This window comes from Escherichia sp. HH091_1A, assembly GCF_030295175.1.
Classification (GTDB): Bacteria; Pseudomonadota; Gammaproteobacteria; order Enterobacterales; family Enterobacteriaceae; genus Escherichia; species Escherichia coli_F.
Genome location: NZ_AP025747.1, coordinates 1,724,516 through 1,955,201, shown reverse-complemented (window position 1 = coordinate 1,955,201; position 230,686 = coordinate 1,724,516). Strand labels below are relative to the sequence as shown.

Below are 230,686 nucleotides of genomic sequence, written 5' to 3'. Positions count from 1 at the left end.
TGGATAACAAATGGCTTATTCCGCTGCTGAATACCACCCAGCAACCGGCGCTTGCTGAACTGCGCGATCGCGCGACGCGTGAAAAACTATTCACTGCGGGCTGGACGCGGGCAGAAAAAAATGACGCTAACGATACCCGTGCCATTATTCAACGGCTTGTGGAGATCCGCGCGCAGCAGGCAAAACTGCTTGGTTTCCCTCATTATGCTGCATGGAAAATCGCCGATCAGATGGCAAAAACACCTGAAGCAGCACTTAACTTTATGCGGGAAATTGTTCCAGCGGCGCGTCAACGTGCGAGCGATGAATTAGCCTCCATACAGGCGGTTATCGATAAGCAGCAGGGCGGGTTTAGCGTGCAGCCGTGGGACTGGGCATTTTATGCCGAACAGGTACGGCGGGAGAAATTTGATCTTGATGAGGCGCAGCTCAAGCCATATTTTGAATTAAACACGGTGTTGAATGAAGGTGTATTCTGGACCGCGAATCAGCTCTTCGGTATTAAGTTTGTCGAACGTTTTGATATTCCTGTCTACCATCCTGACGTTCGTGTGTGGGAAATTTTTGATCATAATGGCGTGGGGCTGGCGTTATTTTACGGTGATTTCTTCGCCCGTGATTCAAAAAGCGGCGGTGCATGGATGGGCAATTTTGTTGAGCAATCAACGCTGAATGAAACGCATCCGGTAATTTATAACGTCTGCAATTATCAGAAACCCGCTGCCGGTGAACCTGCGTTGTTACTCTGGGATGATGTGATAACCTTATTCCATGAATTTGGTCATACGCTGCACGGCCTTTTTGCCCGCCAGCGTTATGCCACGCTTTCCGGTACCAACACGCCGCGTGATTTTGTCGAATTTCCATCGCAAATCAACGAACACTGGGCAACGTATCCGCAGGTATTCGCTCGCTACGCCCGGCATTATCAGAGCGGGGCAGCAATGCCTGACGAACTGCAACAGAAAATGCGTAAAGCCAGCCTGTTCAACAAAGGGTATGAGATGAGCGAACTGCTTAGCGCCGCACTTCTCGATATGCGCTGGCATTGCCTGGAAGAAAACGAAGCAATGCAGGATGTCGATGATTTCGAATTGCGGGCGCTGGTGGCGGAAAATATGGATCTTCCTGCTATACCGCCACGCTATCGCAGCAGTTATTTCGCCCATATTTTTGGGGGCGGATATGCCGCAGGTTATTACGCTTATCTGTGGACGCAAATGTTGGCCGATGATGGTTACCAGTGGTTTGTTGAGCAGGGCGGATTAACGCGTGAAAATGGGAGGCGTTTTCGCGAGGCGATTCTTTCCAGAGGTAACAGCGAAGATCTGGAACGCCTGTATCGACAATGGCGCGGTAAGGCACCTCAGATTATGCCGATGCTGCAACATCGTGGCTTGAACGTATAAACACAACCAATGGCTGGCCTGGATTTATCGCCAGACCAGCCTCGTTATAGCAGTAATTGCAGCAGCTGGGCGAGGGCAAATCTCACCGCTAATGCTAATACCGTTTCGCAGTCGCCAGCAAAATGCATAACCGCAGTGTAGTTCTGGCCTTTAATATGCCACGCGAACCAGACGGTACCCGCTGGCGTACCATCTTCACCGCCCTCCGGTCCGCCGTAGCCGGTAATGGCAATACTGACATCAGCATCCGCACGCTCTATGGCACCGGTTGCCATTTCTGCTGCCACTTTCTCACTCACCGCAGAATATCGTTCAAGAGATTGCTGGCTTACGCTGAGGATTTTCATCTTTGCCTGATCGGTGAAAGTAACAAATCCTGCACCGTAAAATTTGGGTGTATCTTCAGCTGCACACAGGGCGCTAGCCAACTTACCGCCGGTGCATGATTCGGCGGTAGTTAAGCGTAATTGATCCGCGATAAGTCTTTGACTCAACGCGGATGTCAGGTTTTCAATAGTGTCGGTATCTGCGAGTTGTACAATTTTATCTTTATTAATGTTCACTGTTTTTTGTCCACGCTATTATATGTAAAGGTGATTTGCTTTTTCTGTATGCTCGTCCAATATAATAATTTTCAAACATATAAATCCGATTATTCTGAAAATATGTTTAAGACTCTTCAATCTTCTTAACTTTAGTGAGTTAAATTCTCTGAATGTTTGACAGCTAGTTGGCTGATTTTAAATGCCTTATAACAATTGGCAGTATTCTTATTTGTCAATTATAAAAATAGCAACCAGACTTAATAAGTCAAACCAAACGCAATTAAGGAGTCAGTATGAAATTTCAGGCCATTGTATTAGCAAGTTTTCTTGTCATGCCTTATGCGTTGGCAGATGACCAGGGCGGTTTAAAACAGGATGCAGCGCCACCGCCGCCTCATGCAATAGAAGATGGCTATCGCGGAACCGATGATGCAAAAAAAATGACCGTTGATTTCGCAAAAACCATGCATGATGGCGCTTCGGTTTCACTACGCGGTAATTTGATTTCTCACAAAGGAGAGGACCGTTACGTTTTTCGCGATAAGAGCGGTGAAATTAATGTTGTTATTCCTGCGGCAGTCTTTGATGGACGAGAAGTTCAGCCGGACCAGATGATCAACATTAGCGGCAGTCTGGATAAGAAAAGCGCGCCGGCCGTCGTTCGGGTCACTCATTTGCAGAAATAAAAATAAATTAGCCTGATGGCCTGAACTACTGGGCCATTAGGGTATTGGGTTATGCTATTTGTCATCCTTTTAATTGCGATAATGCAGGCTTAATTTACAGAATTAAACACTTTTTTATCCGCTGATTTTGTTTTAAATCACAATGTTATCTCAGAGATGACTCATAACTTCGGATTTCTATGAAAATATTGACGTAATTTTGCTTTTCTCTCGTTAGAATAGCGCGCACAAGGAACTGTGAAAAAGGAGTGGCAATGATCAAGAAGACAACGGAAATTGATGCCATCTTGTTAAATCTCAATAAGGCTATCGATGCCCACTACCAGTGGCTGGTAAGTATGTTTCACAGCGTGGTCGCGAGAGATGCCAGTAAGCCAGAAATAACGGATAACCATTCTTATGGACTGTGCCAGTTTGGTCGGTGGATTGATCATCTGGGGCCACTCGATAACGATGAATTACCTTACGTTCGGCTAATGGATTCTGCCCATCAACATATGCATAACTGTGGTCGGGAATTAATGCTGGCTATTGTTGAAAATCACTGGCAGGACGCGCATTTCGACGCTTTTCAGGAAGGGTTACTTTCTTTTACTGCGGCATTAACCGATTACAAAATTTATTTACTGACGATCCGTAGCAATATGGATGTTTTGACGGGATTGCCGGGGCGTCGGGTTCTTGATGAATCCTTTGATCATCAGTTACGCAACGCTGAGCCTCTGAATCTTTATTTAATGTTGTTGGATATTGACCGATTTAAATTGGTTAATGATACCTACGGGCATTTAATCGGCGATGTAGTATTACGCACCCTGGCAACTTACTTAGCCAGTTGGACGCGTGATTACGAAACGGTTTATCGCTACGGGGGCGAAGAATTTATCATTATTGTCAAAGCGGCTAATGATGAAGAAGCATGTCGTGCAGGTGTCAGAATTTGCCAGTTAGTCGATAACCATGCCATCACACATTCTGAAGGGCATATCAACATTACCGTGACAGCAGGTGTGAGTCGCGCATTTCCTGAAGAGCCTCTGGATGTGGTCATTGGAAGAGCGGACAGGGCAATGTATGAGGGTAAGCAAACCGGCAGGAATCGCTGCATGTTTATTGACGAACAAAATGTGATTAACCGAGTTTAAGCTCCGTTTAACATTCATTGAGAAAACTGATGCTACTGTGTCAACGATCCGTTATCAGTGCAGGAAAATGCCTGTTAGCGTAAAAGCAAAACACAAATCTATCCATGCAAGCATTCACCGCCGGTTTACTGGCGGTTTTTTTTCGCCGTCATAAAAATCAGGCCCCTTGTACACAGTTGTAACAAGGGGCCGGTTAGGTGAGGGATTATCTCCGTTCATTAGTCATCCCATTTGTGGCTGAAATACGCGGCCAGAAAACCAGAAAATAAAATTATTCCCAGTACGGCCATAAAAACATTCATATTACCCAGCATTATTTGCCTCCGTTTATGGTGTGGTGTGTTTCCTCGCTTACCTTAATTTTCATCTCAATGAGAAAGATATTAGCAGAGGTAACCTAAACGAAGGCTGAATTAAATTTTTATTGTGTTCGACTTAAATCAACAAAGCGCGGGCTGCCCCCACGGTCTTGCACGAATCCCTTTTAACATCAGCACCCACGCAGCAATGATCACCAACGCTAAGATGATAAACAGCGAGGAAGGCGGCAGGCTGGTTAGCACTACGCCACTCACTAATGGGTTAATCGCCGCACCAAGCCAGCCTAAAGACTGAGCGGAAAAATAGCTGGCTTTCATTCCAGGCGGCGCAATATGGTCAATCAACATATACTCGCCCGGCGCATAAATGATTTCACCGACAGTAAATACCGCAGCTGACATACCCCACAATAGCAGGCTGTTGCCGGAAAAAATAAAACCGACCAGCCCAATGACGAAACAGAGGGTGCCTGCTGTCATCAGCGCGCGGATGTTAGCCGGGTTAAGGCGGCGGCCCACGGAATATTGCAACGTAACCACCATGGCAGCATTAACCGGAAGAACAACCGCGACTACCTTTTCGGCAAAATCCCCATCAGCAATCACCATCACATATTGTGAAATGCATGAAGCAAATGCGCCGCTAACAAAAGAAGCCAGAAAACCAGAGCAGGTAAACCACAACAGTGCTTTATCTTGTAATAAAACTTTCGGCGACCAGACACTGCCTGTTTCCGTGGCGATGATTTTCTCGCTGCGCTTTACCCAAATTTGAATGAAAAGCATGGGAAACGCGGAACAGATAGCTGCCAGCCAAAAGGGCAGATTGATGCTCTGCATCACCAACAGCGTGCCGAGCGGCGGACCGATGGTCCAGCCAATGTTTAACATGGTGTAGTTGATTGAGAAAATCTTCGTTTTGCTGGTGGACGAAAGATTGTCGGCAAACCAGGCTTTCAGCACGGTAGCAAAAACGGAGTAGGCGCAGTTAATAAGGGCAAAAAAGAGCACCACTAGCGTCACGTTATTCACTAAAGGAATGGCAATAAAACCGCTAGCGAAGGCGGTAATTGACAGTAACATATAGCGTTTCTTGTCGAACTTATCCGCCAGGATACCAAAACCGAGGCTAAAAACGACGCCAATAGTGAGCGCAATTGTCATCGCATAACCGATTAGATCGACACTCAGGCTGTACTGGCGACTCAAGTAAATGGTCATAAATGGCAGCGTAGCGCCGCGTCCGATGGTTAATAACAACGACGAGGCAAGAAGGGCGCTGGTAGAGCGTCGTAGGGATAAGTTCATTTGTCTGTCCGGCAGTGCGTTTCGTTATGTTTTGTTTTAGAGATGTAAAGAAATAGCATGGCAAAAATCCGAAGTATAGCGACTTATTTGCGCATTAATGCCGTCGTAACCGGCGACTAACGAATCAACTGTTAAAGAAAAGTAAATTCAGCTAAGTTGATTGCTGACAAAAGATGAAAATTCAGAGGCGGTAGAATGTCGCGAAAAGATGGGTTATTGGCGCTGCTGGTCGTGGTCGTGTGGGGGCTTAATTTTGTGGTCATTAAAGTGGGGCTTCATAACATGCCACCGCTGATGTTGGCTGGTTTGCGCTTTATGCTGGTCGCTTTTCCGGCCATCTTTTTTGTCGCACGACCGAAAGTACCACTGAATTTGCTGCTGGGGTATGGATTAACCATCAGTTTTGCGCAGTTTGCCTTTCTGTTCTGTGCCATAAATTTTGGTATGCCTGCTGGGCTGGCCTCACTGGTATTACAGGCTCAGGCGTTTTTTACTATTGTGCTCGGTGCGTTTACTTTTGGCGAACGGCTGCACGGTAAGCAACTGGCGGGGATCGCGTTAGCGATTTTTGGCGTACTGGTGTTAATCGAAGATAGTTTTAACGGTCAGCATGTGGCGATGCTCGGCTTTATGTTGACCCTGGCGGCAGCATTTAGTTGGGCGTGCGGCAATATCTTCAATAAAAAAATCATGTCACACTCAACGCGTCCGGCAGTGATGTCGCTGGTCATCTGGAGCGCATTAATCCCGATCATTCCTTTCTTTGTTGCCTCGCTGATTCTCGATGGTTCCGCAACCATGATTCACAGTCTGGTCACTATCGATATGACCACCATCTTGTCTCTGATGTATCTGGCGTTTGTGGCGACAATTGTTGGTTATGGGATCTGGGGGACGTTACTGGGACGCTATGAAACCTGGCGGGTTGCACCGTTATCGTTACTGGTGCCCGTAGTAGGACTGGCAAGTGCGACACTATTGCTGGATGAACGCTTAACGGGTCTGCAATTCTTTGGTGCGGTGCTCATTATGACCGGGCTGTATATCAATGTGTTTGGTATGCGGTGGCGTAAAGCCGTGAAAGTGAGAGGCTAAAAGGCCCCGAGATGTCGGGGCCAGAATAAATTACATAGCGTGTTGATTATAATAGGGCACGCCGAGCGCATCCGATTTATCACTGCCTGTGCTCATGTGGTTAAAATCAAATGGTGATTGTTCCGGTGATGGGGGAACAACCACCACATTGCCACAGGAAGTAACAACCGGCTGCGTGGTTTGTTCCGCAAAGCTCTGCGCAGAGAAGAGAATAAGCGCGGTTACCATTGCGGATAAAAGTGGTTTCATGATTGCCTCAGTGACGTTGTCACGTTATCAACTAGCTGTTGTAATGATTTAATGGATGTAAAAAGCGCGATTCGCCCTGCATATTGGTCATCCGGTATTTATGTGGCGGAACATCAAAGTAATTTTTGAAGGTTCGGGTCAGAGTTTGTTGCGACTCGAAGCCATATCGTTCTGCCAGATAGAGTATCGGCTCGTTACTTTCCTTCAGCTTTTGCGCGATTTCCGTCATCTTACGGCTGCGGATGTATTGGCCTAATGAATGACCGGTTTCTTTTTTAAACATCCGTTGCAGGTGCCATTTGGAGTAACCCGAACGCTCTGACACTTTCTCCAGTGACAGTGGCGATTCCAGGTTGTCCTCGATCCAGTCCAAAATGCTATGAATGGTAATAGCGTCAGTATTGCGTCTGGACATCGTCATACCTCTTTTTTTGTTTACGGCAGGACTTTCTTAAGCAAATGCTCAAGTGTTGCCACTTCGTCCGCCGTCAGGTTTTTTGTTAATTCTTGATGCAGGTCCTGGCCAACTAATTGATGGCATTGTTCACATATTGCCGCGCCGCTGGTGGTAAGTTTTACCAGTACGCCGCGCTTATCATTCGGGTTCGGCAACCTTTCCACCCAGCCTTTACAAACCAGGCGATCCAGCATACGGGTCAGCGCTCCCAGGTCGACCGACAACACTTTTTTCAGTTCAACCGGAGTAATACACGACGCGCAGCGGATAGAGCAGAGCACCTTAAACTGTGCCGCGGTAATATCCAGCGGAGACAGATACTCGTTAAGCAGGCGATCTTTCTTCTGATTAACCATATGGATTAAGCGACCCAATGGAATAATTTCATTGAACAGATCGCTGGTACTTTTCACATTAGTTGCCCTGGCAAGTAATTAGTTGCAGGGGATAATATTGCCCAGGCAAGTATAAGTCAAATGAATGAATTGACCGATGCCACGTTTTGCTAAATCGGTTCAAGTTTTGGTCAATGCGATTCAAGGCTAGCTAAAGAGTGACACTTTATCGTTGTTTACCCCTTATACTTTTCGCTGATAACCCAGATACACAGGATAACAACCACTAATGTTAGATTTGTTTAAAGCAATAGGCCTGGGGCTGGTGGTGTTACTGCCGTTAGCTAACCCATTAACAACTGTCGCGTTATTTCTTGGTCTGGCAGGCAACATGAACAGTGCCGAACGTAATCGTCAGTCGTTGATGGCCTCGGTGTACGTCTTTGCCATCATGATGGTGGCGTATTACGCCGGGCAACTGGTGATGGATACATTTGGCATTTCGATTCCCGGTCTGCGAATTGCAGGTGGCTTAATCGTCGCGTTTATCGGTTTTCGGATGCTCTTTCCGCAACAGAAAGCGATTGATTCACCGGAAGCGAAAAGCAAGTCGGAAGAGCTGGAAGATGAACCCAGCGCCAATATTGCCTTTGTACCTCTGGCAATGCCTAGTACCGCCGGTCCGGGAACCATTGCGATGATTATTAGCTCGGCGTCCACTGTGCGTCAGAGTTCAACCTTCGCTGATTGGGTTCTGATGGCTGCGCCGCCGCTGATCTTTTTCCTGGTGGCGGTCATTTTGTGGGGAAGCCTGCGCAGCTCTGGCGCAATTATGCGGCTGGTGGGCAAGGGGGGAATAGAAGCGATCTCCCGTCTGATGGGATTCCTGCTGGTATGTATGGGTGTGCAGTTTATTATTAACGGCATTCTGGAAATCATTAAAACGTATCATTAAAAAGGCCCGAATGGGCCTTTCAACTATTGCGTCTGTTCTTCGAGTGTCACTGGCCAGCGGCGAAAAATGATGATTGACCATACTAACGCGGCAAAAGCAGGCACCGCGCCCACATAACCAATCATCGACATTGACCAGTGCAGACTGACCTGATTACCTACCAACGCGCCAGCGCCGATTCCAATATTAAATATTCCCGAGAATAGCGCCATCGCGACGTCGGTGGCATCTGGTGCCAGCGCCAGCACTTTAACCTGCATACCAAGCCCGATGATCATCATCGCGATCCCCCAGAAAATACTCAGCACCCCGAGGTGTATTTCACTGTTCGCCGCAGGTAGCAGCAGTGCGAGGCACACCAGCAACAACGCAATCGCCGTACTCACCAACGCAGACGCATACTGATTACCCAGTTTACCGAAAATCACGCTGCCAATAATGCCCGCACCACCGAGTAATAACAGTAATGCCGTGGCAAAGTTGGCGCTGAATCCCGCAATGTTTTGCACAAAAGGCTCGATATAGCTGTATGCCGTGTAATGGGCGGTGACAACCACCACAGTTAACAAATAAATGCTCATTAATGCCGGGCGGCGGAACAATAGCGGAAGGCTTTTCAACGACCCTGAATGCTCGCTGGGGAGTAAGGGAAGTAACTTAATCAGGCACAGAAGGGTGATAAATGCCCCGATACCGATCGCGAAGAAGGTCATACGCCAACCGAAATACTGCCCCACAATGCGCCCGAGAGGTAAACCTAATACCATCGCCAGAGCTGTACCGGTGGCAATTAAACTCAATGCCTGTGCTCGCTTTCCGGCCGGAGCCATACGGATCGCCAGAGACGCCGTAATCGACCAGAAAATCGCATGTGCAAAAGCTACACCAATGCGACTGATCACCAGAACGGTAAAGCTCCACGACAAAAAAGACAGTACATGGCTGGCAATAAACACCACAAACAGGCAGATCAGTAATTTGCGGCGTTCAACCTGGCTTGTCATTAGCATAAAAGGCAATGACATTAGCGCCACTACCCATGCATAAATGGTTAACATGATACCGACTTGAGCGGTTTGCATATGGAAACTTTGTGCGATGTCAGAAAGCAGGCCAACAGGGACAAATTCGGTAGTATTGAAGATGAAAGCTGCGACTGCCAGCGTAACTACCCGTAGCCACGCCACTTTGCGGGAAACAGTGTTTGTTGTCATAACAGATTATCGGGTGAGTTGCGAAAAGTAATGAAATGATCTTAAAACGGTTAATGATGTGAATACAATGCATTTGTGATCTGGATCGCATTTCCATCTCTCTGACGGTTGTTCTGTCACGCGTCAGAGAGTTGTTAACATCACATTTTAATGACGATCAGGAAGGTCTGGCGTTTTGGTGGCTGATGGTAAAGGTGGCCTCACAGGGGAACGAGGCCTGTTGTCCAGTAGTTCTTCGTTACTAATTTTGGGCGGAATTTCATTTTTTACAAAAAGTTTTAAAATCTTGCGTGCCATACGATGGATACTTTTATCTTCACTTAATAATGCCGGTATCAACACATCATTCAGGTCATTTTCATTAGGTTTCATAAAAATTTGAAAGTGCAATAACATATTTGTAAAAAATAAGAATAGACTCTGAAAGTGAGGTATTTCTTTGTTTGATAAAAGCGATAAAAAGCAGATACAAACTTCAGGTAGTACTTGTTTGTTAGAACCTAATGAATCCATGAGGTTTTGTAATAACTCCTCTTTTAATGGGCTATCCTGTATGTCGTAGATGGCGGTGATTAAGTTTGGGTTTTTATTCGCGAACCACCTGTGGACCTGCGGCTTATTCCATAGTCGGGGGAGTATGACAAAATTACCACGAGAGATAAAGTTCAGTACGAATAAATCAAACTGACGTAAGTAATCTGCAGCGGTATGATGCTCAGGAGGAAGAGGTTCAATATGTGGAGTATGAGACCTTTTGATGGGGACGCCGGGGCTGATCATTGGAAATTGTTCAATAAAGTCATTAAGAAACAGAAAGAGCACACGCTCGACGCCGGTCTGAAAGGCCCGACCCATAGTGACAGGCTTTGGGTCGGGAGCACAATAAATATTAATTTCCCCATCGTGGCGAAAATTATCTAAATAAATAGGGCTTAAATTTATTACTACCTGAAATTCAATGTTTTCTTTATGTCTTCCATTCTTAACAGGATAAGTGAGTTTAAATTGAACCTTTTCATTGTATAGCGTGTCGTTATCTCGGAAAGTTGTCCTCTGTATATAAGATAGGTTATCAAGATTATTGAATATCTTTTTGGTGTTTGAATTGATGTTTAAAGACGTACGCCACTCCTCATCACATATTATAATGCTGAGCGCATCAATAAAATCCTTCAAAACTTCTTTTACCTGAGGTGCAATATTGCGAACGGGAAAATCATCAGGAAGTGAGATGAAATTGCTGATGCTTACTGGCGTAACCATATTTGCCCCATATAGTCATAAGTCATCGGAACATCACTATATAGAGCATATGAGCTGCAAGAACTATCAAAAATAGCTCATTGGGAAGACTGTTTTGCCGAGTCAGACACATCCAGTAGTTGAATAAATGCCTCAAGCGGACGCGTTTTCGCACCGCGACGCCAGACCAGCCATGTTATTAACCAACGCCATTGCTCAGCTAACGGCCACGACTCAACCTGGTGATGCCCCGGCATACTTTCCAGCATAGAGCGTGGAATAAGCGCAATGCCAGCTCCTGCGACCACACAGGCCAACATTCCGTGATAAGACTCCATCTCATGGATAGTTCCCGGAGCGGCACCGTCAGCATGAAACCAGCTTTCAAAGTGGCGACGATACGAACAATTGGCGCGGAAGGCATAAATGTTACTGCCATTCACCTGACTGGCACGGGTTACTGGCGCATGTCCTTGAGGCGTGACAATCATCAGCTCCTCGCGGTACACCGGTATCCCGTCAATGGCAGTATGGTTAATGGGCCCATCAATAAACGCCGCATTCAGTTTTCCCTCCAGCACCCCTTCCAGCATAGTGCCGGAAGGGCCGGTGGAAAGTGAAAACTGAATTTTGGGATAACGACGGTTATATTCCGCCAGCGTGGCCGGAATGCGCACTGCAGCGGTGCTTTCCAGCGAACCAAGAGAAAATAAACCTTGCGGCTCATCGCCAGCGACAACGCTCCGCGCTTCATCCACTAACGCGAGAATGTGTTGGCTATAGCGTAAAAAGTTATGCCCGGCAGGCGAGAGACGTAAACGCTGATTCTCGCGAATAAACAGATCAACCCCCAGTTCTGTTTCCAGCTGGCGTAGACGGGTAGTGAGATTCGACGGGACGCGATGCACTTTTGCTGCAGCCTGGGTAATGCTGCCAGCTTCGGCAACCGCGTTGAACATCTCCAGTTGGGTCAGATCCATGGCATTCTCAATTCGTGAATAAGTGGCTTAATATTATTCATTTTCAAGCAAGAGTAAATCTGCGTATCTTTTTACCATAACCCATAAAGGAGATACCCCGATGACCATTACTCCGGCAACCCATGCAATTTCGATAAATCCTGCCACTGGTGAACAACTTTCTGTGCTGCCGTGGGCTGGCGCTGACGATATAGAAAACGCACTTCAGCTGGCGGCAGCAGGCTTTCGCGACTGGCGCGAGACAAATATAGATTATCGTGCTGAAAAACTGCGTGATATCGGTAAGGCTCTGCGCGCCCGTAGCGAAGAAATGGCGCAAATGATCACCCGTGAAATGGGCAAACCGATCAACCAGGCGCGTGCTGAAGTGGCGAAATCGGCGAATTTGTGTGACTGGTATGCAGAACATGGTCCGGCGATGCTGAAGGCGGAACCTACGCTGGTGGAAAATCAGCAGGCGGTTATTGAGTATCGACCGTTGGGGACGATTCTGGCGATTATGCCGTGGAATTTTCCGTTATGGCAGGTGATGCGTGGCGCTGTTCCCATCATTCTTGCAGGTAACGGCTACTTACTTAAACATGCGCCGAATGTGATGGGCTGTGCACAGCTCATTGCCCAGGTGTTTAAAGATGCGGGGATCCCGCAAGGCGTATATGGCTGGCTGAATGCTGACAACGACGGTGTCAGTCAGATGATTAAAGACTCGCGCATTGCTGCTGTCACAGTGACCGGAAGTGTTCGTGCGGGAGCAGCTATTGGCGCACAGGCTGGAGCGGCACTGAAAAAATGTGTACTGGAACTGGGCGGTTCGGATCCGTTTATTGTGCTTAACGATGCCGATCTGGAACTTGCGGTGAAAGCGGCGGTAGCCGGACGTTATCAGAATACCGGACAGGTTTGTGCAGCGGCAAAACGCTTTATTATCGAAGAGGGAATTGCTTCGGCATTTACCGAACGTTTTGTGGCAGCTGCGGCAGCCTTGAAAATGGGCGATCCCCGTGACGAAGAGAACGCTCTCGGACCCATGGCTCGTTTTGATTTGCGTGATGAGCTACATCATCAGGTAGAAAAAACTCTGGCTCAAGGTGCACGTTTGTTACTGGGCGGGGAAAAGATGGCTGGGGCAGGTAATTACTATCCGCCAACGGTTCTGTCGAATGTCACACCAGAAATGACTGCATTTCGGGAAGAGATGTTTGGCCCCGTTGCGGCAATCACTATTGCAAAGGATGCAGAACATGCGCTGGAACTGGCTAATGATAGCGAGTTCGGCCTTTCAGCGACCATTTTCAGCACCGACGAAACACGGGCCAGACAGATGGCGGCACGTCTGGAATGCGGTGGCGTGTTTATCAATGGTTATTGTGCCAGTGATGCGCGAGTCGCCTTTGGTGGCGTGAAGAAGAGTGGCTTTGGTCGTGAACTTTCCCATTTCGGTTTACATGAGTTCTGTAATATCCAGACGGTGTGGAAAGACCGGATCTGACGCTACATATTCAGCTCTGATATACTCGCAGGTCTTTTCAGACCTGCGGTCCAGGAGTAGAAAGTGGCAGTCGCCATGGATAATGCAATTTTAGAAAACATCTTGCGGCAAGTGCGGCCGCTCATTGGTCAGGGTAAAGTCGCGGATTATATTCCGGCGCTGGCTACGGTAGACGGTTCCCGGCTGGGCATTGCTATCTGTACCGTTGACGGACAGCTTTTTCAGGCCGGAGACGCACAAGAACGTTTTTCCATTCAGTCTATTTCCAAAGTGCTGAGTCTCGTTGTCGCCATGCGTCATTACTCCGAAGAGGAAATCTGGCAACGCGTCGGCAAAGATCCGTCTGGATCACCGTTCAATTCTTTAGTGCAACTCGAAATGGAGCAGGGTATTCCGCGTAATCCGTTTATTAATGCCGGTGCGCTGGTGGTCTGCGATATGTTGCAAGGGCGATTAAGCGCTCCTCGGCAACGTATGCTGGAAGTCGTGCGCGGCTTAAGCGGTGTGTCTGATATTTCCTACGATACGGTGGTAGCGCGTTCCGAATTTGAACACTCCGCGCGAAATGCGGCTATCGCCTGGCTGATGAAGTCGTTTGGCAATTTCCATCATGATGTGACAACTGTTCTGCAAAACTACTTTCATTACTGCGCTCTGAAAATGAGCTGTGTAGAGCTGGCCCGGACGTTTGTCTTTCTGGCTAATCAGGGGAAAGCTATTCATATTGATGAACCTGTGGTGACGCCAATGCAGGCGCGGCAAATTAACGCACTAATGGCGACCAGTGGTATGTACCAGAACGCGGGGGAGTTTGCCTGGCGGGTGGGACTACCGGCAAAATCTGGCGTCGGCGGCGGTATTGTGGCGATTGTTCCGCATGAAATGGCCATCGCTGTCTGGAGTCCGGAACTGGATGATGCCGGTAACTCGCTTGCGGGCATTGCTGTCCTTGAACAATTGACGAAACAATTAGGGCGTTCGGTTTATTAATGCAGTCTCTCGATCCACTCTTCGCGCGTTTATCCCGTTCAAAATTTCGCTCTCGCTTTCGTTTGGGTGTGAAAGAGCGTCAGTATTGTCTGGAGAAAGGCGCGCCAGTCATCGAACAACATGCGGCGGATTTTGTCTCTAAACGTCTTGCTCCGGCATTACCGGCTAACGACGGTAAGCAAACCCCCATGCGCGGGCATCCGGTGTTTATCGCTCAGCACGCCACTGCAACCTGTTGTCGCGGTTGTCTGGCTAAGTGGCATAACATTCCGCAGGGTGTTTCGTTAAGCGGGGAACAACAACGTTATATCGTGTCGGTAATCTATCACTGGTTGGTTATACAGATGAATCAGCCATGATAATTGCGGAAAACGATAAAATAGCATTCCCAGGATATCTTTATTTGCCGCCGCTGTCAGCGAACATGCTATCCTTTATGAGAATTTACTTATTACGTTGAGATAATTGCCACCCGCAATTGTATGGACAGATAATTAATGCATGTACAGCCCATTTCAACTTTCCGTTTGTTCCAGGAAGGTCATCTGCTACGTAATAGCATCGCTATTTTTGTGCTAACCACGCTGTTCTATTTTATTGGTGCAGAGTTACGGCTGGTTCACGAACTTTCTCTTTTCTGGCCGCTGAATGGCGTAATGGCGGGGGTGTTTGCCCGCTATGTCTGGCTTAATCGACTGCATTACTATGCGATCAGTTATGTGGCAATGCTGGTTTATGATGCCATAACCACCGAATGGGGGCTGGTTTCACTGGCTATCAATTTCTCCAATATGATGTTTATTGTTACCGTCGCCTTACTGGTCGCGCGGGATAAGCGTCTGGGGAAAAATAAGTACGAGCCAGTAAGTGCCTTACGGCTATTTAATTACTGTCTGATTGCCGCATTATTATGCGCTATTGTCGGGGCGATTGGTTCGGTCAGTATTGATAGTCTGGATTTCTGGCCTTTGCTTGCCGACTGGTTCAGTGAGCAATTCTCAACGGGCGTGTTGATCGTGCCTTGTATGCTGACGTTGGCAATTCCTGGAGTGCTGCCGCGCTTTAAAGCAGAACAGATGATGCCCGCTATCGCGCTTATTGTGTCGGTTGTTGCCTCGGTAGTCATTGGCGGAGCGGGGAGTCTGGCGTTCCCGCTGCCTGCATTAATCTGGTGTGCAGTGCGCTATACGCCGCAGGTAACATGTCTGTTGACCTTTGTCACCGGTGCGGTGGAAATCGTACTGGTGGCAAATTCGGTGATTGATATCTCGGTCGGTTCGCCGTTCTCCATTCCGCAAATGTTCTCCGCACGTCTCGGTATTGCCACGATGGCGATATGCCCAATTATGGTTTCTTTTAGCGTGGCAGCGATCAATTCGCTAATGAAGCAAGTTGCGCTGCGAGCCGACTTTGATTTTCTGACTCAGGTTTACTCACGGTCCGGTCTTTATGAGGCGCTGAAAAGTCCATCGCTGAAACAGACACAACATCTGACTGTCATGCTGCTTGATATCGACTATTTCAAAAGCATTAACGATAACTATGGTCATGAATGTGGCGATAAAGTGTTAAGCGTGTTTGCCCAGCATATTCAGAAGATTGTCGGTGATAAGGGGCTGGTGGCGCGAATGGGCGGCGAAGAATTTGCTGTTGCAGTGCCTTCGGTGAATCCTGTCGATGGCCTGCTAATGGCGGAAAAAATTCGTAAAGGTGTTGAACTGCAACCGTTCACCTGGCAACAAAAAACGCTTTATCTCACGGTAAGTATTGGCGTCGGTAGTGGTTGCGCATCGTACCGAACGCTGACCGATGACTTTAATAAATTGATGGTCGAAGCCGATACATGTCTGTATCGCTCGAAGAAAGATGGGCGCAACCGTACCAGCACTATGCGTTACGGTGAGGAAGTTGTCTGACATCTTTATTCATGCAGAGCGATTTTAACGGAATGTGTTCTACCACTTTATTGAGCGAATAAAAGGCGTAGTTCCTCGATTAAACCATGATCCGCGCCACACTTTTCTCATAAAACTGCTCATTAATCATCAGGAGTTGATCAAAACAGGGGTTCGGCGTATTAAAGTTTGCTAGCCTGTCGTACCAATTCAAACAGGTTGTATGACTAATCAGAAGGGAACCCATTGTGAAAACACTAAATCGTCGCGATTTTCCCGGTGCACAGTATCCAGAACGTATCATTCAGTTTGGTGAAGGTAACTTCCTGCGCGCCTTTGTTGACTGGCAAATCGATCTCCTGAATGAGCACACCGATCTGAATTCTGGCGTGGTCGTTGTTCGTCCGATTGAAACTTCATTCCCGCCGTCATTGAGCACGCAGGATGGTCTGTACACCACCATTATCCGTGGTTTGAATGAGAAGGGGGAGGCGGTCAGCGACGCGCGTCTGATTCGCTCGGTTAATCGTGAAATCAGCGTCTACAGTGAATACGATGAATTCCTGAAACTGGCGCACAACCCGGAAATGCGCTTTGTTTTCTCTAACACCACCGAAGCGGGTATCAGCTACCATGCGGGCGATAAATTCGATGACGCGCCAGCGGTAAGTTATCCGGCAAAACTGACCCGTCTGCTGTTCGAACGTTTTAGCCATTTCAACGGAGCGCAGGATAAAGGTTGGATCATCATCCCATGTGAACTGATCGACTATAACGGCGATGCACTGCGTGAACTGGTGCTGCGCTACGCGCAAGAGTGGGCACTACCAGAAGCATTTATTCAATGGCTGGATCAGGCTAACAGCTTCTGTTCTACGCTGGTGGACCGTATCGTTACCGGTTATCCGCGTGATGAAGTGGCTAAACTGGAAGAAGAACTGGGTTATCACGATGGTTTCCTCGACACCGCTGAACACTTTTACCTGTTTGTGATTCAGGGGCCGAAATCCTTAGCGACTGAGCTGCGTCTGGACAAATATCCGCTCAACGTGCTGATTGTTGACGATATTAAACCGTATAAAGAGCGCAAAGTGGCAATCCTCAACGGTGCACACACGGCGCTGGTGCCGGTGGCGTTCCAGGCAGGGCTGGATACTGTAGGTGAAGCGATGAACGATGCTGAAATTTGCGCATTCGTTGAAAAAGCCATCTATGAAGAGATTATTCCGGTACTGGATCTGCCTCGTGAAGAACTGGAATCTTTCGCCAGTGCAGTCACCGGGCGTTTCCGTAACCCGTACATCAAGCATCAGCTGCTGTCTATCGCGCTCAACGGTATGACTAAGTTCCGCACCCGCATCCTGCCGCAGCTACTGGCAGGGCAGAAGGCAAACGGCACACTACCGGCGCGCCTTACTTTCGCATTAGCGGCATTGATTGCGTTCTATCGCGGTGAGCGTAATGGAGAAACATATCCGGTACAGGACGATGCGCACTGGCTGGAACGTTATCAGCAACTCTGGAGCCAGCATCGTGACGGTGTTATCGGTACCCAGGAACTGGTTGCTATAGTGTTGGCAGAAAAAGACCATTGGGAGCAGGACCTGACGCAAGTGCCTGGTCTGGTCGAGCTGGTTGCTAATGACCTGGATGCGATTCTCGAAAAAGGAATGCGTGAAGCGGTACGCCCGTTGTGCTAATACTCTGAACCCGGTTTCGACCGGGTTTTTTACCGATCCGTATTAGTTACAACATCCTATATACCTTTATCATAATCTGGTGCCATATGTAACACCTGTTAATGTTGTAAGCGTGTAGGTAATTTGTAAGTAGTGTCTTGAGAATGTGATCGTAATCACGTTTAATAGGGCGACTTTTCCACGCCTGAAGATAACCATGATCGTTTGAACCGCCCCGGGTTTCCTGGAGAGTGTTTTATCTGTGAACTCAGGCTGCCAGATCATTGTTTCCGATGGAAGCATAATAAGCTTTTTCTGCTTCTGCCGGAGGAGTATGGCCCAGCCTTCCCAGCAATCGTCGATTGTTATACCAGTCCACCCACGTTAGTGTGGCCAGTTCCACTTCTGCACGGTTTTTCCAGCTCTTACGGTGTATTACCTCCGCTTTGTAAAGACCATTGATGCTCTCAGCCATCGCGTTGTCATACGAGTCGCCTGTACTCCCTGTTGATGCCAGTAATCCGGCTTCTTTTAGTCGCTCCGTATAGGCCAGTGACACATACTGAGAGCCTTTATCGCTGTGATGGATGGTGCCAGACGGACGACGGGCCCACAACGCCTGCTCCAGCGCATCCAGCACGAATGTCGTTTCCATAGACGATGAGACCCGCCACCCCACGATGTATCCGGCAAACACATCAATGATAAACGCCACATAGACGAAGCCCTGCCATGTGCTGACGTAAGTAAAATCAGCCACCCACAGCTGGTCAGGACGTTCTGCCACGAACTGACGGTTTACGCGGTCACCTGTGGCAACGGTTTTCCGGCTGACGGTAGTGCGGACCTTTTTACCCCGGAGAACACCGGCAAGTCCCATAACCGCCATGAGGCGCGCCACTGTACATCTGGCCACCCTGATTCCTTCCCGTAACAACTGACGCCAGACTTTACGCACACCGTACACCTGATGATTTTCATCGTATACGCGCTGTATCTCTCTCTTCAGCCAGTCATCGTGCTGCGCACGGGCACTGCGTTTATCCGGATGATGTCGCTGTTGCTGACAATGGTAATACGTTGACGGGGCAATATGCAGTTCGCTGCATACCGGTCCGACCCCGTACTGCTCACGCAGCTTATCCAGCAGTGGCATCATTTTTTCCAGAGGCGGTCGAACTCCGCCTTCGCAAAATAAGCGGAAGCCTGGCGAAGGATATCGTTACTGCGGCGCAGTTCACGATTTTCACGTTCCAGCTCTTTCAGACGCTGACGTTCAGCGCTGGTGAGCCCACCATCACCGCCCCCGGTATCCCGCTCATGCTGGCGAACCCAGACACGCAGAGTCTCCGGCGTACAGCCAATCTTTGGGGCAATGGAACAAATTGCCGCCCACTGTGAGTCATATTCATCCTGACTTTCCAGAACCATACGAATCGCCCGCTGACGGACTTCGGGGGAAAAACGAGTATTTTTAGTCATCCTGTTTACCTCTTTCTCAGGGAGTTTAGTCTCCAGGATTTCCGGGGCGGTTCAGTTCGTCCACAACAACACTGGCTGCGCCGTATTTTTGTCTGGCACGGTTCAGTATTATCCAAGATATCCTCGCGCTTACTACTCAATTTTCTCTTTTCTATCGCTGTTATTTTCATGCTGTCCTGGTACACGCATTTGGGAATCAAATTCACCCTCGCACCGTTCAGCATTCTCGGTGTCGCCATCGCCATCTTTTTGGGTTTTCGTAATAACGCCGGTTACGCCCGTTATGTTGAAGCGCGAAAACTTTGGGGACAGTTGATGATTGCCTCTCGGTCGTTACTGCGTGAGGTAAAAACGACATTGCCGGATTCGGCAAGTGTAAGGGAGTTTGCCCGGCTGCAAATCGCCTTTGCCCACTGTTTACGCATGACATTACGAAAACAGCCACAAGAGGAAATGCTGGCGCGGTATCTCCGGACTGAAGATCTTCAGCGAGTACTGGCAGCCAACTCTCCAGCTAACCGTATCTTGTTGATAATGGGGGAGTGGTTGGCGGTTCAGCGACGCAATGGACAGCTTTCAGATATCCTGTTTATTAGTCTTAACGATCGGCTCAACGATATTTCGGCGGTTCTGGCAGGCTGTGAGCGTATTGCCTATACGCCAATTCCTTTTGCCTACACCCTGATTTTGCATCGTACCGTGTATCTGTTTTGTATCATGCTGCCGTTCGCACTGGTCGTGGACCTGCATTACATGACGCCATTTATCTCTGTGCTGATTTCCTACACTTTTATTTCGCTGGATTGTCTGGCGGAAGAGCTGGAAGATCCGTTCGGTACTGAAAACAATGACTTACCACTGGATGCCATCTGCAACGCTATTGAAATTGACCTGTTACAGATGAACGATGAAGCAGAAATTCCAGCGAAAATTCTTCCCGATCGTCATTACCAGCTGACGTAATATTTACTCCGTACGCCGGGCAACAATAAACAGACGCGGAAATGCCAGCAGTATCTCTCCGTTCTCTTGCAGTGGATACTGCTCTTCCAGCATCTGATGGTAGCGCGTAAGAAAATGCTGCTGTTCGCTCTCGGTCAGATCCTGTAACCACGGACGTAATCCAGTGGCGGTCACCCAATCGATAATCGCCTGGTGCGACGGCATCTGGTGATAGTAGGTGGTTCGCCAGATATCGACCTCACATCCGGCTTCGCTCAAAATATCGTAGTAAGCATGAACGCCAGCCAGCGGCTCACGCCCGCGATCCGGATAATTTTGTTCCCAGGCGACTTCGCGCATGAGCACATGGGTTGGCTCTAGCCAGTTATCCGGCATTTGTACCGCCAGCACGCCCTGCGGACTGAGTAACGAAACCAGATGAGGGAACAGTTCGTAATGGTCGGGCAGCCATTGCAGCGAGGCATTAGCAAAAATCAGATCGAGTGCCTGTTCCGGTTGCCAGTTGCGGATGTCTGCTTCCACGAACTGGCAGTCAGGCAAAGCACTGCGCGCTTCAGCAATCATCGCCGGAGACGAGTCGATGCCTGTTATCCTGGCCGCAGGCCAACGTTGATGCAGCAGGGCGGTGCTGTTACCTGGGCCACAGCCAAGATCGGCAACGTATTCGATATTCTCCAGCGGCACTCTGGCAAGCAGCTCCACCGCCGGACGCGATCGTTCAGCGGCAAAGTGCAGATATAAAGAGGGGTTCCAGTCAGACATATTTTTACTCCCGTCAGCGCGTTACCCCAATTGTAGATAAAACTGATAAATTCGCCTCACGGCATCAACCCATTGAACAGACGTTTTTTACGCGGCCCGGTCATTAAATATTCCAGTTTTGCGACACAGGTTTTGTAGTGGGGCGTGGTTTTATGGAACGCCACTGCGTCTTCATCTTTATAGGCTTCGTAGATATAAAAGCGCGAATTAACTTCCGGGTCCTGTAAGACATCGAAGCGCAAATTGCCTTCTTCCTGGACCGAGTCCAGATGATTCTGGCGAAAAACCTCGATAAACTCGTCAACCTTGTCTTCATGAACGTTAATTTCAACCAGTGTGACGTGCATAATTCTTCTCCTTAAATCCGCAGTTACTGTTTTTCACTCAGATAGAGTTCATATGCCCGATTAGCCGTTTCGTTATGGTGTACCACCGCCTGTACGGCTTTCATCATCGCCACCGGATGGTCAGACTGGAAAATATTACGCCCCATATCCACACCAGAAGCGCCCTGATCGATAGCCTGCCAGCACATTTCCAGCGCCTCGCGCTCCGGTAATTTTTTACCGCCAGCAATAACAATGGGTACCGGACATCCGGCAACAATCCGTTCAAAACCTTTATCGACATAATAAGTTTTGATAATCTGCGCCCCCATTTCAGCGGCGATTCGGGTAGCCAGCGAGAAATAACGCTGATCGCGCACCATATCTTTGCCCACGCCAGTGACTGCCATGGTCGGCATTCCCACTTTCATTCCGGCATCGACCAGTTGAATAATATTTTTGATCGACTGGTGTTCATATTCGCTGCCGATATAAACCTGCGCCGCCACCGCGCAACTGTTCAGGCGCACGGCGTCATCCATCGATAACGCCACGGCTTCATTACTTAATTCCGCCAGAATAGAGTTCGCACCAGACGCCCGCAGTACTACCGGCTTATTGGTCGCCGGGGGGACTACGCTGCGCAAAATGCCGCGCGTACACATTAATACATCGGCATGTTCAAACAGCGGGGCGATATTTATATCAATGCGTTCAAGTCCGGTAGTCGGCCCCTGAAAATAACCATGGTCAAAGGCCAGCATCACGGTTTTACCCGTTTTCGGATTAAATATCCGTGATAAGCGTGACTGCATTCCCCAATCCAGCGCACCGCAACCTTTCAGGGTAAAAGGGATATTTTGTTGCGGTTGATCGGTGCGAAAATCTTTACCATCTTTAATATCGTCTAAATCTGCCATAACGTACTCCAGTTAAGTAATGCACATCAGAAATCGTATTTGCCGATATTCTCTTTGTTGAATACCACGCGCTCTGGCAACAGTACGATGCCATTACCATCCGCTTCGTAGTCATAGCCCTGAACGCTGTTTGGCGAGACTTCAACCTGGCCTACACCCTGGATATCCAGCTTGTCGCCCGTTTTCATTGCACCTTTTTTCAATAATGCATCCGCGACATAAACTGAAATTTTGCCTTGCTGAACGACGTCCCACAGGCCAAATTCTTTCACCGTGCCGCGCTCGACATACGGACGCATCACATTTGGTGTGCTGAATCCCACAATTGCAACTTTGTCATTTTTCAGGTTTTCTGCGGCTTGCGCGGCAGCGGGCAGGGCGTTGGCGTCCGGGGCGATAATGGCGTCGAGATCGCTATAGGCTTTTAATATTCCTTCTGCGGTTTGTAACGATTTAGTGGCATCGTTATAGCCAAACTGCGTAGTGACAATTTCCCAGCCTGGATGGTCTTTGGCGATTTTCGCTTTCGCCTCTTTCACCCACTGGTTTTGGTCCGTAACGGTGGGACTTGAGTAGAAAAACGCGACTTTGGCTTTGTCTTTATTCACCTGACGCGCCGCCATATCCACCAACATACCTCCCAACTGGGCGGGCGTTCCCTGATTAATGTAGTAAGAGCGGCACTCCGGTTTAGTATCAGAGTCCCAGGTCAGCACTCTCACACCACGTTGCATGGCGCGTTTCAGTGCCGGACACAAGCCATCAGGCGAAACCGCAGAGACGATAATGGCGTTATAACCCTGATTGACGAAGTTATTAATCAACTGTACCTGACCAGAAACACTGGGTTCTGTCGGTCCGTCGTAGGTCACATCAACGCCCAGCTCTTTACCAGCTTGTTGTGCGCCGTTGCCACCGCTGGTAAAAAATCCCACGCCAACCAGTTTGGGAATAAAAGCAATACGCTCTGCGGCCTGCACATTCATAGAGATTGCGGCAATGCCAAGCGCGCTAAGTAAGGCGATTTTCTTAAAGCGATGAAGTGTCATGAAGATATCCTTTATGGCAATGGGTTATTGGCCCGACGCGCCAGCCACTCTTTAATTTGCTGGCGATGCAGGCTAACGGAACGACCTACGACAACGACGATAAGCAGCGCACCGGAAAGGGCGCTGGACACCTGATTTGGCACTCCTGCCATTTGCAAACCTTGTTGCAAATATCCCACTAGTAAAACCGCAATGGCGGTGCCGATAATGGAACCGGAACCACCATAAATATTGGCACCGCCAAGCACCACGGCGGTGATGGCGGGCATCAGAAACGACGCACCGAGATCGGAACGTGCTGAACCAAAATACGATACCAGCAGCACAGCGGCGACCGCAGACGCCAGCCCCGTCATGGCATAGAGCGCACATAAGGTGCGGTTAACTTTAATCGCGCTATAAAGCGCCACGCGCGGGCTTTGCCCAATCAAAAACACATTACGTCCGGCATGGGTTTTATGCAGCCAGAGCCAGAAAACGAGGAGACATATCAGAAAGATAATCAGCGGAACGGGGAGTCCCAGCACATCCAGGTTAGCGAAATCTGTAAACGCCATCGGGAATCCACCAATACCTTCGTACCCCGTCGCTCCGGCCATCCCGGAAAGCAGCAGAGCGCTTCCGGCAAACAGATACAGCGTGCCAAGCGTAATCACCAGCGGGTTAACTTTGGTATAGATAATTAATCCGGCGTTAATCAGCCCGCACAATGCGCCGAGCAGAAAGGTCAGAAGAATCGCCAGCGGCATCGGCACGCCGCTTTGAAACAGTACGCCTAATGCAATGGCGCACAAGCCGATGGTCGAGCCAAACGAAATATCGATCCCGCCACTGACAATCACCATCGTCAGCGGTAGGGCGACAATGCCAATGCAGATAAAGTCACTGGTGCTGAACAGCAACATATTGAGATCTAACATCCGCGGGTTAATTGCACCAAATGCGACAATCTCAATAACGAGCAGTGCGGCAAGAGCTAGTTCCCAACCGTAGCGAATACGCATTACGCGGCCTCCCGTTTTTTACCTGACGAAGCGGGTTTAACGGATGGCGGTGGCGTCATAAAGCGGGCATATTTTTGCCGTCGTAGATTACGTTCCAGCGCACAACGCAGGCGTCCATCAAACACCAGCACCGCCAGCAGAACCAGGCCCGCGATAAAATCATTCCACCATGCCGGAATGCGCAACAGCACCAGTACACTATCGATCTGCGTCAGGAACCATGCGCCGAGTACCGCACCGATGATCGCACCGGAACCGCCGAGCAAACTAATACCGCCCAGCACGCAGGCTGCAATCGCTTTCATCTCCAGCCCGGTACCGGTCTGGTTGGGAATAAAACCGATCTGCGAAGCAAACACAATCCCCGCCAGTGCCGCCATGCAGCCGTTCAACGAAAATGCCACAATCCTAATGGCTTCCGTACGAACGCCCAGTTGACGAGCGCCCTGCAAATTATCGCCCGTGGCATAAAAACTGCGTCCAAACGCCGTCTTCGCCAGCAGCCAGGCCATAAATGCCACCAGAATTATCGTCAACCAACCAATTGCTGAAACGCCAAACAGCAGCGGGGCGGAGAGTTGTTTCAGTTCGGCGGGTAACCCCTCAATCCATTTACCGCCAGTCCACAGCAACATGATGCCCCTGTACAATCCTAATGTACCGAGCGTGGCAACAATGGCAGGGATCTTTAGCCACGCGACCAGGACACCGTTGAAAAATCCCGCGAGCAAACCAAGCAGTAAAGTCGCGACACAAGCAACAGGTAGTGAATACCCCGCGTTCAGTAACATTCCCAACAGCACTGCGCACATTCCGGTAATCGAACCCACCGAAACATCGATATTGCGCGTGAGCATCACCAGCGTCGCGCCCATTGCCAGCAGGATCAGGATTTGCGCGCTGCTATAAACCATGGTCAGCGTTTGCATACTTAAATACTGGCGGTCGAGAAAACCGGGTAATACAAACAGCAACACCACCGCCAGCAGTGCCGTGATTTCACGGTTGTTCTGGATAAACTTCAGCATGATGCCTCCTGACGCTGACTATCGCCGAAGGCAACGCGCATAATGGTCTCGACATTAATATCGCGTCCGGTCAGTGCAGAGTGGGCAATTTCGCCCTGATGCATCACATATACGCGATCTGCCATCAGTTCGATCTCTTCCAGATCAGAGGAGATAAGCAGCACAGCCACATTTTGTGCGGCGATGCTGCGCAACAGCTGGTAGATATCATTACGGGCCGAGACATCCACGCCGCGCGTCGGCTCATCGACAATCAAAACTTGCGGCGAAGCTTCCAGACATTTGGCAATCAGGATTTTTTGCTGGTTGCCGCCGGATAAGGTCCGCGCAGCTTGTTCCGGTTGGTTAAATTTAATATTCAGAGCCCGACGATAACGTTCCAGTGTGGCGTTATCTTTCGCGGTTTTCGCCCAGAATCCACGAATGTTATGAGTAAGGGCGCAGACATTCCAGGCCAGCGAAGCATCGAGATTCAGTCCGGATGACTGGCGATCTTCCGGCAGATAAACCAGACCGCGCAGTAAACGTTCTCCAGTGGATAATCTATTGATCTCTTTACCATTCAGCATAATGCGTCCGCCACGCAAAGTACGCAGACCATAGAGCGTCTCTGAACCGCCCCGGAAATCCTGGAGACTAAACTCCCTGAGAAAGAGGTAAACAGGATGACTAAAAATACTCGTTTTTCCCCCGAAGTCCGTCAGCGGGCGATTCGTATGGTTCTGGAAAGTCAGGATGAATATGACTCACAGTGGGCGGCAATTTGTTCCATTGCCCCAAAGATTGGCTGTACGCCGGAGACTCTGCGTGTCTGGGTTCGCCAGCATGAGCGGGATACCGGGGGCGGTGATGGTGGGCTCACCAGCGCTGAACGTCAGCGTCTGAAAGAGCTGGAACGTGAAAATCGTGAACTGCGCCGCAGTAACGATATCCTTCGCCAGGCTTCCGCTTATTTTGCGAAGGCGGAGTTCGACCGCCTCTGGAAAAAATGATGCCACTGCTGGATAAGCTGCGTGAGCAGTACGGGGTCGGACCGGTATGCAGCGAACTGCATATTGCCCCGTCAACGTATTACCATTGTCAGCAACAGCGACATCATCCGGATAAACGCAGTGCCCGTGCGCAGCACGATGACTGGCTGAAGAGAGAGATACAGCGCGTATACGATGAAAATCATCAGGTGTACGGTGTGCGTAAAGTCTGGCGTCAGTTGTTACGGGAAGGAATCAGGGTGGCCAGATGTACAGTGGCGCGCCTCATGGCGGTTATGGGACTTGCCGGTGTTCTCCGGGGTAAAAAGGTCCGCACTACCGTCAGCCGGAAAACCGTTGCCACAGGTGACCGCGTAAACCGTCAGTTCGTGGCAGAACGTCCTGACCAGCTGTGGGTGGCTGATTTTACTTACGTCAGCACATGGCAGGGCTTCGTCTATGTGGCGTTTATCATTGATGTGTTTGCCGGATACATCGTGGGGTGGCGGGTCTCATCGTCTATGGAAACGACATTCGTGCTGGATGCGCTGGAGCAGGCGTTGTGGGCCCGTCGTCCGTCTGGCACCATCCATCACAGCGATAAAGGCTCTCAGTATGTGTCACTGGCCTATACGGAGCGACTAAAAGAAGCCGGATTACTGGCATCAACAGGGAGTACAGGCGACTCGTATGACAACGCGATGGCTGAGAGCATCAATGGTCTTTACAAAGCGGAGGTAATACACCGTAAGAGCTGGAAAAACCGTGCAGAAGTGGAACTGGCCACACTAACGTGGGTGGACTGGTATAACAATCGACGATTGCTGGGAAGGCTGGGCCATACTCCTCCGGCAGAAGCAGAAAAAGCTTATTATGCTTCCATCGGAAACAATGATCTGGCAGCCTGAGTTCACAGATAAAACACTCTCCAGGAAACCCGGGGCGGTTCACTCGGCCAGTTCTGTGCGTCCGGCCCCCACCAGCCCAGCCAGACCCAGAATTTCTCCGGCATTAAGCGTCAAGCTGACATTCATAAAACCTTCGCCGGTCAGGTTTTCCAGTGTCAGCACCGGCGTTCCGGCGGCATGTTGTGGGCGGTTGCCAGGTAACTCCAGCCATAATTTTTGGCTGGCAGAGAGCGATTTTTCCCGTAGCGCTGGCGTGATGGCCTGAATAATGTCGTCGGTAGACAGTTCGCTGGTTTTGCCGCTTAAGGCGATGGTTCCGTCGCGCATCACGCTAATTCGATCGGCAATCTGGCGAATTTCCGGCAGTTTATGTGAGATAAAAACAATACCCACGCCAGTGGCGAGCAGTTCCCGTAAACGGCTAAACAAGCGTTCGGTTTCCGCAGGGGTAAGCGACGCTGTAGGTTCATCGAGAATGAGAATTTGCGAATCGCGCATCAGACCGCGCAGGATTTCCACCATTTGGCGGTCAGCAACATCCAGTGAGCCTGCCAGACTATGGAGATCAAACTGGCAGCCCAGCGCTGCCAGCAAGTTGTTCATCTTTTGCATGGAGATCTGTTTTTTTGCCAGACCAAACAGAATGTTTTCTTTTATCGACAGACTTGGAAAGAGCAAGGGTTCCTGGGGAACGAGGTAAATCCCCAACTGATGAGCATGAACCACGGCAGCCTGACGACTGCAAATTGAAAACCGGCCCTGTTCGTCCTGTTGTTGCCGCACGCCCCGCAGAATATGTATGCTCTGAGGACCTGTTTTATTAAGGACTCATCCCCTTATGTTGACCCGCAAAAGTATCGATACAGTTCTGCTCTCTGTTGGTGCTGAGAAGCTCTCACAACGTGAATGGGACTGGATGAAGATGCTCAAACCCATGGACCCACCACCTGCGATGGTCGCTGCCTCCATCCTGGAGCACCGTGGCGACACAGCAGCCCTTACCCTGCTACAGGATACCGGGGGTTAATCCGTCCTCATGTTATCCGGTTTTACTCCCCGCCCTCTGAAACGCCTGTTCACAGCCAACCAGTGCTGGACGTCCTTCCTGGATGCGGGCGGTCTGCGCGATATCGAGGTTGAGGCTGTCACCAAAATGCTGGCCTGCGGCACGCGGATACTGGGCGTGAAGGAATACAACTGCGATAAACCTGACTGTCCCCACGTCAGATACGTCACTAACTCATGTGGCAGCCGTGCCTGCCCGTCCTGCGGAAAAAAGGCCACAGACCTGTGGACAGCGACACAGCTGAATCGTCTTCCTGACTGCGACTGGGTACACCTGGTCTTCACCCTGCCGGCCACGCTGTGGCCGGTGTTCGAAAGCAACCGTTGGCTGCTGAATGACGTGTGCCGTCTGGCGGTGGAGAATCTGCTGTATGCCGCCCGAAAACGGGGGCTGGAACCCGGTATCTTCTGCGCCATCCACACATATGGCCGTCGTCTCAACTGGCATCCGCATGTACATGTGTCAGTAACCTGCGGGGGGCTGAATAAGCACGGTCAGTGGAAAAAGCTGAGCTTCCTGAAAGACGCGATGCGTTCGCGGTGGATGTGGAATATGCGGCAGTTGCTTCTGAAAGCGTGGTCAGAGGGGATGGCGATGCCGGAGTCGTTGTCACATATCACGACGGAATCACAGTGGAGAAGCCTGGTGCTGAAAGCCGGCGGAAAATACTGGCATGTGTACATGTCGAAGAAGACGGCCGGCGGGCGGAATACGGCACGCTACCTGGGTCGTTATCTGAAGAAGCCACCAATAGCGGCTTCCCGGCTGGCACATTACAACGGAGGGGCAAGCCTGAGCTTCCGTTACCTGGACCACAAAACGGGAGAAACGGCGACGGAAACACTGACGCAGCGGGAGCTGGTCGCGAGGCTGAAACAGCACATCCCGGAGAAGTTTTTTAAGATGGTGAGGTACTTCGGGTTCCTTGCCAACCGGGTGTGTGGAGAGAAGCTGCCGAAGGTGTACCGGGCTCTGGGGATGGATAAACCGGAACCGGTGGCGAAAGTGTGCTATGCACAAATGGTGAAACAGTTCCTGAGTCGTGACCCGTTCGAATGCGTGCTGTGTGGCGGCCGGATGGTATACCGCCGGGCCCTTGCGGGGCTGAATGTATCAGGGCTGAAGAAAAACGCGCGGGATATCAGTCTGCTGAGGTATATGCCGGCCTGACGCAGGCTAAGTGTGCCCAGGAATTGGTGCAGGAATAAAAAACAGCCTGTTGCGGTATAAGAATCGACCATGCAGAGAGAGAAAACACCGGAGTGGTGGGAAAAGCAGAAGAGCTCACGTGGCATAAGGCGTGGACAGCGGTATCGTCTGGTTTTTCAATTTCCTATACGTGAACTCCGTTATCACTAATCTCGGAACTAATCTTGGTTATGACGGCCACGGCGAAATGAACATCAGTAATGAGGGGCTTGTTGTCAGCAACGGAGGAAGCTCACTCGGTTATGGAGAAACCGGCGTCGGGAAGGTTAGCATCACCACGGGGGGGATGTGGGAGGTCAATAAGAATGTCTATACCACTATTGGTGTTGCGGGCGTCGGAAACCTCAATATCAGCGATGGCGGTAAGTTCGTATCGCAAAATATTACTTTTTTGGGCGATAAAGCAAGCGGTATCGGCACACTGAACCTGATGGATGCGACATCATCGTTCGATACTGTAGGTATCAATGTCGGTAATTTTGGTAGCGGCATCGTAAATGTCAGTAATGGTGCCACCCTTAATTCAACGGGCTATGGATTTATCGGAGGAAATGCCTCCGGTAAGGGGATAGTTAATATTTCAACGGATAGTCTCTGGAATTTAAAAACGTCATCTACTAACGCCCAATTGCTACAGGTCGGTGTATTAGGCACGGGTGAACTGAATATTACCACCGGAGGTATAGTTAAAGCGCGTGATACACAGATAGCTCTCAATGACAAAAGTAAGGGCGACGTGCGGGTGGATGGGCAGAACTCTCTTCTTGAAACATTCAATATGAACGTAGGGACGACTGGCACAGGTACGTTAACCCTGACGAATAACGGCACGCTGAATGTCGAAGGTGGAGAAGTTTACTTAGGTGTTTTTGAGCCTGCTGTAGGAACGCTAAACATTGGTGCTGCTCACGGTGAGGTGGCGGCAGATGCCGGGTTTATCACCAATGCGACGAAAGTGGAGTTTGGTCTTGGCGAAGGCGTTTTTGTCTTTAATCATACCAATAACAGTGATGCCGGCTACCAGGTCGATATGCTGATTACGGGTGACGATAAAGACGGAAAAGTGATGCATGATGCAGGCCATACGGTGTTCAATGCAGGGAATACTTATAGCGGTAAAACGCTGGTCAATGACGGCCTCCTGACTATTGCGTCACATACGGCAGATGGGGTAACAGGCATGGGTTCGAGTGAAGTAACCATTGCAAGCCCCGGTACGCTCGACATTCTCGCATCAACGAACAGCGCAGGAGATTACACGCTGACCAATGCGCTCAAAGGCGATGGCTTGATGCGAGTGCAGCTGTCATCCTCCGACAAAATGTTTGGCTTTACCCATGCAACAGGAACTGAATTCGCCGGTGTTGCCCAACTGAAAGACAGTACCTTCACACTGGAACGCGACAACACCGCTGCGCTTACTCACGCGATGCTTCAGTCTGACAGTGAAAATACCACATCGGTAAAAGTGGGAGAGCAATCCATTGGTGGACTAGCCATGAATGGCGGTACGCTCACTTTCGATACGGATATACCTGCTGCGACGCTTGCGGAGGGATATATCAGCGTCGATACACTGGTTGTCGGCGCGGGTGACTACACCTGGAAAGGCCGTAACTATCAGGTAAACGGGACGGGCGACGTGCTTATCGACGTGCCTAAACCGTGGAATGATCCCATGGCGAATAACCCTCTGACTACGCTCAATTTGCTGGAACACGATGATAGCCATGTCGGCGTTCAACTGGTGAAGGCGCAAACGGTTATTGGGTCGGGTGGCTCATTAACGTTACGTGATTTACAGGGCGACGAGGTGGAAGCGGACAAAACGTTACACATTGCACAAAACGGAACAGTGGTCGCCGAGGGTGATTATGGATTCCGACTCACGACCGCACCTGGTGATGGATTGTATGTTAACTATGGGCTGAAAGCGCTGAACATCCATGGTGGGCAAAAGCTGACGTTAGCCGAACATGGCGGAGCCTATGGCGCAACGGCCGATATGTCGGCAAAAATCGGTGGTGAAGGGGATCTGGCAATCAATACGGTGCGACAGGTTTCGCTTTCCAACGGTCAGAACGACTATCAGGGGGCAACCTATGTTCAGATGGGGACATTACGTACCGATGCGGATGGCGCGCTGGGCAATACTCGGGAACTGAACATCAGCAACGCGGCCATTGTCGATCTTAATGGATCGGAGCAGACGGTAGAGACATTCACCGGGCTGATGGGTTCGACTATTTTGTTCAAAGAAGGTTCGCTGACGGTGAATAAAGGTGGGATCAGTCAGGGCGAACTGACAGGTGGCGGAAACCTGAATGTTACAGGGGGAACACTGGCTATCGAGGGGCTTAATGCACGCTACAATGCGTTAACCAGCATTAGCCCAAATGCGGAAGTCAGCCTCGACAATACGCAGGGGTTAGGCAGAGGGAATATTGCCAATGACGGTCTGTTAACGCTAAAAAACGTGACCGGCGAACTGCGCAATAGCATAAGCGGTAAAGGTATCGTGAGCGCAACCGCCAGCACAGACGTAGAGCTGGATGGCGATAATAGCCGCTTTGTGGGGCAATTCAACATCGATGCAGGCAGCGCGCTCAGCGTCAACGAGCAGAAAAACCTGGGTGATGCTTCCGTTATCAATAATGGCCTGCTCACCATCGCCACTGAGCGTAGCTGGGCGATGACGCACAGTATCACCGGTAGCGGCGATGTGACAAAACTGGGGACCGGGATCCTGACTCTTAACAACGATTCCGCGGCGTATCAGGGTACGACGGATATCGTGGGTGGTGAAATTGCTTTCGGTTCCGACTCTGCCATTAATATGGCAAGTCAGCACATTAATATCCATAACAGCGGTGTGATGTCGGGAAATGTCACCACTGCAGGTGATGTGAACGTTATGCCTGGGGGGACACTGCGTGTCGCCAAAACCACTATCGGCGGCAATCTGGAGAATGGTGGCACGGTTCAAATGAATAGCGAAGGGGGGAAACCGGGGAATGTACTGACCGTTAACGGCAACTATACCGGAAACAATGGCCTGATGACGTTCAACGCGACGCTGGGCGGCGATAATTCACCCACGGATAAAATGAACGTGAAAGGCGATACCCAAGGGAACACTCGCGTTCGGGTTGATAACATTGGCGGCGTCGGTGCACAAACGGTCAACGGTATTGAACTCATTGAGGTTGGCGGTAATTCTGCAGGTAACTTCGCGCTGACCACCGGAACTGTCGAAGCTGGGGCTTACGTCTACACGCTGGCTAAAGGGAAGGGGAATGACGAGAAAAACTGGTATCTAACCAGTAAATGGGAAGGCGTAACGCCACCGGATACACCCGATCCCATCAATAATCCTCCTGCTGTGGATCCGGAAGGCCCATCAGTTTATCGCCCGGAGGCCGGAAGCTATATCAGCAACATTGCCGCAGCCAACTCGCTGTTTAGCCATCGTTTACACGACCGTCTGGGTGAGCCGCAGTATACAGATTCACTGCATTCTCAGGGTTCGGCAAGCAGTATGTGGATGCGTCATGTCGGAGGGCACGAACGTTCAAGGGCCGGTGACGGTCAGCTAAATACTCAGGCTAACCGCTATGTATTGCAGCTAGGCGGCGATTTGGCGCAGTGGAGTAGCAACGCGCAGGATCGCTGGCATCTCGGCGTCATGGCAGGCTATGCCAATCAGCACAGTAATACTCAGAGTAATCGTGTGGGTTATAAATCGGATGGGCGCATCAGCGGTTACAGCGCTGGGATGTACGCGACCTGGTATCAGAACGATGCGAATAAGACCGGCGCTTATGTTGACAGCTGGGCGCTGTATAACTGGTTTGATAACAGCGTCAGTTCCGATAACCGTTCTGCTGACGACTATGATTCTCGCGGTGTGACGGCCTCTGTTGAGGGCGGATATACCTTTAAAGCGGGAACATTTAGCGGCAGCGAAGGGACGCTTAACACCTGGTACATTCAACCTCAGGCACAAATCACCTGGATGGGTGTGAAAGATTCTGACCATACCCGGAAAGACGGAACGCGCATTGAAACGGAAGGCGACGGAAACGTGCAAACGCGACTTGGGGTGAAAACCTACTTGAACAGTCATCACCAGCGTGACAATGGTAAACAGCGTGAGTTCCAGCCTTACATTGAAGCGAACTGGATCAACAACAGCAAAGTCTACGCCGTGAAGATGAATGGTCAAACCGTAAGCCGTGATGGTGCGCGTAATCTCGGTGAAGTACGTACCGGGGTTGAGGCGAAAGTAAATAACAACCTTAGCCTGTGGGGGAATGTTGGTGTGCAACTAGGTGATAAAGGCTATAGCGATACTCAGGGCATGCTGGGTGTGAAATATAGCTGGTAAACCGTATAAGCCGCATGTCGAAGATGGCATGCGGCTGCTTAATATTGCCGACTTCAAACGACTTTTAAATCCTCCTTTTTATCCGCGATCGCGGATATCACAGTGTTTATCCCGTAGAGCGGATAAGATGTGTTTCCTGATTGACTTTATCCCCACTAAAGGATAAAACTGATAATATCCCCTTGAGCGGATAAATATGCTGTGGACGTATGACATGATGAGCTTTCAGAAGATCTATAGCCCAACGCAATTAGCGAATGCAATGAAACTGTTTCGTCAGCAAAATGGCTGGACGCAGAGCGAGCTGGCGAAAAAAATCGGTATTAAGCAGGCGACAATTTCCAATTTCGAAAACAATCCTGACAATACCACGCTCACGACATTTTTTAAGATTTTACAGTCGCTTGAACTCTCAATGACGCTATGCGACACGAAAAATGCCTCGCCAGAATCAACAGAACAGCAAGATCTGGAGTGGTAATGCCTAAACTTGTCACTTGGATGAACAACCAGCGGGTAGGCGAGTTAACGAAGTTAGCCAATGGCGCGCACACCTTTAAGTATGCACCGGAGTGGTTAGCCAACCGTTATGCCAGACCGTTATCACTTTCGCTGCCATTGCAGAGGGGGAATATCACCTCTGATGCCGTATTTAACTTCTTCGATAACCTGTTACCCGATAGCCCGATTGTACGTGACCGGATCGTTAAACGTTATCATGCTAAATCCAGGCAACCGTTTGATTTATTGTCAGAAATAGGGCGAGATAGCGTTGGTGCCGTAACGTTATTACCCGAAAATGAAACCATAACGCGCCCGATAATGGCATGGGAACAGCTCACTGAAGCCAGGCTTGAAGAAGTATTAACGGCTTATAAAGCAGATATCCCTCTAGGCATGATTAGAGAAGAAAATGACTTTCGCATCTCGGTTGCTGGCGCGCAGGAGAAGACAGCGCTGCTCAGAATAGGCAATGACTGGTGCATTCCGAAAGGAATAACGCCGACGACGCACATTATTAAATTACCGATTGGCGAAATCAGGCAGCCCAATGCGACGCTCGATCTCAGCCAAAGCGTTGATAATGAGTATTACTGTCTGCTGCTGGCGAAAGAACTTGGGTTGAATGTGCCGGACGCAGAAATCATTAAAGCGGGAAATGTGCGCGCGTTAGCGGTCGAACGTTTTGACAGGCGTTGGAATGCTGAGCAAACGGTTTTACTTCGCTTGCCACAGGAGGATATGTGTCAGACATTCGGTTTACCTTCATCGGTGAAATATGAATCAGATGGAGGCCCAGGCATCGCGCGGATCATGGCTTTTTTGATGGGGTCCAGCGAGGCGCTGAAAGATCGCTATAATTTTATGAAGTTTCAGGTGTTCCAGTGGTTGATTGGCGCAACGGATGGCCATGCAAAAAACTTCTCCGTAAGATATGGGGTTTGGCCGTTGTTAATGAGCAGGACAATCATGACCGCCAACGACTGGATTCTCCCTTGGTTTATGTTGGTGCGCATAATGTATATTATGTTAAATAGCCTATGATGGTAAACAACTTCATATCTCTCCATTGCCTCTCACGAAAGGAACTGGACACACTGATCGAGCACGAATTACAACTGATGCTGGCTGAAGGCTTTGACAAGTCCCCTATTTCCGCCAAGGCCCTGCATATTCGGCTCAAGGCAAAAGGTATCGTTAACGGTGGTTTAAGTACGCTGAGCAGCCTTGAGCGAAAACGCCTAATTGCTGCCTATGTTGATCAGCAACTTGGCCCGTTGAATCTACGCCCAAAAGAAAAACAGCAATACGTCAACCGCAAAACCCGTCAGGCCTTGCTGGCCAGAAACCAGCAGTTGCAGGCGGAAGTCAGTGAACTGCAAGACCAACTGGCGCAGAATACCCTATCGTTGATAGAAATTGTCAAAGCGGTAAAAATCAATACGGTTATTCCGGTGGAAAGTCTGTTGCCAAACATGTAATTCGGGAATTACACAAGTCGTCATAATGCTGGTTATAATTTTCGGCAAAGGGCATGGACGATTTCTTTCCGTCATTCTGTATATTGCTTACCTTCCCAAATTTCTCCAACCGTTTGAACCGCCCCGGGTTTCCTGGAGAGTGTTTTATCTGTGAACTCAGGCTGCCAGATCATTGTTTCCGATGGAAGCATAATAAGCTTTTTCTGCTTCTGCCGGAGGAGTATGGCCCAGCCTTCCCAGCAATCGTCGATTGTTATACCAGTCCACCCACGTTAGTGTGGCCAGTTCCACTTCTGCACGGTTTTTCCAGCTCTTACGGTGTATTACCTCCGCTTTGTAAAGACCATTGATGCTCTCAGCCATCGCGTTGTCATACGAGTCGCCTGTACTCCCTGTTGATGCCAGTAATCCGGCTTCTTTTAGTCGCTCCGTATAGGCCAGTGACACATACTGAGAGCCTTTATCGCTGTGATGGATGGTGCCAGACGGACGACGGGCCCACAACGCCTGCTCCAGCGCATCCAGCACGAATGTCGTTTCCATAGACGATGAGACCCGCCACCCCACGATGTATCCGGCAAACACATCAATGATAAACGCCACATAGACGAAGCCCTGCCATGTGCTGACGTAAGTAAAATCAGCCACCCACAGCTGGTCAGGACGTTCTGCCACGAACTGACGGTTTACGCGGTCACCTGTGGCAACGGTTTTCCGGCTGACGGTAGTGCGGACCTTTTTACCCCGGAGAACACCGGCAAGTCCCATAACCGCCATGAGGCGCGCCACTGTACATCTGGCCACCCTGATTCCTTCCCGTAACAACTGACGCCAGACTTTACGCACACCGTACACCTGATGATTTTCATCGTATACGCGCTGTATCTCTCTCTTCAGCCAGTCATCGTGCTGCGCACGGGCACTGCGTTTATCCGGATGATGTCGCTGTTGCTGACAATGGTAATACGTTGACGGGGCAATATGCAGTTCGCTGCATACCGGTCCGACCCCGTACTGCTCACGCAGCTTATCCAGCAGTGGCATCATTTTTTCCAGAGGCGGTCGAACTCCGCCTTCGCAAAATAAGCGGAAGCCTGGCGAAGGATATCGTTACTGCGGCGCAGTTCACGATTTTCACGTTCCAGCTCTTTCAGACGCTGACGTTCAGCGCTGGTGAGCCCACCATCACCGCCCCCGGTATCCCGCTCATGCTGGCGAACCCAGACACGCAGAGTCTCCGGCGTACAGCCAATCTTTGGGGCAATGGAACAAATTGCCGCCCACTGTGAGTCATATTCATCCTGACTTTCCAGAACCATACGAATCGCCCGCTGACGGACTTCGGGGGAAAAACGAGTATTTTTAGTCATCCTGTTTACCTCTTTCTCAGGGAGTTTAGTCTCCAGGATTTCCGGGGCGGTTCAGTTAGTTGGAGAAATTAGATGAGTCGTAAATCATGAATAAACCCCTTGCTCTATTCGAAAAATGAGCATGGCAACTTTCAACACCCCCTCTTCTGAGTCCATTATCTCAGAGGGCGTTTTCCACTGTAATGCTCTGTTTGGTTCATTGCACCAGTTTAATGCTGCACTTTCGTTACCTTCAAAAAGATCAATAGCCTTTTGAAGAACGTCATTTTTTGTCAGCATGTTTTACACCTGAAGACGTTTTGAGTGCTTCGATAAGACTACTTCGCTCTTCCTCTGTCATCCGGGATATGAGCAATGCAAGTTCTGCTGTTGTCTGATCATCACAAAAAAGAACGACGGTCGGCGGTGAAATAACGGTCTTTGCCCTCACCTACGCCATGGCCCAGCGCCCGGCTCATGTCGTACATCACGTTAGTAGCCATCGCTTTCACGCGGGCATCCATTGCGGCGTCGTTCAAAACCATACCTCCCCAGCCGCAAATACCGGGTAACCTGATACTTCAACAATAAGATTGGTGCGTGGATGATAGATTGCCAAATAATAATCCATCAAGAAATAATGACAACAAAAAACATCAAGCATTCCTAATGTTATTTGGCCATATAAAACATTAATAACTCTTGACCTTTCCTGACATTTTCCATATTCGCAATCATATTCTGTTTAGACGTTGTTTATAAACATCATGCATAATGAAATCGTCATGTTATTTGGCGATATAAAAAAGTCTTTGAAAATACTCTCTACAACAAGTGCAGTTATAAGCTTGTTGTGACTGAGCGTCCTTGTGATTTAAAGATATTATCGTTCTTCATCAGATGTAATAACTCAGGAAATTATATTTTCAGGGTGACAGGCTAATCAAGAATGATTCTTTTTTATAAGCAATAACAGAATGACTGAATTGTTATATTTCTTTATTCAGCTGCTTAAATATAAACTTTGGAGAATTATGAAACTCAAACATGTCGGAATGATTGTCGTATCTGTGTTGGCGATGTCTTCGGCTGCAGTTAACGCTGCCGAAGGTGATGAGTCAGTTACTACCACCGTTAATGGCGGTGTTATTCATTTTAAAGGTGAAGTGGTAAATGCCGCTTGTGCGATTGACTCAGAATCAATGAACCAAACGGTTGAACTGGGTCAGGTCCGTTCTTCTCGCCTGGCTAAAGCGGGTGACCTCAGTAGCGCTGTAGGCTTCAATATCAAGCTGAATGATTGTGATACCAATGTTTCCAGTAATGCGGCTGTTGCATTCCTGGGGACTACTGTCACCAGTAATGACGATACGCTGGCGCTTCAGAGTTCAGCGGCAGGCTCTGCCCAGAATGTCGGTATCCAAATTTTGGACCGTACGGGGGAGGTATTAATACTGGATGGGGCAACTTTTAGCGCTAAAACTGACTTGATTGATGGCACGAATATACTGCCATTCCAGGCTCGTTATATTGCCCTCGGGCAGTCAGTGGCCGGTACTGCAAATGCAGATGCGACCTTCAAAGTCCAATACCTATAATTCAGTATTCAGGTGGCTATACGTCATCTGAAATTAAAACAGGGTGTGTGTGGCATGGCTACTCACACCCGAAAAAATTCATCAATGTTTATCTCATTATTACTAAGGAATGACTTATATTTTGGAACGATATGAAAAAATCATAGAGTATCTAAACGATTAATAAACAAGGCAGTTAAAATTACTGTGATTATAAAAATCACTCTGAAGACAATTTTTTATTTCAATAGAGAACCAAGTTTTATTACCAGCGCATTAAGTCTGGAAACCCGGCCATCCGCCATAGCATTAGCAATATTTACCATTTTCTGATGTGACGGTTTCCCCCGCTTAGCCTATCAACACATGGAGAACACATCAGATGCAGACGACTCGTACGCCCTACTCTGTTTCTTTTATGGCGACAGTATTACTTTCATTGATCTTTCTTTGCCATAGTACCATTGCCAATGCAGCGGTAGCTCTAGGTGCAACTCGTGTAATCTTTCCAGCAAATCAGAAACAGGTTTTATTGCCTGTCACGAATAATGATCCTGCCAGTGTCTATCTTATTCAGTCATGGATAGAAAATGCGGGTGACCAAAAAGATACCCAGTTTGTCATTACCCCACCGCTTTTTTCTATGCAAGGCAAAAAAGAGAATACGCTGCGGATTATCAACGCCACTAATCATCAGTTACCGGGCGACCGGGAAAGCCTGTTTTGGGTAAATGTCAAAGCTATTCCTGCTATGGAAAAAGATCAGAAAAATGCAAATACATTACAGCTCGCAATTATTAGCCGCATAAAAATGTTCTATCGCCCAACGAATTTGGCAATAGCACCTGACCAAGCTCCGGAAATGCTTCGTTTCCGCCGCAGTGGTAGCAAACTGACACTTATTAATCCGACCCCCTACTTCATTACCGTAACGAATATGAAAGCTGGAAATAGCGATCTCCCAAACACCATGGTGCCTCCAAAAGGTGAGATTTCTGTGGATTTCCCTCATGGTGCATCCGGGGACATCAGCTTTCAGACGATCAATGATTACGGTGCATTAACACCGCGTATTAAGGCAACCATGCAGTAACAACTGACCTAATTAATAAGCATAAACTCAATCGGAACTAATAATGACAGCCTTTCGTGCCGCATTTAAGGCATATCGTATGCATCATGTGTTACTACTGCCTCGCTTTGCACGGCTTACCTTTGCCCTTGGCTTAGCTACAGCGGTTTTTCCCGTAGAAGCAGAGTATTATTTTAATCCACGGTTTTTAAGCAATGATCTTGCTGAGTCTGTTGATTTATCTGCCTTTGCTAAGGGACGCGAGGCACCACCTGGTACATATCGGGTCGATATTTATTTGAACGACGAATTTATGACCACTCGGGATGTTACTTTTGTTGCAGATGATAATAACGCAGATCTCACCCCATGTCTGAGTACAGACCTTCTTGTCAGTCTTGGCATAAAAAAATCAGCGTTATTAGCCAATAAGGGCCATTTGGCAGGAAAAAATGTGCCGGATAACAACGCATGTACACCACTTCAGGATCGTTTAGCCGACGCATCTACTGATTTTGATGTTGGTCAGCAACATCTGTCGCTCTCCGTTCCACAGATTTATGTCGGTAGAATGGCCCGTGGTTATGTCTCTCCTGACCTGTGGGAAGAAGGAATAAACGCAGGCCTACTGAACTATAGTTTTAATGGTAATTCTATCAACAATCGTAGTAACCATAACGCCACCAAAACCAACTATGCATATCTGAATTTGCAGAGTGGCATCAACATTGGCAGCTGGCGACTACGTGATAACTCAACGTGGAGTTATAACAGTGGGAGAAACAACCCATCTGACAGCAATAAATGGCAACATATCAATACGTCTGCTGAACGTGACATTATTCCCTTACGCTCACGGTTAACGGTGGGTGATAGTTATACCGATGGCGATATTTTTGAAAGTGTGAACTTTCGTGGCCTTAAAATAAACTCAACGGAAGCGATGTTGCCCGATAGCCAACATGGTTTTGCTCCGGTGATTCATGGTATAGCCCGTGGCACAGCCCAAGTCAGTGTTAAACAGAACGGATACGATGTTTATCAGACTACGGTTCCTCCCGGCCCTTTTACTATTGATGATATTAACTCTGCGGCTAATGGCGGTGATCTGCAAGTTACGATAAAAGAGGCAGACGGCAGTATTCAGACTTTATATGTCCCTTATTCATCTGTCCCGGTTCTCCAACGTGTTGGTTATACGCGTTATGCACTTGCCTTGGGAGAATATCGTAGTGGAAATAACCTGCAAAGCTCCCCAAAATTCATTCAGGGCAGCGTAATGCATGGTCTGGAGGGAAACTGGACACCTTATGGCGGGATGCAAATTGCAGAAGATTATCAAGCTTTCAACGTGGGTATTGGTAAAGATCTTGGCCTTTTAGGTGCCTTTTCTGTCGATATCACGCAAGCCAATACGACACTTGCGGATGATACTCGTCACAGCGGACAATCGGTAAAATCTGTTTACAGTAAATCTTTCTATCAGACGGGAACGAATATCCAGGTCGCAGGATATCGATATTCTACGCAAGGATTTTATAACTTATCTGACAGTGCATACAGTCGAATGAGTGGTTACACCGTCAAGCCTCCGACCGTAGACACCAATGAACAGATACAATTTATTGATTATTTTAATCTGTACTATAGTAAGCGTGGTCAGGAACAAATAAGTATTTCCCAGCAGCTTGGAAATTACGGTACGACCTTTTTCAGTGCCAGTCGCCAAAGTTACTGGAACACGTCACGCAGCGATCAGCAAATATCATTCGGGTTAAATGTACCGTTTGGCGATATTACGACTTCGCTGAATTACAGCTATTCCAGTAATATATGGCAAAACGATCGGGATCATTTACTCGCTTTTACACTTAATGTTCCCTTCAGTCATTGGATGCGTACAGACAGTCAGTCGGCATTTCGTAATTCAAACGCTAGTTATAGCATGTCAAACGATTTGAAAGGCGGTATGACCAATCTATCTGGGGTTTATGGCACACTGCTGCCGGATAATAACCTGAATTATAGTGTTCAGGTCGGTAATACCCGCGGAGGTAATGCATCATCTGGCACCAGTGGTTACAGTTCCCTTAATTATCGAGGGGCTTACGGTAATACTAATGTCGGTTACAGTCGTAATGGAGATAGCAACCAGTTTTACTACGGAATGAGTGGTGGAATTATTGCTCATGCTGATGGTGTCACCTTTGGACAGCCGATGGGTGACACTATGGTTCTGGTTAAGGCTCCTGGCGCGGAGAATGTTAAAATAGAGAACCAGACAGGAATACATACAGACTGGCGTGGCTATGCAATATTACCATTTGCGACAGAATATAGAGAAAATCGTGTCGCTCTTAACGCTAATTCCCTTGCCGATAATGTTGAACTGGATGAAACCGTGGTCACGGTCATCCCTACTCATGGTGCTATTGCCAGAGCAACATTTAATGCACAAATCGGCGGTAAAGTATTAATGACTCTGAAATACGGCAATAAACCAGTTCCATTCGGTGCAATTGTGACTCACGGTGACAATAACAATGGCAGCATTGTTGCTGAAAATGGTCAGGTCTATCTGACAGGACTTCCACAATCAGGAAAATTACAGGTTTCATGGGGCAACAATGCAAACGCTAAATGTATTGTTAATTACAAGCTTCCTGAAGTCTCTCCTGAGAACTTACTGAGTCAGCAAACAGCAGTCTGTCGCTAAGGAACACTAGATTATGAAACACAATAGCATTATTTTCCTCGGTTTATGTCTGGGGTTAACCACCTATTCTGCTTTATCTGCAGATAGCGTTATTAAAATTAGCGGGCGCGTCCTGGATTATGGCTGCACAGTTTCATCTGATTCGCTTAATTTTACCGTAGACCTACAAAAACACAGTGCTAGGCAATTCCCAACGACTGGAAGCACAAGTCCAACCGTTCCTTTCCAGATTACGTTAAGTGAATGTAGCAAAGGGACTACGGGGGTTCGGGTTGCATTTAGCGGGATAGAAGATTTAGAAAATAATACTCTGCTGAAACTGGATGAAGGAAGCAATTCTGCTTCCGGTTTGGGTATTGAAATTCTGGACGGAAATATGCGCCCAGTAAAAATAAATGACCTTCATACCGGAATGCAGTGGATCCCTCTGACTCCTGATCAGGATAATATTTTGCCTTACTCGGCCCGTTTGAAGTCAACACAAAAGTCCGTCAATCCAGGACTGGTTAGCGCTTCGGCAACATTTACCCTTGAATTTCAATAATCAGAGTCAGATATGAATAGAACTTTCCAAAGACTTCTGTTGGCTACGCTCTGTGCGCTATTTTCAGCAACTCTTCAGGCCGCTGATGTCACTATCACTGTTAATGGTCGGGTAGTTGCTAAACCCTGCACTATTCAAACCAAAGAAGCTAGCGTTAATCTCGGGGATCTTTATACACGCAATCTGCAACAACCAGGTTCTGCATCTGGCTGGCACGATATTACTTTGTCATTAACCGATTGTCCGATTGAAACAAGTGCAGTGACGGCAATCGTAACAGGTTCAACTGACAATACGGGTTATTACAAAAATGAAGGTAGTGCCGAAAATATTCAAATAGAGCTGAGGGATGATCAGGAGGCGACGTTAAAAAGTGGCGATAGCAAAACGGTTATTGTTGATGAGATCACACGTAATGCACAGTTTCCACTTAAGGCAAGAGCTATCACGGTGAATGGAAACGCAAGCCAGGGAACGATCGAGGCGCTAATCAATGTGATCTATACATGGCAATAACATCGATTCGATTTTATAAGCCTCTTTTTTAAATCAATTTTTAACCTAAGGATTTATCATGGGAAAAAAAATTAGTATAAATGTCCTGTTCAGTATTTATTTTCTTTTGATGGCAGGTAAAGTCTTCGCCTTCAGTTGTAATGTTGATGGTGGGTCAAGTATTGGCGCAGGTACAACTTCTGTGTATGTTAATCTCGATCCTGTCATTCAACCAGGTCAGAATCTGGTTGTAGATTTGTCTCAGCATATAAGTTGCTGGAATGATTACGGCGGCTGGTACGACACAGATCATATTAACTTAGTACAAGGCTCAGCTTTCGCAGGCTCCCTACAGTCATATAAAGGATCGCTGTACTGGAATAATGTGACCTACCCCTTTCCGTTGACGACAAATACCAACGTGCTGGATATTGGTGATAAGACACCGATGCCCTTACCGTTAAAACTCTATATTACCCCTGTCGGGGCGGCCGGTGGCGTTGTCATAAACGCGGGAGAAGTTATTGCTCGCATTCATATGTATAAAATTGCAACGTTAGGAAGTGGAAATCCGCGTAACTTTACATGGAATATTATTTCAAATAACAGTGTTGTTATGCCAACGGGCGGCTGTACCGTTGATAGTCGTAATGTCACAGTGAGTCTCCCGGACTTTCCTGGAAGCGCAGAAATACCCTTGGGCGTATATTGCTCAAGTGAGCAAAAGCTCTCATTTTATCTTTCGGGCGCTACCACTGACAGTGCCCGACAAGTGTTTGCTAATACAGCACCTGACACAACAAAAGCATCAGGAGTCGGTGTCTCCCTGATGCGTAATGGAAAAATACTGGCTACGGGAGAAAATGTCTCCCTGGGAACTGTAAATAAAAGCAAAGTACCCCTGGGCTTAAGTGCAACTTATGGACAGACAGGAAGCAAGGTCGCAGCTGGAGCAGTACAGTCAGTCATTGGCGTTACATTTATCTATGAATAATTGTGATGTTGACCCTGTTATACTTTAGGTTGTGCTTTCCATTCACTAAAATTACGCGGATAATTCTTTCCTGAAAGAAATTATCCTACACCTGTAAGAAAATCCGCGCACAATTGAAGTCAGAGTCTTATTTTATATATTGAAAAGTATGTTAACTTAAAGACTATGAGAGATGATGCTTAACTTATCGCATTTATACTATTCTGTTATTTGACGATAATGAGTTAAAAATAGAATGAGAGTAGCCCCCTACTCTCATATATCCAAATGGCCGATAAACCCATTATATATACTGCGCATCATCGCTATTACAAATCCTAATAATTCATTTCCACACAGGATAAGCTGATGAAGAAAAAAATTGAATCCTACCAGGGAGCTGCCGGTGGTTGGGGGGCTGTCAAATCTGTAGCGAATGCAGTCCGTAAGCAGATGGATATACGCCAGGAAGTGATTGCCATGTTTGACATGAATAAGCCAGAAGGCTTTGACTGTCCCGGATGTGCATGGCCAGATCCTAAGCACAGCGCGTCATTCGACATTTGTGAAAACGGCGCAAAAGCAATCGCCTGGGAAGTCACCGATAAGCAGGTGAATGCCTCTTTTTTCGCTGAGAATACGGTTCAATCATTACTTACCTGGGGAGATCACGAACTCGAGGCTGCGGGGCGTCTCACTCAACCTTTGAAATATGATGCCGTCAGCGACTGTTACCAGCCATTAAGCTGGCAACAAGCTTTCGACGAAATTGGCGCACGTCTTCAAAGTTATAGTGATCCAAATCAGGTTGAATTCTATACTTCGGGCCGCACTTCAAATGAAGCTGCCTTTCTTTATCAGCTTTTTGCCCGTGAATACGGTACCAATAACTTTCCCGACTGCTCAAACATGTGCCATGAACCGACCAGTGTGGGTTTGGCAGCGAGTATCGGCGTGGGTAAAGGGACCGTGTTACTGGAAGACTTTGAGAAATGCGATTTAGTAATTTGCATTGGGCATAACCCTGGTACAAACCACCCTCGCATGCTGACTTCGTTGCGCGCTTTAGTGAAACGGGGAGCGAAAATGATTGCCATCAATCCTCTGCAGGAGCGTGGCCTGGAGCGATTTACCGCACCACAGAACCCGTTTGAAATGCTGACGAACTCCGAGACTCAATTGGCTAGTGCTTACTATAATGTGCGCATTGGTGGCGATATGGCGTTGCTAAAGGGGATGATGCGCCTGTTAATTGAGCGCGATGATGCTGCAAGTGCTGCGGGTCGGCCCTCATTGCTGGATGACGAATTCATTCAAACGCATACCGTCGGCTTTGACGAGCTACGCCGTGACGTTCTCAATTCCGAGTGGAAAGATATCGAACGTATTTCTGGACTAAGTCAGACACAAATCGCCGAACTTGCTGATGCATATGCCGCTGCCGAACGAACCATTATCTGTTACGGAATGGGGATCACTCAGCACGAACATGGTACCCAGAACGTACAGCAACTTGTCAATCTGCTGTTGATGAAGGGTAACATTGGCAAGCCTGGTGCGGGTATCTGCCCACTACGTGGTCACTCTAATGTACAGGGCGACCGAACCGTCGGTATCACCGAGAAACCGTCTGCAGAGTTTCTGGCTCGCCTGGGTGAGCGCTATGGCTTCACCCCACCTCATGCACCTGGACATGCTGCAATCGCCAGCATGCAAGCAATATGTACGGGGCAAGCTCGAGCATTGATCTGCATGGGGGGCAACTTTGCACTGGCAATGCCAGATCGGGAAGCGAGCGCTGTACCGTTAACGCAATTAGATCTGGCGGTACACGTTGCCACAAAGCTTAACCGCTCACATCTGCTGACTGCACGGCATAGCTATATTCTGCCGGTTCTGGGACGTAGCGAGATTGACATGCAAAAAAGCGGTGCGCAGGCGGTAACCGTTGAGGATTCAATGTCAATGATTCATGCCTCGCGTGGCGTGTTAAAACCCGCAGGTGTCATGCTGAAATCAGAGTGTGCTGTGGTCGCGGGAATCGCGCAGGCAGCGCTCCCCCAGAGCGTGGTGGCCTGGGAGCATCTGGTGGAAGATTATGATCGCATTCGCAATGACATTGAAGCTGTGCTGCCAGAGTTCGCCGACTATAACCAGCGCATCCGCCATCCTGGTGGTTTTCACCTGATAAACGCAGCTGCTGAAAGGCGCTGGCTGACGTCGTCAGGTAAGGCTAATTTTATTACCAGTAAAGGGTTGTTAGAAGATCCCTCTTCGGCGTTTAACAGTAAGCTGGTCATGGCGACAGTGCGCAGTCACGATCAGTACAATACGACGATTTATGGTATGGATGACCGCTATCGAGGGGTATTCGGTCAACGAGATGTGGTCTTCATGAGTGCTAAACAAGCTAAAGTTTGCGGTGTAAAAAACGGCGAAAGAGTTAATCTTATTGCGCTTACGCCAGACGGTAAGCGCAGCTCACGCCGCATGGATAGATTAAAAGTGGTCATTTACCCTATGGCTGACCGCTCACTGGTGACCTATTTTCCAGAATCGAATCACATGCTAACACTTGATAACCACGATCCATTAAGTGGCATTCCTGGCTATAAAAGTATTCCGGTTGAATTAGAACCATCAAATTAATTCGCCTCCTCATTTCTTCTGCTGTCATCCGCACAGCAGAAGAATTCCTCATTGACCATTGTCGCGCAATTTACTCACATGTGCTAAATTAAACTGCTCGCTATAAGATATATACCTCCGCCTACAGCTGTAAGAAACTCCGCTCAGTACTGAAGCACCAGTCCTATTTCCTCTTTTTTCCAGCCTGTTATATTAAGCATACTGATTAACGATTTTTAACGTTATCCGCTAAATAAACATATTTGAAATGCATGCGACCACAGTGAAAAACAAAATCACGCAAAGAGACAACTATAAAGAAATCATGTCTGTAATTGTGGTTGTCTTATTACTGACACTTACGTTGATAGCCATTTTTTCGGCAATTGATCAGTTGGGTATTTCAGAAATGGGTCGCATTGCAAGAGATCTTACACATTTCATTATCAATAGTTTGCAAGACTGAAAATAAACAGCAAATTATAAATATGAAATGTTAAAAAAGTATCGATAAAAACTTTATTGTTTTAAGGAGATAAAATGTCGCTCGTTTGTTCTGTTATATTTATTCATCATGCCTTCAACGCTAACATTTTAGATAAAGATTACGCCTTCTCTGATGGTGAAATCCTGATGGTAGATAACGCTGTTCGTACGCATTTTGAACCTTATGAGCGGCATTTCAAAGAAATTGGATTTAATGAAAACACCATTAAAAAATATCTACAATGCACTAATATTCAGACAGTGACTATGCCTGTTCCTGCGAAGTTTTTACGTGCTTCAAATGTACCAACTGGATTGCTTAATGAAATGATTGCTTATCTCAACTCTGAAGAACGCAATCATCAGAATTTTTCTGAACTTTTGCTTTTTTCTTGCCTGTCTATTTTTGCTGCATGCAAAGGTTTCATTACATTATTAACTAACGGTGTGCTATCCGTATCAGGGAAAGTGAGAAACATTGTCAATATGAAGCTGGCACACCCATGGAAACTAAAAGATATTTGTGATTGCCTGTATATTAGTGAAAGCCTGCTGAAGAAAAAACTAAAGCAAGAGCAAACGACATTCTCACAAATTCTTTTAGATGCCAGAATGCAATACGCAAAAAATTTGATACGCGTAGAAGGTTCAGTCAATAAAATTGCCGAAAAATGTGGTTATGCCAGTACATCTTATTTTATTTATGCTTTCCGCAAACATTTCGGCAACAGTCCAAAGAGAGTTTCAAAGGAGTACCGTTGTCAAAGGCACACGAATATGAACACGGGCAACACGATGAATGCTTTGGCTAATTGATTATTCGCTCACGAATAGTCAACCACACGCTAAGTAAGAATTAAAGGGGCAGCTATTACCTGCCCCAATGTGTCATTACGAATTGTATTTTATGATGATAATTGGTGATATACATCACATATTTATGCATCTAAATAATCTGTTTCATGTTTATTTATGATCCCAATGCAATAAATTGCCATAAAAACACATAAATACACTAAATATCAATTAGTTAGATATTTAGCATTGAAAAATTACTTAGCTCAACAGAAAGCAATGTCAACGCTTTTTAGACTGTTGTTTCTCTTTTTTTAGCCAGATCTGCTATCTCTTTATGTGACTCACTTCACTTACATCATCTTATTTCTCTTCGTAAAATTACTTTGGAATTAAGTACAATAAGAAGAGGAACATTTATGAAGTCTGCATTGAAGAAAAGTGTCGTAAGTACCTCGATATCTTTGATACTGGCATCTGGTATGGCTGCATTTACCGCTCATGCGGCAGATGATGTAAAGCTGAAAGCAACTAAAACAAACGTTGCTTTCTCAGACTTTACGCCGACTGAATACAGTACTAAAGGAAAGCCAAATATCATCGTACTGACCATGGATGATCTGGGTTATGGACAACTTCCTTTTGATAAGGGTTCTTTTGACCCAAAAACAATGGAAAATCGTGAAGTTGTCGATACCTACAAAATAGGGATAGATAAAGCCATTGAAGCTGCACAAAAATCAACGCCAACACTCCTTTCGTTAATGGATGAAGGTGTACGTTTTACTAACGGCTATGTGGCGCACGGGGTTTCCGGTCCCTCCCGCGCCGCAATAATGACCGGTCGAGCGCCCGCTCGTTTTGGTGTGTACTCCAATACTGATGCTCAGGATGGTATTCCGCTGACAGAAACTTTCTTGCCTGAATTATTCCAGAATCATGGTTATTACACTGCAGCAGTAGGTAAATGGCACTTGTCAAAAATCAGTAATGTGCCAGTACCAGAAGATAAACAAACGCGTGATTATCATGACAACTTCACCACATTTTCTGCGGAAGAATGGCAACCTCAAAACCGTGGTTTTGATTACTTTATGGGATTCCACGCTGCAGGAACGGCATATTATAACTCCCCTTCTCTGTTCAAAAATCGTGAGCGCGTCCCCGCAAAAGGTTATATCAGCGATCAGTTAACCGATGAGGCAATTGGCGTTGTTGATCGTGCTAAAACACTTGACCAGCCTTTTATGCTTTACCTGGCTTATAATGCTCCGCACCTGCCAAACGACAACCCTGCACCAGAGCAATATCAGAAGCAATTTAATACCGGTAGCCAAACAGCAGATAACTACTACGCTTCCGTTTATTCTGTTGATCAGGGCGTAAAACGCATTCTTGAACAACTAAAGAAAAACGGACAGTATGACAATACAATTATTCTCTTTACCTCTGATAATGGTGCAGTTATCGATGGTCCTCTGCCGCTGAACGGAGCGCAAAAAGGCTATAAGAGCCAGACTTATCCTGGCGGTACCCATACACCAATGTTTATGTGGTGGAAAGGAAAACTTCAGCCCGGTAATTATGACAAGCTGATTTCCGCAATGGATTTCTACCCGACAGCTCTTGATGCAGCCGATATCAGCATTCCAAAAGAGCTAAAATTGGATGGTGTTTCATTGCTGCCCTGGTTGCAAGATAAGAAACAAGGTGAGCCACATAAAAATCTGACATGGATAACATCTTATTCTCACTGGTTTGATGAGGAAAATATTCCCTTCTGGGATAATTACCACAAATTTGTCCGCCATCAGTCAGACGATTACCCGCATAACCCCAACACCGAAGATTTAAGCCAATTCTCTTATACGGTGAGAAATAACGATTATTCGCTAGTCTATACAGTAGAAAACAATCAGTTAGGTCTATACAAACTGACAGATCTACAGCAAAAAGATAACCTTGCCGCCGCCAATCCGCAGGTCGTTAAAGAGATGCAAGGTGTGGTAAGAGAGTTTATCGACAACAGCCAGCCACCGCTTAGCGAGGTAAATCAGGCGAAGTTTAACAATATCAAGAAAGCACTAAGCGAAGCGAAATAACTAAACCTTCATGCGGCGGATTTTTCCGCCGCCTTATTGAGCGAGATAGCGATGCACGTTACAGCCAAGCCCTCCAGTTTTCAATGTAATCTCAAATGTGATTACTGTTTTTACCTTGAAAAAGAGTCGCAGTTTACTCATGAAAAATGGATGACAGCACTCTTAAAGAATTCATCAAACAATATATCGCAGCGTCTGGCAATCAGGTCTATTTTACCTGGCAAGGCGGTGAACCCACTCTGGCTGGTCTGGATTTTTTCCGTAAAGTTATTCACTATCAACAACGCTATGCAGGCCCAAAACGTATTTTTAATGCATTACAAACGAATGGCATTTTACTGAATAATGAATGGTGTGCCTTTCTCAAAGAACATGAGTTTCTGGTTGGTATCTCGATCGATGGCCCCCAAGAGCTACATGACCGTTACAGACGCAGTAATTCGGGTAACGGAACTTTTGCAAAAGTGATAGCAGCCATCGAGCGTCTGAAATCATATCAAGTAGAGTTTAATACGTTAACCGTCATTAATAACGTTAATGTCCATTACCCTCTTGAGGTTTATCATTTTTTAAAATCTATCGGCAGTAAACATATGCAATTTATCGAATTGCTCGAAACCGGGACGCCGAATATTGATTTCAGTGGTCATAGTGAGAACACATTCCGTATCATTGATTTTTCTGTGCCTCCTACGGCTTATGGCAAGTTTATGTCAACCATTTTTATGCAATGGGTTAAAAACGATGTGGGTGAAATTTTCATCCGTCAGTTTGAAAGCTTTGTCAGCCGTTTTTTGGGGAATGGGCATACCAGTTGTATTTTCCAGGAGTCCTGCAAGGATAATCTGGTTGTTGAAAGTAATGGAGACATTTACGAATGCGACCATTTTGTCTATCCACAGTACAAAATTGGAAACATTAATAAATCTGAACTCAAAACGATGAATAGTGTTCAACTGACAGCGCAAAAAAAACGGATTTCAGCGAAATGTCAGCAATGTGCATATAAACCTATCTGCAATGGTGGTTGTCCTAAGCATCGTATTACTAAAGTAAACAATGAGACTGTTTCCTATTTTTGTGAAGGTTATAAAATCCTTTTTTCAACCATGGTGCCTTATATGAACGCCATGGTGGAGTTAGCTAAGAACAGAGTACCGCTTTACCACATTATGGATGTTGCAAGACAAATGGAGAATAATTAATAACGCTCCCTCTTAGCTCCAGTCTTAGCCTCCTTCTTATGACCTTAACAAGGCACCCGACATAAATTCCTGTCGGGTGTTTCGTCATCATCATCTTCCCTTGCGAAAATCCTGGCTTACTAGGTATGCGTCAGGGTATTAGCAATATCCTTGATTATCAATAGCATAACCATAACCACTGAAAATGAAATATTTCTTTATATTTCATATTGTTAAATGATACTTAAATAAATTTCATCAGTAAATCATTGCCATAGATAATCATTGGATGGCACAATCAATTTTCGCTAATGATAACCATTCCCATTACGTTTTGTATGTTGATAGCAAAGTATCTCTGTCTGCTGAAGCCCTTTTGGCTGCGTAAGAATAATAAAACTTCACTGTTGTTAATCATTATTATCCTCGCCATGATCCTTGGCGTGGTTAAAATTCAGGTCTGGTTAAACGACTGGAATAATGATTTTTTCAATGCGCTAAGCCAGAAAGAAACTGATAAGCTTTGGCAGCTTATCCTTTGGTTCCCTGCCCTGCTGGGGATCTTTGTATTAATATCCGTAAACAAAACGTGGCTAATTAAACTACTGACTATTCGCTGGCGCGAATGGTTAACGGATTACTACCTTATTCGCTGGTTTGCAGATAAAAACTACTACTTCACGCAGATCTACGGCGAGCATAAAAATACAGATAACCCTGACCAACGTATCGCTGAAGACATTCTCTTACTGATCAGCAAAACGCTCAGCCTTTCATTTGGTTTCATCCAGTCACTGAGCATGCTGATCACCTTTACCGTTATTCTTTGGCAAAGCGCGGGTACGCTCTCATTCACTGTTAGTGGAATAGAATGGAATATCCAGGGGTATATGGTCTATACCGTCGTGCTCATTGTGATCGGTGGAACTTTATTTACTCATAAGGTTGGTAAACGTATTCGTCCACTTAATGTGGAAAAACAACGTAGCGAAGCGACATTTCGAACTAATCTTGTGCAGCATAATAAGCAGGCAGAACTGATTGCGCTAAGCAATGCTGAGTCTCTACAACGCCAGGAGTTGAGCGAAAATTTTCATACCATTAAAGAGAACTGGCATCGTTTAATGAATCGTCAGCGGTGGCTTGATTACTGGCAGAATATTTATTCGCGCTCGCTTAGCGTTCTTCCCTACTTTCTGTTATTGCCGCAGTTTATTAGCGGACAGATCAATCTGGGCGGACTGATGAAATCACGCCAGGCATTTATGCTGGTATCGAACAATTTAAGCTGGTTTATTTATAAATATGATGAACTTGCTGAACTGGCTGCGGTTATCGATCGCTTGTATGAGTTCCATCAACTCACCGAACAGCGCCCTACGAATAAGCCTAAAAATTGCCAACATGCGGTACAAGTGGCTGACGCGAGTATTCGTACTCCTGATAATAAGATCATATTAGAGAACCTGAACTTTCATGTTTCGCCAGGCAAATGGCTATTGCTGAAAGGTTACTCTGGTGCGGGAAAAACCACACTGCTTAAAACATTATCCCACTGCTGGCCGTGGTTCAAAGGTGATATTTCTTCTCCTGCTGACAGTTGGTATGTGTCACAAACACCGTTAATCAAAACCGGCTTACTGAAAGAGATTATTTGTAAAGCACTTCCCCTGTCCGTAGACGATAAATCGTTGAGCGAAGTACTGCATCAGGTTGGTCTGGGGAAATTGGCTGCGCGTATTCATGATCACGATCGCTGGGGAGATATTCTTTCCAGCGGCGAAAAACAACGTATCGCCCTGGCTCGATTAATTTTACGACGTCCGAAATGGATATTTCTTGACGAAACTACCTCTCATCTTGAGGAACAAGAGGCAATCCGCTTACTGCGTTTAGTGCGAGAACAACTCCCCACAAGCGGCGTCATTATGGTTACACATCAACCCGGTGTCTGGAACCTGGCTGATGATATTTGCGACATTAGCGCGGTTTTATAAAAACAATAAAAGCCCTGCTGTACGGAGATAAAAATAAATGAAGCGAGTTCTTATTCCTGGCGTCATTTTATGTGGCGCTGATGTGGCGCAGGCTGTCGATGACAAAAATAAGTACATGCCTGTTTTTGAAGAGATGACGGTCTATGCGCCTGTCCCTGTACCCGTAAACGGCAACACGCATTACACTAGTGAAAGCATCGAGCGTTTACCGACCAGGAATGGCAATATCAGCGATCTGCTGAGAACCAACCCTGCGGTACGCATGGATTCAACGCAAAGTACCTCATTGAACCAGGGAGATATTCGCCCGGAGAAAATCTCTATTCACGGTGCGTCGCCCTACCAGAATGCCTATTTGATTGACGGTATTAGTGCAACGAATAACCTGAACCCAGCGAATGAGTCCGATGCCAGTAGTGCAACCAATATTAGCGGGATGTCACAGGGGTATTATCTGGATGTCAGCTTACTGGACAATGTGACGCTTTATGACAGTTTTGTGCCGGTTGAATTTGGCCGCTTCAATGGCGGGGTAATTGATGCAAAGATCAAACGCTTCAACGCTGATGATAGCAGCGTGAAACTGGGTTATCGCACTACGCGTTCGGACTGGTTAACATCGCATATCGATGAGAATAACAAGAGCGCATTTAATCAAGGTTCTTCAGGAAGTACTTATTACTCTCCAGATTTTAAAAAGAACTTTTATACCTTGTCGTTTAATCAGGAACTCGCTGATAACTTTGGCGTTACCGCCGGTTTATCGCGCCGCCAGTCTGATATCATCCGCGCGGATTATGTTTCGAATGACGGCATTGTCGCCGGCAGGGCACAGTATAAAAACGTTATCGATACCGCAGTGAGCAAATTTACCTGGTTTGCCAGCGACCGCTTTACCCACGATTTAACCTTAAAATATACCGGCTCCAGCCGTGATTATAATACCAGCACCTTCCCGGAGTCTGATCGCGAAATGGGTAATAAATCCTATGGTCTGGCATGGGATATGGATACCCAGCTCGCATGGGCCAAACTGCGTACCACCGTTGGTTGGGATCATATTAGTGATTATACCCGTCACGATCATGACATCTGGTACACCGAACTTTCATGTACATATGGTGATATTTCAGGGCGTTGCACCCGTGGCGGATTAGGACACATTTCCCAGGCTGTAGATAATTACACCTTCAAAACACGCCTTGACTGGCAAAAATTCGCCGTGGGTAATGTTTCGCATCAACCCTACTTCGGCGCGGAATACATCTTTTCCGATGCATGGACTGAACGCCATAACCAGTCTGAATCCTATGTGATTAATGCTGCCGGAAAGAAAACTAACCATACCATTTACCATAAAGGTAAAGGCAGCCTGGGAATAGACAATTACACGCTGTATATGGCGGATCGCATTAACTGGCGTAATGTGTCGTTAATGCCCGGCGTGCGGTATGACTATGATAACTATCTGTCAAACCACAATATCTCCCCGCGCTTTATGACGGAATGGGATATTTTTGCTGATCAAACCTCAATGATTACCGCAGGTTATAACCGTTACTATGGCGGGAATATTCTTGATATGGGATTACGTGATATCCGCAATAGCTGGACGGAATCGGTATCAGGCAATAAAACCCTGACGCGTTATCAGGATTTGAAAACGCCTTATAACGATGAACTGGCAATGGGATTGCAGCAAAAAATCGGTAAGAACGTTATTGCGCGCGCAAACTATGTTTACCGTGAAGCGCATGATCAAATCAGCAAAAGCAGTCGTACCGACAGCGCGACTAAAACCACCATTACTGAATATAACAACGACGGTAAAACCAAAACGCATTCGTTCAACCTCAGTTTTGAACTGGCCGAACCCCTGCATATCAGCCAGGTAGATATTAACCCGCAAATTGTCTTTAGCTATATCAAGAGCAAGGGCAACTTGTCGTTAAACAATGGTTATGAGGAGAGCAATACCGGTGATAACCGGGTGGTTTATAACGGTAATCTGGTCTCTTACGATAGCGTTCCAGTGGCGGATTTTAATAATCCACTAAAGATCTCCTTAAACATGGATTTCACGCATCAACCGAGCGGGTTGGTGTGGGCGAATACGCTGACCTGGCAAGAAGCGCGTAAAGCTCGCATTATCCTGGGTAAGACGAATGCGCAATACATCAGCGAATATTCAGATTACAAGCAGTATGTTGACGAAAAACTGGATAGCAGCCTGACCTGGGACACCCGCTTGTCCTGGACGCCACAATTTCTGAAACAACAAAACCTGACGATCAGTGCCGATATTCTCAATGTACTAGATAGCAAAACCGCTGTTGATACAACGAATACCGGCGTGGCGACCTACGCCAGTGGCCGTACTTTCTGGCTTGATGTCAGCATGAAATTTTAATAGTTCGGATTTTACTTAACCGGGTAAATTCGCCCGGTTTTCGCATGGAGATAATTATGAGAAACCTCTGTTTCTTACTGACGTTAGTGGCAACTCTGTTGTTCCCCGGAAGACTGTTAGCTGCCTTACCGCAGGATGAAAAATTAATTACCGGGCAACTGGACAATGGCTTGCGATACATGATTTATCCGCACGCTCAACCAAAGGGTCAGGTAAATTTATGGCTGCAAATTCATACCGGTTCATTGCAGGAAGAAGACAATGAGCGCGGTGTGGCTCATTTTGTTGAGCATATGATGTTTAATGGCACAAAAACATGGCCGGGTAATAAAGTCATCGAAACATTTGAGTCGATGGGCCTGCGTTTTGGTCGCGATGTTAATGCCTATACCAGCTATGACGAAACGGTGTACCAAGTAAGTTTGCCGACTACGCAGAAACAAAATCTGCAACAAGTGATGGCAATCTTCAGTGAATGGAGTAATGCCGCAACCTTTGAGAAACTTGAAGTAGACGCTGAACGCGGCGTAATTACTGAGGAATGGCGTGCACATCAGGATGCGAAATGGCGTACATCTCAGGCGCGCCGCCCTTTTCTTTTGGCAAATACACGTAATTTAGACCGTGAACCTATCGGCCTGATGGATACTGTTGCCACAGTCACACCGGCACAATTGCGCCAATTTTATCAACGCTGGTATCAACCCAATAATATGACCTTTATTGTGGTCGGCGATATCGACAGTAAAGAAGCGCTGGCGCTGATAAAGGATAATTTAAGTAAGCTCCCGGCTAATAAAGCAGCTGAAAATCGCGTCTGGCCGACAAAAGCAGAAAACAATCTACGCTTTAATATTATTAATGATAAAGAAAACCGGGTGAACGGCATTGCACTCTATTATCGCCTGCCACTGGTACAAGTAAACGATGAGCAAAGCTTTATCGAACAAGCGGAATGGAGCATGTTGGTTCAGCTGTTCAATCAACGTCTGCAGGAACGTATACAGTCGGGCGAGTTGAAGACTATTTCTGGTGGCACTGCGCGCAGCGTTAAAATTGCACCCGATTATCAGTCGCTGTTTTTCCGTGTAAATGCACGTGACAATAATATGCAGGATGCTGCGAATGCATTAATGGCAGAGTTGGCAACCCTCGATCAACATGGTTTTTCTGCTGAAGAACTCGACGATGTTAAAACTACCCGCCTAACCTGGCTGAAAAATGCGGTTGATCAGCAAGCTGAACGCGATTTACATATGCTGACCAGTCGCCTGGCGTCCAGCTCGTTAAATAATACGCCGTTCTTGTCGCCGGAAGAGACATACCAACTTTCGAAACGTCTGTGGCCGCAAATTACCGTGCAAAGTCTGGCGGAAAAATGGCAGCAGCTAAGAAAGAACCAGGACGCATTTTGGGAGCAAATGGTGAATAATGAGGTTGCAGCCAACAAAGCATTATCTCCTGCGGCTATCCTGGCGCTGGAAAAAGAGTACGCCAACAAAAAGCTGGCAGCTTACATCTTCCCTGGCAGAAATTTATCGTTAACAGTAGACGCTGACCCACAGGCGGAAATTAGCAGTAAAGAAACGCTGGCTGAGAATCTGACATCATTAACACTTTCTAATGGTGCCAGGGTTATTCTGGCAAAATCAGCGGGTGAAGAGCAAAAGCTACAAATTATTGCCGTATCTAATAAAGGTGATTTAAGTTTCCCTGCGCAGCAAAAATCACTTATCGCGCTGGCAAATAAAGCGGTGAGTGGCAGCGGCGTTGGTGATCTCTCCTCTTCCAGCCTGAAACGCTGGAGTGCGGAAAACTCGGTAACCATGAGCAGCAAAGTCAGTGGGCTGAATACGTTGCTCTCCGTGAGCGCGCGGGCTAATAATCCTGAACCTGGTTTCCAGTTGATTAACCAGCGAATCACTCACAGCACGATTAATGACAATATTTGGGCATCGCTACAAAATGCTCAAATTCAGGCGTTGAAAACGCTCGACCAGCGTCCAGCAGAGAAATTCGCCCAGCAGATGTATGAGAAGCGCTATGCTGATGACCGTACGAAATTACTGCAAGAAAAACAGATTGCACAATTTACTGCCGCAGACGCGCTGGCAGCCGATCGCCAGTTATTTTCATCTCCAGCGGATATCACGTTTGTCGTTGTCGGTAATGTCGCAGAAGACAAACTTCTGCCGTTAATTACGCGTTACTTAGGATCAATAAAACACTCTGATTCGCCATTAGCCGCAGGTAAACCATTAACTCGCGCGACGGACAACGCATCGGTTACAGTAAAAGAACAAAATGAACCTGTGGCACAGGTTTCACAGTGGAATCGTTATGATTCCCGGACACCTGTAAATCTGGAGACGCGTATGGCGCTGGATGCCTTTAACGTTGCCCTGGCTAAAGATCTGCGCATTAATATTCGTGAACAGGCATCTGGGGCATACAGCGTTTCTTCTCGCCTCTCGGTTGATCCTCAGGCCAAAGATATCACCCATTTGCTGGCTTTTACTTGTCAACCAGAACGGCATGAAGAACTGTTAGCGTTAGCGAATGAAGTGATGGTTAAGCGTCTGGCTAAAGGGATCAGAAAGCAAGAACTGAACGAATACCAGCAAAACGTTCAGCGTAGCCTCGATATCCAACAGCGTAGCGTTCAACAATTAGCGAACACCATTGTAAATAGTCTTATTCAATATGACGATCCTGCCGCATGGACTGCGCAGGAGCAATTATTGAAACAAATGACGGTAGATAATGTTAACACTACGGTTAAACAATATCTTTCTCATCCGGTGAATACCTTTACCGGAGTATTACTACCAAAATAATGACGTCCCCCGTCAACATATCGTTGGCGGGGGTTTTAGCAACAGACGTTATTTTATATAATAATTTTATGAATGCGTTCAAAATAACAACCGAGTACTAATAATGATATTTTAAGGGCTAATTTTTATGTGATAATTCACCAGAGTTAGAAAGCGCGTCAAAATAATGACATACAACACCACACTACAATCCATAACACCCTACGCTATTGTTTTTTAACGTAAATATATTTTTCCCATAATATCTCACGATAAATAACATTAGGATTTTGTTATTTAAACACAAGACCTTTGCACTTGCTTACTTTATCGATAAATCCTACTTTTTTAATGCGATCCAATCATTTTAAGGAGTTTAAAATGGATAAGAAGCAAGTAACGGATTTAAGGTCGGAATTACTCGATTCACGTTTTGGCGCTAAGTCTATTTCCACTATTGCAGAATCAAAACGATTTCCGCTGCACGAAATGCGCGATGATGTCGCATTCCAGATTATCAATGATGAGTTATATCTTGATGGCAACGCTCGTCAGAATCTGGCAACGTTCTGCCAGACCTGGGACGACGAAAATGTCCATAAGTTGATGGATTTATCCATTAACAAAAACTGGATCGACAAAGAAGAATATCCGCAATCTGCAGCAATCGATCTGCGTTGCGTAAACATGGTTGCCGATCTGTGGCATGCGCCTGCACCGAAAAATGGTCAGGCCGTTGGCACCAACACCATTGGTTCTTCCGAGGCCTGTATGCTCGGCGGGATGGCGATGAAATGGCGTTGGCGCAAGCGTATGGAAGCTGCAGGTAAGCCGACTAACAAACCGAACCTGGTGTGCGGTCCGGTACAAATCTGCTGGCATAAATTCGCCCGCTACTGGGATGTGGAGTTGCGTGAGATCCCTATGCGCCCCGGTCAGTTGTTTATGGACCCGAAACGCATGATTGAAGCCTGCGACGAAAACACTATCGGCGTGGTGCCGACTTTCGGCGTGACCTACACCGGTAACTATGAGTTCCCGCAACCGCTGCACGATGCACTGGATAAATTCCAGGCCGACACCGGTATCGACATCGACATGCACATCGACGCCGCCAGCGGTGGCTTCCTGGCACCGTTCGTCGCCCCGGATATCGTCTGGGACTTCCGCCTGCCGCGTGTGAAATCGATCAGTGCTTCAGGCCACAAATTCGGTCTGGCTCCGCTGGGCTGCGGCTGGGTTATCTGGCGTGACGAAGAAGCGCTGCCGCAGGAACTGGTATTCAACGTTGACTACCTCGGTGGTCAGATTGGGACTTTCGCCATCAACTTCTCCCGTCCGGCAGGCCAGGTGATTGCACAATACTATGAGTTTCTGCGCCTCGGTCGTGAAGGCTATACCAAAGTACAGAACGCCTCCTACCAAGTCGCGGCCTATCTGGCAGATGAAATCGCCAAACTGGGGCCGTATGAGTTCATCTGTACCGGTCGCCCGGATGAAGGCATCCCGGCGGTTTGCTTCAAACTGAAAGATGGTGAAGATCCGGGATACACCCTGTATGACCTCTCTGAACGCCTGCGTCTGCGCGGCTGGCAGGTTCCGGCCTTCACCCTCGGCGGTGAAGCCACCGACATCGTGGTGATGCGCATTATGTGTCGTCGTGGCTTCGAAATGGACTTTGCTGAACTGTTACTGGAAGACTACAAAGCCTCCCTGAAATACCTCAGCGATCACCCGAAACTGCAGGGTATAGCCCAGCAGAACAGCTTTAAACATACCTGATAACGTTTAACGGTAACGGTGTCCCGAAACGAATCCGTTTCGGGACAATTTCCAAAGTCTGTTCACTGGCATTAGCAACGGAAAATATTGTTCTGAATGTGCTTCAGAACAAAACAGGTGCGGTTCCGACAGGAATACCGTTTTAGGGGGATAATATGGCTACATCAGTACAGACAGGTAAAGCTAAACAGCTCACATTACTCGGATTCTTTGCCATAACGGCGTCGATGGTAATGGCTGTTTATGAATACCCTACCTTCGCAACATCGGGCTTTTCATTAGTCTTCTTCCTGCTTTTAGGCGGGATTTTATGGTTTATTCCCGTGGGGCTTTGTGCTGCGGAAATGGCCACCGTCGACGGCTGGGAAGAAGGTGGTGTCTTCGCCTGGGTATCAAATACTCTGGGGCCGAGATGGGGGTTTGCAGCGATCTCATTTGGCTATCTGCAAATCGCCATCGGTTTTATTCCAATGCTCTATTTCGTGTTAGGGGCACTCTCCTACATCCTGAAATGGCCAGCGTTGAATGAAGACCCCATTACCAAAACTATTGCAGCACTCATCATTCTTTGGGCGCTGGCATTAACACAGTTTGGTGGCACGAAATACACGGCGCGAATTGCTAAAGTTGGCTTCTTCGCCGGTATCCTGTTACCTGCATTTATTTTGATCGCATTAGCGGCTATTTATCTGCACTCCGGTGCTCCCGTTGCTATCGAAATGGATGCGAAAACCTTCTTCCCTGATTTCTCTAAAGTCGGCACCCTGGTTGTGTTTGTTGCCTTCATTTTGAGTTATATGGGGGTAGAAGCTTCCGCAACCCACGTCAATGAAATGCGCAACCCCGGTCGCGATTATCCGCTGGCGATGTTACTGCTGATGGTGGCGGCAATCTGCTTAAGCTCTGTTGGCGGCTTGTCTATTGCGATGGTTATTCCGGGTAATGAAATCAACCTCTCAGCAGGGGTAATGCAAACCTTTACCGTTCTTATGTCCCATGTGGCACCGGAAATTGAGTGGACGGTTCGCGTGATCTCCGCACTGCTGTTGCTGGGTGTTCTGGCGGAAATCGCTTCCTGGATTGTTGGCCCTTCTCGCGGGATGTATGTCACCGCGCAGAAAAACCTGCTGCCAGCGGCGTTCGCTAAAATGAACAAAAATGGCGTACCGGTAACGCTGGTTATTTCGCAGCTGGTGATTACTACTATCGCGTTGATCATCCTCACCAATACTGGTGGCGGTAACAATATGTCCTTCCTGATCGCCCTGGCGCTGACGGTGGTGATTTATCTGTGTGCTTATTTCATGCTGTTTATTGGCTACATTGTGTTGGTTCTTAAACATCCTGACTTAAAACGCACATTTAATATCCCTGGTGGTAAAGGGGTGAAACTGGTCGTGGCAATTGTCGGTCTGCTGACTTCAATTATGGCGTTTATTGTTTCCTTCCTGCCGCCGGATAATATCCAGGGGGACTCTACCGATATGTATGTCGAATTACTGGTCGTTAGTTTCCTGGTGGTACTTGCCCTGCCCTTCATTCTCTATGCTGTTCATGATCGTAAAGGCAAAGCGAATACCGGCGTATCTCTGGAACCAATCAACAGCCAGAACGCTCCGAAAGGTCACTTCTTCCTGCACCCGCGTGCACGTTCACCACACTATATTGTGATGAATGACAAGAAACACTAACCATGTCTGAATGGTTATAAGACAAGGGAGCGATAATTCATCGCTCCCTTTTTCGTGCTCGCTGTCGTATTGACTTAACCGGGATAAGTACGAGAATGAGCGCACATCTGTTTACCGGAAACCAGCATATATGGATATCTGCTCCCGAAACGAGAAATTAGCGATTAGAAGACCAGCGGTACTGGTTGCACTGGCACTTTTACTGTGTAGTTGCAAAAGCACGCCCCCAGAGTCAATGGTGACACCACCAACAGGTTCGAAGCCACCAGCTACGACGCAACAATCGTCACAACCGATGCGTGGCATCTGGCTGGCCACAGTGTCTCGCCTCGACTGGCCACCGGTTTCCTCGGTTAACATTAGTAACCCCACCAGCCGTGCACGTGTACAACAACAGGCGATGATCGACAAACTGGATCATCTGCAACGTCTCGGTATAAACACGGTCTTTTTCCAGGTCAAGCCGGACGGTACCGCACTATGGCCATCGAAAATTTTGCCGTGGTCCGATCTTATGACCGGTAAGATTGGCGAAAACCCGGGTTACGATCCGTTGCAATTTATGCTCGACGAAGCCCACAAGCGTGGGATGAAAGTACACGCCTGGTTTAACCCTTACCGCGTATCGGTTAATACAAAGCCTGGTACTATCAGGGAACTGAATAGCACTCTGTCTCAACAACCAGCGAGCGTCTATGTGCAACACCGCGACTGGATCAGAACGTCCGGCGATCGCTTTGTCCTCGACCCAGGCATCCCTGAGGTTCAGGACTGGATCACATCAATAGTCGCGGAAGTGGTTTCCCGCTATCCGGTAGATGGCGTGCAGTTTGACGACTATTTCTATACTGAGTCACCAGCTTCACGGCTAAATGATAACGAAACGTACCGCAAATACGGAGGCGCATTTGCGTCAAAAGCAGACTGGCGGCGCAACAATACCCAGCAGTTAATTGCGAAGGTTTCGCACACCATTAAAAGCATTAAGCCGGAAGTCGAATTTGGCGTTAGCCCGGCAGGCGTGTGGCGTAACCGATCACACGATCCGCTCGGTTCCGATACCCGAGGCGCGGCAGCCTATGACGAATCCTATGCTGACACCCGTCGATGGGTGGAACAAGGATTGCTGGATTACATTGCTCCCCAAATTTACTGGCCGTTCTCACGGAGTGCCGCACGTTATGACGTTTTGGCAAAATGGTGGGCGGATGTCGTTAAACCGACCAGGACCCGCCTGTATATCGGTATCGCCTTCTATAAAGTGGGTGAACCTTCAAATATAGAGCCAGACTGGATGATTAACGGTGGCGTACCGGAACTGAAAAAGCAGCTCGATCTTAACGATGCTGTACCAGAAATCAGCGGCACAATCTTGTTCCGTGAGGACTATCTGAACAAACCTCAGACTCAACAAGCGGTCAGCTATTTGCAAAGTCGTTGGGGCAGTTAAACTTGTAACATGGCCGGTGCTTTACTCACCGGCTTGTTATCCTCTTGAAATATCCCACTAATAATCATGCTTATTTAAGCCAAATTAACCACGCAATTAACCACTCTTAGTTTAATGGCCATAAAACCCCTAATAAAAATGTATGAATATGAAAACCCTACGGTATCCGCTGTTTCCGAAAAATAATTACGATGGGCTATACTCTTCTGAAGAACAGTAGCGTAGATTGAAACTGTCCTAAGTCGCTTATTTGTTTTCAGTATATCTTCATATTTCAGGAGAATATGGTGCAGTTAGTCGATCCCGCACGTTTCGTTTTTGATTCCGTCTGCTTTCCCAGCCTTATAAGGGTGTGAATTATGGAGATGTATTTTAAAAGAATGAAAGATGAGTGGACCGGACTTGTCGAACAGGCAGATCCGCTCATTCGTGCCAAAGCCGCGGAAATTGCCGTTGCGCATGCCCATTACCTGAGCATTGAGTTTTATCGGATTGTCCGTATTGACCCGCATGCCGAAGAATTCTTGAGTAATGAACAAGTTGAGCGGCAGCTGAAAAGTGCGATGGAACGCTGGATTATTAATGTGCTTTCTGCCCAGGTTGACGATGTTGAAAGGCTAATACAAATCCAGCATACCGTCGCAGAAGTGCATGCCCGCATCGGCATTCCAGTAGAAATTGTCGAGATGGGGTTTCGGGTGCTGAAAAAAATCCTCTATCCGGTGATTTTCTCTTCGGATTATTCTGCCGCAGAAAAACTTCAGGTCTACCATTTCTCGATTAACAGTATTGATATCGCGATGGAAGTCATGACCCGCGCGTTTACCTTTAGTGACAGTAGTGCCTCAAAAGAAGATGAAAACTATCGTATCTTCTCGTTACTGGAAAACGCCGAAGAAGAAAAAGAACGCCAAATAGCCTCAATCCTTTCATGGGAAATTGACATTATCTATAAAGTTCTGCTGGATTCTGATTTAGGCAGTAGTTTGCCTTTAAGCCAGGCTGATTTTGGCCTGTGGTTTAACCATAAAGGTCGACATTATTTTAGCGGCATTGCCGAAGTGGGTCATATCTCCCGCCTGATTCAGGATTTCGACGGTATTTTTAATCAAACCATACGTAATACAAAAAATTTGAGCAACAAAACTCTGCGGGTGAGATTTTTATTACAGATAAGAAATACCGTATCGCAAATTATTACCTTGCTGCGTGAATTATTTGAAGAAGTATCTCGCCACGAAGTGGGTATGGATGTACTGACAAAATTACTTAACCGCCGCTTCCTGCCGACCATCTTTAAACGCGAAATTGCCCATGCCAACCGGACCGGAACCCCCCTGTCAGTGCTGATTATTGACGTTGATAAATTCAAAGAGATCAACGATACGTGGGGCCATAACACCGGTGATGAAATTTTGCGTAAAGTTTCTCAGGCCTTTTACGACAACGTCCGCAGTAGTGATTATGTTTTTCGTTACGGGGGAGATGAATTTATCATTGTCCTGACTGAAGCTTCTGAAAACGAAACGTTACGTACTGCAGAACGTATTCGCAGTCGGGTGGAGAAAACCAAACTGAAAGCCGCAAACGGCGAAGATATTGCCCTCTCACTTTCCATCGGTGCCGCCATGTTTAATGGTCATCCTGACTATGAGCGCCTCATTCAAATAGCCGATGAAGCTCTGTATATCGCCAAAAGACGAGGTAGAAACCGTGTTGAACTCTGGAAAGCCAGTCTTTAGATGCGCCAGGATGCAGAGGTAATCATGAAGCTAACCGATGCGGATAATGCCGCCGATGGCATTTTTTTCCCCGCCCTTGAGCAAAATATGATGGGCGCGGTGTTAATTAACGAAAATGATGAAGTGATGTTTTTCAACCCCGCCGCAGAGAAGCTCTGGGGATACAAACGTGAAGAAGTCATTGGCAATAACATTGATATGCTGATTCCGCGGGATTTGCGTCCTGCGCATCCTGAATATATCCGTCACAACCGTGAAGGCGGTAAAGCGCGCGTCGAGGGGATGAGTCGGGAGCTGCAGCTGGAGAAAAAAGACGGCAGTAAAATCTGGACCCGTTTTGCGCTATCGAAAGTGAGCGCCGAGGGTAAAATTTATTACCTGGCGCTGGTACGGGATGCCAGCGTAGAAATGGCGCAAAAAGAACAGACCCGACAATTGATTATTGCTGTTGACCATCTCGACCGACCGGTGATTGTCCTCGATCCGGAACGCCATATTGTGCAGTGCAATCGCGCATTTACCGAAATGTTTGGTTACTGCATTAGCGAAGCCAGCGGTATGCAGCCCGATACACTCCTGAACATTCCAGAATTCCCTGCTGATAACCGCATTCGTTTACAACAGTTGCTATGGAAAACCGCCCGCGATCAGGACGAATTTCTGCTGTTGACGCGCACCGGTGAAAAAATCTGGATTAAAGCCTCTATCAGCCCGGTCTATGATGTGCTCGCGCATCTGCAGAACCTGGTAATGACTTTCTCGGATATCACCGAAGAACGGCAAATCCGCCAGCTTGAAGGCAATATTCTCGCCGCCATGTGCAGCAGCCCGCCATTTCATGAAATGGGGGAAATCATTTGTCGTAACATCGAATCTGTTCTCAACGAATCGCATGTTTCGCTGTTCGCGCTGCGCAACGGGATGCCGATACACTGGGCGTCATCTTCGCACGGTACAGAAGTTCAAAATGCGCAAAGCTGGTCAGCGACCATTCGTCAGCGTGATGGCGCACCGGCGGGGATCCTGCAAATTAAAACCTCGTCAGGAGCAGAAACCAGCGCCTTTATCGAACGCGTGGCAGATATCAGCCAGCATATGGCCGCGCTGGCGCTGGAACAGGAAAAAAGCCGTCAGCATATTGAACAACTCATCCAATTTGATCCGATGACCGGTCTGCCAAATCGCAATAACCTGCACAATTACCTCGATGACCTGGTCGACAAAGCCGTCTCTCCGGTGGTCTATCTCATCGGTGTTGACCATATTCAGGATGTGATTGATAGCCTTGGCTATGCGTGGGCCGATCAGGCATTGCTGGAAGTGGTCAATCGCTTTCGTGAAAAACTCAAACCGGATCAGTATCTCTGTCGTATCGAAGGTACGCAGTTTGTCCTCGTGAGCCTGGAAAACGACGTCAGTAACATTACCCAAATCGCCGATGAGCTACGGAATGTGGTCAGCAAGCCGATAATGATTGACGATAAACCATTCCCGCTCACCTTGAGCATTGGCATCAGCTACGACGTGGGTAAAAACCGCGATTACCTGCTCTCCACTGCCCATAACGCGATGGATTATATTCGCAAGAATGGCGGTAACGGCTGGCAGTTCTTCAGCCCGGTGATGAACGAAATGGTGAAAGAACGATTGATATTAGGCGCAGCGCTGAAAGAAGCGATTAGCAATAACCAACTGAAACTGGTTTACCAACCGCAAATCTTCGCAGAAACGGGTGAACTGTATGGTATCGAAGCCCTTGCTCGCTGGCACGATCCTCTGCATGGTCATGTGCCCCCTTCACGGTTTATTCCTCTCGCAGAAGAGATTGGCGAAATCGAAAATATTGGGCGCTGGGTCATCGCGGAAGCTTGCCGTCAGTTAGCAGAATGGCGTAGCCAGAATATTCATATTCCAGCGTTATCCGTTAACTTGTCTGCGCTGCACTTCCGCAGTAATCAGCTTCCTAATCAGGTGTCTGATGCAATGCAAGTCTGGGGCATTGACGGCCACCAGCTAACGGTGGAAATCACCGAAAGCATGATGATGGAACACGATACCGAAATTTTTAAGCGCATCCAGATCCTGCGCGATATGGGCGTGGGTTTATCGGTAGATGATTTTGGTACGGGTTTTTCCGGGTTATCCCGCTTAGTCAGTCTTCCGGTAACGGAAATCAAAATTGACAAAAGTTTTGTTGATCGTTGTCTGACTGAAAAACGCATCCTTGCCTTACTTGAAGCTATTACCAGCATTGGGCAAAGCCTCAATTTAACCGTCGTAGCGGAAGGCGTCGAAACCAAAGAGCAATTTGAGATGCTACGCAAGATTCACTGTCGCGTTATTCAGGGATATTTCTTTTCCCGCCCCCTGCCCGCCGAAGAAATTCCAGGCTGGATGAGTAGCGTGTTACCGCTGAAAATCTGACAAATCCCTCTCGCCCGCACTCGCGGGTTTTCATTTAACGTGACACTGTCACTTAAATACTGTGATTTCAGCTACGATTCCGGGAGATTCCTTCCTTAACTTCCCCTCTTGCACCAAAACTGCACTACGCTGCACAAATGTTGATCAAAAGTTAAAAAATATAACTTTAAGTCAGCATTCTGGCGCTTATCCCGGCATGGCATGAGATCTGCATAAGCGGAAAGCGCAGCAATTTTTGTCTTATACAGGAACCGTTTATGTCGGATACCACCGAACTGGTTGATTTAGCCGTGATCTTCCCTGATCTGGAGATCGAATTGAAATACGCCTGCGCTGATAACATCACAGGTAAAGCTATTTATCAGCAAGCGCGTTGTCTGTTACACAAGGATGCGATTACCGCGCTGGCGAAAAGTATCAGTATCGCCCAGCTGTCAGGCTTACAACTGGTGATTTACGATGCGTATCGCCCACAACAAGCACAGGCGATGTTGTGGCAAACCTGCCCAGACCCGCAATATGTCGTTGATGTGGCGGTCGGTTCTAATCACAGCCGTGGCACCGCGATCGACCTGACGCTTCGTGATGAGCACGGGAACATCCTCGATATGGGCGCAGAGTTCGATGAAATGCACGAACGTTCCCATGCTTACCATCCTTCCGTCCCGCCCGCTGCTCAGCGCAATCGCCTGTTGCTGAATGCGATTATGACTGGCGGTGGCTTTGTCGGTATCCCGAGCGAATGGTGGCACTTTGAATTACCCCAGGCAGCGAGTTACCCGCTACTCGCTGATCAATTCACCTGTTTTATATCCCCTGGCACACAGCACGCCAGTTAATCAGGAAACTGTTATGAAGAGATCGATTTCGTTTCGTCCTACATTGCTCGCGATCGTCCTTGCCACAACAATGCCGGTTGCGCACGCCGCCGTACCGAAAGATATGCTGGTGATCGGTAAAGCTGCCGACCCACAAACCCTCGACCCGGCGGTAACAATTGATAATAACGACTGGACAGTGACCTACCCGTCTTATCAGCGACTGGTTCAGTACAAAACGGACGGTGATAAAGGCTCAACAGACGTTGAAGGCGATCTGGCGAGTAGCTGGAAAGCGTCTGACGATCAAAAAGAGTGGACGTTCACCCTGAAGGACAATGCTAAATTTGCCGATGGCACACCCGTCACTGCCGAAGCAGTAAAACTCTCTTTTGAGCGGTTACTAAAAATCGGTCAGGGGCCAGCAGAAGCATTTCCCAAAGATTTAAAGATTGATGCTCCCGACGAACATACGGTGAGGTTTACCCTTAGCCAGCCATTCGCACCGTTCCTCTACACGCTGGCGAATGACGGTGCATCCATTATCAATCCGGCGGTCTTAAAAGAACATGCGGCCGATGATGCCCGTGGTTTCCTCGCGCAAAATACCGCTGGCTCCGGACCGTTTATGCTGAAAAGCTGGCAAAAAGGTCAGCAATTAGTTCTGGTGCCAAATCCGCATTACCCCGGCAATAAACCGAACTTCAAACGGGTATCGGTAAAAATTATCGGTGAAAGTGCCTCCCGTCGCCTGCAGCTCTCCCGTGGCGACATTGACATTGCCGATGCGCTGCCGGTGGATCAACTCAACGCCCTGAAGCAGGAAAACAAAGTCAACGTAGCAGAGTATCCGTCACTGCGCGTCACCTATCTGTATCTCAATAACAGCAAAGCGCCACTTAATCAGGCGGATCTGCGTCGGGCCATTTCCTGGTCTACCGATTATCAGGGTATGGTTAACGGCATTCTGAGTGGTAACGGAAAACAAATGCGCGGCCCGATTCCGGAAGGCATGTGGGGATACGATGCGACGGCAATGCAATACAACCATGACGAAACGAAAGCCAAAGCCGAATGGGATAAAGTGACGAGCAAACCCACCAGCCTGACGTTTCTCTACTCCGATAACGACCCGAACTGGGAACCTATTGCTCTGGCAACACAATCCAGCCTCAACAAGCTGGGCATCAATGTGAAGCTGGAAAAGCTGGCGAACGCCACCATGCGCGACAGAGTGGGTAAAGGTGATTACGACATCGCGATTGGCAACTGGAGTCCGGATTTTGCCGACCCGTATATGTTTATGAATTACTGGTTTGAGTCAGACAAAAAAGGTCTGCCGGGTAACCGCTCGTTCTATGAAAACAGTGAGGTCGATAAGCTACTGCGCAATGCGCTAGCGACCACCGACCAGACGCAGCGAACCCGGGACTACCAGCAGGCACAGAAAATCGTCATTGATGACGCTGCTTATGTGTATCTGTTCCAGAAAAACTACCAACTGGCGATGAACAAAGAGGTGAAAGGCTTTGTGTTCAATCCCATGCTGGAACAGGTCTTCAATATCAATACCATGAGTAAATAACGTGACCTTCTGGAGTATTTTACGCCAACGCTGCTGGGGGCTGGTGCTCGTGGTGGCGGGCGTCTGCGTGATTACGTTTATTATCTCGCACCTGATCCCCGGCGACCCGGCGCGGTTACTGGCGGGTGACCGCGCCAGCGATGCTATCGTGGATAATATTCGCCAGCAACTGGGACTGGACCAGCCACTGTACGTACAGTTTTACCGCTACGTCAGCGACCTGTTTCAGGGTGACCTGGGAACATCCATTCGTACCGGGCGTCCGGTGCTGGAAGAGTTGCGCATATTTTTCCCGGCGACGCTGGAACTGGCATTTTGCGCCCTGCTGCTGGCACTCCTGGTTGGTATCCCGCTGGGCATACTCTCTGCAGTCTGGCGAAATCGCTGGCTGGATCATCTGGTGCGAATAATGGCCATTACCGGAATCTCCACACCTGCGTTCTGGCTTGGGCTGGGCGTCATTGTGCTGTTTTATGGTCATCTGCAAATTCTTCCCGGCGGCGGAAGGCTTGATGACTGGCTGGATCCACCAACGCACGTTACCGGCTTTTATCTGCTCGATGCGCTGCTTGAAGGCAACGGTGAAGTCTTCTTCAATGCGCTGCAACATCTCATCTTACCGGCATTAACGCTGGCGTTCGTTCACCTAGGGATTGTCGCTCGCCAGATCCGCTCAGCTATGCTGGAACAATTGAGTGAAGACTACATTCGTACCGCCCGGGCCAGCGGCTTGCCCGGCTGGTATATCGTTTTATGTTATGCGCTACCCAATGCGTTGATCCCCTCGATTACCGTATTGGGGCTGGCGCTGGGCGATTTGTTGTATGGCGCAGTGCTCACCGAAACCGTTTTTGCCTGGCCCGGAATGGGTGCATGGGTAGTAACATCAATACAGGCGCTCGACTTCCCGGCAGTGATGGGCTTTGCCGTCGTGGTTTCATTTGCTTATGTGCTGGTCAACCTGGTGGTGGATTTGCTCTATTTGTGGATTGATCCGCGCATCGGACGTGGAGGTGATGAATGATGCTAAGCGAGGAAACGTCCGTCGTACGCCCACCAAAACAAACGCGATTTAACGGTGCAAAACTGGTATGGATGCTGAAAGGCAGTCCGCTCACCGTGACCGGCGCAGTCATCATTGTATTAATGCTACTGATGATGATTTTTTCACCGTGGCTGGCGACGCATGATCCCAACGCCATTGATTTAACTGCCCGCCTTTTGCCGCCTTCTGCGGCGCACTGGTTTGGCACCGATGAAGTGGGACGCGATCTGTTTAGCCGCGTACTGGTCGGCAGTCAGCAATCAATTCTCGCCGGATTAGTGGTGGTCGCCATTGCGGGTATCATGGGTTCGCTACTCGGGTGTCTATCCGGTGTGCTTGGCGGACGCGCAGACGCGATCATCATGCGCATCATGGACATTATGCTGTCGATTCCTTCGCTGGTGCTGACTATGGCGCTGGCTGCCGCACTTGGACCGAGCTTGTTTAACGCCATGCTGGCGATTGCTATCGTGCGAATCCCGTTTTATGTGCGCCTGGCGCGGGGGCAAACATTAGTTGTCCGCCAGTACACTTACGTTCAGGCGGCGAAAACCTTTGGTGCGTCACGCTGGCATCTGATCAACTGGCATATTTTACGTAACTCCCTGCCGCCGCTGATTGTGCAGGCATCGCTGGATATTGGTAGCGCGATTTTAATGGCCGCCACGTTGGGATTTATTGGCCTGGGTGCTCAACAACCGAGTGCTGAATGGGGGGCGATGGTGGCGAATGGTCGCAACTATGTGCTCGATCAATGGTGGTATTGCGCATTTCCGGGGGCAGCGATTTTGCTTACCGCCGTCGGGTTCAATCTCTTTGGTGATGGTATTCGCGATCTGCTTGACCCAAAAGCAGGAGGAAAGCAGTCATGACCCAACCCGTTCTGGACATTCAACAGCTGCATTTGAGTTTCTCCGGTTTTAACGGCGACGTTCACGCGCTCAACAATGTGTCATTGAAAATCAACCGCGGTGAAATTGTCGGTCTGGTGGGAGAATCCGGCTCGGGTAAATCAGTCACTGCAATGTTGATTATGCGTCTGTTACCGACGGGCAGTTATTGCGTACATCGGGGACATATTTCACTGCTGGGAGAAGATGCTCTTAACGCTCGGGAAAAACAGCTTCGTCAGTGGCGCGGAGCACGAGTGGCGATGATCTTTCAGGAACCGATGACCGCCCTAAATCCGACACGTCGAATAGGTCTTCAGATGATGGACGTGATCCGCCATCATCAACCAATAAGTCGTCGGGAAGCCAGAGCTAAAGCGATTGCCCTGCTGGAAGAGATGCAAATCCCGGATGCCGTGGAAGTTATGTCGCGCTATCCGTTTGAGCTTTCAGGTGGTATGCGCCAGCGGGTAATGATTGCGCTGGCATTCTCCTGCGAGCCGCAATTGATTATTGCCGACGAACCGACTACGGCGCTGGACGTCACGGTACAGTTGCAGGTACTGCGTCTGCTTAAACATAAAGCCCGCGCCAGTGGAACTGCGGTACTGTTCATCAGCCATGATATGGCCGTGGTGTCGCAACTGTGCGATAGCGTTTACGTGATATATGCCGGAAGCATGATCGAGAGCGGCATGACGGCAGACGTTATCCATCATCCCCGGCATCCGTATACCATTGGTTTGCTGCAATGCGCACCGGAACATGGAATACCACGCCAGCCATTACCCGCCATTCCAGGGACGGTACCAAACCTCACCCATTTGCCTGACGGCTGCGCTTTTCGCGATCGTTGCTATGCGGCAGGTACACAGTGTGAAAACGTCCCGGCGCTGACAGCGTGTGGTGACAACAACCACCGCTGCGCCTGTTGGTATCCTCAGCAGGAGGTCATTAGTGTCTGACACGTTATTAACGTTACGCGACGTCCATATCAATTTCCCGGCCCGAAAAAACTGGCTTGGTAAAACTACGGAACATGTTCATGCCATCAATGGTATTGATTTACAGATCCGTCGTGGTGAAACCTTAGGGATCGTCGGTGAGTCAGGCTGCGGCAAAAGCACCCTCGCACAGCTTTTAATGGGTATGCTGCAACCGAGCCACGGGCAGTACATCCGTTCAGGATCACAACGCATTATGCAGATGGTGTTTCAGGACCCGCTCTCTTCGCTTAATCCGCGCTTACCGGTGTGGCGCATCATCACGGAACCGCTCTGGATTGCTAAGCGTAGTAGTGAACAACAGCGGCGAGCGTTGGCAGAGGAGCTGGCTGTGCAGGTGGGTATTCGTCCGGAGTATCTCGACCGCTTGCCTCATGCGTTCTCAGGCGGGCAGCGGCAACGTATCGCCATTGCCAGAGCACTCTCTTCGCAGCCTGACGTGATTGTGCTTGATGAGCCCACCTCGGCGCTGGATATCTCCGTCCAGGCGCAGATCCTCAATTTACTGGTAACGCTACAGGAAAATCGCGAGCTGACTTATGTGCTGATTTCACACAATGTCTCGGTGATTCGTCATATGAGCGATCGGGTAGCGGTGATGTATCTCGGGCAGATTGTAGAACTGGGCGACGCGCAGCAGGTGCTCTCTACTCCGGCACATCCATACACCCGATTATTGCTGGATTCCCTGCCCGCCATTGATAAACCGCTGGAGGAAGAATGGGCATTGCGTAAAACGGAACTACCAGGAAACCGCACGTTGCCACAAGGCTGTTTTTTCCGTGAACGTTGCCCTCTGGCAACCCACGGATGTGAAGTCCGGCAATCATTAACAATAAGGGAGGACGGACGTGAGATCCGGTGCTGTCGGGCGCTGTAGAGACACTAACAACGCATCAGGCAATCACGCGCCTGACGCGTCATCCGGCAACGCTTTACGATTTCAACTGGTAATCCAGCGTAATTTCCGCTTTCAGTACCTGAGAAACCGGGCATCCTGCTTTTGCTTTCTGGATAATGCCGTCAAAGGTAGAGGCATCAATACCCGGCACGGCAACTTCGCTCTTCAGGGCGATTTTAGTAATCGCAAACCCGGCATCCACTTTATCCAGCGACACATCGGCGGTGGTATCAATCGATGTTGGCGTGAATCCCGCTTCCCCCAGCATTAATGAAAGCGCCATTGAGAAACATGCTGCATGCGCCGCGCCAATCAGTTCTTCAGGGTTAGTTCCTTTTTCGCCTTCAAAACGCGTATTAAATCCATACGGCTGTTGGTTCAGCACGCCGCTCTCGGTGGATACGGTTCCCTTCCCGCGTTTGATATCGCCTTCCCAGTGTGCCTGACCTTTCTTATGGATTGTCATTGTTGCTCTCCTGTGGGCTTAAAAAGGAAATTATAGACTACGTGAGAAACAGCATGAGGATAAGCGGGATATTCCGAATAGAATCCGGCGAAAATATTATCTATGTACTTAAATAAAATTCCCACAATAGATAACCGGGAATATATAACTCAAGAGATATTGCATCAATATCAATCAACTCACACCAATAATATTCCCATTAATATCATGGAGTTAAAATATAAAATTCATCAACTAGGACTAATCTTAACAACGAAGCGGCAAATATTTGCCATGCTGAATGTGCTTTATAAATCTGCGATCCGTAGCAGACACCATAAATACACAGACACGGAGAATCACTATGTTTACTTATTATCAGGCAGAAAATTCAACAGCAGAACCCGCTCTGGTTAATGCCATTGAGCAAGGCCTTCGGGCAGAGCACGGTGTTGTCACTGAAGATGACATTCTCATGGAGCTGACCAAATGGGTGGAAGCTTCTGATAACGACATCCTCAGTGATATCTACCAGCAAACGATCAATTATGTGGTCAGTGGCCAGCACCCTACGCTTTAAGGTGCTATGCTTGATCGGCAACCTAATTTAGGGGTTTAGCACGTGTTTCTTCGCTACGGCGATGTTGTCCTTAAAACTAGCAACAGGATTGAGGAGTTAAAATGAAATCGAACCGTCAGGCACGTCATATTCTTGGACTGGACCATAAAATTTCTAACCAGCGCAAAATAGTTACCGAAGGTGACAAATCCAGCGTGGTAAATAACCCAACCGGCAGAAAACGCCCCGCTGAAAAGTAATCTTTAACAATCAGTCCTCAATGACGATTAAACACCATTGCCTGCGCAATGGTGTTTTTGTTTTTAACTGCTTTATACTTGGAGCCGACGCCCTGGCGGTAAAGCAAAGACGATAAAAGCACCCCAGGGATGGATATTCAAAAAAGAGTGAGTGACATGGAACCAAAAACAAAAAAACAGCGTTCGCTTTATATTCCTTACGCTGGCCCTGTACTGCTGGAATTTCCGTTGTTGAATAAAGGCAGCGCCTTCAGCATGGAAGAACGCCGTAACTTCAACCTGCTGGGGTTACTGCCGGAAGTGGTCGAAACCATCGAAGAACAAGCGGAACGCGCATGGATCCAGTATCAGGGATTCAAAACCGAAATCGACAAGCACATCTACCTGCGTAACATCCAGGACACTAACGAAACCCTCTTCTACCGTCTGGTAAACAATCATCTTGATGAGATGATGCCTGTTATTTATACCCCAACCGTCGGCGCAGCCTGTGAACGTTTCTCCGAGATCTACCGTCGTTCTCGCGGCGTATTTATCTCATACCAGAACCGCCACAATATGGACGATATTCTGCAAAACGTACCGAACCATAATATTAAAGTGATTGTGGTGACGGACGGCGAACGTATTCTGGGGCTTGGTGACCAGGGCATCGGTGGGATGGGTATTCCGATCGGTAAACTGTCGCTCTATACCGCCTGCGGCGGCATCAGCCCGGCGTATACACTGCCGGTGGTGCTGGATGTCGGGACGAACAACCAGCAGTTGCTTAACGACCCGCTGTATATGGGCTGGCGTAATCCACGTATCACTGACGACGAATACTATGAATTCGTTGATGAATTTATCCAGGCTGTGAAACAACGCTGGCCGGACGTGCTGTTGCAGTTTGAAGATTTTGCACAGAAAAACGCGATGCCGTTGCTTAACCGCTATCGCAATGAAATTTGTTCTTTTAACGATGATATTCAGGGCACCGCGGCGGTAACAGTCGGCACACTGATCGCAGCCAGCCGTGCGGCGGGCGGTCAGTTAAGCGAGAAAAAAATCGTCTTCCTCGGCGCAGGTTCAGCAGGATGCGGCATTGCGGAGATGATCATCGCCCAGACCCAGCGTGAAGGATTAAGCGAAGAAGCGGCGCGGCAGAAAGTCTTTATGGTCGATCGCTTTGGTCTGCTGACCGACAAGATGCCGAACCTGCTGCCTTTCCAGACCAAACTGGTGCAGAAGCGCGAAAATCTCAGTGACTGGGATACTGACAGCGATGTGCTGTCATTGCTTGATGTGGTGCGCAATGTCAAACCGGATATTCTGATTGGCGTCTCAGGACAGACCGGGCTGTTTACGGAAGAGATCATCCGTGAGATGCACAAACACTGTCCGCGTCCGATCGTGATGCCGCTGTCTAACCCGACTTCACGTGTGGAAGCCACACCGCAGGACATTATCGCCTGGACCGAAGGTAACGCGCTGGTCGCCACCGGCAGTCCGTTTAATCCGGTGGTATGGAAAGATAAAATCTACCCTATCGCGCAATGCAACAACGCTTTTATCTTCCCGGGCATTGGGCTGGGCGTTATTGCTTCCGGCGCGTCACGTATCACCGATGAGATGCTGATGTCGGCAAGCGAAACGCTTGCTCAGTATTCGCCGCTGGTACTGAACGGCGAAGGTCTGGTACTGCCGGAACTGAAAGATATTCAGAAAGTGTCCCGCGCAATTGCGTTTGCGGTTGGCAAAATGGCGCAGCAGCAAGGCGTGGCGGTGAAAACGTCTGCCGAAGCTCTGCAACAGGCCATTGATGATAACTTCTGGCAAGCCGAATACCGCGACTACCGCCGTACATCCATCTAAGCCTGCGCCCGGTAGTGACTGCTACCGGGCAATTTTCCTCTTCCTTTTTCAGATCTCATCCATACTGGGTAGTGGCGAATAAATCTCATTTGCCTCACCTGCTATGCAGAACATCATCCGAAAAGGAGGAAACTATGAAGGCTGCAGTTGTTACGAAGGATCATCATGTTGACGTTACGGATAAAACACTGCGCTCACTGAAACATGGCGAAGCCCTGCTGAAAATGGAGTGTTGTGGCGTATGTCATACCGATCTTCATGTTAAGAATGGCGATTTTGGTGATAAAACCGGCGTGATTCTGGGCCATGAAGGCATCGGTGTGGTGGCAGAAGTTGGCCCCGGCGTTACCTCATTAAAACCAGGCGATCGCGCCAGCGTGGCATGGTTTTACGAAGGATGCGGTCATTGCGAATACTGTAACAGCGGTAACGAAACGCTCTGCCGTTCAGTAAAAAATGCCGGATACAGCGTTGATGGCGGGATGGCGGAAGAGTGCATCGTGGTCGCCGATTACGCGGTTAAAGTGCCGGATGGCCTGGACTCCGCGGCGGCCAGCAGCATTACCTGCGCGGGTGTCACCACCTACAAAGCAGTAAAACTGTCAAAAATTCGTCCAGGACAGTGGATTGCTATCTACGGTCTTGGCGGTCTGGGCAACCTCGCACTGCAATACGCGAAAAATGTCTTTAATGCCAAAGTGATCGCCATTGATGTCAATGATGAGCAGTTGAAACTGGCAACCGAAATGGGTGCTGATTTAGCGATTAACTCACGCACCGAAGACGCCGCCAAAATTGTGCAGGAGAAAACTGGTGGCGCTCACGCTGCGGTGGTAACAGCGGTAGCTAAAGCTGCGTTTAACTCGGCAGTTGATGCTGTCCGTGCTGGCGGTCGTGTTGTGGCAGTCGGTCTGCCGCCGGAGTCTATGAGCCTGGATATCCCACGCCTTGTGCTGGATGGTATTGAAGTGGTCGGTTCGCTGGTCGGCACGCGCCAGGATCTCACCGAAGCCTTCCAGTTTGCCGCCGAAGGCAAAGTGGTGCCGAAAGTCGCCCTGCGTCCGTTAGCGGACATCAACACCATCTTTACTGAGATGGAAGAAGGCAAAATCCGTGGCCGTATGGTGATTGATTTCCGTCGCTAAGAGGCCCTTGCTGCGACTGCCATGTTTGAGTCGCAGCCTGTTTTGCGAGACGCTTTCCGCAATTTCACTCTTCTTCTTTTCCTCCCCCATCTTTCCCCTCACAATTCGCGAAAACGTAGCGAAATTTGTTGCGCTGCACGGAACAATAGTGATAGTGTTCCTTTCGAGGGAACAAGGATGAAGAGATGATAATGAATTTCAGACACAAGGGATTGCGTGACTTGTTTCTTCTCGGCAAAACCTCCGGCGTTATACCGACGCAAATCAAACGATTACGCCACCGACTCGCTGTGATTGATGCAGCAAGCTGTCTTGCTGATATCGATATGCCCGGTTACCGACTACACCCGTTAAGCGGCGATCGTGATGGAATTTGGGCGATATCTGTCTCGGGCAACTGGCGAATCACATTTGAATTCGTCAATGGCGATGCATACATACTGGATTACGAGGACTATCACTGATGAAAATGGCCAATCATCCCCGCCCGGGGGACATTATTCAGGAATCACTGGACGAGCTGAACGTCAGCCTGCGCGAGTTTGCCAGAGCAATGGAAATTGCGCCCTCAACGGCAAGCCGATTGCTGACCGGAAAAGCCGCGTTGACGCCAGAAATGGCGATTAAACTTTCCGTGGTGATCGGCAGTTCGCCGCAAATGTGGCTGAATCTACAAAACGCCTGGAGTCTGGCAGAGGCAGAAAAAACGGTAGATGTGTCGCGACTACGCCGTCTGGTTACGCAATAAAAAAATGGCGCTTTTTACAGCGCCATTTTCAGCTTAAAGTTCAAAAGAGATTATATCCCTTCTTCACTCTCTTTTTTCGCTTCTGCCTTTTCGATTTCACGATACCAGCGTGGATGGTGTTTCTTCGCCCAACGACGGCTCACCTTCCCTTCGATCATCCCTTTAATCGACCCTTTCACCCAGAATGCCATATACATATGGATCAGGATGGCGTGGATCAGGATGATACCCGCAGCCGCGTGAATCAACAGGCTATAACGGACAACCTGCATCGGGAAGTACTGCGCAAAGTACGGACGCCAGATAATCACCCCGGTTACCAGCAGCACGAAAATCATGCTCATGATCGACCAGAACATCATCTTTTGCCCGGCGTTGTACTTACCAACATCCGCCACTTTGTGTTCATTGCCTTTTAATACTTCGACAATGTTCAACAGCCACGGAATATCTTTCTTATCCGGGATGTTGTGATGCACAAAACGCACAAACATAAACATCAGCGCGACGAAAATCGCAATGCCGAAGAACGGGTGCAAAATGCGTCCCATCTGCGGCGTACCGAAGGTTTGTGTCAGCCATTGCAGCGTCGGGAAGAAGAACGAAATCCCGGACAACGCTACCAGGAAGAAGCAAATCACCACGGTCCAGTGACAGGCGCGATCAATAAACTTGGTGCGCACAATCATTTTCGACTTACTCATGATGATCCTCCTCGTCATCGTCCACTTCCTTATTCGGGCCAATACCGATGTAGTGGAAAATTAACCCGGCAAAAGTGGCGATAAAGCCAGCCGCTGCCAGCGGTTTCAACGCGCCTTTCCAAAGATTTACCGATGTATCGATCTTTGGATCTTTCGGCAGACCGTGATACAGCTCCGGCTGATCGGCGTGATGCAGCACGTACATGACGTGCGTACCACCGACCCCTTCCGGGTTGTAGACGCCAGCATGTTCGTAACCACGCGCTTTCAGTTTCGCCACGCGCTGTTCCGCCAGCTCCAGCATCTCCTTCTTGGTGCCGAAGTGGATAGCCCCGGTCGGACAAGTTTTCACACAAGCCGGTTCCTGACCAACGCTGACGCGATCGACGCAGAGTGTGCATTTATATACCCGGTTATCCTCTTTGTTGAGGCGTGGAATATTAAACGGACACCCGGCAATGCAGTAACCACAGCCGATGCAGTTTTCCGACTGGAAATCGACAATCCCGTTAGCGTACTGAATGATCGCACCAGCAGACGGGCACGCCTTCAGGCAGCCCGGATCTTCACAGTGCATACAACCGTCTTTACGGATCAGCCACTCCAGCTTGCCGTTCTGTTCGGTTTCGCTAAAGCGCATCACCGTCCAGGACTTGGCGCTCAGATCGGCGGGGTTATCATAAACCCCGACGCAGTGCCCCACTTCATCACGGATATCGTTCCACTCCGAACACGCCACCTGACAGGCTTTACAGCCGATACAGGTGGAAACGTCGATAAGTTTCGCGACTTCTGCTTTGTAATCACGCACCTGAGAAGGCGGCGTGATGGAGTTAGTTGCGGACCTTTTGATAATGTCCTGCGTTTCCATAGCCATCTGTTCGCCCCCTTACGCCTTCTCGATGTTGACTAAGAACGCTTTATATTCCGGCGTTTGCGAGTTTGCATCACCGACATTCGGCGTCAGAGTGTTAGCGATATAACCTTTACGCGCGACACCCTCAAAGCCCCAGTGGATTGGAATACCCACCGTTTCAACCTGCTGACCGTTTACATTCAGCGGTTTCAGACGGCGCGTTACCACAGCCACCGCGCGGATAAAGCCACGCTTGCTGGAGACAGTGACACGATCGCCATTGGCAATGCCTTTCGCCGCCGCCAGCGTTTCGCTGATTTCCACAAACTGTTCCGGCTGAGCAATTGCGTTGAGCAACGCGTGCTTGGTCCAGGTGTGGAAGTGCTCGGTCAGACGATAGGTCGTACCCACATACGGGAACTGCTCTTTTTTACCCATCCGCAGCGCGTCTTGTTCATACAGACGAACAACCGGGTTATACACCACGTTCGGATGCAGCGGGTTAGTGCCCAGCGGCGTTTCAATTGGCTCGTAGTGTTCCGGGAACGGACCTTCCGCCATTTTATTAATGGCAAACAGGCGTCCCATCCCTTCCGGCTGCATGATAAACGGCCCGGTTGGCGTACCCGGTGCGGCATTGCCGAAGTCCGGAATATCGTTACCCGTCCACTTGCTGCCGTTCCACTGGATCAGCATCCGTTTCGGATCCCAAGGTTTACCGTTGATATCCGCCGAAGCACGGTTGTACAGCACGCGACGGTTGAGCGGCCACGCCCAGGCCCATCCCAGCGTATTCCCCAGACCGGACGGGTCGGAGTTATCGCGGTTGGCCATCTGGTTGCCCTGCTCTGTCCAGCTACCGGTGTAGATCCAGCAAGACGATGCGGTTGTACCGTCATCACGCAGATGCGCAAAGCTACTCAGCAACTGCCCTTTCTTCGCAATCAGTACGCCATTAGCGTCATAGAGATCTTCCAGCGCATAGCCGTTGTTCTCTTTTGCCACTTCGTCAGACTGCGGCTCGTGCGGCTGCTTGTAGTTCCAGCTCATCTTCATCAGCGGTTCTACACCTTTACCACCTTCGGCTTTGTACAACTCGCGAAGATGATGGTAGATACCCGCCAGAATTTCGCCGTCGTTACGTGCTTCGCCTGGCGCGTCCTGACCTTTCCAGTGCCACTGCAACCAGCGACCGGAGTTAGCGATAGAACCATCTTCTTCAGCAAAGCAGGTCGAAGGCAGACGGAATACCTCTGTCTGAATAGACGCCGGATCGACATCGTTCGACTCGCCGTGGTTCTGCCAGAAAGTAGAGGTTTCAGTCACCAGCGGATCGATAACCACCATGTACTTCAGCTTGCTCAGGCAGCTCACCACTTTGTTTTTGTCCGGGAAGGACGCAACCGGGTTAAAGCCCTGGCAGAAATAACCTGTGACTTTGCCTTCATCCATCATGTTGAAATACTTGATGACGTCGTAGGTCTGGTCCCACTTCGGCAGCCAGTCATAGCCCCAGTTGTTCTCTTTCTGCGCGGCATCGCCGTAGAAAGATTTCATCAGGCTAACGAAGAACTTCGGATAGTTGCTCCAGTAGTTCACCTGATCAGCCAGCGTCGCTTTCGGCGTGTTCGCTTCCAGATACGACTGCAAATCAACCTGTTTTTCTGACGGCAGCGTCAGATAACCCGGCAGGCTGGTAGAGAGCAGGCCTAAGTCGGTCAGGCCCTGAATGTTAGAGTGACCACGCAATGCGTTCACGCCGCCACCAGCCATACCCATGTTACCGAGCAGCAACTGGATCATCGCCATAGTACGGATGTTCTGCGCACCCACGGTGTGTTGGGTCCAGCCCAGCGCGTACAGGAAGGTGGTGGTGCGATCCGGCGCGCTGGTGGAGGCCAGCACTTCACACACTTTCAGGAAGTCGGCTTTTGGTGTACCGCAGATGTTTTCAACAACGTCCGGCGTGTAGCGGGAAACGTGTGCTTTCAGCAGGTTCCACACACAGCGCGGATGAGTCAGTGTTTCATCGCGTTTCGCATAGCCGTTTTCATCGAACTGATAGTTCCAGGACGATTTATCGTATTGCCGTTTTTCAGCGTCATAACCGCTGAACAGGCCGTCTTCAAAAGTAAAATCATCACGCACCAGCAGGCTGGCGTTGGTGTAATGCTTAACGTATTCGGCATTGATTTTGTTGTTTTCGATCAGGTAGCGCAAAACGCCAGACAGGAACGTAATGTCCGTACCGGAACGAATAGGTGCGTAGATATCCGCCACAGAAGCGGTACGCGTAAAACGGGGATCGACAACGATCAAGGTTGCATCGTTGTTGTTTTTCGCTTCCATCGCCCAGCGAAAACCGACGGGATGCGCTTCAGCAGCGTTACCGCCCATCACCATTACGACGTTAGCGTTTTTGATATCCACCCAGTGGTTGGTCATCGCACCGCGACCAAATGTTGGAGCAAGACTTGCTACCGTTGGTCCGTGTCAGACGCGCGCCTGGTTGTCTACCGCCAGCATCCCGAGGGAGCGGGCAAATTTCTGTGTCAGCATCCCGGTTTCGTTGCTGGCACCGGAAGCACACAGCATACCGGTAGAAAGCCAACGGTTTACCGTTACGCCCTGCTCATTCTTTTCAATAAAGTTAGCGTCACGGTCTGCCTTCATCAGCTTCGCAATGCGGGAGAATGCTTCTTCCCAGCTAATGCGCTGCCATTTGTCAGAACCTGGCGCACGATATTCCGGGTAGCGCAGACGGTTTTCGCTGTTGACGTAATCCAGCAATCCGGCCCCTTTCGGGCACAGCGCACCACGGCTTACCGGATGATCCGGGTCACCTTCAATGTGATAAATCGCTTCTCTGGCGTTTTTCGCGCCATCACCCAGGCTATACATCAATAGCCCGCAACCTACGGAACAGTATGTACAAGTGTTACGGATCTCTTTCGCGCGTAATAATTTGTAGTTTCGCGCCTGAGCCAGTGCTTGCTTCGGGGCAAAACCCAATGCCGCGACTGTTGTTCCCGCCATACCGCCCGCGCAGATTTTAAAAAATTGTCTGCGACTGACGTCCATTGCTTTCCTCTTTTTTCAGGGGTATTACTGCGCGAGGAAACTAACAGTAAAATTCTGAATCTTTTTGCGCGAAATCAAAAAGAACAGCTGTTTGCCACAAAATAATCCGCCTGCGCAAATTGACCTACCTCAATAGCGGTAGAAAAACGCACCACTGCCTGACAGGCCAGTTAAAAAAATGCTATAAAATTCAGCTTAATTTTTAACGGCAAGAGAGAGAAAACAGCGAGCATGACACGACAAAAAGCAACGCTCATAGGGCTAATAGCGATCGTCCTGTGGAGCACGATGGTAGGATTGATTCGCGGTGTCAGTGAGGGGCTCGGTCCGGTCGGCGGCGCAGCTGCTATCTATTCATTAAGCGGGCTGCTGTTAATCTTCACGGTTGGATTTCCGCGTATTCGGCAGATCCCGAAAGGCTATTTACTCGCCGGGAGTCTGTTATTCGTCAGCTATGAAATCTGTCTGGCACTTTCCTTAGGTTATGCAGCGACCCGTCATCAGGCAATTGAAGTGGGTATGGTGAACTATCTATGGCCCAGCCTGACAATTCTCTTTGCCATTCTGTTTAATGGTCAGAAAACCAACTGGCTGATTGTACCTGGATTATTATTAGCCCTGGTCGGTGTCTGCTGGGTGTTAGGCGGTGACAATGGGTTACACTATGATGAAATCATTAATAATATTACCACCAGTCCATTGAGTTATTTCCTGGCGTTCATTGGCGCTTTTATCTGGGCAGCTTATTGTACAGTAACGAATAAATACGCACGCGGATTTAATGGAATAACCGTTTTTGTCCTGCTAACGGGAGCAAGTCTGTGGGTTTACTATTTTCTCACGCCACAACCAGAAATGGTATTTAGCACACCCGTCATGATTAAACTCATCTCTGCGGCATTTACCTTAGGATTTGCTTACGCTGCGTGGAACGTTGGCATTTTACATGGCAACGTCACCATTATGGCAGTAGGTTCGTATTTTACGCCCGTACTTTCGTCGGCGCTTGCTGCGGTACTGCTTAGTGCTCCCCTATCGTTCTCATTCTGGCAAGGCGCACTGATGGTCTGCGGCGGTTCCCTGCTCTGCTGGCTGGCGACACGTCGTGGATAAAATTATTGTCGGGTCATAGCACCCGGCAGTTAACCCGCTAAATTACGACAATAATAAAAAATAAATTTCAAATACCAGTAATTCACCTTATATCTCATTTCGACTTCGATCACATATCGACAAATAATATTATTTCATCTAGTATTCTCATTGTTTTTAATCACCATTCTATTTTAAAAACAGTATGTCATTTGTAAATGACGCCGTTTAAAATTCGTTTAGAAAATAGGTTTAACGATAATTAAAAGGATACTGTTAAATGAAATTAAAAATAGTTGCGGTGGTTGTAACTGGTTTGTTAGCTGCGAACGTAGCACATGCTGCCGAAGTATATAACAAGGATGGTAATAAACTAGACCTTTATGGCAAGGTTACCGCTCTACGTTATTTTACTGATGATAAGCGTGACGATGGTGATAAAACTTATGCCCGTCTCGGTTTTAAAGGAGAAACGCAAATCAATGATCAAATGATTGGTTTTGGTCACTGGGAATATGATTTTAAAGGCTATAACGATGAAGCCAACGGCTCGCGCGGCAACAAAACCCGCCTTGCCTATGCAGGTTTAAAAATTAGTGAATTTGGCTCTCTGGACTATGGTCGTAACTACGGTGTCGGTTATGACATTGGTTCATGGACCGATATGTTGCCAGAATTTGGTGGCGATACCTGGAGCCAGAAAGATGTCTTCATGACATATCGTACCACTGGTGTGGCAACCTATCGCAACTACGATTTCTTTGGCTTAATTGAAGGGCTGAACTTTGCCGCACAATATCAAGGCAAAAATGAACGCACTGACAACGCTCATCTTTATGGTGCTGACTATACGCGTGCCAATGGTGACGGTTTCGGTATCTCCTCAACTTATGTTTATGATGGCTTTGGGATCGGTGCTGTGTATACCAAATCTGATCGGACAAATGCGCAGGAAAGAGCAGCGGCTAATCCTCTCAATGCCTCCGGTAAGAATGCAGAACTGTGGGCAACAGGTATAAAATATGATGCCAACAACATTTACTTTGCAGCTAATTACGCTGAAACATTAAACATGACCACCTATGGTGATGGTTATATCTCTAACAAAGCACAAAGTTTCGAAGTGGTGGCCCAATATCAATTCGACTTCGGCTTGCGCCCATCACTCGCTTACCTGAAATCAAAAGGCAGAGATCTGGGGCGTTACGGCGATCAGGACATGATTGAGTATATCGACGTTGGTGCAACGTATTTCTTCAACAAAAATATGTCGACCTATGTTGATTATAAAATCAACCTGATCGATGAAAGCGACTTTACCCGTGCCGTAGATATTCGCACCGATAACATCGTCGCAACGGGCATTACCTATCAGTTCTAACATCCTCTCCTGACCAGCCCTTATCTGGGCTGGTTTTTAATTTAAGTGCTGCTGTATGACTCCTTAAGTAAAAATGAGCAATTTTTGATATTTCTGGTCATTCACCTCAATTAATATTCTTCCATACCCTCCGGGGACATCTTAGTATAATATTTATTGATGAGTGATTATGACCAATATTAATACAGCTTGTGTAAAAAATAATGCCAGTTATCAAGTGAATAACGCATTACCTAACAGAGAAACCATCGCCAGCAATTTTTTTGAACAACTGGCACAATGGGGTGAGAAATCGCTTAATAATGGCGTAGAAAAAAGAACTATTCTAGAGCGAATTAATGAAGCTTACAACTCAAACATGGAATCTCTTAATTTGTCATATCTTGATTTGAGTGAGTTACCGCCTATCCCCCCTACAGTTAAGACATTGAATTTGGAGGGGAATTGTCTAACTTTCCTTGACTTTACCGACAATGCTAGTCTTATCAATATCAACCTCACCTTGAATAATATTGAAACGATAACCTTTCCAAATGAATCAAAACTGGAAAATATTTATATCGATTGCAACAAGCTGGAAAGTTTAGATTTAAAAAATCAGCATTCATTGGTTAATCTGGAAGCGCAAAATAATAATCTAAAAGAAATTAATATTTCTGACAGTTATAAACTGAAATTTCTTAACCTTGATAATAACCAGCTAACATCGCTGGATGTTTCTCAACAAGAATCTCTGATTGAGTTAAGTGCTTGTCACAATATGATCAATGATCTTAAATTACACTATCACCCCATGGTGAAAAAAATCGCTTTAAACGACAACCATATTGCAAATTTAAACGCTAAAAGCACTGCGATACTAGAATATTTAGACTTAAGTAATAACAATTTATTACCAACAGATAACATTAATGAGTTAATATCATCAAAACATCTTTGGTATTTATCAGTTAACGGTATTAACAATGATCCTATTGCACAAATGCAGTACTGGAATGCAATAATGGATTTAGTTGATAATATTGATGAAGTGACCATTAAGATATCTTATGATCTAGCAATTAAAAATATCGACACCAGTAATAAGCATCTTGTAGAAATAAGCAAAAATACTGAAGGTGATAATAAAGAAAACAATGATTCAATGTCGATTCGTTACCGTTCAAAACCTTATTTCAGCAATTTAACTTTAATAGAACAAGAAACAACACTTTCTGAAGAAGAATTAAAATCTATTCTGCCTATGTATCGCGCTTGTCGGTTTGATAACGATACGCCCCTATCCTCATCCTCATCCTCAGAACTCAAGGACGCAACAGGCACCCCTATCTGTTATTACATTTATGATGAGAATAAAAATTCCTTAGGTTATGGACCAACATTTCATAATTGGTTAAGCCAATCCTTTACCACAGAGTTATAAAAAACATCCTGACTTATCAAGGATAATAAATCAAAAAATATATTATTGCCATGGAGTAGTTATGAAGTTTCCTTTAATCTTTTTTAAAACAAAGCAGTCCCTACAGCGACTCCCCGAACAGAATTTATATAGCTGGATGCATGAATTGAATAAATGGAAAGAAGAATGCATAGTCACAGGTGAACTTCATCGTCAAGAATGCCGAAAAGAAGCGGCAGAAAGGATAAACCGTGCTTTTTTTTCGAAGCAGAATGACATTGATTTATCTGGACTTAATTTAACTACTCAACCACCAGGGCTGCAAAACTTCACCTCTATCAATCTTGATGAGAACCAACTCAAACATTTTGATGCAACCAACTACGATAAACTCATCAACCTTAGTCTGAATAGTAATGCTCTTGAGTCTATAAATTTTCCTCAAGGCAGAAATGTAAGCATTAAACATATATCTGTGAATAATAATGCTCTCAGAAATATTGATATAGATGGGCTTTCATCAGTTACTTATTTTAGTGCGGCACATAATCAACTAGAGTTTGTGCAATTAGAATGTTGCGAAAGGCTGCAGTACCTGAATCTCAGCCACAATCAATTAACTGATATTGCTGCAGGAAATAAAGATGAACTCTTACTTCTGGATCTATCCCATAATAAACTAACAAGTTTACATAATGCCTTATTTCCCAACTTGAATACGTTACTTATCAACAACAACTTGCTTTCTGAAATTAAAATATTCTTTAGCAACTTCTGCAATGTACAGACATTAAACGCTGCGAACAATCAGTTGAAAAAAATAAACCTTCATTTCCTGACTTATCTTTCATCTATCAAAAGTTTAAGGCTGGACAATAATAAAATAACCCGCATTGACACTAAGAATACATCCGATATTGGAACTTTATTTCCCATAATAAAACAGAGCAAAAACTTAAATTTTTTAAATGTTTCTGGGAAGAACAATTGCCCTACTATGCAGCTCATGTTATTTAATTTGTTTTCCCCAGCACTTAAGCTTAATACTGGCCTGGCAATTCTTTCGCCTGGTGCATTTGAAGTTCACTCTGACGGACTAGATGTGGATAACGAATTGTTTCACTATACTTTTAAAGAAGCATACACCCCATATAATATACACACTTATAAAACAGAAGAAGTTGTAAATCAGATGAATATAAAAATTAAAAATATGACCTTAGATGAAATAAACAATACTTACTGTAATAACGATTATTACAATGAGGCGATAAGAGAGGAACAGATAGACTTTCTGGACAGATCGTTTTCCTCCAGCTCATGGCCTTTTTAGTGAATAAATCATCACTAATTCTATAAGTGTCTGGTCTTATTAAGAATATAGTTAATATGCAACCCTTTAGATTCACGATCTGAAGGGTTGAAACATGGCATACGTTCAAAGATTAACCCCCGTTTGAAGGTTAGCCTGTTAGTTACATTTAGTAACACATATCTGTCTGCTTAATCCCCATTCTGCCCCCGCGGTTACGCTTTCTTATCTATTCTTTCAATCAGCACTTCACCTAATTCATCCTTAATTCTAATAACTGGCTATTGCGCCTTACCTCCTGTTTTGTCTTTTTTTCATTACCAATGTGTACATGTGAGGAACAATATGGCACTGCAAAATGAGAAAAATAGTCGTTACCTTTTGCGCGACTGGAAACCAGAAAACCCGGCCTTCTGGGAAAATAAAGGAAAGCATATTGCACGAAGAAACCTCTGGATATCAGTCAGTTGTCTACTTCTTGCCTTCTGTGTCTGGATGCTATTTAGCGCAGTTACTGTTAATCTCAATAAAATCGGTTTTAATTTCACTACCGATCAACTCTTTTTATTAACCGCATTACCCTCCGTTTCTGGCGCATTATTGCGTGTCCCCTACTCCTTTATGGTGCCTATATTTGGTGGACGCCGATGGACGGTTTTTAGTACTGCAATCCTGATTATTCCTTGCGTCTGGCTCGGAATTGCCGTGCAGAATCCGAATACTCCTTTTGGGATATTTATCGTTATCGCTTTGCTATGCGGTTTTGCAGGTGCGAACTTTGCTTCGAGCATGGGCAATATCAGTTTCTTCTTCCCAAAAGCCAAACAAGGGAGCGCACTTGGGATTAATGGCGGATTAGGAAACTTAGGTGTAAGTGTGATGCAGCTGGTTGCGCCGCTGGTGATTTTTATCCCCGTATTTGCCTTTCTCGGTGTCAATGGCGTACCACAGGCCGACGGTTCGGTAATGTCGCTGGCGAATGCCGCATGGATTTGGGTGCCATTACTGGCGATTGCCACTATTGCCGCCTGGTTAGGGATGAATGATATCGCCAGTTCACGCGCGTCAATCGCCGATCAATTGCCTGTATTACAACGTCTGCATCTCTGGCTGCTCAGTCTTCTCTATCTCGCCACCTTCGGTTCGTTTATCGGTTTTTCTGCGGGTTTTGCCATGCTGGCGAAAACCCAGTTTCCGGATGTGAATATTCTGCGTCTGGCGTTCTTTGGCCCATTTATTGGTGCCATCGCGCGGTCGGTTGGTGGTGCTATTTCCGATAAATTCGGCGGCGTGCGGGTGACGTTGATCAACTTCATTTTTATGGCGATTTTCAGCGCCCTGCTGTTCCTTACCTTACCGGGCACAGGCTCTGGTAATTTCATCGCATTTTACGCCGTCTTCATGGGGTTGTTTCTGACCGCGGGTCTGGGAAGTGGTTCTACTTTCCAGATGATCGCCGTCATCTTTCGCCAGATAACGATTTATCGCGTCAAGATGAAAGGCGGCAGCGATGAACAGGCTCAGCGGGAAGCGGTCACCGAAACGGCGGCAGCATTGGGCTTTATCTCAGCGATTGGCGCAGTTGGCGGCTTTTTTATTCCGCAGGCGTTTGGCATGTCGCTCAATATGACCGGCTCGCCGGTAGGTGCGATGAAAGTGTTTTTGATCTTCTACATCGTTTGTGTGCTGCTGACCTGGCTGGTTTATGGTCGGCGGAAGTTCAGCCAAAAATAAGAAATCGATGCCTGACTCGTCTTATCAGGCTACAACCGTGTCGCATCCGACAAGGCATCAGATCCCAATTCATTCCTGGAGCAGGAGTTATGTCATGAGTAAACTTTTGGATCGCTTTCGCTACTTCAAACAAAAGGGCGAAACATTTGCCGATGGTCACGGCCAGGTGATGCATAGCAACCGCGACTGGGAGGACAGCTATCGCCAGCGTTGGCAGTTCGACAAAATCGTGCGTTCCACTCACGGCGTTAACTGTACAGGCTCCTGTAGCTGGAAAATCTACGTTAAAAATGGCCTGGTGACCTGGGAAATCCAACAGACCGACTATCCTCGCACTCGCCCTGACCTGCCCAATCATGAACCTCGCGGCTGCCCGCGTGGTGCAAGTTACTCCTGGTATCTTTACAGCGCCAACCGACTGAAATACCCGCTAATACGTAAACGACTGATTGAACTGTGGCGTGAAGCGCTCAAGCAACACAGCGATCCGGTACTGGCGTGGGCATCGATTATGAATGATCCGCAAAAGTGCATGAGTTACAAGCAGATACGCGGACGCGGCGGTTTTATCCGCTCCAACTGGCAAGAGCTAAACCAGTTGATTGCTGCCGCTAACGTCTGGACCATCAAAACCTACGGCCCGGATCGCGTTGCCGGTTTCTCGCCGATTCCAGCCATGTCAATGGTTTCTTACGCCGCCGGAACACGCTATCTGTCGCTGTTAGGTGGCACCTGTTTAAGCTTCTACGACTGGTATTGCGACCTGCCGCCCGCCTCACCGATGACCTGGGGCGAACAAACCGACGTGCCAGAATCTGCCGACTGGTATAACTCCAGCTACATCATCGCCTGGGGGTCTAACGTACCGCAGACACGTACGCCGGACGCCCACTTCTTTACCGAAGTACGCTACAAAGGCACTAAAACCATCGCCATTACCCCTGACTACTCTGAAGTGGCCAAATTGTGCGACCAGTGGCTGGCACCGAAACAAGGCACTGATAGCGCCCTGGCGATGGCAATGGGCCATGTGATTTTAAAAGAGTTCCATCTCGATAATCCCAGCGACTATTTTATCAATTACTGCCGCCGCTACAGCGACATGCCGATGCTGGTAATGCTGGAACCGCGCGACGATGGCAGCTACGTTCCCGGACGGATGATCCGTGCATCTGACCTGGTGGATGGGTTGGGCGAAAGCAACAATCCGCAGTGGAAAACCGTGGCAGTTAATACTGCGGGTGAACTGGTGGTGCCTAACGGTTCGATTGGTTTTCGTTGGGGCGAAAAAGGCAAATGGAACCTGGAATCTATCGCCGCCGGAACAGAAACTGAGTTAGCGTTAACCTTGCTCGGTCAACACGACACTGTTGCAGGCGTGGCCTTCCCCTACTTTGGCGGCATTGAAAATCCACACTTTCGCAGCGTAAAACATGATCCCATACTGGTGCGCCAGCTTCCGGTGAAAAATCTGACGCTCGCCGATGGAAGCACTTGTCCGGTGGTTAGCGTTTATGATCTGGTACTGGCAAATTACGGCCTCGATCGCGGGCTGGAAGATGAAAACAGCGCGAAAGATTACGCTGAAATCAAACCTTACACCCCAGCCTGGGGCGAGCAAATTACCGGCGTACCGCGCCAGTATATTGAAACCATCGCCCGCGAATTTGCCGATACCGCCCATAAAACGCATGGGCGATCGATGATTATCCTCGGTGCTGGCGTCAACCATTGGTATCACATGGACATGAACTACCGTGGGATGATCAACATGCTGATCTTCTGCGGTTGTGTCGGCCAAAGCGGTGGCGGCTGGGCACACTATGTCGGTCAGGAAAAACTGCGCCCGCAAACCGGCTGGTTGCCGCTGGCCTTTGCGCTCGACTGGAACCGACCACCGCGCCAGATGAACAGCACCTCGTTTTTCTACAATCATTCCAGCCAATGGCGCTATGAAAAAGTCTCTGCTCAGGAGTTACTTTCACCGCTCGCCGATGCCAGCAAATACAGCGGTCATCTGATTGATTTCAACGTTCGCGCCGAACGTATGGGCTGGCTACCTTCTGCGCCGCAGCTGGGGCGTAACCCGCTCGGGATTAAAGCTGAAGCCGACAAGGCCGGATTATCCCCCACAGAATTTACCGCTCAGGCGCTGAAATCGGGCGATTTACGTATGGCCTGCGAACAACCAGATAGCGGCAGCAATCATCCGCGTAATTTGTTTGTCTGGCGTTCTAACCTGCTTGGCTCCTCCGGCAAAGGCCACGAATATATGCAGAAGTATCTGCTGGGAACCGAAAGTGGGATTCAGGGTGAGGAACTCGGTGCCAGCGACGGGATCAAACCAGAAGAAGTCGAGTGGCAAACTGCGGCGATTGAAGGCAAGCTCGACCTGCTGGTGACGCTCGACTTCCGTATGTCCAGTACCTGCCTGTTCTCCGATATCGTTCTGCCCACCGCCACCTGGTACGAAAAAGACGATATGAACACCTCGGATATGCATCCGTTTATTCATCCGCTTTCTGCGGCGGTCGATCCGGCGTGGGAATCACGCAGCGACTGGGAAATCTACAAAGGTATTGCCAAAGCATTTTCGCAAGTGTGCGTAGGGCATCTAGGCAAAGAAACCGACGTGGTATTACAACCCCTACTGCATGACTCTCCGGCAGAGCTTTCGCAGCCGTGTGAAGTGCTCGACTGGCGCAAAGGCGAATGCGATCTGATCCCGGGTAAAACCGCGCCCAATATTGTGGCAGTGGAGCGTGACTACCCTGCTACCTATGAACGCTTTACCTCTCTCGGGCCATTGATGGACAAACTTGGCAACGGCGGTAAAGGGATTTCGTGGAATACCCAGGATGAAATCGATTTCCTCGGCAAACTCAATTACACCAAGCGTGATGGCCCGGCACAGGGGCGACCGCTGATTGACACCGCCATTGACGCATCAGAAGTGATTCTGGCGCTGGCACCGGAAACCAACGGTCATGTTGCAGTCAAAGCGTGGCAGGCGCTGGGCGAGATCACCGGACGCGAACATACCCATCTGGCGCTGCACAAAGAGGACGAAAAGATCCGCTTTCGCGATATTCAGGCGCAGCCGCGTAAAATTATCTCCAGCCCCACATGGTCCGGTCTGGAAAGCGATCACGTCTCCTACAACGCCGGATACACCAACGTTCATGAATTAATTCCGTGGCGCACGCTGTCGGGACGCCAGCAGGTCTATCAGGATCATCCGTGGATGCGTGCCTTTGGTGAAAGCCTGGTGGCTTATCGTCCGCCTATTGACACGCGTAGCGTCAGTGAAATGCGCCAGATACCGCCAAACGGCTTCCCGGAAAAAGCACTTAACTTCCTGACGCCGCATCAGAAATGGGGCATTCACTCAACCTACAGTGAAAACCTGCTAATGCTGACGCTCTCTCGCGGTGGACCGATTGTCTGGATCAGCGAAACCGATGCCCGTGAATTGACCATTGTCGATAACGACTGGGTGGAAGTGTTTAACGCCAACGGCGCGCTGACTGCCCGCGCGGTGGTCAGCCAACGTGTACCGCCGGGTATGACCATGATGTATCACGCTCAGGAACGCATTATGAATATTCCTGGTTCGGAAGTAACCGGCATGCGCGGCGGCATTCATAACTCGGTCACCCGCGTTTGCCCAAAACCAACGCATATGATTGGCGGTTACGCGCAGCTGGCCTGGGGCTTTAACTACTACGGCACCGTCGGCTCGAACCGCGACGAATTTATCATGATCCGCAAGATGAAGAACGTTAACTGGCTGGATGATGAAGGTCGCGATCAGGTACAGGAGGCGAAAAAATGAAAATACGTTCGCAAGTCGGCATGGTGCTTAACCTCGATAAATGTATCGGCTGCCATACCTGTTCGGTGACCTGTAAAAACGTCTGGACCGGACGCGAAGGCATGGAGTACGCATGGTTTAACAACGTCGAAACCAAACCGGGCATTGGTTATCCGAAAAACTGGGAAGATCAGGAAGAGTGGCAAGGCGGCTGGGTCCGCGATGTCAACGGTAAGATCCGCCCGCGTCTGGGCAGCAAGATGGGGGTGATTACCAAAATCTTCGCCAACCCGGTGGTGCCGCAGATTGACGATTACTACGAACCTTTCACCTTCGACTACGAACATTTGCATAGCGCGCCAGAAGGTAAACACATTCCTACTGCCCGCCCACGTTCGCTGATTGACGGCAAACGGATGGACAAAGTGATCTGGGGGCCAAACTGGGAAGAACTGCTGGGCGGTGAGTTCGAAAAACGTGCTCGCGACCGCAACTTTGACGCCATGCAAAAGGAGATGTACGGTCAGTTTGAAAATACGTTCATGATGTACCTGCCGCGCCTGTGCGAACACTGCCTTAACCCCAGCTGCGTGGCGACCTGCCCCAGCGGCGCGATCTACAAACGCGAAGAAGACGGTATTGTGCTGATCGATCAGGACAAATGCCGTGGCTGGCGTTTGTGCATTAGCGGTTGTCCGTACAAAAAAATCTACTTCAACTGGAAAAGCGGTAAGTCAGAAAAATGCATCTTCTGTTACCCACGAATTGAGTCAGGCCAACCCACCGTGTGCTCAGAAACCTGCGTGGGTCGCATCCGGTATCTGGGCGTGCTGCTTTACGACGCCGACCGCATCGAGGAAGCGGCGAGCACCGAACGCGAGGTTGATCTCTACGAACGCCAGTGCGAAGTGTTCCTCGATCCGCACGATCCCTCGGTGATCGAAGAAGCCCTGAAACAAGGTATTCCACAAAATGTGATTGAAGCTGCCCAGCGTTCGCCAGTCTACAAAATGGCGATGGACTGGAAACTGGCGCTACCGCTGCACCCTGAATATCGCACCCTGCCGATGGTCTGGTACGTTCCTCCGCTGTCACCGATTCAGTCCTATGCAGATGCGGGCGGCTTGCCGAAAAGCGAAGGCGTGCTGCCCGCCATCGAAAGCCTGCGTATTCCGGTGCAATATCTCGCCAATATGTTGAGTGCCGGTGATACCGGTCCGGTACTGCGGGCGCTGAAACGGATGATGGCGATGCGCCACTATATGCGTTCACAAACCGTGGAAGGTGTTACCGATACCCGCGCCATTGACGAAGTAGGCCTGAGCGTCGCCCAGGTCGAAGAGATGTATCGCTACCTTGCCATCGCCAACTATGAAGATCGTTTTGTCATTCCAACCAGTCATCGGGAAATGGCGGGTGATGCTTTCGCAGAACGCAACGGCTGCGGCTTCAGCTTTGGCGACGGTTGCCACGGCTCAGACAGCAAATTCAACCTGTTCAACAGTAGCCGTATCGATGCCATCAACATTACCGAAGTGCGCGATAAAGCGGAGGGAGAATAATGCAGATCCTCAAAGTGATCGGCCTGTTGATGGAGTACCCGGACGAGCTGTTGTGGGAGTGTAAGGACGACGCGCTGGCATTAATCCGCCGCGACGCGTCGATGCTCACCGATTTTGCACTCGACCTGCTCAACGCGCCGCTGCTGGATAAACAGGCCGAATGGTGTGAAGTGTTCGACCGCGGGCGCACCACGTCGCTGCTGCTGTTCGAACATGTTCATGCCGAATCCCGCGATCGAGGCCAGGCAATGGTGGACCTGCTGGCGGAGTACGAAAAGGTCGGTCTGCAACTGGATTGTCGGGAACTGCCCGATTATCTGCCGCTGTACCTGGAGTACTTAAGTGTGCTGCCGGACGATCAGGCAAAAGAAGGATTACTCAACGTTGCGCCGATCCTCGCCCTGCTTGGCGGACGCTTAAAACAACGCGAGACACCGTGGTACGCGTTATTTGACGCCCTTTTGCAACTGGCAGGAAGTCCCCTGTCAAGTGACAGTGTCACAAAACAAATTCGTAGTGAAGAGCGTGACGACACCCGCCAGGCGCTGGATGCGGTGTGGGAAGAAGAACAGGTGAAGTTTATTGAAGATAACGCCACGGCGTGTGACAGCTCGCCGCTTAATCAATATCAGCGACGCTTTAGCCAGGATGTCGCGCCGCAGTACGTCGACATCAGTGCGGGAGGTGGGAAATGATTCAGTATCTGAACGTCTTTTTTTACGATATCTACCCGTACATTTGTGCGACGGTGTTTTTCCTTGGCAGCTGGCTGCGCTATGACTACGGGCAGTACACCTGGCGCGCCTCCTCGAGCCAGATGCTCGATAAACGCGGGATGGTGATATGGTCGAATCTGTTCCATATCGGCATTTTGGGGATCTTCTTCGGGCACCTGTTCGGCATGTTAACGCCGCACTGGATGTACGCGTGGTTTTTGCCAGTGGCAGCGAAACAACTAATGGCGATGGTGCTCGGCGGTATTTGCGGCGTGTTGACGTTGATTGGCGGTGCAGGACTGCTGTGGCGCAGGCTGACAAATCAGCGTGTGCGTGCTACTTCCACCACGCCGGATATCATCATCATGAGCATATTGCTGATCCAATGTTTGTTGGGGCTAAGTACCATACCGTTTTCAGCACAGTATCCTGATGGTAGCGAAATGATGAAACTGGTGGGGTGGGCGCAAAGTATCGTCACTTTCCGTGGAGGATCGTCAGAAATGCTTAACGGCGTAGCGTTCGTCTTCCGCCTGCATCTGGTATTGGGAATGACCATCTTCCTGCTCTTTCCGTTCACCCGACTGGTGCATGTGTGGAGCGCGCCGTTTGAGTACTTTACTCGTCGGTATCAGATTGTGCGTTCGCGGCGATAATTCTCCCCCTGGCCGGATAGTCCTTCGCTCTCCGGCCACTTGCAGGCTATGATAGTTCTCCAGCCACAGGAGAACGTTAATGAAACCGCAGGTTTATCACGTCGATGCTTTTACCGCTCAACCGTTTCGCGGCAATTCTGCCGGTGTTGTTTTTCCCGCCGATAAACTTAGCGAAGCGCAAATGCAGCTTATCGCCCGCGAATTAGGTCATTCGGAAACTGCTTTTCTGCTGCACAGCGACGACAGCGATGTACACGTTCGATACTTTACGCCAACGGTTGAAGTGCCAATTTGCGGTCACGCAACGGTGGCTGCGCACTATGTACGTTCAAAGGTATTAGGTTTGGGAAATTGCACGGTCTGGCAAACGTCGCTGGCAGGAAAACATCGCGTGACTATCGAAAAGCACAACGATGATTATCGTATTTCGCTGGAACAAGGTACGCCAGGCTTTGAGCCACCGCTGGAAGGTGAAACACGTGCAGCGATTATCAACGCGCTTCATCTCACTGAAGACGATATTCTGCCAGGCTTGCCAATTCAGGTGGCAACCACAGGACACTCAAAAGTGATGATCCCGTTGAAACCAGAAGTGGATATCGACGCTCTTTCGCCTGACCTTGCTGCGCTGACCGCAATCAGCAAGCAGATTGGCTGCAATGGTTTTTTCCCGTTCCAGATCCGCCCTGGCAAAAATGAAACCGATGGTCGCATGTTCTCACCTGCGATTGGTATTGTGGAAGATCCGGTGACCGGGAATGCCAATGGCCCGATGGGCGCATGGTTGGTACATCACAACTTACTACCCCACGATGGCAGCGTGTTGCGTGTTAAAGGCCATCAGGGGCGCGCACTGGGGCGTGACGGCGTGATTGATGTGACGGTGACAATTCGAGATAACCAACCGGAGAAAGTCACCATTTCTGGCACAGCGGTGATTCTTTTCCATGCTGAATGGGCCATTGATTTTTGATACCGTTGCCTGATGCGCTTCGCTTATCAGGCCTACAACCGGGCTAATGTGGGCCGGTTGTAGGCGTTTACGCCGCATCCGGCCCCTGGCACAAACTATTTCCCCGCCTCCGGATGCGTATCAAACGCCGCCATCACCAACGCCAGTTCATCCACAGTAAAGCCATGCTTTGCGTCATCTACGCCCAGACCAAACTGCTCCTGCATCACGGCATATAACGACGCCACATCCGCTAGATTCCGCTGCTCCACTGCATGTCCATTTTCATAATGGGTGAAATGAAAATTGGTCAGTGTCAGTTTGCCACCGTCCGGCAAATGGCGGCACATCAGCAAATGATGGCGAAAATGCGATTGCGGCCAGTGCGCCGACCAGAAATTCCCCATCACATAATCACTTTGTTGTTGTTCACAGAGATCAAAACGGTACATCGACTGCCAGTGCTGATGATGATTAAACTGCAAAATCCAGTCGTTCCCTTCCTGTAACAGCCGATATTCGCCATGTGGCGTTGTTTGCGCGATATCCGCCACTAAACGAATCGGCGCAGTCAAAGTCTGCCCACCGAAACCGACATCGGCAATCCAGTGTTCGCCTTCCAGCTCCACCAACAACAAACGATGGGTACGCGGCGGTAATGCTGGCGGATTAGATAACACTACGCGCCCTAACAGACTGCGTACCTGAAAACCCAGCTCGCGTAACACCCGCTCAAACACGCCATTCTGCTCAAAGCAGTAACCACCACGCCGGGCGAGCACCAATTTCTCTTCCAGCGATTGATCATCAAGCTGCATTTCTCTCGGCAGCAAAACATCGAGATTTTCAAATGGAATGGTGCAATTGTGTTTCAGGTGTAATGCGCGCAGCGTTTCGATATTGACCGCAGCCGCTCCCGACCAGTTAATGCGGGTAAAATAGTGATTCAGAATGGGCGTCATCAGGCGTTTCCGTTTGTGGTTTTCTCAATTTATAACCTGGAATAGACGCCGCACCGGCTATTTTGTGCGATCGCGGACATGCATCACGTTCGCAAATCGCCAATCCCGTTAATTTCGTTACTTATTGCGTTACGAGCTACGCTTTTAAAACACCCTTCTTAGCGAGGCGATACCGTGAGCCGATTCATCCCCGTCGAATTACACCATGCCAGCCGTCTGTTAAACCACGGCCCCACAGTTTTGATAACAACTTTTGATGAAAAATCACAGCGACGTAATGTGATGGCTGCGGCCTGGTCGATGCCGGTGGAGTTTGAACCGCCACGTGTGGCGATTGTGGTAGATAAATCGACATGGACCAGGGAGTTGATTGAGCGTAACGGTAAATTTGGCATCGTTATCCCGGGCGTTGCGGCGACTAACTGGACGTGGGCGGTGGGAAGTGTGTCGGGTCGTGAAGAAGATAAATTTAATTGCTATGGCATTCCGGTTGTGAAAGGTCCGGTGCTTGGATTGCCGCTGGTTGAAGAGAAATGTCTGGCATGGATGGAGTGTCGATTGCTACCAGCGACTTCTGCGCAAGAAAAATACGATACGCTATTTGGCGAAGTGGTATCGGCAGCGGCAGACGCACGAGTATTTGTCGAAGGCCGCTGGCAGTTTGATGATGACAAACTCAATACACTACATCATTTAGGTGCTGGCACGTTTGTTACCAGCGGCAAGCGAGTTGCCGCTGGTTAAAGAGAGAGCGTTCAGAATTCTGTGTGACGTTAAAAATTCTACAGCGTCATCACATTATTCAGCCGCCCTTCAAAATAAATAGCTAACTGTGACAATGTCAAATTCCAGCTCTGAACTGGCATTGTCCATTTTTTCTGCGCATTCATCAGTCCCAGGTAAAGTAGCTTCAACAGGCTGTTTTCATTCGGGAAGGCACCTTTTGTTTTGGTCAGCTTTCTGAACTGCCGGTGAACTGACTCGATAGCATTGGTCGTGTAAATCACCTTACGGATACCCGCCGGATAACGGAAGTAATGCGACAGATTTTCCCATTTTCGCCGCCACGACTGAAGCACCACCGGATACTGCTGACCCCATTTCGCCTCCAGCTCGTCCAGCGCTGTTTCTGCCGCCTCCTTCGATACCGCACGGTACACCGGTTTCAGGTCGGCCATGAGCCAGGGAAAGATTACGAAAGCCCGCTCCCCGCAAGGACTGACGCCAGATACTTTCTGTCCATGGCTGCTTTTCGCATCTTACGTCTTAACCCTGCCTTGAATACCTTATCATTCGTCAAAATATTAATAGCGATGTGCCGTATCCCTGAAAATAATTCTGCTGCATTTCCTCTTCTTATTTTGCAGTCGTCTTCATTCATTACCACGTCCAGACGCCAGTGCAGCTTATTCTCCACGTGCCAGTGATTTCGGATCGCTGTGGCGAACTTCTCTGCGGTTAAATCAGCAGAACTGATATAATATCTGACCGTCATTTCTGGCTCTTTCTTTTGTTCTGCTATTATTGACCGAAAGGAGACTGCCACGCATAATTTCTTCAGACCTTTCCATTCAAACGTGAAATCAATAAGTTCATCAGGGACATCGCAAACAATATGAAGACGGATTTCTTCTCTGCCGTGACTCTTTTCACTAATTGCGTAACTGTCATGCTCTGGATTATTTAATTCTTTCAGCGGAAATTTTTCCTCGAAGGCTTTATTTAGCCGCCCCTGGTTTCCTTTTACAGCGAATAAATAATCACCTCCCTGTTTTTGTATCTTCTCTGCAATATCTTTCTGGCAACCCATCGCATCAGTTGTGATGATTTTTCCTTTAATATCCAGCATGTTAAGAAGTTCTGGGATAGCTGTAATCTCATTGGATTTCTCATCCGTCTTGATCTGTCCGATGACCAGACTGTGCATTGTTGAGAACGCACTAATGACATGAATCGCTCCCCTGCGGCGACTCTTGTCATAAGAGTGCCGGAGCGTTTTTCCATCAATTGCAATGACGCCTTTATCATCTGAAGAATGGCAGTCACGCATCCAGTTAATAAAGCACTCGTGAAATTTTGCAGGACTGATACAGGATACAACTCTGGCAATCGTATCGTGAACAGGAATACCATTTTCAAAATCACCATATTGCTTCAAAAAATCGAGATGTATTTCCCCAAAATCCTCTATATCTTCCCAACCTTCTGCACCCGAAATAACGGCGCAAATAGTCAACAGTAGAATATCCGACAATTTATGTTTCACTTTTGCAGGATTGTCTGTAATCGGGAATAACAGAAATATGTTCCATCAATTTTTTAAGTTCCATTCTTTTCTCCTTAATTATGTAAGGAGTATTTGATCATGTATAAGCAATAAAAAAACAGCTTCAGGTAATGAGGAATATCTCAATTTTTAAACATAAAATGCGAATTGTTTAGTACAAAAAAGCAGCGTTAAGTGAGTAGGCCACCGGAACCTCCCCGACAGCCTCTCGCAGAACCGTACGTGAAACTCTCGCTTCATACGGCTCCCGTCAGGCAAACGAGCTTCCTGGTCCTGCTTTCCAGTGGGCAAACAACTCCGGCTTCTCTTTTGACAGCCTTTCCATTAGCTGACACGCCTTCGTCTTTCTATACCGCAGGGTTTTATATTTCTTTCTCGCCCACGCAATCAGCGTCAGATTAATATATCTGCATACTTTCTTCATCGCTGATTTGTGGTATCTCGCGTAATAATTCAGCCACCCCGATATTATCGGATTCAGCCACTTCGCAATATCTTCGAGACTCATCTCCACCCTGCGTCTGATCCACAGTTTCCTGAGTTTTCCAATCATGCCTTTCTGCGCACGGTTACTCGCCGCCGGGCTGAAACTCGTAAAGAGGTTTCCCCGCCGGTGGTTACGTGCTCTTCGCGCTCTGAACGTATACCCCAGAAAATCAAACTGCACTGTTTCATGGTTCGCCTGTCGTTCGCTGTCTTTGCAGTAAACTATTTTCGTTTTCTCCGGATGTAATTCCAGTCCACATTCCTGAAAACGTTTTGCCAGCTTATTCAGTAATTCCTCTGCCTGTTGTTTACTGCCACAATGAATTAATCCATCATCTGCATAACGGCACCAGGGAATTTCCGGATAATGTAACGTCAGCCATTTATCAAACACATAGTGCAGAAATAAATTCGCCAGTACCGGGCTGATGACTCCACCCTGTGGCGTACCTTTATTTCTTTCCTTCAGTGTTCCATCCGGCATCTGCACCGGCGCTGTCAGCCACCGGCGAATAGACAGTCTTACCCATTTATCCGCACAATGTTTATCTACTGCCCTGAGTAATAAATCGTGGGGGATATTATCGAATAACCCTTTAATATCAAACTCAAGACACCAGTCGTATTGCCAGCAACGTTTTCTGGTGACTGCTATTGCATCCAGCGCTGATTTTCCATGCCGGTATCCGTATGAATCATTCAGGAAATAACGCTCCACTAATGGTTCAAACGTTACCAGCACCGTCATCTGCGCTATTCGATCGCTTACTGTCGGTATTCCTAAAAGTCTTTTGCTGCCATCCTTCTTCGGAATTTCCACCGCACGCACTGGCGGCGGCATCCAGCTTCCCGACGATAACCTGTTCCAGATTTTGTACAGATTTCCTTTCAGATCCCGCTCAAAATCTTTCAGCGTCTGGTTATCCACTCCGGCAGCTCCGGCATTCGCCTTTATCCGCCGGTACGCTTCCACCACATGCAATTTACTGACCTGAAACGGTTTTGTCTGTTCACACACAGCCTCCTCCTGCCTACAGTTGGGCTGTGATGCAGACTGCCCGACGCTGTCCCTTCGCTCCACGTTCATTACAAACGCTTCCTCACTACTACGAACAGCTCTGCCCCGGTTTCGCACATCGATACTCTCATACTCATAATTTCGGTTATTTGTATTTCTCTCTTGACATTGCGACGACCGGTTCCCGTAGTTCCTGCAAAGAGCCCGATACAGCGTCATGCCTGCTATACACCGGACATCATTCACGCAGCATTCGGAATTCACCCGTAAATTAATCCCGGCGGTATCACGAAACCTCCGGTTTTGATGTCACTTAGGACTAACGACGTTTCAACACAGGTTCGGGTTTACTCATCTCACTGTATCTCATATAGGATCAGATCTCGTCTGATCGTTCCCCCTGCGCTCACTACCATGGCTCTTTACCACAGCAGCCGGGGTTGTTTGGGACCGGCTTCCGACAGCAGATCCCGGTGGGCCTGCCACCATCTCTTCACAAGCTTATGCTTATTACATGCAAAACGTCCCGTTTTGCATCTTTGTGCCTACGGCACACCGTGATCTTTCCCTGCCTACCGAAGTGATTATTGTTTTTTTAAACCCCATTGTTTTAAACAATCCTTATGTAATTAAGTGGGGGGGTTATTTCATCATTCAATACATACCAAGAATGCTCAAATGCTGGCCAACGTACTAAATCGAAGCCATCTGCTGCTGGGTTTATTCGCCGTGTAACTTCTCTGGCATGTGACAAACTACATCCTTTATCCGCCCAATAATTAACGCCTAAACTACCGCCAGGTGTCAATCGATGGCTTACCATTATGTATTTTTGCTTACTTGCTATAAAGAGAGTCAAGTTCATCCCCATCGATTAATAACGAAACTTCATTGCTTCTCAAAAAGACACCTAGTCTTGCCCCATAGAGATCAAGATTATATAATAAATCATCAATTTTTTTCTTAGGATGACTTTGGTTTAAAATATTAAACATTGCCGTGTTTATATTTTCATTTCTGAACCAATTACTTCTTACAATAAGATGCTCAAAAGTACCAACGTTATAGCGATGCTTGCCTGGTAAAAAAACGTAGTAGTCATTTAAATTAACTTGATATGTATAATTGCTTTTAGGTGGTATCTCAAGCCACGCAGAAGATGACATATCCAGTCCATAATTACACCATCCTCCCAGATAATCGAGAATTACATCATATGATGTAATTAAAAAACGTTTATAACATAACTCCTTACCATTATAAGGTATATTCTTTTTATAAATATACAAATAGCCATCATGAGCATTATAAACATTAACTATCGCTATAATATTTTTTTTGACACTTTCAACTGAAAGAGTCAAGAAAACTTGATTTTCTTGTTGCAATATAATATTTTCATTTTTACTCATTGCATAATCAGGAGTTAGATCAAAGTATGTAGTATCCTTTGTAATGAATTTGTTTGATTGAAATAAATCATAAACAGCCGGATGTTTATGCTTCTTTTCTGCGAATACTAACGATCCATAAGCATTTTTTTTGGGTATTAAATAATTTTCACCTTTCAAATTTGTGCTGAAAAACATTAGCGTAAAGGTTGTGATATAAAGGCAATGAATAATCTTATTCGAAGTAACGTTCAATGTTATATCCATTTATCATCACATCTCGACTTTTAGCTTTTACAAGATTTTCCGCATGCTCTCTGTATTCTTCAGCAGATGTTGTTTCCGCATTTTTACCCGGAGGGCTTAAATCGTCAGTATACAGAACTTCGCTTAAATGTGAAAACTCATGACATAAAGTGGATACCTGAGAATCGTATCCTTTAACCGCGGCATGAAAAAATTTAGGACCTACAATAACAGGATTCTCAATACTAATCCCTCCCTTCACTTTGGCAAAAATACATTCATCATCTTGATATTTAAAACAATTGCTTTTCACTCTCTGATTGACTAATATCATTGCCTCAACGCCTCTCAGCAGCCATTTATTAGCCTCAATCTCATTTCTCCCAAAAATATCAAGAAATTCTTTTTTTTCTGTCTCCTCCCATCTATATAAGTCTTTTTTTCTTTTATTTAAAACAACTAGTTGTTCAGCCAAAGCATTGGTAATAATCTCATTGAATTTATTAGTTATTTCTTTTTTTACTATGCAGACATTTACACCGGGCTTTGGTTGAGCCTGTGTGGTTCTACCCATGTTATTACTGGTGCTCATTACAATTCACCTCAAATATATAATAATCATTAGTTAACAGTTTAATTTCTACATTTGCATCATTGGTTCTAGAGAAAACTTCTGTATACCCCTCTTCATCCGTTTCTCCGCGGGTCTGCGTGCCATCCTCAAAGAAGGCAATGTAGCGGGTTTCTGAATACGGTATCCCGTCATCGTCTGTAAAATGGAACTGGAGAGTATATTTTTCAGGTTCATCCTCATCGTCACCTCGATCATCACCACCACTTCCGGTCACGCAGTTCCCTCCAGAGTCTTCATTTTCTTCTCCGGAATCACTGCCTTCTCATCCCCCAGTGTCTTCAGCACCGCCGGTTGCAGCGCCGGCACCGGCGCTCCCGGACTACCGCCGCTATTGAGATTGATTTTCGGCCCGACGATGTCCACGCCCCCTGAATGGATTACCACAAACGAGCCACCCACCTTCAGGCTTATCCGGCTGCTGCTCTCCAGCACGATATCCCCGTCCACCTTTATCCCCAGCGCGCCACTCACCTTCTCCGCCAGGTCGCCTTTCACCTCCAGGCTGTGCTTTCCCTCCACCAGACTGACATGGTTCCCCGTCGTCTTATGCTCCTGCTTCCCTTCCACCGTCACTTTACGGTCGTTTCTGACGTACAGACCGTCATCGTGACTCACGCTCACCGTCCGGTCATTCGTCACCTTCAGAGTCTGGTCATTACGTACCGTGATACGCCGGTCGTTCGCCACCGTGATACTCTGGTCGTGGCCCCCCTCTTTTTTTGTACCGACCTGAACCGTCTGACCCTTCACCACCGTTATCTTCTGGTCGTTACCGATGGTTTCCGTATGGTCATGTTTCACATCCGTTGTCCGGTCGTTGAGCACCTCCGTATCCATGTTCTTCTGGGCATGGATATACACCTGCTCATTACTGGTGGCGTCTTCAAACCGCAGCTCGTTAAATCCGCTTCCTTTATAGGTTTTTGACCGGATGGTCATCTGCGTCTTCGTTCCCGGCAGACTCCCCGGCGAACGGTTGTCCTCATGGTACGTCCGCCCCATGATTATCGGCTGGTCCGGGTCTCCGTTCAGAAAATCAACAATCACCTCCTGGCCCACCCGCGGTATCGCCAGGTTACCGAACCCCGGCCCCGCCCACGCCTGCGATACCCGCACCCAGCATGAACTCGCCTCCGTCATCCCGTGATAACGGTCCCAGTGGAACTTCACCCGTACCCGGCCATGTTCATCACAGAAGATTTCCTCGCCCGCAGGCCCGGTGACAATGGCGCTCTGTGGCCCGTCCACCTTCGGTTTGCTTTGCAGCCGTGGACGCCACGTCCGGTCTGCCGGTATCACCTCTAACTGATTGCCCAGCGAGGTTCCTCTCCCCTGGCTGCCGTGCAGCGCCTGCGGCTGGCTTCCTGACAGAATGCTCTGTACCACCTGCCATTCACGGTTCAGCATCTTCTGCGGATGCCCCGTCAGCGTAAACTGCGTTCCCGGCCACAGCTTCGGTGAATTACTCTGCCCTGTGGCCTTTTCCGCATCACTGCGCAGGCTGTCCATCTGGTACAGCGTGAAATCCTTGCCGTGCTGCTCGTCCTTGAACCTTCCCGGATAATCAAATATCTCATACTGCGCCAGCTGTCCGTTCAGGCTCTCACCCTGCTGCTCATACATACCCGGCCAGTCCGGCACCTTAAACGTGTAATCCTGGCTCTGCACCGACGACGGGCGGACATGCGCCTCATAACGGAACATACTGACACACTCCGTCTCCGCTCCTGCCGATGTGTCCGGGTTAAACGGAAACGCCCCCGCCACATCGTCGCACAGCGTCAGCTTCTGCTCCGGACTGTCCGCCGCAAACCGCTCAAAGAAGAAAATTCCCTCCTCCGCCCACAACCGGGACAGAAACGTCAGGTCGCTTTCCCCGTACTGGACACAGAATTCCCGCGCCGGATGGTCCTCATAAAACAGCGGCGTCCACTCCGTGACGCCGTTCTCGTTCAGTAACGTGGCCGATATCGTCCGGATATCCTGCTGCTGGAAGATACGGAAGTTCCGCCGCAGCCCGCACCGCCATAACGGCGGCTCAATACGCAGGTGATAACGCATCTGCCAGCCGTTATTCTCCTGCATGCCAAAACCCGCCACCACGCCGGTGACATAACGCAGCGGGATGACGCCCTGCCAGATGGTCAGTGTCGCCTTCTTCTCCAGCAGCATCTCCGCCGTCTGCATAAAAGAGTCGCTGGCAACATCCACACTCATCACAAACGGATATGACTGGTTCTGGATTAACCGGAAATTCACCACTGCAAAGGTGTCCGGCTCCTGGCCGTCAACCTCCAGCGTAAAGCGCAGACCTTTTAAGGACATAAATACCTCTCAGACATATCAGCCTATATTTACCGTACCGCCACCGATAACCACGCCGCCGCAGTCAACAGCATCACCGGTTCTGGCGGCGGGCAGGCCGTCAATAAAGACGGTTGAAGAACCTCTGGCGATTTTACGGGGATGAGGGGGATGCTTCGGTTTAGCATGCGGCGTCAGCGGATCTCCCTGACGGGCTGCGGGGAGACCATCGATAAAAACGGTGGATGACCCGGCGGTGATGACGGTCTCGTAATAACCGTCGTGCTGAGTGCCTTTGTCGGTGAGTTTGGCTGCTAAAGGCATAATTCCTCCTGTTCAGAATTTCTACAGCAGCAGGTTTCAAAAATCCGGAGAAATATTCAACGAAATATTAATCACTTCACCGGATATTCTGATACGTACCTTCACTGGTCTATTTAAGTAATACAAATTGTTGGCGTGTATTAAGTTCCATTTTGTTCTCCTTAATTATGTAAGGAGTATTTGATCATGTATAAGCAATAAAAACAGCTTCAGGAAATAAGGAATATCGCAATTTTTAAACATAAAATGCGAATCGTTCAATACAAAAAAGCAGCGTTGCGTAATCTTTCCCTGATTAAATACGCTACCGCCCTACCCTGATGACATGATCTGCACTGCACTATCATATCGACATGTTTCTCTACATGCGAAAAGATGTTTTATTTTCGGATTATATTAAATTGATATTTCATATAAAAAACGAAATTACATCAATCATATAAATAGTTGTGCCAACTTTAATTACTATTCATAGCAAACAAATGGATATCCAGTTAACTACGCCAGTGATTCATTAACATTAATCTCCGGCATTGTTGTTAAATAATGGCATTCCTTTTTAGTACTTCTTGTAACTTTGGTATCTGACATACAGCATCAGCAATCGCACTGATATTCGTGGCATTATCCTGAAACCATTCATGCCCAGGCCCCCATGTGCGCATTGTGCAAAGATAACAGTCCACCAGCGTTAGTTGCTCACCAAACGCATAAGGTTCAGCGGTCAGTTGTGAATTCAGCCAGATATAAAGCGATTTGCGATATTCAATAACATTCTTCTTTAACTGTTCAGGTGTGTCAGATGCCCAACGCTCAGGGTAATCGGCGAAAGTGAACGTTGGATAGACATTAGCAACCAGCCAGACCAATAGCCGTTGAAACTGCTGACGTTCGGCGCGCCTAACCGGTGGCGCAAGGTCCGGGCGACGATCGAGAACCATCAATGCAATCGCCGCTGTCTCCGTCATAATCTCGTCATTTTCCAGCGCCAGTGTCGGAATCTGACACAACGGGTTGAGGGTTTTCAATAACTCGCGTGAAGTTCCCTCGTGGTCAAAACCACTGACATCAACGAACTGATAAGGAATATCAGCCAGTGATAGCATCAGCTCACTGATTGTAGAGCCCCATCCGGGTACGCCATACACCTTAATCATATGCCCCTCACAATCTTTTAAAGATTAAGTGTAGGACAGTACACAGGTTAACCAGCAAAAGGATTTGTCATTTTTTCGTCAGTTGTATTATTCCCCTTCAGGATTGTAAGGGGATGTTTTGCATCGTTTATCGATAACGGGTAGGATGCTGCGCCGATAGTTTTATACCCATAAAGAATAATGGTGATAACTATCATCGCCAGGATGAATAAACCTTGTTCATGGCAACTTATATGACTTTTTCATTAAAGCAATCAGGGAGAGCAATGAGTAAACACGACACCGACACTTCAGATCAACACGCCGCGAAACGTCGCTGGCTTAATGCCCACGAAGAGGGGTATCACAAAGCGATGGGCAATCGCCAAGTACAGATGATCGCCATTGGCGGCGCGATTGGCACCGGCTTGTTTTTAGGTGCAGGAGCCCGACTGCAAATGGCGGGGCCAGCACTGGCACTGGTCTATTTAATCTGCGGCCTGTTTTCATTTTTTATTCTGCGTGCATTGGGTGAGCTGGTGCTACACCGCCCTTCCAGTGGCAGTTTTGTCTCTTATGCCCGTGAGTTTTTAGGAGAGAAAGCCGCTTACGTTGCAGGCTGGATGTACTTCATCAACTGGGCGATGACCGGGATTGTCGATATTACCGCCGTCGCTCTGTATATGCATTACTGGGGTGCGTTTGGCGGCGTGCCGCAGTGGGTCTTTGCGCTCGCTGCGCTGACCATCGTTGGCACCATGAATATGATCGGTGTGAAATGGTTTGCGGAGATGGAGTTCTGGTTTGCGCTTATTAAAGTGCTCGCCATTGTGACCTTTTTGGTCGTGGGTACAGTGTTCCTCGGTAGTGGTCAGCCGCTGGATGGCAACACCACTGGCTTTCATTTAATCACCGATAATGGCGGCTTCTTCCCCCATGGTTTGCTACCTGCGCTGGTATTGATTCAGGGCGTAGTGTTTGCTTTTGCCTCCATTGAAATGGTGGGTACAGCTGCCGGAGAATGTAAAGATCCGCAGACCATGGTGCCTAAAGCCATTAACAGTGTGATTTGGCGTATTGGCCTGTTTTACGTCGGCTCCGTGGTGTTGCTGGTTATGTTATTGCCGTGGAGCGCGTATCAGGCGGGGCAAAGTCCGTTCGTGACGTTTTTCTCTAAACTGGGTGTGCCATATATCGGCAGCATTATGAACATTGTGGTGCTGACCGCTGCCCTCTCCAGCCTGAACTCAGGTCTGTACTGCACCGGGCGTATTCTGCGCTCAATGGCGATGGGCGGCTCTGCACCAAGTTTCATGGCGAAAATGAGTCGTCAGCATGTGCCGTATGCCGGGATCCTGGCGACGCTGGTCGTTTATGTTGTTGGCGTATTCCTTAACTATCTGGTGCCGTCGCGCGTATTTGAGATTGTGTTGAACTTCGCGTCGCTGGGAATCATCGCTTCATGGGCGTTTATCATCGTGTGCCAGATGCGCCTGCGTAAAGCGATTAAAGAAGGCAAAGCAGCGGATGTCAGTTTTAAACTGCCTGGCGCGCCCTTCACTTCCTGGCTGACATTACTGTTTTTACTGAGTGTCCTTGTGCTGATGGCGTTCGATTACCCGAACGGGACTTATACTATCGCGGCGCTGCCGATTATCGGTATTCTGCTGGTTATAGGCTGGTTTGGTGTGCGCAAACGCGTTGCTGAAATTCACAGCACTGCGCCAGTCGTCGAGGAAGATGAAGAAAAACAGGAAATTGTGTTTAAGCCTGAAACGGCGAGCTAATTGCAAAATTGCCCGGCTACGTGCCGGGCAAATTTAGATTACTGACGAAGGTGTGCCGCATGCGGCGTGATAAAAGTCAGGCAAGTCTCTCCGTTTTCACCCTCGCCATATCTATTACAACGCAATACGAATCACATCGTCCGGCTGAGTAGCTTCCTGCTGTTTAGTAGATTTTTGTTTCACACTGACATACAGCGTTTTGCCATCGGCAGACAGCGCCAGGCTGTTCGGATGGGTCGGCGTATCGAACGTTTTCACCACTTTATAGCTTTTCGCGTCAATCACACTGACTTTACCTGCCTGACGATGCGTTACGTAAGCTTCATTACGCGCTGGGTTAAACAGCACAGCCAGTGATTCCGGTGCCGCAACCTTCGCCAGAATATTGCCATTACGGGTATCGACCACTAGCACTTCTGCCGCTTTAGAATCGGTGATAAATGCACGCTGCCTGGCGGTATCGAGGCTGATGTTGATAAAGAAGTGCTCTTTGCCATCATCCAGCAGCTTTTTACGGCTGAGGATTTTATTGTCGGCGGTGTCGATGGTAATCAGCTCACCATCGGCATTAGTGGTGTAAAGACGTTTGCCTTTGCTATCCAGCGCCAGACCGGTACTCATTTTACCGGTGTTCTGGATGGCGGTTTTCAGTTTGATATTCTCGCCATCAACGACCCAAATCACGCTCTCTTTACCAATACCACTGATGTAAACGGTGTTCGTGGCATCATCAGCTACCAGCTCACGCGGTTGCAGCGGGCGCACCTCTTCCGTGCGCTTACGATCATCCAGCACCAGACGGCCTTTCACTTCGCCCGTTTTGGCATCTATCGCCGTGACCGCGCTGTTTACGGTGTTACCAAACCACAACGTCTGAGTCGTGTTATTGATGGTGGCACCAAACGGCTTGAGATCGTTATGGATCGCCTGCGTCACTTCCAGAGTGACCGGATCAAGACGATAAACCACGCCACCTTTATCCAGTTTGCGGCTTTGCGAAGTGGCGAGCCACAGCGCGTTTTCTTGCTGGCTATAAGCCATTTCGTAGGCACCTTTACCTACCGCTTTACGCAGCATTTCTTCTGCGGCCTGCGTACTGAATGATGAAGCAACAAGCAATGAACCTAACAGTAATGAACCACGCAGGCGCGATGAAAACAGATGACGTAAATGCATGACGACTCCCTTTGATGAACCGATATTTTTGCTGCTTCACAATGCTTCGCTAAGCGTAATCATCGTTACGCTCTTGTTATAAATGGGAATGGTAATCATTATTTTCTCAAATGTGGAGCATTTCTTGCCGTTACGACTACAATTCTCTCAATTACTTAACGTATTGTGCCGTTTCATTTTCCATAAATTTACAATTTTATTACCATGACGGCGTTTTCCCATTCTTAACCTGGCTTTTTTCATGAAGATTTTTTCTGTCCGACAGACCGTTTTGCCCGCACTGATTCTCCTTTCTCCTCCCACTTTTGCCGCTAATGAACAAACCATGATTGTTACCGCCACGCCGCAGGGGGTTTCAGAACTGGACACACCCGCAGCGGTGAGCGTGATCGACGGCGAGGAGATGCGTCTGGCAACACAGCGCATTAACTTGTCCGAATCACTGACCGGCGTGCCTGGTTTGCAGGTACAAAACCGGCAGAACTATGCGCAAGATTTACAGCTGTCGATTCGCGGATTTGGCTCCCGCTCCACTTACGGTATTCGCGGTATTCGCCTGTATGTGGACGGTATTCCCGCCACCATGCCCGACGGGCAAGGGCAAACATCCAACATCGATTTAAGCAGTGTGCAAAATGTGGAAGTGCTGCGTGGCCCCTTCTCTGCCCTGTATGGCAACGCGTCTGGCGGTGTAATGAATGTCACCACCCAGACCGGACAACAGCCACCAACCATTGAAGCCAGTAGTTACTACGGCAGTTTTGGCAGCTGGCGCTATGGGCTGAAAGCAACGGGCGCAACGGGAGACGGCACACAGCCCGGTGATGTCGATTACACCGTCTCAACCACGCGTTATACGACCCACGGCTATCGTGATCATAGTGGCGCACAGAAAAATTTAGCCAATGCCAAACTGGGCGTTCGCATTGATGACGCCAGCAAATTAAGCCTGATTTTCAATAGTGTGGATATCAAAGCAGATGACCCAGGTGGGCTAACCGAAGCAGAATGGAAGGCGAATCCGCAACAAGCGCCACGCGCTGAACAGTACGACACGCGAAAAACCATCAAGCAAACTCAGGCTGGGTTGCGCTATGAACGTAGCCTAAGTTCGCAGGATGATATGAGTGTGATGATGTATGCCGGAGAACGAGAAACGACCCAGTACCAGTCAATCCCAATGGCCCCCCAACTTAACCCATCGCATGCGGGCGGTGTGATTACTCTACAACGTCATTACCAGGGGATAGACAGCCGCTGGACACACCGTGGCGAACTGGGTGTTCCGGTCACGTTCACTACCGGCCTGAACTACGAAAACATGAGTGAAAACCGTAAAGGCTACAACAACTTCCGCCTGAACAGCGGTGTGCCGGAGTACGGGCAAAAAGGTGAGTTGCGCCGCGACGAACGCAATCTGATGTGGAACGTCGATCCTTATTTACAAACGCAGTGGCAGCTGAGCGAAAAACTGTCGCTGGATGCTGGCGTGCGCTACAGCTCCGTATGGTTTGATTCCAACGATCATTACATTACTCCGGGTAACGGCGATGACAGTGGTGATGCCAGTTATCACAAATGGCTACCAGCCGGATCGTTAAAATATGCAATGACCGATGCCTGGAATATCTATCTGGCAGCCGGGCGTGGTTTTGAAACGCCGACGATTAATGAGCTGTCTTATCGTGCTGACGGTCAAAGCGGTATGAACTTTGGTTTAAAACCATCCACCAACGATACAATTGAGATCGGCAGTAAAACGCGTATTGGTGATGGGCTGCTTAGTCTCGCATTGTTCCAGACCGACACCGATGATGAAATTGTTGTCGATAGCAGTAGCGGTGGACGTACGACTTATAAAAATGCCGGAAAGACCCGTCGTCAAGGCGCTGAACTGGCATGGGATCAACGTTTCGCGGGAGATTTTCGCGTAAAAGCGTCCTGGACCTGGCTTGATGCGACCTATCGCAGCAATGTGTGCAATGAACATGATTGTAACGGTAACCGGATGCCAGGGATCGCCCGTAATATGGGCTTTGCGTCGATAGGTTATGTACCGGAAGATGGCTGGTATGCAGGTACGGAAGCGCGTTATATGGGCGATATTATGGCAGATGATGAAAATACGGCCAAAGCGCCTTCTTATACACTCGTCGGCTTATTCACGGGGTATAAATACAATTACCACAATTTAACTGTGGATTTATTTGGCCGTGTCGATAATTTATTCGATAAAGAATACGTTGGTTCTGTCATTGTCAATGAGTCGAACGGGCGATATTACGAACCTGCGCCCGGGCGAAATTATGGTATCGGCGTGAATGTTGCGTGGCGATTTGAGTGATTATCTTGATGCCCGGTATTTGCCGGGCATTTAATTTAACGATTATATTGCTGGTATAACATAGCAACATTTTGTTGCATAATTTCAGTAAGACAATGTCTGCATCGCTCTTTGTCTTTTACTTTCAACGCGGCGAGTAGTTCATGATAGCTTTCTATACGATCCTGTAATTCCGCTGGATTAATCGCTTCATAAAGATAATGTAAACCAGGTCCCATCCTGACCCACAGTTGCTCAATCATCTCACACAGGATGGGCATATTTGAACGATGATAAATCGCTAAGCGAAATAACCTGTTCGCATTAATGATTTGTTCCATGTCGCCCTTTTCTTGCGCCTGCTGTAATTTCTCGAGCAATTCCTCTAGTTCCGCCAGGTCTTGCGGGGTGAGGTATTCAACAGCCAGAGTAACTGCCATTAATTCCAGCTCGTAGCGGATCCGATTGATTTCGTCTAATTGACGTTTCCCCACTTCCGGAACTGTAAATGCTTGCGCTGGTGCGACAGAAAGCGCATTCACCGAAACCAGACGTAATAATGCTTCACGCACAGGTGTAATACTCATACCTAATTGCTCCGCCAGATTTTTAGTAATCAGGCGTGCGCCAGGTTTTAGTGCGCCAATACTTAGTTGATGTTTCAGGTCGTTCTCAACCTGCATAGTCAAACTGACATGTTTCATTTTTTCCGTTCCAGGCATTTTACTTCCTTCGCGTGTTTTCTTTCCGACCCTGCCTGCATAGCAGAAGGCGTTCACCTGGTGTGTTAAAATGAATAATCATAAGCCACTCACCTTTGTAGTTATTAGCAGCAGAACAATGATGTGGTCAGTTAATTAAAGCTGAAAATAAGCTTTTTGCCTGGATTTTTATGGCGGCCTTACGCCGCCGTTGAAACTTTAATCATCATCAGCCACGCGGATCACCACTTTGCCAAAGTTTTTACCCTTCAGCAGGCCGATAAACGTCTGTGGGGCGTTCTCCAAACCGTTGGTAATTTGTTCACGATAGTGAATTTTCCCCTCTTTCACCCATTGTCCCATCTCCTGCTGAAACTCATGGATACGGTGACCATAATCCTGACCAATAATAAACCCTTGCAAGCGAATGCGTTTTTTCAGCACCGTTGCCATCAACAGGGGTAAACGATCCGGACCGGGTGGTAGCTCTGTAGCGTTATAGCTGCTCACTAAGCCGCAGACGGGAATGCGCGCGGATGTATTGAGTAACGGTAGCACCGCATCAAATACCTTACCGCCAACGTTTTCATAATAAATATCGATACCTTTTGGGCACGCTTTCGCCAGTTGCTCGGCAAAATCATCCGCGTGATGGTCAAGGCAGACATCGAAGCCCAACACCTCGGTAGCATGGCGGCATTTTTCCGCGCCACCAGCTACCCCCACCACTCTGCAACCTTTAAGTTTGCCGATTTGCCCCACCGTCGCCCCCACTGGTCCTGTCGCTGCAGCTACCACCAACGTTTCGCCTTCTTTGGGCTGACCGATATCCAGCAGGCCCATATAAGCGGTAAAGCCTGGCATCCCCAGCACACCCAGCGACCACGATGGATTTTGCGGATGATCGCCAAGTTTCACCAAATCATCACCACTGGATATGTCATAGTCCTGCCATCCACTGTAGCCCAGCACCCAGTCACCAGGCTGGTAATCAGGATGATTAGACTCCACAACACGGCTCACCGTACCGCCGACCATCACGCCGTCAATGTCAACCGGCGGTGAATAAGATGGCTCATCGCTCATACGTCCACGCATATACGGGTCCAGTGACAAATAAACTGTGCGCAGTAATACCTGTCCTTCACCCGGTGTGGCGACATCATCTTCTTCAAGACGAAAATTCTCCGGAACCGGCGCGCCATGCGGACGCGAGGCCAGAACCCAACGGCGGTTACGCTGCTTTTGTTGCCCCATAATGCTCTCCTGTGCTTTTGGCATGAATCCATCAATAGTAGCAGGCTCGCAGGATTGGTTTTGTTTGCAGTCGTCACATCCCCTCTGCAACACGCAATAATTTCATCGAGGAATCCGTTGCTTCGGGCTGTTTTCGATAGTATTGATAACGTCATTATCATTATTTTATCGAGGCCAGACATGTCCATCCGTTTTGCCCGCAAAGCCGACTGTGCTGCCATTGCGGAAATTTATAACCACGCCGTGTTGTATACGGCGGCTATCTGGAATGACCAAACGGTGGATGCAGATAACCGCATTGCCTGGTTTGAAGCGCGGACCATAGCAGGTTATCCGGTGCTGGTGAGTGAAGAAGATGGCGTAGTGACGGGATATGCCTCGTTTGGCGACTGGCGTAGTTTCGATGGTTTTCGCCATACCGTGGAGCATTCGGTTTATGTCCATCCTGATCATCAGGGCAAAGGTCTTGGGCGTAAATTGTTAAGCCGATTGATTGATGAAGCGCGGGATTGCGGGAAGCATGTTATGGTCGCCGGGATCGAATCGCAAAATCAGGCTTCGCTGCATCTCCACCAGTCGCTGGGATTTGTCATCACCGCACAAATGCCGCAGGTGGGCACTAAATTTGGGCGCTGGCTGGATCTGACATTTATGCAGTTGCAACTCGACGAACGCAGTGAACCGGACGCAATCTGATGAATCAGTCGCTTACCCTTGCCTTTTTGATTGCCGCAGGGATTGGTCTGGTCGTCCAGAACACGCTAATGGTGCGCATCACCCAGACCTCCTCTACCATTCTCATCGCCATGTTGCTGAACTCACTGGTAGGGATTGTGCTCTTTGTTTCTATTTTATGGTTTAAACAAGGCATGGCGGGGTTTGGCGAACTGGTGTCCAGCGTACGCTGGTGGACACTTATACCCGGCTTGCTGGGATCTTTTTTTGTCTTCGCCAGTATCAGCGGATATCAGAATTTGGGAGCGGCGACAACTATTGCAGTACTGGTCGCCAGCCAGCTAATTGGCGGTCTGGTGCTGGATATCTTCCGCAGTCATGGCGTACCACTACGGGCGTTGATCGGCCCAATTTGTGGCGCAATTTTACTTGTGGTTGGTGCCTGGCTGGTGGCCAGGCGCACATTTTAATCAGAGGATGGTGCCGCCTTTGGTTAACTGTTCGTGGCGCGCTTCCATATCTTCTTTATGCTTGCGACCGTGATGGGCGATCGCTGTGCGCAGACGCTGCTGCTGGGTGTAGCGATCTTCCCGACTTAACTCCGCGTCATCGCTCAGGGCGATTAATAATTCGTTCATATGGGCAATGACGCTCTCTTCAATCGCGGCATCCACGCGCGCGATGACTTCATCCAGATGCGACATACTTTCTCCTTAGCCACTTGTGAAATTTATCGATTCATCCAAATGATATAAGTCTGCGTGGTGCCGTCAAGCCAGTGCGTAAGATTTAAAACAGTGAAAACAACAGCGCCACCGGGAAACTCATCGGCCATGTTGCCCCCACCAGAAAGGCGCTTAAGAAACGGATGCGTTTCTTATCGTGAGAAAGAAACCAGGTGATAAGAAATGCGATTGCTGCCATAACCGCATAAAAAACAAGCATGTGTTGATAGAGAGACATGTACGGGCGTCCAGCCAGATGAATAAAACGCGCGCAAATATGCGTCATTTTTTGACGTACATCAAGTTTTTTCACCAGTTTGAGAAAAAATCATCAACAGCAACTTGCCCTTATCCATCTTCAGAATAAGTATTATTGCGGATTTTCTTAACCCGTACTATACACATAGGGGCAATGATAAAAGGTGGCAAAAATGAATGTTTCCAGTAGAACTGTAGTACTGATAAATGTCTTTGCTGCTGTTGGTTTGTTTACTCTTATCTCTATGAGATTTGGCTGGTTTATTTGATGTAGTGATTTTGCACGCAGCACGTACTGTCAGAGAAATCAGTGCTCTGACAGTACGCAAGATCATCTCATACTCTCCAGGTTTACAACATTATCCTTAATATTTACTTCTTTTTGCTGACATCTACATTTAGACTGGCCCCCTGAATCTCCAGACAACCAGTATCACTTAAATAAGTGATAGTCTTAATACTAGTTTTTAGACTAGTCATTGGAGAACAGATGATTGATGTCTTAGGGCCGGAGAAACGCAGACGGCGTACCACACAGGAAAAGATCGCAATTGTTCAGCAGAGCTTTGAACCGGGGATGACGGTCTCCCTCGTTGCCCGGCAACATGGTGTAGCAGCCAGCCAGTTATTTCTCTGGCGTAAGCAATACCAGGAAGGAAGTCTTACTGCTGTCGCCGCCGGAGAACAGGTTGTTCCTGCCTCTGAACTTGCTGCCGCCATGAAGCAGATTAAAGAACTCCAGCGCCTGCTCGGCAAGAAAACGATGGAAAATGAACTCCTCAAAGAAGCCGTTGAATATGGACGGGCAAAAAAGTGGATAGCGCACGCGCCCTTATTGCCCGGGGATGGGGAGTAAGCTTAGTCAGCCGTTGTCTCCGGGTGTCGCGTGCGCAGTTGCACGTCATTCTCAGACGAACCGATGACTGGATGGATGGCCGCCGCAGTCGTCACACTGATGATACGGATGTGCTTCTCCGTATACACCATGTTATCGGAGAGCTGCCCACGTATGGTTATCGTCGGGTATGGGCGCTGCTTCGCAGACAGGCAGAACTTGATGGTATGCCTGCGATCAATGCCAAACGTGTTTACCGGATCATGCGCCAGAATGCGCTGTTGCTTGAGCGAAAACCTGCTGTACCGCCATCGAAACGGGCACATACAGGCAGAGTGGCCGTGAAAGAAAGCAATCAGCGATGGTGCTCTGACGGGTTCGAGTTCTGCTGTGATAACGGAGAGAGACTGCGTGTCACGTTCGCGCTGGACTGCTGTGATCGTGAGGCACTGCACTGGGCGGTCACTACCGGCGGCTTCAACAGTGAAACAGTACAGGACGTCATGCTGGGAGCGGTGGAACGCCGCTTCGGCAACGATCTTCCGTCGTCTCCAGTGGAGTGGCTGACGGATAATGGTTCATGCTACCGGGCTAATGAAACACGCCAGTTCGCCCGGATGTTGGGACTTGAACCGAAGAACACGGCGGTGCGGAGTCCGGAGAGTAACGGAATAGCAGAGAGCTTCGTGAAAACGATAAAGCGTGACTACATCAGTATCATGCCCAAACCAGACGGGTTAACGGCAGCAAAGAACCTTGCAGAGGCGTTCGAGCATTATAACGAATGGCATCCGCATAGTGCGCTGGGTTATCGCTCGCCACGGGAATATCTGCGGCAGCAGGCTTGTAATGGGTTAAGTGATAACAGATGTCTGGAAATATAGGGGCAAATCCAACATTGAAATAAGTAGAAAACATCCCCCTCCTATCGTCCTTACAGACAGCTTACTGATTCAAAGGGAACTTTGTTTTCACATTTTTCTATCATCATTACTTTAGACGCGCGGGGTCTATAAATGCTTTATACTTTCAGAGAATAAAGTAAATATAAAAAGATGGCATAAAGTATATGCATGGCAGGATGTTTGCAACCTCCTTGAGGACGCTGTCCCATTGAAATTGCAAACCCCGCACTGGTTATCTGCCCATTTATCATGTAAAACAGACAATTATAGGTCTCTGAATATCTCAGAAAGATTGAATTTTTTATAGTCCCTCTCTTGAATATTTCCATTTGATATCAATCGATTCATCTCTTCAACAAAATAATTTATATCATCACATTTGTTATTATCCGGAAGATCTGAGTAATTATAATTCCACCACTTTATTCTCAACAATTCATCAATAATATTTAAATCAAATCTAAATCTGATTATTTTTGCAGGAACTCCTGCAACTATGGCATATGGTGGCACATCTTTGGTAACAACGGAATTGGCAGCAATAACAGCACCATCACCTATTGCGATGCCACCTTTCAATACAACATCATTTCCTATCCAGACATCGTTTCCTATAATCGGATTTTCAGGTTTGGTAATGAATGGTTTCAATGTCCAGGGCCGTTCGAACTCACTCAAGGCAAATTTATCAAATTCACCGTTATAAGTCATCATGTGAGTAGTAAAACGATTCATAGGATGATTTCCACCCATTATTTTTACATTTGATGCAATACTACAAAATCGTCCTATATGTATATTCCCTGAAAAATGACAAGTTGGAAATGAAAATGCACCTACACTGGAAAAATTTTTTACAGGCATTGTTGAATATTCTTCAGCAATAACATTCTCTTCAATTGATATTTTGTCACCTTTTGAGAAAAGAAATAAATTTCTTTCTTTGTAAGACTTCTTCCCTTTATGATTTAAAAATATTTTATTATCCATGCAAAATTCAAAGTGTTTTTTCGTCCACCTAAAGGTAATGTTTTTATTTTTATCTTCCGTGAATTTATATAACTGTACGTTCATACTAAAGATTTCTACTTTTACTTATAAATTATTAGTTGAATAACGATACTCTAAAGTCTTCTATGAATCAACCATGACAGGATGAAAAATCACCATCATACCTTTAGCGCATAATAGTCGTTTAACTTTTCCACTCGTTTTAATGTATTCATTCTTATTAATCGCCAATGACTCAAAACTTCAAACGATAGTGGCCATCATATAATTTCATATAACAGCCACTAGCATTTAACTTAATGTTTAACCATGACATGGCGGACGACGGTGTAATCCTCCAGCCCATAAAGTGACATATCCTTGCCGTAACCAGAAAGTTTCTGTCCACCGTGCGGCATTTCACTTACCAGCATGAAATGGGTATTGACCCAGGTACAGCCATATTGCAGCCGTGCACTGACACGATGCGCCCTGCCCACATCTTTAGTCCATACCGAAGATGCAAGCCCGTACTGGCTGTCATTCGCCCAGTTCACCACCTGTTCTTCATTGTCAAAGGCCGTCACGCTCACCACCGGACCAAATACCTCTTTTTGCACGATGGCATCGTCCTGTAACGCGCCAGCCAGCAGCGTAGGCGCATAGTAATAACCATTACCCTTGCGCTTTTCACCACCGGTGATCACTTTGATGTGCCCTGTCTCTTTCGCCTCTTCTACCGCCTTGCTGACACGTTCGAGATGTGCCAGCGAACTTAACGGTCCAAGCTCCGTGGACTCGTCATCCGGCGCACCAGATTTTAACGTTGCCACTGCAGCACCGAGTTTTTCCACCAGCGTATCGTAAATACCTTTTTGCGCGTAGATCCGACAAGCCGCAGTACAATCCTGTCCGGCATTGTAATAGCCAAAAGTGCGAACACCTTCGACCACTGCTTCAATATCAGCATCATCAAAAACAATCACTGGCGCTTTGCCACCAAGTTCCATATGAGTACGCTTAATAGACGGCGCTGTATGGCTGATGATGTGCTCGCCGGTGGCGATAGAGCCCGTCAGCGACACCATCCGAACTTTGGGATGTCCGGTCAGCGGATCGCCCACTGTTTTGCCTCTGCCAAACAGCACATTAATCACGCCAGCCGGGAAGATATCTTTCGCCAGTTCAGCCAGCTTCAACGCTGTCAGCGGCGTAATTTCTGATGGTTTAAGCACTACGCAGTTCCCTGCCGCCAGCGCCGGAGCCAGTTTCCACGCGGCCATCATCAGCGGATAATTCCACGGTGCGATAGAAGCCACGACCCCCAACGGATCCCGACGGATCATTGAAGTATGACCTTCAAGGTATTCGCCGGCCGCCAGACCATTGAGGCAGCGCGCCGCCCCGGCGAAAAAGCGAAAGACATCGACAATCGCCGGAATTTCATCATTGAACGCACTATGCAGCGGTTTGCCACAATTACGGGACTCCAGTTCGGCAAAAACCTGACCATTTTCTTCAATAACATCGGCCAGTTTCAGCAGGCATTCCGCACGCGCTTTCGGCGTGGTTTGCCCCCATTCGGCAAATGCTGCATCTGCCGCGCGAACAGCAGCATCCACCTGCTCTGCGGATGCCTCGGCAATCTCCAGTAAAACGTCCCCCGTTGCCGGATTATAGACAGGCTGTTTTTCCCCTTCGCCGCTAACCAGTTCTCCGTTAATCAGTAACTTATGTTGCATAGCATATTCCTGTATCAGTGGTTATTGACCATTGTCGCCTTCGCGGGTTAGCCACCAGGCCCCCAGGATCGGCAAGGTTGTTACCAACATAACCAGCAGTGCCACCACGTTGGTTACCGGTACATCACGCGGTCGCCCAAGCTGATTGAGCAACCACAACGGTAACGTTCGTTCATGACCTGCCGTAAAGGTCGTAACGATGATTTCATCGAACGACAAGGCAAACGCCAGCATTCCTCCTGCCAGTAGCGCCGAACTGAGATTCGGCAACACCACGTAGCGGAAGGTTTGCCAGCCATTGGCCCCAAGATCCATTGACGCCTCAACCAGACTCCAGGAGGTGCGGCGAAAACGGGCGATGACATTGTTAAACACCACCACTACGCAAAAAGTCGCATGACCGACCACGATGGTGAAAAATCCCGGCTCCAGATTGATGGTTTTAAAAGCGGTTAATAGCGCCAGACCAGTGACAATGCCCGGCAGCGCAATGGGCAGCAGCAATAACAATGAAATGGCGCTTTTACCGAAAAAGTCTCGACGCCACAGCGCAGCAGCGGCCAGTGTCCCTAACACCAGCGCAATTAATGTCGCCAGTGCCGCTACTTTAAGTGACAGTGTCACAGCATCAAGAATATCACTACGCTGTGCTGCCACGCTAAACCAGCGCAGCGTCAGGCCTTGCGGTGGAAAACTAAACGCTGCATCTTCGGTATTAAAAGCATAGGCGGCGATAATCAGGATGGGAAAATGAAGGAAAACCACGCCGCCCCAGGCCGCCAGTTTAAGGAAAAACGGTGCGCGTTCAGAGTGCATCGAATGCTCCCAGACGTTTCACGAACGCCAGGTACAGTGCGATGAGAACAATCGGCACCAGGGTGAATGCCGCAGCCATCGGCATATTGCCAATCGCCCCCTGCTGGGAATAAACCATATTGCCGATAAAATATCCTGGAGGGCCAACCAGCTGCGGAACGATAAAATCGCCCAGTGTGAGTGAAAAGGTAAAGATAGAGCCAGCGGCAATACCCGGGATCGCCAGCGGCAGCACCACATAGCGAAAGGTTTGCCGTGGACGCGCGCCAAGATCAGCCGACGCCTGCAACAATGACGGCGGCAAACGCTCAAGCGCCGCCTGCACGGGCAGGATCATGAACGGCAGCCAGATATAGAGAAACACCAGAAAGCGCCCCAGCCCGGAAGTTGACAACGTGTTACCGCCCACCGCGGGTAATGTAAGGAACGCTGTCAGCAGTGGTTCCAGCCCCAGATGTTGTAAAAACCACTGCGCCACGCCATCTTTTGCCAGCAATAATGTCCAGGCATAAGCTTTAACAATGTAGCTTGCCCACATTGGCAGCATCACCGCAATATAGAAGAACGCTTTCATTTTCCCGCTGGTATAGCGCGCCATATACCACGCCATCGGAAAAGCCAGAATGGCGCTGGTGATAGTGACAGCCACAGCCATGGTTAGCGTGCGGAGGATGATGTCGTAATTCGCCGGATTAAACAGCGCACGGATATTCGCCAGCGTCAGTTCTGGCGTTACCGACATGGTGAAATCGTCAAAGGTATAAAAGCCCTGCCATAACAACGTCAGGAGTGAACCAAAATAGACAATGCCAAACCACATCAGCGGACCAAGCAGCAGCAAAAACAGCCCCAGTCCCGGTTTCCGCCAGAAGAAACCTGACACCTTACCCAACCCTGGGCGCGCAGGTGATTGCAATACGTTCATCGCCATTCACCTCTCCTCAACCAGCGGCACCATCACATCGCGCGACCAGGAAACCATCACCTGTTGTCCGGGCGTGAGCGTGGCAGGCAGTTCTTCGCCTGTCATATTGGCCTGACTCACCAGCAGTTTTTCACCGCCATTCAGTCTCAGTTCAAAACGGGTCGCCGCGCCCTGATACTGCACCGCCTGGATCGTGCCATTAACTTGCACTTCGCCGGGGGTGTTGAGGCGGATATGTTCCGGTCTCAGGGCAAAACTGCCTATCATGCTGCAAAGATTCTCGGCCATTAGCGGCTCAAAAACGTTGGATGTCCCGACGAATCCGGCAACAAACGGCGTGCGCGGACGCATATAGAGATCGCGCGGGGAATCGACCTGCTCAATACGACCGTTGTTGAATACCGCAACACGATCGGACATCGATAATGCCTCGCCCTGATCGTGGGTGACGAAAATAAAGGTGATGCCAAGAGACTGTTGTAGCTTTTTTAGCTCCAGTTGCATCTGCTCACGCAGCTTAAGATCCAGTGCGCCGAGCGGTTCATCCAGCAGCAATACGCGCGGTTCATTCACTAACGCTCTGGCAATGGCAACCCGCTGACGCTGACCACCAGAAAGTTGTGACGGTTTACGTTGCTGTACAAATCCGAGCGCCACTTTCTCCAGCGCCTCTTGCGCCATTACGTGTCGCTGTTTTTTATCCACCCCTTTGACCATCAGCCCATAGGCCACGTTGTCAAGAATCGACATATGCGGAAAAAGCGCGTAGTCCTGGAAAACGGTATTCACGTCCCGCTCCCACGGTGGCAGATTGCTGGCGGGTTTACCAAAGATAGATATAGTCCCGCCGGAAAGCTGTTCGAATCCAGCAATCAGGCGCAGGCAGGTGGTTTTGCCGGAGCCAGACGGCCCCAGCATTGAGAAAAACTCACCATCTTTTATCGCAATACTGACACCATCTACCGCGCGCACATCACCATACAGTCGCGATACGTTGTCAAACTCCACTGCGTACGTCATAAAACACCCCAGCGAAGTTAGCGGCCGCCCATAATGGCAATATAATCCTGCGTCCAGCGACTGTAGGGAACAAACTTGCCCCCTTCTGCTATAGGCGTTTTCCAGAAGGCGATTTTATCGAAATAGTTAAAACCGTTTGTTTCACAACCTTTTTCGCCTAATAACGGACTGGCTTTACACCCTTCCGGCACTACCGGTAACGAGCCAAACCAGGCCGCCACATCGCCCTGCACTTTTGGCGTTAATGACCAGTTCATCCATTTGTAGGCGCAAACCGGATGTTTCGCTTCGCTATGTAGCATGGTGGTGTCAGCCCAACCGGTAACGCCCTCCTTCGGGAAAACGGTAGCGACAGGCTGGCCTTCGGCTTTCAGGGCGTTGGCCTGATAGGGCCATGCACTGGAGGCAACCACACCCTCGTTTTTGAAATCACTCATTTGCACGGTAGTGTCATGCCAGTAGCGATGGATCAAACTATGTTGATCGCGCAGCACTTTCAGCACCGCCTGGTACTGTTCTTCGGTGAGTTGATACGGATCGCTGATGCCCAACTGCGGCTGAGTGGCTTTAACGAACAACGCAGCGTCCGCAATATAAATAGGGCCATCATAAGCCTGAACGCGGCCTTTATTGCTCTTGCCGTCCGGCAGATTCTGCGCAACAAAAACCACTTGCCAGCTATCCGGCGGGGTCGGGAAGGTTTTAGTGTTGTACATCAACAGGTTCGGACCCCATTGGTAAGGTGTGCCATAAACTTTGCCACTAACGTTAAACCAGTCGCCTTTAACCACGCGCGGATCGAGCGTTTTCCAGTTGGGAATCAATGCGGTATTAATCGGCTGCACGCGTTTGCCCATAATCAGGCGCAGCGAGGCATCGCCGGATGCTGTAACCAGATCGTAACCCCCTTTGGTCATCAGACTGACCATTTCATCAGAAGTCGCGGCGGTTTTCACATTCACCGCGCAGCCTGTCTCTTTTTCGAATTGCGTTACCCAGTCGTATTGTTTATCAGTTTGTCCGCGTTCGATGTATCCCGGCCAGGCGATAATATCCAGTCGCCCTTCCGGTTTATCTAAATTGGTAGGCGGTTCGGCGGCGTGAGCGGTCATTATTGTCATGGTGAGCGCACACAGGCTGCTGCGGGCAAATGTCTTGCTCATAAGGTCTTACTCCTGTCGTAATTAATTGTTCAGCCGCCGTGCCGTAAAAATATCTCCTTGTTTAACCATAGACGGCGGCTTGCAGGCACACCTTCGCCCCTGAGAAAATTTAATCAGGTTGTGAGCTACCGCGCATTATGCCGTCTGTGAGGTTATCTTCTGGAGTATAGACAAGGGGTTAGGAAATATGACTGCTATTCGAAATTCATATTACCCAACCTAAGAGGAATTAAATTAAACGCTATTACAGCCGTTCTTGAATAAGTTTGCCTAATTGTTTAACCGCCTGTTCTTCGCGCTCGCCCCACTGCCATGCAGTATTAAAACGAAAAAAACGTGACCAGTTTGCACCGGTAGAAAACATTTTACCCGGCGCAATACTGATATGATGCGTCAGTGCCGCAAGGCTTAATTCGCCCGCATCTAACGGCGCGGGGAGTTCCAGCCAGAGAAAATAACCGCTGTCATTATGATGAATTTTCACTTCCGCAGGCAGATAACGCAGCAGCGCCTGCCAGGCACGTTGTTTACGTTCCGCAAGCTGACGACGTAAACGACGAAGATGGGCGTCGTAACGGCGCGTGGAAAGATAATCCACCAGCGCAAGCTGCATCGGTGAACTGGTCGAAAGCGTACTCATCAATTGCAATCGTTGAATTTTGCGTGCGTGTTTTCCGGCGGCGACCCAACCAATACGAAAACCTGGCACCAGACATTTCGAAAACGAAGAGCAATGCAAAACACCATCGTGGCGATCCCACGCTTTCGCAGGCAGCGGTTTTTCCCGTCCAAAATAAAGTTCGCTGTAAACGTCATCTTCAATCAGCGTTACGTTGTACTGATTGAGCAACGCTACCAGCCGCGCTTTTTTCTGCGGCGTTAAGGTAAATCCGAGTGGATTCTGGCTATTAGTCATCAGCCAGCACGCTTTCACCGGATACTCCTGCAACGCCAGTTCCAGCGCCTGAAGATCGATCCCTTCGTTAACGTCCGTCGCCACCGATAACGCCTTCAGCCGTAACCGCTCCAGCGCCTGCAACGCGCCGTAGAAACAAGGATTCTCTACTATCACCCAATCGCCTGGTTCCGTTACCGCTTGTAAACTGAGGTTTAATGCCTCTAACGCCCCGGCGGTAATGACAATTTCATCAGGAGAAATAGTGATGCCCTGTAAGGCATAGCGACGAGCAATAGCCTGACGCAGTTCTGCGTTTCCTGGCGGTAAGTTTTCAATCACGCTCATCGCCGTGGCGGTTTTGCTTACCTGCGCCAGCGAGCGGTTTAGTTGTTGGAGGGGGAAAAGTCGCGGGTCGGGAAAGGCCGAGGCAAACGGAACTACCGACGGATCGCGACTGGCCTGCAACATATCAAAAATATAGGTGTTGATATCGACTGCTTCATCTCGAGTGACTGGAATGACTGGCGCTTTCGGCATTTTTATTGCCTGTGGCGCAACGTAATAACCCGACTGCGGTCGCGCGATAATATGTCCCTGACTTTCGAGCAACTGATAGGCATGGCTGACAGTCATAAAGCTCATGCCAGAAAGCGCCACCTGGTCACGCAACGAAGGCAAACGATCTCCGGGTTGCCAGATCCCCGACGCAATCTGCTCGCGTAATTGTTCTGCAAGCTGCTGGTATTTTTTCATTATCGAATCGTTATTATGTGCAGGTGATTCGGCAGTCTATATCAGTTGTTAAAAATGACAACTTTTCATTAACTGTTATCAAACCATCACCAGCGATAACTCTTTGCCAAGCGCCTTAGCCGCAAGCTGGACGGCGTCGATTTTTGTCGCATGGTGCAAGTTAAATAAGCGCGTAATTTCCTGTTTAGGTTTGCCAATTCGCCTGGCTAACTCTTGCTGAGTGATTTCAGACGGTAAAAAAGCATTTAACAGCAATACCTTAGAGGCGACGCTCAAAGGCACTTCAATAAAGTGATCGTGACTATTTAATGGCGAAGTTTACCTCCGTGTGTAATGTGCTCGAAAATAGCACTAAATCGCCGCAACGGCAGAATGCAATGCAAAATCAGGAAGGAAGATTCCAGAATTTCTTTGCGCTAATTTGCAAAACTGAATAATAACCTCAAGAAACGATCGGCATCATAGCGGCAAAAGGTGAGAAAAAGGTGGCGGGATGTTTACGAAGGCGTTATCGGTTGTCTTATTAACGTGTGCGCTGTTCTCAGGACAACTCATGGCAGGGCACAAAGGACATGAATTTATGTGGGTAAAGAATGTGGATCATCAGCTGCGTCATGAAGCGGACAGCGATGAATTGCGTGCCGTGGCGGAAGAGTCGGCGGAAGGTTTGCGCGAGCATTTTTACTGGCAAAAATCGCGCAAACCAGAAGCGGGACAACGTTGAGTCATTTATTTATTGCCGGATGCGACGTGACGCCTTACCCGGCCGACAAGATCATGCAGATCCAATAAGTTGTGAGTAACCAGAAAACTGGCGTTTTACCCTTTTCGCTTCGGCAATGTTTTCAGCAGATCATCCGGACTAACGGATGCCACTACGCTTCCCGGTAACGGCATTTTCAGTATGTGATTTTTGATTTTGCCAATGACGTGCATCTCACATGGGCGGCAATCAAACTTTAGCGTTAACACTTCATCGCCGTTAACCAGTTGCATTGGCGTCGCCTTCCAGCTTTTGATATTGCCTTTCGCCTGTTTCGGGCACAGATTGAAGGCAAAGCGCAGACAATGCTTGGTGATCATCACCGGGACTTCGCCCTTCTCTTCATGTGCCTCATACGCCGCGTCAATCAGTTGCACACCATAGCGATGATAAAATTCACGCGCTTTCTGGTTGTATACGTTCGCGAGGAAACTCAGATGCGTTTGCGGATAAACCGGCGCAGGATCAGCAACCGGTTTACGGCTGCCGCGCTGGTAACTGGCAAGACGCGCAGCATCCAGCATGTCAACGGCTTCACGGCGGAACTGGTTTAACAGACTGTTTGGTACAAACAGCGCCCCCGGCAAATTAATTTGCACATTGCGGGCGTAATAGATGGTTTGCCCCAGTTTTGCCAGACCATCCTTCAGATTGTTCATTGCTTTTTCGGCGTTATTGGCTTCGTCGAACTGCCCGTCCAGCGTATGCGTAATGCTGACACCCTCTTCACTGGTGAGGGTCAGAATCAGTTGTTCCTGCCAGCCGCCCAGTTCAATGTCTACCGCTACGCGACGTTCGCTGGATGTTTTGGTCAACGCCTGCTGCCAATTATGGTCCAGATTACGATTAAGCGGATGATGCGGACGAATTTTATGCAAATCCGCAGGCATCTCATTTGGCCAGACGCGGTACTGATTTTGCCCGGTTTTTTCGACTGTATTGGCGCGAAAGCCAACCACTTCACGTTTAATCATCACATTCAGACCATCGCCATTTGCTAACGGCTCGGTGACGGCAACATCGAGATGATCCTTCGCCACTTTTAATACTTCACCGACCGGCAGGCCGATAAACTTGGGGGAGTCGAACGCGCCGATATCCCCTTTACGGGCGTTAACAAAGTAGTCGGTACTGCCACGGTGGAAAGTCTTTTCCGTCGATGGAACAAAGAAATGTTCAGTACGACCTGATGAAGCGCGCGCCAGATCGCCACGTTCTTCAATAATGGCATCCAGCATCTGACGATAATGGGCGGTGATATTCTTCACGTAGCTCATATCTTTGTAACGCCCTTCAATCTTGAAGGAGCGTACGCCAGCATCAATCAGCGCGCCGAGGTTGGCAGTCTGATCGTTATCTTTCATCGACAGCAGATGTTTTTCATAGGAAACCACCCGCCCCTGATCGTCTTTCAATGTGTATGGCAAACGGCACGCCTGGGAGCAATCTCCACGGTTAGCACTGCGCCCCGTTTGTGCATGAGAGATGTAGCATTGACCAGAATAGGCCACGCACAATGCGCCATGAATAAAGAACTCAATTGTCGCGTCCGTGGCCTGATGAATCGCGCGGATCTGCTCCAGGTTTAGCTCACGCGCCAGCACAATCTGGGTAAAACCAACGTCTGAGAGGAACTTCGCTTTCTCTACAGTACGAATATCGCACTGCGTACTTGCGTGTAATTCAATCGGCGGAATATCAAGTTCCAGAATCCCCATATCCTGAACAATCAGCGCATCGACGCCGGTCTGGTAGAGGTCGGTAATCAGCCGTTGCGCAGGGTCCAGCTCATCATCATGCAAAATGGTGTTAAGCGTGACGAAAATTTTTGCACCATAACGATGGGCAAACGGCACCAGTTCGGCAATATCTTTCAGGCTATTACTGGCATTATGACGGGCACCAAAACCAGGGCCGCCGATATAAACAGCATCGGCACCGTGCAAAATAGCTTCGCGGGCAATGGCGGCATCGCGTGCCGGGCTTAACAGTTCAAGTCGATGAGAAGATACGGTCACATTCTTATCCAGTAGCTGAAAAATGGCGGCTATTTTAGCCACAAGCGCGACGTTGCGAAATAGTTTTCCCGCTTAACTGCGTGGGTAATGGATGAGGGAATGAAAATGTACGATTTGCTCCCCACCATTACGATAGACATGCGTAACGTCTGCAGCAAATCGAGCGCCTTTTCCACAATTAAGGCTCTGCCATTCACCATCAACGCACAGATCAAGTTGCCCATCAATGACGACAACATGTTCGATTACTCCCTTCTCATGGGGCGTCGATTCACTTATTGCACCGGGAGCCATCTGAATTGAGAAGTGTTCAAAGCAGAGTTGCGGATCATAAGGAAACAGCGAAGTGATCACCATCGCCTGCTGTTGCGGATCATAAACTGAAGGCGTAGCGGACTGCGGCGGAGAAATAAATGTCGAAAATGGCACATTCAACCCAGTGGCAATTTTCCATAATGTCGCGACCGTCGGGCTGGACTCATTACGCTCAATCTGCCCTAACATCGCTTTAGAAACCCCCGTCGCTTCTGCCAGTCGCGAAAGACTCCAGCCGCGCTGCTGACGCAGATGTTTAAGTGTGGTGGATAAAAAGCGAGTGAGATTTTCCATGTGACTCCTCCGGCAAAGCGGAAGTTTATCACTTGTGCGTTATAACGGACAAATGCTACGGTACCTGTACGCTATAACGCACGAGGTGACCATGCGTCTGTTTTCTATTCCTCCACCCACGCTACTGGCGGGGTTTCTGGCGGTATTAATTGGCTACGCCAGTTCAGCGGCAATAATCTGGCAAGCAGCGATTGTCGCCGGAGCCACCACTGCACAAATCTCTGGCTGGATGACGGCGCTGGGGCTGGCAATGGGCGTCAGTACGCTGGCTCTGACATTATGGTATCGCGTGCCTGTTCTCACCGCATGGTCAACGCCTGGCGCGGCTTTGTTGGTCACCGGATTACAGGGACTAACACTTAACGAAGCCATCGGCGTTTTTATTGTCACCAACGCGTTAATAATCCTCTGCGGCATAACGGGACTCTTTGCTCGTCTGATGCGTATTATTCCGCACTCGCTGGCAGCGGCGATGCTGGCCGGAATTTTGTTACGCTTTGGTTTACAGGCGTTTGCAAGTCTGGATGGTCAGTTTACGTTATGCGGTAGTATGTTGCTGGCGTGGCTGGCGACGAAAGCTATTGCGCCACGGTATGCGGTTATTGCGGCGATGATAGTTGGCATCGTAATCGTTATTTTACAAGGTGACGTTGTCACAGGGGATATTGCCTTTAAACCCGTTCTCCCCGCTTATATTGCCCCTGAATTTTCGTTTGCTCACAGTCTGAGCGTTGCACTCCCCCTTTTTCTGGTGACGATGGCATCGCAAAACGCACCGGGTATTGCGGCAATGAAAGCGGCCGGGTATTCGGCTCCTGTTTCGCCGTTGATTGTATTTACTGGATTGCTGGCGCTGGTATTTTCCCCTTTCGGGGTTTATTCCGTCGGTATTGCAGCAATCACCGCGGCTATTTGCCAAAGCCCGGAAGCGCATCCGGATAAAGATCAACGTTGGCTGGCAGCTGCCGTCGCAGGCGTTGTTTATTTGTTTGCAGGTCTGTTTGGTAGCGCCATAACTGGAATGATGGCCGCGCTGCCCGTGAGTTGGATCCAGATGCTGGCAGGTCTGGCGCTGTTGAGTACCATTGGCGGCAGTTTGTATCAGGCGCTGCATAATGAGCGTGAGCGCGACGCGGCGGTGGTCGCATTTCTGGTAACGGCAAGTGGACTAACGCTTGTCGGGATTGGTTCTGCGTTTTGGGGATTAATTGCCGGTGGCGTTTGTTACATGGTGTTAAATTTAATCGCTGACAGAAACCGATAATAAAAAGCGCCATCTTACGATGGCGCGACTGGAATTACTTTTTGTTAACGTCAAACATGGTGGCATCGGTCGCCATGTCATCAATAACTTGCTTAATATTCTCGAAAGCCATTGGCGTACTTTCATTATTCAGGTCTTTACCTTCGCCCTGACGAACGACTTTGATAACCGGTTTATTAGTAGCTGCATCAATTAGCTCACCTTCAAAATACAGGCGAGTATCCATGGTACGGTGGCCCGTCGCCATTTGCGTCCCCGCGACCACTAATGCGACAGGAACCACTTCATAGAATTGCAGCCCTTCTTTGCTGGTATCAACACCGGTAATGGCCCCACGGAAAATCAGACTACGAGGCCCAGCGGTGGTAACCAGTGGTTTACGCTGCGCAATCGCTTCTTTCATTTCGGTGTTGGTATAACTCAAAATTTTATCCAGAACTTTCTGCCCTACCTGGGTAGATGGTTTCGGTACCGGATAATAAGTGACTGGGTTCCAGACGATGCTGTCATATTTGCTTTGATCAAAACTCGGGTCTACCCAACGTAAAACAGGTTTACCTGTTGCTGAGGTTGTTTCTTTTAAATCAGAGTAATTGTTTAAAAAACCAGAATATTTATCTGGCTGGGTGATTTTAGAGGCACAACCAGACAGAGCCAACAAGCCGCATAAAGCTGCAACTTTCGCAAATGATGTGGTACGCATGAATAGTTTCCTGAGATGATTATATTACTTTTTAAGTTATAGCAAAAAGCACCGCTTCGTGTTGTGGCAAAAAAAGTGTTGGTAAAAATAAATTTATCAGCCCCTTTTCAGACGACATAGTCAATGCCGAAAAAGGGGCTAAGTCAATCATCAGTAGTTAAATATCAGTGCGTTAAGCTGATGAAAAACTTCGACTACCGTGATTAATTTCACATCCTTTTGATTAAAAATATGCTTACCGAAAAGAACAACGGTTAACCATCTCAACGCGGGGCATTTTCACGCGCCTTGTTCTACCGGGTCATTTTTTACGTGCCAGTATCGTGGCGAAACGCAGTTTAATCCGATTACCGTTGGCATCGGTGCGGTGCAACTCACCGACGTTTTCATTGTATTTCACCATCTCCCAGCCTTCGTAATATCGACGTAATTCTCCCTCTTTGAAGGCAAACGGGAAGCCGACGGTACATGGATAATCAGCGGTATCCATCGCCGCCACAATCAGGTTGTAACCACCAGGTTTAGTGCAACGTTGCATATTGGCAATCAGCCCTGGGATGGTTTTAGCCTCAAGGAACATCAGCACCACAGTCGAAAGAATAAAATCGTATTGCCCATCAAAGGTGAGGTTATTCAGATCAACGACCCGGGTATGTAAATTATCCAGATTTTCAATGGATTTAATGCGCTCGACGTTGGCGATACTCATGGCATTTTTATCCCATGCGTCAACTTCATAACCATTGGCTGCCAGGTAAAGACTGTTACGACCATTGCCACAGCCCAGATCCAGCGTTTTACCGGGTTTAACCACTTTCACCGCTTCCAGTACTTCAGAGTGTGTGCGGGTTAATTCATATTTTTCAGTAAAATAGTTTTCGTCACGGATGATCATTCTTTGTCCTCAACTTTCATTAAAACAGCGCGCTCTGTTCTGATTAACAATTTCCCCTGCATCAGAAGCGCGAAAGTTCGGATGAGCAGTATTGCAATTATAAAATTGGTAAAGATAAACAGCGGCACCGCCAGCGTATGGAAAAATCCATTATCGCTGCCACTCCCCAAATGCAAACCGGTGGTTGCCAGTGCAGATACGCCGAACGAGAAACTCCAGAATGAAGCATTAAATGGCTGGGAGAGATACCATGGCATCAGACGTAGCATAAACAGCAGTTGCAGCAGCCCATAACCGAAAAGCATTTTCGCCAGCGTGTCACCCTCGCCGCCGTTGACGCTCAGCCAGGCACTACAGGCCACCAGCGCAGGAGCGAGCTGAATGCCGAGTGATGTCCGCAGCGCCGTGGGTAATTCTCCCGAACTGCGCAGACGCTGCAAGATCACCGGTTCCAGGCTTAACCATGAGAAAACGCCTGCGCCTAAAAACACCAGACCGGCGTCGGTGTAGCCCAATGCACCACAGGCCATTGCGCTGATAAAGTTGTTGGCAACTGTCGGCAGATACAGTCCAGGCGTGGTGGCTTCTTCAGGGTGTGATCCGCGCCATAATCCCGCAGTTTGCCAAGCGGCATAAGCCAACTGAACCACGACGCCAAAACTGAACAGGCACACAGCCAGTGGGCGAAACCACGGAACAAAACCAATCGCCACCAGCATCGTCGTTGCCGGAAATAAACTCACAAAACTGCTCATTATTGGATGGCGCACTTCCGCCAGCACGCTATGCGGAAAGCGTATGAGTCGGGTAATAAATGCGCTAGTCAATAATCCCCAGATGATCATCGCCAGAATTACCAGCCCATCCCCTAACCAGTGGCTGACCTGCCAAACCTGGCTGGCATAGCGCCAGGCAAATCCCATCCCTATCGTCCCCAACACAATGCCAAAATAACCTGCCGGTAAATTGAGCTCTTTATCGCTCTGCATCTTCTTACTCATTTTGTTTAATTTATAAAGTATATTTGAAATGCATTTTATGGAATTTTCTCGAGCATAGCCAGAGCCGCAGAATTTGCTACGGTTATAGTAAGTCACCTGTGGGAAAACGCTATGCGCAAATATCGTCTAAGTGAAGAACAGCGAGCCTTTAGTTATCAGGATGATGGCACTAAAAAAAGTGTGTTATTACGGCAAATTATCGCCATGAGCGATTTTAACGATGTGATAGCAGGAACCGCTGGCGGCTGGATCGATCGCGAAACGGTGTTAGCGCAGGAAGGAAATTGCTGGATTTACGATCAGAATGCTATTGCGTTCGGCGGAACGGTGATTTCCGGTAATACGCGTATCACCGGCACCAGCGTCCTTTGGGGAGAGGTTTACGCAGCGGATAACGTCTGGATCGATAATAGTGAAGTCAGTCAGGGTGCATATATAAGTGACAGAGTCACCATTCGTGACTCATTAGTTTGCGGTCAATGTAGAATATTTGGTCACGCCTTAATTGATCAACATTCTATGATCGTCGCCGCGCAAGGCTTAACCTCCGACCATCAACTCCTGCTACAAATTTATGATCGCGCAAGGGTTAGCGCCACGCGTATTGTCCACCAGGCACAAATTTATGGCGATGCCGTCGTCCGGTATGCTTTTATTGAACATCGCGCCGAAGTTTTTGATTTTGCCAGTATTGAAGGTAATGAAGAGAACAACGTCTGGCTATGCGATTGCGCTAAAGTCTACGGTCACGCGCAGGTGAAAGCTGGCATAGAAGAAGATGCCATTCCGACAATTCATTACAGTTCGCAGGTAGCGGAATATGCCATTGTGGAAGGTAATTGTGTGTTAAAACATCATGTCTTGATTGGCGGAAAGGCAGTGGTACGTGGCGGACCGATTCTGCTCGACGAGCACGTTGTAATACAAGGTGAGAGCCGTATTACAGGTGCGGTGATAATTGAAAACCATGTGGAGTTGACCGACCACGCCGTCGTTGAAGCCTTTGATGGCGACACGGTTCATGTCCGTGGTCCAAAAGTCATTAACGGCGAAGAGCGCATTACGCGAACGCCGCTGGCAGGGTTATTGTGAATCGATAATACGCGCGTATAAGTTCACATCATCATAGGCATCATTCAGGAACTCAGCCTGTTTCAGGCAACCTTCAAGGATAAAACCATTGCGCAAAGCGACCTGGTTGCTTTGCGCATTGTCCACCCGACATTTGATCACGAAGCGTCTAAGTTCACCAGACTGAGCGTAATGATGAATCAATGCCTGCAGCGCCTGAGAAATGATCCCCTGCCCCTGATGAGATTCGTCCAGCCAGTAGCCGATTTCAGCGGTTTTATTCAGTGGTTCAATACGATTAAACGAGATAACGCCGATAAGTTCATCTTCTTTGAAAATCATGAACATTTTGGCATAGCCGCGTTGATGCAACATTACATTGCCCTGCACCGTTTTTCGCGTGTCCTCTTCACTTTGAACAAACTGCGGCCAGTTTAGCGACTGCTGTAACCAGGTTCTATTTTTACAGATTAACTGATAAAGAGGTGTGACATGACTTTCTGCAACAGCATGTAATTCAAGTGATTCACTTACTTTTATCGTTTCAGCCATCTTATCTCCAGTCAATCCATGCAGTTGTTAAAAAAGCCGCCTGGCTGGCGGCTTAGGAAAGTTTACACCTCTTTGACGCTCTCCTGCTGCAGGATTTTGAGCATCTCATCTTTTAACTGTAGCTTTTGTTTTTTCATGCGGACCACTTCCGCATTGTACCCTCGACCGTCGGAACCTTCCTTTCTGGCAATTTCATGATCAAGTTTATTGTGTTTATCGAACAAGGACATAAAGCGAGGATTTTCGTTTTTCAGACGGGATATTAAATCTCGGTATTCTGGAAACATACGCACTCCCTGTTAGTGGCTGACAAGGTGTATCTGAAATACACACCATCAGATTACTCATTTAACTTAGGGAAAAATGCGAGCGGGATCGTGTTTAACCAGACGGCACCTCCCGAAGAAGGTGCCGAAGAAAAAAACGATTAACTCATCACGCGGTCGTCAACATACTGACGTTTATCCGGCGCTGGCGGGAAATACTGATACAGCCATGTTTCACTGATAGCGTCGCCCTGACAACGCAGATACATCCGCATATCGACCGGATCAGTGGAGTCCGAAGTCGGATACCAGTCAAACTGAATACGATAACCATCAATGGGTTCAATATAGAGAATTTCGATTTGCTTCGCTTCCCCACTGGAAAGCGTAATCACCGGCTCAATGCCTTTTGGTGCGGCAGCTTTCAGATCACCACCAACGAAATCGACGGCAAAACGACGCGCCCATTTTTCGGGATAGTGTTCACCAGGCGCCCAACCTTCCGGGAAACCGCCCATGCCGGTACGCGTTGCCATAACGCGCGCTAATGGGCAATGAACAGGCGGTTGCGCACTCCAGTACAGACGATACTGGAATGCAAACTCATCACCCGCTTTTACAGCTTTTTCTGGCTGCCAGAAGCAGACAATGTTATCCAGCGTTTCGCCCGTTGTTGGGATTTCCATCAGGCCGATGGTGCCCTTACCCCACTTGTTACGCGGTTCCACCCACAGACTTGGGCGTTTGTTATACCAGCCCATAATGTCCTGATAATGAGAGAAATCACGATCCAGTTGCAATAAACCAAACCCTTTCGGGTTGTTGTCGGTGTAAGCATTGAACTGCAATTTTTGCGGATTATTCAGCGGACGGCAAATCCACTCGCCGTTGCCCCGCCACATGGACAGACGATCAGAGTCATGGATTTGCGGATGAATGGTGTCGCACATCCGACGTTCATTAGTGCCGCAGCTGAACATGCTGGTCATCGGCGCAATGCCCAGCTGTTTAATGTCTTTGCGCGCATACAGGTGATTTTCCACATCCATAATCACCTGACTTTTCTCACAATGGATAGTGAACTTATAGGCACCAGTAATGCTGGCGCTATCGAGCAACGCATAAACGGTAAAGGTGGTTGCCCCCGGTTTTACCGTATCAAACCAGAAGGCGGTAAAGTCGGGGAACTCTTCTTTACTGTCGGTGTAAGTGTCGATCGCCAGGCCGCGAGCCGACAAACCGTATTGATATGTATCATCAACCGCGCGGAAATAACTCGCACCGAGGAATGATACGACATCACGGCGCGCCAGTTCGGGGGCTTTAAACACGCGAAAACCGGCAAAACCGAGATCGCTTTGCCCTTCTAATTGTTTGGTATCAACACCCGCATCGTTGTATTTGAACAACTCCGGGCGAAAGTGAATTTCACGCGCCAGATGTGTTGCGGGATCAACAGAAAACATACGAACGCGGCGACGGAATCCCATTCCCATATGGAAGAACTGAGCGTCCAGTTGACGGTTCTCAACGTTATGCCAGAGCGATTTTTCGGCGTCGTATTGAATACTGTTATAAGCCTGCGGCGTCATTGTCGCCAGAGTGTCAGGTAACGGACGCGGCGCACCACGCCACGCGGTTTGCGCTAAGTCGTGCGCCATTGACTGTAGAATGGAGAAGTCAAAACGCTGGGTTTGCCCGTCGGCAATATCAGAATCTGCCGCGAATGCCGCCTGAGAAAAAAGAGAAGCAATGCCGCTGGTACCGCACACGGCGGCCATAGCCATTGAACCTTTAATAAATCGTCTACGATCCATACCTGAAAGTGAGTCCTTCTGGTGTTGTGAATGGTCCCGCGCTGGTCGTTTTCAGCGGCAAGAAAGTGCTTATTTATGACCGCTCACTCTAGACAATATTTATTAATAATCCAATTGTTGAACTCAGAGAATATGCATTAATCGGCAATTTTTTTATGTCGATGGGATGAGCCTGATTCGTTTGTAAAATCAGGCAAATTTTTGCAAAGGCGGATGGTCAGAATTTAAAGCAAACCACAGCGACGTTTACTGCGTTCTTCCGCTTCCTGATAAAGCTGGAACTCATCCAAAACCGGGCAGCCCAACGCCTGCTCAAATGCTTCGCGACTGGCATTACCGTGACTGCGTGCCTGCGTTTCATTACCCAGATTTGACTGGAAGATCCCCGCCGCGCTAACGGGCAAGAAATCTTCATAGGTAATGGGTTGCGCCACTATCCAACCACGTTCAATTAAGGGCTGTGGATCGTCTCCGGGATGAATCGCCTGACGATGCGCCTCACCCGAAGGCGTCAAACGGTACCGGAACCATGCCAACCCTTGCTGACGCATTAAAAACTCACTGTCAGGAAAAGTGCGGAAGGTTTCCTGTAAATGCATTTGGTGAGTGAGATTATCCTGCCCGGTTCCAGCGTTCCGCAGTAGATCATCATACAGTTGTCGTCCTTTCGGCGTTAATGCCACGCCACGCTGCTCTATTTCACCAAAGCGCGCGGTATGCGTGCCCTGTTTCTGCCCCGCAAACAACACCGTCTCTTCCAGTGCTTTAAAGCTGGTCTGGCGTAGTAAAATCGGTACCTCGCGGCGCGGCGGCCCTTCGATCAGAATTTTGGGTTCAATTCCGCATTCAGGCATCATCGACTGCACCCGGTCAATATCCAGCGTGCGTGGCGTCAGGTGGTTGATATGGCATCCAGGAAAACAGACCACATCAGCAATCAGCCGATGTTCGTTATGCAAGGCGCGATAGGTTACTTCATCCACCGTTGCTGACTGGTGCCAGCGAAACGTTTCCAGGGCTTCCTGCACAAACTCCTGTGCCTGTGTTTCGTTAAAACCGCCCCGCTGCTCATACTCCTCTAACAGTTGTCGACAACGTGGGGTGAAGATATCGCGCTGACGCAGAATCTCCGCCGCTTTCTGGCGCAAAAATTCGTTCTCGATAAGCTCCAGGCGGAGTAATGAGGTAAAAACGCGGAAGGGATTACGCGCCAGAGAAGCATCATCAATGGGCCGAAATGCTGTGGAATGTACCGGCACCCCCGCCTGCGAGAGATCGTAATAGCTCACCGGGTACATCCCCATAATGGCAAACATCCGCCGAAGAGTAGCAAGCTCTTGTGCAGTCCCAACGCGAATTGCCCCATGACGTTCAACATTCAGTCGCGCCAGCTCGTCTGCATTTACCATTTTTTCGTGCAGTTGAGGATTGTTTTCCAGCACAGCCAGATTCACATCAGCTACCAGTTCCAGCAGCGTGCCGTACTGCGGAACTTCTTGCTGGTACATGGCTGACATTGCCTGCGAAAACTGTTCCCGAATCTCATCCGCCGTGATGCTGTTCGCCATAATGTCTGCCTCCATTGGTCAGTAATCTGGAGTGTAGGTAACCACATTCACTCTGGCGGGAAGAATTTACAAACTGTGATCTCGCCGCGAAAACATCAATATTATCCATTTTCCTGTAACGCAATTGCTTTAATTGTTAATAATATTTTGCAATCAAGTTATCATAATCAAACAACTTCACTTGTCAGCGACACCGCTTCGTTTTTAACATCGCTTATGGAAAAAAATAGTCTGTTTAGTCAGCGCATCCGTTTGCGCCACCTTCATACATTCGTAGCTGTTGCACAACAAGGAACTTTGGGGCGCGCAGCTGAAACCCTTAATTTGAGTCAACCTGCGCTCTCCAAGACATTGAATGAACTAGAGCAATTGACAGGTGCTCGCTTGTTTGAGCGTGGTCGTCAGGGGGCGCAACTTACCTTACCCGGCGAACAATTTTTAACACATGCAGTCAGAGTTCTTGACGCTATTAACACTGCCGGACAGTCGCTTCATCGTAAAGAAGGTCTTAACAATGATGTCGTCAGGGTAGGTGCATTACCTACCGCGGCGCTGGGAATATTACCTTCAGTTATAGGTCAGTTTCATCAGCAACAAAAAGAGACGACCTTGCAAGTTGCGACAATGAGTAACCCTATGATTCTGGCAGGTTTGAAGACCGGCGAAATCGATATCGGGATTGGTCGAATGTCAGATCCCGAACTGATGACCGGGCTTAATTATGAATTGCTGTTTCTTGAATCGCTGAAGTTGGTCGTTCGTCCCAATCACCCACTGCTTCAAGAGAACGTAACGCTAAGTCGGGTGCTGGAATGGCCTGTCGTTGTATCACCAGAAGGTACTGCACCACGCCAGCATTCAGATGCATTAGTGCAGAGCCAGGGCTGTAAAATTCCTTCGGGCTGTATCGAAACGCTGTCTGCTTCGCTATCTCGTCAACTTACGGTTGAATACGACTACGTGTGGTTTGTCCCTTCTGGCGCTGTAAAAGACGACCTGCGTCATGCCACGCTGGTGGCCCTGCCTGTTCCGGGGCATGGTGCAGGCGAACCGATCGGAATATTGACCCGCGTAGATGCGACGTTCTCTTCTGGTTGCCAGTTGATGATTAACGCTATTCGAAAATCAATGCCGTTCTGAAAAGTAAGGGATCTTTCGATCCCTTCTTTGATATTTTCACGCTGTTGCGAAACTAACAGACTCACCAGCTCCGCGTGATTCTGCCAACACAGAATGTTTGTTCAGGCGGAAAACGTCTACCGCCTCAGTTAATCGTGCAGCCTGTTCTTCAAGGGACACCGCCGCCGCTGAGGCCTCTTCTACCAGAGAAGCATTCTGTTGCGTCACCTTATCCATTTCGGAAATCGCCTGGCTCACCTGCGTTATGCCTCTACTTTGTTCATCCGAGGCGGCGGCAATCTCCTGCATGATATGTGTGACACTCGCGACGGCATCAACAATCGTGCTCATGGTTTTCCCTGCCGTTGCCACTTCAACCGACCCCAGGTCAATTAACCTGACTGATTCACTGATCAAGCCTTCAATCTCTTTCGCCGCCTGGGCGCTGCGACTTGCGAGTGTCCGTACTTCGCTGGCGACAACGGCAAATCCACGTCCTTGCTCACCCGCTCGTGCGGCTTCAACGGCAGCATTCAGCGCCAGAATATTTGTCTGGAAAGCAATGCTGTTGATGACGGCAGTGATCTCGGAAATTTTCTTTGAACTCGTGGAGATTGCTCCCATCGTTCTAACTACACCGGAAACCGTCTCCCCGCCATCGCTGGCTTTAATGGAGGCCTCTTGCGCCAGTTTGCTGGCATGATGCGCGTTATCCGCATTCTGTTTCACCGTCGCAGTGAGTTGCTCCATGCTAGCGGCAGTTTGTTCGATTGCCGCCGCTTGTTCTTCGGTGCGAGATGAAAGGTCCGCATTGCCAGCGGAAATTTCGCTGGTGCCACGATAAATCTCTTCCGCGCCCTGTCGAACAGTCCCGACTGTCATCCCCAGTGAATGCTGCATTTGCTGTAAATGATGACTTAAGCGCCCGATTTCATTACGACCCGCCGGTTCATCATTCATCGTCAGATCGCCACTGGCAATTTTTTCAATCCGTTGTGCGGCATGTTGCAGTGGACGAATGACGATCCGACGTAGCACCATAAATGTTATCAGCGTCATGACCACGGCAAGCACAAACGCGCCAATCATAAACATCACACCCAGGCGGGTACGCTGATGGGCCTGTTCCGCCAGTTGGTTGGCTCTGGTGCTACGTATCTTAACGGCTTTGTTCAAAATATCGGTATAAGCATTATCCAGCGGTCGGATCTGCTCACTTTCATGATTGATAATCGCTTCAAACATGCCATTTTTGGCATATTTCAACATAGGTTGCATACCCGTGATATAAGCCTGGAAACGTTGATTTAATTCAGCGTCGAGAGCTTCATCAGCAAGTGTTTTCACCGGCCGACTCTGGTAAGCCCGATAACCTTGCTGCGACTGTTTAATCTCCGATTCGGCTTGCGCAATATTTCGCTTCATTGCTTCCATTTCCGCAATACGACTCGCCGCCCCGGCCTGAATCATATTGATCCGGGCCGAACGCAAAAAATCTGAGCTGTTCGCTAACCCGGTCCGAATCTCAATCTCCGCAGTCACATCACGCTGATCGCGATCGGCCTGCCAGAGGAAATAGCCAGCCAGGGCTGAACTCAAGGCAAACAGAAGTAAGATACCGCCAAGAATGCAGGCAAATAACGGAACCAGCCTGATGTGATGCAAAAAACCTAATCGCTGTGAGGGAGTTGTATTCATTACCGTTGTCTCTCTTCCAGGTTTACTCCTGATAGAAAGTCATCGGCATTTGACGGTAATTACTTACGACTAAAAACCTCTTTGCGTCACATTTTTACAACAATTATTGCAGAGAAGATTAATGCCATTGGATTGAAGAAAGTGAGGAATGGTTAAACTGGCTAACCCGAATGACGAAAAATTCTGGAAAACAGCACGCTATTTCGTGAAGTGATTATTTTCGTCCCTAAGGAAACCTCATAGGATGCCTGCGGGTGCCTGTACTGCCCCCCTTTTTACGCTTCAGTTAGTGCATGTTTTTTTCGATGCACTAATAGAACCATCATTACAGACAAATTTGCCGCCTGCTGTACAGTGAGAGATCCCCCCTTTCGAACCAGAGCAGGGTTTGCGCCCGGCATCGGCATAAAAGGAAACAAGCGCTCCCATAACCAAGATAAGTGCCAATTTTTTCATATAACCTCCATGGTTTATCGAATCTTATGTTCGATTTGAACGTTATACGCTGGTTTATTTTGATACCGTTGATGAGATCAAAGAACGGGTGAATTGATTAAAGATAAGCCAGATGGGCATATGGACAAGGATTATGGTTTTATTTGTCATACAAATAAATATAATAGGCACTTCCGATGTAGGCCCGTATTCTTCGCCTGTACCACGGGTCGGTTTTAGTACAGGCGTTTTCTTTAAATATCCTTCAGGAACGTTTACGCGGCATCATGCGTAGAAGTGTGTTGTCCTTCCAGAAATAGTGGTGTGCCAGTGCAGCCGCAGCGTGCAACCCGATGACAAAATATCCCAGATTCGCCAGCGTCTCATGCCACCACTTTAAGCTATCAACCCGTTCGAAATTGGCCTCTGCTGCGTAAGGCATTGTCATACCAAACGCAAACCATGGGTTGCCCCGGTTATACATCATCACCAAACCAATCACTGGTAGCGCAATAAACAGGAGATAAATCACCAAATGTCCCAAATGTGCCAGTCCCGTCATCATCGGTTTTGGTTTAGGTACAATCGGCGGAGTTGGGTATTTAAGCCTTAACAAAAGACGAACAACCATCAGCACGAGAATTGTGATGCCACAGGAAACATGAATCATGTTGATGAGCGGCCGATCGCTACGTGGGAAGAAACCACGAAACTCCATTGCGCAATACGCTGCGATAACCAGCAAAAAGACCAGCCAGTGAATGCCGATTTGTAACCTTGAATATTTACTTTCCATAACATTTCCTGCTTTAACATAATTTTCCGTTAACATAACGAGCTTTTCTTAAAATTTCATTAAATTTTGTTCACCCGTTTTCAGTACGTTACGTTTCACGGCAAGAATGTAGATTGCCCATCCCGCCATCCTGGTCTAAGCCTGGAAAGGATCAATTTTCATCCGAACGTTCCTGACAGGAGAAGACCATGAGTAAAGTTGGTATTAACGGTTTTGGTCGTATCGGTCGACTGGTGTTGCGTCGATTACTTGAAGTCAAAAGCAACATAGACATTGTCGCTATTAATGATCTCACTTCCCCAAAAATTCTCGCCTACCTGCTGAAACATGATTCAAACTACGGACCGTTCCCCTGGAGCGTTGATTTTACGGAAGATTCACTTATCGTTGATGGAAAAAGTATCGCGGTTTACGCCGAAAAAGAGGCTAAAAATATTCCATGGAAAGCGAAAGGCGCAGAAATCATTGTCGAATGTACTGGCTTTTATACCTCCGCCGAGAAATCGCAGGCGCACCTTGATGCTGGTGCGAAGAAGGTGTTGATTTCCGCCCCTGCCGGTGAAATGAAAACCATCGTTTATAACGTCAATGACGACACACTGGATGGCAACGACACCATTGTTTCCGTGGCGTCATGCACCACTAACTGTCTTGCACCGATGGCCAAAGCCTTGCACGACAGTTTCGGAATAGAAGTCGGCACGATGACGACCATTCATGCCTATACTGGCACCCAGTCACTGGTGGATGGCCCGCGAGGTAAAGATCTACGCGCTTCACGTGCAGCGGCAGAAAATATCATTCCCCACACTACAGGCGCGGCAAAAGCCATTGGTCTGGTGATCCCAGAACTGAGCGGCAAACTGAAAGGTCATGCGCAACGCGTACCCGTGAAAACAGGTTCGGTGACTGAACTGGTGTCTATTCTTGGAAAAAAAGTGACTGCCGAAGAGGTGAACAACGCGCTTAAAAACGCGACAAACAATAACGAGTCATTTGGTTATACCGATGAAGAAATAGTCTCTTCTGATATCATTGGCAGCCATTTCGGGTCGGTGTTTGATGCCACGCAAACCGAAATTACCGCCGTGGGCGATTTACAGCTGGTGAAAACGGTCGCCTGGTATGATAACGAATATGGCTTCGTCACGCAGCTTATTCGCACCCTCGAAAAATTCGCTAAACTCTGACGAGCAAAGGCGGAGGGAAAAGCCTCCGCCTCTTTCACTCATTACGACTGTAAATAAACCACCTGGGTCTGCAGGTATTCATGCAAGCCATGTTTGCCATCTGCGCCGCCAATACCGGATTTACGCCATCCGGCGTGGAATCCTTGCATAGCTTCGAAGTTTTCACGGTTGATGTAAGTTTCACCAAACTTCAGCCCTTTAATAGCTTTCATCGCGACGTTCAGATTTTGGGTATAGAGTGATGAGGTCAGGCCGTAATCACTGTCATTAGCCATTGCGATAGCCTCTTCCAGCGTGTCAAATGCGACCACTGGCAGCACCGGGCCAAAGGTTTCCTCGTGCATAATCGACATTTCCTGACGAACATCCAGCAGCAAAGTCGGCGGATAATAATATCCTTTCCCCTCAACCGCTTTGCCCCCCAACGCTACCCTCGCCCCCTCTTCGACTGCGCGCGCCACTTTTTGCTCGACCCTTTCCAGCGCCGCGGCGTTAATCAACGGCCCCATCGCAATGTCGTTGCGTTCAGCGGGGTTACCAAATTGAACCGCCTGCATCGCTTCACCCAGCCGATTGACGAAATGATCATAAATGCCTTTCTGTACATAAACACGTTCTGCACAGTTACACACTTGCCCACTATTAATGACGCGTGAATCAACGATGGCTTTGACTGCCAGTTCAAGATCGGCATCGTCCATTACGATAGCTGGTGCTTTACCACCCAATTCCAGACACACTTTTGTGATATTTTTTGCTGCAGTCGCCATGATCTTTTCACCTGCAGAGACGCTGCCTGTCATACTGACCATTGCGACCTTTGGGTTACCCGCCAGTTCTTGCCCAACGGTTTCACCACGCCCCAGCACAAGGTTAAACACACCGCGTGGAAGGCCTATTTCATCGACAATTTTGGCAAAAGCAATCGCATTGTTTGGCGTAAATTCACTGGGTTTAATGACGATAGTATTACCGGTCAAAAGAGCGGGAGCCATTTTGCGGGCAATGAGGAAGAACGGGAAGTTCCACGGCAGAATGCCGGTAGTCACGCCAAGCGCACGTTTAAAGAGAAGAATATTTTCTCCTGGACGATCGCTTTGAATAATCTCACCTTCGTAACGCCGCGCCCACTCTGCCATGTAATCGATATAATCCGCAGTAAATGCTACCTCAACTTCGGCCAGCTGCTGGATCTTGCCCCCTTCTTCAACAATCAGCGCACTGATTTCACTGGCGCGTTCGCGGATCCCGACGGCGATTTTGCGTAACCAACTGGCGCGTTCAATGGCAGGCAATGCTTCCCATTCTGGCTGCGCGCGCTCTGCGGCGTCGATTGCTTTGCGAGCATCTTCAGCCTGACCATCGGGAATGCGGGAAATCACCGCCTCTGTTGCGGGGTTAACCACATCAATCCATGCGTCTCCACGCCAGGTAACAAACTGTCCATCTATATACATAGGATGTTGAACGGGTACTGACATGGGCGACTCCTGTGATTTATATGTTTGTTTTTGGTAAATGTATTGTTAATTAACATCAATCATCATAGAGACGGCATCGTGAAAGGACAATTCTGTGAAGGGCTTCATAAAAAGAAGGGTAAAAGGAATAAAAGGCAGAAAAAAAAGTAAGGAGTCATGCCCGTTTGCAAACAGTTGTTCTCAAACGGGCAATTTTCAACGTAGCGAGCGACTTTCCATCGCCTCGATAAGCACAGCATCGTGTTTCAGCGTTTGCCATGCCTGGGTGACTTCTGCAGGAAAATCAACGTGAACGATAAAATCTCGCCCACGGGGACCATAGCCATCACTATCATCGCGTAAACGTGGCATCTCACCGGTAAGCAGTGATAGATAACGCTCAACCGGCCATAATCCTTCTAACTGGTTAATAAAGATTACACTGTCTTCGTTATTTCCCAACTGAGGAACGAATCCGGGATAACTTAACCAACGAGGTGCGTCTGGATTGTCACCGGTAATACGACGGAACGTCGCCATTGTGCGCCGCTGCATGGTGGGATCCTGTACAACAATAGCGGTGTGAACTCGTTCTACGGCCTGATTCAGTAGAGCAATGCTAAAGCGTGCGTTTTCACCGCAGTTTGTTGACTGGTCTTCAATCCAGATTTTTTCATGCGGAATGTGCCAGAACTGATGAGCGATATCCGCCAGGATGGTAGCTTCTGCTCTGCCAGTGGTGCGGATAGTGTTGTAGTGCGGATGCTGTGCGATGGCGCTATACAAAAAAGTTGTCGAGTGACCGATACCACCACTAATCAGTAGAGGAATTTGCTGATCGCGGGCAATCTTACATGCCGCATCGATAGTCGGCATAACCGCATTGCCTGCAAGGATCACGCAATCGGCCTGATACGGCACCTCACCGGAGAAATCATCCTGCGCCAGCCACTGTCCGATAACATTTATGGCATCTATGGTTGCCGTCGAAAGTGTGGGAAACGGGGTAATGTTCATGGTTCCTCCTTATCGTTCCCTTAAGAATACTGCGTGAGATAATAATGAGAAGCGGAGACCTCTGAAAGGAGGAAGTCGTATTTCCTTAACCGCCACTCCGCAAGCCTGACATATCTTTTAAGGAAATGCTGTAGATAAACATTATTCATCTTGCAGCAGAGAATTGTATTTTTCTGAATTCCTGAATTTTTACCCTTACCGTTTTAGAATTAATAAAAAACCCGGCGCTAAATGCTTACCGGGTTTTAGATTTATCAGGCAAATAGCAGGATTAACCGCTAATCTGCTCCATCGCCTGCAAAATACGCTTATCCGAAATCGGATAAGGCGTACCAAGTTGTTGAGCGAAGTAGCTGACGCGCAGCTCTTCTATCATCCAGCGGATCTCTTTTACGTCTTCATCTTCACGACGTGCTGGCGGCAGTTTGTTGATCCACTGCTGCCACGCCTGCTGGACATTTTCGACTTTCAGCATCTGGGCGCGGTCGCGATGTGGATCAACCGCCAGTTTTTCCAGACGTTTTTCAATCGCCTGTAAATAACGCAGCGTGTCGCCCAGCCGTTTAAAACCGTTGCCAGTGACAAAACCGCGATACACCAGCCCGCCCATCTGCGCTTTAATGTCAGAAAGCCCCAGCGCCATGGTCATATCCACCCGTCCTTTCAGGCGTTTGTTGATATTGAACACTGCCGTAAGGATTTGCTCGACCTGCTTCGCAATATCCACCACCGTGTCGTTCAGTTCAGCGCGGACTTTTTCATGAAGCGCAGCAAAGCCTTCCTCCGTCCAGACCGGGCCGCCCGCCTCATCAATCAACTTATCAACACCGCAGGAGATGCAGTCGTCAATGAGATCCAGCACTTTACCGTACGGGTTAAAGTAGAGACCCAGCTTCGCTTTGTTCGGCAGTTTCTCATGCAGATATTTAATTGGCGACGGAATGTTCAGCAACAGCAAGCGACGCAAACCACGCCACATAGCCTGCTGTTGTTCCTGCGGGTTATCAAAAAGCTTAATCGCTACGCTGTCACGCTCATCCACCAGCGCAGGCCAGGCCTTCACTTTGTAGTTGCCACGTTTCTGCTCGTAGTGATCCGGTAAATTACCGAAGCTCCAGATATGTAACCCGCTTTGCTCAATACCATCATCGGCAACGGCGGAAAGCGTTTCCTGCACTTTGCCTTTCAGGGCATCTTTCAGATCCTGTAATGAGCGCCCTTCTTTTAGCTTCTTATTTTTGTCGTCCACCACGCGGAAGGTGATTTTCAGGTGATCGGGCACCTGATCCCAGTGCCAGTCTTCGCGGTCAACGGTAACGCCGGTCATCCGCCGTAGCTCGCGCTCAAGGCTGTCGAGTAACGGCAGTTCCAGCGGCGTGACGCGACCTAAAAACGCTTCGGCGTAGTTTGGCGCGGGCACAAAATTACGCCGTACCGGTTTCGGCAACGATTTGATTAGAGCAATCACCAGTTCACGGCGCAGGCCGGGGATCTGCCACTCAAACCCGCTTTCCTCAACCTGGTTAAGTAACGGCAGCGGAATATGCACGGTCACACCGTCAGCATCCGCCCCCGGCTCAAACTGATAGCTTAAACGCAGCTTGAGATTGCCCTGATGCCAGAAGTTCGGGTAATCCAGCTTGCTGATTTTTTCCGCCCCTTCTTTGATCAACATGCTCTTTTCAAAGTTGAGCAAATCAGGTGTTTCGCGGCTGACTTTTTTCCACCAACTATCAAAGTGTCGTGCGGAGATCACATCGTGGCTGATGCGCTGGTCGTAAAACTCAAACAACGTTTCGTCATCCACCAGAATATCGCGGCGACGTGATTTGTGTTCCAGTTCTTCCACTTCTGCCCGTAGTTTCAGGTTTTCACGGAAGAATGCGTGACGCGTCTGCCAGTCACCTTCCACCAGCGCGTGGCGAATAAAAAGTTCACGACACAACGCCGGATCAATCTGGCTGTAGTTGACCTTACGCGCAGCAACAATCGGCAACCCGTAAACGGTGACTTTTTCCGTTGCCATCACCGCGCCCTGCGCCCGTTCCCAGTGCGGTTCGCTGTAGGAGCGTTTAATCAAATGCTGGGCAACTGGCTCTACCCATTCCGGATCGATACGTGCCGCAATGCGCCCCCACAGGCGGCTGGTTTCTACCAGTTCCGCCACCATTGCCCATTTCGGCGGCTTCTTGAATAAACCAGAACCGGGGAAGATGGAGAAACGCGCGTTACGTGCGCCGGTATATTCCTGTTTATCGGCATCTTTCATGCCGATATGCGAAAGCAAACCTGTCAGTAAGGCGATGTGAATTTCGCGATACTCCGCCGGTTCGCTGTTAACCGGAATGCCAAGTTCTTTCACCACCTGGCGCAACTGAGTGTAGATATCCTGCCATTCACGCACGCGCAGATAGTTAAGGTAATCAGTACGGCACAGGCGACGGAAGGCGTTTGAAGAGAGCGCCTTTTGCTGCTCGCCAAGATAATTCCACAGATTTACAAACGCCAGGAAGTCGGATTCTTTATCGTGGAAGCGACGATGTTTTTCGTCCGATGCCTGCTGCTTGTCCATTGGCCGCTCTCGCGGGTCCTGAATAGAGAGCGCGGAAGTGATAATCATCACCTCACGCACGCAGCCATGTTTCTGCGCTTCCAGCACCATTCGCGCCAGACGTGGGTCGACAGGCAGTTGCGAGAGCTGGCGACCGAGCGGCGTCAGTTTATAGGCGCTGGCCTGTTCATCAGTGGTGATCGCGCCCAGCTCTTCGAGCAGACGCACGCCATCCTGGATATTGCGTTTATCCGGCGCTTCTACAAACGGGAACGCAGCGATATCGCCCAGCCCCAGCGCGGTCATCTGCAAAATAACCGAGGCCAGGTTGGTACGCAGAATCTCCGGATCGGTAAACTCCGGGCGCGAGAGGAAATCGTCTTCGGAATAAAGACGAATGCAGATCCCTTCTGACACACGACCACAGCGGCCTTTACGCTGATTAGCTGAAGCCTGCGAAATGGGCTCAATCGGCAGACGCTGTACTTTGGTGCGATAGCTGTAGCGGCTAATACGCGCCGTACCTGGGTCGATAACGTATTTAATCCCCGGCACGGTCAGCGACGTTTCCGCGACGTTAGTCGCCAGCACAATGCGCCGTCCGCTGTGCGACTGGAAGACGCGGTTCTGCTCGCTGTTCGAAAGCCGTGCATAAAGCGGAAGAATTTCCGTATGGCGTAAGTTTAGCTTGTGCAGCGCATCGGCGGTATCGCGAATTTCTCGCTCGCCGCTCATAAAAATCAGAATGTCGCCAGGGCTTTCCTGACTCAGTTCGTCTACGGCGTCAAAAATCGCCTGCAACTGGTCGCGCTCGGTGTCATCAGCTTCTTCAACAATCGGGCGATAGCGCACCTCCACCGGATAGGTACGACCGGAGACTTCGATAATCGGCGCATTATTAAAGTGGCGCGAAAAGCGTTCCGGGTCGATAGTCGCGGAAGTAATAATGATTTTTAGGTCAGGACGCCGCGGCAGCAACTCTTTCAAATAGCCGAGCAGAAAATCGATATTCAGGCTGCGTTCGTGCGCTTCGTCAATAATGATGGTGTCGTACTGCATCAGCAGACGGTCTTGCTGGATCTCCGCCAGCAGGATACCGTCGGTCATCAGTTTGACCATCGTGTTATCACTGACGTGATCGCTGAAACGCACTTTGTAACCGATGCAACCGCCCGGCTCCGTTTTCAGCTCTTCCGCAATACGGTTCGCCACCGTTCGTGCCGCCAGACGACGCGGCTGGGTATGGCCGATCAGCCCTTTAATTCCGCGGCCCAGCTCCATACAGATTTTCGGTAGCTGAGTCGTTTTACCGGAACCCGTTTCCCCTGCGACGATCACCACCTGGTGATCACGAATTGCTTCGAGAATGTCCTGTTTTTTCTGACTCACCGGCAAATTGTCCGGATAAGTGATTTCCGGTCGTGCCGCTTCACGCAGCAGGACTTTCCCTGCCGCCTGGTCAATCTCTTTCGCCATCTCCTGGAAAATGGCCTGTTGTGCATCAGGATTTTTAACCTTCTTCACGCCATGCAGACGGCGGGAAAAACGCAGTCTGTCACGCAGCATCAGCGAATCTAGCCGCTGCTGCAAGGCCGTAAAGGTCAATTTTTGTTGTTCTGTCATAACGTTAGTGGGCAGTAGGCTGCCTGATTAATTTTCTTTTAAATGATATATATAGAGTACCACATCGCGGCTTTCTATGCGTTGTTCAATAAATTCGAACATAGGCTTCGATTTATTGCGCTATCTCTGTGGCAGGATTGTGAATAAAGTGTCAACAAGCAACGGGGCATCGCCCATTCAAACATCTATAAGGAAACACCATGAGCAAGGTATTAGTTCTTAAATCCAGCATCCTGGCAGGGTACTCTCAGTCTAATCAGTTGTCCGATTATTTTGTTGAACAATGGCGCGAAAAGCACTCCGCTGATGAAATCACCGTGCGTGACCTGGCTGCAAATCCGATTCCGGTACTGGATGGCGAACTGGTTGGTGCACTGCGTCCGAGCGATGCGCCGCTGACTCCGCGTCAGCAGGAAGCTCTGGCGCTTTCCGATGAGCTGATTGCCGAGCTGAAAGCCCACGAAGTTATAGTTATTGCGGCACCGATGTATAACTTCAACATCTCAACTCAGTTGAAAAACTATTTTGACCTGGTGGCACGTGCAGGCGTTACTTTCCGCTATACCGAGAACGGTCCGGAAGGTCTGGTAACGGGTAAAAAAGCCATCGTGATTACCAGCCGCGGAGGGATCCATAAAGATGGCCCAACGGATCTGGTAACGCCGTATCTGTCCACATTCCTGGGCTTTATCGGCATTACCGATGTGAAATTTGTCTTCGCCGAAGGGATCGCATACGGCCCGGAAATGGCAGCGAAAGCGCAGTCTGACGCGAAAGCAGCCATCGACAGTATTGTTGCTGCATAACCGGACACTATTTTGATGTGGACTGTAGATATTCAGTCCACATCTCAATCCACTTACCTGTTTTCCCACAATCTCAGCATCGTTTTGTGCTCGTCTGTCAGCACAATCTGCGGGCGTCTGACGCGAATATAGTTAATCGCTTCATCAACGGTTTTACAGTGTCCGTAACATAACAGCCATGCGGCCACCACCAGCGCACTGCGCGATAATCCCAACGCGCAATGGACCAGAATGCTGCCTTGCTCTTTGCGTAATGTTTCCAGCATCGCCACGGCCTGTCGGAGCTCCCCCTCTTCCGGAACCACCAGATCCAACATCGGTACACAAAAATAGAGTCGATCTTTTGTCGCGCGTCCGCGAGGGAATTCAAAGGTGACGTCCAGAACTGCATTCTGTGCCGGAATATGTCGTGGAAACGCCCCTAAATAAACACCCGCAGTAATTTCGCTCACCGGCTCCAGGCGAAGGCAAAACCAACGCATAGACAGCCACATCCCGATGCGCCAGGGCAACGTCAGCCAGTAAACGGCAGGCGGGAGTTTCCCCTGACTATCTTTCCCTGTTGTTATCGCGCCAAGCCCACCGTACCCACGGCCAATAATGAGTAGCGATAATACTGGCCAACATAACCAGACTGACCACCGTAACTGATTCATCATCATTAGCGTCATCAATACTATGCACGAACACGCGCCTACGACATATGGCAGTGCTATTTTGATTCGACGTTGATCAGGTATCTGATAATTCCAGCGACGGTCGACGGGCACCATCCAGTCAATCAACATACCTACTGCCAGCCCTGTGATGACATCAATAAAATGATGCTGCCAGGTCGTCAGCGTCGAAATGGCGATGAGTAAAAACCATCCGCCACAGACTTTACGCCACCTCACAGCCAGATGCTGACGAAAGTGACGCCAAAGTAGCCAGCAGAGAATAATATGCAGCGAAGGGGACTGGTTATAAGGCAGATCAAACAGTTCAAGTTGCGAAAATAGCCATCCCGTCACCCCACTCACTTCAGGGCGGATAAAACTAAACTTCAGCGGATAGAGCAAAAAACCGCAACAGGCCATTACCGTTGACAGAATAAGCCGGTGGACCAGTCGGCGCTGTTCGAATGTCGAGCGACAAACGAACAGCGAAAATCCATATAAAAGATCCAGACTCCAGTAAGGAACAATAGTCCAGGGAAGAAAAGGGATCGCCGTTTCCCAACCGAATACCTGACTGGGGATATCATGATTGTTAAGATCCTGAATCGCGGTGAACTGATTAAGAAATCCATATGTGAAGAAGAAAAACGGGGCCAGCAACAATAACCAGCCAGCTCCTTGTAGCAATACGCTCCGGCGTTCAGTGGTCACGACGCACCGCCATCGAAACCGTAAAAATGCCCCACTCATCAATCCGTTGTGTGCATTTATCAAATCCGGCATTACGCACGAGCGAATCCATCTCCCCTTGCGAACGCACGCGCATTACCCACGGTTTACCATCTTTATGACTGGTTAACACCCCGGCAATCAGCTCCAGTTGTGGGTGCCACGGCTGCCCGGTGTAGATGAGAATGCCACCCGGTTCGATGGCATTGGCAAGACCAGCGAGGGAGTTTTTTACCTGCTCGTTTTCGGGAAAAAGCTCATACAGGCCAGAGACAATCGCCAACGTAGGCCGCGGAGTTAACGCGCTGAGTTCTGCCGTATTAAACGCATCGCCCTGTTCAAAACGCGCCCGCCCAGACATTCCCTTTTGGGCAATCATCTCTTGCCCCTGTGCAACATTTAACTCACTGTAATCACGTAACAAAATATCGCTTACGGCAGGCTCGTTTGCCAGCGCATCCAGTACATAGCGCCCATGCCCTGCGGCAATGTCAACCACGCGGACGGCTAAACCTTTGGCGTGGAGATCGGCAACGGCTTGTTTAATCAGCATTTGTAAATGGGCTTTGCGCTGGCGAATACCGCGCCAGCCAACACTGTTCAGGTAGATTTTGTCGATAAAACGCCCGAATGCGTTACTGCCTTGCGGTTGATTTTGATAAACATAATCCAGCGAACTGCCTGAATCAAAGCCGGTGCTCATTCCGAGATGCAGGCCCGCAGATTGCGCCCCGAACAGTTTCATCGCCTTTCGCATAAAGCGATACGCCAAATCAATCGGCGATAATGGCACGGGTCCACCAGAAAGGAGCCGCCATCGATCCGCAGATGGTCCTGTGCGCTCTTCATGCTGATAATCAAATTTTTGCGACTTGTTAGCATATAAACGGCTGATAAAACTTTGCATTTTTTCAAATGCCTGCGCCCTGTTCTCTTCACCCAACGTGTCGTGATAAAAGCCCGGCAGCAGATGCAGCTCTTTCAGAGGGCTACGTAATCTCTGATAAAAATCAATCTGCGGTTGGCGACGCACCACATAGTCATCGCCCGATATCAGAAGTTGCGTGGGGAGCGTAATCGCCGCCGCATCGCTAACAATACGTTCAGACGTTTTATAGAGATCGAGCAAGATATTGACGGCAATCGCCCGTGTGATCAGCGGATCATTATTGAAACTCGCTACCCGTTCCCAATCGTGGGTCAAATAGCGTCCTTTCACATAGGAATTAATAAAAAACAGACCACGCAGACGATGCCATAACGCCAGCGCAGGACGTGCCAGCGGCACATACAATTTAACCTTAAAGGCCGGAGAAGCCAGCACCAGCCCGCGAATAGCAGGCGCATAATCATGAACCCATGTGGCAACCAGCACTGCGCCGACGCTTTGCGCGATCACAACCACCTCTTCCAGCCCGACCTGGCTGTCGCTGGCAGCAAAACGGACAAATTCATCGACATCCTGCACTGAACGCGCAAGAGATGGGCTATAACCACGCGGCCCCGAAGTTTGTCCATGCCCTCGGGCATCCCAGGCATAAAAAGCAGTATCTGGCATCGCCAGTTCATCAACGATATGTTGTAGACGACCAGAATGTTCATGACCGCGATGAAATAAGACGATGACCTTTTTCACCCCTGGCTGTAAAGCGGGCCAGTGCCGATAAAACAACGCTGTATTATCACTGGTGGTAAAAAAATGTTCCCCAGGGATGCGTGAATTTTCCATTTTCTCTATTTTCCTTCAGTAACAGCAGTAGCGAATAAAATAAAAAAATACCGGAGCGGTGAAAATTAATGAGTCAATCCTGTCAAGGAGTCCGCCATGTCCTGGTAATAGTTTTCCACTATCTTTAACACCAATATCTCGTTTGATGGCTGACATCACTACATCGCCGCAAAAACCACTAATACCAATTAACAAACCCGCTAATAATGCCTGTAATGTATCTAGCGGTGTCAGCAACGGTCCAATAATCAGTGACGCAATCATGGTGGTGATTACGCCGCCCATCAGACCTTCCAATGTTTTTCCCGGGCTGACTTTAGGGACCACTTTTCTTCTGCCGCAGGATTTTCCCCATAAATACTGTGCAATATCGTTTGACTCGGTTAATGCCAAAAGAAATAACACCAGTAACGCCCCGCCCTGGATATTTGTGGTTGGCAACATTAATAACCAGGCGGCATGACTCAAGGCGAAAACGGTCATTATCCAGCCACAAAAAATGGCGCTCACGGTATGCAGAAAACCAGAGGGGTCACCCACTAAAACTCGCCAGGTGGCTAATATCAGAAACCCAGCCAAAGGTATAAATAACAGAAACAGCTCAAAGCAATTAAAACCGATAAGCAAATAGTTAAGAGGAATACCCCAATATAACCAACGCGGAAAATGTACAGATATAAGCGTACAATATTCTTTCAATGCCAGAAAACTTATCAGCGCAAAAAACGTCAACGTCATCCAGCGTGGACCTGAAATCACCATTGAAAAACAAATGACGATGCCCCACCAGGTACGAATACGTAATGTAACCTCACCCCCTTTTCTCTCCGGTAACCGCCATATCAGAAAACGGTTTATCAGCGTTGCTAAAATTAACAACGCGAAAAGTGTTGCCAGAGATTTTTCCAGCATTATCTTTCAGCACTCATAAAAAGCACACTCCGACAACGATTAATCGCAGTCCAGATAAGCAGAATTGAAGCAATACTCCATAATAAATTATTCCATTGCATCCACTGGGGATAAATGGCAATGGCCAGCCCCCACAAACCAAATATTAACGCACGATCGCTTTTGCCAAATGGACCGGCATAACTGCGAATACCGTTAATCGTCTGCGCGAGTAAACCGCAAAACTCAGTCAATATGGTGCAAAATAACATGAGTATTACGAGTGATGCGTTACTTTCCGGTAAAAATAAAAACGGTAAATAAAGCGCAATATCGGAAATAACATCGCCAGTTTCGTTCAAAATCGCCCCAAGACGTGTTTGCTGATTACACTCACGCGCCATCATGCCATCCAGCGCATTGAGTGCCATACGGACAAAAAGCACGATGGGCAATAGCAAAAAAAGGATGGGGCGTGCCACCAACATCAACAGCAATCCGGTAAGAAGAGAAAGCGCCAGTGCAGCAAGAGTGATGTGATTCGCTGTAACATGGTGCTTATAAAGCCAAAACATCGTCGGCCTTAACAGCGACTGAAAGAGCGGTTTTATCTGGTAGAGCGTCATTATCAATCCTTGATAATTCGGTTTGCGCTATGGTGCATCAATTCCCCTTACGGAGATATCGCAACACGCCGCTTCATTAAAAATTCAGAATATATCAAGGTATTGGGGACTCACTGCCAGGAATGATTATCCCCAATTAATCAAATGGTTAAGAAACATTACGTTGTGGATCAATACAACTCATCAAGTTTTCTCATCGCTTGTTCCCGTATTGCGCGCGTCTTACCGTTAAGCGCCAGCTGGCGAACTAAATCCAGTTCAGGGTTAACAAGCTCTAACGCCAGCAAAGGATCACGTTTCAGCCTCGCCTTTAATACATCAACTGGAAAACGGGGATTATTCATCGCCACAATCCACCACTCGGGATCAATTTCTGCCGCCAGTGCCGCAGGGGGGGTGTGGCGGTTGCTAAGTGCGCCGAACTTGAAAAATGTGAGATTGCTTTTCGCCAGTGTACTCCACCATATACGATCCGGTTGTTTTGCCAGTACATCCAGTTGTGCTAACGCATCGGGGTCGAGTGCATAATAAACACGTAACGCTTCGTTAACCTGCGCACGGGAGCTGTTTTCCTGCCTCAGAAAAAACTTCGCCCAAATATCATTGCGTGGCGTGTTTTTCTGTAATTCTTTGAGAACAACAGCGGGTAAATTATCCCAACTAATTAATGCACTCTCTAAAAAGTCCCAGTCGTCCGAACGTTTCAGAGAGGTGGCATTTAATAGCATCTGGTCATCAACTTCACCGTAGCTGATAAGCTCAGACAAAATCATATCAGCGCTGGTTTCATATGCATCTGAATCTGCTTTGGGATTATTTTTCCGATGCGATAAAGCACGTTGCCAAATTTTTTGTTTCATCGACGTGCTCAGATACTGATTTTTCGCCAGATTACTCCACCCCTCAGGATCGTTGAAACGTGTCAATAATCGTTGTAGAGCAGCGTCAGAGTGAATTACCTGCATATCCCGACAGCAAAAGTAGGCAGGGGATTTTTTCTCCATCCTTTTAACAAAATTAAACTGTAAGTTATCTGGCAATGCTAAAAATAACACACGTATTAGATCATCGTCATTCTCGAATTTTTGGTATAAATATACTGCAACTTTGTCACTCTCTTGTGGCGTCATCCGCAACAATTGACCATGGTGTTTCATCTCTGCCAGCTTTGACGCTAAGCTTGTGACAACATCGTTTGATGAATCGTTCGCCAACTGCATTGCCTGATTGTAGGTGAGTTGTCCTCCAGCACCGACCTGACGAATAGAGGGATCATCACTGCGGATATAGCCATCAATAATGGATTCGGGCAATAACCACGCATCTTTATAAAGCTCCTGAATGATCATATCCCAATCTCTTTTCGCCAGAGTCATGACGATATCCAGAGGGAGATTTTCACGTAGCGCAAGATTCAACGGACCGACACCATCAGGTAGATGACTCATTCGCGTCATTATTTCGACAGAGAGCGGTTCACGGTCGAGCAACCCCAGAACAACAGGCTGGTAACCCAATTGCTGATCAGTCAACTCCAGAATCTCATTGTCAGGCATATATCTCGCCATACTTTCAATCGTTTGTCCATCATTGCTATTAATAAGTTGTTTGCGTAGGTTAGCTGAAATTCCTTTAATCCTTGGGAGAGTTCGCATTATGGCAAGATCAAATGTCGCAATATCTCGTCCTTCAAATGCAGCAACGTTGCCTTCATCCAGCATTTGCAATTCCTGCACTAACTCAGGAGAAGGCTTAGGGCGAAACAGCGCTTCTTTTTTCATCAGATTACAGATATTCCCTGCCATGCGAATATTGCTTCGCTTAAAAATTTCTTTCAGAGCATCTTCATCATTTATTAGACCCCAATAATATGCATCAGGATTTATTATCATCAGCGCTTTTTTGACATTTTCAGTGTCATTTTTGTCACTCGCACGGACCATGAATTCACTATTTGTCGAAGACGCAACAACAGGTGCAATTATGTCATTGATAAATATCCCTCGCGCATTAATACTCCCCTTAATCGTAGACGGATTATCGTAATATGAGTCGATAAATACCAGTCCACTTGCATTTATCGAACCGGTAATTAACAGTGGTGAATCCGTAACTATATTCGTTGCCGTCACGTTACCGAGAATAACCCATGGATTAGAAAGAGAGAAAGTGGAAATATTACCTTTGACTGTCAAATTGCCAAGAACAATCAATTTTTGATTACTCTCTATATTACCTTCTACCACTAAATCGCCACGATGCACTTTCCAGTCCGATGCAGATAAACCGAAGGGGACAAGATTCACGCTACTGTTGATAGCCTGTTCAACTTGTTGTTAATCTTCAGCGGTAGCCGCAGAAAAAAATGGTTCAATATCAACTGCATTTGCAACACATCGAAGTTCCGCCTGTACTGGAAGACTCAGCATAAACAGGGGAAGTAAACCTATCCAGCTGCAAATCCTGGGCTTAAACATATGCACTCCATGCCATTAAAAAAGAAACAAAAGGGAAATGCATCTTTCCCTTTTGTATATTCGTTATTCTCGCGAAATACCATCCAACGTAGACAACACGTCCGCAGAAAGATGCAATTTTTCAGCAGCCATATTCTCCCGTAAATGCGCAACAGAAGATGTTCCAGGAATCAACAAAATATTCGGTGAACGTTGTAACAGCCACGCCAGCGCTACCTGCATTGGTGTCGCATTAAGGCTCGCAGCAACATCGGAAAGCGTGGAGGATTGCAGCGGCGTAAAGCCCCCGAGCGGGAAGAACGGCACGTAGGCAATGCCGTCACGAGCCAAAGCATCAATCATTGCGTCATCAGCACGATGAGCAATGTTGTATTCGTTCTGCACGCAGACGATTTCGGCAATCTTGCGTGCCTCTGCAACCTGCGTCGGTGTGACGTTGCTCAGGCCAATATGTTTTACCAGGCCTTGTTGTTGCATCTCTGCCAGCACGGTCAGGCTGGCTTCAATCGATCCTTCCGCTGGGCCATGACCATCCCCCATCATAACGCGCAGGTTAACCACATCCAGTACGTCCAGTCCGAGATTACGTAGATTATCGTGTACCGCTTTTTGCAACTCTGCCGGAGAAAATGCGGGCAACCAGGAGGCGTCCTCTCCACGCCGCGCCCCAATTTTAGTAACAATGGTCAGGTCGTCAGAGTAAGGATAAAGCGCTTCGCGGATAATCTGATTGGTGACGTGCGGACCATAAAAGTCACTGGTATCAATGTGATTGACGCCCAATGCCAGCGCCTCACGCAGAACGGTTATAGCGACGTGGCGATCCCTTGGGGGACCAAAAACCCCAGGACCTGCCAGTTGCATCGCGCCATAACCAAGACGGTTAACGGATTTTGTACCGAGAGTAAATGTGTTGCTGCTCATCGCACCCTGCCCTGTAATAAAACGAATTCAGAAAAATCAGTATAGAAACGAAAAGAGTTAAATAATGCGAAGGCGTAAACAAGATTACTGGATGAGTTCCTCTATTGTCCTGAAAAACACCAAAACAAAACGCGTCAAGCGCCGCATCCGGCAATAAAAAACCGCAACCTGTATCAGCGTTGCGGTTTATGCATCACATACTAAAAATTAGCACGTTCAGCATCTGGACGTTACTGTTTCGGTCGCAGATTCTCATCAAATACCAGACGTTTCCTGCCAGGTTCAACTTCCCGCAATGGTTCGACTTGATACAACGTCTGCTTATAACGTGTCACCAGCACCTGATACTCATGCGTGCCCTGCTTTTTCCATGCCAGCTCCTGATCACTAAGTTCACGAATCGCTTTCGCCGGGCTGCCGACAATCAGATAATTAGCAGGCATTTCTGCTTTGGCTTTCACAAATGCAGATGCGCCAACAATGCTGTTCTCACCAATCACCGCACCGTCCATCACTACCGCGTTCATTCCCACTAATGCATTGCGGCGGATAATGCAGCCGTGAAGGATAGCGCTATGACCAATATGTCCATCTTCTTCCACGACAGTATCCTGCTCGGGAAAACCGTGCATAACGCAATTATCCTGAATGTTCGCGCCATCTTTCACCATGATACGACCAAAATCGCCACGCAGGCTGGCATTTGGCCCAACGTAAACACCCTTGCCGAGAATAACATCGCCGACCAATACCGCTGTCGGATGAACAAAACTCTCTTCTGGCACAACCGGAGTCAGACCGTCTATCTGATAAATTGGCATAACGCCTCCTGTTCAATATTCAAGCCGCCAAAACGTTGAAAATACAGGCTTCCCGGCGCAGGCAGTTCACCGACCGAGGTTTCACCTTTTTCACTAACGAACGCTAAAGCAGCAGGCGCTACGCGCTGATAAATGTTGATACACAGCTGACGCGCCGTATGCCCTGCCCAGTGAGCCGGAAGCAACTCCTCCGGCAACAATGGGTCTTTAAGGACGACACGGCGATAAAAATGGATCAGTAAAAGCTGAATATGAAATGCACGCTCCGGGGTTAACTCGTCTGCCGTCTCTTTTAACAGCGGCACCAGCGGGCGGAATGACTGAATAAAGGTTTCGTACATGGCATTTTGTTCAGTTAAATGCCAGCACTCTTCTACTCTGGCACGCAGTGCTGCGCGAGAAAGCGCCAGTGGTATTTGCGCTTCAAAACAAATCACGTTATCCGCCACCCCCGCTTCATGCAAAAGTGTCTGTACATCCGCCAGTTTTTGCGACGGCGATGCCATCAGGCTGGGCGCCAGTGTGCCAAAACCTTGCCAGATCAACTGCTTTTTGACATCAGTCAGCGTTGCTTTATCTAAACCCTCCGAGAGCAACAGGAGCCATTTACCATCCCATGCGGGTTGCTCTGCACGATAAATTTTACTTTCTGCCCGTCGTGTCAGCCGCAAGCCTTTATCACTGAGACTGTAGAAACTGCGTCGCCCGATGCGGGAAACATCCAGCCAGCCTTCTTTATTAAGACGAAACAAAGCGGTACGGACGAAACGCTCACCAAATCCCAGTCCTTCCAGCAAAGCAGCCAGACTACCCAACCAGATTTCTCCACCACGATGAGAAAGTGAATCACCATACAGAGAGGAGATCAAAGATGTGCCACTAACAGGAACAGCGTTTACAGCATGTTGGATAAAAGTATCAAGTTTACTCATTCGATTCAGTCTGTTGTTATTGTTGTGATTTATGAATCATAGCACAGGTCGTATCGACTTCTGGCCCTGGCGGTTCACCCACCAGGACCAGGCGACACATCAGGCACCAACAATATTGCGCAGATCAAACACCCGACACGCCTTGCCTTCTGAACGCGGGATACTGCCACAGTTAACGATCATCACATCAGTAGAGATCCCCACCATCGATTTAATCCGATGGCGCAACTGGTGGCAAACCTGGCAACGCTGCTCATGCGTCAATGTCAGGCTGCTTTCTTTCAACTCCACTTTCACAGAAAGTGAATCAAGATGCCCCCGACGGTTAACCTCCAGTTGGTAATGCGGCGATAAATGTTCGAATTTGACAATCTCTTCTTCCAGTTGTGACGGGAAGACATTTACACCGCGAATGATCAACATGTCATCGCTACGTCCACTGATGCGATCCATGCGGCGCATGGTTCGTGCCGTTCCTGGCAACAGTCGGGTTAAATCACGCGTACGGTAACGAATAACCGGCAATGCTTCTTTGGTCAGCGTGGTGAATAACAGTTCGCCATGTTCGCCATCGGCAAGCGGTGTGCCGTCATTGGGATTAACAATTTCAGGATAGAAATGATCTTCCCAAATGGTTGGGCCGTCGGTAGTTTCCAGACACTCCATCGCGACCCCCGGCCCCATCACTTCTGACAGGCCATAAATATCCAGCGCAGTGATCCCCAGACGCCGTTCAATCTCTTTACGCATGGCCTGTGTCCACGGCTCAGCACCAAACACTCCAACTCGCAGCGAGCAACCGCTGGCATCACCGCCCAACTGCCGCTCCAGCTCTTCAATCAGGTTAAGGCAATAAGATGGCGTAACCATGATCATATCCGGTTGAAAATCGCGGATCAGTTGCGCTTGTTTTTCCGTCTGCCCACCAGACATCGGGATCACCGTAGCGCCCAGGCGTTCTGCACCATAGTGCGCGCCCAGCCCACCGGTAAACAGGCCGTAACCATAGGCGACATGAATTTTGTCTTTGGGCGTGCCACCTGCCGCACGCAAGGAACGCGCTACGATATTGGCCCAGTTATCAATATCGTTTTGCGTATAGCCGACAACTGTCGGTTTACCTGTGGTTCCCGAAGAAGCATGAATGCGCACCACTTGTTCCATCGGCACGGCAAAGGTGTCAAAGGGATAGTTGTCGCGCAGATCCTGCTTGGTGGTACAGGGAAATTTACGCAGGTCTGAAAGTTCCCTGAAATCATCAGGATGTACACCTGCTGCGTCGAATTTGCGCCGATACATCGGCACATTTTCATACGCGTGTTTGAGCGTCCATTTCAGACGCTGTGTTTGCAACGCCTGTAACTCATCAACAGACGCGGTTTCAATCGGGTCAAGCTTTGTATTGGTTATCATTGTAGGATACTCGCAGGTTGATATGCTCAAACACGCTCCAGAATCATGGCGATGCCCTGACCGACACCGATGCACATGGTGCATAATGCGTAACGACCGTTACGCCGATGCAGCTCATGACTGGCAGCCAGTGCCAGGCGGGCACCACTCATTCCCAATGGATGGCCTAAGGCGATGGCGCCTCCGTTGGGGTTAACATGTGGGGCATCATCAGGCAGCCCCAATTCGCGTAGTACACCCAACGCCTGGGCCGCGAACGCTTCATTCAGTTCAATCACGTCCATATCGTGAATACTCAGCCCCGCGCGTTCCAGCACCCGGCGAGTTGCAGGCACCGGACCAAGCCCCATAAGACGCGGCTCCACCCCGGCGGTTGCCATGGCGACGATACGCGCTCTCGGTGTCAGTCCTTGCGCTGCAGCCATCTGTTCACTGGCAATAATCAACGCAGCGGCTCCGTCATTCACCCCGGAGGCATTGCCTGCGGTGATCACTCCATTGGCACGAAACGGTGCTTTTAGCCCACCTAACTGTTCCAGCGTCGTTTCCGGGCGCAGATGCTCATCATGTTGTATTTCTGTTACAACACCTTTTTTGTTTTTCAACACAACCGGAACAATCTCCTCAGCTAAAATGCCTGAGGATTGCGCTTTTGCCGTACGTTGCTGACTGCGTAGCGCAAAGCTATCTTGATCTTCTCGCGAGATTTTTAACAGTTCAGCTACATTCTCTGCCGTTTCCGGCATGCTGTCAGTTCCAAATTGCTGAGCCATGAGCGGGTTCACAAATCGCCAGCCAATAGTGGTATCAAACATCTCAGCCTGACGAGAAAATGCACTGGCTGCCTTGCCCATAACAAACGGTGCCCGTGACATTGACTCCACGCCACCGGCGATCAGTAAATCGCCATCGCCCGCTTTAATCGCCCGTGCGGCGAACCCCAGCGCGTCCAGCCCGGAACCACACAAGCGATTAATGGTAGTGCCGGAAACACTCTGCGGCAGCCCCGCCAGTAAAGTCGCCATCCGTGCTACGTTACGGTTATCTTCTCCCGCCTGATTAGCACAGCCGAGGATCACATCATCGATACACTCCGCATCGAGACGCGGGTTTCGCACCAGCAACTCCCGCAAAGGGATAGCTGCCAGATCGTCAGCCCGAACACCAGATAATGCCCCGCCGTAGCGACCAATTGGCGTACGAATTCCGTCACAGATAAAGGCTTCACGCATCAGGCTTCTCCTGTAATGGTGCCGCCGATGCGGTGAGATTTACCGCGAAACAGCGCAACCGTTTTTTGTTGTTGGTTAACAATTTCGATGTCGTAAACACCGGTTTGCTTGCCCTGATGACGTACCTGCGCAGTGGCAGTTAAGGTGTCTCCGGCAAAGCCTGGACGTAAAAAATCAATCGTGCAGGCAGAAGCGACGGCTGCCAGCCCCTGACTATTGCAGGCGTAGGCAAAGGCAGTATCAGCCAGTGAAAATAGCTGCCCTCCATGGCAACTTTGGTGACCATTAAGCATTTGTGCAGTAACGGTCATGGTCACTACAGCAAAGCCTTCATCCATTGAGATAATGTCGATGCCAAGTGCTTTGGCGCAGGCATCGTTCTCATACATTACATGGGCATTTTGCCAGGCCTTATGACTCATAACCGCTCTCCAGAAGCGCCCGCTGGCGCAGCAATGAACATGGACGATAACGTTCTTCGCCATAGTGATGTTGTAGGTTTTCCAGGAGCCTTAATATTCGCTGCCAGCCAAGTTGCGCTCCCCAGGCAAGCGGGCCATATGGATAATTCACCCCAAGACGCATGGCGGTATCGATATCCTGTTCAGAGGCCACACCTTTTTGCAGCGCATCAAGGGCTTCATTGATGATCATTGCTACCGTTCGCCAAATCAGCATTCCTGGGTAATCAGCAATTTGCAGCACTGTTTTGCCCTGCTGTTGCAGGTAATAAATGGCCTTGCGAGTCGCTGAGTCCGGGTTCACCGCTGCCGCAGCAATGGTCACCACCTTGCCCGTCATTTTGTCGACCACGACCACCGGGCGTGCCAGTCGTGTTGCCAGCGCCTGTGCCGTCTCGCCTTGTGTCTCAATCAATAAAACATCGTCAATTTCCGTGACACCGTCACTTTTATTTTCTACTTTCATTGGACTAAAACTGTCGCTTACCGCTTCCAGGCCAACAACTTCCTCACGCTCCGCACGCCAGTCATACACGCCCAGCCCACTTTTCTTGCCTAATCGTCCACCAATCACCAGTTCCTGTTGCACCAGCGAAGGGAGAAAACGACGTTCCTGCCAGAAAGCGTTAAACACCGAGCAGGTGACAGCAAAATTGACGTCCTGACCAATCAGATCGGTTAATTCCAGCGGCCCCATCGGGAAACCAGCGCCATCGCGAAGCGCAGCGTCAATCACTTCTGGTGCAGCAACCTGCTCTTCCAGTGCCCGCCAGGCCTCGGAATAATAAGGACGCGCAACACGGTTAACGATAAATCCAGGGGTCGAATGACAGCGCACAGGCTGCTTACCCCAACTTAACGTCAGTTCACACAACTGCTCGACAACTTCCGCCGCCGTTGCCAGCCCACTGACCACCTCCACCAACTTCATCACCGGTGCCGGGTTAAAAAAATGCAGCCCCGCAACACGTTCAGGATTTTTCACCTCCGCAGCAATCGCGGTTATAGAGATTGAAGATGTGTTAGTGGTCAATAGCGTTTGTGGCGGGCAAACTTCCGCCAGCTGTGCAAAGAGCGCTTTTTTGACTTCCAGACGTTCAGACGCCGCTTCAATGACCAGATCCGCTGCTGCCAGCGCGTGAATATCGGTCACCGGGATCAGACGTTTCAATGTGCGTTCACAGGTTTCAGCGGTCAGTTTTCCCCGCTTCACGCGTGAATTCAGCCGCGCGTGTATTCCGTCTATTGCGCGGGTCAGCGCTTCAGCAGAAATGTCATACAGTAAAACCTGATGTCCATGACTGGCGGCAACTTCTGCAATGCCTGCCCCCATGGTGCCGCTCCCAATCACTGCCACAGTTTGCACATTTATCATCATGCTATTTCCCCGTGAACTGCGGTGAGCGTTTAGCCAGGAACGCACTGACACCTTCACGATAATCTGCGCTCCGTCCGGCAAGTCGCTGATAGTCGCGTTCCAGATCCAGCTGCGTATCGAGCGTGTTAGTTTCAGCGCTATTTATCGCTTGCTTGATAAGTCCAAGACCAAATGTCGGTTGTGTCGCCAGATGCAGTGCCAGCTGTAGCGCGGTATCTGCCAGCGTTTCATCATCAACAACCTGCCAGATCATCCCCCATTCGTGCGCCTGTTCAGCACTCAGTTGATTCCCCAGCAGTGCCAGCCCCATGGCGCGCGCTCGCCCGGCAACGCGTGGCAGTAACCAGGTACCACCGCAATCGGGTACTAAACCTAATTTACTAAACGCCATGACGAATTTTGCTGAACGGGCGGCAATAACGATATCGCACCCCAGTGCCAGTGTTGCGCCTGCCCCTGCCGCCACGCCATTGACTGCACAGATCACTGGTTTTGGCAGTTTTGCCAAGCGACGTACCAGCGGGTTATAGAATTGCTCTACTGACATACCTAAATCCGGTGCGGGGCCAGTGGGATCAACGTTACGATCGTTGAGATCCTGACCAGCACAAAATCCACGTCCGGCACCTGTAATTAACAGGCAACGGATAGTGTCGTCGCGCTCCGCCTGTTTCAGGCACTCTGCCAGTTGTGCGTGCATCTCATCATTAAAACTGTTCAGGCGTTCCGGGCGGTTGAGCGTTAGTGTCATCACGCCCTTTTCTATATGACTGAGGATGAATTCCACATTAGCGTCCTTTAAAGTCGGGCGTGCGTTTTTGTAAGAAAGCGGAGATGCCTTCATGACGATCTTCTGTTGCCGCCAGCAAGGTGAATAACTGTCGCTCCTGGGCAAGTCCGGCTTGCAGAGCCACTTCCTGCGACTGGCGCAGCGCTTGCTTTGCCGCTTGTAAGGCCAGCGGCGAGTGACGTGCCATTTTCGATGCCAGCTGTAAGGCATATTCGAGGGTTAAATCGCTGGGGAAGACGTCGCTAACCAGCCCGGCCTGCTGTGCTTGCTGAGCGGTGATGCTTTCTCCGCCCAGCACCATTTTGCTGGCTAACGATTTACCGACACTACGAATTAAACGTTGCGTTCCGCCTGCACCAGGCATGATGCCAAGAGTGATTTCCGGCAACCCAAAACGCGCGTTCTCTCCGGCAACCACCACATCACACAACAATGCCAGTTCGCAGCCCGCACCAAGCGCGTAACCGTTGACAGCTGCGATGAGTGGTTTGTTAAAGGCCTGCAATCTCGCCCATAGCTGCGGGCGTGTATCGTTTAAGGTGGCCGCGAGATCTTTTTCTGCCATTTCGTTGAGATCGGCCCCGGCGGCAAAAAAGCGTGCATTACCAGTAATCACACAGACCGAAATGCTGGTATCGGTAGCCGCAGCGTCCAGTTCATTTACCAGTTGCGTCAGCAGGGCATTATTCAGCGCATTACGTGCGGCAGGACGGTTAAGGGTCAGCAACAATACTCGTTGCTGACGGCTGACGATCAGTTCGTTCATGCCATCCCCTTCGCGTCAAAGTCAACCACCACATCGCTGGTCAGCGGCAGTGCCTGGCAACTCAACACATAGCCTGCGGCCAGTTCATCCGGTTCCAGACTGTAATTGGTTTCCATCGCCACTTTGCCACGCAGCACTTTGCATTTGCAGGTCGCACAGACGCCGCCTTTGCAGGCATAGGGCAGATCAGCCCCCTGGCGCAATGCCGCGTCGAGAATGCTTTCATCGTCGGCATTAAGCACGATTTCCCGATCCCGTCCATCCTGACGCACAGTTACTTTTTGTCCATCACTTTGCACGTTAACGCTACGTTTGACGCGCGTGCCAGGCGTATTAAACCGCTCCAGGTGAATGGCTTTTTCTGGCATTCCCAACGCTTTTAAGGCGGCTTCCGAGTCATCCATCATTGCAGCCGGACCACAAATAAAGGCCTCATCATAAAGACGAAAATTAATGAGCGAGGCCCCAAGTGACTGTAATTTTTCACCGTCAATACGCCCGTGAAGCAGATCGCTGTCGAGGGTTTCCTGACTAAAAATGCACAACAACTGTAAACGCTGAGGATATTTGTCTTTCAGGTCTGCCAGTGCCTGGCGGAACATCATGCTCTGACTGGTACGGTTACCGTAAATCAGGGTGAACTGACTTTCAGGCTCGGTTTGTAAAGTGGTGGTGATAATCGCCAGCATTGGCGTAATACCTGATCCTGCTGCAATAGCCAGATAGCGCCCGTGGCGTTCGGCCTGCGGCTGATAGCCGAAATGCCCTTGCGGCACCATGACTTCCAGCGTCATCCCCTGACGGATGTGATCGCGGGCATAGCGGGAGAAACGTCCGCCTTCAATAGCTTTCACCGCCACACTAATTTCGCCAGGCAGGTAGCTACGGCAAATGGAGTAACAACGGCGTAATTCTTCACCATTAAGGCTGGCTTTTAAGGTCAAATGTTGACCAGGGCGAAAGCGATACGCCTCCTGCAAAGGCTGGGGCACCGCAAAGGTAATGGTCACCGCATCACGGGTTTCCGGCTCCACTTTTGCCACCGTTAAGGAATGAAACGTTGTCATGGCATCCTCAAATACATTTGAAATAATCGAAAGGTTCGCGACAGCTATCGCAGCGATACAATGCTTTGCAGGCCGTGGAACCAAATTCACTGATAAGTGTGGTATGGACGCTGGTGCAGCGCGGGCAACGCACCTCTGGCGGCAAATGGGCATGGCAACTGTGTCCGGCGGGCGGGCTAATGCCATACTGTCGCAGACGCTCACGGGCATCGGGGGTCATCCAGTCGGTGGTCCACGCCGGGTCGAGTTGCAGCACAACCTGAACGGGGGTAAATCCGTTGGTTGTCATTGCCTCACGTATCGCGCCAATCAGATGTTCCGTTGCCGGACAACCGGAATATGTCGGCGTAAAGCCGATCACCCATCCTTCTCCCATCTGTGTCACATTACGTACCATGCCCAAATCGGTAATGGTCAGCACCGGAATCTCCGGGTCCGGGATCTGGCTGAGTAGCGCCCATATCTCATGCACCTGCGGCGGTGCAATGGTGGCCAGACGTTGCATACCCATCTCCTCTGTTACCATTGCTGACCGGGCAAGACACGCTGGAGATACTGCATTTCTGCCAGCATTGGCCCAAGATGTTCGGTATGCAGCCCTTTTTTACCGCCAGTGCGATACGCCAGCTCGTGCGGCACGTTTAATTTGGCTTCGTTGATCCCGGCAAAAACTTCGGCTTCCCACGCAGCACGTAAAGTGCGTGGATCAACTGCAACACCCTCTTCACTCAGTGCAATATCAATCTCGTCGGCATCGAACAGTTCGGCTGTAAAACGCCACAACTTGTCGATGGCCTGCTGCATCTTTTGCCCTGATACGTCAGTACCATTGCCTAGCCGCTCCAGCCAGCCACGACTAAAACGCAGGTGATAACGCGCTTCTTTAATTGCTTTGGCAGAAATCGCCGCCAGTTGCGGATCACGGCTTTCCATCAGACGGGTAAAGAGCGCCACATGCCATGCATCGATGAAATACTGGCGTGCAATGGTGTCGGCAAAATTGCCATTTGGTTGTTCAACCAACAATAAGTTGCTGAACTGGCGTTCGTCTCGGGTGAATGCCAGGGTATCTTCATCACCTTCTCCCGCTAATTCAGCAGCATACGATAAGAAGTTGCGTGCCTGACCTAATAAATCGAGGCCAATGTTTGCCAGCGCGAGATCGATTTCCAGTTCCGGTGCGTGACCGCACCATTCCCCCAACCGCTGGGAGAGCACCAGGCAGTTATCGCCCAGGCGCAAGGTGTAAGCCGTTAACTGATTCATTTCCGACCTCACATGTGCTCAATGCCATCAGGGATGGTGTAAAACGTTGGATGGCGATAGACCTTGCTTTCAGCCGGATCAAAAAATTCACCACGTTCTTCCGGTTGCGAAGCAATAATTTCACTCGCCTTCACCACCCAAATTGAACATCCTTCGCTACGACGGGTGTAAGCATCACGGGCATTTTCCAGTGCCATCCGCTCATCGGCAGCATGTAAACTGCCAACATGGCGGTGTGATAAGCCCTGTTTGCCACGCACGAAAACTTCGTATAACGGCCAGTAAACATTACTCATTTTGAATCTCCTTATGCGACCTTACAGGCATGTTGTTTTTGTGCATGGGCCAGCGCTGCTTCCCGTACCCAGGTACCTTCTTCCCAGGCTTTACGTTTGGCGTCGAGCCGCTCCTGATTACAAATTCCGCGACCGTTAATGACTTCGTTAAACTCCTGCCAGTCGATCTCACCAAAGCGGTAGTGACCGCTTTCAGCATCAAAATGCAGATCCGGGTCAGGAACGGTCATACCGAGCATTTCAACCTGTGGAACGGTGTTATCCACGAAACGCTGGCGGAGTTCGTCATTGGTGAAACGTTTGATTTTCCAGGCGAGACTTCTGGCGCTGTTTGGCGAGTTATCATCGTTTGGCCCGAACATCATTAAGGCTGGCCACCAGAAACGGTTAATGGCGTCTTGCAACATCTGCTTTTGAGCTTCGCTGCCCTGCGCCAGTGCCATGCAGGCTTCAAATCCCTGACGCTGATGAAAACTCTCTTCTTTGCAGATTTTCACCATTGCTCTGGCATACGGGCCATAAGATGTGCGGCATAACGCCACCTGATTGACGATCGCTGCGCCATCTACCAGCCAGCCGATAACGCCGATATCAGCCCAACTCAATGTCGGATAATTAAAGATGGAGGAATATTTCATCCGTCCGTCGAGCATTTTTTGGTAGATGTCTTCTCTGGCGCAGCCCAGTGTTTCGGCGGCGCTATAGAGATACAGACCATGACCGGCTTCATCCTGCACTTTGGCCAACAGAATGGCTTTACGCCGCAAGGTTGGTGCGCGAGTGATCCAGTTACCCTCAGGCAACATACCAACAATTTCGGAGTGCGCATGCTGCCCAATCTGGCGGATCAGTGTTTTTCGGTAAGCATCGGGCATCCAGTCCTGCGGCTCGATAGCCGTTTCCTGGGCTATCCGTTGCTCAAAGCGTTCTTCTTGGGTCACGTCATCACCTTTACGATTCCAGTTTTCGTGATTTAATTAAAAACACGAATCAGTTTATTTTATGAAAGTTACACAATGGTTAACCGAAATCACAAATTATGTATGTTTGAACTGTGACGGATTTCGCAGCCTATTTTTACAACTCGTTATTTATCAGTGCATTAATGTTTTTCACTGTTGCTATACAGATCGCATAGTTAACATTTCGTTAAAAGACATCTTGCTTTTTATGATTCGTGATTTAACTATTAGCAACAGAAATGTGAAACATCTGGAGAGTAGCGATGCAGCAGTTAGCCAGTTTCTTATCCGGTACCTGGCAGTCTGGCCGGGGCCGTAGCCGTTTGATTCACCACGCCATTAGCGGCGAGGCGTTATGGGAAGTGACCAGTGAAGGTCTTGATATGGCGGCTGCCCGCCAGTTTGCCATTGAAAAAGGTGCCCCCGCCCTCCGCGCTATGACCTTTATCGAACGTGCGGCGATGCTTAAAGCGGTCGCTAAACATCTGCTGAGTGAAAAAGAGCGCTTCTATGCTCTTTCTGCACAGACAGGCGCAACGCGGGCAGACAGTTGGGTTGATATTGAAGGTGGCATTGGGACGTTATTTACTTACGCCAGCCTCGGTAGCCGGGAGCTGCCTGACGATACGCTGTGGCCGGAAGATGAATTGATCCCATTATCGAAAGAAGGTGGATTTGCTGCACGCCATGTACTGACCTCGAAGTCAGGCGTGGCAGTGCATATTAACGCCTTTAACTTCCCCTGCTGGGGAATGCTGGAAAAGCTGGCTCCAACGTGGCTGGGTGGGATGCCTGCCATCATCAAACCAGCCACCGCGACGGCCCAACTGACTCAGGCGATGGTGAAATCAATTGTCGATAGCGGTCTTGTTCCCGAAGGCGCAATTAGTCTGATCTGCGGTAGTGCGGGTGATCTGTTGGATCATCTGGACAGCCAGGATGTGGTGACTTTCACGGGGTCTGCGACGACCGGACAGATGCTGCGAGTTCAGCCAAATATCGTTGCCAAATCTATCCCCTTCACTATGGAAGCTGATTCCCTGAACTGCTGTGTACTGGGCGAAGATATCACCCCGGATCAACCGGAGTTTGCACTGTTTATTCGTGAAGTTGTGCGTGAGATGACCACAAAAGCCGGTCAAAAATGTACGGCAATCCGGCGGATTATTGTGCCGCAGGCATTGGTTAATGCTGTCAGTGATGCTCTGGTTGCGCGATTACAGAAAGTCGTGGTCGGTGATCCTGCGCAGGAAGGCGTGAAAATGGGCGCACTGGTAAATGCTGAGCAACGTGCCGATGTGCAGGAAAAAGTGAACACATTGCTGGCTGCAGGATGCGAGATTCGCCTCGGTGGTCATGCGGATTTATCTGCTGCGGGTGCATTCTTCCCGCCAACCTTATTGTACTGTCCGCAGCCGGACGAAACACCGGCGGTACATGCAACAGAAGCCTTTGGCCCTGTCGCAACGCTGATGCCAGCACAAAACCAGCAACATGCTCTGCAACTGGCTTGTGCAGGCGGCGGTAGCCTTGCAGGAACGCTGGTGACGGCTGATCCGCAAATTGCGCGCCAGTTTATTGCCGAAGCGGCACGTGCGCATGGGCGAATTCAGATCCTCAATGAAGAATCGGCAAAAGAATCCACCGGGCATGGCTCCCCACTGCCACAACTGGTACATGGTGGGCCTGGTCGCGCAGGAGGCGGTGAAGAATTAGGTGGTTTACGAGCGGTAAAACATTACATGCAGCGAACCGCTGTTCAGGGTAGTCCAACGATGCTTGCCGCTATCAGTAAACAGTGGGTGCGTGGTGCGAAAGTCGAAGAAGATCGTATTCATCCGTTCCGCAAATATTTTGAGGAGCTACAACCAGGCGACAGCCTGCTGACTCCCCGCCGCACAATGACAGAGGCCGATATTGTTAACTTTGCTTGCCTCAGCGGCGATCATTTCTATGCACATATGGATAAGATTGCTGCTGCCGAATCTATTTTCGGTGAGCGTGTGGTGCATGGGTATTTTGTGCTTTCTGCGGCTGCGGGTCTGTTTGTCGATGCCGGTGTCGGTCCGGTCATTGCTAACTACGGGCTGGAAAACTTGCGCTTTATCGAGCCCGTAAAACCAGGCGATACCATCCAGGTGCGTCTCACCTGTAAGCGCAAAACGCTGAAAAAACAGCGTAATGCAGAAGAAAAACCAACAGGTGTAGTGGAATGGGCGGTAGAGGTATTCAATCAGCATCAAACCCCGGTGGCGCTGTATTCAATTCTGACGCTGGTGGCCAGGCAGCACGGTGATTTTGTCGATTAATCAGTGAATGAAGGGCAACGGCGAATAGTTGCCCTTTTATTTCACTCAATTTTGTGACGTTGTCACATTATGCCTGGTGTGTATATCTTTTTTCAGGGCACCCACTGTATGAAAAGCTGGCACATCTGCCAAACAACCTGGCAGGTGCAGGCAATCCCCTTTACATCAGTACTGATAATGTGAACCTGACTAAACCGCCCACAGAGCGCGGTTGCTAAGAAGAACACAACATCTGACGAGGTTAATAATGGGAAGTCCCTCTCTGTATTCTGCCCGTAAAACAGCCCAGGCGTTGGCAGTCGCCTTAAGTTTCGCCTGGCAAGCACCGGTATTTGCCCACGGTGGTGAAGCGCATATGGTGCCAATGGATGAAACGCTTAAAGAATTTGGTGCCGATGTGCAGTGGGACGACTACGCACAGATCTTTACGCTGATAAAAGATGGCGCGTACGTGAAAGTGAAGCCTGGTGCGCAAACAGCAATTGTTAACGGTCAGCCTCTGGCACTGCAAGTGCCGGTAGTGATGAAAGACAATAAAGCCTGGGTTTCTGACACCTTTATTAACGATGTTTTCCAGTCCGGGCTGGATCAAACCTTTCAGGTAGAAAAGCGCCCTCACCCACTTAATGCGCTAACTGCGAACGAAATTAAACAGGCCGTTGAAATTGTTAAAGCTTCCGCGGACTTCAAACCCAATACCCGTTTTACTGAGATCTCCCTGCTACCGCCAGATAAAGAAGCTGTCTGGGCTTTTGCGCTGGAAAACAAACCGGTTGACCAGCCACGCAAAGCCGACGTCATTATGCTCGACGGCAAACATATCATTGAAGCGGTGGTGGATCTGCAAAACAACAAACTGCTCTCCTGGCAACCAATTAAAGATGCCCACGGTATGGTGTTGCTGGATGATTTCGCCAGTGTGCAGAACATTATTAACAACAGTGAAGAATTTGCCGCTGCCGTGAAGAAGCGCGGTATTACTGATGCGAAGAAAGTGATTACCACGCCGCTGACCGTAGGTTATTTCGATGGTAAAGATGGTCTGAAACAAGATGCCCGGTTGCTCAAAGTCATCAGCTATCTTGATGTCGGTGATGGGAACTACTGGGCACATCCCATCGAAAACCTGGTGGCAGTCGTGGATGTAGAACAGAAAAAAATCATTAAGATTGAAGAAGGTCCGGTAGTTCCGGTGCCAATGACCGCACGCCCATTTGATGGCCGTGACCGCGTTGCTCCGGCAGTTAAGCCTATGCAAATCATCGAGCCTGAAGGTAAAAATTACACCATTACTGGCGATATGATTCACTGGCGTAACAGGGATTTTCACCTCAGCATGAACTCTCGCGTCGGACCGATGATCTCCACCGTGACTTATAACGACAATGGCACCAAACGCAAAGTCATGTACGAAGGTTCTCTCGGCGGCATGATTGTGCCTTACGGTGATCCTGATATTGGCTGGTACTTTAAAGCGTATCTGGATTCTGGTGACTACGGTATGGGCACGCTAACCTCGCCAATTGCACGTGGCAAAGATGCACCCTCTAACGCTGTACTCCTCAATGAAACCATCGCCGACTACACTGGCGTGCCGATGGAGATCCCTCGCGCTATCGCGGTATTTGAACGTTATGCCGGGCCTGAGTATAAGCATCAGGAAATGGGCCAGCCCAACGTCAGTACCGAACGCCGGGAGTTGGTGGTGCGCTGGATCAGTACAGTGGGTAACTATGACTACATTTTTGATTGGATCTTCCATGAAAACGGCACTATTGGCATTGATGCCGGTGCTACGGGCATCGAAGCGGTGAAAGGTGTTAAAGCGAAAACCATGCACGATGAGACGGCGAAAGATGACACGCGCTATGGCACGCTTATCGATCACAATATCGTGGGTACTACACACCAACATATTTATAATTTCCGCCTCGATCTGGATGTAGATGGCGAGAATAACAGCCTGGTGGCGATGGACCCGGTGGTAAAACCGAATACTGCCGGTGGCCCACGCACCAGTACCATGCAAGTTAATCAGTACAACATCGGCAATGAACAGGATGCCGCGCATAAGTTTGATCCGGGCACGATTCGTCTGTTGAGTAACCCGAACAAAGAGAATCGCATGGGCAATCCGGTTTCCTATCAAATTATTCCTTATGCAGGGGGTACTCACCCGGTAGCAAAAGGTGCCCAGTTCGCCCCGGACGAGTGGATCTATCATCGTTTAAGCTTTATGGACAAGCAGCTTTGGGTAACGCGTTATCACCCTGGCGAGCGTTTCCCGGAAGGCAAATACCCGAACCGTTCCACTCATGACACCGGTCTTGGACAATACAGTAAGGATAACGAGTCGCTGGACAACACCGACGCCGTTGTCTGGATGACCTGAACCGCCCCGGGTTTCCTGGAGAGTGTTTTATCTGTGAACTCAGGCTGCCAGATCATTGTTTCCGATGGAAGCATAATAAGCTTTTTCTGCTTCTGCCGGAGGAGTATGGCCCAGCCTTCCCAGCAATCGTCGATTGTTATACCAGTCCACCCACGTTAGTGTGGCCAGTTCCACTTCTGCACGGTTTTTCCAGCTCTTACGGTGTATTACCTCCGCTTTGTAAAGACCATTGATGCTCTCAGCCATCGCGTTGTCATACGAGTCGCCTGTACTCCCTGTTGATGCCAGTAATCCGGCTTCTTTTAGTCGCTCCGTATAGGCCAGTGACACATACTGAGAGCCTTTATCGCTGTGATGGATGGTGCCAGACGGACGACGGGCCCACAACGCCTGCTCCAGCGCATCCAGCACGAATGTCGTTTCCATAGACGATGAGACCCGCCACCCCACGATGTATCCGGCAAACACATCAATGATAAACGCCACATAGACGAAGCCCTGCCATGTGCTGACGTAAGTAAAATCAGCCACCCACAGCTGGTCAGGACGTTCTGCCACGAACTGACGGTTTACGCGGTCACCTGTGGCAACGGTTTTCCGGCTGACGGTAGTGCGGACCTTTTTACCCCGGAGAACACCGGCAAGTCCCATAACCGCCATGAGGCGCGCCACTGTACATCTGGCCACCCTGATTCCTTCCCGTAACAACTGACGCCAGACTTTACGCACACCGTACACCTGATGATTTTCATCGTATACGCGCTGTATCTCTCTCTTCAGCCAGTCATCGTGCTGCGCACGGGCACTGCGTTTATCCGGATGATGTCGCTGTTGCTGACAATGGTAATACGTTGACGGGGCAATATGCAGTTCGCTGCATACCGGTCCGACCCCGTACTGCTCACGCAGCTTATCCAGCAGTGGCATCATTTTTTCCAGAGGCGGTCGAACTCCGCCTTCGCAAAATAAGCGGAAGCCTGGCGAAGGATATCGTTACTGCGGCGCAGTTCACGATTTTCACGTTCCAGCTCTTTCAGACGCTGACGTTCAGCGCTGGTGAGCCCACCATCACCGCCCCCGGTATCCCGCTCATGCTGGCGAACCCAGACACGCAGAGTCTCCGGCGTACAGCCAATCTTTGGGGCAATGGAACAAATTGCCGCCCACTGTGAGTCATATTCATCCTGACTTTCCAGAACCATACGAATCGCCCGCTGACGGACTTCGGGGGAAAAACGAGTATTTTTAGTCATCCTGTTTACCTCTTTCTCAGGGAGTTTAGTCTCCAGGATTTCCGGGGCGGTTCAACCACCGGCACCACGCATGTGGCCCGTGCCGAAGAGTGGCCGATTATGCCGACCGAATGGGTACATACTCTGCTTAAACCATGGAACTTCTTTGACGAAACGCCAACGCTAGGGGCGATAAAGAAAGATAAGTGATTGTTTCAGACTAAAAAAACGGCACCAGGTGCCGTTTTTTACTTATGCGCGAACCAGATTAATACCGTACACACACCGACTTAGTTTCACACCAACCGTCCAGCCAGTCCGGGCCAAAATCACGGCCTGTTCCTGACTGCTTCATCCCACCAAACGGTAAGTTAGCGTCAATTAAGGTATGACTGTTTACCCACACCGTCCCTGCCTGTAAGCGATCGCTATATTCCAGAGCCTGGGAGAGATTTTGCGTCCAGACGCTGGCAGTTAAGCCATATTCCGTGTCGTTTGCCAGTTGTAACGCCTCTTCTCCATCCGCTACTCGCACCAGGTTTACCACCGGACCAAACACCTCTTCACGAGTTAAACGCAATTTAGCATCGGGATTTACCACCAGCGTTGGCGCAACATAATACCCCTCTCCGGCTGGTCCATTCGACCCGCGAATCAGCTCTGCTTGCTGTGCCTGCGCATCGTCGAGGAATGAACACACTTTGTCGCAGTGCGCACGAGAAACCAAAGGGTTAATCTGTGCAACAGGTGACATCCCCGGTCCCACTTGCAACGATTTTACCGCCTGCTCAAATCCACTAACCATCGTGTCAAACAACGGCGCTTCAATATAAATTCGCGAACTGGCGGCGCATACTTGCCCCTGATTCAGGAAGCTTCCGGTCATCAAGCCTTCAATCACCCATTGCGGATCAGCATCTTTTAATACAATTGCCGGGTTTTTACCGCCCAGTTCCAGCGTTACACGCGTTAAGCGATCAGCAGCAGTTCTGGCAATACCTTTGCCCGTCGCGGTTGAACCGGTAAAACTGATTTTCGCGACATGAGGATGTGACGTCAGGGCCGCGCCGCATACAGCACCTGACCCGGTGACCACATTAAAAACGCCATCAGGAATACCTGCCTCGCTGGCCAGTTCCGCCACGCGCAACATAGTCAGTGGCGTGGTTTCCGATGGCTTAATCACGATTGAACAGCCTGCTGCCAGTGCTGGCATCACCTTCCACATGCCAATCATCAACGGGAAGTTCCATGGCACAATTCCCGCGACCACGCCAACCGGCTCTTTACGTGTCCAGGCCTGATAGCGCGCCCCCTGGGGTAAGGGAATCGACAAGTCCAGCGTCTTACCCGCGATTTTGGTCGTTAACCCGGCGGTATAGCGCATCCAGTTCAGCGTACAGCCCACTTCAAAAGCACGGGAAATGGCAATTGACTTGCCTTGCTCCAGGGTTTCCAGCTGTGCCAGCTCCTCACTGTGCTGCTCCACCAGATCGGCAAAACGTAGCAGGATACGTTCACGCTCTGCGGGTAATCGCCCGGCCCAGCGACGCGCGACAAAGGCCCGCCAGGCAGACATGACCGCGTTATCTACATCCGCTTCGTTGGCATCAACAGTTGACGCAATTTCTTGCCCGGTTGCCGGATTAAAGATCGCCAACCGTTTTTCACTTTGTGCGGGGCCAGGACGACCATCAATATAAAGACCGTGTTGACGATCGAGAAACTGTTGGACCTGGCTTAATACTGCTACATGCGGCTCTGTCATCACTTTTCCTTATCATTTACCCAGTGTGATTTCAGTGTACGCAGCGACAAGAAAAGTCACTTTTTTCGCTGTGACATTCGCTTTGTCAGCTGTGACAAGCTCCGCAAATCGTGACAATAACCGCTTATGTCTCTATGCCTGACAAGACTTATTTCCTATAGTCAGGCTCATGAGCTTCGATTATCGCAACACAAATGCAACAATAAAAATACATTTCACAGAGCGAAAACGTGCCATGAACCCCGCAGTGGATAATGAGTTTCAGCAATGGCTTTCCCAAATCAATCAGGTATGCGGAAATTTTACCGGACGCCTGCTGACTGAGCGTTACACGGGTGTACTGGATACGCATTTTGCCAAAGGACTAAAGCTGAGTACCGTGACAACCAACGGGGTGAATTTATCCCGCACCTGGCAGGAAATAAAAGGCAGCGACGATGCCTGGTTTTACACCGTTTTTCAGCTTAGTGGTCAGGCAATAATGGAGCAGGATGAGCGTCAGGTGCAGATTGGCGCTGGCGATATTACGTTACTCGATGCCTCACGCCCCTGTTCGCTTTACTGGCAGGAGTCTTCTAAACAGATTTCATTACTTTTACCACGCACTCTGCTGGAACAATATTTTCCCCATCAAAAACCTGTCTGCGCAGAAAGGCTGGACGCTGACTTACCTATGGTGCAACTCAGTCATCGCCTGTTGCAGGAGAGCATGAATAACCCGGCACTTTCTGAAACAGAAAGTGAAGCTGCGCTACAGGCGATGGTGTGTCTGCTTCGCCCGGTACTTCATCAGCGGGAATCTGTTCAACCTCGCCGTGAACGTCAGTTTCAAAAAGTGGTTACGTTGATAGACGATAATATTCGCGAAGAGATATTACGCCCGGAGTGGATAGCCGGAGAGACAGGTATGTCAGTACGTAGTTTGTACCGAATGTTTGCCGATAAAGGTTTGGTGGTCGCGCAATATATTCGTAACCGTCGTCTCGATTTTTGTGCTGATGCGATTCGCCATGCCGCAGATGATGAAAAACTGGCAGGCATTGGCTTTCATTGGGGATTTTCCGACCAGAGTCATTTTTCAACGGTATTTAAGCAACGCTTTGGGATGACGCCAGGCGAGTATCGACGTAAATTCCGCTAACTAATTCGCGTTGCATGTACAGCAACGCGAATTAGTTAAAACAGATATTTGACTATGCATTTTTCAGGGCGAAAGGCAATTTGACAGGAATTTTTGAATATTCACCTTGTTTCCGGAAAATAGAATAATCGCCTTCTCCTGTAGCGTTATCCCGATATTGCGGTTTTGCTATTAAAATTTTCGCACCCATTTACCGTTTATCCCTTGTACATATTCCCCCGGTTTAGCCCGAGCTACGAGCTTTTGCCCGGCGAGTTTCGCGATATCATCTACCGAGACATTATTTTGCTTTGCCAGTTGTTGATAGCTCGCTTTACGTTCGGCATTAATGTCGTTTACTAATTTCTCTGTTTCAGCATCTGTTTTCAGCGCAACCAGATAACCATAAAATGTTTCACCTACCCGCCCCTGAGTTCTGGCTTCATCCAGAGTCAATGCCATTACATTGCTGCTTACCAGCCCAACAAGAAACGCACAAAGAAGTAATGTTTTCTTCATCATCGCCTCAGAAAAGATCGCTACGAGTTTCAAGCAGCTCTTCGACATCTTTGTCTGCCTTGATGATGATCTCATGCTCAATTTTAACGTTCATATTGATAGTGATCGGTTCCTTAGGTGCAGCGACTTCAATGCGAGGCGTACAGCCAACCAGCATAAAAGATGACGTCAACGCAGCCAGTAAAATTTTCATTGTTTTTCCTCACACCTTTTTCCTTGCGGACAGCCATTTTCCGGCAGACGCGCGTTCTGCTCCAACCATGCCTGGAGATTATCGCCAAAGCGTAAACTGCGCCACAGCGTAAAAATATTCTCTTCATGATGGTAATTAAGATTTACCGTACCACTTTTACCGTCGACGCGACTGGTACCTGTAATATTGGCCTGCATGGTTAACACACCGAGATTATCTAAATTAATTTTTGTCGATGAACGGCTAATTTCCATATAGCGCAACCAGTTAATCGCAGAACCCGCGGTCATATTGTCTTTCACCACCGCATCTGCGGTGTCTTTATCCAGCCGCAAGGTCATTGGTCCGCTATTTGCCAGCCAGCCGTCTTTAACTATCCATTTTTCATTGTTCAGCCATAAAGGCAATGCCCCACTAAATGCCCCGGACATGGCGAATTGTTTCGGATTGACGGCGCTAACCAGTTCGCTGGATGAGAGATTATTCAGCCGCAACAGCGCCGGGTCATGTTGCGGCATGCGTAATTGTTTCATCAGCACGTTACCGCCTAACACATCGACGCTAACATCGGTCAACAACAATGGTTCGTCTTCACTCCACGGATAACGCCCTTGCAAATCAGCCGTAATATTTTTCGCTGTCACCAGATTAATCACTTCGGCAATTCGCAACGTAACGGGGCCGCGAGTCCCCAGATGCCAGGCTCCATCGGCAAAACGGAAAGGCAGGACAAAATCGACACCGTTAACCTGATTATCTGGCATCCAGGCACTACCGCCTTTCAACACACCGTGCCCTCCCGCGCGGAATCCTTGTTCAGGCGCAGCAGAAAATGCGACCTGGGCATATAGTTCGCCATCGCGTAAGTTCATCTTCCAGTCGGGTGGCACCAGCGGCTGGAATACGGTCAGTGATTGTTTAGGCCACCAGGCGTTACCGCGCAGACGAATACCGTCCCAGCGACCATTTACCCGAACCGGGCCAATCTCACCAGCATGTAAATCGCCTTTAAAGAGGAAATACGTCGGATCGCGTCCATCGACGCTAAATTTTAAGGTTGATGACGGTAACACACTGCCGCCAGTGAACAGCGTTTGCCCGGCGTCCAGTGACAGCGAGCCGCTAAAGGAGGGATGCTGTGGGTCACGTACCCAGACGACGGGCTTGTCGAGAATTAATCGCGGCTTTTCTACCGTCATCGTACCGTATTGTAACTGGTCGAAACCGGTTGAGAGATCGGTCAGCGTAATCGTGCTGTCATGCCACTCACCTTTTCCTGCGACATCCCAGGTGGCATTCATCGGTGTAAAACTCCCTTTTCCCCAGTAGCGCCACTGCCAGCGGCCAGCGTCAGGGAGAAAATCATTCGCCAGCCCATCCATATGCAGTACGAAATCGCCCAGTTCATTTTCATGCGCCTGCAAAATGGCCTGCAAACGTCCGTCAACACCACGTTGGGTGACTTTTACACCCGCTAAAGGCCAGCGGATTTCATCGATGTCCAGCGAATCGATGACTCTTCCCTTCGAACGTAATAACGCGCCTGGCTCAAAGGCCAGCATTGGGTCAGTCAGACTTCCGCTTAGCTGCGCAGGTAAACGGGCATATAAAATGAGGTCCGCCTGTTTCGCTTCACCGGTCAGTTGCAAAGGCAGCTGGCTGTTATCCATACTTAATTTTCCTGGGCCAAAATTAAGCACCGCGTTGCCCTTACCCGCTTGCCCCTGGGTCAGCACACTCAGTCGTCCGCTGACCAGAGCATTCTCAAGCCCTGCCTGCCAGTTGTCGACTTTGACACCCAGTCGTCCACTCAAAGGAAAACCTGCATACGGCCAGCTCCAGCGACCATCGCTTACGGTCAATTGTTGGCGAGTAATTTGCCACGGCAGATCGAGCAACGGATCGCCGTTATCCCGTGCCAGCACAATCAATTGCCCGCTATTTTCCTGCCAGTCCAGCTCGGCATCCACCAGTGAAGGCTCCTGCGGCAAGTTTAACGTCGCAGTAGCATGACCACTTACAGGAAGTCCATCCGGCACTAGCGGCATAGTAAATTCCCCCACCAGTTTAACTGGCGGCTGATTTTCAAACGCGACGACATCCAGTTCGCTGACTGTAAGTTGTTGCCCTTTCAGCTGGCCTTGAAATTTAACTTTTTCGCCCTGATAACGCAGTTGCTGGATATCGGAGTTTAATGCGAGAGAGAGTTTTCCCTGCCATTCCTGCCAGGGAGAAAAAATCAGTTTATCGATATTGATCCAGGTGTTAGGCAACATGGCCTGCCACTGCGCGAGGGTTTTTGGAGCGGCTGGCGATTGCTCCGTCTGCGGCAATTTCGCCAGACAAGCAGAATCAAGTTCTACCGTGCCGACGTTCAATAACCAGCGGCTGGGATGAGAAAGGCTGGCGTTTGTGATATGTGCAAGCTGACAATCGCCCACCAGATAACGGAGATCGGGAATGATTAAACCTTTACGCGTAATGCGTGGGCTTTCATCTAAAGCAATACGTGTCCCGAGCGGTAGCCAGATGCCCGCCAGCGTGGGAACCCACAAGCCGAGCGTCATCAGCAGCGTCAACGGCACAAGAATAATCAGTAATAACAGCGCGAGAACGGCTTTATATTTACCCAGCATGGGTAGTTAATATCCTGATTTAGCGAAAAATTAAGCATTCAATACGGGTATTGTGGCATGTTTAACCGTTCAGTTGAAGGTTGCGTCTACACTAAGCATAGTTGTTGATGAATTTTTCAATATCGCCATAGCTTTCAATTATATTTTATATTTTGTAAAATATTTTTAGTAGCTTAAATGTGATTCAACATCACTGGAGAAAGTCTTATGAAACTCGCCGTATATAGCACAAAACAGTACGACAAGAAGTACCTGCAACAGGTGAACGAGTCCTTTGGCTTTGAGCTGGAATTTTTTGACTTTCTGCTGACGGAAAAAACCGCTAAAACCGCCAATGGCTGCGAAGCGGTATGTATTTTCGTAAACGATGACGGCAGCCGCCCAGTGCTGGAAGAGCTGAAAAAACACGGTGTTAAATATATCGCCCTGCGCTGTGCAGGCTTCAATAACGTCGACCTTGACGCAGCAAAAGAACTGGGGCTGAAAGTAGTCCGTGTTCCAGCCTATGATCCAGAAGCCGTTGCTGAACACGCCATCGGTATGATGATGACGCTGAACCGCCGTATCCACCGCGCGTATCAGCGTACGCGTGACGCCAACTTCTCTCTGGAAGGTCTGACCGGCTTTACCATGTATGGCAAAACGGCAGGCGTTATCGGTACTGGTAAAATCGGTGTGGCGATGCTGCGCATTCTCAAAGGTTTTGGTATGCGTCTGCTGGCGTTCGATCCGTACCCAAGTGCGGCGGCGCTGGAGCTCGGCGTGGAGTATGTCGATCTGCCAACCCTGTTCTCTGAATCAGACGTTATCTCTCTGCACTGCCCGCTGACACCGGAAAACTACCATCTGTTGAACGAAGCCGCCTTCGATCAGATGAAAAATGGCGTGATGATCGTCAATACCAGTCGCGGTGCATTGATTGATTCTCAGGCGGCAATTGAAGCGCTGAAAAATCAGAAAATTGGTTCGTTGGGTATGGACGTGTATGAAAACGAACGCGATCTGTTCTTTGAAGATAAATCCAACGACGTAATTCAGGATGACGTATTCCGTCGCCTGTCTGCCTGCCACAACGTGCTGTTTACCGGGCATCAGGCATTCCTGACAGCAGAAGCGCTGACCAGTATTTCCCAAACTACCCTGCAAAACTTAAGCAATCTGGAAAAAGGCGAAACCTGCCCGAACGAACTGGTTTAATTTTGCCGCTCCCCTGTACGCCAGGGGAGCTTATTCAGATAATCCCCAAAGATATTTCATCCTCTATTCTTAAAATATTCCTCAGTCAGAAACCGTAATTGAGAACCACAATGAAGAAAGTAGCCGCGCTTGTTGCGCTAAGCCTGCTGATGGCGGGATGTGTAAGTAATGACAAAATTGCTGTAACCCCAGAACAGCTACAGCATCATCGCTTTGTGCTGGAAAGCGTAAACGGTAAGCCCGTGACCAGCGATAAAAACCCGCCAGAAATCAGCTTTGGTGAAAAGATGATGATTTCCGGCAGCATGTGTAACCGCTTTAGCGGTGAAGGCAAACTGTCTAATGGTGAACTGACAGCCAAAGGGCTGGCAATGACCCGTATGATGTGCGCTAACCCGCAGCTTAATGAACTCGATAACACCATTAGCGAAATGCTGAAAGAAGGTGCACAAGTGGATCTGACCGCGAACCAGTTAACGCTGGCGACCGCGAAACAGACATTAACTTATAAGCTGGCGGATTTAATGAATTAATAGCTGCCACAGCTCCCGGCGGCAAGTGACTGTTCGCTACAGCGTTTGCCGTTGGGTAATGCACACATCCCAATCGCCGTACCATCCAGTTGACGGGCAACAGAAAGCGAACCGCCGATCATTGCACAATTTGCTTCTCCACTACTGGACATCGACGCTTTTAAACCTGGCGCTACGTGCGCCGCAGTCGCCTGCTGAACAGGTTCACTACTACACGCCGACAATAATAAAGCGGCACACCCTACCCAAAACGCTGCTCGCATCTTTTCTTCCTCTGATCTTCAAGCCAAACGACACCGCCATAAATAATAGGCAGCACAGAGGGCGGCGTCGAGAGCTGTCCTGCGCGTTGCCCCGCATTTTTACTTTTTTATGGCTATTTTTTTGCCCTCTGTTTGATCAAAACATTCATTACGCTGATGTAGGGGACACAAAAGCGAAAATGCAGAAGAAAGCCATTTGCTAAAATTGAAAGATAACTACTGGGCGCGCAGCAATTTCGTGCGCCCCTCATTTGCGCAATGTAAGGGTGTCATATGATTACTATTGACGGTAATGGCGCGGTTGCTTCGGTGGCGTATCGCACCAGTGAAGTTATCGCCATCTACCCTATTACCCCCAGTTCCACGATGGCAGAACAGGCTGATGCATGGGCCGGAAACGGCTTGAAAAACGTTTGGGGAGACACACCACGCGTGGTTGAAATGCAGTCGGAAGCGGGTGCTATCGCTACCGTGCATGGTGCTTTGCAAACTGGCGCCCTCTCAACATCGTTTACGTCATCGCAGGGTTTGCTGCTGATGATCCCAACGCTGTACAAACTGGCAGGCGAACTGACGCCGTTTGTCCTGCATGTTGCGGCTCGTACCGTTGCCACACATGCACTCTCTATTTTTGGCGATCATTCCGACGTCATGGCAGTGCGCCAGACGGGTTGCGCGATGTTGTGTGCAGCAAACGTCCAGGAGGCGCAAGACTTTGCTCTCATTTCGCACATTGCGACGCTGAAAAGTCGCGTGCCATTTATTCATTTCTTTGATGGTTTCCGCACCTCCCACGAGATCAATAAAATTGTCCCGCTGGCCGATGACACTATTCTTGAACTGATGCCGCAGGCAGAAATTGATGCTCATCGCGCCCGTGCACTAAACCCGGAACATCCGGTGATCCGCGGTACGTCCGCCAATCCTGACACTTATTTCCAGTCTCGCGAAGCCACCAACCCATGGTACAACGCAGTCTATGACCATGTTGAACAGGCAATGAATGATTTCGCTGCCGCGACAGGTCGCCATTATCAGCCGTTTGAGTATTACGGGCATCCACAAGCGGAACGGGTGATTATCCTGATGGGCTCTGCCATCGGCACCTGTGAAGAAGTGGTTGATGAATTGCTGACCCGAGGCGAAAAAGTGGGCGTGCTAAAAGTTCGCCTGTACCGCCCCTTCTCCGCCAAACACTTACTGCAAGCATTGCCGGACTCTGTTCGGACAGTGGCGGTGCTGGATCGCACCAAGGAGCCAGGTGCGCAAGCGGAACCCCTGTACCTGGATGTAATGACCACACTGGCTGAAGCCTTTAATAATGGCGAGCGCGAAACCCTGCCCCGTGTCATCGGCGGGCGCTATGGTCTTTCATCCAAAGAATTTGGCCCGGACTGTGTACTGGCGGTATTTGCCGAGCTCAACGCGGCTAAACCGAAAGCGCGCTTTACGGTTGGTATTTACGATGATGTGACCAATCTGTCACTTCCGTTGCCGGAAAACACCCTGCCAAACTCGGCGAAACTGGAAGCCTTGTTTTATGGTCTTGGTAGTGATGGCAGCGTTTCCGCGACCAAAAACAATATCAAAATTATCGGTAATTCCACGCCGTGGTACGCACAGGGCTATTTTGTTTACGACTCCAAAAAGGCAGGCGGCCTGACGGTTTCTCACCTTCGCGTGAGCGAGCAGCCGATTCGTTCCGCTTATCTCATTTCCCAGGCTGATTTTGTTGGCTGTCACCAGTTGCAGTTTATCGACAAATATCAGATGGCTGAACGTTTAAAACCTGGCGGCATTTTCCTGCTCAACACGCCGTACAGCGCAGATGAAGTATGGTCGCGCTTGCCGCAGGAAGTTCAGGCCGTGTTAAACCAGAAAAAAGCGCGCTTCTATGTGATTAACGCGGCGAAAATCGCCCGTGAATGTGGCCTGGCGGCCCGTATTAATACCGTCATGCAGATGGCTTTTTTCCATCTGACGCAAATTCTGCCTGGCGACAGCGCCCTGGCCGAATTGCAGGGCGCGATTGCCAAAAGCTACAGCAGCAAAGGCCAGGATCTGGTGGAACGCAACTGGCAGGCTCTGGCACTGGCGCGTGAATCGGTAGAAGAAGTTCCGCTGCAGCCGGTTAATCCGCACAGCGCCAATCGACCGCCTGTGGTTTCCGATGCTGCTCCTGATTTCGTGAAAACCGTTACCGCTGCGATGCTCGCCGGACTTGGCGATGCTCTCCCCGTTTCGGCGCTGCCGCCAGACGGCACCTGGCCGATGGGTACCACCCGCTGGGAAAAACGCAATATTGCCGAAGAGATCCCCATCTGGAAAGAGGAACTCTGTACCCAATGTAACCACTGCGTTGCCGCTTGCCCACACTCAGCTATTCGCGCCAAAGTAGTGCCGCCTGAAGCAATGGAAAATGCCCCTGCCAGCCTGCATTCGCTGGATGTGAAATCGCGTGATATGCGCGGGCAGAAATATGTCTTGCAGGTGGCACCGGAAGATTGCACCGGTTGTAACCTGTGCGTCGAAGTTTGCCCGGCGAAAGACCGTCAGGATCCAGAGATTAAAGCCATCAATATGATGTCGCGCCTGGAACATGTGGAAGAAGAGAAAATCAATTACGACTTCTTCCTGAATTTACCAGAAATCGATCGCAGCAAACTGGAACGTATTGATATTCGTACATCGCAACTGATTACACCGCTGTTTGAATATTCAGGTGCTTGCTCTGGTTGTGGCGAGACGCCGTATATTAAATTGCTGACTCAGCTCTATGGCGATCGGATGTTGATCGCTAACGCTACGGGTTGTTCTTCAATTTATGGCGGTAACCTGCCCTCTACACCGTATACTACCGATGCCAACGGTCGTGGACCGGCATGGGCGAACTCGCTGTTTGAAGATAACGCCGAATTTGGCCTTGGTTTCCGCCTGACGGTCGATCAACACCGTGTCCGCGTGCTGCGTCTGCTGGATCAATTTGCCGATAAAATCCCGGCGGAATTACTAACTGCGTTGAAATCAGACGCCAAGCCAGAGGTTCGTCGTGAACAGGTTGCAGCTTTACGCCAGCAACTCAACGATGTTGCCGAAGCACATGAACTGCTACGTGATGCAGATGCACTGGTGGAAAAATCAATCTGGCTGATTGGTGGCGATGGCTGGGCTTACGATATCGGCTTTGGCGGTCTGGATCATGTATTGAGTTTGACGGAAAACGTCAACATTCTGGTGCTGGATACGCAATGCTATTCCAACACCGGTGGTCAGGCGTCGAAAGCGACACCGCTGGGTGCAGTAACTAAATTTGGCGAGCACGGCAAACGTAAAGCGCGTAAAGATCTTGGCGTCAGTATGATGATGTACGGTCATGTTTATGTGGCGCAAATTTCTCTCGGCGCGCAGCTCAACCAGACAGTGAAAGCGATTCAGGAAGCAGAAGCGTATCCGGGACCATCGCTGATCATCGCTTATAGCCCGTGTGAAGAGCATGGTTACGATCTGGCACTCAGTCACGACCAGATGCGCCAACTCACTGCCACCGGCTTCTGGCCGCTATATCGCTTCGATCCACGTCGAGCCGATGAAGGCAAACTGCCGCTGGCGCTGGATTCACGCCCGCCGTCAGAAGCACTGGAAGAAACGTTACTTCACGAGCAGCGTTTCCGTCGTCTGAATTCGCAGCAGCCAGAAGTGGCAGAACAGTTATGGAAAGATGCCGCAGCTGATTTGCAAAAACGCTATGACTTCCTGGCACAAATGGCCGGAAAAGCGGAAAAAAGCAACACCGATTAAATGCTCTGGATAAGGATTATCCAATTCTAAAAAAAAGCCCGAACGACTGTTCGGGCTTGTCTTCTTATATGTTGGAAAATCAGTGGCAATGCAATGGCCCAACAGAAAATAAAATCTGTGACAATAAAGGCATATAACCCGCGCAGAATAACGTATAGCAAATTAAAAGTATAATTTTTATTTTGTATGTATTATCTTCGATACATTCACCAGACTTATTATCATTTCAGAGGAATTATTTGATTAAGGTTTTACTTAAGGCGTAACAAATGATATTTATCGGCTAACTGAACTTCTCCTTTAGGATGTTTTCATTCCCCGAAATGGGGATAAAAGGCAAATAAAATAACTAAAGGATTTATTCAATGAAAAGCAAAGTACTGGCACTTTTAATTCCTGCCCTGCTCGCCGCAGGTGCTGCACATGCAGCCGAAGTTTATAATAAAGACGGCAATAAATTAGATCTGTATGGCAAAGTTGATGGCCTGCATTATTTTTCTGATAATTCAGCGAAAGATGGCGACCAGAGCTATGCGCGTCTGGGTTTTAAAGGCGAAACCCAAATTAACGATCAACTTACTGGCTACGGTCAATGGGAATACAATATTCAGGCAAACAACACTGAATCTTCAAAAAACCAGTCATGGACCCGTCTGGCATTTGCCGGACTGAAATTTGCAGATTACGGTTCTTTCGATTACGGACGTAATTATGGCGTACTGTACGACATCGAAGGCTGGACCGATATGCTGCCTGAATTTGGCGGTGACTCTTATACCAATGCAGACAACTTTATGACTGGTCGTGCCAATGGCGTCGCGACTTATCGTAACACTGATTTCTTCGGTCTGGTAAATGGTCTGAACTTCGCGGTGCAGTATCAAGGTAACAACGAAGGAGCCAGTAATGGTCAGGAAGGCACCAACAACGGACGTGATGTTCGCCATGAAAACGGTGACGGCTGGGGTCTTTCCACAACATATGATTTAGGTATGGGCTTTAGCGCTGGTGCGGCATACACCTCTTCTGACCGCACCAATGACCAGGTTAACCATACTGCGGCTGGTGGTGATAAAGCAGACGCGTGGACTGCTGGGCTAAAATACGATGCTAATAATATTTACCTGGCAACCATGTATTCAGAAACGCGTAATATGACCCCGTTTGGCGACAGCGATTATGCTGTTGCAAACAAAACCCAGAACTTTGAAGTCACTGCACAGTACCAGTTTGATTTTGGTCTGCGTCCGGCAGTCTCTTTCCTGATGTCTAAAGGCCGTGACCTGCACGCTGCCGGTGGTGCAGACAACCCGGCAGGTGTTGATGATAAAGATCTGGTAAAATACGCCGATGTTGGCGCGACTTACTATTTCAATATAAATATGTCCACTTACGTTGACTATAAAATCAACCTGTTGGATGAAGATGACAGCTTCTACGCTGCCAACGGCATCTCTACCGATGATATTGTCGCTTTAGGTCTGGTTTATCAGTTCTAAATCCTCCTGCCCGCTGTTATGGCGGGCTTTTTCTGCTTATTCTTCCTCCTTTGATCTAAATTAAAAATGTGAACTCCGTCATTACACAAAAAGTGTCATCTGGCGTTACACTTTATGCGGATACTAAAACAGGAGGTTTTATGAACAGAACGATTCTTGTCCCTATCGATATTTCCGATTCAGAATTAACTCAACGCGTGATTAGCCACGTTGAGGCAGAGGCAAAGATTGATGATGCAGAGGTTCATTTCCTGACGGTAATACCTTCACTGCCCTACTATGCCTCTCTGGGTTTAGCGTATTCCGCAGAATTACCGGCAATGGATGACCTGAAAGCGGAAGCCAAATCGCAACTGGAAGAGATCATTAAAAAATTTAAACTGCCAACCGACAGAGTGCATGTCCATGTTGAGGAAGGCTCGCCCAAAGACCGCATTCTGGAATTGGCGAAGAAGATCCCCGCTCATATGATCATCATTGCTTCCCATCGACCGGATATCACCACTTATCTGCTCGGTTCCAACGCCGCAGCTGTAGTGCGTCACGCAGAGTGCTCCGTGCTGGTTGTGCGCTGACACTAACGCCCGCACATTGCTGCGGGCTTTTTGATTCATTTCGCAAATGTGCTGACATTTTCCCCTCTAATCCGTACCATACACGCCACAGTTTTTATATCAGATTTCTTATGCTGGGCGTTCCGGCATTACGCATACTCTTCTGATGCCATATAACGAATTGAGTCGCTTTTAAATGTCGCAAAATCAAGAAATTAGTAAGAAAGAACAATACAATCTGAACAAGTAAGGGCAAAAATCACAACTCTCTGACTCATAAGTATTTTACTTATTTTTCAATGTGTTAAATATCATCAGCGACAACAATAAGCTACGATAATCCACTCTTTTTTTGCCCCTTTTTTGCCCCTTTTGCAGCGTTTTGCCCCATTTTTGCCACCGAAAAAAATTCCAAAACGTCTCAATCAAAGTCAAACCAACCGCAGCACGTTCTTGCATACGACGTGACTGCGGTTTTTCAACTATTCAGATACATCACTCCCATCACATTCATTCCTCCGCATCAAAGGCATATAGGCTATATCACCTTGATATTTTTCTTCTTCAGATAAAAACTGTTATCTATGTATACTTTTAAACCCAATCCGTGTAGAGTCTCTGCATAAGATAGTTTGCAGTTGCCACTTCAGCTTGCGCCATAAACCGCCTGATTTTTGCCGCCACCTGTTAGCATTCCTGTATACCTGAAACGACAATGTTTATCTACGAACTTTAAGAACACCCAGGATAAAAATTGTCAACTATATCATATATAACACATTACTAATTCGAGGCTATATGAACAGCATACTGATAATCACTTCGCTCCTTATCATATTCAGCATTTTTAGTCATGCTCTAATAAAATTAGGGATTGGCATATCCAATAACCCAGACAAAACCGATGTATAAGTCAACATATCCTGAATCAGACATACAATATCGCAATGAAAATCAATAATATTTTAAGGAATATCTTCATGAAATCAAAAGACACCCTAAAGTGGTTCCCTGCGCAGCTTCCTGAAGTAAGAATTATCCTAGGGGATGCTGTAGTGGAAGTAGCAAAACAGGGAAGACCTATCAATACCAGAACATTGCTTGATTACATTGAAGGAAACATAAAGAAAAAATCATGGCTGGATAACAAAGAATTATTACAAACAGCGATATCAGTTCTTAAAGACAACCAAAATTTAAATGGTAAAATGTAATATAATAAACTTACTTTTTTATCATTTTTCCACTTTAACAACATTTTGCTCCACTTTTCCACGACCAAACAACTTGAAATCTGGTTAAAATAACACGCAACACTATTCTTCTTCCTTGAGTCCGCCCGGAACTCGAAAAACAAACCGAGTTAAAGCCATTTTTCACAAAATCGATTTTGGGTCTCACCAAAATTACGGGGTTGCATACGCATTCGTTTATTTTCGAACGTGTACATACAAATATGCACAAAAATAATCATAATTATTTTCTGAGATGCATTATGATATGAACACCAATTTCGTATAGAGTCTCACTATGTCTCGAATTTTTGCTTACTGTCGGATATCAACGCTGGATCAAACCACCGAAAATCAACGCCGGGAAATCGAAAGTGCAGGTTTTAAAATCAAACCTCAGCAAATAATCGAAGAACACATTAGCGGCTCAGCAGCAACCAGTGAGCGTCCTGGTTTTAACCGGTTGCTTGCTCGCCTGAAATGTGGTGATCAATTGATTGTGACAAAACTGGATCGCCTTGGTTGTAATGCAATGGATATCAGGAAAACAGTGGAACAACTGACCGAAACAGGTATCAGAGTGCATTGCTTAGCATTGGGTGGCATTGACCTGACCAGTCCAACAGGAAAAATGATGATGCAAGTAATTTCAGCAGTCGCTGAATTTGAACGAGACCTTTTACTTGAACGCACTCATTCCGGGATAGTAAGAGCCCGCGGCGCAGGGAAACGTTTTGGTCGACCACCTGTGTTAAATGAAGAACAGAAACAGGTGGTATTCGAACGAATTAAGTCAGGTGTAAGTATAAGTGCCATTGCCCGGGAATTCAAAACCTCGCGGCAAACCATTTTAAGAGCCAAAGCAAAACTTCAGACACCTGACATATAAAAAATAATCTCGGTGTGAGATGCTTTACGTCTTCCAAGCCCCCTTCCTTGCCGTAAATGGAAAGATACATCTAATTATAGAATTTATATGTTTTACCCTACGGCAGTGCTGGCCATTCAATATCCTGTGCAGTTGACGTATCAACACGGTTCAGCAATACCCGATACTTTTTCCATGCTTCCAGCAACGATGTTTCTTCCTCCGTTGTGATTTCCAGGTCTACAGCATCCTGAAGTGGCGCAATATGCTCACTGGCTATCTGTATCACATAAAACTGCAACACCCGCATTGCTGCCTGCAGCCCCCGAAAACATGACCGACATCATTAGGGTGAACATCGTCAGCCCCTGTATACAGCTGCCTGTTACTGCTGTTCACCACATCACGCATATCAACAAACGGGAGATTCAGCGTGGAGCAGCATTCCATTATGGCTACACGAACAGTATCAAGTTTCGCTGTATGACTCAGTGGTGTTGCCGGGCCAATTGTAACTTCGCGATTTTTTCTGGGCTAATTGAGGCGCAATTCCGGGCGGGGAGCTCACAACCCCAAAGCCCGGAATTGACCGCTAATTATCGCTAATCACCATTTCCCTGATTGAACGCAAATCATCCAGATTATTCAGTTGTTCCTTCATCTCGCGCTGGCGTTCGTGGATTTTAAAGCCCTCCGCCACCATGGCCACCATCATGGCATCGTTCAGCGCAATAAGTTTCTCCCTGGTCAGTTCGACGTTATTATTATCCGCATCAGTCCAGAAAAAACCATCCGGAAGCAGTCCGGCCTGCGCTGTTGCAACCACGGGCGCAAGGCGTGACTGCGAGGTTTTTCCGCCATCAAAACGACGGCCATCAAACGTGAAAATAAACTCAACGTTTTCCTGACTGTCGCGCCATGCCTCAATTTCCCGCCTTTTGGCATCCTTTGCCGCTGCAATAAGTTCCGGCGTGACGGTGAACGGGGCGATTTCGCCCCATTTCCCGCTTTGCAGCTCCTGCCAGACATGCTGGCCTGTCGGGGCCATATCATCCTGTATGGCAGTATACAGGGCGAACTCCGTTTCACCTTCAAATAACACCTCGCAGTCAACCGCACCATTTTCAAGATAATGTGCGTTTCTGATACCTTTCACCGCTCTGATTTTCATGCCTGATTTCCTCATTACTCAATGCGTACAAAAAGACCGATAAAGCCACGCTGAGTACCATAATTGTTACCCAGGCCCGAAAGCGCCGTGTAACGACCGGGGAAGTTGTATTCACCGGCACCGCCAATCACAACCTGCGGTGAGGATGCGTATGTCCCTGTATCACTAACCTGTGCACTCATGGCCAGAGGACCAAGACGGGAACCCGGCACAGTATCACCGAGTCCCAGAGAAGCATTTTCACCAAAACTTTCTCCCTGATATACCGCCATAATCGGCACACCGACGGCCGGGTATTGGTAATATGAGAACGGACCATTACCGGCGGTTGAGGACATCAGATATGCCAGGGAGTTGCCGTCATACACAATAAGGCTTGATGTTGCATTCCAGCTGTTACCACTGTAGCGATAACGCATACAATGTATGCTGTGCTCATCCTCGTAATACTGGTTGTAGTACAGCAGCATTTTGAATTTACGCGCTGAGTCTGAACCATCGTTATCAGAGGGTGACCACATCACATCAATGATACCGTTAAATTTCGTGGTGCCCACCAGCAGCGTGGAGGAGTCCGCAATACTGACCGCATAACGCCCCGGGGTGACTGTCTGCAGCCATATAACGAAATCAGCCTGTCCGTTAAATGACAGAGCTTCGGCGCTGGTGAATGCCTGTCCAAACCCATACATCCCGGACAGGGCCAGCCTGCCCGGTGTGCGGTCACGGATATCACTCTGGGGTTCCATCGTCGCAGCCGCGCTCAGCTCAAGCTCCGTGCGCATGGCTTCAGCCGTGTCATGCGCCAGCAATGCGCGGCCCTTCTCTGACAGCAGAGACAGTGAGGCATTCCCGTCCGTATTGAAGTACAGAAGATTATCTGCCCGTTGCGTCAGTGCGCTGATTGCCGTTAAGACGTCATTAAGCGGTTGTTTGCCTGCCAGCGCGTTTGTGATTGTCGTCGCAAAGTTCGGGTCATTGCCCAGCGCCGCTGCCAGCTCGTTCAGGGTGTCCAGAACTTCCGGCGATGAGCCAACCAGCGCAGCAAGCAGTTTGCGCACAAACGCTGCGTTCGCTGCTTCCAGACCGGCGGCATCATCCGGTGGGGTTGGGGTGGTTGGGGTGCCGGTGAAGGCCGGGCTGTCCAGTGGCGCTTTTGTTTTCGTCTCGTCCATGACGGTTTTGACAGCCTTTGGCGTGGCAGCCAGTTCCTCGCTGTCGTTGTCCGTATCACTACACAGTTGCACCAGACCTTTTTCTGTCGTGGAGGCATTTGTTGCATTCAGGTCATCAACTATCTGCTGCGCCTCATCCCTGTACTGTTTCGCTTCCTGCGCATTGTCTGCACCTGCATCCTGGCTGGCTTTAGCCTGTCGGGCGTATTCGGCAGCGTTATTTTCATGCCCGAGTGCAGCATTTGCTGCATTTTCCGCGCTGGTTGCAGCTGATGATGCGGCATTATGATAAAGGCGGGCACGTTCGGCGGCATCGACTGATTCATCCCGCGATGTGCCTGATGACTGTGCGCTGTTTTCTGCCTCACCCGCAAAACGTTCCGCATCATCACGGGCCGTTGCGGTTGTCGTCACATCCTGTGCCGTCTGCTGTGCGTTTCCGGCTGCAGCTTCGGCGCTCTGCTGTGTCTGATTTTTTAGCTCTTCTGCCTCATCCTTACTAACCGCCGCAGATGTTGCTGCATTGATTGCATCATCAGCAGCTGTTTCTGCTCTCTCCCTGTCACTGACCACCTGCTCAGACAAGCGAACAACGGTATTTACCATTTCCTCAAAACGCTTCATTACCTCAGGGCGTAAATCACCCTCCTTTGGTGCATCCAGAAAAGCATTCAGCGTATCCGGCTCATCTGTCGGTGCAACATAAATTTCCCCCGCCTTTACAGGAGGATGCCCTGAGCGGGACAAAAATACATCATAAAATCCCGGCTCAGCATTAATAGTATACCCGCCATCACTTCCCGTAAGACAGGTTGCCACAATATTAACCACAACTGTCGGACTGGTTCTTCTGGCACGCAATTCAATCGCACAGTTTACGACAGGCTCACCCGCTCCGTCCTTCAGGACACCTGAAATCTTTACTGCCATATTCACCCCACAAAAAAGCCCGCCTGAACCGGCGGGCTGTCATAACACTGTGTTACCTGGCTAATCAGAATTTATAACCGACACCCACGATGAAACCGTCAGTGCGCCAGTCGCCACTGCCGGAGCCTTCATAAGCAATATCAATGGCCACGGATTCGGTCGGGTTAAACTGCACGCCAGCTCCCCACGCCAGAGACGTGTTGCTGTGGCGACCGTCATCACTTCCGGTCAGCACATCGTGCGTTTTCCCCTTATTGTCAGTTACGCGGAGATAATCCCCGGAGAAAGTCGACACACGGCTGTAAGCCACACCCGCCATCGCATACGCGCTGAACCATTCATTCACGCGCACAGACGGCCCCGCCATTACGCTGAACCAGCGGTTACGAACGGAATCTTCATGCCAGCGGGTATCACTGTAACGGGTCAGCTGGCGATTCTTGTCTCCTGCATAGCTGAATGACGTCACCAGCCCCAGCGTGTCCGTAAATTCATAACGGTATTTCACGTTAATGCCCTTCAGGTCATCGTTTCCGGGCATATCAGTATGGGACTGAAGATACCCGCCGCTTAGTGTGGACTGATGCTCTGCTGCACTCGCTGGCGTACCAGCGGCGACCAGCCAGACTACTGCAGACAGAATAACAGCACATAATTTACGCATAATTACCTCTCGCTTTTCTGCAATAAAAAAGGCGCCATTTCTGGCGCCCGTATCTGGGTTATAAAATTCAGCTAATCGTGATGCCTGCAGTGGCTTTCTTCATCACCACAACCAGCAAATCGCTGATACTTGCTGTGGGATACCAGTTATTTACCAGCCATGCTGACACCGAAAACTCCAGTGTCATGTGACCATGACCAGCCGGCATATCAATAACACCACTGTAAATCAGCGTATTATCCAGCGCGGTACGGTTATAAATTTCAGCACCGTTTTTCCGCACTATCAGACGGCATGAGGAGTAAATATCAGTATGCTCTTTCTCATGTTTAGCGCCGCTGAATGCCACCGCCGGAATAACAATCTGCCGGTCAAACGGCTGATCGTCATAAACCCTGACGGTAATGGTCCCTGATGGCCACCGTTCCGGTGCACGGGAGTCCCGGGGGAAAGCTTTGCCCACTGTTTTAACGAGATCGCCTTCAATCTGGTTGGCGGACAGTTTTCCCAGAACCCGACAGTTCTCGTTAATCGTGACGTTGTTGAGCGTCCCGGAGTTCGCATTCACGTTACCGCTGATATCGGCATTTTTCGCCGTCAGCCGCCCGTCCGGTGTCAGGGAAAATACCGGCGGATTGCCGCCGCTGGTAATGGTGGGAGCCGTCAGGCGTTTCAGGAACACGTCGTTCATGAATATCTGATCGCCCTGACCAACAAACATCGGTTTTGTGTTGCCATTTGCAGGATTAATCATCGCAATCCTGTCTGCCGCCAGCAGCACCTGGCTCTGCATACCGTCAGGGGTGTTCTCAATACCGGCACCGATACCCGCAATATAAAGGCGACCATCCTGCATCTGCTGCAGTTTCACGGCCCACATACTGTTCAGGTTATTACTGGTGTCCGTCTGAACCTTTTGTATCTGCTGGATGGTGGCCTCCTGATCTCCCAGCTTCTGGTCCGTTGTCGTCATGATTTCACTGCTTTTTTGATCCACATACTGGCGAACCTGCGCTATCTGGCGTGCATTCTCCTCATTACTCTGACTGACCGTCTGCGTGAGTTCGCTGCTGACGTTATCCACTCTCTGGCTCACCTGTGATATACCCAGTGACAGCTCATCATTTTTTTTCGCAACCAGCTGTGTGAGGCTGTTTTCTGTCTCCCCGATTTTTTGGGTCACTTCAGCAATATCACTCTCTATCTGCTGATTGATCTCATCCTCCAGTTGCTCAACTTCACTGCGCAATGCCGAGGCATTAATACGATCGTTCAGCTCCTGCCCCAGCAGGGTGCTGTTTATTTTCCCTTCAAAAAAATTGAGATACACCTCAGCATCATTAACCGGCTGGCCGACAGCTTCCACAAACGCTGATTTACCGACGATGTTCACACTGCGGATATAAAAGTAATAATCATGGCCCGGCCTGATATTAATACTGGCAGCTGTCCAGTACATCGCCGTACCAAGATAGCGGGCTGTGGTTTCAACCTGCCGGATATCCGTAATCTGATTTTCCGAGAACCAGAACTCAAACTGCACCGTCGGGTCATACACCGCAAGACGCGGGACTGCCGTTATCTGAAAATACCCCGGTATCAGTTCAATAGTGACAGGCGCTGCCGGTGCGGCAATCCGGAACGATACCGACGCCGGATCACCCTGCTGCCCCCGGGCATTTACAGCCCGGACCGTCAGCATATAACGCCCCAGCGCCAGTTGTCTGAAGCGGTATATGGTTTCCGTCGTCCGGGCTGTGCTGACCAGCCGCTCACTGCCGTCGTCCGCTGCCACGGTCAGGCGAAGCATAAATCTCACGCCCTTCACCACCTTCGGCGTGTCCCAGCGCGCCAGCACCTGGTATTCCCCGCTGTCTGCGGTGACTTCTGCGGTCAGGTGCTGCACCGCTGGCGGCGTGACACCATTCACCGTGCCGCTCTGGTCGCCGTCAAAGTGCGCCCCGTTATCCACGATGGCCTCTTTTTCCGGCACATGCTGCACGGCAGTGATGGCATACGTGCCGTCGTCGTTCTCACGAATACTCACACAGCGGAACAGGCGCTGGCGCAACGTCGGCAACTTCAGCCCCCACACGCTGTATTCAGCAACGCCGTCAGGAACACGGCTCACTTTCACCTTCACGCCGTCGGTGACGGACTGGACCTCCACGCTGACCGGATTACCCTCACCGTCAACCAGGCTTATCAGCGTGGTGCCGGAGGATGGCAGCGTGATTTCACGGTCGAGCGTCAGCGTCCGGGTCTGGCTGTTCACCGCCAGCACGCGACCACCGATGCTGATACCGGCATAGTCATCATCGCAGATTTCAATAACATCGCCCGGCACATGGCGAAGCCCTTCTGCGCCCACGCTGAAATCCACGGTCTGCGTTTCCAGCAGTTCCGTTTTAATCAGCCACAGCCCGGCTCGGTGTGCCTGCCCCCGGCTGGTACAGCCAAAGGCATCCATCTTCGTGACGTTACGACCATAACGGGCAATGGCCTGCGTGTCCTCCACAAGCTCTGTCGCCGTCTCCCAGCCGTTATCCGGGTCAATCCAGTTCACCTCAACGGCATTATGGCGGTCCTTGAGGGCGCTGAAGCTGTAGCGGAACGGCGCGCCATCATCCGGCATCACCACATTACTGCGGTTATAGGTCCACACCTTATCCGACGGTCGGTCCTGCACGAACGTCAGCGTCTGCCCGTTCCATACCGGCATACAGCGCATCGCCGAGCAGAAATCACTGAGCACATCCCACGCCTTGCGCTGTGTGGTCAGGTACGCATTACAGGTGATGCGCGGCTCCGTGCCGCCAAAGCCGTCCGGCACTGACTGGTCGCAGTACTGGCCGATGACATACAGCGCCCATTTGTCCACATCCGCCGCACCAAGACGTTTCCCCATGCCGTAGCGTGGATGGGTCAGCATATCCCACAGACACCAGGCCATGTTATTGCTGTATGCTGGCTTAAACGTTCCGTCCCAGATACCGCTGTATTGCCGCGTCTGCGGGTTATAGTTCGACGGCACCTGCAGAATACGCCCGCGCAGATGATAATTACGGCTCACCTGCTGGCTGCCGAACTGCTCCGAATCCACCTGTACGCCGACCAGTGCCGTGTTCGGGTAGCACTGTTTCACATCGATGATTTCGGTGTATGACGACCAGAGCGTTTTGTTCTGCAGCTGGTCTGTGGTGCTGTCCGGCGTCATCCTGCGCATCCGGATATTAAACGGGCGCGGCGGCAGGTTATCCACCACCACCGAGGCCAGATACTGCGAGGTGGTTTTGCCCTTAATGGTGATGTCTTTTTCCGTCACCCAGCCACCGTTACGTTGTATCTGAACCAGCAGGCGGACTTCCGACGGATTCCTGTCCCCCTTAGAGGTGGTTTCCACCAGTGCCTGCACGCCGAAAGTAAAACGCAGACGGTCAATGTTTGCCGACGTGATGGTCCGGGTGATCGGCGTGTCATATTTCACTTCTGTACCGAGCACCGTCTCGGAGCCGGAGGATTCAAATCCCTCCGGCGGTGTCTGCTCCTGCTCACCGGCCCGGAACACCACCGTGACGCCGGATATATTGGTATTCCCCTCACTGTCCAGCACCGGCGTACTGTTCAGCAGCACGCTTTTTAATCCATCCACCGGACCTTCAACCGGCCCTTCGCTGATGGCATCGATCACACTCAGCAGCTGCGTGGACTTCAGGTTGTCCTTCGCTTCGCGCGGGGTATGCCCCTTACTGCTGCCTTTACCCATTCGTCATGCTCCATAAACGATAAAACCGCCCGGAGGCGGTTTCACATAAAACGTTTTTCATCAGCGACCAATCACCACAACCTGACCACCATCCCCTTCGTCTGCCGTGCTGATCTCCTGAGAGACCACCCGCGACCCCACGCGCATTTCACCGTACAGAACGGGCAGAACATTGCCCTGGGCAACCATGTTATCCAGTGACGAGAAATACGTGTTCTGTTTGCCGTTGTCTGTACTGGCTGCCGTGGGCGTCCTGGCTTTCGGTGCCAACATCTGCGCCACACCGCCCAGGATCATACTGGCCCCTGCCGCATACATACCCGATACAGCCGTGGCCCCCAGCCAGCCCACAGGGTTCCACCATGCAACCGCAATCAGCGCCGCCCCCAGCACTGCCTGAAAAATACCGCCACTTTTAGCACCCGCCAAACGCGGCACGATGTGGATCACGGCACCATTTTCCAGCGGCTCATTCAGACGGGCTGATAATTCGGTTTCACCTGCATCACGCCCGGCAATCCGTATCTGATACCAGCCCTCATTCAGTTTCTGACGAAACGCCGGGAGCTGTGTGGCCAGCGCCCGGATGGCTTCAGCCCCCGTTTTCACACGAAGGTCGATGCGGCGGCCAAATCGTTGCAAATCCCCGTAAAGGCAGATGCGTGCCATGCCCGGTGACGCCAGAGGGAGTGTGTGCGTCGCTGCCATTTGTCGGTGTACCTCTCTCGTTTACTCAGTTGTTCAGGAATATGGTGCAGCAGCTCGCCGTCGCCGCAGTAAATGGCGGCATGATTCGGCACCGATGAACCAAAGCAGCACAGCAGCACGTCGCCAGGCTGCGCCTCTGTCAGTGCGACACGGTAAAAACCCGTTGCCTCCATATTGTCAAGATAGAGATTCTGACCGTGACGCCACCAGTCATCCCCGCGATGAAAATCCGGCATCTCAATTCCCGCCAGATGGTAAGCGTCCCGGAACAGCGTGTAACAGTCCGTTACTCCGTGCTCAAAGCGCCGCCCGGTGAGATACGGCACACAGCGGAACTTGTGAATCGTCCCCCGGCAGACCAGCCACCACGGCAAATCACTCTGCACCTGCAGCCGCCGGTCAGCCTCACTCAGCCAGGGCAGACCACCGGGGTGGCTGTGGACCAGTGCCACAATCTCACCCTGCATTTCTGCCTGCAGCCAGTCTTCCGGCGACATCCGGAAATAACCCTCCGGCTCACCGGAAATATTCATGCAGGGAAAATATCTTTCCCCCTCCGGCGTGCTTACCACGAAGCCGCACGACTCCGCTGGCGCACATCGCCGGGCGTGCGCCAGAATCGCTGATTCTGTTTCTGTCATGGGTTTACTGCGAAAGTTTGTTAATGGAAAGGAAGCCGCCAAAGTTGCCGACGTTATTGCGAAACTTACAGCCACTCAGGCATTTGCTGCATTTATCTTTCGTGATATCGGATGTTGGCTGGTCATATTCATCCGCGACAGCCGGACCGTGATAACCGCACTCATCACCGCGATAGGTCCAGGTGCAGGTGTTGGCCAGCATGATACGTCCCGGAAAAACAGCGCCGTCCGTTTCCGTCGGCGTGGACAGTACAAAGGAGGCACTCACCGCGCTCAGTTCGCTGCACTGCTCAATGCGCCAGCTGCTGATCACCTCCTGCTCCGGATCGGCGTCTCTGTTTCCGTTGACGAAGTTCACCGCATCCAGAAAACGGGCGTAAACCTTACGCCGGACCACCGTTCCGCCAACCAGACTCTGCAGATCTTCCGCCATCCCGGTGACCATGCCGTACAGGTTAGAGACCGTCAGTGTCGGACGGGCAGCACTGCCCTTGCCGTTCAGTTCAAATCCCGTCCCCTGAATGGGATACGGCTGATACTGTCGCCCCTGCCAGGTGACCGGCTCACCTTTTTCGTTCTGCTCATTACAGAAAAAATAACGTTCTCCACCGACCTCTGTCAGGTCAATTTCCCAGAGCACCAGGCAGGCCGACTGCTCCGCACGGATGCATTCATTCAGTGTTTCCTGTTGTATGTCCTGCATCAGATCACCACTTCGTCAAACTGAACCGCCCCGGAAATCCTGGAGACTAAACTCCCTGAGAAAGAGGTAAACAGGATGACTAAAAATACTCGTTTTTCCCCCGAAGTCCGTCAGCGGGCGATTCGTATGGTTCTGGAAAGTCAGGATGAATATGACTCACAGTGGGCGGCAATTTGTTCCATTGCCCCAAAGATTGGCTGTACGCCGGAGACTCTGCGTGTCTGGGTTCGCCAGCATGAGCGGGATACCGGGGGCGGTGATGGTGGGCTCACCAGCGCTGAACGTCAGCGTCTGAAAGAGCTGGAACGTGAAAATCGTGAACTGCGCCGCAGTAACGATATCCTTCGCCAGGCTTCCGCTTATTTTGCGAAGGCGGAGTTCGACCGCCTCTGGAAAAAATGATGCCACTGCTGGATAAGCTGCGTGAGCAGTACGGGGTCGGACCGGTATGCAGCGAACTGCATATTGCCCCGTCAACGTATTACCATTGTCAGCAACAGCGACATCATCCGGATAAACGCAGTGCCCGTGCGCAGCACGATGACTGGCTGAAGAGAGAGATACAGCGCGTATACGATGAAAATCATCAGGTGTACGGTGTGCGTAAAGTCTGGCGTCAGTTGTTACGGGAAGGAATCAGGGTGGCCAGATGTACAGTGGCGCGCCTCATGGCGGTTATGGGACTTGCCGGTGTTCTCCGGGGTAAAAAGGTCCGCACTACCGTCAGCCGGAAAACCGTTGCCACAGGTGACCGCGTAAACCGTCAGTTCGTGGCAGAACGTCCTGACCAGCTGTGGGTGGCTGATTTTACTTACGTCAGCACATGGCAGGGCTTCGTCTATGTGGCGTTTATCATTGATGTGTTTGCCGGATACATCGTGGGGTGGCGGGTCTCATCGTCTATGGAAACGACATTCGTGCTGGATGCGCTGGAGCAGGCGTTGTGGGCCCGTCGTCCGTCTGGCACCATCCATCACAGCGATAAAGGCTCTCAGTATGTGTCACTGGCCTATACGGAGCGACTAAAAGAAGCCGGATTACTGGCATCAACAGGGAGTACAGGCGACTCGTATGACAACGCGATGGCTGAGAGCATCAATGGTCTTTACAAAGCGGAGGTAATACACCGTAAGAGCTGGAAAAACCGTGCAGAAGTGGAACTGGCCACACTAACGTGGGTGGACTGGTATAACAATCGACGATTGCTGGGAAGGCTGGGCCATACTCCTCCGGCAGAAGCAGAAAAAGCTTATTATGCTTCCATCGGAAACAATGATCTGGCAGCCTGAGTTCACAGATAAAACACTCTCCAGGAAACCCGGGGCGGTTCAACCCCATTACATAAGAACCAACACCTTTGATCGCCGGGCCAATACCACCGAACATATCTTTTAGCTGACCGCCTTGCTGCATTAACACCATAAAAGGTGACTGGCCTGTGGACAATCCAACTACAATATCAATCATTTGTGCAGGCAACATGCGCACAGCAAAAGCCGTTTGTTTTGCCGACATTCCGGTTTTACTTAATTGCGATTCAGTAGCCTCAAGCTCTCTCCGCATAGCACGGAGTTTTCCTGAGAGCTCCTCATACATTTCAGGAGAAAGCATCCCCCTGGCTTTTGCTTCGCTAAGTTGCTTTTGCTGCTCTGTCAGGCGATTAAAAGCTGTTCCGACAGGATCGAGTTGAGCAATCAGACGTTGCAAAGCAGCAACCTGTTCATCATGCGCTTTTGCTGCTTCTCGTTCTGCCTGAGCCTCTCCTGTTAGCTCTCGCCGCGTTTCCTGTATTTTTCGGCTGTAATTATCAAACTGAGAGCCATTTATTTTCCCGGATGAAAGTGCTGCATTAAGTTCATCCTGCTGTTGGTCAAGATTTCTTAGCGCCGCGGCCAGAGGGTCGATCTTGTCCAGCATTCTTTGAAAGGCCTGAGCCTGCGCTTCCTGCTGGGCAGCAGCAAGTTTTCCGGCCTTCGCGGCTTCTCTCTGCGCTTGCGCAACCCCGCTCAATTCCGCTGTAGTTTCATTAAGTTTACGGGCAAGAAATTCATATTCTTCTTTATCAATAAGCCCTTTGCCGAAATATTTCTTTAATTCAGAATAGCGTCGACCGACAGTATCAATTGCGGCACCTACAGGATCAATAGCTGCCTTTAATTTTGCGAGCGCGTTCTTCTCATCTTCTGTTGCCCTGGTCACTTTCCCTGCGCTATTTGCAGCAGTTTCTCCGGCCTGCGTCATTTTGACTAGGGAGGAGGTCAGATTGTCAGCATTATTTTTCGCTCCAGTGCTATCAATAATTATTGCAAGACGCGAAGTTTGCTCTGTCATTTAGTTACTCCGGACAAATAAAAAGCCCCGCTTGATAAGCGGGGCCAGACAACAGAGGAAAGGAAATTATCAGAAACGATAACCAATACCGGTCATCCAAGTACCTACTTTCACATCGCCCAATTTGGTGTACTCATAGGATGCGTCAACTACCCAATTTGGTACAGGATTAAACTGAATACCAGCACCATATACAACCGAAGTCTTGCTTGAAGAGTCAGAGTATCCCAGAATCGTCGCTTCAGCACGTCCATGCGCTACACCTAATAAGCCATATGCACTGAAGTAATCATTGAAACGATAGGCTGGACCGGCAGCTAGTGAATAGTAATCCAGTTCTCCATTTCCAATTTTAGAGCCTGCAAAATAATAATCGTATTCTTGATTTGTGTACGTAAATGAAGATGCAACGCCCCATTTATCATCCAGCTCATAGCGATACTTAATATTTACCCCTGAAGGATTCTCATCAAGGCTTTCTCCACCGGCTTTAACATGGCTTTGGGCATAACCAAGAGAAATAGTATTCTGCTTCAATTCAGCATTTGCAATGCCAGTTGCAAACAAGGCTGAAGCGATAATGGTAGTCAACACTGCTTTTTTCATAAAATCACCGTCATTTCACAAATCATTGTTATAACAGCCAGAATTAATCTGGCTGGCAGCCATTAAAATATCCACCACATTCGATAGTCAACTATCAATCTCTCATCAAACTATATGTGTGCACATTGTAATTCAGACAATTACTAAAAAATATGGTAGTGCATCCAATTAGTAGAACATGTGTTTTTCGATAAACGCTCCGATCACTTTTTCGTGGATCTCAACTGAGCGTGAGAAGCAGATTGTTTTACGAGCCAACCGCTTAATACGGGTGCGTAGCGTCAGATTATTACGCTCAATGCGTTGGGTGAATATTTTGCCGATCAGATGCTTATTCTTCGGTACCACCCGGCCATAGCTGCCCCAGTCATCGCTGGTGAGTATGCCGATGTTGAAGGGTGTAAGCAGTGCCAGTAGCTCCCGGCACGTTTGATCGGTTCGGGGACCAAAAGTGTAGGCCAGTACACCGCCTGTTTTGGTGTTGTACGCGTACCAGAGCCAATGTTGCCGGGCTTTACTGCCAACGTAGCTCCATTGCTCATCAAGCTCGCAGATAAGCGCCACATCAGCATGGGCAACAGGCGAAGAAGTTATTCGCTTTGGCGCGAGTTTTTTAAAGTCCGGATGACGGTGTTAATACCAATTTTCAGTGTCCTGGCGGTATCGCGAACCCCGGCACCATTAAAGGCCATTTCAGTGATCAGCTCTTTCATACCCGGCTTACGTGCTTGATAAGTATAAGTGAGCTGAAATACACGGTGGCAGTCACGGCAGCGAAATCTGTCACGGCCTTTAGGGTTCTGACCATGGCGGTAAACCCGAGCTGACTGACAACGGGGACAATGAATATTAACACTGGCCATGAGATAACCTCAAAAGCCCGAATTATACATCAGATTCAACTAATTAGAGGCATCACCAAAAATATTAAATTAATTAATCAATATCCCATCAACAGTTTTGGATTGAGAAACATACTGATCATCCAGCGCAAAGATCACTGCTTCAAATTCATCACTATCTATCAATATTGGGTGTGCTTTTAAGTAGTCGTGCACGTCAGATATTGATAAAGGCAGCGGAACCCCGGACATGCCCGCATAACGCCTGGAACGAGACATTACTGAGTACGCATACAATAACTCACGGACAACGGGGTCTATTTCTGGCTCCGGTATCGGTGGCAACCTGAGTTTTTCTCTCGTCCACCTTGCCTTTTCCCCCTTTTCGCCCCCGAACTCCGATAACCACCGCTGGGCGGCTATGGCTTTTTTATCGTATCCTGCTTCTGCTGCTCTTTTCCCTGGGCGATGCTGGCGGCTTCAGCAAGAATTTGCCAGTACAACTCTGGATTCTGCTTGAGCAGCGTGGCCCCTCGCTCTGGTGTATATTCCAGCGCGACCTCAACCCCATCCACCAGTTCACCAACCCCTTTCCAGTCTTTCAGTAAATAACGAGCGGCGTTATCAATAAGTAAATCATCAACAGAATCCACCTCGTCGACCTTTGCAATATCAAATTCTTTCGTTCCGACATGCAAACTGGCATCCATTTTCTCTATGTGACGACGGATTAATGCATTACGGGAGCGATACTGATCGTTATCGCTGCTTGCCACCAACAGTTTTAACCCATCTACAGGTTTTAAGTCCTTCATTGTGTGGGGTAGCGATCAATTCTGGGTGGAGTTCGTGCAGCCTGGTAGAACCTGCAAGCCTTGCGTGGCGCGGGGTGTGGTGATTCAGTGTGATTCTGGGCGGATTTGTGAGAAATGACCAAAAGTGCCTTTTTTTACGCTTTATTCTGGGCGCTTTTGATCTGGTGGTGTAAGAAAGCGATCTCCTTTTAAAAGATTTTAAAACTCGTTTAAAAGATTCTAAAGCCCGTTCTAATCTTGTCTGATTTATTCCTTTCTTATCAGTTGTCGGTATTGGTTTTGTTGGATGTCGCTAGTTAGTTGGCAACATACGCCTACCAAGTAGTAGGTGTTCATGCTGGTTTTTTGCTTACAGGTTTCGTTTCTTGCTCCGGCGTGGCAATGGTCTCACCACCTGGCGACCCAGTCCGTGCACGAGATTCGATGCGTCGCAAAATCTCTTTGTCAGTTTCTTCATTTCCATCCAGAGCCATACACATAGCGTCTTTAAGCGATTCCCTGATGTTCAGGCTTCTGATGGCATTCTCCTGTTCATCCAGGTCGTTGTAGGCCTGCTTAGCTTGCCTAGTGGGTTGTTGTAGGCGTTCTAGGACTCCTTTGATACCGATGTTGTAAAAAACATCAAGCAAAGCATCTAAATCTTGAGTATTCATGCGTTGTAACAGGAGGTTTAATTCTGTTCTTTCGGTCGGACTTTGTTGCGAATTATTGTTTTCAGTAGCGGATTTTCCTGATATCAACCACTCCACAGGAACATTGCATGCGTGAGCCACCAAAGCTGCGCTGTCTATACCTGGATAGATCTTCCCATGCACGTACTTTCGTATTGTGGCTTCAGATAACCCACTCAGTTTTGACAGTGCCATGTAATTTAATCCGCTGTCTTCCATAGCTGATTTAAGGCGCTCACCGAAGCGGATTATATCCATAGCCTCAATAATCCGTTCTTTCTCGGTTTGCTTGCTTGCGGTTTTATCTGCGTAACCGTTTCTTTTTAAAGAGTTTTTCATATAGAACTCGAAATGTACAAAAATCCGCTTAAACAAATACAAAAATCCGTTGACAGCGGATTTTTGTTTCTCTAGGATTTATCACATCAGATAAATGGTTTTGATTATCTGAATCGATAAATTGGAGAGGATCACACAATGCAGTTATCGAGACAAGATCTAACTGACTTGTTTGTTCGTCGCGGACAAGACTGGTCTAGCAAAGCAATTGCAGCCGCCCTTGATAATAAAGGGGTTGATATCACCACGATGGAGCGTGTACGCGGCTTAAAACCTGGAGCAATGCGTAACGTGTTTTATCGCCGCGTACCTGCATATGAATCAGCAATTGCAGAAGCGATTGGTGTGGAACCGGAAGTTATCTGGCCATCACGTTATCGGAATAAAAATCCGCATAGCAACGCTGCATAGGTGGTGTTATGTGGATTACAGCAAAAGAGTGTGCTGGCATTGGAGGGCTACCAACACGTGAACACAATGTCAGGGCGCGTCTAGATCGTGTAATTGAAAATAAACCTGAATTAAGGCGCAAGCGTGAAGGTACCAAAGCATTCGAGTATCACATCGACTGCCTGCCCGCAGAAGCGCAGAAGATTTTACGTAAACACCTGACTAATCGGGTTCTGGAAGATGCACAACTGCCTGTTGTGGCTGAACAGAAGGCAGTTAAGAACGTCACCATTCGCGATGAACTGGAGGTGATGGTCAAATGCCCGGAACTGGCATTACGCGAAGTCCAGGCACTGACTGACAAGCAAAAGGCCATCGCTGATGCGCGGATATTGCTGGCTACTGAAGTGCATAAACTGCGCGAATACGCCGGAATGACCAGGAAAGCCGCGTTAAAGCACATCGTTGATGGCGTGCGCATGGGGGCGTTACCTGACCGCATTATTGAAGCGGCAAATACCGCAAATGCACGTCAGGGAAAGCGAACTGGTGTCAGCACCGGCAGCCTGGATAGCTGGTACTCCAGCTGGGTGATGGCGCGCGGTGATGCCAATCAGTTACTGGCGTTACTGGCTCCCGGTCATCATAAGGGGACACCGTGGGAGCAGGTCTGGTGGTTGAGCGATTTCTTTATGTTCTATCGCTCATGGAAGCGACCGACCGTTGAATATGCGTATCGCGAGTTTTCAGCCTGGTGGCATGAAAAACACGCGGATGATGCGGGAATGCTGGCGGCACTGCCTTCAGTTCACGCAGTAAGACGGGTGTTAAGCAGCGTCCCGGTGATTGTTAAAGAGCGTTTCCGCTCCACCGGTTCAGCCTGGCGTTCGCTCAATCCCTTTGTGCGGCGCGACTGGAGCACATTACCGGTTAATGCGGTATGGGTCGGGGATGGTCACTGTATGAAACTGATGGCATTCAGCCCTGCCACCGGGAATACATTCCGGCCAGAAGTGACACTGGTTATGGATGCAGGGCAACGCTTTATTGTGGGCTGGTCGCTGTCCCTGTCGGAGAACGTAGTGGCCGTTGCTGATGCATTGCGTCATGGCATGTCACAACACGGGATACCGCTGATTTATTACTCCGATAACGGGGGTGGTGAAAAAAACCAGGTACTTGATGCCGATATTACCGGGATTCTGCCCCGACTGGGTGTGGAGCATCACACGGGGATACCTGGTAACCCGCAGGGGCGCGGGGTAATAGAACGAGCAAACAAAGGAATACCCAAAGATGTGGCTCTGAGTTTCCAGACGTACTGCTCAAAAAATGCAGACAAGGAAACGGTGATGATGCAGCAACGCATCACACAGTCAGCAATTAAGGCCACCCACAAAGGGAAAGAGCTGACAAAGCGGCAGGTTCAGGCTATGGGAGAAGTCCCCACCTTTGAGCAACTGATGGCCGCAATAGAGCTGGAGGTGAAACGGTATAACAACCGGCCACACAGCAGCCTTCCCCGCAAAGAGGATGGTGAACATTACAGCCCGGCAGCGTATCGCCGGAAACTGATAAAGGAGCAGAAAGCTGAAATCGACATGCTGTCGCCGGAAGAACTGCATGAAATGTTCCGACCGGAAAGCATCTGCACGGTGCGACGCGGTGAAGTGGTGTTATTCAGAAACATCTATTTCTCAACAGAACTGGCAGCAGAGCACGGAAATGAAGTCAGGGTTTGTTACGACATTCACGACGCAAACAGCGTGATTGTCAGGCGGATGGACGGTTCTTATATCTGCGATGCCATCTGGAACGGTAATAAGGTTGATGCGTTCCCGAAAGCTGTTATCGAACAGCAGCAGGAGAAACGCGCCAGAGGCCGCATTGCACGGGCCACGCAGAAAATCGAAGAGGCTAAACGCGAGCTTACCCCGGCTATTACGCAGAAACCTGACTTTAATTTTGGATTTGGTCTGGAGCGTAAGGAGGAAAAGAAAAAAGAAGAACTTTATTTCTTTGCATCCGAGCGTGACCGCAATTTAAAGAAAGACGGCACAAACAACCGTTAATTTAAAAGGTATTTAATATGAGTTTAATTACGCAATTAAATGACGTAATGGCCCGTTGCGGCTATACGCAGACCCACGTTGGTCGCGCAATTGGTCGTAGTAGCGCCGTTATCAACCAGTACTTACAGGGTAAATATGTAGGTGACGTTACTGACGTTGAAGAGCGTATATCTTCCTTTGTCAGTCGTGAGCTGGAGAAGCAAAGTAATCGTCGTGTTAAAGCGAAATTTGTCGCCACGGAAATGGCAGATAAAGGGCTGGAGATGCTCTCTTATGCTCATGCGTATTGTGAAATCTGCGTGCTGCATGGCGAGGCTGGTCTTGGAAAAACAATGATTCTGAGTGAATACGCCGCCAGAAACCGGGATGCGATACTGATTGAGGCTGACACAGGCTATACAGCCAGGGCGCTACTCGGGGAGCTGTGTCGCCAGCTGGGGGTAAAGGTTCGCGGCAGTATTCACGAACTGATTGATGTCTGTGTGCGCGAACTGCGTGATTCCGGTCGTCTGCTGATGGTGGATGAAGCCGAGCTACTCCCCTACCGTGCACTGGAGGTTCTGCGCCGTCTGCATGACAAGGCGGGTATCGGGATTGTTCTGGCGGGTATGCCGCGCCTTGTGACTAATCTTAAGGGTAATCGCGGGGAGTTCGCTCAGTTATACAGTCGTGTGGGTGTGGCGCTTGATATGGGGAATACGTTGTCGCCAGAGGATTTTACGCCAATAGCCACAGAATTGATGCCGGAAGCGGAAACGCCAGAAATCGGCGAGGCGCTTTATACATATTCGCGTGGTAACGCCCGTCGCCTGTTCAAACTGGTGCGTGGCGTGTACCGGATGAGTGATGTCACCAAAGTGCCAGTGAGCGTAAAAGCTATTGAGAAGTTCTCCGAAATGTTAATTAAGTGACTGGAGTTTTGCGCATGGAAAAAATGGCTCTCAGAAATGAAATAAGGGCACTACAGAGTATTGGTCGTAATGGTTGTATTTATTTTAATGGAACCCCCGGTGAAATTATTCCGTTTGTTGATTGCTTCGTGCCGGGTGAACTGCGTATTGATTTATATTCCCGCGAACGGGAAATCAATGGAACCGGAAATACCAGCGACGACTGGGATGTTGATGAATGCTGTGCGCGATTAATGATTATTCCTTTTGAGCAGACTTTGCAGGGGTTTCGTCGGGCTTACCGCCTTGCACGCATGTGTGCCCACCTGCCCCGGTATCAGCCCCGACTGGCGTTTACGCTCAGATAATACAGCAGAGAAATGTTAATTCACTGATGGAGAACAAAATGATGGAAAAGCAGGCCATTAATGCCGTCCGTTCCCGTGCCCGTGTGGCTATCCATACCACTGGCGGTCGCGTAACGGGGCAACATCACCGTTTACCTGTGGTTTATGCCTGCCCGCCTGTGGGTGGTCCTGTATGGCCGGTAACGGAAATCGTTCAGACATTCAGCGGCCTGCGCCGCGTGGTTAAAACGTCCTGTATCGACGGCTGTACCGTCGTATGGCAATGAGAGGAAATCAGAATGGCGGTTAAATTAGAAGTAATTATCTATACCGATGAAAAAGGCTGTGTTTTAACCCAGACCACGGGGAGTTATTCGGAGGACGGAGCTTCCGAAAAGGAGTTTCAGGTGGCAACAAGATTACATGATGTTATCAAGGAAACGCTTAGAAATGACTATAACGGCGTGAATCTTTTTTCTGAAAACGTTGCGCCTCGCGCACATAACACACATTAATCTGTAAATATCACTGAGGTAATTTAATTATGACGGCTGAAAATAAAGTTAAGCAATACACGAAAACTCAAGCGCCTGAAGGTTATTGGGTTGATGCCCGTGGTGTGATGACGCCTGAAAGTCTTATCAAAGATATTGACCGCGACCGTGAGCAGCTGGTCGGTGAGCTTGTGGAGATGGTGATTGCTGCCTCCGCCTCACTGCGTGAACTGAAACTGCGTGCGTTTGGTGATATTCAGGCGTTTATTGACCTGTCGGCGGAGAAATACGGCGCTGTGAAAGGCGGTAAAAAAGGGAATATCACGCTTTACAGCTTTGACGGGCGTTACAAGATTCAGCGCGCCATGCAGGACCGTATCGCGTTTGATGAACGCATTCAGACCGCGAAGTCGCTGATTGATGATTGCCTGGCTGACTGGACGGAAGGTGCACGTCCTGAAATAAAAGCCATCATCAGCGAAGCATTCAGCACGGACAAGGAAGGCAACATCAACACCGGGCGCGTTCTGGCTCTGCGTCGTCTCGATATTACGGAGGAGCGCTGGGATAACGCCATGAAACTGATTGGTGAAGCCGTCCAGGTGGTTGGCAGCAAAAGCTATATCCGCGTGTATGAGCGCGTCGGTGATTCCGACGAATACCGCGCAATCCCGCTTGATATTGCAGGGGTTTAACATGCATCAGGATATCAAAGAGTACAGAGCCGGAAATAGTTGCGCGGCGTATTCGCTGGGCGCGTCCAGAGCAGAACAACGCGGCGATTATGCCGAGGCTGAAAAGTTGTGGCGTAAGGCAGCGCAAAGCCCGTGTAGCACCCTGCGCCGCATCTGGGCTGAACATCGTGCGGAGTTCTGCGCTAACGCTCACCTGAAGGGATGGAGGCCACGCCATGAATGCGAAGAACTTTAATAAGCAGTATCCGCCAGGGACTCGCTTCATGCACACGGCACATCCGGCGTTGCGCGGTGGCCGGGTGGTGAAAACCGTTGCACCGGCCAGAGATTTTAAATGTGGTTGTGTGGTTGAAATTAATGTCGAGCCTTATTTCGTAAAAGTCGAAACACTGAAAGCAGCGCATTAATTTAATTCGTTTTTAATTGTTATTTAAAACAGGCGTAAACCCGCCGGGGCTGGCTTACGCCTGAATCTGGAGAAATGAAAATGAGCGTTACCGTTATCAATGAAATGCTTGGGTGTAAATTCGATAAGGTGTTTACGAATCAAAGCGCCGAACTTGTTTTTTGTGGTGAACGCCATGGGGATGGCTGGGGTGTTGTATTTACGTTTTTCCACTTTCAGGAATGTTGTGAAAACGTCTGGATTGAAGACATTGTTGGCGACCTGACAGACCTGGAAGGAGCTGTTCTCACCGAAGCGGAAGTTGTAACTGAATCCAGTGATACAGAAAACGGTAGCCAGACGTGGTCATTCTTTAAGTTCGGGACATCAAAAGGTTGTGTCGTTGTCAGATGGTGCGGTGAAAGTAATGGTTTTTATTCCGAGCGAGTTTCGCTGAAGCAGCAATTAACTGACGTTCTGGATTTTTAATTCTTATTCATGACTTTTTATGCCGCAGGTAAACAGGTCTGCGCCTGAATCAAGAGGATTTGTATATGAAAGATAAAGTCTGGGATTTTATTGTTACTCCTGAAGGTTTTGCTACCCGTTCATCTGAGAAATTAACCAATGTAACGTTATGGGCGTCATCATTGCTGGGCCATCTGGGAGCACCTGCCGATTTTATGCATGTGGTACTTGATGCGCAGATTGCCGGAAATGCTGTGGCCAGTAAGGGGGCTTATATTCAGGGGGATTTGTTCGCCATGATGGCGAATGACACAGCAGCGCTGTATATCGCCACACGGAACATGCTGACAAGAATATCCATGCTGTCTGACTGTAAGGATATGGAAGACCTCGCATACATCCTTGAAGATGATTTGCTCACTATTTCAGGTGTGCAGGAATCCCTCCCGCGTCAGTTGCGGTTTATTGACCTGATGGAGTCATATAAAGATAAGCCTGATTTTTTTCAGATTCGATTCAGTGGAATGGAACTGCTGGATGAATATTATCCGCTGGATTCGATTTCCCGTGATGTGAAGGCGTTCGTAAAGTCTGTTGACCGCCATTACCGGAAAGCTGAACGTCGTAGTTAATAAGTCTGTTTTTAATTTTGTTTGTATATGGCGTAAACCCGCCGGGGCTGGCTTACGCCTGAATCTGAGGGATTCATTATGGAAAATAAAAGCAAATATATCGCCAGAATTAAAAAACTGTTACGCCTTGCCAGAGGAACATCAAGCCCGGAAGAAGCCGCTAACGCTATTGCAAAAGCCCAGGCTTATATGCGCCAGCATGGTATCAGCGAAAACGACGCGGAATTGTTCGACATTCAGGAAGCTGCCAGCGCGGGTGCGCCGAGTGATGCCAGTACACCGCCGCGTTATATGCACATCCTGTGTGACCTGGTATGTAAAGCCTTCGGTGTCGAGTGTTACATCTCCGGTGAATACCGGGCTTCTGGTTCACTCAAACGTTACGTTCGTTTTTATGGTCCTGACAGCCGCCCGGAAATTGCGGCCTACGCGTTTGATGTGCTTTCCCGTCAGATGATGGCAGAGCGTAATCAATATCAGGATAAACACTGTAAGCGTTGCAAACCATCCACGCGGGTGGCCCGTGGCGACCAGTTCTGCGAAGGCTGGGTCTTTGGTGCCCGTGATGTCATTGCGGTGTATGACGTCTCCCCGGAAGAAAAAAGCCGCCTTGAGCTTTACAGAGAAAACCTGCACAGGACTAAAGTGCGGCGCGACGGGGATATGCGCACAGCTAAAGCGTGTCGGGGTGCAGAGTTTGCCGCTACTGCTGGTTTTATCGCCGGGAAAAATGCCAGGTTGCATCAGGGGGTTAATGGTCAGAGCAACAGGCCGCTGGCGCTGGGAGGGGATAACGATGGCTTTTAAACTTCTCAGTGTTACCGAAGCAATATACCAGCCGCCAGAAGAACGCCACGAATACAGGATGAATGACGGCAGCGCGGCGGTTGAGTTTCCCAAATATCCGGGGGCTTCCCGGTGGCGGTTCTATGACAGTGCGGGACGCCGGATTATTAAAAGAACCGTGCACAACGCCATGAAAGCCGCTGTAGAACGTCACAAAAGAAGGTTTAACTGCAAATGAATATTGAATTTTATGACTACGGAGTCACCTCAAAAATCATTGTTACCTGCTGGTTCTGGGAGTTCCGTCGCTATTGCCGGGTTGTGGATGCGGCGTTGTTTGTGGCTCCTGAAGTGCGCCACCAGAGTGGCGGTGGCCTTTTAATGAAAACCGTCATCACCGGTAAAACGGTCCCGATGTTACGGGCGTTTAAAGTGGCAAAACAGGAGGCTTGCAATGGTCATTGATAAAACGATAACGATCGATGTAGCCATGAATACAGGTCTGGCGCTTATCGGTTATGGCTATATCACTTTTATGTCATTCAGGTGGTTGATTTCTTCGTTCTTTAAGCAATGTGAAAAACGTTGCCGCAAAGACAAGCGCGTGAAGGCACTAAATGCGTTTAATGACGCTTTTGATATTGACCGTATGCAACAGGGAGACCCGGCACGCGTAATTACCCAGGGAGATGTCGTGATTTTGGTATACCGGAGTGAAAAAAATGAACAGGAGGCGGCGCAGTGAACCAGCAAACCAGAATAAGCGATAAGAGCCTGACCAGACTGATTGCCGATGCTGACAAAATGCTTGATATGCGCGGACCGATTGTAGACAGAGAGTGGTGGATGCTTTTACGGCAGTCCCTGGTTGAACTTCAGGAACGCCGGAGTGCTGGAATCATTCCAGTGACGCTGAGAGTAAAGGAGCATCAGGTCAGAGAGCTGGTTAATCAGTTACGAGATGTGGCAATCAAATACCACGGAACGCAGCAATTACGGGAGCGTATTGCAACAACAGTCATTTATTCAGAACTGGTTTCAGGGGAATAATCAGATGAAAAACCGTAAGGCAAAAATTCTGTTAGCTCGCAGAAACGGTGTTGGGGTCTGGCGATGGTTGAGGATTAGTAACAGACGAGTGAGGTTGACGGGGTGTCGTGGTGTGATGGGGCACAGTTGTTGCAAAAAGCCCAGCGCGGCGCAAAACCGCTGGAAGAATCACACTAACGCAAAGTAATTAAATAATAACCAATAGCAGACCAAAATATATGTTTTGGTCTGCCAAAAGCGATGTTTTGGTCATTATGAAGATTGAACAAATCGGAATGGCAGCCTTCCGGCAGCAGGCTGAAAGCGGTGGCGTGGATGAGTTCGTCGTGCAGAGGTTCGGTGGTGTGTATCACCTCTTCGCTGTGAATCGCCGCGCTGGTGTGTCTTATTTTCTACAGGAACGCCGTGGCGATTACAAGACGTGGCTGTCTCTTGACCGTGCCGCCGCGTTCCTGTCAGGGATTGGCGTTTCACGTTTTACCGTGCGTTTTGAGGATAACAAACATGCTGAAAAAGATGATCGGAGCCATTAAAGCCGGTCAGGCGTATCTGGGGTGGGATGATGTCCTTTATCGCCAGACGCTGGCCCGCCTGACCGGTAAAACCAGCACCACACGCTGCAACCTCGATGAACTGCGCATCATCCGGGAATACATGCACGAACAGGGATTTCCGCGCAAAGCACCCGCCGGTAAAGGTCGCCGCCCCCGTGTTGCAATGAGCAGAAAATCAGTATTATCCAAAATTGAAGCGTTGCTGGCTGATGCCGGTCGTTCCTGGGCATATGCAGAAGGGCTGGCATCTCACATGTATAAGCAACATGTGATCGAATGGCTGACGGATGAACAGCTTTTTGGGGTAATGGTGGCGCTGGTTAAAGATTCAAGAAGGAGAAATCAATGATGAAAAAATGGTTGTTTTGTTTAGTAGGGGTTATTTTCTCTTGTTCTGCGTTGGCTCAGACAGAGGAACAGGCGCAAAAGGAACTGAAACGTTATCAGGATATGAAACCACAGGTTGAGCAACTTCTGAGGGAAAGCCTGAAACTCTATTATGACATGCCAGACGCTGCATCAGAATATAATAACGGTAACCCTGAAAAATGGCGTAAGGTCATAACAGGCCTGAAGGAATTCGATAAACAAATAGAGAAAATTGGCGGTAATGGCTTCGATCCTGTTTATAGTTCCTGTGTAAATATGGGGATTCAACTACAGGATTACTGGTCTAACGTCCTCGGCAACAACAAACAGTTTCTCGAGCGTTCCAGAAGTTTGTTTATACAGGATCGCATGGATTGCTTTGATCAATTCGTCTTTGGTAAAGAACGTATAGAGGCCAGAAAAGACCTTGCCATTGTTAATGTCTGGGATGAATAAACAGGAACCTCCGCAAACGCGGAGGTTTTTTATGAACTGTACAGGCGATCATGTATGGCTATAATAACAGTAAGTTACTACCGGAGACGCCATCATGCAGACCTTCAGTGAAACAGATCTTCGCGATGCGCAGGTACTGCTGCCCGATTCCGTACAGCAACTGATTAGCGTGATTGGCTTCCCCGCCCTGACCCGGTTAATCCGTTCTTTTGGTGGCGTGACGTTAAGCGGTAAAACCGGCGCACACGCCGGACGCACCGGCGGTGTCCATGCCCTGTTACATGACGTGCTGACCGAAGACGAAATCAACAAATTGATCCGCTTTCTTGGCGGTGTGAACCGCCCCGGGTTTCCTGGAGAGTGTTTTATCTGTGAACTCAGGCTGCCAGATCATTGTTTCCGATGGAAGCATAATAAGCTTTTTCTGCTTCTGCCGGAGGAGTATGGCCCAGCCTTCCCAGCAATCGTCGATTGTTATACCAGTCCACCCACGTTAGTGTGGCCAGTTCCACTTCTGCACGGTTTTTCCAGCTCTTACGGTGTATTACCTCCGCTTTGTAAAGACCATTGATGCTCTCAGCCATCGCGTTGTCATACGAGTCGCCTGTACTCCCTGTTGATGCCAGTAATCCGGCTTCTTTTAGTCGCTCCGTATAGGCCAGTGACACATACTGAGAGCCTTTATCGCTGTGATGGATGGTGCCAGACGGACGACGGGCCCACAACGCCTGCTCCAGCGCATCCAGCACGAATGTCGTTTCCATAGACGATGAGACCCGCCACCCCACGATGTATCCGGCAAACACATCAATGATAAACGCCACATAGACGAAGCCCTGCCATGTGCTGACGTAAGTAAAATCAGCCACCCACAGCTGGTCAGGACGTTCTGCCACGAACTGACGGTTTACGCGGTCACCTGTGGCAACGGTTTTCCGGCTGACGGTAGTGCGGACCTTTTTACCCCGGAGAACACCGGCAAGTCCCATAACCGCCATGAGGCGCGCCACTGTACATCTGGCCACCCTGATTCCTTCCCGTAACAACTGACGCCAGACTTTACGCACACCGTACACCTGATGATTTTCATCGTATACGCGCTGTATCTCTCTCTTCAGCCAGTCATCGTGCTGCGCACGGGCACTGCGTTTATCCGGATGATGTCGCTGTTGCTGACAATGGTAATACGTTGACGGGGCAATATGCAGTTCGCTGCATACCGGTCCGACCCCGTACTGCTCACGCAGCTTATCCAGCAGTGGCATCATTTTTTCCAGAGGCGGTCGAACTCCGCCTTCGCAAAATAAGCGGAAGCCTGGCGAAGGATATCGTTACTGCGGCGCAGTTCACGATTTTCACGTTCCAGCTCTTTCAGACGCTGACGTTCAGCGCTGGTGAGCCCACCATCACCGCCCCCGGTATCCCGCTCATGCTGGCGAACCCAGACACGCAGAGTCTCCGGCGTACAGCCAATCTTTGGGGCAATGGAACAAATTGCCGCCCACTGTGAGTCATATTCATCCTGACTTTCCAGAACCATACGAATCGCCCGCTGACGGACTTCGGGGGAAAAACGAGTATTTTTAGTCATCCTGTTTACCTCTTTCTCAGGGAGTTTAGTCTCCAGGATTTCCGGGGCGGTTCAGTGCACCGTTTTACATTCCTCGTTGCGATCATGCGTTACGTGCCCTGCGTAACACCCGTTTTATGGCTGATTTACAGCAGCATGTAAAAGACGGATGCTCACACCGGCAGGCGCTGGCACTACTCTGTCCCCGTTACGGGATTTCAGACCGGTACGCATGGCAACTGATACACCGACGACAAAAACAGACTTCGCTGAAAAGCCCCACCCAGGTGGGGCTTTTTGATTAACAGGCCTCAGAAAAAGGAGACACTTATGACCAACTATACGGCACCAGGCGAGTATACGGCCTACTCAGAGCAGGCCCGGGATGCTGCCGGACGCCGCTTCGCTTATATGAAAAATCTGGCCAGCCAGCTAAACCGAATGGCCGAACAACCGGATATGGTTGTTCAGGAAGAAGCGTTGCAGTGTGCCATTGCTGACATCATCGCCAGCGAAAACGAGATGCGCGCAGCGATGGAAAAGGCGAACGCCTCTGCTCCGCTTTGTAATAAACCTCTTATTACGCCGGATTCTCTTTCCCGCTTCTGATTTAGCACCCCGCCGCGGCGGGGTGCTGAACTCCCCCAGCAGTACCCACCACACCAGACCGTTTACCCTCTCCACTCAGACCACAAGGCACCTTAAGGGATAGCGCCCGGCAAAAGTCATTCTGTGCCTTTGACCGGGTGTTATTTACGGGCCGTCAGTGGCTCAGATTTACAGGAGAAACTCATGTCTGAACCCTTATCAGGCGGCGGAGCTGTGGCAGTCACCATCGGTGGTGCCAGTGTGTTTGGTCTTCTCACCAATACCGATTTTGGCGTCGTGGTGGGCGCGTTTGCCGGGGCGCTTTTTGTTGTCACGCAACAGAAAGAAATCCCGGTGTGGCGAATGGCCATCCACCTGCTCGTCGCGTTTGTGGTTGGCGTTCTGGGGGCTGGCGTGGCTGCGTCACTGATGCAGTGGCTGACCCACTACAACGACAAGCCGCTCGATGCATTGTGTGCGGTCGGTGTCTCGGCGTTATCCATCAAGATACTGACCTTTCTTTATCAACAGGAAATTTCATCGCTGTTCGGCCTGTTTTCCAGACTGCGCGGCGGAGGGGGTGGAAATGGAAAGTAGCCTTGCCGGTATCGTGAATGTCTGGCTGTGTCTCGCCATTGTGCTGGGGTTGTTTGTGTATCGCCGTCACGGTGCGGCGCATAAACCGATGATTACCTGGCTGGCGTACTGGCTGATGCTCGGCTACATCATCATCCCGTTCCGCTGGCTGTCAGGTACATACACACACTCCAGCTGGCTGGTTGTGGCGCTGAATCTGGTGTTCTGTGCGCTTATCGTGTGGGCGCACGGGAATTTGTCAAAAATCCTTTCGTTACTGCGGAGGTGAATATGTCGGAAAAATTCCGTTTCAGTCAACGTAGCGAGAAAAATCTGGCTGGCGTAAAACCACAACTGGTGGCGGTTGTACGCCGTGCGCTGGCGTTGTCGGACGTCGATTTTGGTATTACCGAAGGTTTACGCACGAAAGAACGTCAGAAACAACTTGTCGCTGAAGGCAAGAGCCAGACCATGAACAGCCGTCACCTTACTGGCGATGCTGTTGATGTCGTGGCTTACGTTGGTGGCACCATTTCATGGGACTGGCCGTTATACGAAAAAATCGCCCGAGCCTTTAAACAGGCTGCCGCAGAGCTGGGTGTCGCCATCGAATGGGGCGGAGACTGGAAAACGCTGAAAGACGGGCCTCATTTCCAGTTAAAACGCTGATGCGGGAGGGATTATGAACAGAAGTCACTGGCCCCACAGAACGCCACGTAAAGCCGTGCGCTGTGTTCTGGCCCTGTTTCTGGTGATGTTGCTTCCGGTGGGATGCACTGACATTAACAGAGCGGGCCAGCTGTTTGACGCGGCGGCACAGGTCTGCCGGATTATCGACGGTATCCGGCAGTGTTCGCAGAACTGATTTTTTGAAGGTCTGGCACAGTGAGCGTTATCAGATTTACAGAATACACAGGTTCAGGAGGTGCAGGCGCTGTCATGGTGCTCGCTGAACGCATCACCCATTTTTACCGTCAGCACGGTACACATGATGGCACTGTCATTGAACTGGATACCGGGAAAAACGTGTTCGTTCTTGAAAATCCCGACGAAGTTCAGCGCAGGATTGAACAGGCTCAGAAGGACACTTAATGGCGTGGTCACAGGATATCAGGGACAAAGTCCGTAACGGGTACATCTTTGACCAGCTTCCGCTGGATATCGTCGCCATGAAGTACGCCGTGCCGCACGATACCGCGCGGCGCTGGAAAACGCAGGCGATGAAGAACGGTGACGACTGGGACAAGCTGCGGGCCGCTCACGCGCTCGCCGGTGACGGGCTGGAAAGTGTCGCCCGCACCGTGCTTATCAGTCTGGTGGTGAAGTGTCAGACGACGCTTGAACGGCTGAACCAGAACCCGGACATCCCGCCGCAGGAGTCCGTCGAACTGCTGGCGAGTCTGTCTGACAGTCTCAGTAAGGCGGTGGCCAGCAGTAAAAAAATCCTGCCGGAAACCGACCGGCTCGCCACGGCACTGGAAGTGGTGCAGCGGCTCGGCGCGTTCATCAAGGAGCGTCACCCGGCACAGTATGCCGCGTTCCTTGAGGTGCTCGAAGGCTTCGCTAAAGAGCTTGAGGATAATTTCAGTTAACCACAGCGGCCCGGTTTTCCGGGCCGTCTGATATTCGGGATTTGTAATGCAAAAACAGATTATTGGTAACGCAACGTTGTATTGCGGTGATGTTCTTGATGTGCTGCCAGCGTTATCCGAACGTTTTGATGCCGTCATTACCGACCCGCCTTACAGCAGTGGTGGCACACATAAATCAGACCGCAGCATAGCCCCTTCGGACAAGTATGTCGGTCACACCCGGTATGCCGAGTTCACCGGCGATAACCGCGACCAGCGCAGCTGGGCGTTCTGGTGTTCCATGTGGATTTCTCATGCATTGCACAGGCTGAATCCCGGCGGTTATTTCATGGTGTTCAGTGACTGGCGACAACTACCGGCGCTTACCGATGCATTTCAGGCCGGTGGTGTGCTGTGGCGTGGTCTGGTTGTCTGGGATAAAACGCAGGCTTCCCGTGCGCCACACACCGGCTATTTCCGGCATCAGGCCGAGTATGTGGTCTGGGGCAGCAACGGAAAACTCGACAAATGCCCGCACGGTGGCCCGTTCCCTGGTGTGATTACGCAGCGTGTTGTCCCGTCTGAAAAACTGCACATGACCGCAAAGCCAGTTCAGCTGATGGCCGAGCTGGTTAAACCGCTGGCACCGGATGCGCACGTCCTCGATCCGTTTATGGGAAGCGGCACCACCGCCATCCCTGTACTTGCCCGTGGCGGACGGTTTACCGGCATTGAAATGACTAACCAGTATTTTGATATCGCCTGCGCACGTATCGAAAAAGCGCAGGCAGAAGCAGCGCAGGTGTGACGTGGCAAAACGTAAACTTTCCATTAAAGAGTTTCAGAGAAGCTTACAGGAGTACATCGCCAACCTCCGCCAGACCATTGAGGCTGAATGTCTGGGGTTTGATGTTAACCCGCAGGCCACACAGGCCCGCCGGGCGGCAGTCTGCGACCCGGTGACGGGCTACGATTATTTTGTCGAAAACTATTTCCCGCACTACGTCCGCAACCCGGCAAAAAGTGAGCTGCATAAATACCTGTTCAGCCGTCTGCCACAGGTTGTGGCAAGCCCGGACCCGGAGAACGACGCCATCGCCGCGCCCCGTGGTGAAGCAAAATCCACGCTGGTGACTCAGCTGTTTACCCTGTGGACCATTATCCGGGCCATTAAACATTATCCGGTCATCATTATGGACAGTATCGACCAGGCTTATCCGATGCTGGAAGCCATCAAGGCTGAACTGGAGTTTAACCCCCGTTTAAAAAACGATTTCCCGGAGGTGTGCGGGCAGGGTCGCGTCTGGCGTATGGGGACCATCGTCACAGCCAACAATATCAAGGTGACCGTTGCCGGTAGTGGTAAAAAGCTGCGTGGTCTGCGCCACGGCCCGTACCGTCCTGACCTGGTTATCCTCGACGATATCGAGAACGACGAGATGGTGCGTAACCCGGAGCAGCGCGACAAGCTGCATGACTGGCTCACCAAAACCGTGATGCCACTGGGTGAGGCTGGCGGTAAAACCGATATTATTTATATCGGAACCATCCTGCATTACGACTCCGTACTGTCGCGCACGCTGAATAACCCGATGTGGAAAACGGCCCGTTTTAAGGCCGTCATTCAGTGGCCTGCCAATATGAAGTTGTGGGACGAGTGGGAAGAACTCATCCGCAACAAACAGCCGGAAGCGGCGGAGGCACTTTACCGGCAGAACGAAGCCGAGATGCTCGCCGGGTCGGTGGTGTCATGGGCGGCGCGTCCCCTGCTGGCACTGATGAAAATCCGTGTCCGTGACGGTCACGACACCTTTGATTCTGAATACCAGAACGACCCGGTCAGCGGTGAAGATGCGCTGTTTGCGGGCTGCATTAAGTTCTGGGTTAACCGTCTTGATGAATGGGTGTTCTACGGCGCTGTTGACCCCAGTCTCGGGAAGAAAAACAAAAACCGCGACCCGTCGGCCATTCTCGTGGGGGGCTTTAACCGCTTTACCGGCATTCTGGATGTGGTTGAAGCCGATATCCGCCGACGTCTGCCAAATAAACTTATCGAAGACGTGATCAAGTATCAGCGGGAATACCACTGTCTGTGCTGGTCGTTTGAGTCCGTTCAGTTTCAGGAGTTTCTGCGTACCGTGCTGGTTGAGCGTTCGGCGGCGCTGGGCGTACCGGTTCCGGCGCTGCCGGTCATCCCTCTGGAGGATAAGGCGCTGCGTATTGAGTCCCTTCAGCCGCATATGGCCAACGGCCTGATTCGCATCAGTCCCGCACATCAGACTCTGATTGACCAGCTGCGCCACTACCCCAAAGCCGACCATGATGACGGCCCGGACTGTCTGCACATGCTGTGGACGCTGGCAGTGTCGCGCAGCGCAAAATTTCAGATACACACCCCACGCAGCACCGGGCGTGACCGTGGCGGGCGTTTTGGTTCAGGAGGATGGTAATTAATGGCACAGCTTGTTGATATTTACGGACGCCCGCTGAAACGTGAGGCACTCAAAACCACGCAGTCGGTCAGAGTGGCGGAACGGCTGCGCATTTATCCCGACCACCCGTCGCGTGGTCTGAACATCAGAAAACTGCCGCGCATTCTGGAAGCTGCCGAACGCGGTTATCTTCCGGCGCAGGCGATGCTGTTTGCGGATATGGAAGAACGTGACGGCCATCTGTTCGCCGAGATGGAAAAACGCAAAAAAGCGTTGCTGACGCTGGACTGGTCGGTGGAGCCGCCCCGCAATGCCTCGAAGGCAGAAAAGGCGCTGGCCGCCGCCGTGGATGAATGGCTGCATGGCATCCCGGACATGGAGGACATCATCCTCAACGGGATGAGCAGTGTCGGTTACGGCTTCAGCTGTCAGGAAATCAGCTGGGCGTTCGTGGATAAAACGTGGTTACCGGATGCGGTGACGCTGCGCCCGCATAACTGGTTTATTACCCTGCCGGAACACAATGACAAACTCCGGCTGGATGACGGCGGTCGAGGGGAAGACGGTAAGGACGGTTCCGCGCTGTGGCCGTTCGGCTGGCTGGTTCACCGTTACAACGCCCGGTCGGGATTTCTGGGTTCATCCGGCCTGTTCCGCGTACTGGTCTGGCCGTATCTGTTCAAAAACTTTGCGCTGCGTGATATGGCGGAATTTCTGGAGATTTACGGTCTTCCTGCGCGCATTGCGTACTATGCACAGGGCACCAGTGACGAGGACCGGGACAACATTCTCGAAGCCCTGGTTAATCTGGGCCATGAAGCGGTGGCAGCCCTGCCGCAGGGTAACGAAATCGAGTTCAAGGAAGCCGCGTCCGGCGGGCCGGAGGCGTTCATGTCGATGGTGGAATGGGCGGAGCGTACCACCTCAAAAGTGATTCTGGGCAGTACGCTGACCAGCCAGGCTGACGGTAAAACCTCCACCAACGCGCTGGGTAATGTGCATAACGAGGTCCGGCACGACATTCTGGCCGCCGATGCGCGCCAGCTGTCCGGCATGTTCAGCAGCCTGATACAGATGATGGCCAGCCTCAACGGCTGGCAGGATATCCCGCCACGCCGTCTGCCGCGTCTGGTGTTTGATGTGCAGCAGGAAGCCGACATTAAGGGGGTGGCGGAAGCCGTCAGTGTGCTGGTCAACAATGTGGGAATGAAGGATATCCCGGTGTCGTGGGTGCGCAAAAAAACCGGTATCCCCACCCCGAAAGACGGCGAAGAGGTACTGGTTCCGGTGGCACAGCGTCTCCCTGTGCAGGCCGGTCTCAGCCAGCTGCGTGAGCGGATGAATGTTGCCGCACTCAGTCAGCAGGACAACGGGGAGGACGACCCGGCACAGCGCGCCATCGACCGGGCAGCACTTCCGGCAGAGGCCATCGCGCAGGGAATGAACGAACTGGTGGCCCCGCTGGTGCAGGCCATACAGGAAGGCCGGAATGCAGACGAGGTCATGAACGTACTGGCGGATGCATGGACGGAGCTGCCGGATGACACACTGCGGCAGTTGCTGGCGCAGGCATTCTTTGTGGCGGATATCTGGGGGCGACTGAATGCCGACAGCTGACGATGTTGACCTGGGGTATGCGTACACACTGAAACCGGAAGAAGCGATTAAGTATTTCGAAAGTAAGGGATACGTTATCGGCTTCCGCTGGCACGATGTGAAGGATATCGCCAACGCCCGGGCGTTCACGGTGGCTGGCGTGCTGAAACTGGATGTGCTGAAGGATATCCGTGATGGCCTGACGGCCGCACTGGCTGACGGCGGGACGTTCCGGGAGTTTGCTGCACAACTGGAGCCACTGCTGGAGAAAAAAGGCTGGCTGGGTAAAAAACTGATTGTGGACGAGGACACCGGCGAACTGCACGGCAGACAGCTGACGCCGCGCCGGTTGCGCACGATATTTGATACCAACATTCAGTCGTCCTACAACGCCGGACGTTATCAGCAACAGATGGCGAACGTGGCCGACCGGCCTTATTTTGAGCGCGTGGCGGTGATGGACCTTCACACACGCCCGAAACACGCCGCCCTGAACGGCTTTACCGCCCGGGCGGATGACCCGGTCTGGGAGTATTTCTACGCCCCTGACGGGTACGGATGCCGCTGCCGTATCCGGGCGCGTTCGGCGTCTGATGTGGAGAAATATGGCCTGACGGTGCAGAGCAGCGAGGGGCGACTGGTTGAGGTTGAGCAGGAATATGGCCAGCCGGGCCTGACCATCAGAACAATGGGACTGAAGATGCCGGACGGCTCCGTGTATACCGCCGACCCGGGCTTCGGATTTAATCCCGGTCGGGTGGCATGGCAGCCGGAACTGGAGAAATATGATTACCGCAGTGCCCGCCAGTATGTCACCGGCACTCTGACCGGGCCGGATTTTGCCCGGGGACTGGCGAACGTCAGCGAACTGGATGCGCGCCAGCGATATCCGCTGGCCATCCGTTCACCGGAACAGGTCGCCGCCACGGGCGCTGCACGGCAGACGGTAAACCTTACGGCTGACGTTATGAAGCGCCTCAGTGCAACAGACACGCCCCCGGCCGCCGCCGACTATGTGCTGATGCAGCAGACCATCGAACGGGCGGAGCATGTCACGCAGGACGGCAACGCGTGGCGGTATGCGTTACAGTCGGGCGACCGCTGGTCAGTGGCGACGGTTGAGGATGACGTGCTGACAGACTGGGTTATGCAGGATACCCCGGAGGCATCATGAGCAACGGTAAACTGGATATTAAGATTGATTTAAGCGCGTATAACACCACGCTGGGGAAACTGATTCGTTCCGTGAAGGACCGGCGCGATCTGATGACGGCACTTGCGGGTTCCATGCTGGATGCGGTTGAGACTAACTTTGAACAACAGGGGCGCCCGAAATGGATGGGCTGGAGTCCGGCTTATGCGAAACGGCGCGGCCCCGGGCAAATCCTTCAGAAATCCGGGCGACTGGCTGCCAGTATCCGCTCTGCGGTTAACAATAACGAGGCCACGGTCGGGACAAACGTCCGTTATGCCCGTATCCACAACGAAGGCGGCGAAATCCGCCATCAGGCACGGACGCAGAACCTGTATTTTAAACAGTACAAAAACGGCAGCGTCAGCACCCGCTTTGTGAAAAAGCGCAACAGTAATTTTGTGCAGAGCGCAACGGTCGGAGCGTATACGGTCAACATGCCCGCGCGCCCCTTCCTTCAGCTTGTACAGGACGACATCGACGAGCTGGAGAACACCGCAAACCGCTATTTTGCGCGTGTGATTGACTGAATGACCACAAACGCGCTGTAATCGTCTGTGGCAACATAAACGCCTCACGGATGAGGCATTACAGCACCGCACCCCGTAAATGCTGTCAGAATCGTTTTTAAAAGGGTTTTAAAAACGGTTTTATTTCCCCTTTTATCCTTTCGCGTTATGGCTGGGTGCTGAACACCCTCCACAGTACCCCGTGTTCCCCTTCCGTCATCATGCCGCGTATGAAACTGAACATTGCGGCGTTAAGCCTCGAAATTACTAAAGCAACCCACAGCGAAATCCAGCTGTTTCCGGCGGGCGAGTTCAGCGCGGTGGATGGTCGCCCACATACCGATGAAGTCGAAAGCGGTAAATGGGTGCTGACCGCTGAACTGGCCGCGCAGCTTGTCGCGCAGGTGGCCGC

General features: G+C 49.3%; 208 protein-coding genes, 16 pseudogenes and 6 other annotated features (2 of these 230 cut by a window edge). Of the genes and pseudogenes, 119 read left to right on the top strand and 105 right to left on the bottom strand.

Annotated elements, in window-relative coordinates; genetic code table 11:
- Positions 1-1,409, top strand: the 3' portion of a protein-coding gene (dcp, locus tag QUF14_RS09725; RefSeq protein WP_024212154.1) for a peptidyl-dipeptidase Dcp. The gene continues 637 nt to the left of window position 1, outside the view; the window shows 1,409 of its 2,046 coding nt (coding positions 638-2,046); its start codon lies beyond the left edge, outside the window; the stop codon is at positions 1,407-1,409.
- A gap of 44 nt (positions 1,410-1,453) precedes the next feature.
- Here the strand turns inward: dcp and QUF14_RS09720 are convergent, their stop codons facing one another.
- Positions 1,454-1,972 (bottom strand): 2-oxo-tetronate isomerase, encoded by a 519-nt coding sequence (locus QUF14_RS09720; RefSeq protein WP_001024558.1) that lies wholly within the window; start codon positions 1,970-1,972, stop codon positions 1,454-1,456.
- A 275-nt stretch (positions 1,973-2,247) separates the two neighbouring features.
- On the opposite strand from QUF14_RS09720, the gene ydeI reads away from it, so the two are divergent.
- Together ydeI and dgcZ are read left to right on the top strand one after the other, a co-directional pair.
- Entirely contained in the window at positions 2,248-2,640 is a 393-nt protein-coding gene (ydeI, locus tag QUF14_RS09715) for a YdeI family stress tolerance OB fold protein (RefSeq protein WP_000671737.1), read from the top strand.
- 254 nt (positions 2,641-2,894) lie between these two features.
- Positions 2,895-3,785: a diguanylate cyclase DgcZ gene (gene dgcZ / locus QUF14_RS09710; protein WP_000592814.1), complete on the top strand. Its 891-nt coding sequence runs from the start codon at positions 2,895-2,897 to the stop codon at positions 3,783-3,785.
- A gap of 114 nt (positions 3,786-3,899) precedes the next feature.
- On the opposite strand, the gene mgtT is transcribed toward dgcZ, so the two are convergent.
- The 3 genes from mgtT to ydeE all read right to left on the bottom strand — a co-directional run bounded on the left by mgtT (position 3,900) and on the right by ydeE (position 5,413).
- A complete protein-coding gene (gene mgtT / locus QUF14_RS09705; RefSeq protein ID WP_212734532.1) occupies positions 3,900-4,004 on the bottom strand; it encodes a hypothetical protein in 105 nt (34 codons plus the stop codon).
- Complete coding sequence (gene mgtS / locus QUF14_RS09700; RefSeq protein WP_000901367.1) at positions 4,004-4,099, bottom strand: protein MgtS; 96 nt, start codon at positions 4,097-4,099, stop codon at positions 4,004-4,006. Before mgtS ends, mgtT begins: the two co-directional genes overlap by 1 nt.
- A 126-nt stretch (positions 4,100-4,225) precedes the next feature.
- Complete coding sequence (gene ydeE / locus QUF14_RS09695; RefSeq protein WP_001054208.1) at positions 4,226-5,413, bottom strand: efflux MFS transporter YdeE; 1,188 nt, start codon at positions 5,411-5,413, stop codon at positions 4,226-4,228.
- A 195-nt stretch (positions 5,414-5,608) separates the two neighbouring features.
- On the opposite strand from ydeE, the gene eamA reads away from it, so the two are divergent.
- Entirely contained in the window at positions 5,609-6,508 is a 900-nt protein-coding gene (gene eamA, locus QUF14_RS09690) for an O-acetylserine/cysteine exporter (protein WP_000087183.1), read from the top strand.
- A 30-nt stretch (positions 6,509-6,538) separates the two neighbouring features.
- On the opposite strand, the gene marB is transcribed toward eamA, so the two are convergent.
- Genes marB through marR form a run of 3 tightly spaced genes read right to left on the bottom strand, consistent with a single transcriptional unit; the run spans position 6,539 to position 7,627 of the window.
- The gene (gene marB, locus QUF14_RS09685; protein ID WP_000803540.1) at positions 6,539-6,757 is read right to left on the bottom strand and encodes a multiple antibiotic resistance protein MarB; all 219 of its coding nucleotides are present in this window, start codon (positions 6,755-6,757) and stop codon (positions 6,539-6,541) included.
- A gap of 31 nt (positions 6,758-6,788) precedes the next feature.
- Positions 6,789-7,172 carry an MDR efflux pump AcrAB transcriptional activator MarA gene (gene marA / locus QUF14_RS09680; RefSeq protein WP_000091199.1) on the bottom strand — a complete coding sequence of 128 codons (384 nt, stop codon included), beginning with the start codon at positions 7,170-7,172 and terminating at the stop codon, positions 6,789-6,791.
- 20 nt (positions 7,173-7,192) lie between these two features.
- Complete coding sequence (marR, locus tag QUF14_RS09675) at positions 7,193-7,627, bottom strand: multiple antibiotic resistance transcriptional regulator MarR (protein WP_000843424.1); 435 nt, start codon at positions 7,625-7,627, stop codon at positions 7,193-7,195.
- A 211-nt stretch (positions 7,628-7,838) separates the two neighbouring features.
- Between marR and marC the strand changes: the two genes are divergently transcribed.
- Positions 7,839-8,504 (top strand): NAAT family transporter MarC, encoded by a 666-nt coding sequence (gene marC, locus QUF14_RS09670; RefSeq protein WP_000885028.1) that lies wholly within the window; start codon positions 7,839-7,841, stop codon positions 8,502-8,504.
- Positions 8,505-8,527: 23 nt separating this feature from the next.
- On the opposite strand, the gene ydeA is transcribed toward marC, so the two are convergent.
- The 3 genes from ydeA to ptrR form a co-directional block, all read right to left on the bottom strand.
- Positions 8,528-9,718, bottom strand: coding sequence for an L-arabinose MFS transporter (gene ydeA / locus QUF14_RS09665; protein WP_000210786.1), 1,191 nt, complete (start codon positions 9,716-9,718; stop codon positions 8,528-8,530).
- Between the two features lie 147 nt (positions 9,719-9,865).
- Positions 9,866-10,981 (bottom strand): putative protein YneK, encoded by a 1,116-nt coding sequence (gene yneK, locus QUF14_RS09660; protein WP_000258550.1) that lies wholly within the window; start codon positions 10,979-10,981, stop codon positions 9,866-9,868.
- Positions 10,982-11,058: 77 nt separating this feature from the next.
- Positions 11,059-11,940: a putrescine utilization regulator PtrR gene (gene ptrR / locus QUF14_RS09655; RefSeq protein ID WP_000366492.1), complete on the bottom strand. Its 882-nt coding sequence runs from the start codon at positions 11,938-11,940 to the stop codon at positions 11,059-11,061.
- Between the two features lie 100 nt (positions 11,941-12,040).
- Here ptrR and sad point away from each other — a divergent pair, with 100 nt between their 5' ends.
- The 5 genes from sad (at position 12,041) to uxaB (ending at position 18,014) form a co-directional block, all read left to right on the top strand.
- Entirely contained in the window at positions 12,041-13,429 is a 1,389-nt protein-coding gene (sad, locus tag QUF14_RS09650; protein ID WP_100733773.1) for a succinate-semialdehyde dehydrogenase, read from the top strand.
- 63 nt (positions 13,430-13,492) lie between these two features.
- Positions 13,493-14,419, top strand: a complete 927-nt coding sequence (gene glsB, locus QUF14_RS09645; RefSeq protein ID WP_000257409.1) for a glutaminase B — start codon at positions 13,493-13,495, stop codon at positions 14,417-14,419.
- Entirely contained in the window at positions 14,419-14,778 is a 360-nt protein-coding gene (locus tag QUF14_RS09640) for a DUF4186 domain-containing protein (RefSeq protein WP_001191039.1), read from the top strand. Before glsB ends, QUF14_RS09640 begins: the two co-directional genes overlap by 1 nt.
- A gap of 138 nt (positions 14,779-14,916) precedes the next feature.
- A complete protein-coding gene (locus tag QUF14_RS09635) occupies positions 14,917-16,335 on the top strand; it encodes a sensor domain-containing diguanylate cyclase (RefSeq protein ID WP_123057639.1) in 1,419 nt (472 codons plus the stop codon).
- Positions 16,336-16,562: 227 nt separating this feature from the next.
- Entirely contained in the window at positions 16,563-18,014 is a 1,452-nt protein-coding gene (gene uxaB, locus QUF14_RS09630) for a tagaturonate reductase (RefSeq protein ID WP_000854648.1), read from the top strand.
- A gap of 247 nt (positions 18,015-18,261) precedes the next feature.
- On the opposite strand, the gene QUF14_RS09625 is transcribed toward uxaB, so the two are convergent.
- A protein-coding gene (locus QUF14_RS09625) for an IS3 family transposase (protein ID WP_371829233.1) occupies positions 18,262-19,475 on the bottom strand; the annotation gives its coding sequence in 2 pieces (ribosomal slippage) (positions 18,262-19,187 and positions 19,187-19,475; 1,215 coding nt in all).
- Positions 19,078-19,194, bottom strand: a sequence feature (AL1L pseudoknot). Its footprint overlaps the gene before it by 117 nt.
- Positions 19,476-19,550: 75 nt before the next feature.
- Between QUF14_RS09625 and QUF14_RS09620 the strand changes: the two genes are divergently transcribed.
- Positions 19,551-20,438 (top strand): bestrophin family protein, encoded by an 888-nt coding sequence (locus tag QUF14_RS09620; protein ID WP_286333537.1) that lies wholly within the window; start codon positions 19,551-19,553, stop codon positions 20,436-20,438.
- A gap of 3 nt (positions 20,439-20,441) precedes the next feature.
- Here QUF14_RS09620 and tam read toward each other — a convergent pair whose 3' ends face one another.
- From tam to QUF14_RS09585, 7 genes and pseudogenes are all read right to left on the bottom strand, one after another.
- Positions 20,442-21,200 carry a trans-aconitate 2-methyltransferase gene (gene tam / locus QUF14_RS09615; protein ID WP_001286550.1) on the bottom strand — a complete coding sequence of 253 codons (759 nt, stop codon included), beginning with the start codon at positions 21,198-21,200 and terminating at the stop codon, positions 20,442-20,444.
- A 56-nt stretch (positions 21,201-21,256) separates the two neighbouring features.
- A complete protein-coding gene (gene lsrG / locus QUF14_RS09610) occupies positions 21,257-21,547 on the bottom strand; it encodes a (4S)-4-hydroxy-5-phosphonooxypentane-2,3-dione isomerase (RefSeq protein WP_100733772.1) in 291 nt (96 codons plus the stop codon).
- A gap of 23 nt (positions 21,548-21,570) precedes the next feature.
- Positions 21,571-22,446 (bottom strand): 3-hydroxy-5-phosphonooxypentane-2,4-dione thiolase, encoded by an 876-nt coding sequence (gene lsrF / locus QUF14_RS09605; protein WP_000774179.1) that lies wholly within the window; start codon positions 22,444-22,446, stop codon positions 21,571-21,573.
- A 26-nt stretch (positions 22,447-22,472) separates the two neighbouring features.
- On the bottom strand, positions 22,473-23,495 hold the full coding sequence (gene lsrB / locus QUF14_RS09600) for an autoinducer 2 ABC transporter substrate-binding protein LsrB (protein ID WP_000172460.1): 1,023 nt from the start codon (positions 23,493-23,495) through the stop codon (positions 22,473-22,475).
- An 11-nt stretch (positions 23,496-23,506) separates the two neighbouring features.
- The gene (lsrD, locus tag QUF14_RS09595) at positions 23,507-24,499 is read right to left on the bottom strand and encodes an autoinducer 2 ABC transporter permease LsrD (protein WP_001222710.1); all 993 of its coding nucleotides are present in this window, start codon (positions 24,497-24,499) and stop codon (positions 23,507-23,509) included.
- Positions 24,499-25,527: an autoinducer 2 ABC transporter permease LsrC gene (lsrC, locus tag QUF14_RS09590; RefSeq protein ID WP_021552079.1), complete on the bottom strand. Its 1,029-nt coding sequence runs from the start codon at positions 25,525-25,527 to the stop codon at positions 24,499-24,501. Before lsrC ends, lsrD begins: the two co-directional genes overlap by 1 nt.
- Positions 25,521-26,141: pseudogene (locus QUF14_RS09585) on the bottom strand (ATP-binding cassette domain-containing protein); the annotation flags it as partial. The gene lsrC and the pseudogene QUF14_RS09585, both read right to left, overlap by 7 nt.
- A 51-nt stretch (positions 26,142-26,192) precedes the next feature.
- On the opposite strand from QUF14_RS09585, the gene QUF14_RS09580 reads away from it, so the two are divergent.
- A protein-coding gene (locus tag QUF14_RS09580; RefSeq protein ID WP_371829233.1) for an IS3 family transposase occupies positions 26,193-27,406 on the top strand; the annotation gives its coding sequence in 2 pieces (ribosomal slippage) (positions 26,193-26,481 and positions 26,481-27,406; 1,215 coding nt in all).
- Positions 26,474-26,590: a sequence feature (AL1L pseudoknot), on the top strand. Its footprint overlaps the gene before it by 117 nt.
- 42 nt (positions 27,407-27,448) lie before the next feature.
- Here the strand turns inward: QUF14_RS09580 and QUF14_RS09575 are convergent.
- A pseudogene (locus QUF14_RS09575) lies at positions 27,449-28,201 on the bottom strand (ATP-binding cassette domain-containing protein); the annotation flags it as partial.
- 43 nt (positions 28,202-28,244) lie between these two features.
- Between QUF14_RS09575 and QUF14_RS09570 the strand changes: the two are divergent.
- The 6 genes and pseudogenes from QUF14_RS09570 to QUF14_RS09545 all read left to right on the top strand — a co-directional run bounded on the left by QUF14_RS09570 (position 28,245) and on the right by QUF14_RS09545 (position 36,076).
- Positions 28,245-28,433, top strand: coding sequence for a hypothetical protein (locus tag QUF14_RS09570; RefSeq protein ID WP_000957850.1), 189 nt, complete (start codon positions 28,245-28,247; stop codon positions 28,431-28,433).
- Positions 28,434-28,442: 9 nt separating this feature from the next.
- The gene (locus QUF14_RS09565) at positions 28,443-29,642 is read left to right on the top strand and encodes an IS91 family transposase (protein WP_100733723.1); all 1,200 of its coding nucleotides are present in this window, start codon (positions 28,443-28,445) and stop codon (positions 29,640-29,642) included.
- 172 nt (positions 29,643-29,814) lie between these two features.
- A pseudogene (locus tag QUF14_RS09560) lies at positions 29,815-34,068 on the top strand (ECSE_1600 family autotransporter); the annotation flags it as partial.
- Positions 34,069-34,282: 214 nt separating this feature from the next.
- A complete protein-coding gene (gene hipB / locus QUF14_RS09555; protein ID WP_024212229.1) occupies positions 34,283-34,549 on the top strand; it encodes a type II toxin-antitoxin system antitoxin HipB in 267 nt (88 codons plus the stop codon).
- Positions 34,549-35,499: pseudogene (gene hipA, locus QUF14_RS09550) on the top strand (type II toxin-antitoxin system serine/threonine protein kinase toxin HipA); the annotation flags it as partial. The gene hipB and the pseudogene hipA, both read left to right, overlap by 1 nt.
- A gap of 191 nt (positions 35,500-35,690) precedes the next feature.
- Positions 35,691-36,076: pseudogene (locus QUF14_RS09545) on the top strand (hypothetical protein).
- Between the two features lie 130 nt (positions 36,077-36,206).
- On the opposite strand, the gene QUF14_RS09540 reads toward QUF14_RS09545, so the two are convergent.
- The 3 genes and pseudogenes from QUF14_RS09540 to QUF14_RS09530 form a co-directional block, all read right to left on the bottom strand.
- Positions 36,207-37,420 (bottom strand): IS3 family transposase gene (locus QUF14_RS09540; protein ID WP_371829233.1). Its coding sequence is split into 2 segments (ribosomal slippage): positions 36,207-37,132 and positions 37,132-37,420, totalling 1,215 coding nucleotides; the frame shifts between segments, so codons are not numbered across the junction.
- Positions 37,023-37,139: a sequence feature (AL1L pseudoknot), on the bottom strand. It overlaps the preceding gene by 117 nt.
- 84 nt (positions 37,421-37,504) lie before the next feature.
- Entirely contained in the window at positions 37,505-37,699 is a 195-nt protein-coding gene (locus QUF14_RS09535; RefSeq protein WP_000956368.1) for an MbcA/ParS/Xre antitoxin family protein, read from the bottom strand.
- 104 nt (positions 37,700-37,803) lie between these two features.
- Positions 37,804-37,977, bottom strand: a pseudogene (locus QUF14_RS09530) (alpha/beta hydrolase); the annotation flags it as partial.
- A 456-nt stretch (positions 37,978-38,433) separates the two neighbouring features.
- Between QUF14_RS09530 and fimA the strand changes: the two are divergent.
- From fimA to QUF14_RS09475, 11 genes and pseudogenes are all read left to right on the top strand, one after another.
- Positions 38,434-38,997: a type 1 fimbrial major subunit FimA gene (gene fimA, locus QUF14_RS09525; protein ID WP_001360630.1), complete on the top strand. Its 564-nt coding sequence runs from the start codon at positions 38,434-38,436 to the stop codon at positions 38,995-38,997.
- A gap of 361 nt (positions 38,998-39,358) precedes the next feature.
- Positions 39,359-40,069, top strand: coding sequence for a fimbria/pilus periplasmic chaperone (locus tag QUF14_RS09520; RefSeq protein WP_001195182.1), 711 nt, complete (start codon positions 39,359-39,361; stop codon positions 40,067-40,069).
- A 43-nt stretch (positions 40,070-40,112) separates the two neighbouring features.
- Complete coding sequence (locus QUF14_RS09515) at positions 40,113-42,764, top strand: fimbria/pilus outer membrane usher protein (protein WP_024212132.1); 2,652 nt, start codon at positions 40,113-40,115, stop codon at positions 42,762-42,764.
- Between the two features lie 13 nt (positions 42,765-42,777).
- On the top strand, positions 42,778-43,308 hold the full coding sequence (gene fimF, locus QUF14_RS09510; RefSeq protein WP_000682251.1) for a type 1 fimbrial adaptor subunit FimF: 531 nt from the start codon (positions 42,778-42,780) through the stop codon (positions 43,306-43,308).
- A gap of 12 nt (positions 43,309-43,320) precedes the next feature.
- A complete protein-coding gene (gene fimG / locus QUF14_RS09505) occupies positions 43,321-43,824 on the top strand; it encodes a type 1 fimbrial minor subunit FimG (RefSeq protein WP_001082282.1) in 504 nt (167 codons plus the stop codon).
- A gap of 58 nt (positions 43,825-43,882) precedes the next feature.
- On the top strand, positions 43,883-44,797 hold the full coding sequence (locus tag QUF14_RS09500) for a fimbrial protein (RefSeq protein WP_000516694.1): 915 nt from the start codon (positions 43,883-43,885) through the stop codon (positions 44,795-44,797).
- A 348-nt stretch (positions 44,798-45,145) separates the two neighbouring features.
- Positions 45,146-47,425 carry an acid resistance putative oxidoreductase YdeP gene (gene ydeP, locus QUF14_RS09495; RefSeq protein WP_000726741.1) on the top strand — a complete coding sequence of 760 codons (2,280 nt, stop codon included), beginning with the start codon at positions 45,146-45,148 and terminating at the stop codon, positions 47,423-47,425.
- A 247-nt stretch (positions 47,426-47,672) separates the two neighbouring features.
- Positions 47,673-47,870: a two-component system connector SafA gene (safA, locus tag QUF14_RS09490; RefSeq protein ID WP_000543389.1), complete on the top strand. Its 198-nt coding sequence runs from the start codon at positions 47,673-47,675 to the stop codon at positions 47,868-47,870.
- Positions 47,871-47,944: 74 nt separating this feature from the next.
- Positions 47,945-48,706 (top strand): acid stress response transcriptional regulator YdeO, encoded by a 762-nt coding sequence (ydeO, locus tag QUF14_RS09485; RefSeq protein ID WP_100733982.1) that lies wholly within the window; start codon positions 47,945-47,947, stop codon positions 48,704-48,706.
- Positions 48,707-49,104: 398 nt separating this feature from the next.
- A complete protein-coding gene (locus tag QUF14_RS09480) occupies positions 49,105-50,787 on the top strand; it encodes a sulfatase-like hydrolase/transferase (protein WP_024212131.1) in 1,683 nt (560 codons plus the stop codon).
- A gap of 51 nt (positions 50,788-50,838) precedes the next feature.
- A pseudogene (locus QUF14_RS09475) lies at positions 50,839-51,992 on the top strand (anaerobic sulfatase maturase).
- On the opposite strand, the gene QUF14_RS09470 reads toward QUF14_RS09475, so the two are convergent.
- A complete protein-coding gene (locus tag QUF14_RS09470; RefSeq protein ID WP_123008810.1) occupies positions 51,958-52,080 on the bottom strand; it encodes a hypothetical protein in 123 nt (40 codons plus the stop codon). The pseudogene QUF14_RS09475 and the gene QUF14_RS09470 sit on opposite strands and share 35 nt — an antisense overlap.
- Before the next feature lie 202 nt (positions 52,081-52,282).
- On the opposite strand from QUF14_RS09470, the gene QUF14_RS09465 reads away from it, so the two are divergent.
- The 14 genes from QUF14_RS09465 (at position 52,283) to QUF14_RS09400 (ending at position 74,505) form a co-directional block, all read left to right on the top strand.
- Positions 52,283-53,968: an ABC transporter ATP-binding protein/permease gene (locus QUF14_RS09465; protein ID WP_000628525.1), complete on the top strand. Its 1,686-nt coding sequence runs from the start codon at positions 52,283-52,285 to the stop codon at positions 53,966-53,968.
- Positions 53,969-54,005: 37 nt separating this feature from the next.
- On the top strand, positions 54,006-56,378 hold the full coding sequence (locus QUF14_RS09460) for a TonB-dependent receptor plug domain-containing protein (RefSeq protein WP_000832405.1): 2,373 nt from the start codon (positions 54,006-54,008) through the stop codon (positions 56,376-56,378).
- 56 nt (positions 56,379-56,434) lie between these two features.
- A complete protein-coding gene (locus QUF14_RS09455; protein WP_024212129.1) occupies positions 56,435-59,215 on the top strand; it encodes a M16 family metallopeptidase in 2,781 nt (926 codons plus the stop codon).
- Positions 59,216-59,575: 360 nt separating this feature from the next.
- Positions 59,576-60,976: a glutamate decarboxylase gene (gene gad, locus QUF14_RS09450; RefSeq protein WP_000358943.1), complete on the top strand. Its 1,401-nt coding sequence runs from the start codon at positions 59,576-59,578 to the stop codon at positions 60,974-60,976.
- A gap of 155 nt (positions 60,977-61,131) precedes the next feature.
- Positions 61,132-62,667, top strand: coding sequence for an acid resistance gamma-aminobutyrate antiporter GadC (gadC, locus tag QUF14_RS09445; protein WP_000246007.1), 1,536 nt, complete (start codon positions 61,132-61,134; stop codon positions 62,665-62,667).
- Between the two features lie 130 nt (positions 62,668-62,797).
- Positions 62,798-64,117: a family 10 glycosylhydrolase gene (locus QUF14_RS09440; RefSeq protein ID WP_000350376.1), complete on the top strand. Its 1,320-nt coding sequence runs from the start codon at positions 62,798-62,800 to the stop codon at positions 64,115-64,117.
- A gap of 359 nt (positions 64,118-64,476) precedes the next feature.
- The gene (dosC, locus tag QUF14_RS09435; RefSeq protein ID WP_000426274.1) at positions 64,477-65,859 is read left to right on the top strand and encodes a diguanylate cyclase DosC; all 1,383 of its coding nucleotides are present in this window, start codon (positions 64,477-64,479) and stop codon (positions 65,857-65,859) included.
- Positions 65,860-65,883: 24 nt separating this feature from the next.
- Complete coding sequence (gene dosP / locus QUF14_RS09430; RefSeq protein ID WP_024211995.1) at positions 65,884-68,283, top strand: oxygen-sensing cyclic-di-GMP phosphodiesterase DosP; 2,400 nt, start codon at positions 65,884-65,886, stop codon at positions 68,281-68,283.
- A gap of 257 nt (positions 68,284-68,540) precedes the next feature.
- Positions 68,541-69,122, top strand: a complete 582-nt coding sequence (gene ddpX, locus QUF14_RS09425) for a D-alanyl-D-alanine dipeptidase (RefSeq protein ID WP_001285841.1) — start codon at positions 68,541-68,543, stop codon at positions 69,120-69,122.
- Between the two features lie 13 nt (positions 69,123-69,135).
- Positions 69,136-70,686: an ABC transporter substrate-binding protein gene (locus QUF14_RS09420; RefSeq protein ID WP_000830536.1), complete on the top strand. Its 1,551-nt coding sequence runs from the start codon at positions 69,136-69,138 to the stop codon at positions 70,684-70,686.
- Position 70,687: 1 nt separating this feature from the next.
- Entirely contained in the window at positions 70,688-71,710 is a 1,023-nt protein-coding gene (locus QUF14_RS09415; protein WP_000145093.1) for an ABC transporter permease, read from the top strand.
- Entirely contained in the window at positions 71,707-72,603 is an 897-nt protein-coding gene (ddpC, locus tag QUF14_RS09410; protein WP_000979632.1) for a D,D-dipeptide ABC transporter permease, read from the top strand. The genes QUF14_RS09415 and ddpC overlap by 4 nt, the downstream gene beginning before the upstream one ends.
- The gene (locus QUF14_RS09405) at positions 72,600-73,586 is read left to right on the top strand and encodes an ABC transporter ATP-binding protein (protein WP_100733853.1); all 987 of its coding nucleotides are present in this window, start codon (positions 72,600-72,602) and stop codon (positions 73,584-73,586) included. The genes ddpC and QUF14_RS09405 overlap by 4 nt, the downstream gene beginning before the upstream one ends.
- Positions 73,579-74,505, top strand: coding sequence for an oligopeptide/dipeptide ABC transporter ATP-binding protein (locus tag QUF14_RS09400; protein ID WP_001285546.1), 927 nt, complete (start codon positions 73,579-73,581; stop codon positions 74,503-74,505). Before QUF14_RS09405 ends, QUF14_RS09400 begins: the two co-directional genes overlap by 8 nt.
- 55 nt (positions 74,506-74,560) lie before the next feature.
- Here QUF14_RS09400 and osmC read toward each other — a convergent pair whose 3' ends face one another.
- Entirely contained in the window at positions 74,561-74,992 is a 432-nt protein-coding gene (gene osmC / locus QUF14_RS09395; RefSeq protein ID WP_000152305.1) for a peroxiredoxin OsmC, read from the bottom strand.
- 343 nt (positions 74,993-75,335) lie between these two features.
- Here osmC and bdm point away from each other — a divergent pair, with 343 nt between their 5' ends.
- From bdm to QUF14_RS09365, 6 genes are all read left to right on the top strand, one after another.
- Positions 75,336-75,551, top strand: a complete 216-nt coding sequence (gene bdm / locus QUF14_RS09390) for a biofilm-dependent modulation protein (RefSeq protein WP_000495766.1) — start codon at positions 75,336-75,338, stop codon at positions 75,549-75,551.
- A gap of 101 nt (positions 75,552-75,652) precedes the next feature.
- The gene (sra, locus tag QUF14_RS09385) at positions 75,653-75,790 is read left to right on the top strand and encodes a stationary-phase-induced ribosome-associated protein (protein WP_000841554.1); all 138 of its coding nucleotides are present in this window, start codon (positions 75,653-75,655) and stop codon (positions 75,788-75,790) included.
- Between the two features lie 156 nt (positions 75,791-75,946).
- The gene (maeA, locus tag QUF14_RS09380; RefSeq protein ID WP_000433464.1) at positions 75,947-77,644 is read left to right on the top strand and encodes a malate dehydrogenase; all 1,698 of its coding nucleotides are present in this window, start codon (positions 75,947-75,949) and stop codon (positions 77,642-77,644) included.
- A 134-nt stretch (positions 77,645-77,778) separates the two neighbouring features.
- Positions 77,779-78,789, top strand: a complete 1,011-nt coding sequence (gene adhP / locus QUF14_RS09375; RefSeq protein WP_000642407.1) for an alcohol dehydrogenase AdhP — start codon at positions 77,779-77,781, stop codon at positions 78,787-78,789.
- A 185-nt stretch (positions 78,790-78,974) separates the two neighbouring features.
- Positions 78,975-79,253, top strand: a complete 279-nt coding sequence (locus tag QUF14_RS09370; protein WP_000605673.1) for a type II toxin-antitoxin system RelE/ParE family toxin — start codon at positions 78,975-78,977, stop codon at positions 79,251-79,253.
- Positions 79,253-79,537 (top strand): HigA family addiction module antitoxin, encoded by a 285-nt coding sequence (locus QUF14_RS09365; protein ID WP_000781370.1) that lies wholly within the window; start codon positions 79,253-79,255, stop codon positions 79,535-79,537. The genes QUF14_RS09370 and QUF14_RS09365 overlap by 1 nt, the downstream gene beginning before the upstream one ends.
- A gap of 50 nt (positions 79,538-79,587) precedes the next feature.
- On the opposite strand, the gene fdnI is transcribed toward QUF14_RS09365, so the two are convergent.
- Genes fdnI through fdnG form a run of 3 tightly spaced genes read right to left on the bottom strand, consistent with a single transcriptional unit; the run spans position 79,588 to position 84,178 of the window.
- Positions 79,588-80,241 carry a formate dehydrogenase-N subunit gamma gene (gene fdnI / locus QUF14_RS09360; protein WP_000045648.1) on the bottom strand — a complete coding sequence of 218 codons (654 nt, stop codon included), beginning with the start codon at positions 80,239-80,241 and terminating at the stop codon, positions 79,588-79,590.
- A complete protein-coding gene (gene fdnH, locus QUF14_RS09355) occupies positions 80,234-81,118 on the bottom strand; it encodes a formate dehydrogenase N subunit beta (protein ID WP_001240580.1) in 885 nt (294 codons plus the stop codon). The genes fdnI and fdnH overlap by 8 nt, the downstream gene beginning before the upstream one ends.
- A gap of 12 nt (positions 81,119-81,130) precedes the next feature.
- Positions 81,131-84,178, bottom strand: a complete 3,048-nt coding sequence (gene fdnG, locus QUF14_RS09350) for a formate dehydrogenase-N subunit alpha (RefSeq protein ID WP_145960282.1) — start codon at positions 84,176-84,178, stop codon at positions 81,131-81,133.
- A gap of 231 nt (positions 84,179-84,409) precedes the next feature.
- Here fdnG and yddG point away from each other — a divergent pair, with 231 nt between their 5' ends.
- The 10 genes from yddG to QUF14_RS09300 all read left to right on the top strand — a co-directional run bounded on the left by yddG (position 84,410) and on the right by QUF14_RS09300 (position 98,820).
- A complete protein-coding gene (gene yddG / locus QUF14_RS09345) occupies positions 84,410-85,291 on the top strand; it encodes an aromatic amino acid efflux DMT transporter YddG (RefSeq protein ID WP_000198214.1) in 882 nt (293 codons plus the stop codon).
- 259 nt (positions 85,292-85,550) lie between these two features.
- Positions 85,551-86,651: a porin OmpC gene (ompC, locus tag QUF14_RS09340; protein ID WP_000768391.1), complete on the top strand. Its 1,101-nt coding sequence runs from the start codon at positions 85,551-85,553 to the stop codon at positions 86,649-86,651.
- 169 nt (positions 86,652-86,820) lie between these two features.
- On the top strand, positions 86,821-88,074 hold the full coding sequence (locus QUF14_RS09335) for a leucine-rich repeat domain-containing protein (RefSeq protein WP_000181874.1): 1,254 nt from the start codon (positions 86,821-86,823) through the stop codon (positions 88,072-88,074).
- 61 nt (positions 88,075-88,135) lie between these two features.
- Positions 88,136-89,386: a leucine-rich repeat domain-containing protein gene (locus tag QUF14_RS09330; RefSeq protein WP_000671667.1), complete on the top strand. Its 1,251-nt coding sequence runs from the start codon at positions 88,136-88,138 to the stop codon at positions 89,384-89,386.
- 324 nt (positions 89,387-89,710) lie between these two features.
- Positions 89,711-91,099, top strand: a complete 1,389-nt coding sequence (narU, locus tag QUF14_RS09325; RefSeq protein ID WP_001207897.1) for a nitrate/nitrite transporter NarU — start codon at positions 89,711-89,713, stop codon at positions 91,097-91,099.
- Positions 91,100-91,193: 94 nt separating this feature from the next.
- Complete coding sequence (narZ, locus tag QUF14_RS09320; protein ID WP_024212149.1) at positions 91,194-94,934, top strand: nitrate reductase Z subunit alpha; 3,741 nt, start codon at positions 91,194-91,196, stop codon at positions 94,932-94,934.
- Positions 94,931-96,475, top strand: coding sequence for a nitrate reductase subunit beta (gene narH, locus QUF14_RS09315; RefSeq protein ID WP_000702545.1), 1,545 nt, complete (start codon positions 94,931-94,933; stop codon positions 96,473-96,475). The genes narZ and narH overlap by 4 nt, the downstream gene beginning before the upstream one ends.
- Complete coding sequence (narW, locus tag QUF14_RS09310) at positions 96,475-97,170, top strand: nitrate reductase molybdenum cofactor assembly chaperone (RefSeq protein WP_001166338.1); 696 nt, start codon at positions 96,475-96,477, stop codon at positions 97,168-97,170. Before narH ends, narW begins: the two co-directional genes overlap by 1 nt.
- A complete protein-coding gene (gene narI / locus QUF14_RS09305; protein WP_000617115.1) occupies positions 97,167-97,847 on the top strand; it encodes a respiratory nitrate reductase subunit gamma in 681 nt (226 codons plus the stop codon). Before narW ends, narI begins: the two co-directional genes overlap by 4 nt.
- A 79-nt stretch (positions 97,848-97,926) precedes the next feature.
- Positions 97,927-98,820 (top strand): PhzF family isomerase, encoded by an 894-nt coding sequence (locus QUF14_RS09300; RefSeq protein WP_000804357.1) that lies wholly within the window; start codon positions 97,927-97,929, stop codon positions 98,818-98,820.
- Positions 98,821-98,915: 95 nt separating this feature from the next.
- On the opposite strand, the gene nhoA is transcribed toward QUF14_RS09300, so the two are convergent.
- Positions 98,916-99,761: an N-hydroxyarylamine O-acetyltransferase gene (gene nhoA, locus QUF14_RS09295; RefSeq protein WP_000187938.1), complete on the bottom strand. Its 846-nt coding sequence runs from the start codon at positions 99,759-99,761 to the stop codon at positions 98,916-98,918.
- A 174-nt stretch (positions 99,762-99,935) separates the two neighbouring features.
- On the opposite strand from nhoA, the gene QUF14_RS09290 reads away from it, so the two are divergent.
- Positions 99,936-100,505, top strand: coding sequence for a flavin reductase family protein (locus QUF14_RS09290; RefSeq protein WP_000085933.1), 570 nt, complete (start codon positions 99,936-99,938; stop codon positions 100,503-100,505).
- A gap of 38 nt (positions 100,506-100,543) precedes the next feature.
- On the opposite strand, the pseudogene QUF14_RS09285 reads toward QUF14_RS09290, so the two are convergent.
- The 8 genes and pseudogenes from QUF14_RS09285 to QUF14_RS09250 form a co-directional block, all read right to left on the bottom strand.
- Positions 100,544-100,939, bottom strand: a pseudogene (locus QUF14_RS09285) (IS256 family transposase); the annotation flags it as partial.
- 14 nt (positions 100,940-100,953) lie between these two features.
- Positions 100,954-102,091, bottom strand: a pseudogene (locus QUF14_RS09280) (ISAs1 family transposase).
- A 207-nt stretch (positions 102,092-102,298) separates the two neighbouring features.
- The gene (gene ltrA, locus QUF14_RS09275) at positions 102,299-103,621 is read right to left on the bottom strand and encodes a group II intron reverse transcriptase/maturase (protein ID WP_038813497.1); all 1,323 of its coding nucleotides are present in this window, start codon (positions 103,619-103,621) and stop codon (positions 102,299-102,301) included.
- 767 nt (positions 103,622-104,388) lie between these two features.
- Complete coding sequence (locus QUF14_RS09270; RefSeq protein WP_286333512.1) at positions 104,389-105,141, bottom strand: hypothetical protein; 753 nt, start codon at positions 105,139-105,141, stop codon at positions 104,389-104,391.
- A 37-nt stretch (positions 105,142-105,178) separates the two neighbouring features.
- A complete protein-coding gene (locus QUF14_RS09265; RefSeq protein WP_000107951.1) occupies positions 105,179-105,781 on the bottom strand; it encodes a M35 family metalloendopeptidase in 603 nt (200 codons plus the stop codon).
- Positions 105,768-108,148 (bottom strand): annotated as a pseudogene (locus tag QUF14_RS09260) (type VI secretion system Vgr family protein). The gene QUF14_RS09265 and the pseudogene QUF14_RS09260 overlap by 14 nt, the downstream one beginning before the upstream one ends.
- An 18-nt stretch (positions 108,149-108,166) precedes the next feature.
- On the bottom strand, positions 108,167-108,451 hold the full coding sequence (locus QUF14_RS09255; protein WP_001127495.1) for a type VI secretion system PAAR protein: 285 nt from the start codon (positions 108,449-108,451) through the stop codon (positions 108,167-108,169).
- A gap of 539 nt (positions 108,452-108,990) precedes the next feature.
- The gene (locus QUF14_RS09250) at positions 108,991-109,608 is read right to left on the bottom strand and encodes a glutathione S-transferase family protein (protein WP_000598849.1); all 618 of its coding nucleotides are present in this window, start codon (positions 109,606-109,608) and stop codon (positions 108,991-108,993) included.
- 266 nt (positions 109,609-109,874) lie between these two features.
- Here QUF14_RS09250 and ansP point away from each other — a divergent pair, with 266 nt between their 5' ends.
- Complete coding sequence (ansP, locus tag QUF14_RS09245; protein WP_001300590.1) at positions 109,875-111,374, top strand: L-asparagine permease; 1,500 nt, start codon at positions 109,875-109,877, stop codon at positions 111,372-111,374.
- 114 nt (positions 111,375-111,488) lie between these two features.
- Here ansP and yncE read toward each other — a convergent pair whose 3' ends face one another.
- Complete coding sequence (gene yncE / locus QUF14_RS09240) at positions 111,489-112,550, bottom strand: 7-bladed beta-propeller protein YncE (RefSeq protein WP_000550675.1); 1,062 nt, start codon at positions 112,548-112,550, stop codon at positions 111,489-111,491.
- A 241-nt stretch (positions 112,551-112,791) separates the two neighbouring features.
- Here yncE and pqqU point away from each other — a divergent pair, with 241 nt between their 5' ends.
- Positions 112,792-114,894: a TonB-dependent receptor PqqU gene (gene pqqU, locus QUF14_RS09235; RefSeq protein WP_000689296.1), complete on the top strand. Its 2,103-nt coding sequence runs from the start codon at positions 112,792-112,794 to the stop codon at positions 114,892-114,894.
- Between the two features lie 35 nt (positions 114,895-114,929).
- Here pqqU and mcbR read toward each other — a convergent pair whose 3' ends face one another.
- Both mcbR and curA read right to left on the bottom strand, forming a co-directional pair.
- Positions 114,930-115,595 (bottom strand): colanic acid/biofilm transcriptional regulator McbR, encoded by a 666-nt coding sequence (gene mcbR / locus QUF14_RS09230; protein WP_001119579.1) that lies wholly within the window; start codon positions 115,593-115,595, stop codon positions 114,930-114,932.
- Between the two features lie 198 nt (positions 115,596-115,793).
- Positions 115,794-116,831: an NADPH-dependent curcumin/dihydrocurcumin reductase gene (curA, locus tag QUF14_RS09225; RefSeq protein WP_024212169.1), complete on the bottom strand. Its 1,038-nt coding sequence runs from the start codon at positions 116,829-116,831 to the stop codon at positions 115,794-115,796.
- Between the two features lie 180 nt (positions 116,832-117,011).
- Here curA and QUF14_RS09220 point away from each other — a divergent pair, with 180 nt between their 5' ends.
- Both QUF14_RS09220 and QUF14_RS09215 read left to right on the top strand, forming a co-directional pair.
- The gene (locus tag QUF14_RS09220; RefSeq protein ID WP_000027557.1) at positions 117,012-117,527 is read left to right on the top strand and encodes a GNAT family N-acetyltransferase; all 516 of its coding nucleotides are present in this window, start codon (positions 117,012-117,014) and stop codon (positions 117,525-117,527) included.
- Positions 117,527-117,976 (top strand): DMT family transporter, encoded by a 450-nt coding sequence (locus QUF14_RS09215; RefSeq protein ID WP_001076528.1) that lies wholly within the window; start codon positions 117,527-117,529, stop codon positions 117,974-117,976. Before QUF14_RS09220 ends, QUF14_RS09215 begins: the two co-directional genes overlap by 1 nt.
- Here the strand turns inward: QUF14_RS09215 and ydcY are convergent, their stop codons facing one another.
- Entirely contained in the window at positions 117,977-118,210 is a 234-nt protein-coding gene (gene ydcY, locus QUF14_RS09210) for a DUF2526 family protein YdcY (protein WP_000018633.1), read from the bottom strand.
- A gap of 85 nt (positions 118,211-118,295) precedes the next feature.
- Entirely contained in the window at positions 118,296-118,469 is a 174-nt protein-coding gene (gene ortT, locus QUF14_RS09205; protein ID WP_000061178.1) for an orphan toxin OrtT, read from the bottom strand.
- Positions 118,470-118,662: 193 nt separating this feature from the next.
- Between ortT and yncL the strand changes: the two genes are divergently transcribed.
- Complete coding sequence (yncL, locus tag QUF14_RS09200; protein WP_001303494.1) at positions 118,663-118,758, top strand: stress response membrane protein YncL; 96 nt, start codon at positions 118,663-118,665, stop codon at positions 118,756-118,758.
- A gap of 221 nt (positions 118,759-118,979) precedes the next feature.
- A protein-coding gene (locus QUF14_RS09195; protein WP_097494069.1) for an IS3-like element IS2 family transposase occupies positions 118,980-120,208 on the top strand; the annotation gives its coding sequence in 2 pieces (ribosomal slippage) (positions 118,980-119,295 and positions 119,295-120,208; 1,230 coding nt in all).
- Positions 120,209-120,493: 285 nt separating this feature from the next.
- Here the strand turns inward: QUF14_RS09195 and QUF14_RS09190 are convergent.
- From QUF14_RS09190 to hicB, 8 genes and pseudogenes are all read right to left on the bottom strand, one after another.
- Positions 120,494-121,303 carry a CatB-related O-acetyltransferase gene (locus QUF14_RS09190; protein WP_100733833.1) on the bottom strand — a complete coding sequence of 270 codons (810 nt, stop codon included), beginning with the start codon at positions 121,301-121,303 and terminating at the stop codon, positions 120,494-120,496.
- Between the two features lie 233 nt (positions 121,304-121,536).
- Positions 121,537-122,961: an aminobutyraldehyde dehydrogenase gene (gene patD / locus QUF14_RS09185; protein ID WP_001163863.1), complete on the bottom strand. Its 1,425-nt coding sequence runs from the start codon at positions 122,959-122,961 to the stop codon at positions 121,537-121,539.
- A 21-nt stretch (positions 122,962-122,982) separates the two neighbouring features.
- Positions 122,983-123,777 (bottom strand): ABC transporter permease, encoded by a 795-nt coding sequence (locus QUF14_RS09180; RefSeq protein WP_000555466.1) that lies wholly within the window; start codon positions 123,775-123,777, stop codon positions 122,983-122,985.
- Entirely contained in the window at positions 123,767-124,708 is a 942-nt protein-coding gene (locus QUF14_RS09175; RefSeq protein ID WP_001251299.1) for an ABC transporter permease, read from the bottom strand. The genes QUF14_RS09180 and QUF14_RS09175 overlap by 11 nt, the downstream gene beginning before the upstream one ends.
- Positions 124,709-125,722 carry an ABC transporter ATP-binding protein gene (locus tag QUF14_RS09170; protein WP_000220427.1) on the bottom strand — a complete coding sequence of 338 codons (1,014 nt, stop codon included), beginning with the start codon at positions 125,720-125,722 and terminating at the stop codon, positions 124,709-124,711.
- A gap of 17 nt (positions 125,723-125,739) precedes the next feature.
- Positions 125,740-126,885, bottom strand: a complete 1,146-nt coding sequence (gene ydcS, locus QUF14_RS09165; RefSeq protein WP_000047458.1) for a putative ABC transporter substrate-binding protein YdcS — start codon at positions 126,883-126,885, stop codon at positions 125,740-125,742.
- A 244-nt stretch (positions 126,886-127,129) separates the two neighbouring features.
- The gene (locus QUF14_RS09160) at positions 127,130-128,536 is read right to left on the bottom strand and encodes an aminotransferase-like domain-containing protein (RefSeq protein ID WP_000760602.1); all 1,407 of its coding nucleotides are present in this window, start codon (positions 128,534-128,536) and stop codon (positions 127,130-127,132) included.
- A gap of 78 nt (positions 128,537-128,614) precedes the next feature.
- Positions 128,615-128,851 (bottom strand): annotated as a pseudogene (gene hicB, locus QUF14_RS09155) (type II toxin-antitoxin system antitoxin HicB); the annotation flags it as partial.
- A 178-nt stretch (positions 128,852-129,029) separates the two neighbouring features.
- Between hicB and QUF14_RS09150 the strand changes: the two are divergent.
- On the top strand, positions 129,030-129,260 hold the full coding sequence (locus QUF14_RS09150) for a YncJ family protein (RefSeq protein ID WP_000494241.1): 231 nt from the start codon (positions 129,030-129,032) through the stop codon (positions 129,258-129,260).
- A gap of 95 nt (positions 129,261-129,355) precedes the next feature.
- Here QUF14_RS09150 and rlhA read toward each other — a convergent pair whose 3' ends face one another.
- Together rlhA and sutR are read right to left on the bottom strand one after the other, a co-directional pair.
- Positions 129,356-131,317 (bottom strand): 23S rRNA 5-hydroxycytidine C2501 synthase, encoded by a 1,962-nt coding sequence (rlhA, locus tag QUF14_RS09145; protein WP_024212234.1) that lies wholly within the window; start codon positions 131,315-131,317, stop codon positions 129,356-129,358.
- Positions 131,318-131,389: 72 nt separating this feature from the next.
- Positions 131,390-131,926: a DNA-binding transcriptional regulator SutR gene (gene sutR / locus QUF14_RS09140; protein WP_000429503.1), complete on the bottom strand. Its 537-nt coding sequence runs from the start codon at positions 131,924-131,926 to the stop codon at positions 131,390-131,392.
- Positions 131,927-131,978: 52 nt separating this feature from the next.
- Between sutR and ydcO the strand changes: the two genes are divergently transcribed.
- Positions 131,979-133,190, top strand: a complete 1,212-nt coding sequence (ydcO, locus tag QUF14_RS09135; RefSeq protein ID WP_071988184.1) for a BenE family transporter YdcO — start codon at positions 131,979-131,981, stop codon at positions 133,188-133,190.
- 34 nt (positions 133,191-133,224) lie between these two features.
- Here the strand turns inward: ydcO and QUF14_RS09130 are convergent, their stop codons facing one another.
- The 3 genes from QUF14_RS09130 to tehA form a co-directional block, all read right to left on the bottom strand.
- Positions 133,225-133,893 (bottom strand): DUF3313 domain-containing protein, encoded by a 669-nt coding sequence (locus QUF14_RS09130; protein ID WP_001261024.1) that lies wholly within the window; start codon positions 133,891-133,893, stop codon positions 133,225-133,227.
- 301 nt (positions 133,894-134,194) lie between these two features.
- Complete coding sequence (tehB, locus tag QUF14_RS09125; protein ID WP_000586746.1) at positions 134,195-134,788, bottom strand: tellurite resistance methyltransferase TehB; 594 nt, start codon at positions 134,786-134,788, stop codon at positions 134,195-134,197.
- Positions 134,785-135,777, bottom strand: a complete 993-nt coding sequence (tehA, locus tag QUF14_RS09120) for a dicarboxylate transporter/tellurite-resistance protein TehA (protein WP_100733834.1) — start codon at positions 135,775-135,777, stop codon at positions 134,785-134,787. Before tehA ends, tehB begins: the two co-directional genes overlap by 4 nt.
- Before the next feature lie 123 nt (positions 135,778-135,900).
- On the opposite strand from tehA, the gene ydcK reads away from it, so the two are divergent.
- Positions 135,901-136,881, top strand: coding sequence for a YdcK family protein (ydcK, locus tag QUF14_RS09115; protein WP_001234017.1), 981 nt, complete (start codon positions 135,901-135,903; stop codon positions 136,879-136,881).
- On the opposite strand, the gene rimL is transcribed toward ydcK, so the two are convergent.
- The 4 genes from rimL to hglS form a co-directional block, all read right to left on the bottom strand.
- The gene (gene rimL, locus QUF14_RS09110) at positions 136,873-137,412 is read right to left on the bottom strand and encodes a 50S ribosomal protein L7/L12-serine acetyltransferase (RefSeq protein WP_001353208.1); all 540 of its coding nucleotides are present in this window, start codon (positions 137,410-137,412) and stop codon (positions 136,873-136,875) included. The genes ydcK and rimL overlap by 9 nt on opposite strands.
- Positions 137,413-137,474: 62 nt before the next feature.
- Positions 137,475-137,699 (bottom strand): HP1242/YdcH family protein, encoded by a 225-nt coding sequence (locus QUF14_RS09105; protein ID WP_001296778.1) that lies wholly within the window; start codon positions 137,697-137,699, stop codon positions 137,475-137,477.
- Between the two features lie 140 nt (positions 137,700-137,839).
- Positions 137,840-139,495, bottom strand: coding sequence for a glucan biosynthesis protein OpgD (gene opgD, locus QUF14_RS09100; RefSeq protein ID WP_000375956.1), 1,656 nt, complete (start codon positions 139,493-139,495; stop codon positions 137,840-137,842).
- 224 nt (positions 139,496-139,719) lie between these two features.
- On the bottom strand, positions 139,720-141,063 hold the full coding sequence (hglS, locus tag QUF14_RS09095) for a 2-oxoadipate dioxygenase/decarboxylase HglS (protein WP_000013756.1): 1,344 nt from the start codon (positions 141,061-141,063) through the stop codon (positions 139,720-139,722).
- 216 nt (positions 141,064-141,279) lie between these two features.
- Between hglS and QUF14_RS09090 the strand changes: the two genes are divergently transcribed.
- Complete coding sequence (locus QUF14_RS09090) at positions 141,280-142,203, top strand: LysR substrate-binding domain-containing protein (RefSeq protein ID WP_000414564.1); 924 nt, start codon at positions 141,280-141,282, stop codon at positions 142,201-142,203.
- Positions 142,204-142,239: 36 nt separating this feature from the next.
- Here QUF14_RS09090 and trg read toward each other — a convergent pair whose 3' ends face one another.
- The 3 genes from trg to cybB all read right to left on the bottom strand — a co-directional run bounded on the left by trg (position 142,240) and on the right by cybB (position 145,111).
- Positions 142,240-143,880, bottom strand: coding sequence for a methyl-accepting chemotaxis protein Trg (trg, locus tag QUF14_RS09085; RefSeq protein WP_001098536.1), 1,641 nt, complete (start codon positions 143,878-143,880; stop codon positions 142,240-142,242).
- 282 nt (positions 143,881-144,162) lie between these two features.
- On the bottom strand, positions 144,163-144,336 hold the full coding sequence (locus tag QUF14_RS09080) for a YdcA family protein (protein WP_000731856.1): 174 nt from the start codon (positions 144,334-144,336) through the stop codon (positions 144,163-144,165).
- 244 nt (positions 144,337-144,580) lie between these two features.
- The gene (gene cybB, locus QUF14_RS09075) at positions 144,581-145,111 is read right to left on the bottom strand and encodes a cytochrome b561 (RefSeq protein WP_001353209.1); all 531 of its coding nucleotides are present in this window, start codon (positions 145,109-145,111) and stop codon (positions 144,581-144,583) included.
- 188 nt (positions 145,112-145,299) lie between these two features.
- On the opposite strand from cybB, the gene gap reads away from it, so the two are divergent.
- Entirely contained in the window at positions 145,300-146,301 is a 1,002-nt protein-coding gene (gene gap / locus QUF14_RS09070) for a type I glyceraldehyde-3-phosphate dehydrogenase (protein ID WP_000048645.1), read from the top strand.
- A gap of 41 nt (positions 146,302-146,342) precedes the next feature.
- On the opposite strand, the gene aldA is transcribed toward gap, so the two are convergent.
- The 3 genes from aldA to hrpA form a co-directional block, all read right to left on the bottom strand.
- Complete coding sequence (aldA, locus tag QUF14_RS09065; RefSeq protein ID WP_000115923.1) at positions 146,343-147,782, bottom strand: aldehyde dehydrogenase; 1,440 nt, start codon at positions 147,780-147,782, stop codon at positions 146,343-146,345.
- Between the two features lie 195 nt (positions 147,783-147,977).
- On the bottom strand, positions 147,978-148,778 hold the full coding sequence (gene ydcF, locus QUF14_RS09060) for a DUF218 domain-containing protein YdcF (RefSeq protein ID WP_001027961.1): 801 nt from the start codon (positions 148,776-148,778) through the stop codon (positions 147,978-147,980).
- A gap of 271 nt (positions 148,779-149,049) precedes the next feature.
- A complete protein-coding gene (gene hrpA / locus QUF14_RS09055) occupies positions 149,050-152,952 on the bottom strand; it encodes an ATP-dependent RNA helicase HrpA (protein WP_286333511.1) in 3,903 nt (1,300 codons plus the stop codon).
- 200 nt (positions 152,953-153,152) lie between these two features.
- Between hrpA and azoR the strand changes: the two genes are divergently transcribed.
- Entirely contained in the window at positions 153,153-153,758 is a 606-nt protein-coding gene (azoR, locus tag QUF14_RS09050) for an FMN-dependent NADH-azoreductase (protein WP_000048960.1), read from the top strand.
- Between the two features lie 53 nt (positions 153,759-153,811).
- Here azoR and QUF14_RS09045 read toward each other — a convergent pair whose 3' ends face one another.
- From QUF14_RS09045 to paaA, 19 genes and pseudogenes are all read right to left on the bottom strand, one after another.
- Positions 153,812-155,104: a phosphatase PAP2/dual specificity phosphatase family protein gene (locus QUF14_RS09045; protein WP_024212001.1), complete on the bottom strand. Its 1,293-nt coding sequence runs from the start codon at positions 155,102-155,104 to the stop codon at positions 153,812-153,814.
- A gap of 13 nt (positions 155,105-155,117) precedes the next feature.
- Positions 155,118-156,875: a bifunctional alpha/beta hydrolase/class I SAM-dependent methyltransferase gene (locus QUF14_RS09040; RefSeq protein ID WP_000431867.1), complete on the bottom strand. Its 1,758-nt coding sequence runs from the start codon at positions 156,873-156,875 to the stop codon at positions 155,118-155,120.
- 15 nt (positions 156,876-156,890) lie between these two features.
- On the bottom strand, positions 156,891-157,787 hold the full coding sequence (locus QUF14_RS09035; protein WP_000890920.1) for a phosphatidate cytidylyltransferase: 897 nt from the start codon (positions 157,785-157,787) through the stop codon (positions 156,891-156,893).
- Entirely contained in the window at positions 157,787-158,392 is a 606-nt protein-coding gene (locus QUF14_RS09030; RefSeq protein ID WP_000177530.1) for a CDP-alcohol phosphatidyltransferase family protein, read from the bottom strand. The genes QUF14_RS09035 and QUF14_RS09030 overlap by 1 nt, the downstream gene beginning before the upstream one ends.
- A 170-nt stretch (positions 158,393-158,562) precedes the next feature.
- Positions 158,563-160,869: pseudogene (locus QUF14_RS09025) on the bottom strand (DUF2773 domain-containing bactofilin).
- Between the two features lie 63 nt (positions 160,870-160,932).
- On the bottom strand, positions 160,933-161,793 hold the full coding sequence (gene pdxI, locus QUF14_RS09020; RefSeq protein ID WP_000097804.1) for a pyridoxine 4-dehydrogenase: 861 nt from the start codon (positions 161,791-161,793) through the stop codon (positions 160,933-160,935).
- A gap of 230 nt (positions 161,794-162,023) precedes the next feature.
- The gene (gene paaY, locus QUF14_RS09015; RefSeq protein WP_001123468.1) at positions 162,024-162,614 is read right to left on the bottom strand and encodes a phenylacetic acid degradation protein PaaY; all 591 of its coding nucleotides are present in this window, start codon (positions 162,612-162,614) and stop codon (positions 162,024-162,026) included.
- Positions 162,596-163,546 carry a phenylacetic acid degradation operon negative regulatory protein PaaX gene (gene paaX, locus QUF14_RS09010; protein WP_000039885.1) on the bottom strand — a complete coding sequence of 317 codons (951 nt, stop codon included), beginning with the start codon at positions 163,544-163,546 and terminating at the stop codon, positions 162,596-162,598. Before paaX ends, paaY begins: the two co-directional genes overlap by 19 nt.
- Positions 163,547-163,645: 99 nt before the next feature.
- On the bottom strand, positions 163,646-164,959 hold the full coding sequence (paaK, locus tag QUF14_RS09005) for a phenylacetate--CoA ligase PaaK (RefSeq protein WP_000632291.1): 1,314 nt from the start codon (positions 164,957-164,959) through the stop codon (positions 163,646-163,648).
- 26 nt (positions 164,960-164,985) lie between these two features.
- Positions 164,986-166,191: a bifunctional 3-oxoadipyl-CoA/3-oxo-5,6-dehydrosuberyl-CoA thiolase gene (gene paaJ / locus QUF14_RS09000; protein ID WP_001206182.1), complete on the bottom strand. Its 1,206-nt coding sequence runs from the start codon at positions 166,189-166,191 to the stop codon at positions 164,986-164,988.
- A complete protein-coding gene (gene paaI / locus QUF14_RS08995) occupies positions 166,191-166,613 on the bottom strand; it encodes a hydroxyphenylacetyl-CoA thioesterase PaaI (RefSeq protein ID WP_000018418.1) in 423 nt (140 codons plus the stop codon). The genes paaJ and paaI overlap by 1 nt, the downstream gene beginning before the upstream one ends.
- Positions 166,603-168,030 carry a 3-hydroxyacyl-CoA dehydrogenase PaaH gene (gene paaH / locus QUF14_RS08990; RefSeq protein WP_000973356.1) on the bottom strand — a complete coding sequence of 476 codons (1,428 nt, stop codon included), beginning with the start codon at positions 168,028-168,030 and terminating at the stop codon, positions 166,603-166,605. The genes paaI and paaH overlap by 11 nt, the downstream gene beginning before the upstream one ends.
- Before the next feature lies 1 nt (position 168,031).
- On the bottom strand, positions 168,032-168,874 hold the full coding sequence (gene paaG / locus QUF14_RS08985; RefSeq protein ID WP_100733837.1) for a 2-(1,2-epoxy-1,2-dihydrophenyl)acetyl-CoA isomerase PaaG: 843 nt from the start codon (positions 168,872-168,874) through the stop codon (positions 168,032-168,034).
- Positions 168,819-169,586 carry a 2,3-dehydroadipyl-CoA hydratase PaaF gene (paaF, locus tag QUF14_RS08980; RefSeq protein ID WP_001004152.1) on the bottom strand — a complete coding sequence of 256 codons (768 nt, stop codon included), beginning with the start codon at positions 169,584-169,586 and terminating at the stop codon, positions 168,819-168,821. Before paaF ends, paaG begins: the two co-directional genes overlap by 56 nt.
- Positions 169,583-170,653 (bottom strand): 1,2-phenylacetyl-CoA epoxidase subunit PaaE, encoded by a 1,071-nt coding sequence (gene paaE, locus QUF14_RS08975; protein WP_000206383.1) that lies wholly within the window; start codon positions 170,651-170,653, stop codon positions 169,583-169,585. Before paaE ends, paaF begins: the two co-directional genes overlap by 4 nt.
- Before the next feature lie 7 nt (positions 170,654-170,660).
- Positions 170,661-171,158: a 1,2-phenylacetyl-CoA epoxidase subunit PaaD gene (paaD, locus tag QUF14_RS08970; protein ID WP_001189204.1), complete on the bottom strand. Its 498-nt coding sequence runs from the start codon at positions 171,156-171,158 to the stop codon at positions 170,661-170,663.
- 14 nt (positions 171,159-171,172) lie between these two features.
- Positions 171,173-171,919 carry a 1,2-phenylacetyl-CoA epoxidase subunit PaaC gene (gene paaC / locus QUF14_RS08965; RefSeq protein ID WP_001072833.1) on the bottom strand — a complete coding sequence of 249 codons (747 nt, stop codon included), beginning with the start codon at positions 171,917-171,919 and terminating at the stop codon, positions 171,173-171,175.
- Positions 171,920-171,927: 8 nt separating this feature from the next.
- The gene (gene paaB / locus QUF14_RS08960) at positions 171,928-172,215 is read right to left on the bottom strand and encodes a 1,2-phenylacetyl-CoA epoxidase subunit PaaB (protein ID WP_000073391.1); all 288 of its coding nucleotides are present in this window, start codon (positions 172,213-172,215) and stop codon (positions 171,928-171,930) included.
- Between the two features lie 11 nt (positions 172,216-172,226).
- Complete coding sequence (gene paaA / locus QUF14_RS08955; RefSeq protein ID WP_000191069.1) at positions 172,227-173,156, bottom strand: 1,2-phenylacetyl-CoA epoxidase subunit PaaA; 930 nt, start codon at positions 173,154-173,156, stop codon at positions 172,227-172,229.
- A 284-nt stretch (positions 173,157-173,440) separates the two neighbouring features.
- Between paaA and paaZ the strand changes: the two genes are divergently transcribed.
- Both paaZ and tynA read left to right on the top strand, forming a co-directional pair.
- Positions 173,441-175,486: a phenylacetic acid degradation bifunctional protein PaaZ gene (paaZ, locus tag QUF14_RS08950; RefSeq protein ID WP_001186492.1), complete on the top strand. Its 2,046-nt coding sequence runs from the start codon at positions 173,441-173,443 to the stop codon at positions 175,484-175,486.
- 247 nt (positions 175,487-175,733) lie between these two features.
- Positions 175,734-177,875: pseudogene (tynA, locus tag QUF14_RS08945) on the top strand (primary-amine oxidase); the annotation flags it as partial.
- A 42-nt stretch (positions 177,876-177,917) separates the two neighbouring features.
- On the opposite strand, the gene QUF14_RS08940 reads toward tynA, so the two are convergent.
- A protein-coding gene (locus QUF14_RS08940) for an IS3 family transposase (protein ID WP_371829233.1) occupies positions 177,918-179,131 on the bottom strand; the annotation gives its coding sequence in 2 pieces (ribosomal slippage) (positions 177,918-178,843 and positions 178,843-179,131; 1,215 coding nt in all).
- Positions 178,734-178,850 (bottom strand) — a sequence feature (AL1L pseudoknot). It overlaps the preceding gene by 117 nt.
- 54 nt (positions 179,132-179,185) lie before the next feature.
- On the opposite strand from QUF14_RS08940, the pseudogene QUF14_RS29010 reads away from it, so the two are divergent.
- Positions 179,186-179,320 (top strand): annotated as a pseudogene (locus QUF14_RS29010) (copper amine oxidase); the annotation flags it as partial.
- A gap of 58 nt (positions 179,321-179,378) precedes the next feature.
- Here the strand turns inward: QUF14_RS29010 and feaB are convergent.
- A complete protein-coding gene (feaB, locus tag QUF14_RS08930) occupies positions 179,379-180,878 on the bottom strand; it encodes a phenylacetaldehyde dehydrogenase (RefSeq protein ID WP_000138637.1) in 1,500 nt (499 codons plus the stop codon).
- A 235-nt stretch (positions 180,879-181,113) separates the two neighbouring features.
- Here feaB and feaR point away from each other — a divergent pair, with 235 nt between their 5' ends.
- Positions 181,114-182,019, top strand: a complete 906-nt coding sequence (gene feaR / locus QUF14_RS08925) for a transcriptional regulator FeaR (protein WP_001067512.1) — start codon at positions 181,114-181,116, stop codon at positions 182,017-182,019.
- Between the two features lie 171 nt (positions 182,020-182,190).
- On the opposite strand, the gene QUF14_RS08920 is transcribed toward feaR, so the two are convergent.
- Genes QUF14_RS08920 through QUF14_RS08910 form a run of 3 tightly spaced genes read right to left on the bottom strand, consistent with a single transcriptional unit; the run spans position 182,191 to position 185,346 of the window.
- Entirely contained in the window at positions 182,191-182,517 is a 327-nt protein-coding gene (locus QUF14_RS08920; RefSeq protein ID WP_001306533.1) for a YdbL family probable chaperone protein, read from the bottom strand.
- Positions 182,518-182,524: 7 nt separating this feature from the next.
- Positions 182,525-182,710 (bottom strand): YnbE family lipoprotein, encoded by a 186-nt coding sequence (locus QUF14_RS08915; RefSeq protein ID WP_000698145.1) that lies wholly within the window; start codon positions 182,708-182,710, stop codon positions 182,525-182,527.
- Positions 182,707-185,346: a YdbH family protein gene (locus QUF14_RS08910; RefSeq protein ID WP_000900930.1), complete on the bottom strand. Its 2,640-nt coding sequence runs from the start codon at positions 185,344-185,346 to the stop codon at positions 182,707-182,709. The genes QUF14_RS08915 and QUF14_RS08910 overlap by 4 nt, the downstream gene beginning before the upstream one ends.
- A gap of 207 nt (positions 185,347-185,553) precedes the next feature.
- Between QUF14_RS08910 and ldhA the strand changes: the two genes are divergently transcribed.
- Both ldhA and hslJ read left to right on the top strand, forming a co-directional pair.
- Positions 185,554-186,543 (top strand): D-lactate dehydrogenase, encoded by a 990-nt coding sequence (gene ldhA / locus QUF14_RS08905; RefSeq protein ID WP_000762229.1) that lies wholly within the window; start codon positions 185,554-185,556, stop codon positions 186,541-186,543.
- A gap of 110 nt (positions 186,544-186,653) precedes the next feature.
- A complete protein-coding gene (gene hslJ / locus QUF14_RS08900) occupies positions 186,654-187,076 on the top strand; it encodes a heat shock protein HslJ (protein ID WP_001309480.1) in 423 nt (140 codons plus the stop codon).
- Here hslJ and QUF14_RS08895 read toward each other — a convergent pair.
- Positions 187,073-187,339 (bottom strand): putative hemolysin, encoded by a 267-nt coding sequence (locus QUF14_RS08895; RefSeq protein ID WP_001295715.1) that lies wholly within the window; start codon positions 187,337-187,339, stop codon positions 187,073-187,075. The two genes, hslJ and QUF14_RS08895, sit on opposite strands and share 4 nt — an antisense overlap.
- 273 nt (positions 187,340-187,612) lie before the next feature.
- Here QUF14_RS08895 and nifJ point away from each other — a divergent pair, with 273 nt between their 5' ends.
- From nifJ to uspF, 3 genes are all read left to right on the top strand, one after another.
- On the top strand, positions 187,613-191,137 hold the full coding sequence (gene nifJ, locus QUF14_RS08890) for a pyruvate:ferredoxin (flavodoxin) oxidoreductase (protein ID WP_000628263.1): 3,525 nt from the start codon (positions 187,613-187,615) through the stop codon (positions 191,135-191,137).
- Positions 191,138-191,502: 365 nt separating this feature from the next.
- On the top strand, positions 191,503-192,636 hold the full coding sequence (gene ompN / locus QUF14_RS08885; protein ID WP_100733965.1) for a porin OmpN: 1,134 nt from the start codon (positions 191,503-191,505) through the stop codon (positions 192,634-192,636).
- Between the two features lie 140 nt (positions 192,637-192,776).
- Positions 192,777-193,211 carry a universal stress protein UspF gene (gene uspF, locus QUF14_RS08880; RefSeq protein ID WP_001295593.1) on the top strand — a complete coding sequence of 145 codons (435 nt, stop codon included), beginning with the start codon at positions 192,777-192,779 and terminating at the stop codon, positions 193,209-193,211.
- A gap of 264 nt (positions 193,212-193,475) precedes the next feature.
- Here the strand turns inward: uspF and QUF14_RS08875 are convergent, their stop codons facing one another.
- Positions 193,476-193,649: a hypothetical protein gene (locus tag QUF14_RS08875; protein ID WP_001157926.1), complete on the bottom strand. Its 174-nt coding sequence runs from the start codon at positions 193,647-193,649 to the stop codon at positions 193,476-193,478.
- 339 nt (positions 193,650-193,988) lie between these two features.
- Here QUF14_RS08875 and QUF14_RS08870 point away from each other — a divergent pair, with 339 nt between their 5' ends.
- From QUF14_RS08870 to QUF14_RS08860, 3 genes are all read left to right on the top strand, one after another.
- Positions 193,989-194,102, top strand: a complete 114-nt coding sequence (locus QUF14_RS08870) for a YnaM/YnfT family protein (RefSeq protein ID WP_120795384.1) — start codon at positions 193,989-193,991, stop codon at positions 194,100-194,102.
- Positions 194,103-194,170: 68 nt separating this feature from the next.
- Complete coding sequence (gene ydfK / locus QUF14_RS08865; protein WP_000836768.1) at positions 194,171-194,404, top strand: cold shock protein YdfK; 234 nt, start codon at positions 194,171-194,173, stop codon at positions 194,402-194,404.
- Positions 194,405-194,720: 316 nt separating this feature from the next.
- Positions 194,721-195,311, top strand: coding sequence for a recombinase family protein (locus tag QUF14_RS08860; RefSeq protein ID WP_000086527.1), 591 nt, complete (start codon positions 194,721-194,723; stop codon positions 195,309-195,311).
- Positions 195,312-195,408: 97 nt separating this feature from the next.
- Here QUF14_RS08860 and QUF14_RS08855 read toward each other — a convergent pair.
- From QUF14_RS08855 to QUF14_RS08820, 8 genes and pseudogenes are all read right to left on the bottom strand, one after another.
- A pseudogene (locus QUF14_RS08855) lies at positions 195,409-195,579 on the bottom strand (tail fiber assembly protein); the annotation flags it as partial.
- Between the two features lie 303 nt (positions 195,580-195,882).
- Positions 195,883-196,461 carry a DUF4376 domain-containing protein gene (locus QUF14_RS08850; protein ID WP_286333510.1) on the bottom strand — a complete coding sequence of 193 codons (579 nt, stop codon included), beginning with the start codon at positions 196,459-196,461 and terminating at the stop codon, positions 195,883-195,885.
- 14 nt (positions 196,462-196,475) lie between these two features.
- On the bottom strand, positions 196,476-198,566 hold the full coding sequence (locus QUF14_RS08845; protein ID WP_286333509.1) for a prophage tail fiber N-terminal domain-containing protein: 2,091 nt from the start codon (positions 198,564-198,566) through the stop codon (positions 196,476-196,478).
- A 64-nt stretch (positions 198,567-198,630) separates the two neighbouring features.
- On the bottom strand, positions 198,631-199,230 hold the full coding sequence (locus QUF14_RS08840; protein ID WP_047085483.1) for an Ail/Lom family outer membrane beta-barrel protein: 600 nt from the start codon (positions 199,228-199,230) through the stop codon (positions 198,631-198,633).
- Between the two features lie 67 nt (positions 199,231-199,297).
- Entirely contained in the window at positions 199,298-202,996 is a 3,699-nt protein-coding gene (gpJ, locus tag QUF14_RS08835; RefSeq protein WP_286333508.1) for a phage attachment tail tip protein J, read from the bottom strand.
- 60 nt (positions 202,997-203,056) lie between these two features.
- Positions 203,057-203,605, bottom strand: a complete 549-nt coding sequence (locus QUF14_RS08830; protein WP_286333535.1) for a tail assembly protein — start codon at positions 203,603-203,605, stop codon at positions 203,057-203,059.
- The gene (locus QUF14_RS08825; RefSeq protein WP_286333507.1) at positions 203,602-204,345 is read right to left on the bottom strand and encodes a C40 family peptidase; all 744 of its coding nucleotides are present in this window, start codon (positions 204,343-204,345) and stop codon (positions 203,602-203,604) included. The genes QUF14_RS08830 and QUF14_RS08825 overlap by 4 nt, the downstream gene beginning before the upstream one ends.
- Positions 204,346-204,349: 4 nt before the next feature.
- The gene (locus QUF14_RS08820; RefSeq protein ID WP_097757482.1) at positions 204,350-205,048 is read right to left on the bottom strand and encodes a phage minor tail protein L; all 699 of its coding nucleotides are present in this window, start codon (positions 205,046-205,048) and stop codon (positions 204,350-204,352) included.
- A gap of 75 nt (positions 205,049-205,123) precedes the next feature.
- Here QUF14_RS08820 and QUF14_RS08815 point away from each other — a divergent pair.
- Positions 205,124-206,337 (top strand): IS3 family transposase gene (locus tag QUF14_RS08815; protein WP_371829233.1). Its coding sequence is split into 2 segments (ribosomal slippage): positions 205,124-205,412 and positions 205,412-206,337, totalling 1,215 coding nucleotides; the frame shifts between segments, so codons are not numbered across the junction.
- Positions 205,405-205,521 (top strand) — a sequence feature (AL1L pseudoknot). It overlaps the preceding gene by 117 nt.
- Before the next feature lie 31 nt (positions 206,338-206,368).
- Here QUF14_RS08815 and QUF14_RS08810 read toward each other — a convergent pair.
- The 6 genes and pseudogenes from QUF14_RS08810 to QUF14_RS08785 form a co-directional block, all read right to left on the bottom strand.
- Positions 206,369-207,379, bottom strand: a pseudogene (locus QUF14_RS08810) (phage tail length tape measure family protein); the annotation flags it as partial.
- Positions 207,380-207,448: 69 nt separating this feature from the next.
- Entirely contained in the window at positions 207,449-207,985 is a 537-nt protein-coding gene (locus QUF14_RS08805) for an Ail/Lom family outer membrane beta-barrel protein (protein ID WP_001406955.1), read from the bottom strand.
- A 168-nt stretch (positions 207,986-208,153) separates the two neighbouring features.
- A protein-coding gene (locus QUF14_RS08800; protein WP_085948397.1) for an IS1 family transposase occupies positions 208,154-208,848 on the bottom strand; the annotation gives its coding sequence in 2 pieces (ribosomal slippage) (positions 208,154-208,602 and positions 208,602-208,848; 696 coding nt in all).
- Positions 208,849-208,917: 69 nt separating this feature from the next.
- Positions 208,918-209,106: a hypothetical protein gene (locus tag QUF14_RS08795; RefSeq protein WP_202116839.1), complete on the bottom strand. Its 189-nt coding sequence runs from the start codon at positions 209,104-209,106 to the stop codon at positions 208,918-208,920.
- Between the two features lie 140 nt (positions 209,107-209,246).
- Positions 209,247-209,606, bottom strand: coding sequence for a phage-derived protein YdaY family protein (locus tag QUF14_RS08790; RefSeq protein WP_122985745.1), 360 nt, complete (start codon positions 209,604-209,606; stop codon positions 209,247-209,249).
- Between the two features lie 368 nt (positions 209,607-209,974).
- Positions 209,975-210,652 (bottom strand): helix-turn-helix domain-containing protein, encoded by a 678-nt coding sequence (locus QUF14_RS08785; RefSeq protein ID WP_042966145.1) that lies wholly within the window; start codon positions 210,650-210,652, stop codon positions 209,975-209,977.
- 138 nt (positions 210,653-210,790) lie between these two features.
- Here QUF14_RS08785 and QUF14_RS08780 point away from each other — a divergent pair, with 138 nt between their 5' ends.
- The 20 genes from QUF14_RS08780 (at position 210,791) to QUF14_RS08690 (ending at position 220,240) form a co-directional block, all read left to right on the top strand.
- The gene (locus QUF14_RS08780) at positions 210,791-211,063 is read left to right on the top strand and encodes a helix-turn-helix domain-containing protein (protein ID WP_047085349.1); all 273 of its coding nucleotides are present in this window, start codon (positions 210,791-210,793) and stop codon (positions 211,061-211,063) included.
- Positions 211,064-211,071: 8 nt separating this feature from the next.
- Positions 211,072-213,114 (top strand): Mu transposase C-terminal domain-containing protein, encoded by a 2,043-nt coding sequence (locus QUF14_RS08775; protein ID WP_047087246.1) that lies wholly within the window; start codon positions 211,072-211,074, stop codon positions 213,112-213,114.
- Between the two features lie 17 nt (positions 213,115-213,131).
- Positions 213,132-214,025 (top strand): AAA family ATPase, encoded by an 894-nt coding sequence (locus QUF14_RS08770; RefSeq protein ID WP_032082867.1) that lies wholly within the window; start codon positions 213,132-213,134, stop codon positions 214,023-214,025.
- A 14-nt stretch (positions 214,026-214,039) separates the two neighbouring features.
- Positions 214,040-214,372 carry a hypothetical protein gene (locus QUF14_RS08765; RefSeq protein WP_047087250.1) on the top strand — a complete coding sequence of 111 codons (333 nt, stop codon included), beginning with the start codon at positions 214,040-214,042 and terminating at the stop codon, positions 214,370-214,372.
- 38 nt (positions 214,373-214,410) lie between these two features.
- On the top strand, positions 214,411-214,638 hold the full coding sequence (locus QUF14_RS08760; RefSeq protein ID WP_000970278.1) for a hypothetical protein: 228 nt from the start codon (positions 214,411-214,413) through the stop codon (positions 214,636-214,638).
- Positions 214,639-214,650: 12 nt separating this feature from the next.
- Positions 214,651-214,866, top strand: coding sequence for a hypothetical protein (locus QUF14_RS08755; protein ID WP_033807267.1), 216 nt, complete (start codon positions 214,651-214,653; stop codon positions 214,864-214,866).
- A gap of 29 nt (positions 214,867-214,895) precedes the next feature.
- On the top strand, positions 214,896-215,540 hold the full coding sequence (locus QUF14_RS08750; RefSeq protein WP_047087252.1) for a DUF3164 family protein: 645 nt from the start codon (positions 214,896-214,898) through the stop codon (positions 215,538-215,540).
- Position 215,541: 1 nt separating this feature from the next.
- Positions 215,542-215,775, top strand: coding sequence for an ANR family transcriptional regulator (locus QUF14_RS08745; protein WP_012904653.1), 234 nt, complete (start codon positions 215,542-215,544; stop codon positions 215,773-215,775).
- Positions 215,756-215,947 (top strand): hypothetical protein, encoded by a 192-nt coding sequence (locus QUF14_RS08740; protein WP_047087255.1) that lies wholly within the window; start codon positions 215,756-215,758, stop codon positions 215,945-215,947. The genes QUF14_RS08745 and QUF14_RS08740 overlap by 20 nt, the downstream gene beginning before the upstream one ends.
- Before the next feature lie 74 nt (positions 215,948-216,021).
- Positions 216,022-216,414: a DUF7448 domain-containing protein gene (locus QUF14_RS08735; protein WP_064756437.1), complete on the top strand. Its 393-nt coding sequence runs from the start codon at positions 216,022-216,024 to the stop codon at positions 216,412-216,414.
- Between the two features lie 65 nt (positions 216,415-216,479).
- A complete protein-coding gene (locus QUF14_RS08730; RefSeq protein WP_047087256.1) occupies positions 216,480-217,025 on the top strand; it encodes a hypothetical protein in 546 nt (181 codons plus the stop codon).
- A gap of 78 nt (positions 217,026-217,103) precedes the next feature.
- Complete coding sequence (locus QUF14_RS08725) at positions 217,104-217,832, top strand: DUF2786 domain-containing protein (protein ID WP_047087257.1); 729 nt, start codon at positions 217,104-217,106, stop codon at positions 217,830-217,832.
- Complete coding sequence (locus QUF14_RS08720; protein WP_047087259.1) at positions 217,822-218,049, top strand: hypothetical protein; 228 nt, start codon at positions 217,822-217,824, stop codon at positions 218,047-218,049. Before QUF14_RS08725 ends, QUF14_RS08720 begins: the two co-directional genes overlap by 11 nt.
- Positions 218,046-218,276 carry a hypothetical protein gene (locus tag QUF14_RS08715; RefSeq protein WP_042966114.1) on the top strand — a complete coding sequence of 77 codons (231 nt, stop codon included), beginning with the start codon at positions 218,046-218,048 and terminating at the stop codon, positions 218,274-218,276. Before QUF14_RS08720 ends, QUF14_RS08715 begins: the two co-directional genes overlap by 4 nt.
- Positions 218,266-218,556, top strand: coding sequence for a DUF4752 family protein (locus tag QUF14_RS08710; RefSeq protein ID WP_042970909.1), 291 nt, complete (start codon positions 218,266-218,268; stop codon positions 218,554-218,556). The genes QUF14_RS08715 and QUF14_RS08710 overlap by 11 nt, the downstream gene beginning before the upstream one ends.
- Positions 218,553-218,861 (top strand): hypothetical protein, encoded by a 309-nt coding sequence (locus tag QUF14_RS08705; RefSeq protein WP_042970913.1) that lies wholly within the window; start codon positions 218,553-218,555, stop codon positions 218,859-218,861. Before QUF14_RS08710 ends, QUF14_RS08705 begins: the two co-directional genes overlap by 4 nt.
- 4 nt (positions 218,862-218,865) lie before the next feature.
- The gene (locus QUF14_RS28900; RefSeq protein ID WP_071940939.1) at positions 218,866-219,048 is read left to right on the top strand and encodes a hypothetical protein; all 183 of its coding nucleotides are present in this window, start codon (positions 218,866-218,868) and stop codon (positions 219,046-219,048) included.
- A gap of 67 nt (positions 219,049-219,115) precedes the next feature.
- Entirely contained in the window at positions 219,116-219,394 is a 279-nt protein-coding gene (locus QUF14_RS08700) for a hypothetical protein (protein ID WP_021564522.1), read from the top strand.
- Complete coding sequence (locus tag QUF14_RS08695; RefSeq protein WP_047087260.1) at positions 219,366-219,764, top strand: gp16 family protein; 399 nt, start codon at positions 219,366-219,368, stop codon at positions 219,762-219,764. The genes QUF14_RS08700 and QUF14_RS08695 overlap by 29 nt, the downstream gene beginning before the upstream one ends.
- Positions 219,761-220,240, top strand: a complete 480-nt coding sequence (locus QUF14_RS08690) for a hypothetical protein (protein ID WP_042970930.1) — start codon at positions 219,761-219,763, stop codon at positions 220,238-220,240. The genes QUF14_RS08695 and QUF14_RS08690 overlap by 4 nt, the downstream gene beginning before the upstream one ends.
- Before the next feature lie 377 nt (positions 220,241-220,617).
- Here QUF14_RS08690 and QUF14_RS08685 read toward each other — a convergent pair.
- Positions 220,618-221,831, bottom strand: a protein-coding gene (locus QUF14_RS08685; RefSeq protein ID WP_371829233.1) for an IS3 family transposase whose coding sequence is annotated in 2 segments (ribosomal slippage) — positions 220,618-221,543 and positions 221,543-221,831 — 1,215 coding nt in all. Because the reading frame shifts where the segments join, the coding sequence is not laid out codon by codon here.
- Positions 221,434-221,550: a sequence feature (AL1L pseudoknot), on the bottom strand. (Overlaps the previous gene by 117 nt.)
- Positions 221,832-222,140: 309 nt before the next feature.
- Between QUF14_RS08685 and QUF14_RS08680 the strand changes: the two genes are divergently transcribed.
- From QUF14_RS08680 to QUF14_RS08620, 14 genes are all read left to right on the top strand, one after another.
- Positions 222,141-222,419, top strand: coding sequence for a hypothetical protein (locus QUF14_RS08680; protein ID WP_042971158.1), 279 nt, complete (start codon positions 222,141-222,143; stop codon positions 222,417-222,419).
- A gap of 183 nt (positions 222,420-222,602) precedes the next feature.
- Positions 222,603-222,995: a phage holin family protein gene (locus tag QUF14_RS08675; RefSeq protein ID WP_001372993.1), complete on the top strand. Its 393-nt coding sequence runs from the start codon at positions 222,603-222,605 to the stop codon at positions 222,993-222,995.
- A complete protein-coding gene (locus tag QUF14_RS08670) occupies positions 222,985-223,263 on the top strand; it encodes a phage holin family protein (protein ID WP_000445984.1) in 279 nt (92 codons plus the stop codon). The genes QUF14_RS08675 and QUF14_RS08670 overlap by 11 nt, the downstream gene beginning before the upstream one ends.
- 2 nt (positions 223,264-223,265) lie before the next feature.
- The gene (locus QUF14_RS08665; RefSeq protein WP_042966122.1) at positions 223,266-223,643 is read left to right on the top strand and encodes a M15 family metallopeptidase; all 378 of its coding nucleotides are present in this window, start codon (positions 223,266-223,268) and stop codon (positions 223,641-223,643) included.
- 13 nt (positions 223,644-223,656) lie between these two features.
- Complete coding sequence (locus tag QUF14_RS08660) at positions 223,657-223,839, top strand: hypothetical protein (RefSeq protein WP_042966123.1); 183 nt, start codon at positions 223,657-223,659, stop codon at positions 223,837-223,839.
- Positions 223,778-223,927 carry an SPASM domain-containing protein gene (locus QUF14_RS28895; protein WP_157839881.1) on the top strand — a complete coding sequence of 50 codons (150 nt, stop codon included), beginning with the start codon at positions 223,778-223,780 and terminating at the stop codon, positions 223,925-223,927. The genes QUF14_RS08660 and QUF14_RS28895 overlap by 62 nt, the downstream gene beginning before the upstream one ends.
- Complete coding sequence (locus QUF14_RS08655; protein ID WP_162838175.1) at positions 223,914-224,066, top strand: hypothetical protein; 153 nt, start codon at positions 223,914-223,916, stop codon at positions 224,064-224,066. Before QUF14_RS28895 ends, QUF14_RS08655 begins: the two co-directional genes overlap by 14 nt.
- On the top strand, positions 224,066-224,566 hold the full coding sequence (locus QUF14_RS08650) for a DUF1804 family protein (RefSeq protein ID WP_000312574.1): 501 nt from the start codon (positions 224,066-224,068) through the stop codon (positions 224,564-224,566). The genes QUF14_RS08655 and QUF14_RS08650 overlap by 1 nt, the downstream gene beginning before the upstream one ends.
- A 46-nt stretch (positions 224,567-224,612) precedes the next feature.
- The gene (locus QUF14_RS08645) at positions 224,613-225,353 is read left to right on the top strand and encodes a DNA-methyltransferase (protein WP_042966124.1); all 741 of its coding nucleotides are present in this window, start codon (positions 224,613-224,615) and stop codon (positions 225,351-225,353) included.
- A 1-nt stretch (position 225,354) separates the two neighbouring features.
- Positions 225,355-226,995 carry a phage terminase large subunit gene (gene terL, locus QUF14_RS08640; RefSeq protein ID WP_047088853.1) on the top strand — a complete coding sequence of 547 codons (1,641 nt, stop codon included), beginning with the start codon at positions 225,355-225,357 and terminating at the stop codon, positions 226,993-226,995.
- 3 nt (positions 226,996-226,998) lie between these two features.
- Positions 226,999-228,594, top strand: coding sequence for a DUF935 domain-containing protein (locus tag QUF14_RS08635; RefSeq protein ID WP_286333506.1), 1,596 nt, complete (start codon positions 226,999-227,001; stop codon positions 228,592-228,594).
- Positions 228,581-229,747, top strand: a complete 1,167-nt coding sequence (locus QUF14_RS08630) for a phage head morphogenesis protein (RefSeq protein WP_042966127.1) — start codon at positions 228,581-228,583, stop codon at positions 229,745-229,747. The genes QUF14_RS08635 and QUF14_RS08630 overlap by 14 nt, the downstream gene beginning before the upstream one ends.
- The gene (locus QUF14_RS08625) at positions 229,744-230,295 is read left to right on the top strand and encodes a phage virion morphogenesis protein (protein WP_050937630.1); all 552 of its coding nucleotides are present in this window, start codon (positions 229,744-229,746) and stop codon (positions 230,293-230,295) included. The genes QUF14_RS08630 and QUF14_RS08625 overlap by 4 nt, the downstream gene beginning before the upstream one ends.
- A gap of 209 nt (positions 230,296-230,504) precedes the next feature.
- Positions 230,505-230,686, top strand: partial view of a phage protease gene (locus QUF14_RS08620; RefSeq protein ID WP_042966148.1) — the 5' end (the start) only. 934 nt of this gene lie beyond the right edge of the window; only the first 182 of its 1,116 coding nucleotides appear in the window; its start codon is at positions 230,505-230,507; its stop codon lies off the right edge, out of view.

What these genes read in the sequence shown, in the direction of transcription:
- QUF14_RS09460 (WP_000832405.1), top strand. Translation starts at nt 54,006, where the DNA reads ATGAAGCGAGTTCTTATTCCTGGCGTCATTTTATGTGGCGCTGATGTG.
- QUF14_RS09500 (WP_000516694.1), top strand. Translation starts at nt 43,883, where the DNA reads ATGGGAAAAAAAATTAGTATAAATGTCCTGTTCAGTATTTATTTTCTT.
- QUF14_RS08635 (WP_286333506.1), top strand. Translation starts at nt 226,999, where the DNA reads ATGGCACAGCTTGTTGATATTTACGGACGCCCGCTGAAACGTGAGGCA.
- ydcF (WP_001027961.1), bottom strand. Translation starts at nt 148,778, where the DNA reads ATGAACATTACCCCGTTTCCCACACTTTCGACGGCAACCATAGATGCC.
- QUF14_RS08715 (WP_042966114.1), top strand. Translation starts at nt 218,046, where the DNA reads ATGAATATTGAATTTTATGACTACGGAGTCACCTCAAAAATCATTGTT.
- curA (WP_024212169.1), bottom strand. Translation starts at nt 116,831, where the DNA reads ATGGGGCAACAAAAGCAGCGTAACCGCCGTTGGGTTCTGGCCTCGCGT.
- paaE (WP_000206383.1), bottom strand. Translation starts at nt 170,653, where the DNA reads ATGACAACGTTTCATTCCTTAACGGTGGCAAAAGTGGAGCCGGAAACC.
- QUF14_RS09180 (WP_000555466.1), bottom strand. Translation starts at nt 123,777, where the DNA reads ATGCACTCTGAACGCGCACCGTTTTTCCTTAAACTGGCGGCCTGGGGC.
- narH (WP_000702545.1), top strand. Translation starts at nt 94,931, where the DNA reads ATGAAAATACGTTCGCAAGTCGGCATGGTGCTTAACCTCGATAAATGT.
- QUF14_RS09265 (WP_000107951.1), bottom strand. Translation starts at nt 105,781, where the DNA reads ATGAGCACCAGTAATAACATGGGTAGAACCACACAGGCTCAACCAAAG.
- QUF14_RS09150 (WP_000494241.1), top strand. Translation starts at nt 129,030, where the DNA reads ATGTTTACGAAGGCGTTATCGGTTGTCTTATTAACGTGTGCGCTGTTC.
- ldhA (WP_000762229.1), top strand. Translation starts at nt 185,554, where the DNA reads ATGAAACTCGCCGTATATAGCACAAAACAGTACGACAAGAAGTACCTG.
- QUF14_RS08725 (WP_047087257.1), top strand. Translation starts at nt 217,104, where the DNA reads ATGGAAAATAAAAGCAAATATATCGCCAGAATTAAAAAACTGTTACGC.
- pqqU (WP_000689296.1), top strand. Translation starts at nt 112,792, where the DNA reads ATGAAGATTTTTTCTGTCCGACAGACCGTTTTGCCCGCACTGATTCTC.
- tehB (WP_000586746.1), bottom strand. Translation starts at nt 134,788, where the DNA reads ATGATCATCCGTGACGAAAACTATTTTACTGAAAAATATGAATTAACC.
- patD (WP_001163863.1), bottom strand. Translation starts at nt 122,961, where the DNA reads ATGCAACATAAGTTACTGATTAACGGAGAACTGGTTAGCGGCGAAGGG.
- nifJ (WP_000628263.1), top strand. Translation starts at nt 187,613, where the DNA reads ATGATTACTATTGACGGTAATGGCGCGGTTGCTTCGGTGGCGTATCGC.
- QUF14_RS08760 (WP_000970278.1), top strand. Translation starts at nt 214,411, where the DNA reads ATGATGGAAAAGCAGGCCATTAATGCCGTCCGTTCCCGTGCCCGTGTG.
- lsrF (WP_000774179.1), bottom strand. Translation starts at nt 22,446, where the DNA reads ATGGCAGATTTAGACGATATTAAAGATGGTAAAGATTTTCGCACCGAT.
- ydcY (WP_000018633.1), bottom strand. Translation starts at nt 118,210, where the DNA reads ATGTCGCATCTGGATGAAGTCATCGCGCGCGTGGATGCCGCGATTGAA.
- lsrD (WP_001222710.1), bottom strand. Translation starts at nt 24,499, where the DNA reads ATGCGTATTCGCTACGGTTGGGAACTAGCTCTTGCCGCACTGCTCGTT.
- QUF14_RS08700 (WP_021564522.1), top strand. Translation starts at nt 219,116, where the DNA reads ATGAAGATTGAACAAATCGGAATGGCAGCCTTCCGGCAGCAGGCTGAA.
- QUF14_RS28900 (WP_071940939.1), top strand. Translation starts at nt 218,866, where the DNA reads ATGAAAAACCGTAAGGCAAAAATTCTGTTAGCTCGCAGAAACGGTGTT.
- maeA (WP_000433464.1), top strand. Translation starts at nt 75,947, where the DNA reads ATGGAACCAAAAACAAAAAAACAGCGTTCGCTTTATATTCCTTACGCT.
- QUF14_RS09160 (WP_000760602.1), bottom strand. Translation starts at nt 128,536, where the DNA reads ATGAAAAAATACCAGCAGCTTGCAGAACAATTACGCGAGCAGATTGCG.
- QUF14_RS08660 (WP_042966123.1), top strand. Translation starts at nt 223,657, where the DNA reads ATGAACAGAAGTCACTGGCCCCACAGAACGCCACGTAAAGCCGTGCGC.
- ltrA (WP_038813497.1), bottom strand. Translation starts at nt 103,621, where the DNA reads ATGAACGTGGAGCGAAGGGACAGCGTCGGGCAGTCTGCATCACAGCCC.
- QUF14_RS08785 (WP_042966145.1), bottom strand. Translation starts at nt 210,652, where the DNA reads ATGAAAAACTCTTTAAAAAGAAACGGTTACGCAGATAAAACCGCAAGC.
- lsrB (WP_000172460.1), bottom strand. Translation starts at nt 23,495, where the DNA reads ATGACACTTCATCGCTTTAAGAAAATCGCCTTACTTAGCGCGCTTGGC.
- QUF14_RS09365 (WP_000781370.1), top strand. Translation starts at nt 79,253, where the DNA reads ATGAAAATGGCCAATCATCCCCGCCCGGGGGACATTATTCAGGAATCA.
- QUF14_RS08775 (WP_047087246.1), top strand. Translation starts at nt 211,072, where the DNA reads ATGTGGATTACAGCAAAAGAGTGTGCTGGCATTGGAGGGCTACCAACA.
- ydeI (WP_000671737.1), top strand. Translation starts at nt 2,248, where the DNA reads ATGAAATTTCAGGCCATTGTATTAGCAAGTTTTCTTGTCATGCCTTAT.
- QUF14_RS08630 (WP_042966127.1), top strand. Translation starts at nt 228,581, where the DNA reads ATGCCGACAGCTGACGATGTTGACCTGGGGTATGCGTACACACTGAAA.
- ydcS (WP_000047458.1), bottom strand. Translation starts at nt 126,885, where the DNA reads ATGAGCAAGACATTTGCCCGCAGCAGCCTGTGTGCGCTCACCATGACA.
- paaJ (WP_001206182.1), bottom strand. Translation starts at nt 166,191, where the DNA reads ATGCGTGAAGCCTTTATCTGTGACGGAATTCGTACGCCAATTGGTCGC.
- QUF14_RS08710 (WP_042970909.1), top strand. Translation starts at nt 218,266, where the DNA reads ATGGTCATTGATAAAACGATAACGATCGATGTAGCCATGAATACAGGT.
- sra (WP_000841554.1), top strand. Translation starts at nt 75,653, where the DNA reads ATGAAATCGAACCGTCAGGCACGTCATATTCTTGGACTGGACCATAAA.
- feaB (WP_000138637.1), bottom strand. Translation starts at nt 180,878, where the DNA reads ATGACAGAGCCGCATGTAGCAGTATTAAGCCAGGTCCAACAGTTTCTC.
- hglS (WP_000013756.1), bottom strand. Translation starts at nt 141,063, where the DNA reads ATGGCGAACAGCATCACGGCGGATGAGATTCGGGAACAGTTTTCGCAG.
- QUF14_RS09270 (WP_286333512.1), bottom strand. Translation starts at nt 105,141, where the DNA reads ATGTTTTTCAGCACAAATTTGAAAGGTGAAAATTATTTAATACCCAAA.
- QUF14_RS08920 (WP_001306533.1), bottom strand. Translation starts at nt 182,517, where the DNA reads ATGAAGAAAACATTACTTCTTTGTGCGTTTCTTGTTGGGCTGGTAAGC.
- QUF14_RS09040 (WP_000431867.1), bottom strand. Translation starts at nt 156,875, where the DNA reads ATGGAAAATTCACGCATCCCTGGGGAACATTTTTTTACCACCAGTGAT.
- dgcZ (WP_000592814.1), top strand. Translation starts at nt 2,895, where the DNA reads ATGATCAAGAAGACAACGGAAATTGATGCCATCTTGTTAAATCTCAAT.
- paaD (WP_001189204.1), bottom strand. Translation starts at nt 171,158, where the DNA reads ATGCAACGTCTGGCCACCATTGCACCGCCGCAGGTGCATGAGATATGG.
- ydeE (WP_001054208.1), bottom strand. Translation starts at nt 5,413, where the DNA reads ATGAACTTATCCCTACGACGCTCTACCAGCGCCCTTCTTGCCTCGTCG.
- QUF14_RS08915 (WP_000698145.1), bottom strand. Translation starts at nt 182,710, where the DNA reads ATGAAAATTTTACTGGCTGCGTTGACGTCATCTTTTATGCTGGTTGGC.
- QUF14_RS08820 (WP_097757482.1), bottom strand. Translation starts at nt 205,048, where the DNA reads ATGCAGGACATACAACAGGAAACACTGAATGAATGCATCCGTGCGGAG.
- nhoA (WP_000187938.1), bottom strand. Translation starts at nt 99,761, where the DNA reads ATGACGCCCATTCTGAATCACTATTTTACCCGCATTAACTGGTCGGGA.
- hslJ (WP_001309480.1), top strand. Translation starts at nt 186,654, where the DNA reads ATGAAGAAAGTAGCCGCGCTTGTTGCGCTAAGCCTGCTGATGGCGGGA.
- aldA (WP_000115923.1), bottom strand. Translation starts at nt 147,782, where the DNA reads ATGTCAGTACCCGTTCAACATCCTATGTATATAGATGGACAGTTTGTT.
- trg (WP_001098536.1), bottom strand. Translation starts at nt 143,880, where the DNA reads ATGAATACAACTCCCTCACAGCGATTAGGTTTTTTGCATCACATCAGG.
- safA (WP_000543389.1), top strand. Translation starts at nt 47,673, where the DNA reads ATGCATGCGACCACAGTGAAAAACAAAATCACGCAAAGAGACAACTAT.
- mgtT (WP_212734532.1), bottom strand. Translation starts at nt 4,004, where the DNA reads ATGAACGGAGATAATCCCTCACCTAACCGGCCCCTTGTTACAACTGTG.
- paaH (WP_000973356.1), bottom strand. Translation starts at nt 168,030, where the DNA reads ATGATGATAAATGTGCAAACTGTGGCAGTGATTGGGAGCGGCACCATG.
- QUF14_RS09170 (WP_000220427.1), bottom strand. Translation starts at nt 125,722, where the DNA reads ATGACGTACGCAGTGGAGTTTGACAACGTATCGCGACTGTATGGTGAT.
- QUF14_RS08680 (WP_042971158.1), top strand. Translation starts at nt 222,141, where the DNA reads ATGACCAACTATACGGCACCAGGCGAGTATACGGCCTACTCAGAGCAG.
- sutR (WP_000429503.1), bottom strand. Translation starts at nt 131,926, where the DNA reads ATGGAAAATCTCACTCGCTTTTTATCCACCACACTTAAACATCTGCGT.
- marC (WP_000885028.1), top strand. Translation starts at nt 7,839, where the DNA reads ATGTTAGATTTGTTTAAAGCAATAGGCCTGGGGCTGGTGGTGTTACTG.
- QUF14_RS09480 (WP_024212131.1), top strand. Translation starts at nt 49,105, where the DNA reads ATGAAGTCTGCATTGAAGAAAAGTGTCGTAAGTACCTCGATATCTTTG.
- QUF14_RS09570 (WP_000957850.1), top strand. Translation starts at nt 28,245, where the DNA reads ATGTTGACCCGCAAAAGTATCGATACAGTTCTGCTCTCTGTTGGTGCT.
- paaZ (WP_001186492.1), top strand. Translation starts at nt 173,441, where the DNA reads ATGCAGCAGTTAGCCAGTTTCTTATCCGGTACCTGGCAGTCTGGCCGG.
- gap (WP_000048645.1), top strand. Translation starts at nt 145,300, where the DNA reads ATGAGTAAAGTTGGTATTAACGGTTTTGGTCGTATCGGTCGACTGGTG.
- dosC (WP_000426274.1), top strand. Translation starts at nt 64,477, where the DNA reads ATGGAGATGTATTTTAAAAGAATGAAAGATGAGTGGACCGGACTTGTC.
- QUF14_RS09300 (WP_000804357.1), top strand. Translation starts at nt 97,927, where the DNA reads ATGAAACCGCAGGTTTATCACGTCGATGCTTTTACCGCTCAACCGTTT.
- azoR (WP_000048960.1), top strand. Translation starts at nt 153,153, where the DNA reads ATGAGCAAGGTATTAGTTCTTAAATCCAGCATCCTGGCAGGGTACTCT.
- dosP (WP_024211995.1), top strand. Translation starts at nt 65,884, where the DNA reads ATGAAGCTAACCGATGCGGATAATGCCGCCGATGGCATTTTTTTCCCC.
- ptrR (WP_000366492.1), bottom strand. Translation starts at nt 11,940, where the DNA reads ATGGATCTGACCCAACTGGAGATGTTCAACGCGGTTGCCGAAGCTGGC.
- ortT (WP_000061178.1), bottom strand. Translation starts at nt 118,469, where the DNA reads ATGTCTCTCTATCAACACATGCTTGTTTTTTATGCGGTTATGGCAGCA.
- ydcK (WP_001234017.1), top strand. Translation starts at nt 135,901, where the DNA reads ATGCGCAAATATCGTCTAAGTGAAGAACAGCGAGCCTTTAGTTATCAG.
- yneK (WP_000258550.1), bottom strand. Translation starts at nt 10,981, where the DNA reads ATGGTTACGCCAGTAAGCATCAGCAATTTCATCTCACTTCCTGATGAT.
- QUF14_RS09370 (WP_000605673.1), top strand. Translation starts at nt 78,975, where the DNA reads ATGATAATGAATTTCAGACACAAGGGATTGCGTGACTTGTTTCTTCTC.
- QUF14_RS09420 (WP_000830536.1), top strand. Translation starts at nt 69,136, where the DNA reads ATGAAGAGATCGATTTCGTTTCGTCCTACATTGCTCGCGATCGTCCTT.
- uspF (WP_001295593.1), top strand. Translation starts at nt 192,777, where the DNA reads ATGAACAGAACGATTCTTGTCCCTATCGATATTTCCGATTCAGAATTA.
- QUF14_RS08650 (WP_000312574.1), top strand. Translation starts at nt 224,066, where the DNA reads ATGGCGTGGTCACAGGATATCAGGGACAAAGTCCGTAACGGGTACATC.
- narW (WP_001166338.1), top strand. Translation starts at nt 96,475, where the DNA reads ATGCAGATCCTCAAAGTGATCGGCCTGTTGATGGAGTACCCGGACGAG.
- QUF14_RS09470 (WP_123008810.1), bottom strand. Translation starts at nt 52,080, where the DNA reads ATGACGAAACACCCGACAGGAATTTATGTCGGGTGCCTTGTTAAGGTC.
- fdnH (WP_001240580.1), bottom strand. Translation starts at nt 81,118, where the DNA reads ATGGCTATGGAAACGCAGGACATTATCAAAAGGTCCGCAACTAACTCC.
- QUF14_RS08655 (WP_162838175.1), top strand. Translation starts at nt 223,914, where the DNA reads ATGGTGCTCGCTGAACGCATCACCCATTTTTACCGTCAGCACGGTACA.
- QUF14_RS09190 (WP_100733833.1), bottom strand. Translation starts at nt 121,303, where the DNA reads ATGAACGTACAGTTATATAAATTCACGGAAGATAAAAATAAAAACATT.
- gadC (WP_000246007.1), top strand. Translation starts at nt 61,132, where the DNA reads ATGGCTACATCAGTACAGACAGGTAAAGCTAAACAGCTCACATTACTC.
- yncL (WP_001303494.1), top strand. Translation starts at nt 118,663, where the DNA reads ATGAATGTTTCCAGTAGAACTGTAGTACTGATAAATGTCTTTGCTGCT.
- narI (WP_000617115.1), top strand. Translation starts at nt 97,167, where the DNA reads ATGATTCAGTATCTGAACGTCTTTTTTTACGATATCTACCCGTACATT.
- ydeO (WP_100733982.1), top strand. Translation starts at nt 47,945, where the DNA reads ATGTCGCTCGTTTGTTCTGTTATATTTATTCATCATGCCTTCAACGCT.
- QUF14_RS09335 (WP_000181874.1), top strand. Translation starts at nt 86,821, where the DNA reads ATGACCAATATTAATACAGCTTGTGTAAAAAATAATGCCAGTTATCAA.
- sad (WP_100733773.1), top strand. Translation starts at nt 12,041, where the DNA reads ATGACCATTACTCCGGCAACCCATGCAATTTCGATAAATCCTGCCACT.
- osmC (WP_000152305.1), bottom strand. Translation starts at nt 74,992, where the DNA reads ATGACAATCCATAAGAAAGGTCAGGCACACTGGGAAGGCGATATCAAA.
- QUF14_RS08850 (WP_286333510.1), bottom strand. Translation starts at nt 196,461, where the DNA reads ATGAAAATCAGAGCGGTGAAAGGTATCAGAAACGCACATTATCTTGAA.
- QUF14_RS08740 (WP_047087255.1), top strand. Translation starts at nt 215,756, where the DNA reads ATGAATGCGAAGAACTTTAATAAGCAGTATCCGCCAGGGACTCGCTTC.
- QUF14_RS08860 (WP_000086527.1), top strand. Translation starts at nt 194,721, where the DNA reads ATGTCTCGAATTTTTGCTTACTGTCGGATATCAACGCTGGATCAAACC.
- QUF14_RS09520 (WP_001195182.1), top strand. Translation starts at nt 39,359, where the DNA reads ATGCAGACGACTCGTACGCCCTACTCTGTTTCTTTTATGGCGACAGTA.
- feaR (WP_001067512.1), top strand. Translation starts at nt 181,114, where the DNA reads ATGAACCCCGCAGTGGATAATGAGTTTCAGCAATGGCTTTCCCAAATC.
- QUF14_RS09035 (WP_000890920.1), bottom strand. Translation starts at nt 157,787, where the DNA reads ATGCTGGAAAAATCTCTGGCAACACTTTTCGCGTTGTTAATTTTAGCA.
- bdm (WP_000495766.1), top strand. Translation starts at nt 75,336, where the DNA reads ATGTTTACTTATTATCAGGCAGAAAATTCAACAGCAGAACCCGCTCTG.
- QUF14_RS08840 (WP_047085483.1), bottom strand. Translation starts at nt 199,230, where the DNA reads ATGCGTAAATTATGTGCTGTTATTCTGTCTGCAGTAGTCTGGCTGGTC.
- ddpX (WP_001285841.1), top strand. Translation starts at nt 68,541, where the DNA reads ATGTCGGATACCACCGAACTGGTTGATTTAGCCGTGATCTTCCCTGAT.
- adhP (WP_000642407.1), top strand. Translation starts at nt 77,779, where the DNA reads ATGAAGGCTGCAGTTGTTACGAAGGATCATCATGTTGACGTTACGGAT.
- opgD (WP_000375956.1), bottom strand. Translation starts at nt 139,495, where the DNA reads ATGGATCGTAGACGATTTATTAAAGGTTCAATGGCTATGGCCGCCGTG.
- QUF14_RS09030 (WP_000177530.1), bottom strand. Translation starts at nt 158,392, where the DNA reads ATGACGCTCTACCAGATAAAACCGCTCTTTCAGTCGCTGTTAAGGCCG.
- QUF14_RS09640 (WP_001191039.1), top strand. Translation starts at nt 14,419, where the DNA reads ATGCAGTCTCTCGATCCACTCTTCGCGCGTTTATCCCGTTCAAAATTT.
- QUF14_RS08910 (WP_000900930.1), bottom strand. Translation starts at nt 185,346, where the DNA reads ATGCTGGGTAAATATAAAGCCGTTCTCGCGCTGTTATTACTGATTATT.
- QUF14_RS09535 (WP_000956368.1), bottom strand. Translation starts at nt 37,699, where the DNA reads ATGCTGACAAAAAATGACGTTCTTCAAAAGGCTATTGATCTTTTTGAA.
- ydeP (WP_000726741.1), top strand. Translation starts at nt 45,146, where the DNA reads ATGAAGAAAAAAATTGAATCCTACCAGGGAGCTGCCGGTGGTTGGGGG.
- QUF14_RS09215 (WP_001076528.1), top strand. Translation starts at nt 117,527, where the DNA reads ATGAATCAGTCGCTTACCCTTGCCTTTTTGATTGCCGCAGGGATTGGT.
- QUF14_RS09090 (WP_000414564.1), top strand. Translation starts at nt 141,280, where the DNA reads ATGGAAAAAAATAGTCTGTTTAGTCAGCGCATCCGTTTGCGCCACCTT.
- QUF14_RS09635 (WP_123057639.1), top strand. Translation starts at nt 14,917, where the DNA reads ATGCATGTACAGCCCATTTCAACTTTCCGTTTGTTCCAGGAAGGTCAT.
- eamA (WP_000087183.1), top strand. Translation starts at nt 5,609, where the DNA reads ATGTCGCGAAAAGATGGGTTATTGGCGCTGCTGGTCGTGGTCGTGTGG.
- QUF14_RS08690 (WP_042970930.1), top strand. Translation starts at nt 219,761, where the DNA reads ATGATGAAAAAATGGTTGTTTTGTTTAGTAGGGGTTATTTTCTCTTGT.
- QUF14_RS09565 (WP_100733723.1), top strand. Translation starts at nt 28,443, where the DNA reads ATGTTATCCGGTTTTACTCCCCGCCCTCTGAAACGCCTGTTCACAGCC.
- hipB (WP_024212229.1), top strand. Translation starts at nt 34,283, where the DNA reads ATGATGAGCTTTCAGAAGATCTATAGCCCAACGCAATTAGCGAATGCA.
- ydeA (WP_000210786.1), bottom strand. Translation starts at nt 9,718, where the DNA reads ATGACAACAAACACTGTTTCCCGCAAAGTGGCGTGGCTACGGGTAGTT.
- hrpA (WP_286333511.1), bottom strand. Translation starts at nt 152,952, where the DNA reads ATGACAGAACAACAAAAATTGACCTTTACGGCCTTGCAGCAGCGGCTA.
- QUF14_RS09255 (WP_001127495.1), bottom strand. Translation starts at nt 108,451, where the DNA reads ATGCCTTTAGCAGCCAAACTCACCGACAAAGGCACTCAGCACGACGGT.
- gpJ (WP_286333508.1), bottom strand. Translation starts at nt 202,996, where the DNA reads ATGGGTAAAGGCAGCAGTAAGGGGCATACCCCGCGCGAAGCGAAGGAC.
- QUF14_RS09175 (WP_001251299.1), bottom strand. Translation starts at nt 124,708, where the DNA reads ATGGCGATGAACGTATTGCAATCACCTGCGCGCCCAGGGTTGGGTAAG.
- fimF (WP_000682251.1), top strand. Translation starts at nt 42,778, where the DNA reads ATGAAACACAATAGCATTATTTTCCTCGGTTTATGTCTGGGGTTAACC.
- tam (WP_001286550.1), bottom strand. Translation starts at nt 21,200, where the DNA reads ATGTCTGACTGGAACCCCTCTTTATATCTGCACTTTGCCGCTGAACGA.
- QUF14_RS09105 (WP_001296778.1), bottom strand. Translation starts at nt 137,699, where the DNA reads ATGTTTCCAGAATACCGAGATTTAATATCCCGTCTGAAAAACGAAAAT.
- yncE (WP_000550675.1), bottom strand. Translation starts at nt 112,550, where the DNA reads ATGCATTTACGTCATCTGTTTTCATCGCGCCTGCGTGGTTCATTACTG.
- QUF14_RS09515 (WP_024212132.1), top strand. Translation starts at nt 40,113, where the DNA reads ATGACAGCCTTTCGTGCCGCATTTAAGGCATATCGTATGCATCATGTG.
- lsrG (WP_100733772.1), bottom strand. Translation starts at nt 21,547, where the DNA reads ATGCACGTCACACTGGTTGAAATTAACGTTCATGAAGACAAGGTTGAC.
- paaX (WP_000039885.1), bottom strand. Translation starts at nt 163,546, where the DNA reads ATGAGTAAACTTGATACTTTTATCCAACATGCTGTAAACGCTGTTCCT.
- QUF14_RS08825 (WP_286333507.1), bottom strand. Translation starts at nt 204,345, where the DNA reads ATGACAGAAACAGAATCAGCGATTCTGGCGCACGCCCGGCGATGTGCG.
- QUF14_RS09465 (WP_000628525.1), top strand. Translation starts at nt 52,283, where the DNA reads ATGATAACCATTCCCATTACGTTTTGTATGTTGATAGCAAAGTATCTC.
- ansP (WP_001300590.1), top strand. Translation starts at nt 109,875, where the DNA reads ATGAGTAAACACGACACCGACACTTCAGATCAACACGCCGCGAAACGT.
- QUF14_RS08795 (WP_202116839.1), bottom strand. Translation starts at nt 209,106, where the DNA reads ATGTCTCGTTCCAGGCGTTATGCGGGCATGTCCGGGGTTCCGCTGCCT.
- tehA (WP_100733834.1), bottom strand. Translation starts at nt 135,777, where the DNA reads ATGCAGAGCGATAAAGAGCTCAATTTACCGGCAGGTTATTTTGGCATT.
- paaG (WP_100733837.1), bottom strand. Translation starts at nt 168,874, where the DNA reads ATGAAGGCATCTCCGCTTTCTTACAAAAACGCACGCCCGACTTTAAAG.
- QUF14_RS08625 (WP_050937630.1), top strand. Translation starts at nt 229,744, where the DNA reads ATGAGCAACGGTAAACTGGATATTAAGATTGATTTAAGCGCGTATAAC.
- QUF14_RS09220 (WP_000027557.1), top strand. Translation starts at nt 117,012, where the DNA reads ATGTCCATCCGTTTTGCCCGCAAAGCCGACTGTGCTGCCATTGCGGAA.
- QUF14_RS08750 (WP_047087252.1), top strand. Translation starts at nt 214,896, where the DNA reads ATGACGGCTGAAAATAAAGTTAAGCAATACACGAAAACTCAAGCGCCT.
- QUF14_RS08875 (WP_001157926.1), bottom strand. Translation starts at nt 193,649, where the DNA reads ATGCAAGAACGTGCTGCGGTTGGTTTGACTTTGATTGAGACGTTTTGG.
- cybB (WP_001353209.1), bottom strand. Translation starts at nt 145,111, where the DNA reads ATGGAAAGTAAATATTCAAGGTTACAAATCGGCATTCACTGGCTGGTC.
- marB (WP_000803540.1), bottom strand. Translation starts at nt 6,757, where the DNA reads ATGAAACCACTTTTATCCGCAATGGTAACCGCGCTTATTCTCTTCTCT.
- QUF14_RS08670 (WP_000445984.1), top strand. Translation starts at nt 222,985, where the DNA reads ATGGAAAGTAGCCTTGCCGGTATCGTGAATGTCTGGCTGTGTCTCGCC.
- QUF14_RS09405 (WP_100733853.1), top strand. Translation starts at nt 72,600, where the DNA reads ATGACCCAACCCGTTCTGGACATTCAACAGCTGCATTTGAGTTTCTCC.
- ydcO (WP_071988184.1), top strand. Translation starts at nt 131,979, where the DNA reads ATGCTACGGTACCTGTACGCTATAACGCACGAGGTGACCATGCGTCTG.
- yddG (WP_000198214.1), top strand. Translation starts at nt 84,410, where the DNA reads ATGACACGACAAAAAGCAACGCTCATAGGGCTAATAGCGATCGTCCTG.
- pdxI (WP_000097804.1), bottom strand. Translation starts at nt 161,793, where the DNA reads ATGAGCAGCAACACATTTACTCTCGGTACAAAATCCGTTAACCGTCTT.
- QUF14_RS08870 (WP_120795384.1), top strand. Translation starts at nt 193,989, where the DNA reads ATGAACAGCATACTGATAATCACTTCGCTCCTTATCATATTCAGCATT.
- QUF14_RS08805 (WP_001406955.1), bottom strand. Translation starts at nt 207,985, where the DNA reads ATGAAAAAAGCAGTGTTGACTACCATTATCGCTTCAGCCTTGTTTGCA.
- QUF14_RS08675 (WP_001372993.1), top strand. Translation starts at nt 222,603, where the DNA reads ATGTCTGAACCCTTATCAGGCGGCGGAGCTGTGGCAGTCACCATCGGT.
- ydfK (WP_000836768.1), top strand. Translation starts at nt 194,171, where the DNA reads ATGAAATCAAAAGACACCCTAAAGTGGTTCCCTGCGCAGCTTCCTGAA.
- paaI (WP_000018418.1), bottom strand. Translation starts at nt 166,613, where the DNA reads ATGAGTCATAAGGCCTGGCAAAATGCCCATGTAATGTATGAGAACGAT.
- QUF14_RS09330 (WP_000671667.1), top strand. Translation starts at nt 88,136, where the DNA reads ATGAAGTTTCCTTTAATCTTTTTTAAAACAAAGCAGTCCCTACAGCGA.
- fimA (WP_001360630.1), top strand. Translation starts at nt 38,434, where the DNA reads ATGAAACTCAAACATGTCGGAATGATTGTCGTATCTGTGTTGGCGATG.
- gad (WP_000358943.1), top strand. Translation starts at nt 59,576, where the DNA reads ATGGATAAGAAGCAAGTAACGGATTTAAGGTCGGAATTACTCGATTCA.
- QUF14_RS09250 (WP_000598849.1), bottom strand. Translation starts at nt 109,608, where the DNA reads ATGATTAAGGTGTATGGCGTACCCGGATGGGGCTCTACAATCAGTGAG.
- fdnI (WP_000045648.1), bottom strand. Translation starts at nt 80,241, where the DNA reads ATGAGTAAGTCGAAAATGATTGTGCGCACCAAGTTTATTGATCGCGCC.
- QUF14_RS09455 (WP_024212129.1), top strand. Translation starts at nt 56,435, where the DNA reads ATGAGAAACCTCTGTTTCTTACTGACGTTAGTGGCAACTCTGTTGTTC.
- QUF14_RS09080 (WP_000731856.1), bottom strand. Translation starts at nt 144,336, where the DNA reads ATGAAAAAATTGGCACTTATCTTGGTTATGGGAGCGCTTGTTTCCTTT.
- ompC (WP_000768391.1), top strand. Translation starts at nt 85,551, where the DNA reads ATGAAATTAAAAATAGTTGCGGTGGTTGTAACTGGTTTGTTAGCTGCG.
- ompN (WP_100733965.1), top strand. Translation starts at nt 191,503, where the DNA reads ATGAAAAGCAAAGTACTGGCACTTTTAATTCCTGCCCTGCTCGCCGCA.
- QUF14_RS09130 (WP_001261024.1), bottom strand. Translation starts at nt 133,893, where the DNA reads ATGCGTACCACATCATTTGCGAAAGTTGCAGCTTTATGCGGCTTGTTG.
- QUF14_RS08645 (WP_042966124.1), top strand. Translation starts at nt 224,613, where the DNA reads ATGCAAAAACAGATTATTGGTAACGCAACGTTGTATTGCGGTGATGTT.
- QUF14_RS08765 (WP_047087250.1), top strand. Translation starts at nt 214,040, where the DNA reads ATGGAAAAAATGGCTCTCAGAAATGAAATAAGGGCACTACAGAGTATT.
- QUF14_RS08665 (WP_042966122.1), top strand. Translation starts at nt 223,266, where the DNA reads ATGTCGGAAAAATTCCGTTTCAGTCAACGTAGCGAGAAAAATCTGGCT.
- QUF14_RS08735 (WP_064756437.1), top strand. Translation starts at nt 216,022, where the DNA reads ATGAAAATGAGCGTTACCGTTATCAATGAAATGCTTGGGTGTAAATTC.
- narZ (WP_024212149.1), top strand. Translation starts at nt 91,194, where the DNA reads ATGAGTAAACTTTTGGATCGCTTTCGCTACTTCAAACAAAAGGGCGAA.
- QUF14_RS08720 (WP_047087259.1), top strand. Translation starts at nt 217,822, where the DNA reads ATGGCTTTTAAACTTCTCAGTGTTACCGAAGCAATATACCAGCCGCCA.
- narU (WP_001207897.1), top strand. Translation starts at nt 89,711, where the DNA reads ATGGCACTGCAAAATGAGAAAAATAGTCGTTACCTTTTGCGCGACTGG.
- paaY (WP_001123468.1), bottom strand. Translation starts at nt 162,614, where the DNA reads ATGCCAATTTATCAGATAGACGGTCTGACTCCGGTTGTGCCAGAAGAG.
- QUF14_RS08745 (WP_012904653.1), top strand. Translation starts at nt 215,542, where the DNA reads ATGCATCAGGATATCAAAGAGTACAGAGCCGGAAATAGTTGCGCGGCG.
- QUF14_RS08780 (WP_047085349.1), top strand. Translation starts at nt 210,791, where the DNA reads ATGCAGTTATCGAGACAAGATCTAACTGACTTGTTTGTTCGTCGCGGA.
- paaK (WP_000632291.1), bottom strand. Translation starts at nt 164,959, where the DNA reads ATGATAACCAATACAAAGCTTGACCCGATTGAAACCGCGTCTGTTGAT.
- QUF14_RS08755 (WP_033807267.1), top strand. Translation starts at nt 214,651, where the DNA reads ATGGCGGTTAAATTAGAAGTAATTATCTATACCGATGAAAAAGGCTGT.
- QUF14_RS08895 (WP_001295715.1), bottom strand. Translation starts at nt 187,339, where the DNA reads ATGCGAGCAGCGTTTTGGGTAGGGTGTGCCGCTTTATTATTGTCGGCG.
- ddpC (WP_000979632.1), top strand. Translation starts at nt 71,707, where the DNA reads ATGATGCTAAGCGAGGAAACGTCCGTCGTACGCCCACCAAAACAAACG.
- rimL (WP_001353208.1), bottom strand. Translation starts at nt 137,412, where the DNA reads ATGGCTGAAACGATAAAAGTAAGTGAATCACTTGAATTACATGCTGTT.
- paaB (WP_000073391.1), bottom strand. Translation starts at nt 172,215, where the DNA reads ATGAGTAATGTTTACTGGCCGTTATACGAAGTTTTCGTGCGTGGCAAA.
- paaC (WP_001072833.1), bottom strand. Translation starts at nt 171,919, where the DNA reads ATGAATCAGTTAACGGCTTACACCTTGCGCCTGGGCGATAACTGCCTG.
- QUF14_RS08845 (WP_286333509.1), bottom strand. Translation starts at nt 198,566, where the DNA reads ATGGCAGTAAAGATTTCAGGTGTCCTGAAGGACGGAGCGGGTGAGCCT.
- lsrC (WP_021552079.1), bottom strand. Translation starts at nt 25,527, where the DNA reads ATGCTGAAGTTTATCCAGAACAACCGTGAAATCACGGCACTGCTGGCG.
- paaF (WP_001004152.1), bottom strand. Translation starts at nt 169,586, where the DNA reads ATGAACGAACTGATCGTCAGCCGTCAGCAACGAGTATTGTTGCTGACC.
- QUF14_RS09440 (WP_000350376.1), top strand. Translation starts at nt 62,798, where the DNA reads ATGGATATCTGCTCCCGAAACGAGAAATTAGCGATTAGAAGACCAGCG.
- mcbR (WP_001119579.1), bottom strand. Translation starts at nt 115,595, where the DNA reads ATGCCTGGAACGGAAAAAATGAAACATGTCAGTTTGACTATGCAGGTT.
- QUF14_RS08770 (WP_032082867.1), top strand. Translation starts at nt 213,132, where the DNA reads ATGAGTTTAATTACGCAATTAAATGACGTAATGGCCCGTTGCGGCTAT.
- mgtS (WP_000901367.1), bottom strand. Translation starts at nt 4,099, where the DNA reads ATGCTGGGTAATATGAATGTTTTTATGGCCGTACTGGGAATAATTTTA.
- marA (WP_000091199.1), bottom strand. Translation starts at nt 7,172, where the DNA reads ATGTCCAGACGCAATACTGACGCTATTACCATTCATAGCATTTTGGAC.
- QUF14_RS08695 (WP_047087260.1), top strand. Translation starts at nt 219,366, where the DNA reads ATGCTGAAAAAGATGATCGGAGCCATTAAAGCCGGTCAGGCGTATCTG.
- QUF14_RS08730 (WP_047087256.1), top strand. Translation starts at nt 216,480, where the DNA reads ATGAAAGATAAAGTCTGGGATTTTATTGTTACTCCTGAAGGTTTTGCT.
- fimG (WP_001082282.1), top strand. Translation starts at nt 43,321, where the DNA reads ATGAATAGAACTTTCCAAAGACTTCTGTTGGCTACGCTCTGTGCGCTA.